The following is a 228,003-nucleotide window of genomic DNA, read 5'->3' on the forward strand; positions in this document are numbered from 1 at the left end:
TGCGTGTCCGGACTGCTTTCCTCACCGTGCTTCGCACGAGCTGCGACGCTTTACGTCCGGACACGCACCTCCTCCGACCCCGACCCCCTCCCGCCCGTGGTCGCACTCGCCCTCGTGGTCGGCCGGGCCCGCTTTGTGCGGGCGGTGAAGGGGGGCGCGCAGGGGTCGTGTCCGGGACGTAGAGCGTGATTTGTGGCGCGCGAACGCCCGTCTCCTGACTGTGGGCGGAGTCGCGCCGTAAATCATGCAGTCCCGGGCGCGAGCCCGGAGCGACCACCGGCAACAACCCGCACCCGGAAACCGGCCCCGGCCAAGACGAACGCACCCCGGCGACAACCCGCACCCGGAAACCGGACCCGGCCAAAGACAAACCCTCAGCGCCGCAGGCCCGTCAGCGTCAGTTTCAGCAGGCGGTCCGCCAAGTGCGGGTCGGACGGGGATTGTTCCGCCGCCAAGGCGATCGCGTTCGTGAGCTGCATCAGGTCGTCGATCGAGACCTCCGGCCGGACATGGCCGGCCCGCTGCGCCCGTTCCAAGAGGCGTCCGCCCGCCTCGCGCATCGGCACACTGCACTGCGACAGCGCCGAACTCTCGTCGTGGGAGGCCGACATGAGCGCCTGGGAGAGCCCGCGGTACTCACCCGCATGAGTGATGAGCGTACCCAGCCATTCGACCAGCGCGCCGCACGGCTGCTCCGCCTCGGCGAGTTCGCGGGAGCGCTCGATGAGGGAGGTGAGCGCTTCCTGGAAGACCGCGTTCATCAGCGCGTGGCGGTTCGGGAAGTGGCGGTAGAGCGTGCCGATGCCGACGCCCGCGCGGCGCGCGATGTCCTCCAGGGAGGCGTCCGTGCCGTGTTCCGCGAAGCTGCGGCGGGCCTCCGTGAGCAGGCGCTCGTAGTTGCGGCGCGCGTCGGCGCGCATGGGCCGGGGCAGCGCGTGTGCCGTACCGCTCGCCATTGGGGTCCTCCCTGTCTCCGCCCGTGTGGCGTCAAGGATGCCACCGCACACGCGGAGGCCCCGCCGTGCTCCGGCGGGGCCTCGGTGGCGGGTCAGTCCTTGATTTCGCAGATGGTGGCGCCGGAGGTGAGGGCCGTGCCGACTTCGGCATTGAGGCCCTTGATGGTGCCGGAGCGGTGCGCGTTGAGGGGCTGCTCCATCTTCATGGCTTCGAGGACGACGACGAGGTCGCCCTCCTTGACCTCCTGGCCCTCTTCGACGGCGACCTTGACGATGGTGCCCTGCATCGGGGAGGCCAGGGTGTCGCCGGAGGCCGCGGAGGCGGACTTCTTGGCGGCGCGGCGCTTGGGCTTGGCGCCGGCGGCGAGGCCGGTGCGGGCCAGGGTCATGCCCAGGCTGGAGGGCAGGGAGACTTCGAGACGCTTGCCGCCGACCTCGACGACGACGGTCTCGCGGCCGGGCTCGTCCTCGGTCTCGGCGTCGGCGGGGGCCGCGAAGGGCGGGATGTCGTTGGTGAACTCCGTCTCCATCCAGCGGGTGTGGACGGTGAACGGGTCGGAGGTGAAGGCGGGGTCGGTGACGACCTTGCGGTGGAAGGGGATCGCCGTGGCCATGCCCTCGACCGTGAATTCGTTCAGGGCGCGGGAGGCGCGCTGGAGGGCCTGTTCGCGGGTGGCGCCGGTGACGATCAGCTTGGCGAGCAGGGAGTCCCAGGCCGGGCCGATGACCGAGCCGGACTCCACGCCCGCGTCGAGGCGGACGCCGGGGCCGGCGGGCGGGGCGAAGGTGGTGACGGTGCCGGGGGCGGGCAGGAAGCCGCGGCCCGGGTCCTCGCCGTTGATACGGAACTCGAAGGAGTGCCCGCGCACGGCCGGGTCGTCGTAGCCGAGGGCTTCGCCGTCGGCGATCCGGAACATCTCGCGGACCAGGTCGATGCCGGTGACCTCTTCGGTGACCGGGTGCTCGACCTGGAGGCGGGTGTTGACCTCCAGGAAGGAGATCGTGCCGTCGGTGCCGACGAGGAACTCGACGGTGCCCGCGCCGACGTAGCCGGCCTCCTTGAGGATCGCCTTGGACGCGGCGTACAGCTCGGCGTTCTGGGCGTCGGAGAGGAACGGGGCGGGGGCTTCCTCGACGAGCTTCTGGTGGCGGCGCTGGAGGGAGCAGTCGCGGGTGGAGACGACCACGACATTGCCGTGGGAGTCGGCCAGGCACTGGGTCTCGACGTGGCGGGGCTTGTCGAGGTAGCGCTCGACGAAGCACTCGCCGCGGCCGAAGGCGGCGACGGCCTCGCGGACGGCCGAGTCGTACAGCTCCGGGATCTCTTCGAGCGTACGGGCGACCTTGAGGCCGCGTCCGCCGCCGCCGAAGGCCGCCTTGATGGCGATCGGCAGGCCGTGCTCAGCGGCGAACGCGACGACCTCGTCCGCGCCGGAGACCGGGTCGGGGGTGCCGGCGACCAGGGGGGCGCCGGCGCGCTGGGCGATATGGCGGGCGGCGACCTTGTCGCCGAGGTCGCGGATGGCCTGCGGGGGCGGGCCGATCCAGGTCAGCCCGGCGTCCAGTACGGCCTGGGCGAATTCGGCGTTCTCGGACAGGAATCCGTAGCCCGGGTGGATCGCGTCGGCGCCGGAGTCCTTGGCCGCCTGGAGCACCTTGGCCATGTCCAGATAGCTGGCTGCCGGGGTGTCACCGCCCAGGGCGAACGCCTCGTCGGCCGCGCGGACGTGCAGGGCGTCCCGGTCCGGGTCCGCGTAGACGGCTACGCTCTGGATCCCGGCATCCCGGCAGGCACGGGCAACGCGGACAGCGATTTCGCCACGGTTGGCGATGAGCACCTTGCGCACGATGGCTCCCTCCTTGAAAACAAGCTGAGTTTAGGGACTGCCGACACGCCCCAAGGATCCGTCCCCAATGGTGACCTTGCCCACACGGAGCGTGGTCCGAGGCTGACTCAGGGGGCGAAATCCCTTGTGGCACCACGGTACGCCGGGATCCCCCGTCGCACAGTAGCGCTCGGATGTGGTCCACCTCTCTGTCCGAGTACCCCTCGGCGGATCGCGATTCTTTGTGGAGTCCCTACGAATGGCGGAATGATTCTCTGCCCTCGCCCGGGCCCTTGTCCGGTGGTTTACCGGTTAGTAGCGTGCGCGATGTCGTACGTACTACCGGTAACAGAGGAAGAGGGTGGCGTCGTGGCGCGCAGACCGGTGGCCTGGGTGGCCGCGATCGTGCTGCTGTTCGAGGCGGTCGGCATCGTGTTCGTCAACGGTGTGCTGGCGACGGTTGTCGACAATCAGCGGATGTCCCTGGCCGGACTCGATCCGTCCGCCATGTCTCTCGGTACGTGGGTGATGGGCGGGGTCTTCGGCGCCTATCTCGTGCTTGTCGCGGCGATTCTGGCGCGTACGGCCGTCAAGGACCGCGCTCCGGGCCGCTTCGGCAGGATCGCGCTCATCGTCTGCGCGGTGGTGCACGGGGTGCTCGGCGCGGTGACGGTGGGCCTGGTGGGGTGGAGTGCCTTCGCGTTCATGATGGTCGTGCTGGGGCTGATCGTGCTGGTGCTGGTGGCGTACGAGCCCGAGCGGGTGAGCCCGGCCGAGGGGCCGGCGCCCGCCTGAGCGCAAGTGCCATGGGTACGGGGCCGGTTCAGGCCCACAGATCGGTGATCGTGACGCCGTGCTCGCCGAGCAGCCGGCGCAGCAGGGGCAGCGACAGGCCGATGACATTGCCGTGGTTGCCGTCGATCGCGTCGACGAAGGGCGCGGAGCGGCCGTCCAGGGTGAAGGCGCCCGCGACCCGGAGGGGTTCGCCCGAGGCGACGTACGCGGCGATCTCGGCGTCCGTCGGGGTGCCGAAGCGGACAGTGGTCGAGGCGGTCTCGGCGACGCGGCGGCCGGTCGTCGTATCGATCACACAGTGGCCGGTCCGCAGGATTCCGTCACGTCCGCGCATCGACTTCCAGCGGGCGGTGGCCTCCTCGGCGTCGGCGGGCTTGCCGAACGCCTCGCCGTCGAGTTCGAGGACGGAGTCGCAGCCGACGACCAGCGCGCCGGCCGTCGCGGGGAGCGCGGCCACGGCGGTGGCCTTGGCCTCGGCGAGAACGAGCGCCAGTTCGGCGGGGGTCGGGGCGGAGAGCGCGTCCTCGTCGACGCCGCTGACGATCACCTCGGGGGCGAGCCCGGCCTGCCGGAGCAGTCCGAGACGGGCGGGGGAGGCGGAGGCGAGAACGAGCCGGCGGCGCTGATCGGTCATGCGGGCCATCGTAGGTCGCGGCGTCCGGCCGGTACGGGGGAGGGCGGCGGGAGGTGATCAGCCGAGGCCGAGCACGATCATCGCCACCACCACCGCCAGGGCGAGCAGGACCCCGGCGCGGCGCAGCATGAGCTGCGCGTCGCGCATCTCCCTGGGCGGCTCGTTCTCCGGGTCGGACCACAGCATGGGACCGATACTCCGGCCGCCCGGTCCGTAGCGCCTGAGTACGTGTACTCAGGCGCGGCGGTGCCGCCGCACTATCCGGACGGGACCCAGGTCCTAGCCGGGCCAGTACGTACGCGCCCACGCGCGCGGCCCCGGTTCGGGGAGCCGGCGGCGGGCGATCCGCGTCGGGGCCGACCACTCGGCGGCGGGCTCGGCCGCGCCCGGCGGTGAGTCCGCCACCGCCGCCGCGCGCGCCCGGACCACCGCGAGTGCGGCGGCCAACTCCTCCCGGGTCGGGTTTCCTCGTACAACCTTGATCACTTCGGCGCCCTTCCCGGAGTCCTAGAGGGGGATGTTGCCGTGCTTCTTCGGAGGCAGGCTTTCCCGCTTCGTCCGCAGTTGACGCAGGCCCTTGACGATATGCGCCCGGGTCTCCGACGGCATGATGACCGCGTCGACATAGCCGCGCTCGGCCGCCGCGTACGGATTGAGCAGCGTGTCCTCGTACTGCTGGATCAGCTCGGCGCGCGTCTCCTCCTGCGCGGTCACATCACCGGCCGCCGCGATCGTGCGGCGGTGCAGGATGTTCACCGCGCCCTGCGCGCCCATCACCGCGATCTGCGCGGTCGGCCAGGCCACATTGAGATCGGCGCCCAGATGCTTGGAGCCCATGACGTCGTACGCGCCGCCGAACGCCTTGCGGGTGATCACCGTGATCAGCGGGACCGTGGCCTCGGCGTACGCGTAGATCAGCTTGGCGCCGCGCCGGATGATGCCGCCGTACTCCTGGTCGACCCCCGGCAGGAACCCCGGGACGTCCACGAAGGTCAGCACCGGGACGTTGAAGGCGTCGCACGTACGGACGAACCGCGCGGCCTTCTCGGAGGCGTTGATGTCCAGGCAGCCCGCGAACTGCATCGGCTGGTTCGCCACGATCCCGACCGGGAAACCCTCGACCCGGCCGAAGCCGGTGATGATGTTCGGCGCGAACAGCGCCTGGGTCTCCAGGAATTCGGCGTCGTCCAGTACGTGCTCGATGGCCGTGTGCATGTCGTACGGCTGGTTCGCGGAGTCCGGGATCAGCGTGTCCAGCTCGCGGTCCTCGTCCGTCGTCGCCAGGTCCGCCTCCTCGGGGAAGGCGGGCGGCTCGGACAGGTTGTTCGAGGGGAGGTACGACAGCAGGGACTTGACGTACTCGATGGCGTCCTTCTCGTCGCCCGCCATGTGGTGCGCGACACCGGAGGTCGTGTTGTGGGTACGGGCGCCGCCCAGCTCCTCGAAGCCCACGTCCTCGCCGGTCACGGTCTTGATGACATCGGGACCCGTGATGAACATGTGCGAGGTCTGATCGACCATCACCGTGAAGTCGGTGATCGCGGGGGAGTAGACCGCGCCGCCCGCGCAGGGGCCGACGATCAGGCTGATCTGCGGTACGACACCCGAGGCGTGCACATTGCGGCGGAAGATCTCGGCGAAGAGGCCGAGGGCGACCACGCCCTCCTGGATGCGGGCGCCGCCGCCGTCGTTGATGCCGATGATCGGACAGCCGGTCTTCAGCGCGAAGTCCATGACCTTCACGATCTTCTCGCCGTAGACCTCGCCGAGCGAGCCGCCGAAGATGGTGAAGTCCTGCGAGTAGACACAGACCGGACGGCCGTCGACCGTGCCGTAGCCGGTGACCACCCCGTCCCCGTACGGGCGGTTCTTCTCGATGCCGAAATTGGTGGAGCGGTGCCTGGCGAACTCGTCGAGCTCGACGAACGACCCCTCGTCGAGCAGCAGATCCACCCGCTCGCGGGCCGTCAGCTTGCCCTTGGCGTGCTGCTTCTCCACGGCGCGCGCGGAACCCGCGTGGGTGGCCTCCTCGATGCGCCGCCGGAGATCCGCGATCTTGCCCGCGGTGGTGTGGGCGGCGGTTCCGTGGTTGGTTCCTCGGGCGTTTTCCGGCTCGGACATCGGGATGCGGCTCCCTGCGGGTTCACGGATGCGGGTGTTCCGGGTGCTACTGATCCGTAGGGTATCGGCGCGGATACCGTTCGGCAGTGCGGTGTTGGCCACACCTAGGGTGGCTTGCATGACGGATCCCCATGCACCCGAGAGCCGCTGGTCCGACCTCGAACGCCCCCCGCTGAACGAACGCGCGCTGCGTCGCGGGCTGATCCGGCCCGACGGGCTGTGGAGCTCGCTCGACGTGGTCGCCGCCACCGGATCCACCAACTCCGATCTGGCCGCGCGGGCCAGGCCGGGGGCGGACGGCACACCGGGAGCGCCGGAGGGCACCGTACTGATCGCCGAGGAGCAGACGGCGGGCCGCGGCCGGCTGGACAGACGGTGGTCCGCGCCCGCGCGCTCCGGGCTCTTCTTCTCCGTACTGCTCCGGCCCGGCCCCGGCGTACCCGTCCACCGCTACGGCTGGCTGCCGCTGCTGACGGGAGTGGCCGTCGCGACCGGGCTGGCGCGGGCCGCGGGCGTGGACACGGCACTCAAATGGCCCAATGACCTGCTGGTGACCGTGGGCGGCGAGGAGCGCAAGGCCGGCGGCATCCTCGCGGAGCGGGCGGGGGACGACGCGGTCGTGGTGGGCGTCGGCGTGAATGTCTCGCTGCACACGGCGGAACTGCCCGTACCGGCGGCCGGCTCGCTGGCCCTGGCGAACGCGGTCTCCCTGGACCGCGACACCCTGCTGCGCGGGGTGCTGCGGGCGCTGGAGCGGTGGTACGGGGAGTGGCGCGAGGCGGGCGGCGATCCGGCCGCTTCCCGGCTCCAGGAGGCGTACGCGGCGGGGTGCGCGACGCTGGGCCGCACGGTACGGGCGGTCCTGCCGGGCGACCGCGAGCTGGTGGGCGAGGCGGTGGCGGTGGACGGCGACGGGCGGCTGGTGGTCGCGACGGAGGACGGCACCCGGCATCCGATCGGCGCGGGCGACATCGTCCATCTGCGGCCGGTCGCCTGAACCCGCGGGCGGATCCGGGGAGTCGTCCTCCGGCGTGGGCATATGCAAGGTGCACATGGCACCGTCGCCCGGCCGGCCTCCCCGGCGGCCACCGGCGACGGCCCGTGACCGGACCGTCGCACCCCGATCCGGTTGCCCCCGCGATACGTGAGCCAGCGCACATCTGCCGTATCGTTGAGGCGGTCCACGACAGATCGGCAGGGCAGTGCGCAGGGAACGGGCAGGAGGCGGCTGGTGACCGTCGACGATTCGACTTCCGGCGAGGACGCGCAGCCGCCGTCGGAGTCTTCGGCACACCCCACTCCCCACCATGTCGTCGACCACACGGCCGAGCCGTCAGACGACCCGCTGGCCATCCGCCTCGAACAGCTGATCCTCGGCGCGGACCGCCGCTACACCGCCTTCCAGGCCGCCCGTACCGCCGGGGTCTCGATGGACCTCGCCTCCCGCTTCTGGCGCGCCATGGGCTTCGCCGACATCGGCCAGGCCAAGGCGCTCACGGAGGCGGACGTACTGGCCCTGCGGCGGCTCGCCGGTCTGGTGGAGGCGGGGCTGCTCAGCGAGCCGATGGCGATCCAGGTCGCCCGCTCGACCGGGCAGACCACCGCCCGGCTGGCGGAGTGGCAGATCGATTCCTTCCTGGAGGGCCTGACCGAGCCGCCCGAGCCCGGCATGACCCGTACCGAGGTCACCTACCCCCTGGTGGAACTGCTCCTGCCCGAGCTGGAGGAGTTCCTCGTCTATGTGTGGCGGCGCCAGCTCGCCGCCGCCACGGGCCGCGTCGTCCAGGCCGCGGACGACGACGAGATGGTCGACCGGCGGCTCGCCGTCGGCTTCGCCGACCTCGTCGGCTTCACCCGGCTGACCCGGCGGCTGGAGGAGGAGGAGCTCGGCGAGCTGGTCGAGGCGTTCGAGACGACCGCCGCCGACCTCGTCGCCGCGCACGGCGGCCGGCTGATCAAGACCCTTGGCGACGAGGTCCTGTTCGCGGCGGACGACGCGGGAACGGCCGCGGAGATAGCGCTGCGCCTGATAGAGACCATGACCCATGACGAGTCGATGCCGGCGCTGCGCGTCGGGATCGCGTTCGGGACGGTCACGACGCGGATGGGCGACGTGTTCGGTACGACGGTGAACCTCGCGAGCCGGCTGACGTCGATAGCGCCGAAGGACACGGTCCTGGTCGACGGCGCGTTCGCGGAGGAGCTGATCCGCACGGGCGACGCCCCCGCCTCCGAGGCGCAGGCGGCGGAGGCCGCGGCGAAGGCCGAGAAGGAGGGCGCGACGCTGCCCTCGTACCGCTTCGGGCTCCAGCCGATGTGGCAGCGGCCGGTGCGGGGGCTGGGTGTGGTCGAGCCCTGGCTGATGGGGCGGCGGACCACCTAGGTCCTGTCGGCCGGACAGGGCCTGGGGCCTTTCGGTCGGCCCTGCCCTCTCACCGGGGCCGCCCCTTAGGATCGGCCCCGGTGTAGGTGAACCGTCGTTAACCGGGAGGGTGCGGTCATGGCTGAGACTGAGCAGAGGTTCGGGGAGTTCGTCGTCGTACGGCGGCACGGGCCGGGCGGGCAGGTCGCGGAACTGGTCCTGGACCGGCCCAAGGCCATGAACGCCGTCTCCACCGAGCTGGCCAGGTCCCTCGGGAACGCCTGCGCCGCGCTCGGTGCCGACCGGGACGTACGGGTCACGGTACTGACCTCCACCCATGAACGGGCCTTCTGCGTCGGCGCGGACCTCAAGGAGCGCAACTCCTTCAGCGACGCCGAACTCGTGCGCCAGCGGCCGACCGCGCGGGCCGCGTACACCGGCGTACTGGAACTGCCGATGCCGACCGTCGCGGCGGTGCACGGCTTCGCGCTGGGCGGCGGCTTCGAGCTGGCGCTCGCCTGCGATCTGATCGTCGCCGACTCCACGGCGGTCGTGGGGCTGCCCGAGGTGTCGGTCGGGGTGATCCCCGGCGGCGGTGGTACGCAGCTGCTGCCGCGCCGTGTCGGCGCCGCGCGCGCCGCCGAACTGGTCTTCACCGCACGGCGGGTGGCCGCGGCCGAGGCGGCGGCGCTGGGGCTCGTCGACCAGCTGGTGGACGAGGGCGCAGACCGGGACGAGGCCCTGGCCCTGGCCGGCCGTATCGCCGCCAACTCGCCCGTCGGCCTGCGCGCCGCCAAGCGCGCGCTGCGCCTCGGGCACGGGCTCGATCTGCGGGCGGGGCTTGAGGTCGAGGACGCCGCGTGGCGGTCCGTCGCGTTCTCCGGCGACCGGGCGGAAGGGGTCGCCGCGTTCAACGAGAAGCGGAAGCCGCAGTGGCCCGGAGAGTGAACGCGCCCTGTGGGTGAACGCGCAACGATCACCCCTCGCTCCAGATGATCAAATCCCTTCAAACCGTCTTAAGCTGGGACGATGGGAGTGGATGGGCGACTGCGCGCCATAGTGGAACTGTCTCAGGCGATGGCGGCGGCCCCTACGGCGATCGAGTCCTGGCGGGCCGCCGCGCACGGCGCGCTGGAGGCGCTCGGGGGGAGCTTCGCGGCGCTGTCGTCGTGGGAGCGGGAACTCGGGCATCTCAGGGTGCTGGTGAACACGGGGGCGCGGGTCGACGGGGAGGAGGAGTTCCCCAAGGACGAGACGTACCCTGTGCACGAGTTCCCCGAGATCGCGGAGTTCCTGCACGAGCGGTGGGCGGCGGGCGGTGGCCCGCAGGCGTGGGTCGAGACCGCGGCGGGGCCGGCGGTCGTCCCGGCCCCGGGGGTGCCGGGCGGGCCCGGCTACAACCACCAGCGGGTGGCCGCGCTGCGCAGGCGGGGCCGTGGCTGCTGTGTCGTCGCGCCGATCGTGCTGCACGGACGGGCGTGGGGCGAGCTGTATGTGGCCAGGCCCCCGGAAGCGCCGCTGTTCGACGCGGCCGACGCGGATTTCGCGACCGTCATCGCATCGGTGGTGGCGGCGGGGATCGCCCAGACGGAGCGGCTCGAAGAGGTCCGCAGGCTCGCCTTCACCGACCCGCTGACCGGCCTCGCGAACCGGCGCGCGGTCGATGTACGGCTCGATGAGGCGATCGGGCGCCATCGGGCGGAGGGGGCCGTCGTCAGTCTGGTCGTCTGCGATCTCAACGGCCTCAAGAGGGTCAACGACACCCAGGGCCACGCGGCAGGTGACCGCCTGCTGGAACGGTTCGCCACGCTGCTGTCCGTATGCGGCGCGCGGCTTCCCGGCGCGCTGGTGGCGCGCCTCGGCGGGGACGAGTTCTGTCTGCTGACGGTGGGGCCCACATCGGACGAGGTGCTGGCGGTGGCGGCCGACCTGTGCGAGCGGGCGGCCGGGCTTGAGCTGGGGGAGGGCGTGGCGTGCGGGATCGCGTCGACGGGGGATCCGATCGGGGAGGTGCCGTCGGCGCGACGGCTGTTCCGACTGGCGGACGCGGCGCAGTACCGGGCGAAGGCGGCGCGGGCCGGGGGGCCGGTGGTGGCGGGGCGGGACGGCGCGGTGCTGCGGCTGGCGGACGCGCCGGCGGTGCGGGGTGACCGCGACAGAAGGCGCTTCCGTGACGCGCCTCCGCCGCCGGGGTGAGCGCCGGGGTGAGCGGCGGGGCCGTGCGCGGGGGTGGGGGTGTCCCCCGACCGCCGGCCCGGACAGCCGCCGGAGGCGTACCGCTAGTGACACCCTGAGATTCAGTCCGTACGCTCCTGAATATGGATATGCACACTGTCGTGGTGGGGACGTCCGGGACGACCGCCGAGGACGTGGTCGCCGTGGCCAGGGGCCACGCCCGGATCGAGCTCTCCGCCGAGGCGCTCGACGCGCTCGCCGCCGCTCGGGAGGTCGTGGACGCGCTGGCCGCCAAGCCCGAGCCGGTGTACGGGGTCTCCACCGGGTTCGGGGCGCTCGCCACCCGGTGGATCAGCCCGGATCTCCGGGGCCGGCTCCAGCGCAATATCGTGCGGTCGCACGCCGCCGGCATGGGCCCCCGCGTCGAGCGGGATGTCGTACGGGCGTTGATGTTCCTGCGGCTCAAGACCGTGGCCTCCGGGCGCACCGGCGTGCGCCCGAGCGTGGCACGGACCATGGCCGACGTGCTGAACGCGGGGATCACGCCCGTGGTGCACGAGTTCGGCTCGCTCGGCTGCTCCGGGGATCTCGCGCCGCTTTCCCACTGCGCGCTGACCCTCATGGGCGAGGGCGACGCGGAGGGCCCCGACGGCGTCGTACGGCCCGCGGGCGAGCTGCTCGCCGCGCACGGGATCGAGCCGGTGGAGCTGCGGGAGAAGGAAGGGCTCGCCCTGCTCAACGGGACCGACGGCATGCTCGGCATGCTGGTCATGGCGATCGCCGATCTGAAGCGGCTCTACACCTCCGCCGACATCACCGCCGCGCTGAGCCTGGAGGCCCTGCTCGGTACCGCCAAGGTCCTCGCCCCCGAACTGCACGCCATCCGCCCGCACCCGGGCCAGGGCGACAGCGCCGCCAATATGCTGCGGGTGCTCGCCGGGTCCGGGCTGACCGGGCACTTCCAGCAGGACGAGGCCCCGCGGGTCCAGGACGCCTACTCCGTGCGCTGCGCCCCGCAGGTCGCGGGCGCGGGCCGGGACACGCTGGCGTACGCGAGTGTCGTGGCCGAGCGTGAGCTGGCGTCGGCGGTCGACAACCCGGTGGTGCTGCCGGACGGCCGGGTGGAGTCCAACGGCAACTTCCACGGCGCTCCGGTGGCGTATGTGCTGGACTTCCTGGCGATCGCCGCCGCCGACCTCGGTTCCATCGCCGAGCGCCGTACGGACCGGCTCCTGGACAAGAACCGTTCGCACGGTCTGCCGCCCTTCCTCGCCGACGACGCGGGCGTCGACTCGGGGCTGATGATCGCCCAGTACACCCAGGCCGCCCTGGTCAGCGAGATGAAGCGGCTCGCGGTGCCGGCCTCGGTCGACTCGATCCCCTCGTCCGCGATGCAGGAGGACCATGTCTCCATGGGCTGGTCGGCCGCGCGCAAGCTCCGTACCGCCGTCGACAATCTGACCCGTGTGATCGCCGTGGAGCTGTACGCCGCGACGCGCGCGATCGAGCTGCGTACGGGCCTTACGCCCGCGCCCGCCTCCCAGGCGGCCATCGACGGCCTGCGCGCGGCGGGTGTCCAGGGGCCCGGTCCTGACCGCTTCCTGGCGCCCGATCTCGCCGGGGCCGACGCGTTCGTGCGCGGGGGCGGGCTCGTCGCCGCGGTCGAGCCGGTGACCGGGCCGCTGGCCTGAGGCCGCTGAGCGTACGGAGGGGCCGCCCGGACGCCGGGCGGCCCCTCCGTACGTATACGTCTCAGATACGTCTCAGAGCGGCATACGGGCACCTCTGCGCATGGAGTACGCGACGAACCCCGCGCCGATCCCGAGGCAGAGGGTCCCGCCGACCAGATACGGCGTGGTGTCCACGCCGCCCGTATCGGCGAGGGTCAGCTGCCCGGACTCCCCGGAGGCGAGGCTCTGAGCGGATACCGCTGACTGCTCCCGCGGGCCGCTCTGCTCCTCGGTGGCCTTCGCTGAGGGCACGAACCACAGGGCGCAGAGCAAGGTACCGGCGGCGGTAGCTGTCAGGAGCGGTCGGCGCGCGACGGACACGTGATCGATCCCCCTTGTGACAACGCCGAATTGGCTGGGTGCGGTGATGTTAGTGATAGCAGCGGGTCGCGGGAAAGTCGTGGGGCCGGGAGCTTACCCTCCGTCGTATGAGCGATTCTGAGACATCACGGTATGTTCGGGTACAGGTGGAATTGGTGCTGGAGGTCGATGACCCCGAGCGACTGAGCGCCGCCGCCCTCGCCCGAATCGGCGCGGACGAGTCCATGCCGGACGACGAGCGGACGCATGCCCGGTCCGCGGTCCGGGAAGACGAGGCGGAGGCCCTCGCGTATCTGGTGGAACCCTTCGACCTGGTCAAGGAGGTCCCGGGGGTCGAGCTCGCCCAGGCCTCATGGACCAGTGAACTGATCGACTACGACCCCGACGCGGTGGAGTGGGGCCTCGACGAGGACGACGAGGACGACGGGGAAGAGGCCGGGGTCGAGGGCGAGGTCGGAGCTGGTCGGATGTAGCGCGGAGGCATGTCACTCTGGTAAGCCCCGGTCCGCCGCAGCCGACGGGCCGGGGCTTCCGTGTTTCCGCGGAGCGAGTGGTGTTCACCACATCTTCGGTCGATGTGGAACCGGACGAACCGGTACAGGTGTTCTTAAGTGTTATCGGCAGGGTTAAGCGGCGATGATGGAGAAGCGTGTGATGAGGGACAGCAAGCGGCGCAAGGTCATCGCGGCCGCGTCCGTGGCGCTCGGCGGCGTACTGGTGCTTTCGGCCTGTAGCCAGGGGGCGGACAAGGGCCCCTCCGAGAGCTCGGCGTCGGCGCAGGCCAAGGCCGACGAGGTGGCCGCCAAGGAGACCTCACAGGCCCAGATAGCCATCGCGCCCAAGAACGGCGCGACGAATGCGGGTATCAACAACGACGCCAAGGTCACCGTCACCAAGGGCACCCTCACCAGCGTGACCATGACCACCGCGGACGGCACCGCCGTCAAGGGCACTCTGGCCGCCGATGCCAAGAGCTGGAAGCCGGACGCCCAGCTGGAGCGCTCCACCTCGTACAAGATCACCGCGACCGCGAAGGACGACAAGGGCCGCGAGGCCCATGAGAACTCCTCCTTCACCACCGTCTCGCCGAGCAACAGCTTCATCGGGAACTTCACCCCCGAGGACGGCTCCACGGTCGGTGTCGGTATGCCGGTCTCGATCAACTTCGACAAGGCGATCACCGACAAGAAGGCCGTCCAGGACGGCATCACCGTCACGTCGAGCAGCGGCCAGCAGGTCGTCGGCCACTGGTTCAACCAGCAGCGCCTCGACTTCCGCCCCGAGCAGTACTGGACGGGCGGCTCCACGGTCACCCTCAAGCTGAACCTGGACGGGGTCGAGGGCGCGGACGGCGTCTTCGGTGTCCAGCAGAAGACCGTCACCTTCCAGATCGGCCGCAGCCAGGTCAGCACGGTCGACGTCAAGAGCAAGACGATGACGGTCGTACGGGACGGCAAGACGCTCAAGACCATCCCGATCTCCGCCGGTTCGCCGGAGAACACGACCTACAACGGCCAGATGGTGATCTCCGAGAAGTTCAAGGAGACCCGGATGAACGGTGCCACGGTCGGCTTCACGGACGACGACGGCAAGGGCGAGTACGACATCAAGGACGTTCCGCACGCCATGCGGCTCTCCACGTCCGGGACCTTCATCCACGGCAGCTACTGGGGCGGAAACGCGTTCGGCAACGTCAACACGAGCCACGGCTGTGTGGGCCTGAAGGACGTGAAGGGCGCCGGCGACCCCAACCAGCCGGCCGCCTGGTTCTACAACAACTCGCTCCTCGGTGACGTGGTCGTCGTCAAGAACTCCGCCGACAAGACCATCGCGCCGGACAACGGCCTCAACGGCTGGAACATGAACTGGGCCGAGTGGCAGGCCGGTTCGGCCGCCTGAGCGGACCCGATCCGACCTGAGCGGACCTGATCCGAGCCGACTGGACCTGAGCCGACCCTGATCCGAGCCGACCTGATCTGAGCCGACCTGATCTGAGCCGACCTGATCTGAGCCGACCTGATCTGAGCCGACCTGATCTGAGCCGACCTGATCTGAGCCGACCCTGATCCGATCCGGCTCGCCCGGCCGGTCCGAGCCCCCACGTCAACGGCGGCGGCACCTCCTCCAGTGCCGCCGCCGTTCGCGTTCTCATCCCGCTCTCACCCGGCCCTTAACCCGTCATCACACCGGGCACCTAGCTTCACGCCCATGTTCTTCACCTATCTCAGGCGCGAGCTGCGCCGTCGCAGAAAGGCGGCGCTCGTCGTCGCCTCGGGGCTCGCCCTGGGCATCGCGCTGGTGATCGTCGTCAGCTCCGTCTCCTCGGGTATGAGCCAGGCCCAGGACAAGGTCCTTCAGTCGCTCTACGGCCTCGGTACCGATATGACCGTCACCAAGGCCGCGACCCCGCCGGGCGAGGGCGACACCAACCGCCGGCGCTTCGAGTTCGACGCCAAGGGCGACACCGACGCCGAACAGAGCAGTGACCGGGTGATGGTGCAGGGCCTCCAGACCCTGGCCTCCTCGACCGTCACGGAGGTCGGCGACCAGGACGGGGTCGCCGAGGCCGTCGGCGGGCTCAGCCTGACCGTGCTCAAGGTCAACGGGGAGTTCAAACCCGGCGAGTTCACCCCGCCGGAGGGCGGTGGCCGAACCGGCCAGGGCGGTACGGGCGGCGGTGAGGTCCGCGGCGGCGGCGCCGCGTTCGACGTCAACTCGTACACCGTCTTCGGCACCGATGTGGCCGCGCCCGCGCTCGGCCCGCTGACCTCGTCCAAGATCACCACGGGCCGTACGTTCCAGAGCACCGAGACGGACGCGGCGGTAGCGGTCGTCGACAGCGCGTACGCCAAGGAGAAGAGCCTCGCGGTCGGCAAGACCGTCACCATCTCCGGTACGAAGTTCTCCATCGTCGGGGTCGCCACCGCCGACAGCGGGGACTCCGCCGCCAACCTCTACGTCCCGCTGAAGAAGGCCCAGACCCTGGCCGACTCCAAGGACAAGGTCACCACGGTCTATGTCAAGGCCGCCGACTCGCAGCAGATCGCCGGAGTCAAGTCCGCCATCCAGAAGAACATCCCGGACACGACGGTCACCACCTCCGCCGATCTCGCCGGTACGGTGTCCGGCTCCCTGTCCACCGCCTCCGACCTCGCCACGACGGTCGGAAAGTGGCTCTCCATCGCCGTGCTGATCGCGGCCTTCCTGGTGGCGGGTCTGCTCACCTCCTCGGCCGTCAGCCGCCGCGTGCGGGAGTTCGGCACGCTCAAGGCGCTCGGCTGGAAGAGCGGCCGGGTCACCCGCCAGGTGGTCGGCGAGGCGCTGGTCAACGGGCTGCTCGGCGGTGCGCTCGGGATCGCGCTCGGGCTCGGCGGCGCCTATCTCGTCACGGCCATCAGCCCGACCCTCACGGCCCAACTCGGCTCCACGGGCGGCGGGGGCGGCGGCCTCGCGGGCGGCGGTCCCATGGGCGGCGGCGGCCCCGGGCGGCAGACCGCGTCCAAGGCCCTCGATATCGCCCTGACCGCGCCCGTCTCCGTCGCCACCATCGGTATGGCCGTGGGACTGGCCGTCGCGGGCGGTCTGATCGCCGGCGGCTTCGGTGGCTGGCGGGCCTCCCGGCTGCGGCCCGCGGACGCCCTGCGCCGCGTCGAGTAGTCCCGGTCCCCCTTTCAACAGGATTTCGCACAGCAGGAGTTGAACGTGTACCAGCTCAGAGGCGTCACCAAGCGCTACTCGCGCGGCAAGAAGACCGTCGACGCGCTCGCCGGCGTCGATCTGACCATCGAGGACGGCGGCCGGCTCGTCATCCAGGGACCGACCGGCGGGGGAAAGTCCACGCTCCTCCAGATGCTCGGCGGCCTCGACCGGCCGACCCAGGGCAGCGTCGAATTCGACGGGGTGGATCTGGCCAAGCTGCCGGAGGCCAGGCTCACCAAGGTACGGGCGGAGAGCATCGGCTTCGTCTTCCAGAGCTTCAACCTCATCCCCACGCTGACCGCGCAGGAGAACGTCGAGACGGCGCTGGTGCCACTCGGCCTCAAGGGCGCGGCCCGGCGCGAACGCGCGGCGGAGGCGCTGGGCTCCGTCGGCCTCGGTGAACGGCTCGGCCATGTGCCCGGCGAGCTCTCGGGCGGTCAGCAGCAGCGCGTCGCCATCGCCCGCGCGCTCGTCAAGCGGCCGAAGGTGCTGCTCGCCGATGAACCCACGGGAAATCTCGACGAGTCGATGCGTGACGAGATCATGGAACTGCTGGAGGGCCTCTGGAAAGAGCACGGTCTGACCTTCATCATGGTCACTCACGACAGCTCGATCGCCCGCCGCGCTCCACGGCTCGCCACGATCCGCAAGGGACGGGTCACGATCACCGAGAACGCCGCGGCCTGACCCCGCGAGTGGCGCACGCGCCGGGCCGTACGGGCGTTGACGTACGGCCCGGTTCCGCCCGGATGTCTCCGAAAGTCGGGGGCGTCACCACCCTCGTACGCGTAGGTTCGATCCATGCTGATCACTCTGGGAAGCCCGCCCTCGGACGCCGAGACAGACGCCTGGCACGCGGTGATCAGCGCGGCCCACGTCCGCGATCTGCCGGCCTCCGCGCCGGAGCCGAGCAGGACGGAGACGGCGGGAAAACTGCGCATCCCGCCGGTGAGCGGGCGGAACGTGCACCTCGTGGCGGTGGCGGAGGACGGCGCGTACGAGGGTGTCGCCTCGCTGCTGCTGTTCACCGACGCGGCCAACCGGCACACGGCCTTCCTGGACGCCCTGGTCGTACGCCCCGACGCCCGGCGGCGCGGCGTCGGCGCGACGCTCTGGACGGCGATACGCGCCGAACTCGCCGCCCAGGGACGCTCCTCGGTCTCGACCGTCCTGGAACTCGGCGGCGCGGGCGAGGCGTTCGTCGACAGCCTCGGCTTCACGAACGTGCTGCGTCTCGGCTGGTACGTGCAGCGTGTCGCACCGGCGCTGGAGGAGATTCCGCGGCCCGTCCTGCCGGAGGGGCTGCGCTTCCTGGGCTGGTCAGGTGTCGTGCCCGACGGGACGGCCGAGGCGTTCGCCCGCGCCCACGCCGCGAGACGTGATGTGTCGGGGCCCAGCAGACAACTGGACGAACACACACCGAGCTGGGACGTGGAGCGGGTACGGACCGCGGCCCGGCTGATCGAGCGGCGCGGCGGGATCGTCCTCACCTCGGCCGTCCTGGACACCGAGCGGGACGACGCCGTCGTCGCCTACACCGAGGTCGTCCTGACCGCCCCCTCTGACACCCGCGCGCTCCAGTACGACACGGTGGTCGTCCCCGCCCACCGGGGCCGGGGTCTGGGCCGTGCCGTCAAACGCCATCTGCTGGGGCGGCTGCGTGAACTGCACCCGGGGGTACGGGAGATCCGTACCACCGTCGCCGACGACAACGTGTCGACGCTGGCGATGAACGAGGCGCTCGGCTACCGGCGGGAGCGGCCCGCGGGGGTCTTCCAGGCGAAGCTCTGACCGACGGGCGGCCGCACGGTCGGCCCGCCCCCCACCCGTCGGTCAGCGGCGTCGGCCGGTCAGCTCACCACACGGCCCGCCCGCAGCTCCAGCCGCGCGCCCGTGAACCGGGCCCGGAAACCGCGGTCGTGCGAGACCACCACCACCGCCCCCGCGTACGCCGCCAGCGCCTCCTCCAACTCCTCCACCAGGCTGAGCGCCACATGGTTCGTCGGTTCGTCGAGGATGAGCAGATCGGCCGGGCGGGTCACCAGCCTGGCCAGTTCCAGCCTGCGCCGCTGGCCGACCGAGAGGGCCGTGACCGGTACGCCGAAATCGTCCGGCCGGAACAGCCCGAGGCTCAGCAACTCGTCCTCGTACTCCTCCGGGAGCCCGGGACGGCCCGCCGCGAAGGCCCCCAGCAGCGGGAGGCGCGAGGGTACGGCGGGCAGCTCCTGGGCGAGATAGCCGAGCGGGCCGGTGTGGCGCACCGTACCGCTGTCCGGGCGCAGTTCACCGGCCAGGACCCGGAGCAGTGTGGTCTTGCCCGCGCCGTTGGGGCCGGTCACGAGCAGCCGTTCGCCCGCCGCCACCCGGAGACCGGGCACCGACAGCCGGTCGCCGACCACCACATCGTCCAGCTGGGCGACCACGTCCTCGGCGGCCACGTCCTTTGCGGCCACTTCCTCGGCGGCCACTACTTTGGCGGCCACTTCTCCGGCGACGGCGACGGCGACGGTGTCCGCGCGGCCGGACGCGAGCGTGGCCCTGAACCTCAGTGGCTCGGGAGGCGCCGGTACGGGGCTCTCCTTGAGCCGCCACAGCCGCTCCCGCGCCGCCCTGACCTGCCCGGACAGCTTCGCCTCGTGCGAGCGGCGGTGCTTGCCGAAGCCCTGGCGGGGATCCCCGCCGGTGGCCACGAGCCGCCGGCCGGCCGCCGCGACCAGCTCCTCCGTACGGGCCAGCTCGGCCAGATACTCCAGATGGTCCTGCTCCCAGCGGCGCCGGGCCGCGGCCTTCGCCGTCCGGTAGCCGCCCCAGCCGTCGCCGTACCGGGTCACCGCCCGGGTGTCCCGGTCGACCTCCAGGATCGTCGTCGCGATCCGCTCCAGGAACGCCCGGTCGTGGGTGACGGCGAGCACCGTCCCGCGGTGCGCCCTGAGCTGGTCCTCCAGCCAGACGCTCGCGCGGACGTCGAGATGGTTGGTGGGCTCGTCGAGCAGCAGCAGCTCGGGCGCCGACGCCAGGACGCAGGCCAGCGCCAGCCGGGAGCGCTCGCCGCCGGAGAGTGTGCCGAGGGTACGGTCCCGGGCCACCCCGGCGAGCCCGAGGCCATGGAGCGCGGCGTCGACACGGGCGTCGGCGCGATAGCCGTCGCGCTCCTCGTACGCCGCCAACAGCTCACCGTAGGCGGCCAGTTCATCAGGACCGGCGTCGCCGAGTGCCGCTTCGGCCGCCGCGATCCGGCGCTCCAGCGCGCGCAGCTCGGCCAGGGCCGCGTCCACGGCGTCCTGGACGGTCCGGCCGGGATCGAGAGCGAGGGTCTGGGCGAGATGGCCGACGCCGCCGGGGAACCGGACGGTGATCTCGCCGTCGTCGGGCCGTTCGGCCCCGGCGAGCAGCCGCAGCAGGGTCGACTTGCCGGAGCCGTTCTCCCCGATGACTCCGGCCTTCTCGCCGGGACGTACGGTCAGCGACACCTGGTCGAGAACCGACCGGTCGCCGTACGCCTTGGACACGTCCTTCATCGCCAATTGGGCGCGTTCGCGCATGCTTCTTCCTGGAGTGTCACGCCCTTGTGCAGGGCTGAGCAGTGTCGGACCTGGGGAGCGGGTCCGGACTCACAGGAAGAAGTAGTGGCGGAACATGCCGTCCACTGTAGCCGCGCCGTTCGGCGCGGCCCAGGGATTTTCTCCGTACCACCGGTGCTGCCGCCGGTGCGGTCGCTGGTGCTGCTACCGGTGCGGTCGCCGGTGCTGCTACCGGTGCGGCGCCGGTGCTGGTGCGGTCAGGGGTTGCCGACCAGCTGGACCGGTCCGTTCAGGGTGTTCGGGGTGCAGCCGGGGCCCGACAGGGTCAGCCGCTGCTTGGTGCTGACCACGGAGAGCGGACCGGTCAGCGAGGTGCCGCAGAGCTGCACGGTGTGGGCGCCGACCGCCTGGACGGGCCCGGTGATGTCCGCGCCCTTCGCCACCAGGCTCGCGCCCCCCGTGACCACGACCGGGCCGGTCTGGCGCGTGCCGTTCAGGCAGACGACGCCCGAGGAGACGACCAGCGGGCCGGTGTGCTTGCCGGTCAGCGTCTTCGTGCAGGCGGGCGTGGCCGGAACGCGGCCACGGAAGTCCAGCGCGTACGCGAGCTTGCCGGGCTTCTTGTCGGAGATCGGGGCGCTCAGCTTGCCGAACTCGCCGCCGGTCGGCTTCTTCCCGTCGTTCCACTCCGCCATCCGGCCCAGCTCGTCGGCGGTGCGGCCGTCGGCGATGACGGTGTCACCGGCCGTGCCCGACATGGCCTCGGAGGCGGCGCGGACGGCGGTCAGATAGGAGGCGGGGGAGCCGAGGTCGTACGAGTCGAGGTCCACGCGGTCGCGCAGCCAGGTGCCCCACAGGAACTCCAGGTACTCCGCCGTCTCCGCCGGAGCCCGGTAGCCGATGTCACGCGTGAAGTAGACGAGGCTGCGGTAGCGGTCGTCATGGAAGCCGGCCAGGCCGAGGCGCTGCGGGAGCTGGTCGGTGGTGATGGGCTTGTTGTTCTCGTCGCGCAGCCAGACCCACTTCTTCTCCTGCATCGTCCGCCAGAAGGCGGCGGGCGACAGCTCGCTCAGATTGCCCGTGACACGCAGTCGGATCCGGGTCTTCGGGCCGCCGTCGGGCGTTTCGAGGAAGGACGTCAGGGAGTGGTGTCCGTCGGTGAGATACAGCTCCCCACCGGGGCCGATGACGACCGTCTTCATCGCTGCGCGCGTCTCGTCCGTCTCCTGGCCGACCGGCACGGTGCAGGTGAAGGTGGACGGGTCGGAGAGCTTGGCGCCCGGCGACACCGTCGCCGCCTTCTCCTGGCCGTTGGTCTCGCACCAGTCGTCGAACCGCTTGTTGAAGTCGCCGTTCTGCTCGTCCTTGGCGCTGCTGTAGCGGCCGAGCTTGTAGTAGATCTGGTCGAAGCCCACGGAGGGCTGGGTGGGGCGCAGTTGGTCGAGCGTGACATCGAGGAGATCGCCTGGCTCGGCCTTGAGGGCGGCGCTCCTGGCTCCCGCTCCGGCTGTGCCCGGCGTACCCGCCGTGGCCGCGCCCACGGGGGAGCCGCTCGCGACGACACCGCCCAACGCGAGCGCGCCCACGGCCAGTCCGGCGGCCAGCCCGCGCGCCGCGCCGCTCGGGAGGCCCCCGGCCCGTGCCGGGCGGTGGCTGTCAGGCCGGTGCTGCGTACGGGCTGAGCCGGTCATACGGTCTCCAGTTGCTGTGTTCTCGGGACCGCGCCCCCCTGCGGGAGGCGTGGTGGATCGGACATATCCACTCACCTCTCCCGGCACCGCCCGATGGCTTCCGGTCATCGGGCGGGTGGCGGACAGGTGAACGATGGTGTCAGGTCGGCGCGGTCGTACCGGACGGCGGAGCGGCCATGTCGCGACCTGGGCCGCCACCCCGCCCGTGGGCGGGACGGACGAGGGGGCTCAGACGCGTGGCCGGAGCCGGTGTATGCGGTCCAGATCACCGGCGAGCAGATCGTCATGGGTGATGGCGAAGTCGCCGTTGGGGAGGGAACAGCCGCCGAAATAGGACCCCATGACGGTGTCCGGCAGATACTGCCGCAACTGATGGCGCATCCCGGGCGGATAGTCGACGGCTTCCCCCCAGCCCTCCGGCGCCTCATCGGTGCTGAGCAGCACCCAATGGTCCACGGGAACCTCGGCGTTGAGGTCGGGCGGCTCGCCGGTATGACAGTCGAGCGCGGGCAGCGTCAGCCGGTCGGGGGCCGTCGGCCGGTACCACATCAGCAGCGGCTTCGCCCGCTCCGCCTCGGCGTTGTCGAAGCAGCACACGGCGATGGAGTGGCCGGGGTAGTGGGCGGCGTAGAACTCCAGCAGGAGCGGATTGAGGCGCGGCCGTCTGCGTAACGGCACCTGTATCAGGGCGGATTCGAGGAGCGTCGGATCGCTGGCGAGGAGCACGGTATAGATGTCGTGCTCGAACACCTCGACCCGCTGCCCGGAGTCCCACCCCATCCACGCCATCCCGTCCCGCCCGGCGGGAACCGGCTGTACGGCGTCAACCATCCGACTGAGTACGTCAGGACTGCGCCCCGCCGAGATGAAGTTCTCCCGGGACATCCGCCGCGCGGGCAGATGCAGCAGCATGGCGTTGGGCCCGACGGCGAGATTGGCCGCGGTGTTCTGATACCCGAGGACATGGATCAGCCCGTGCGCCGCGTGATGCAGCCGTCCGGCGTACAGGGTGGTGCCTGAGAACTCCGCCTGGTCCATCGAGACGCACATGGGCTCAAGTTATCCGCAGCGGTGAGCCGACGTGAAGTGGGCATGACCGCGGCCGGGGGACACCTCGTGCGCTGCGCTGGTCTCGGCGTACGAGGTGTCCCGGCGCGCACCGGCTGAGTTCTCAACTGCCGGCTTGTGCTGCTTCCTCGGGGGTGGTGTAAGCCTTGACGATCGGGTCCGCTTTCAGCGGATTGTTCTCGCAGCCGAGGGCTTCGGTGATCTTCCGGGTCATCAGGTAGGTGAAAAGTATCTGCTGATCCCTCGCCTTCTGATTCACCTCGGGTCCTTCGTATGCGGTGTTCGATCCCCTTGCGCCGAGCAGCGTCTGCTTTGACAGACCGTCCAGTTCGCCTTTCAGGGAGCACTGTACGCGGAGCTTGGCGAGAGTTTCATCGGACTCTCCAGTTATGCCATTGAAATTATAGTAGCTGCCGGAGGTGCGGCCCCACTTGCTTGGGTTGCTGCGGGAGGTCCAATAGAATTCAACGCGCAGGGTATTGCCTCCGCTGGCCCTACGGATTTTCGGGGAGTATGAGCAAACCTGAGTCGTGTACTCTGTGCCGCCGGGTTTCCACCGCCGCAGGTCGTCCATCATTTTCTCCGACACGTTGGAGTCTGTGTTGAAAATGGTGGTTCTGTATTCGCTCGCTTTGAGCAGTTGCTGTACGAGCTTTTTTTCGGCGGGGTCGCTGCATGAATGGCTGACCGGAGGATCGGGGGCTTCCGTGGTGCAGGAGGTTGCTGCCAGTGCGAATGCGGCGATGGCGGCAGACACGTTCAGGGAGCTGCGGATTCTAGGAGAATTGCAGGTGCGCCCGGGCTGCGCCTCGACCGGCAACGTAACCGTCGCTTGCGTTGTCTTTTGCTGAGACGAAAGCACCGTGGTCCTCCGAAAGTTTATTCTTTTCTCGCCACCCGTCGAATAGTTCATTTGTTCCGTCCATGCCCTTGGAGAAGTTCTCACTGGAATCCTGTTTTCCCTGGTCCTCGGCTATATTGACGACATCCTTGGTCCAGTCGTATGCAACAGAGTCGATCAGTGCACCTCCAGCGGTACCCACGAACGGGATCTCGCCAATGAGGCCGTTTGCCCCGATGGACGAATACGTGGAGGTGTCTTCGGCCCACTCCACTCGATCGTCCATTTTATCCTTGTACACATCGGCGCCAATTCCGTTGAAGGCGCCCATCGCCACGCCGATCTCTCGTCCACGGTGATCCCAGTCAGCGCTCGATCCATGTTGTTTATCGCCATGGTATGCGGGCGCCTCGGTGAGCTGTTGCGCTGAGTAAGCCCGCTCTGTTTCGTACAGCAGGGAATAGGAAGGGGCATCATCCGCTATGCCTCGCATGATGCGTATGAGGCTGCCCTGTCCCACGGCGATGTGTGACTTGTCGCCCGATCCGTTGATGCCGTCCTGGCCGGCGCTGCCCCCGTAGGCGGATTCCTGCCCGACGAGGATGATATGGGTGTCGGCGACGTAGTCGGTGAGAGCCCTGGCCATCGGCTGGCGCAGATTCTCCAGATCCTTGGGGAATTCGTCTCCGCCCATCTCGTCGTCCAGGAGCCTGATGGCGTTGTGCATGACCCGCGCCTGGCCCTCGGAGTGCGGACCGGGTTCGCCGGGAGGTCCGCCCGGTTCGTGGCCGGTGGCCGCCGCCTCTATGGCGGCTCCCAGGCCCGCGGCCTGGTAAGGATTCCCGATGTCGATGGGGGCGGTGCCGGGCGCCGAGATGGCGCTGTCGGGCCACTCGCGCTTCGTCAGCAAGTACTCCAGATGGTCGTTCTTATTTCCTTGCGCCTGAGGATCAAGGAAATAGGTTGCCGCATCGGGTTGCTTGCTCATGATGTTCAGCAGGCCATCGAGTGGATCGGCGACAAGATTCGGCCGGGACGGGTCATAGAAGCTCACCGACGCGTTCGGCTGCGACTTCTCGACCTTTATCATGTCGTTGCCGACTTCGTTGAGGAATTCCTTCCCGTATCCCTCACCGTTCGACATCAACGTGACCAGCACTCGATACCCGGACGTCGGCGACGCACCGCCGTCGAGATCATCGTCGCCCGCAGCCTTCAACCCGTTCATGAAGGGCCTGTAGGCGTAGCTGCCGGGATCCTTGGTGCCGGAAGCGACAGTATCGGCAAGCCCCGCGTTGATCGAGTTGAAGAGCTTCTTGTCGCTTGCCGAGATGTCCCTTTCATTGGCTGCCAGGTTCATCCTGTCGGCAAGCAGCAGAGTATCTTTTGCGCCCAGGCTGTTCAGATATGCCTCGCTGAAGTGCTTGTCGTCGGAATTCTGGCGCAGCAGATCGTTGTAGCGCTCCAGTTCCTTCGCCGAGGCACTGCCTGAGTTGATCTTGTTCGTGAGGGCGAGGGCTTCGATTGCCTCGACGTCGTTGACGGGCTTGGAATTGAAGCCGAAGGATGAGGTCCCGTCGGCGCCGGAAGCGTTCAGTAGCGCAGCTTTGACATCGAGATCATAATCGGTGATGGACTTGACCGCGTCCATGATTTTCTTGGTATAGGAGTTCTCGATGTCGCGAAGGTCCGGATCATGGCGCACGCTGTTCGCGGTAGCCGCATCGACCTTACTGAAGTCGTAGCTCGCGATTCCCTGGTCGGATACCTTCATGCCGGCGCCGGTTGCTTCTGTGACGGCGGATTTCACTCTTCCTTTGAGCTCCGTGAACTGGCCGTGAGCGTCGCGCAGCAGCGATTCCATCGCGCGCGCTTCCTTCTGTGCCGAGTCGAACTCATTGCGCGTCATGCGGAATTTCGCAGAGGCGGACAGTGCGCTTTCGCCGACCCATGAATTTCCGGAAGCGACGCTCTGCACTTCCTTCTCGTACACGTCCTCAAGTTTTTTGAATTTATCCGCCATCGCCTTCCACCCATCTGCCGCATCGATGAGGGTGGAGAGGTTGATCTGCATGATCTCGTAATAGCTCGGCATCGCTCTCCTCAGAGATCCGCGATCCTGGACTGCGGTGAACCGAAATTCTGCTCCACTGAAACATCGTTGCCGATGAGCGTCGCCGAGGCGTTCCGCAGTCCCGTCTTCTCGGAGCTCAGCCGGCCCATTAATCGCTTGACCTGGCTGTCCCAGTGTTCGTGAGCCTTCTTCAAGCCGGCGCCTGTTTCCCAGCCCTTGAATTCGCCGACCGCGGTCCTGATGGGCTCATCGGCCGCGTTCGCCGCCGACTTGGTCCCCGGCTCAAGGTGATTTTCGATCGTGTTGGCCGCGGCCTTCTTCTTCGCGGGACTCGTGGCCAGGTCCGGCGTGGTGGCTCCTCCATCGGCCGGGAGTTGATTGAGGCGCATATGCGCCGAATGTCGCTCGGTTGCGGCGCTCTTGAGCTGAGCCCATTCCTGCTCGAACGACATTGCTCCCCCTTGGCGGCTGTTTGGTTGCTGCCGGGGCGGCTCCGGCGGTGGCACTCGCCGACTGCGAGGTGACCGGAACCTCCACACATGACAGCGGGGCTGCACCCCCGGCTGGTCTTCGTCGGGAGGGTCTGTTGAGCCCGTTGATCATTTTAGTCGGCTTTAGAGTTGGGCAGGGCACGTTGCCGCCTTGTGGCCGGATCGCGATCCCGGCGAGGTGCGTGTATCGCCGGCGCTCACGTATCCACGGGCTCGGCCGTCGGCCGTCGCGACGCCGAGTGGGCAGTGCGACCAACAGTCGGCCGTTGGGCGAACCGGCCGTTCATCCCCTCAGGTGGGCAAGGAGCTCGTCTTCGGCGGGATACGGGTGTTCCTGGGGCAGCAGTCGGGCGGCGGAGTCCAGGTCGCCGGCGGTGACGAGGGCGTGGATCTCGTGGGCGAGGGGAGTCACGTCGCGGATGGCGACCGTCCACTCGTCCGCGTAGCGTCGTGCGGCCTCGCCGGCGAGGCCGAGTTGCAGGGAGCGGTACGGCAGGGCTCGCAGCCGCAGGTCTCGCTCGGGATCCCACTGGATACGAGTAGGCGCACGCTTCAGCTGACGCTGCCAGGTGACGCGGTCGGGGTGCACCCCGCGCACATAGCTCGACAGGCACGCGTGGCGTAGCGCCCACTCGAAGCCGTCGCGGGTGATCTCAACGGCCAGCACGGTCTCCTGACCCGCCTTGGTGCCCCAGCCGCAGCGGTACATCATCCACAGGAACGACGGCTTGATCCACGTCATGCGGTCCCGCTTCCATACGGCGGGGAAACGCCCCTCGCTGGCGGCGGGCAGGCCGATTTCCGGGGAGTACGCCTGGTAGACGGTGATCGTGGATTCGGCAAAGGCCGCACGGATCCCGCGTTGAGGTTCTTCCATGGCGTACAGCCTGGGGCTGGCCGGTTCGGGCGGCCACTGATTTTCGGCATTCACGGGCCACTTGTCCGTGACCTCCGGAGCAGGAGCGACGCCGGTCAGGCGGAGGCGACGCCGATCGGGCAGGAGACGCCCGTGCCGCCGAGGCCGCAGTAGCCCGCCGGGTTCTTGTCCAGGTACTGCTGGTGTTCGGCCTCCGCCGGGTAGAACGTGCGGCCTTCCGCCGGGAGGATCTCCGTGGTGATCGTGCCGTAGCCGTTGCCCGTCAGGACCTTCTGGTAGGCGGCGCGGGAGGATTCCGCGGCCTCGGCCTGGGCCGGGGTGTGGGTGTAGACCGCCGAGCGGTACTGCGTGCCGACGTCATTGCCCTGGCGGAAGCCCTGGGTCGGGTTGTGCGACTCCCAGAAGGTCTTCAGCAGGTCGGCGTACGAGACGACCTTGGGGTCGTAGACGACACGCACCGCTTCGGTGTGGCCCGTCAGGCCGGAGCAGACCTCTTCGTAGGTGGGGTTCGGCGTGGAGCCGCCCTGGTAACCGACCAGGGTGGTCCAGACGCCTTCCTTCTGCCAGAACGTGCGCTCCGCGCCCCAGAAACAGCCCAGGCCGAAGTCGGCGATCTCCAGGCCCTCCGGGTACGGGCCCAGCAGGGGGTTGCTGAGGACCGTGTGGCGGGAGGGGACCGCGAACGTGGGCTCCGGGCGACCGCGAAGGGCCTGCTCGGGGGTGGGGAGCTCGGGGGTGCGGCGCAGGAACATGGCTCTCCTCGGGTATGGGGTCCTGATCAGAGGAACGTACGAGGGGTCCCGGACATTCCGGGACCGGTCCGCGGCCGGGGGCTCAGCGCTGCGGCGTCGAGCTGGGTGCTCAGCGCGGCAGCGTCGCCGGGCTGCCGCCGTTCGCCTCGTATCCCGCCACCGCCAGCGCCCGGTACACCGTGTACTCCGCCGCCGGGTCGCCGTCGTGCGTCCAGGGCAGCGCCCCGACATGGCCGTCCACCCGGACCAGCTGGTTCATCGCCTCCGCCCAGCGCTCGGACCGTACGAGGAAGAGGATCAGCAGATGCCGTACGTGCGGGAGCATCGGGTCGTCGTGCCGGGCCGCGTGGACCGCGAAGAGCGCGCCCTCCACCGCCTTCGTGACCACCGCGCTCTGGTAGAAGCCCTGCACGAGATTGACCTCGGGGAGGTGCTCGTACACCGCGAACAGCGGCAGCGCCGCCAGCAGCGAGCCCTGCGGGGCGCGCGCCGCCGCCGTGGTGGCGAACCGGTCGGCCTCTTCCCGCGAGCCGTGCCACTTCTCGCACCAGTAGTGCAGCGCCGCCAGATGCGCCCCCATATGCGCCGGAGCGCGGTCGATCACCTTCGCCCACAGCTGGTCGAACCGCTCGGGCTGGTAGCCGAGCCCACGGGCCACGGCCAGCTCGATGATGTACGGCACGGGGTCGCCGGGCGCCAGCAGGGCCGCCTCGCCGCACACCGTACGGGCCTCCTCCAGGATGATCCGGAACTCATCGGTCCCGGCGGCCGAGGACCGCCACGCCTGCTGCACCAGGAACTCCGCGTGCACCGCCGCCCCGCCCGCGTCCTTCGGCGACTCCGCACGCCAGGCCCGCAGCCACGCCCCGCCCGCCGGACGCTGTGCCTCTTTCACCAACGGCCCCTCCTGCGCCGGCGCACCCGCCGACGAAGCCTGGAGCTCAAGCGACGCCGCCCCGGCGAACGCCTGTACACGCTGCCAGCGCACCTCGCCCTCCTTGGGGGTGCCCGCGAGCAGCTGCGCGGCGGCGCGCCAGTCCTGGGTGCGCTGTACGACGTCGAGTACGTCGAGGAGGTCCTGCTCGGGACCCGGCAGCCGGACGTCGAGCGCCTCCTGCCGTACGAAGCCGTACGCGGCCGGGTCGGCGGCATCGGGCGACCCCGGGGCGACCTGGCGGATACCACCCCTGCTGCGCCGTACGAACGGAACGATCACCGCGGCCAGCAGGCCCATCGCGATCAGGAACCAGAGAATCTCCATGGCCCCATTGTCCCGGATGCCTACGCGCCCGGACCCGCCCGCCCCCACACCGTCACCGCCCGCGCCGGACGGCGAACCGGCGCTACGCTCAGCCCCATGAGCGACCAGCACATCAGCGAGCACCACTTCGAGACCCGCGCCATCCACGCGGGCAACACCGCGGACCCCCTCACCGGCGCGGTCGTCCCGCCGATCTATCAGGTGTCCACCTATAAGCAGGACGGCGTCGGCGGCCTGCGCGGCGGTTACGAGTACAGCCGCAGCGCCAACCCGACCCGTACCGCGCTGGAGGAGAACCTCGCGGCCCTGGAAGGCGGCCGGCGCGGGCTCGCCTTCGCGTCCGGGCTCGCCGCCGAGGACTGCCTGCTGCGTACGCTGCTGGCGCCCGGCGACCATGTGGTGATCCCCAACGACGCCTACGGCGGCACGTTCCGGCTCTTCGCGAAGGTCGTCTCCCGCTGGGGAGTGGACTTCTCGGTCGCCGACACCTCGGACCCGGCGGCGGTACGGGCCGCGCTCACCCCGCGTACGAAGGCGATCTGGGTCGAGACCCCCTCGAACCCGCTCCTCAACATCACCGACATCGCCCAGCTCGCCGGGATCGCCCGCTCGGCCGGGGCGAAGCTCGTCGTCGACAACACCTTCGCCAGCCCCTACCTCCAGCAGCCGCTGGCGCTGGGCGCCGATGTCGTCGTGCACTCGACCACGAAGTACATGGGCGGGCACTCCGACGTCGTCGGCGGCGCGCTGATCGTCGACGACGCGGAGCTGGCCGACGAACTGGCCTACCACCAGAACGCGATGGGGGCCGTCGCCGGCCCCTTCGACGCCTGGCTGGTGCTGCGCGGCATCAAGACCCTCGCCGTACGGATGGACCGGCACTGCGAGAACGCCGCGCGCGTCACCGAGATGCTCACCGCGCACCCCCGCGTCTCCAAGGTCCTCTACCCGGGGCTGCCGGAGCACCCGGGGCACGAGGTCGCCGCCAAGCAGATGAAGGCGTTCGGCGGGATGATCTCCTTCCAGGTGAAGGACGGCGAGGAGGCGGCGGTCGCGGTCTGCGACCGCGCGAAGCTGTTCACGCTCGGCGAGTCCCTCGGTGGCGTCGAGTCCCTGATCGAACACCCGGGCCGGATGACGCACGCCTCGGCGGCGGGCTCGGCGCTGGAGGTGCCCGCCGACCTGGTCAGGCTCTCCGTGGGGATCGAGTCGGGCGACGATCTGCTGGCCGACCTCCAGCAGGCGCTGGGCTGAGCGCCTTCCTAGGCCCTGTCCGCTGAGCCACGGACACCGTTCACCGCCGCTGGGGGCTTCACCAGTCCTCCAGCGGCGGTGTCGTCTCCGCCGGCGGCACCGACCACGGATGCGCGGCCGACGCCCAGACGCTGAACACGACCAGCGCCACGATCAGCAGCACCCAGAGCACCCGCCGCGCGGCCCGGCGCCTGCGCAGCAGCCGGGCGCCGCGTTCGGTGGCACGGCGGATCAGTTCGGCGGGCACGTCGGGCCGTACCGGATCCAGCATCATCCGCAGCACCTCGGCCCGCTTCCGGTCGGCGCCCCTCATCGGCCCGGCTCCCGCATCGCCGCGACCGCCCGCGCGCAGACCACCCGGACCCGCTCCACCGGGAGCCCGATCAGCGCCGCTGTCTGCTCATCGGCCAGCCCTTCGTACAGGCGCAGTACCAGAACGACACGTTCCTGCGGGCCGAGCCCCCCGAGCACGCCGCCCGCCCGACGGCCGCGCCGGGCCGGGTCACGCCAGGCGGCCTCGCGGGCGAAGCGCAGCACCAGCTCCCGGCGGGCGTGGTCGTACGGATCCTCGCCGTCGTCACCGCTGAGCCGGTCCCACTCCGCGTACGTACAGGACAGGGCGGCGATCAGCAGACGCTGGGCCCGCGTCGTGGCGTCGGGCGGCTCGCCCGTGAGCAGTACGGCCGCATGCAGCAGCCGGCCGGCCGCGCCCGCCGCGAAGGTCTCGAACTCCCGGGCGCGGCGGCGATCCAGGACAGCCCGCCGCTCTCGCACGACCTCATATGAGGCCAGTCAGGCGCCCAGGGTCAAGAGGGCGTCCCCGCGCCCCGGCCCGCCGCCTCCCCGGCCACGCGGGCGACCGGGTCCGGGTCATCCGTACCGCCCGTGTCGCCCTCACCACCCGTACCGCCTTCGCTGGAGGGCAGTCCGGCCGCCCGCGCCGACAGCGCGCCGTTGAACCGGGTGAGCAAGGTGGTGAAGGAGTTCCGTTCCTCCTCCGTCCAGCCGCCGGTGACCTGCGCCATCAGCTCGCGCCGCGACGAGCGGACCTCTTCGAGTCTGGCCAGTCCGCGCGCCGACAGTTCGAGCACGACCGCGCGGCCGTCCTCAGGATGCGAGGTGCGCTTGACCAGGCCGGTGTCGACCAGCGGCGCGACCTGCCGGGTGACGGTGGAGGAGTCGATGCCCATCCCGGCGGCCAGCGCCTTGACGCCCATCGGGCCTTCCCGGTCGAGCCGGTTGAGCAGCAGATACGCGGCACGGTCCATCGAGTTGCGGACCTGGCCCACACCGCCGAGCCGGGTCTGTTCGGCCCGCCGGGCGAAGACGGCCACCTGGTGCTGGAGGGCATCGAGGAGGCCGGCGTCGTCCGAGGGTTCGGAGGGCGTCTCCCTGGAGACCGACGCAGCGGAAGTCATGTCCTGAATGGGGGGCATGGCTGTGGCTCTCTCGTGCGGGGGTCGGTTGGTGGGGGACAGAGTACGCGGCGACGGCTTGGACCGTACCTGCCCTGCGTAAACCCGCCGAGGTAGCCGACCCGGACCGGAGCCCGGTCCGTGGACGCCGACGGCCCCCCGGCCGGTGAGCTGCGAGACTGGCACTCATGAGCTTCGGTACGTCCCGCCCGGTGCCACACGCCTCGCACCACCTCTCGCACCCCCTGATCCTCGATGACATCCGAGGGGCTCAGAAGATGCTGTCCGGCGTGGCGCGGATGACCGCGATGGAGGGGAGCAGGTATCTGACGCAGCTGGTCGGCGCACCGGTCCTCCTCAAGTGCGAGAACCTCCAGCGGACCGGCTCCTTCAAGCTGCGCGGCGCGTACGTACGGATCGCCGGCCTCTCCCCGGAGGAGCGCGCGGCTGGCGTCGTCGCGGCCAGCGCGGGCAACCACGCCCAGGGCGTCGCGCTCGCCTCCACCCTCCTCGGCGTCCGGTCGACGGTCTTCATGCCCCTCGGAGCGCCCCTGCCGAAGGTTGCGGCGACCCGCGACTACGGAGCGGAGGTACGGCTGCACGGACAGGTCGTGGACGAGACACTGGCCGCCGCCGAGGAGTACGCCAGAAACACCGGCGCGGTCTTCATCCACCCCTTCGACCACCCGGACATCATCGCCGGACAGGGCACGGTCGGCCTGGAGATCCTGGAGCAGTGCCCCGAGGTACGGACGATCATCGTCGGGATCGGCGGCGGCGGGCTGGCCGCGGGCATCGCCCTCGCGGTGAAGTCGCTGCGCCCCGACGTCCGGGTGATCGGCGTCCAGGCGGCGGGCGCCGCCGCGTATCCGCCCTCGCTCGCCGCCGGCCGCCCGATCGGGATCGACTCACCGCAGACGATGGCGGACGGCATCAAGGTGGGCCGCCCGGGCGACATCCCGTTCCAGCTGATCCGGGAGCTGGTCGACGAGGTGCGTACGGTCTCCGAGGACGAGCTGTCCAGCGCCCTGCTGCTCTGTCTGGAGCGGGCGAAGCTGGTGGTGGAACCGGCCGGGGCGAGTCCGGTGGCCGCGCTCCTCAGCGACCCCGGCGCCTTCCACGGCCCGGTGGTCGCGGTGCTCTCGGGCGGCAATGTCGACCCCGTACTGATGCAGCGGATCCTGCGCCACGGCATGGCGGCGGCCGGTCGCTATCTGAGCCTGCGGCTGCGGGTGACGGACCGGCCCGGCGCGCTGGCCACGATGCTCGGCGTGCTGTCGGTCGCCGATGCCAATGTGCTCGATGTGAGCCATGTACGGACCGATCCGCGGCTCGGGCTGACAGAGGCGGACGTGGAAGTCCATCTGGAGACCAAGGGGCCCGCGCACTGCACGGAGGTGGCGGCGGCGCTGCGGGAGGCGGGCTACACGATCCTGGGCTGACGGAGCGCGCCTGCCCCGCTGACGGAGCCGCCTGCCGGACCGTGTGGTCCGGCAGGCGGCTGCCTCGTGGTGCTCAGCCCTGGTAGGGCTTGGCGTTGAGGATCTTCACGGAGGCGGTCCTGCCGTTGGGCAGCTCGTACTCCGCGTTCTCACCGACCTTCTTGCCGTTCACACCGCTGCCGAGCGGGGACTGCGGCGAATAGGTCTCGATGTCCGAGCTGGCGTACTCACGCGAGGCCAGCAGGAAGTCCAGGGTGTCGTCCGGATCTCCGTCGAAGGCGATCGTCACGACCATGCCGGGCTCGACGATCCCGTCGTCCGCCGGGGCCTCGCCCACCTTGGCGTTCTGCAGGAGCTGGGTCAGCTGGCGCACTCGGAGCTCCTGCTTGCCCTGCTCCTCCTTGGCCGCGTGGTACCCGCCGTTCTCCCGCAGATCGCCCTCCTCACGGGCCGCCGCGATCTTCGTAGAGATCTCCGTGCGCGCGGGACCAGACAGGTACTCCAGCTCGGCCTTCAGCTGGTTGTACGCCTCCTGGGTGAGCCAGGTGACGTTCTCACTGGTCTGGGTCACAGGTGCTCCTCGTAGGTACCGGGAATACAAAGCAACGCCCTACCCAGAAGGATGTGCCTTCTCGGGTGGGCGAAACCACGAGCCTAACAATTTCGTGGCGGAAGGGGGAGGACGAATGCCATCAGAATTACATCAGCGCAGGTCAGCGCCCGGCATCGGGGGCGCTGACGGCGGGTCCCGGGGCTTTCACCGCCGGTTCCGGCGCGCGAAGGCCCGGGTTTTTTCGGACGCGCCCTAGTCCGACGTGCAGGCCAGCAGCTCGGTACTGGTCGCGCTGTCCGTGGTACGCACCGTGACGACCCGGTCGATCCGTGTCTCGCCCGCACCGAAGCGCACGTCCAGCCGGCCGACCTCCGCGCCGCTCTCCGCGAGGGAGCGCAGCGTACAGCTGCCGGTGGCGTCCCGGTCCTTGCGGACCTCCAGATGCGCCTCGACCTCGGTGGCGGAAACCCGCTTGAACTTGATGAGCTCGCCGGAGACACTCCGCTCGACCACGTAGTGATAGCCGAACCAGCCGACCAGACCGATCAGCGCGACGCCGAGCACCGCGCCCACGATCTTCAGCTTGCGGTCCGCGCGCTGGTCCGCCGAACGGCCGTAGCGGTCCCGGAGAGTCTCCTCACGCACCACGGCCATGATCGTTCCCTTCGGAGTCGGGCAACCCGGAATTTCCGCCCCCCGACATCCGTCACTATAGAAGCCGTCCAACGCGACACATCACTGAGGATCGAGTCTTGACTGAGCAGCTGCGACTGATGGCCGTTCACGCCCACCCCGACGACGAGTCGAGCAAGGGCGCGGCCACCATGGCCAAGTACGTGTCCGAGGGGGTGGACGTGCTGGTCGTGACCTGCACGGGAGGCGAGCGCGGCTCCATCCTCAACCCCAAGCTCCAGGGTGACGCCTATATCGAGGAGCACATCCACGAAGTACGCAAGAAGGAGATGGACGAGGCGCGCGAGATCCTCGGCGTCAAGCAGGAGTGGCTGGGCTACGTCGACTCCGGTCTGCCCGAGGGCGATCCGCTGCCGCCGCTGCCCGAGGGCTGCTTCGCGCTGGAGGACGTGGACGAGGCGGCGGGCCGTCTCGTACGCCTGATCCGGTCGTTCCGGCCCCAGGTCGTCACCACGTACGACGAGAACGGCGGGTATCCGCACCCGGACCACATCATGACCCACAAGATCTCGATGGTGGCGTTCGAGGCCGCGGCGGACAAGGAGAAGTACCCGGAGGAGGACTTCGGTCCCGTCTGGCAGCCGGAGAAGCTCTACTACAACCAGGGCTTCAACCGGCCGCGTACGGTCGCGCTGCACGAGGCGCTGCTGGCCCGGGGCCTTGAGTCCCCGTACGGCGAGTGGCTGGAGCGCTGGAAGGAGATCGACCGCGAGGAGCGGACGCTGACCACGCATGTCCCGTGTGCCGACTTCTTCGAGATCCGGGACAAGGCGCTGATCGCGCACGCCACCCAGATCGACCCCGACGGCGGCTGGTTCCGTATCCCGATGGACATCCAGCGGGAGATCTGGCCGACGGAGGAGTACGAGCTGGCGAAGTCGCTCGTCGATACATCCCTCCCCGAGAGCGACCTCTTCGCGGGCATCCGCGACAATGCCTGACATGGATGCGATTCAGGCAGTGGCGTTCGCGGCTCCTCTCGCCAAGGAGCTCGACGAGAACAAGGTGACGCCCGGTGTGCTCGGGTTCATCGTGTTCGCGGTGATGGCGGGGGGCGTGTGGATGCTGATGAAGTCGATGAACCGCCACATGGACATGGTCAACTTCGAGGAGACCCCGGCGGAGCCGCCGGTCGCGGTCGCGCAGTCCTCGAACGCGCAGTCCCTGGACGCGCCGTCTTCGAAGCGGCCCGCGGAGAGCGAGCCGACGTCCGCCGCCCCGCGCGGCGAGTAGCGGCCTTCGGCGTCCCGCGCCCGGCCCCCTGACGCCCGACCCACAGGGCGTCACGGGGCCGGGGGTGCCGGACAGGACCTAGGTGACCGCCGTCACCGGTACGCCCATGACCTCCCGTGCGTGACGGCTCGGGACCATGCCCAGCTGCCAGGCCTGCCAGCCGTCCTCCAGCCGTACGCCCCTGCTCAGCATGACCCCGAGCGTCGCCACGGATTCCGTGAGCTTGCTGTCGCGGTACGCGTGGCCGGCGGCGGAGAGGTCCGACAGCTCCTGTTCGGCGACGACCGAGCCCACCTCGATACCACCCGCCGAGGCGTACGGCAGGAGCGTGCAGCGCAGGAAGCGGGACCAGTCGGTGCCGCGGTGGTCGTCGTACGAGGCGAAGAGCGCCGTGGCCTCGTCGCACAGCTGGAGCGCCTGGCCGGGGCGGTTGTTGCCGGCGTCGATGATGGCCAGCTCCAGACAGGTCCAGGCCTCGCCGTGGGCGACACCGATGCGGCGGAAGTCCGCGCGGGCGTCGGTCAGCAGCTGGCGGGCGAAGCCGGAGTTGCGGAGGTTGCCGGTCTGGGCGGCGCGCTGGTCGCGGGTGACCCGGCCCGAGTGGTGTCTGGCGCAGGCCAGCCCGTACACGTCCCGCATCCGGGAGAACATCGTGCGCGCCCGCTCCAGTTCCCGTACCGCCTGGTCGCGGTCGCCGGTCGCCTCCAGCGACTGGCCCAGGTAGTAGAGCGTCCACGCCTCGCCGCGCGCGTCCTCGTTGTCGCGGTGGCGGGCGAGGGCGTCGCGCAGTTCGCCGACCGCGGGGGCCGGGTCGCCGTCCACCAGCCGGGTACGGGCGAGCTGGGTCATCGCCCAGGCCTCGCCCCGGCCGTCGCGGGTCCTGCCGTACAGATCGAGGGCCGCGCGCAGCTCCGCCTCCGCCCGCGCCGCCTCGCCCAGCCGCAGATACAGCTGGCCCAGCTGGAAGTGCGTCCACGCCTCGCCGTGCAGGGACTCGTTCTCACGGTGCAGTACGAGCGCGCGGGACAGGAGTGTGAGCGCCTCGGCCAGTGAGCCGCGGTCGCGCTCGACGGCCGCCAGCGCGTGCAGCGTCCAGCCGCGGTCGCCGGCCAGCGGCTCCGGGGACTGGAGGGCGAGCGCTTCGCGCAGCTTCGCCGAGGCCTCGGTCAGATTGCCCTGGTGGTGCAGGGTGATGCCGAGCGAGCACAGCGCGCGGGCCGCGCCCGCGTCATGGTCCGCCTCCCGGTAGAGACCGACGACCGTGGTCAGGGTGGTGCGCGCCTTGTCCAGCTCGCCGAGCTGCCGGGCCGCGATACCCGTACGCCACTGGACCGAGCGGAGCAGCAGCCCCTGGCCCACCGCCTGGGTCAGCTCGTTGATCTCGCCCAGCCGGTAGAGGTCGCCGCGCAGCAGGCAGTAGTCACAGAGCGCGCCCAGCAGGTTGAGTACGGCCTGCTGGTCGACGCCCTCGGCGTGCCGCAGCGCGGCCGTGATGAAGCTGGACTCGTCGTCCAGCCAGCGCAGCGCCGACTCCAGCGAGGAGAAGCCGTGCGCGTTCGCCGCGGTCTTGAAGAGGTCCGCGCGGGTGGAGGTCTTGCCGTCGACCAGCCGGATCACGGAGTCGGCCAGCTCGCCGTAGTTCCGGATCAGCCGCTCCTGGGCGGCCGTACGGTCCTCGGCGCCCTCCTCGTCCCGCAGCCGTGAGTGCGCGAAGATCCTGACGACATCGTGCAGCCGGTAGCGGCCGGCCCGCACAGGGTCGATCAGACCCGCCCGGGACAGCTCGGCCAGCAGCCGGCCCGCCTCCTGCTCGTCCGTCGCCAGCAGCGCCGCCGCCGCTGCCGCGCCCAGGGAGGCGCGGCCCGCCAGCGCGAGGCGGCGCAGCAGTCTGCGGGCCTGGTCGCTCATGTCGGTGTAGCGCACCCACAGGGCCCGCTCGACCGGTTCGACCGGGCCGTACGCGTCGAGGTCCGTGGCCAGCTGATGGGCGGAACGCGACGTGAGGGAAGAGCCCGCGATCCGCAGGGCGAGCGGCAGGCCGCCGCACAACTCGCCGACCCGGTCGGTGGATTGCGCGTCGTACGGGCCGTCCGCCGACGCGGCGGACGGTTCGGCCACGGCCCGCAGCAGCTCTTCCGCGCCCGCCGTGTCCAGCGGTTCGACGGACAGCTGGTGCACCCAGGCCGGTACGTCGTCGGGCAGATCGAGCCGTTCGCGCGCGGTCACCAGCACCAGGCTGTCGGACCGTTCGGGCACCAGCGTCCGTACCTGCTCGGGGTCGGAGGCGTCGTCCAGGACGACCGTCACCGGCAGACCCGTCAGATGCTGGTGATACAGCTCGCTCAGCCGCCGTACCTGCTGCTCCGGGGAGGAGCCCTCACGGAACAGCAGCTGCTCGCGCGGCGCGCCGAGCCGGTTGAGCAGATGCAGCAGCGCGTCGCGGGTCGACAGCGGCGCCTCGAAGGAGCCGCCGCCGCGCAGGTCGACCACGCACGCGCCTCTGAACTGGTCCTTGAGCTGGTGCGCGGCCCGTACGGCCAGTTCGGTACGGCCGGCGCCCGGGGCGCCGTACAGCACCACGACCGTCGGCTTCGTCTCCGTCGACACACGGGCCGCGTGCACCCACTGCGCGATCTGTGCCATCGCCGCGCGCCGGCCGGCGAACGGCCCGTCGGGCTTGGGCAGATGGCCGAAGGACTGCTCCAGCACAGTGCGCCGGCGGGCGGCGGCGCTCCGGTCCCCGCCGCGCAGCTGCGGGACGACGGTGGGCTTCTTGGTGGTGCGGCGGGACGCGGAGGTCAGCACCCGCTGCTGGTCGAGGAACGGGCGGATGCCCCGTACCTCCAGCGCCGTCAGCCACTGGAGCCGCAACTGCTCGGTGCCGCCGGGCTGGCCGGCCGCCCCGGCTCTGCGGTGCGCGGCCGGCCAGTGCGAGGCGGTCACCTTGGCGACGGTGGTCGCGGCCCCCGCGACCGCGACGACGGCCCCGGCGCCGAGCGCGACGCCCGCGGCGGTGCCCAGCGCGACATCCGCGCCGATGGCGGCGACCGCGGCGACGGACGTGACCAGTGCGGGCGTTCCGAGGGATTGTTTGCTGAAGCGTTCCGAGAGCGCGGGCCGCTCGGCCCGCTCCGTGTCCAGCGCGCGCACATACGCGGCGTACTCCTCGTCCGCACCCGCCGCGATGGCGTCCAGGGCGCCGCGCCCGCGCGCGAGCAGGGTGTTCCCCTCGGTCCGCCCGCCGGAGCGCCGTACCTCTTCCTCCACGGCACGTACCAACAGCCTCTCGGCCTCGGCCCGGTGGCTTTCCCGCATCTGCGTCCCCTCCGAGAGCTTGGGTTGAGAAACGACATTGTCCTGTGCGCGCGGCGTGAGCGCGAGGGCATCGCTCCCGCTGGGGCAGGATGGGTCGCATGGCGAACCGACTGGCCCATGAGACCTCCCCCTACCTTCTCCAGCACGCCGACAACCCGGTCGACTGGTGGCCGTGGTCGCCCGCGGCGTTCGAGGAGGCGCGGCGGCGGGACGTGCCGGTGCTGCTGAGTGTGGGGTACAGCAGCTGCCACTGGTGCCATGTGATGGCGAGCGAGAGCTTCGAGGACCCGACGACCGCCCGGTACATGAACGCCCATTTCGTCAGCGTCAAGGTCGACCGCGAGGAGCGGCCCGATGTGGACGCCGTCTATATGGAGGCGGTGCAGGCGGCCACCGGGCAGGGCGGGTGGCCCATGACGGTGTTTCTGACGGCGGACGGGGAGCCGTTCTACTTCGGTACGTACTTCCCGCCCGCGCCCCGCCACGGCATGGCGTCCTTCCCGCAGGTCCTGGAGGGGGTCAGTGCCGCCTGGAAGGACCGGCGCGGGGAGGTCGCCGAGGTCGCGGCGCGGATCGTGGGGGAGCTGGCGGGGCGGTCGCTCGCGTACCGGGGGGACGGGGTGCCCGGTGAGGAGGAGTTGGCGCAGGCGCTGCTCGGGCTGACGCGGGAGTACGACGCCGCGCGGGGCGGGTTCGGCGGGGCGCCCAAGTTCCCGCCGTCGATGGCGGTGGAGTTCCTGCTGCGCCACTACGCCCGTACCGGCGCGGAGGGCGCGCTTCAGATGGCGGCCGACACGTGCGAGGCGATGGCCAGGGGCGGGATCTACGACCAGTTGGGCGGCGGGTTCGCCCGGTACTCGGTGGACCGTGAGTGGACGGTGCCCCACTTCGAGAAAATGTTGTATGACAATGCGCTGCTCTGTCGGGTGTACGCGCATCTGTGGCGGGCCACCGGATCCGATCTGGCCCGGCGGGTGGCGCTGGAGACGGCCGACTTCATGGTGCGTGAACTGCGCACGGCCGAGGGCGGGTTCGCGTCCGCGCTGGACGCGGACAGTGACGACGGCAGCGGCGCGCATGTGGAGGGCGCCTTCTATGTGTGGACGCCGGACCAGCTGCGCGAGGTGCTGGGGGAGTCCGACGCCGCGTTCGCCGCGCGGTACTTCGGGGTGACGGAGGAGGGCACCTTCGAGGAGGGGGCGTCCGTGCTGCAACTGCCCCTGGACGGCGGGGTGGCGGACGCCGAGCGAGTCGATTCCGTACGGCGGCGGCTGCTCGCGGCGCGCGACGGGCGGCCGAGGCCCGGCCGGGACGACAAGGTGGTGGCCGCCTGGAACGGGCTCGCGATCGCCGCCCTGGCCGAGACCGGTGCCTACTTCGACCGGCCGGATCTGGTGGAGCGCGCCACCGAGGCCGCCGATCTGCTGGTGCGGGTGCATCTGGACGATACGGCGCGGCTCGCCCGTACGTCGAAGGACGGCCGCACCGGCTCCAACGCGGGGGTGCTGGAGGACTACGGCGATGTCGCCGAGGGCTTCCTGGCGCTCGCGGGGGTGACCGGTGAGGGGGCTTGGCTGGAATTCGCCGGGTTCTTGCTGGACATTGTGCTCGACCGGTTCGTGGCCGAGGGCGGGACGCTGTACGACACGGCGAACGACGCCGAACGTTTGATCAGGCGCCCGCAGGACCCCACGGACAACGCCACGCCGTCCGGCTGGACGGCCGCCGCCGGAGCGCTCCTCTCGTATGCCGCGCACACCGGCTCGGAGGCTCACCGCGCCGCTGCCGAAGGGGCGTTGGGGGTCGTCAAGGCTCTTGGGCCGAGGGCGCCGCGCTTCATCGGCTGGGGGCTGGCGGTGGCCGAGGCGCTGCTCGACGGGCCGCGCGAGGTCGCGGTCGTGGAGAAGCCGGGGGACGCGGGCGGGGCCGGGCCGGGGCGGAGCGCGCTGCACCGCGCGGCGCTGCTCGGCACCGCGCCGGGCGCCGTCGTCGCCGCGGGAGTGGCCGGAAGTGATGAGTTCCCGCTGCTGGCGGACCGTCCGCTGGTCGGCGGGGAGGCCGCCGCCTATGTCTGCCGGAGGTTCGTCTGCGCGGCACCGGTGACAGAAGTGAGCGCCCTCAAGGGGGAGTTGGGCGTTTTCGAGTAACGCTTGGCTGATTTCCGACGCATGGTGAATCGGCCTGAAACGCAGTATTCACCCAATCGGCCCTCCGACGGTCACAGGTCCCCCCTATTGTCTCCACAAGAGTCACAACAGGTGTGCACGGGGGGACTGTGCGCACAAGGGGGATGTACGGGTCAGCCGACGGCCAGGGGGGCCTGCCGCGGCCGGCCCTGGCCGAGGGGGGCCATGTGTTCACGTCCGTATTCATCGCTGCCATTTCACTGGCGCTGTTCTGGATGGCCGCGTTCACGCTCTGGTGGCAGATGCACGCCTGGCGTACGCCGGAAACGCTGGCCGCGACCAGATTCGACCGGCCCGACGGCGGTCGCGAGGGCTCGTTCTCGCTGCTCCTGCCGGCCCGTCATGAACAGGCCGTGCTGGAGCACACCGTCGAGCGGCTGCTGAAGTCCAGCCACCGCAGGTTCGAGATCATCGTCATCGTCGGGCACGACGACCCGGAGACCGCGGCGGTCGCCGAACGGGCCGCCGCCCGCGCCCCGCACCGGGTCAGGGTCGTCGTCGACACCCATGAGGCCAAGAACAAACCCAAGGCGCTCAACACCGCGCTGCCGCACTGCACCGGCGAGGTCGTGGGGGTCTTCGACGCCGAGGACCAGGTCCATCCGGAGCTGCTGACCCATGTCGACCACGCCTTCCGCACCACCGGCGCCGATGTCGTCCAGGGCGGCGTCCAGCTGATCAACTTCCACTCCAGCTGGTACAGCCTGCGCAACTGCCTGGAGTACTTCTTCTGGTTCCGCAGCAGGCTCCATCTGCACGCCCAGAAGGGCTTCATCCCGCTCGGCGGCAACACCGTCTTCGTACGGACGGACGTCCTGCGCGAGGCGGGCGGCTGGGACCCGAACTGCCTGGCCGAGGACTGCGATCTGGGCGTACGGCTCTCCAGCGTCGGCAAGAAGGTCGTCGTCGCGTACGACTCCGACATGGTGACCCGCGAGGAGACCCCGGGCTCGCTGATGTCCCTGCTCAAACAGCGCACCCGCTGGAACCAGGGCTTCCTTCAGGTGTACCGCAAGAAGGACTGGCGCCAACTGCCCACGCGCGGACAGCGGATGCTCGCCCGCTACACGCTGATGACACCGTTCCTCCAGGCGTTCACCGGTCTGGTCATCCCGCTCAACGTGGGGGTCGCGCTTCTTCTCGACGTCCCGGTGACCGTCGCGTTCGTGACGTTCCTGCCGCTGGTCACCGCCATGGTGACCTTCGTCTTCGAGGTCGTCGGACTCCATGACTTCGGCAAGCAGTACGGACTGCGGGTGCGGCTGACGCACTATCTGAAACTCATCGTCGGCGGCCCCTTCTACCAACTGCTCCTCGCGGGCGCGGCGATCCGCGCCGTCTGGCGCGAGCAGCGGGGGCACGGCGACTGGGAGCTGACCAGTCATGTCGGCGCGCATCTCATCCGAGAGGACGTCCACGCGTGACCTCCACCCTCCCCACGGTGACGACCGCGCAGCCGACCGTCGTCACCGCGCGGCCGGGTCATGCCCGCCCCCGCCGCGGCGGCCGGACCCATCTCACCGTCCGCCCGGTCATCCGCTTCCGCCGCTCCCGCGCCGATCTGCTCCTGTGCGGGGTGCTCCTCGTCGCGATCCTGCTGGTCCAGGGCTGGAACATCCAGCACTATCCGACGCTCAGCGACGACGAGGGCACCTATCTCGCCCAGGCCTGGGCCGTCCAGGAGGGCAAGGGCCTCGCCCACTACACCTACTGGTACGACCATCCGCCGCTCGGCTGGATGCAGATCGCCTTTCTGACCTGGCTGCCCTCGCTCCTCTCGCCCGAGACGATGACGGTCGCCCCGATGCGCTTCGCGATGCTGCTGGTCAGCGCGGCGAGTGCGGTCTTCCTCTATGTACTGGCCCGGCGGCTCTGGCTGCCGCGCTGGGCCGCCGGGCTGGCGATGGTCCTGTTCGGGCTCTCCCCGCTCTCCGTGGTGCTCCAGCGGGAGATCTTCCTCGACAACCTCGCCGTGATGTGGATGCTGCTCGCGTTCTGTCTCGCGGCCTCGCCCAGCCGGCATCTCTGGCACCACTTCGCGGCCGGACTCGCCGCCGCCGTCGGGGTGCTCACGAAGGAGACCATGCTGGTCGTCCTGCCCGCGCTGCTGGTGACGCTCTGGCGGCACAGCCATCGCGACACCCGGAAGTTCGCGGTGACCGGCGCGATCACCGCCTGCGCGCTGGTCGGGCTCTGCTATCCGCTGATGGCCCTGCTCAAGGGGGAGCTGCTGCCGGGCGACGGGCATGTCTCGCTCTGGGACGGCATCACGTACCAGATGAGCAGGCCCGGATCCGGCTTTGTGCTCGACCCCGGCAGCGGTTCGTACGGGGTGCTCCAGTCCTGGCTGTACTACGACCGGGTACTGCCGCTCGGCGGGATCGCGGGCGCCGTCCTGCTGATGGTCACCCTGCGCTGGTCGGTCACCGCGCGGGCGCTGGCGGGCCCCGCGCTGGCCGTGGTGATCCTCACCCTGGTCGCCCTGCGCCCGTCCGGTTATCTGCCCGCGATGTATGTGATCCAGGGACTGCCGTTCCTGGCGCTGGTGCTGGCGGGCGGCGCCGCGTCCGTCAGCCACGCGATCCTGCGCAGACGGCGCGGTCCGAGGGAGGGCCGGGCGCTCACCGCCGTCCGCCGGACGGCGCTGGCGGCGCTGGCCGCGACCGCGCTCGTGGTCGTCGTACCCCGGTGGTACGAGGGCGATCGCACCGCGCTGACGGCCGACGCCAACGCCCCCTACCGGCAGGCGGCTTCCTGGATGGCGACGGAGGTGCCCGACCCCTCCCGGGCCCGGGTGCTGGTCGATGACGCGCTCTGGCTCGATCTGGTGCACGCCGGGTACGCGCCGGGGCTCGGCGCGATCTGGTTCTACAAGGCCGACCTCGACCCGGCCGTCACGAAGACCATGCCGAACGGCTGGCGCGATCTGGACTATGTGGTCGCGTCCCCGACCGTACGGCGCGACGCGCGCGATCTGCCCAAGGTGCGTGACGCGCTGGAGCACTCGACGGCCGTCGCCGTCTTCGGGGAGGGCGAGGACCGGATCGAGATCCGGCGGATCGCGGGAAGTGCGAAGGGCGACCGGAACGCGGGAGGCGACGAGCGATGAGCATTCTTCCCCCCATCGGTGCCGGGGAGCGCGGTGAACCGGAGCTGGAAGCGACCGTCGTCGCCGAGCCAGGCGCCGTCACCGTCATCATCCCGACCTTCAACGAGTCGGGAAACATCAGGGAGTTGCTGCGGCAGCTCACCGACGCCGTACCGGCCAGGCTGCCCTGCGAGGTGCTCTTCGTCGACGACTCGACCGATGACACCCCCTCGGTGATCGCGTCGGCGGCGCAGGACTGCCCGTTCCCCGTGAACGTGATCCACCGCGACAAGCCCGAGGGCGGTCTCGGCGGCGCGGTCGTCGAAGGGCTCAGGGCCGCCGGATCCGAGTGGATCGTGGTCATGGACGCCGATCTCCAGCATCCGCCCGCGCTCGTCCCCGATCTGGTCGCCGCCGGGGAACGGACCTCCGCCGATCTCGTCGTCGCCAGCCGCTATATCGACGGCGGCAGCCGGGCCGGTCTGGCGGGCGGCTACCGCGTCGCCGTCTCCCGCGCGGCGACCTGGCTGACCAAGGGGATCTTCCCGGTCAGGCTGCGCGGGATCAGCGACCCGATGAGCGGGTTCTTCGCGATCCGGCGCTCCGCCGTCACCTCGGAGGCGCTGCGTCCGCTCGGCTACAAGATCCTGCTGGAGCTGGCCGTACGCTGCCGGCCCGAACAGCCGGCCGAGGTGCCGTTCGTCTTCCGCGACCGGTTCGCGGGCGAGTCGAAGTCGACGGCGAAGGAGGGGCTGCGCTTCCTGCGCCATCTCGTGGAGCTGCGGACGGCCGCGCCGCTCGCCCGGTGATCGTCTTCGGACTGATCGGGCTCACCGGCTTCGTACCGAACCTGCTCGCGCTGCACGGGCTGACGGCGGCCGGGGTCCACTATCTGCCGGCCGAGGTGCTGGCCAACCAGTTCGGTGTGGTGTGGAACTTCCTCCTGATCGAGACGCTGCTCTTCCGCGACCGGCGGGCGCACCGGCACTGGGCGGACCGGGTGGGCCGGTTCGCGCTGCTCGCCAACGCCGATCTGCTCCTCCGTATCCCGCTGATCGCGCTGCTCGTCGGCCGGTTCGGGATGGGGGTGCTGATGGCGACCGCGTGCGCGCTGCTGGCGACATTCGTGGTGCGGTTCGTGGGCACGGAGGCGCTGGTCTATCTGCCGAAGCGGCGGCGCGCGGGGCGTGGCGCCCAGGTCCTTACGGTGCCGGGCGCGGCGCCGGCCGAGGCGGTAGAGGGTCCCGAGGGGAGCGTGCGCCGATGAGCCCCGGCCGTCCGCGCGTCTCGCCGCGCCGGTTCCGCACCTCGCGCCGTACCGCGTTCCTCGCCCTCCTCGCGCTCACCGGCGGGCTGCTGTTCGCCACCCAGCAGCCCGCGATGGCCGGGGCGAACCTCGTCAAGAACCCCGGGTTCGAGACGCCGGGCGCGGACGGGATGCCGTACTGCTGGGAGCGGTCCGGCTGGGGCGACAACGACTTCTCCTTCGACACCGTCGCCGACGCCCACTCCGGCAGCGCCGCGCTGCGGGTCGAGCTGACCCGCCGGACCGACGGCGACCGCAAGGCGCTGATCACGGAGTCCGCGCAGTGCGCGCCCGCGGTGGTGCCCGAGCGGCAGTACGACCTGTCCCTCTGGTACAGGTCGACGACCCCCGACGCCGCGATCACGCTCTTCCGGCATGACACCACGGCCGGCTGGCAGTACTGGACCGACCTCAAAACCCTTGACCTGAGCGCCGGTTACCAGCGGGCCGAGGTCCGTACGCCCGTGATTCCGCCCGGCACCGACCGGATCACCTGGGGCGTGTCGGTGTACGGCACGGGCAGTGTGACCACCGATGACTATGTGATGGAGGAGGTCGCCCCGCCGCCCGTCGAACCGGAGTGCACCGGGACCGCCGAGGAGTGCGCCCATGGCCGCTGGCAGGTGCTGCCGACGGAGAACCCGGTGCGTTCGATGCACTCGGTGGTGCTGCACAACGGCAAAGTGCTGCTGATCGCCGGCTCCGGCAACGACCCGGAGATGTTCGAGGCCGGCACGTTCACCTCCGCCGTGTACGACCCGGCGGACGGCTCGTACCGTACGGTCCCCACCCCCGACGACATGTTCTGCTCCGGCCATGTCCAGCTCTCCGACGGCCGGGTGCTGGTGATGAGCGGCAACAAGGGCTATCCGTCGGCGGACGGCACGGTCGGCTACCAGGGCCTCAAGGACTCGTATGTCTTCGACCCCGCCACCGAGACGTACACCAGGACCAACGACATGAACGACGGGCACTGGTATCCGTCGGCCACGATCATGGGCAACGGCGATGTGATGTCCTTCGGCGGGCTGCGCGAGGACTCCAGCGGCTCGGTGACCGCCGAGCGCTGGTCGGCCGCCCAGGACAGCTGGCTGCCGATGGGGCAGGTCAACCAGACCTGGTCGTACTGGGGCCTGTATCCGTCGATGATCCTGATGCAGGACGGGCGGCTCTTCTACTCCGGCAGCCATGTCTTCGGCAATGGCACCCCGGGCACCGGCTCGTCGGTCTACGACTACGACGCCAACACGGTGACCGAGATCGCGGGGCTCCAGAACAAGGACGAGCGCGACCAGTCGGCGAGCGTGCTGCTGCCGCCCGCGCAGGACCAGCGGGTGCTGACGATCGGCGGCGGCAATATCGACTCCAACCCGGAGGCGAACCGGCTGACGGACCTGATCGATCTCAAGCAGCCCAACCCCCGTTACACACCGGGCCCGTTGCTGCCGCAGGGCACCGTCGACCTCGGCAACGGACCCCAGCCGCAGACCGGGGCGCAGGGCAAGATGTACGGTTCCGCCGTGCTGCTGCCCGACGGCAAGGTGCTGGAGACGGGCGGCGCGCTGCACAACCGCGCCAACCCCGTCTACGAGTCCTCGCTGTTCGACCCGGTGACGGACACCTTCGATCCGGTGGCGGTGGACCCGCAGGCGCGCGGCTACCACTCGTCGGCGTTCCTGCTGCCGGACGGCCGGGTGATGACGACCGGCGACAACCCGGGCAACGGATCCTGGAACCATCAGGTGTCGCTCTACACCCCGCCGTATCTCCTCAAGGGGCCACGCCCGCGGATCACGTCACTGATCGATGACCAGTGGCTGTACGGGGACACGCAGCGGATCACGGTCGACCGGCCGATCGCCAAGGCCGAACTGATCCGGCCGGCCGCGGTCACCCACTCCTCCGACCCCAACCAGCGGTTCGTGGATCTGCCGCTCTCGGTGGACGGAAACGACGGGAACACCGTCGACCTCAATGTCATGAGCAACCCGAATCTGGCGCCTCCCGGCTGGTACATGCTCTTCGCGGTCGACGCCAACGGCGTTCCCTCGGTGGCCGAGTGGGTGCGTCTCGGCGGCCCCCCGGCGCTCGCCGACCAAGCCGCGGAGTCGGCGCATGTCCATGACTTCGCGGGGGAGTTGGCGAAGAGCCCCGAGAAGCCGCGGAAGAAGCGGACCTCGGCGCCGGTGAGCCCGCGGGTCGCGGGATGCGACCGGCACTACGGCTCCGCCAACGTCTGCGTACCGACGGTCTTCCCGGAGACGGTGCGGGGGAGCACGAAGGCGGCGACGACGAAGGCGCGCTGCGACTGGCTCGCGGCGAACGACTACGGGCGGCTGAAGGTGAACGGCGGGGACGATCCGCTCCGGCTGGACCCGGACGGTGACGGGGTGGCGTGCGAGAAGGGGGACGTACGGAGGCGCTGAACGCCGGACTCCGATGGGGAACGGCGCGCGCGTACGCGGAGCCCCCCCGGCAGCCTCCGTGGCCTCCGTGTACGCGCGACGCCCCGTCACTTCATCCCGATGTCGGTGCTCAGCCATATCATTTGTCCAAGGTGTTCCCGGTCGCGGTTCTACGATGCGATCGTGGTGCACGACGCGATCGTGGTGCACGACGCGAGGGGGGCGTTGATGTCCGACGTGGATTCCCGTTCCGGCACACCCGGCCTGCGGGGTATGGAACGGCTGTCGCGAGACCTGCCGCACGGGGTGGAGCTGTTCCATCTCGGGCCCGAGGGCAGCGTGTTGTTCGCCGACCGGGACGGCGCGCGCGAGCTGGGCCCGAGCGAGGAGTTCCTGCGCTTCATCGACGACGGGCAGTTCGCCCACTATCTCGTCGGTGACGCGCGCACCTCGCCCGAGCGCCCGTCCAACGCCACGTTCAAGCTCGGGGTCGTCGGCCCGCGCAGCGCGTTCACCCCGCACGCGCACGGCGGCGAGCACATCGTGCTCAGTCTCGGCCATGCCGCCTGCGGTCTCTACGACGCGCCGCGCGGCCGGGTCACCGAGATCCGGCTGTTCCCCGGGGCCATGATCCGGATCCCCGAGATGATGCCCCACTCCTTCGCCAACCGCGGCACGAAGCCGTTGAACATCCTCGCCGCCAACACCGGTTTCGGTATCGACCACGAGGATTACGCGATCACCGCCGAGGAGGCCGAGCGCCGCGCCGTGGACGACGCGAGCGACGACGGCGTACGGCACGGCCGCGGCGCGCTCGGCACGGTCACCCGCGTGAGCACCGACTACGGGCTGCTGGCCGCCGCGCTGCGCGACATCGAACGTATCCAGCGTGTCAGGGGCATCGGCGCCACCACCGTGCGAGAGCGTCTCGCCGCCGGGCTCCGGCGCGCCGCGTCCGCACTGGAGGGTCCGCGATGATCTGCCCGTTCTGCGACAGGAACCTGCTCTTCAAGGAGCGGCCCAACCGCACCTGCTCCCACTGCAAGCGGCGCTTCGCCCTGGATCCGAGGACCAACTCGCTGAAGATGAGTGACCTACGGGTCCGCCGCCTGCTCGTGAAGCTCACCGACGGCGGCCGGCTGAGGATCTCCGTCGACCAGCTCGGGGCCCCGGCGCCGTCCAAGAGCGAGAGCCCGGTCGTGGAGGCCCTGGGATGTCTATGGGTCCCGCTGCTGATCGGCGTCATCATGTTCGTCGTCGGAGTGACCGCCGATGACATGGGCGGATTCGTCATCGCGGGCTCCGTCCTCGTCCTCATCGTCGTCCTCGGCCTGTCCGCCGCCCTGATCTTCGGCGGGAAGGAACAGAAGAGGGAGCAGGCGAGGCATCCGCTCAGCGGCTTCCGCGGCATGATGGCGACCGACTGGAAGAACGTGTACGGCTCGCTCCCGCCCGGGGTCGTGGACGACTTCCCGTACCGCCGCGTCTACCTCCCTGAGGGGGCGCGTCTCGCGCTGCTCTGTCCGGACCGGGCCGTCGCCGCCTTCCTGGTCGCCAACGGGATACCGGAGCGGTACGGAGTCGTCGTCGCCACCGAGGTCGAGCAGGTGCCGGACGCGCTGCCCGTCCTCGTCCTGCACGACGCGAGCGCGCCGGGCTGCCGGCTGGTCGTGCGGACGCGTGAGGCGCTGCCCGGCCGTACGGTGATCGATGTCGGGCTGCCGCCGCGCGCTGTCATGGGCACGCCGGGCGCGCCCGCGCGGCGGGGCGGCAGGCCGGCGAAGGACCTCGTCAAGTGGCTGGGCGAGAGCGGGACGCTCACCAAGGACGAGCTGGAGTGGCTGGCCAAGGGCTGGACCGTCTCGCTCGTCGCCGTACGCCCCGCCAAGCTCCTCGCCGCCGTCAGCAGGACCGTCGAACGCGTCGCCGCCGCCACCCGTACGGATCCCGAGCGCCGCGAGGCGGAGGCCGTCGGGTTCCTCACCTGGCCCGGCGAGGCGGGCCGATGACCCCACGCGCCGCCGTGGGCATCGGCGACCGGCTGCTCGACCGCGCCCTCGCCACCGCCGTCGGACGAGCGGGCGCACCCGGTCGGATCCGGTTCACCGAGCGGCAGTTGTACTACGAGATGTGCCGCGTCCTGCGCCCGCCGCGCATGGTCCCGCGCAGGCTTCCGCTGACGCCCGCGCCGCCCGTACGGTACGAGCGGTTCGAGGAGGCTCTGCGGCGGCGCGGCCCGGTGCCGGGGCTGCTGACCTCCGCTCCAGCCACCGCTTCGGCTTCGGCCCGTGTGCCTCGCGAGCCCTCCGGGACACCCGAGCCCGCCGAGATCTCCGAGCCCTCCGAGCCCGATCTCTACGACTACGGACTGCCCCGGCTGCTCGTCTGCCAGAGCCGTCAGGTGGCCCGGATGCTCCTCGCCAACGATGTGCATCTGGAGGCCGCCTGCCCGGTGTTCGCCGCTGACGACCTGCCGCTCGATCCCCGGCTGGTGGCCGGGCTCGGCAGGGTGGACGGCGCCACCGCGCATGTACTGCACGACGCGAGCGTGGACGGCATCGCGCTCACCGCGCGGGTGCGCGACGCGGTCCCCGGCGCACGGGTCTCCTCGATGGGCCTCGTACCCCGGCACGCCACCGCGCTCCATCTGATCTCGCCGCGCGGCCCGGCACCGGGACCCGGCCCGCTGCCCCTGCCCGCCGGACTCGAAGCCCGCGAGCGGGACTGGCTCACCGAAGGGCGCTTCGCCGAGGTGGAGTCCGTACCGCCGGCCCGGCTGCTGCGCACCGTACTGCGGCTCGTACGCGGGCCGAGGACGCCCAGCCATTCGGTCAGGGCCGGGCTGCGCGAGCTGCGTACGGCGGGATTCATGACATGGCCGACGAACCAACCAGGGGATACGGGGACCAAAGGTGATAAACCGGCCACGCGAGACGGAGTACAGGGATGAGCTGCTCGCCGACCACAGCGTCCACCGCCGCTACCGGGACGGACGTGAGGAGTGGCGGCGGCGCGAAGACGGCACGCGCGTGCGCTGGCACGACAACCAAGGCGCTTCCGGTACCGATGAACTGCTCGGCGGACGCATCATCAAGCGCCAGTACTCCGACGGCAGGGTGACCTACGGCAGGGACATCGGCTACGGCCGCACGCTCTGGGACCGGGGCGAGACGATGCTCGTCAACAAGACCTCGTTCGGTGGACGCATGGGCGTGCTGCTCGGCGGTCTCGGGCTCGTCAGCCTCGCCGTCACAGCCACCCAGCTCCCGCCGGAGGAGCTCACCCCCGAAGAGGAGGAGGAACTGCGCCAGCAGCAACAGCAGCAGGCGGCGGCCCAGAACTCCTCAGGCGGCGGGGACGTGGGCGGCGACGGCAGTGACTGGGACTCCGGCGACGGATGGAACTCCGACGACGACGGCGGCTGGAGCGACGACGACTTCGGATAGTCCGGCGCGCGGGACGGGCGGGGTGCCGGACGGACCGCCGGACGGACGGACGGACGGCCGGTCGGTCGGACGAGCCGCGGAAACGCGCGCATCGAGCGGAATCGGGCGGAATCGAGCGGAATCGAGAGGAGGGGCGACCGTGGCACGCTTCTGTGCCTGCCTGGCGGCGACACCCGAACGAGCGGCGGGACATCTCGCGGCGATGGGCGCCGCCGTGGGCGCCGGCGCGCCGGGCGCGGCGCTGATCCAGGACGAACCGGGCCATGCCACCGGCCCGTTCACCGCGTACGGCCGTACCGCCGTCGGCGAGGTCACCCTCCACAACCGGCGCGAACTGATCGCCGCGCTCGCGGGCGCCGGTGACCACGCGCCGCCCGGCTGCCCGGACGGTGAGCTGCTGCTGCGCTGCTGGGTACGGCTCGGCGCGGCCGGGATCCGGGCGGCGGAAGGCATGTTCGCGCTCGCCGTGCACGACGACGCGGAACTGGTCCTGATCCGCGACCATATGGGCGCCCGCACGCTGTTCTACGCCCGCGCCGACGACTGCTGGGCCGCGTCCACCTCGCTGCGCGCCCTGCGCCGCTGGCCCGCGCTCGGCACCGGTCTCGAACTGGCCGCCGTACGCTCCTTCCTGACCTTCGCCTACCTCCCCGGCGAGGAGACGCTGCTGCGCGGCGTGCGCGAAGTGCTCCCCGGGCGCTGTCTGCGGCTCACGGCCGGCGGGACCGTCACGGAAGAGCACTACTGGGAGCCCCGGGAGCTGATCGAGGACGACGGCGCGCCCGCAGAGAGCTACGCGCTGCGCCTGCGCGAGCTGCTGGAGGAGGCCACGGCGTGCCGGCTGCCCGCGGCGGAGGCCGTGGGCGTGCTGCTCTCCGGCGGGGTCGACAGCTCGCTGGTGACCGCGCTCGCCGCCAAGCTGCACGCCCATCCCGTGCACACGTACTCCATCAGCTTCGGCGACGAACTCCCCAATGAGCTGGGCTACTCGGGCCTGGTCGCCCAGCACTGCCACACCCGCCACCAGGTGCTCACCGTGTCCGGCGACGCCGTGGCCGCGCGGCTCGCGGAGGCCGCCGCGCTGCTCGACAGCCCGGTGGGCGATCCGCTGACCGTGCCCAATCTGATGCTCGCCGAGGCCGTGGCGGGCGACGGGCACCGCGTCGTGCTCAACGGCGAGGGCGGCGACCCGGTGTTCGGCGGGCCGAAGAACCTGCCCATGCTGGTGTACGAGATGCACCGCGGCGAGGTGGCGGGCGGCGACGCCGAGGACGCGCGCGAGCAGGCGTATCTGCGCTCGTACCGCAAATGCTTCACCGATCTGCCCGAGCTGCTCACCGCCGACGCGCTGGACGCCCTCGCCGCCGCGCCCGGGCCGGAGCGGTTCGTCGCCCCGTATCTGCGGCCCGCGGCCCGGGACGGCAGGATGGACCACCTGCTCAACCAGCTGCTGCACTGCAATCTGCGGACCAAGGGCGCCCATCACATCCTCACCAAGGTCGAACGGCTCACCGCGTCCCAGGGGATCGAGGGCCGCGCCCCGCTGTTCGACCGCCGGGTGGTGGACCACGCCTTCGCCACGCCGCCCCGGTGGAAGCTGAACGGGGCGGTCGAGAAGTGGGTGCTGAAGGAGGCCGTACGGGACCTGCTGCCCGACACGGTCGTGGACCGGCCGAAGAGCGGTATGCGGGTGCCGGTGCAGCAGTGGCTCGGCGGGCCGCTGCGGGAGCTGGCGGGCGATCTGCTGCTGGGCCGCGAGGCGCGCGCCCGGGGGCTGTTCCGGCCGGACACGGTGCGCTCGTGGATGCGGGGGGAGGGCACGCTGCTGCCCAGGCAGGGCGGCAAGCTGTGGCTCGTGCTCACCCTCGAACTGTGGCTGCGCGCCTACGACGTCAACTGATGGAGGCCCCCTTGAACACCGAGCCGCACACCGAGCCGCACACCGAGCCGCACACCGTGTCGCTCATCGACCCCCGTACCGGCCGGACACGGGGCAGCTCGCCCGTCGCCCGCGGCCCGCAAGTCACCGCCGCGGTCGGCGCGGCCCGCCGCGCCTTCGACGGCTGGCGGGCACGCACCCCGAGGGAGCGGTCCCGGGCGCTCGACCGGCTCGCCGGGCTGATCGAGGAGCACGCCGACGAGTACGTCGCCCGGGAGCGCGCGGGCACCGGCAAACCGGCGCACGAGGCGGCCGGCGAGGTGGCGAACGCGGCGGACCTCTTCCGCTTCTACGCCTGGGCGGCACGCACCCAGCCCGCCCCGGCCGCCGGAGGCTTTGTCGCCGGGCACGAGAGCTGGGTCCGCTGGGAGCCGCTCGGCGTGGCCGGGGTCGTCGTCCCCTGGAACTACCCGCTGATGATGGCCACCTGGCGCTGCGCGCCCGCGCTCGCCGCCGGGAACACCGTCGTCGTCAAGCCCGCCGAGACCACCCCCGACTCGCTGCTGCTGCTCGCCGAGCACGCCGGGGAGGCACTGGGCGAGGCGGTCCTCCAGACCCTGCCGGGCGACCGGGAGACCGGACGGCTGCTCGTGGCGAGCGCGGTCGACATGGTCGCCTTCACCGGGAGCGCGGAGGCCGGGGCCGATGTGGCGGCGCGCGCGGGCACCCGGCGCGTCAGCCTGGAGCTGGGCGGCAACAGCCCGGTCGTCGTCCTGCCGGACGCCCCCGAGGACACCTGGTCGGAGCTGGCGCTCGCGACCACGTACAACGCGGGCCAGAGCTGCGCCGTCCCGGCGCGGGTGATCACGCTCCGCGAGAACTACGAGTCGGCCGTGTCCCTGCTCGCCGACGCGATGTCGGAACGCCGGGCGGGCCGGGACTTCGGTCCGCTCAACAACCCGGACCAGATGGGGCGTTACGACCTGTTCGTGGCCTCCTCGACGGCGGTGGTGATGGCGACGGGCGAGAGCGCGCCCGGCCCCGGCGAGGAGGACGGCTTCTGGCGGCCCACGTGTGTGCTCGCGGATCTGCCGGACGACGATCCGGCGGTGCTGGACGAGGTGTTCGGTCCGCTGCTGACCGTGCAGGCGGCGGACAGCGTGGAGGAGGCCGTCGCGCTGGCGAACGAGGTGCCGCAGGCGCTGGCCGCCAGCGTATGGACCCGGGACGTGGCGGCGGGCCTGGACCTCGCGGCCCGGCTGAACGCGGGCGAGGCATGGCTCAACTGCCATCTCGTCCAGACGCCGGAGCTGCCGCACGGCGGCCGGGGTTCGTCGGGCCACGGCACGGACCTCAGCACGCTGGCCCTGCACGAGTACCAGCGCCCGAAGACCATCACGGCGCGTCTGACGCTCACGCCCCGCTTCCGCTGAGGGGGCCGCTGAGGGGGCCGGGGGAGCGGCCGGCCGCCCGGCGGGAGCGGGGGAGCCGAGGGGGACGTCGTCGTCCCGTCGGCCGTCAGACCGTACTGATCGTGGCGAACGCGCCCCACAGGACGGGGGAGTGCTCGACCGTACGCAGCTCCCGCCACGCGGCCAGCCGCTCCCGCTGCCAGTCACCATGGGCGAGGACCGCGTCCTCCCGCTCGTGCGCGGCGTCGATCGCGCGGACCGCGTCCTGGAGCGGGCGCGTCGACGGATCGGCGTCCGCGAGGCGGTGGAAGGCCAGATCGGTGGGGAGCGTCCAGCGGCCGGCGGTGACGGTCTCGGCGCCGCCGTGGATCATCGCGGTGGCCAGCCCGAGCGCCTCGGCGAAGCGCAGATCGCCGCCGCTCTCGCAGGCGATGAGCGCGACCCGGCTGGGGATCGGCCAGCGGGTCCCGCCCGGCTCGGGGCCCTCCGCGAGTCCCATGGTCCCCAGCAGCAAGTCCTTGGCGGACAGCGGGCGATGGGACCGTACGGGATCGGCGAAGCCGGTCGTCTCCGCCGTACAGGCCAGATGCAGCTGTGCGGTCTCGCTCTGCCCCGAGGCGGGCGGCGCGGCGGTCACATGGCCGACGTACAGCAGCCGTGAGGCCCCGGCGCGCAGGGCGGCGCCGAGCCGGTCCCGGTCCAGGTCGGTACGGCGGAACGCCTCGACCGGATCGTCCACGGCGGGCCACCAGCGGCCCTCGGCCGCGTACCGGCCGACCATCCGCGCGACCGGCGCGTCCGCCCGTATCCGCCCCAGCACCGAGCCCAGGGCGGAGTCCGCGCGGAACCCCGGCACCCGCGGATCGAGGACACCCACGACGGGCAGCCGCCGGGTGGCCGCCCAGGGTCTGGCCGGGCGGGCCGGGGCGTGCACGATGCTCACCGGCGCCAGCAGGCTGATGTCGGCGATCTCCACCAGCCGCACCCCAGGGTCGGGCGCCAGCAGCTCCCAGGGGACCTGCGCCACGCGCGGCGACGGCTGGATACGCAGATGCGGCCGTATCCCGCGCTGGTAGAGCTCGTAGAGCTGCTTGGCCAGTCCGTACGGCAGGAGGGTGCGCGACAGCGTCTCGGCGAGGGCGAGTTCGCTCCCGTACGAGGCGAGGGCGCCGGTCGTCAGCGCGGGCCCCAGCGCCTCGCCCGGCAGGGCGTCCGCCAACGCGGCCAGTGCCGAGGCGAGTTGGGCGGCCGGTACCCGCCCGACGCCCGTCGCGGACAGCTCGTGGGTCCATCGCCAGGAGATATAGAGATCCCCGGCGTCCGCCATCCGTACGAGGGCCGTCGGGCGGTCCGGGAGGGGGCGTGTACTCACCATGTCGGTACCACCCGGCGTTCCCGGATCCGGCCGCCGTAGCGGGTCTCGGCGTGACTGATGTACGGATCGAGCGCCACCGGTCCCGTCGGGTTCAGCGCCAGCCGGGGCGGCGGTGAGACCCGCAGACCGGCGCTCGCCGCGACCCCGGCGAGGGCGGTGCCGAGCCGGAAGGTGTCCATGGGGCCGGGCCGCTGCCCGCCGGGTGCCGACTGCTCGGGGAAGGCCGAGGGGCCGAGGAACCGCGGGGGCGCGAGCGATCGGCCGCTCGCGCCCCCGTAGGCTGCGCCCGCGCCCGCGTCCGGTGGGCCGTCTGAGCTGTCTGAGTCGTTTGAGTCGGCTGAGTCGGCTGAGTTGTCCATCAGTGGGGTTCCGGCGCACTGCGACTCGATCAGCTCGCTCACCAGCTCGGCGGCGCCGGCCCTGGTGGCGAGCCGGAACGCCAGTCGCATGGCGGGCGCGGCGAACTCGCGATGCCACCGCTCCCGCTGCCCGCCGCCGGCCAGGGTGAACCGCACCGCGTCGATGGCGAGCGCCGCCGGTACGGCCAGGCCGACGGCCCGGCCGAGCAGGGCGGGGTCGGGGGGTGTGCCCGACCCGTTGGCCCACCGGTCCTCCAGGAGCGTGGCGTGGAAGAAGTCCGCCTGGGCGCAGCGCAGTCCGAGCCCGCCCGCCGCGAACACGGACAGGGCGGTCCGGATGTGCGCCTCGCTCTCCTCGTAGCGGCCCTCGGCGTGCAGGCCGGCCGCCAGCCGTACGCGTACCTCGGCGGCGGAGACCACCGCCCCGGACTCCTCGAACCGCGCCACGCTCTGTTCGTACAGCTCGTTCGCCCGGACCGGGTCCCCGCGCAGCACGGCCAGCAGCCCGAGCAGATCGAGGCCGAGGGCGCTCTGGGCGCCCATGCCGGTCCGTTCGACGTACTCCTGGCCCGCCGTGAGCAGTTCCTCCGCCTCGTCGAGGCGGCCGGAGCGCAGATACGTCTGGGCCAGACTCTGCCGCGCCTCGGCGACCCCGGCCGGAGTGTCCGACGCCAGGAACGCGGCCACCGCCTGGTGCGCGAAGTCCTCGGCGAGGTCGGGCCGTCCGGTGGCCTCGTGGATCGTGGCCAGATTCAGCAGCGGTCGCCCGGAGAGGTGGGGGTGATGCCGCGTGACCACCTCCAGGGACTCGGTCGCCAGCTCGTGCGCCCTGGCCCACTGCTCGCGCTGGATGGTCAGGGCGGTGAGCGAGACCAGACAGCCGACGAGCAGTTCGGCGGTGTCCGCCTCCAGCCGGAAGGCCGTCGCGTTGCCGTCGGTGCCGTCGGTGCCGTCGGTGCCGTCGTCCCGGGGCACGAGAAGCGCGCGGGCCCGCTCCAGCGAGGTGTGCGCCGCGTCGAAGTCCCCGGTGTTCTGATGGGCCTGGGCGAGATTGACCAGTACGCCCGCCCGGAGTACCACGCTCACCGCCGTGCCCTCCGGGCTGCCGGTGGCGGCTTTCGCCAGCCGGTCGCAGAGGCCGAGCGCCTCGCGGTACGTGGCGACGGCCGCCGGGTGATCGCCCAGCCGGTCGGCCGCGCTCGCCCGGTTGACCAGGGCGCTCGTACGGACGTAGAGGGCCTGGTCGAACGGCGCCGCCGCCTCGACTGCCTGGTCGAACAGGGCGTGGGCGGTACGGAACTCGCCCTGGAGGAAGGCGTCGTTGCCCGCGTCGACGAGGGCGGCGATCCGGTCGAGCTGTGCGTCGTCGGGTCCGTCCGCCTCGTCGGGGGCCGGGCCGGGGGCGGGTTCGGCGGTCGTCATCAGAAGTCCGTCTCGGCGGTCGCCGCCGCGATCTCGGTACGCAGCAGCGGACCGGGGCCGCCGTCCCCGTCCCTGCCCCTATCCCTGTCCCTGTTTCCGTCCCTGGCCCCGTCCCCGTCCCCCTCCCTGGCCCTGGCGAGCCGCGATCGGACGAGCGCCCGCACCCGGGCCCGGACCTCGGCCGCCGCCTCGCCGTCGTGGGCGCGCGTCCGGGGCGTACCGAACCCCGGGAGGTAGATGTCGACGGCCAGACTCGCGCCGCCAGGGGCCGGGCCCCCGGTCCTGGCGGGGTCGAACGGGGCGTCCCCCAGCCAGGTGTCGTCCACCCGCCGCAGCGCGAGATCGAGCGGATCGGCCGCGCCGTTGACGGTCGCGCGCGGCGTCAACGCGCCCGAGACGGCGACCGGTCCGGGCGCGGCCACGACGGTGACGGAGACCGTGGTGCGCGCGGCGGCCCGTACGACCTCCCAGGAGACGGCGCGTTCGGAGGCGTCGACCAGCCCCGGCGGGTAGCGGCGCCAGTCGGAACCGCCCGTGCCGCGCGCCAGCGTGAGCCCGTCCGCCGAACGGGCCGCCCTGGCCGATGGACCGGCGGCGAGCGCGTAATCGGTCGCGCGCGGCGGTTCCTCGACGGCGGGGGAGCCGTCGGCGGGGGACTCGGCGTCCGGGGCGCCCGCCGGGCGCGAGTCGGCGGTCTCCTCGCCGGCGAAGAGCAGGTCGCACTCCTCGGTCAGCTCGCCGATCTCCCGGCCGAGCTGTCGCTCGTCCAGCGCCGGGATGTCATCGATCACCGAGGCGGGCCACCACCGCGCCGCCCAGTGCGCGAAGGCCAGTTGGCGGGCGCTCACCCCGAGCCCGGGCAGGGCGGGCAGCACCGGCACGTCGACCGGCTCATGCGCCGGCTCCGGCTCCGTGACCGTGTCGGCGGCCAGGGCGAGTGCGGTCTGTTCGCCGTACACGGCCCAGACCCACCCCTGGGCCTGATCGACATCGTCGAGTACCGCTACGGGCGGGGCGTCCAGCGCGAGCACGCTCCAGGTCAGCAGCCCGCCCGCCACCTCAAGCACGGCCACGTCGACCGCAGGCGCGGGATCCAGCACGCTCGGCGCGGCGCCTGTGGCACCGGGCGGCGGTGCGATGACGCGCAGCAGCCCGCCCTCGGCGTGTCCGATCCGTACGACGGCGGTCATCAGGCCCTCCCCTCGGGGGCGGCGGCGGGCCGGGCGCTGAGGGCGTGTCTGACCCGGTCGCGGTGGTCAAGGATCACTGAACGGGCCACCCCGTCGAGCACATTCCACAGCTCCTCGACGCCGGTCATCGGGGCGTCGCGTACATCGCGTCCGTGCAGCCGTGCCCACAGCCGCCGCAGATACGCCCGCCATGGGGTACGCAGCTCCCGCGCGATCCGCGCCAGCGGCTCCGCGACATCGGCGACGTCTGCGGCAGCGGCGGGTTGGGCTGGTTCGGCGGTGTCGCTGCCGAGGTCCACGGCGAGCCGCCGGGCCTGGAGGACATACGCCTCCCGGCGCCAGCGGCTGTTGATCGCCCGGTGCGCGCCGGTCTCGCCGCCCGTTCCGGGCTCCCCGCCCAACGGGCGTAGTCCCAGGGCGAGTTGGACCCCCACAGTGGCGGCGACCCGCAGCGACTCGTCGGTCAGTGCCCAGGGGGCGCAGCTGCGGCCGATCTCCCGGCGGACCAACTCGGGTACGGGCGCGAGCCCCGCGCGGTCGTGCGAGGTCTGGAGAACGGTGAAGACCCGCTCGTGGACCGTGCGGTCGAACGGCAGCCCCAGGGCGGACGTGGAGGCCGAGCCGCCGCCGAGTCCGGGTCTGACCGGCACGGGGTGTCTGGTCAGACCCAGTTCCCTGGCCCGTGGCGCGGGCTCCGGCCGCGCGTCCCACAGGGTCCGGCCCGCCGCCGTACCCACGAGGTCCTCGACCAGCCGCGCCAACGCCGCCCCGCCGGCCCCGCCGGACCGCCGGCCGCCGGGATCACGCGTACCGGTGTCCCGCGTACCGGTGTCCCGCGTACCGGTGTCCCGCGTGCCGGCCGCCGCCCGCCCGACGGGACACGCGTCGAGTACGGTCCGCACGACCGCCGGGGTGCCGCCCTCCCGCCCCTCGTCGGGGCGTACGCCGGGCGCGGGTTCAAGGGCCCTGGCCGCCCACGCCGTATCGAGCGCCGAGGTCAGCGCGCCGGTGTGCGCCGGGTCGGTCAGATACTCCCTGAGCGCCCGCGTCGTACGCCCCTGGGCCGAGCCGTGCGTCTCGCGCAGCGCCTCCTCGGCGGTCCGGCCGCCGGTCGCGGGGGCGGGCGGGCCCTGGGTGGCGGCCAGTTCGAAACAGAGCTGGAAGTACAGGTCCTGAGGGTTGCCCTCGGTGATCCGCAGTCCCCGGCGCACCTGCTTGAGCAGCGTGAACCAGGCGGCCGTGGCGCGCAGCGCGTCGGCCGAAGCGCGTATCAGCGCGGCCAGCAGCGCCGCGCCCTCGGCCGTCACCAACGGGCCCGCGCACTGCGGATGGAGGACGGGGCGGATCACCAGCGGATCGAGGAGGAGCTTCACCGTACGGCTGAGCGGGCCGCCCTGGGGCCCGCTCAGCGGACCGACGCCGTCCAGCTCGCGCCACACCTCGTCCAGGACCATCGCCCGGGGGCGGACGGCGCCCCGGGGTCCGCGCGCGTGGGGCACCCCGGCGCCCGCGTCCGCGCCCGTAGCCGTACCGCCGGCCGTACCCGTACCGCCGGCCGTCCCCGCGTCTGTGGCCGCCCCCGCGTCTGTCCGCATGACGCCAGGCTAAGAGGGAGGCCGAGGCCGTGCCAAACCTGGGATCGGTAGGTCCCGGACGGCTCCTACCGTCCCGGATATCGGCCGGTCGGCAGCGGCAACGGCCCCTTTCGGGAAGGACGGACGATGAAGAAGCTCATCCGGATCGCGGCCCTGCTGTTCCTCCTCGGCTCGCTCGGCTACTACGTCCGGCACGGCCTCGGCCAACGGACCGACGAGGGCATGGAGTTCCTCGCCTGGGTCGGTCCGCAGATGATCGCGCCGATCATCGCGCTGACCGTGGTCCCCGTCGTGTTCGCCTTCACCGGCGACAGCGTGATGACGACGCTCTCGGGCCGCAACAGCGCGGCGTTCCGTGACGGCCAGGTGGGCGTGGGGACCGTCACCGCGACCCGGCCCACCGGGATGTCGCTCAACGACCAGCCCGAGCTGCGGATCGATCTGATGGTGGAGGGCGCGGACGGCGCCCGGTTCGCCTCGTACGCCAGGGCGGTCGTGCCGATGACGGACCTGGCCCTGCTCAAGCCGGGCACGATGCTGCCGGTGCGCTATCTGCCGGGCCGTACCGACCGGGTGGAGCTGGACCGTTCCGGCGATCTCGGCAAGGCCCAGGGCGCCATGAACGAGGCGATGATCCGGCGGGGCGTGACCACCCGGGAGAGTCTGGAGATCGCGGAGCGCGGGGTGGTGGCCCAGGCGGTGGTGCGCACCCTGGAGGTCCCGGGTGAGATCCGCGACGGCAACCCCAAGGTCCTGGTCGGGCTGGCGGTCACCCGGCCCGACGGCTCCACCTTCACCACCGAGGTGGCGAAGTTCCTCCCGCCGCGCGCCGTGGGGCAGGTCCAGGTGGGGCGCGTCGTGACGGTGCACTACCTGCCGCAGAACGAGTCCGCGCTCGTCCTCACCCTCCAGGCCAACGCCTGAACGCGCCGGGGGAGTTCGGCAGCCGGGGGCTCAGAGGCGCAGACCCTCGGCGACGGTATCCAGGGCGCGGTGGACCAGGACGAGCAGATCGTCCTGGTTGCCGCGCTCGCCCCAGTAGAGAGTCACCTCGCGCACCACGCTCAGCATGGCCGCGACAAAGATCCGCAGCTCCAGGTCGTCGGGGGCGCGGCCGGTGCGCTCCGCGAGTACGTCGCCGAGCAGCTTCGCCGACACCGACATGGTCTCGGTCACCCGGGCGCGGACGGCGGGGACTTCGACCATCAGCCTCGTACGCTGTATCGCCTCGTCGTACTCGTTGGTCAGTATGGACTGAAGAGTCTGGTCGAAGAGGAAGCGGACCGATTCGAGCGGGGGTTCACCGGCCGGCCGGGAACGCAGTACGGACGCCATGACCGGGTCGTACTCGTCGGTGAGGACGATGTCCTCCTTGGTCGGGAAGTAGCGGAAGACGGTGGAAGGGGAGACCTCCGACGCCTCCGCGATCTGCTCGATGGTCGTCGCCTCGTACCCCTGGTCCGCGATCAGCCCGAAGGCGGCCCTGCGGATCGCGGACCTGGTCTTGAGCTTCTTGCGGGCACGCAGACCGAGCTGGGGCTGCTGCGCCGTGAGGGGGGTGTGGGAGGTGGCGGCCATCCTCTTATTGTCGGGCATCCACCGGCACCCGGACCATGTGCGGACCGGGACCATGTGCGAACCGGGGCCGGGTACGTCAGGAGTGCTGGTAGGCCACGAGCGAGATACCGACGAAGTGTGTGACGAACGCGGCGAGGGTGAAGGAGTGGAACACCTCGTGGAAGCCGAACCAGCGCGGTGACGGGTTGGGGCGCTTGAGCCCGTAGATCACGCCGCCCGCGCTGTAGAGCAGCCCGCCGACGATCACGAGCACGAGTACGGCGATCCCGCCGGCGCGCATGAAGTCGGGCAGGAAGAAGACGGCGGCCCAGCCCATCGCGATATAGCACGGGGTGTAGAGCCAGCGCGGCGCGCCGACCCAGAAGACCCGGAAGGCGATGCCCGCCGCGGCGGCGGCCCACACGGCCCAGAGCAGGGTCCGGCCGGTCGAGTCGGGCAGCAGCAGCATGGTCAGCGGGGTGTAGGTGCCCGCGATGATCAGGAAGATATTGGCGTGATCGAGCCGGCGCAGGACGGCCTCGCCGCGCGGTCCCCAGTTACCGCGGTGATATATCGCGCTGACGCCGAAGAGCAGGCACGCTGTGAGTACGTAGATTCCGCACGCGATCCGCGCCCGGGTCGAGCCGGTCAGGACGATCAGGGCCACCCCCGCGATCAGCACGGCGGGGAACATGCCCGCGTGCAGCCAGCCGCGCAGCTTCGGTTTGACCGGGCTCGGCGGCTGGATCTCGACCTGCCCCTCGTCCGAACGCGGGGGGTCTGTCCGCGAGAGGTTCGAGAGGTCGTCGAGCGGATCGGGAGCGGCGTTAGTCATGACTTCATGCTACCTACGGAGCCGTAAGTTACGACCCGGTACAGAAGATACCGGGTGCCATGTATGTGCCGTCGAGATGACGTGAGCGTGCCGCGCGAGTGGCGATGCTCACGTGTGAGGCCCTCTGGACATATGGGCGAATGAGTCGGATGATCAAATGAGTGCGGTCGGCACCGGATGAGCGGCTACGAAGCATCCGGGTCGCGGCCCCCAAGGGGCACAACCTCAGAAACCCTCACCAAGGAGCAATCGTGGCGCGCGACATCGCGGCTCCCACCACCGTCCCCACCAACCACCAGGAGCTGATCTCCTGGGTCGACGAGATCGCGGCAATAACGCAACCGGACAGGGTGGTCTGGTGCGACGGGTCCGAGAGCGAGTACGAGCGCCTGTGCGGGGAGCTCGTCGCCAAGGGCACCTTCACCAAACTCGACCCGGTCAAGCGGCCGAACTCCTACTACGCCGCCTCCGACCCCTCCGACGTGGCGCGCGTCGAGGACCGCACCTTCATCTGCTCCGAGAAGGAGGAGGACGCGGGCCCGACCAACCACTGGAAGGCGCCGGCGGAGATGCGCGAGATCTTCACGGGGGACGAGGGTGTCTTCCGCGGCTCGATGCGCGGCCGGACGATGTACGTCGTACCGTTCTGCATGGGCCCGCTGGGCTCACCGCTCTCCGCGATCGGCGTCGAGATCACCGACTCCGCGTATGTCGCGGCCTCCATGCGCACCATGACCCGCATGGGACGGCCGGTCCTCGACGAACTGGGCTCCGACGGCTTCTTCGTGAAGGCGGTCCACACGCTGGGCGCGCCGCTCGCCGAGGGCGAGGCCGACGTACCGTGGCCGTGCAACTCCACCAAGTACATCTCGCACTTCCCCGAGTCCCGCGAGATCTGGTCGTACGGCTCGGGCTACGGCGGCAACGCCCTGCTGGGCAAGAAGTGTTACGCGCTGCGTATCGCGTCCGTCATGGCGCGCGACGAGGGCTGGCTCGCCGAGCACATGCTGATCCTCAAGCTCACGCCCCCGCGGGGCGAGTCGAAGTATGTCGCCGCGGCCTTCCCCTCCGCGTGCGGCAAGACCAACCTCGCCATGCTGGAGCCCACCATCTCCGGCTGGACCGTGGAGACCATCGGCGACGACATCGCCTGGATGCGGTTCGGCGAGGACGGCAGGCTCTACGCGATCAACCCCGAGGCGGGCTTCTTCGGTGTCGCGCCCGGCACCGGCGAGCACACCAACGCCAACGCCATGAAGACCATGTGGGGCAACTCGGTCTTCACCAACGTGGCGCTCACCGACGACGGCGACGTCTGGTGGGAGGGCATGACGGAGGAACCGCCCGCCCACCTCACCGACTGGAAGGGCAACGACTGGACACCGGAGTCCGGCACGCCCGCCGCCCACCCCAACGCCCGCTTCACCGTCCCGGCCGGGCAGTGCCCGATCATCGCGCCCGAGTGGGAGGACCCCAAGGGCGTCCCGATCTCGGCCGTCCTCTTCGGCGGCCGTCGCGCCTCCGCCGTACCGCTGGTCACCGAGTCCTTCGACTGGCAGCACGGCGTCTTCCTCGGAGCCAACGTCGCCTCCGAGAAGACGGCCGCCGCCGAGGGCAAGGTCGGCGAGCTGCGCCGCGACCCGTTCGCCATGCTGCCGTTCTGCGGCTACAACATGGGGGACTACATGGGCCATTGGGTCAAGGTCGGCAGCGACGCGGCGCGGGAGGGCCGCGAGTCGAAGCTGCCGAAGATCTACTACGTGAACTGGTTCCGCAAGGACGACGCGGGCACGTTCGTCTGGCCCGGCTTCGGTGAGAACAGCCGCGTCCTGAAGTGGATCGTGGAGCGTCTGGAAGGCAAGGCCGAGGGCGTCGAGACCCCGATCGGCATCCTGCCGACCAAGGAGGCCCTGGACACCGAGGGCCTGCCGCTGTCGGACTCCGAGCTGGACTTCCTGCTCTCGGTCGACAAGGAGGTCTGGCGCGAGGAGGCGGCGCTCGTCCCCGAGCACCTCAACACCTTCGGCGACCACGCGCCCAAGGAGCTGTGGGACGAATACCACGCCCTGGTCGAGCGCCTGGGCTGACGGCGGTCCCGCCGGCATCCCGGCCGGCGCGCGTACCGGCACCCGTCGACCCGTACCCCCGGAGCCCGCGCACGGCTCCGGGGGTACGCGCCTGCCCCGGTCAGCGCCTGCCCCGGTCAGTGCCTGCCCCGGTCAGTGCTTGTTCCGGTCCTCCAAGTACCGCGTATGCGTCTCCTGCCTGCGGGCCTCCGCCTCCCGCAGCGCCGTCGCCAGCGCGTGTGCCTCGTCGTACAGCACCGTCAACTGGCGCTCCAGATGGCGTTCCGGCGGCTCGGTGCCCGGCTGGAGACGGGTCCACCAGCGGGTGCGTACGAACGTGTCGACCGACTCCGGGATGTCCTGGCGGACCGCCCTGGACAGGGTGTGGACCGCCTCCGGGTCCCGGGCCAGGGCGTCCGTGACCCAGCCGGGTTCCAGCAGGGCTCCCAGCGTTTCGGTCAGCTCGGTCAGCCGGCCGGCCGCCGCGGGAGGCAGGTCCACCTCGCCCAGATAGGTCATGAGCTGATCGAAGTCACCGCGCAGCTCGTCCAGTTGCTCCGAGGGATCGGTGAAGGGCGGCGCGGCCGGGCGCTCGGGCGGGGCGATCAGCGCGCCCGCGCCGTACAGCCCCGCGACGACCACCGGCCAGTACGCGCCCGCGAGTCCGGTGAAGGTGAGGGCCAGGCCCGCCAGCCCCGCCGCGCTGCCCGTGAGGTTCTTGCGGGACTCCAGATAGCCGAGGAATCTATTGGTAGCCACGGATCTCCTCGAAGGCGCCGTCGAGCGAACCGCGGGTCGCGTCGAACAGCCGCCCGCCCGTCAGTTCGGCGATATGCGTCAGCTCCGCGCGGTCCGAGTCGCCGAAGAGGATCGGGAAGACGGGCGTGGCTCGCTGGGCGGCCGGCAGCTTCCCGTAGAAGGCGTCGAAGTCGCCAGGACCGCTTCCGGTGGTGTTCTCGCCGTCCGTCATCAGCACGATCGAGGTGAAGGCGTCGGCCTCGCCCGTGCCCAGCCGTGTGTACGCCTCCCGCAGGCTGCTGTAGATGGCCGTCTCGCCGGACGCGGTCAGCGACCCGGCGTCCGTACGGATCCCGTTCAGCGCGGCGGCCGGATCGCGCGGGTCCACCGTATGCGTACCGACCCGCTTCACCGACGAGCCGAACGGCATCAGCGTCACCTCCTCCCGGTCCCGGAAGCGCTCCCCGGTCGCGGAGTCGTCCGTGCCCGTGAGCCCGGCCAGCGCCGCCTTCAGCCGGGACAGCCGGTCGCCTCGCATCGAGCCCGAGGTGTCCAGTACGTACACGGTGCGCGAGGGCCGGCGCAGTTGGTTCTCGTACGAGTCGAGCAGCCCGTCCGCGACCGACCGCGAGCCGGGGAAGGGCAGTTCGCGCCGCTTCTCGGTGTCAAGACCCGCCGCGGGCTTCACCGACGGTACGACCGGGCGGCGGAAGGTCTCCTCGGTCAGCGCCTTCTGCGCCTCCGGGCCGCGCAGATACGAGGTGAGCGCCTGGCCCGACTCCCGCGCCTCGGGCGACGCCGACGTCAGCAGTGTCAGCGGGTAGTCGGCGGTCACCACCCCGTCCTTCGGGCGGATCACGGTGAGTCCTGTGTGGCTGTCGCGGTTCATCGAGAGCAGCACCGACTCGTAGTTGACCAGCGCGTCCACGCTGCCGTTCCGGGTGTACGCGGACGCCAGCCAGCCGGAGGAGCCGGAGGTCAGCTTCTGCCCGGTGAAGAACTCCTTCAGCTCGGTCGTCGCCCGGCGCACATCGGCGTCCGTCAGCGCGGACTGCGCGCCCGACAGCCCGGACGCGACCGAGATCAGCGCGGAGAAACCGGAGTTGGACCGTACGGGGTCGGTCATCCCGTACGTCAGCTTCCCGGCCAGCACCGCCTGGTGCACCTGTGACCAGGTGACGTCGTCCGGCCGCCAGCCGAGCCGGGCGACGGTGGCCGCCTTGACACCGAGGGCGACGGGGGAGGACATCAGGGGCGTCTCGTTGGTGAGGCGCTCGGCCGTGCCCGGGTGCAGCCGCAGATAGTCGTTGGACGACAGCCACACGGCGTCGTACTTCCCGTCCGCCTTGCCGGAGGCGATCAGCTCGGCGGCGTCCAGCGTGCCGGTCCAGGTGGGGCGTACCTTCACCCCGGTCTTGCGCTCCGCCTCGGCCAGCACGCCCTGTGTGTCCGCGAGTTCGCTGGAGGCCAGCACCCGCAGGGTGCCCGGGTGGTAGGCGGTGTCGGCGCCGTCGCCGGCGTCCTTCGGCCCGCCGTCGGAGCCGCCGCCCGTCGAGCAGGCGGTGGCGGTGAGCAGCGCCGCGATCAGCGTGGCCGTCAGCCTCAGCCTCAGCCTCGGCCGCCGTCTGCCGGAAGACCGCTTCCCCGTCACTGAAGGCCGCCTTCCAGGGCGCCCGCGGAACGGGTCCGCTCCAGATGCGTGCTCGCGATCTTCAGCTCCGCCGTCAGCGACTCCACGGTCGACGCCATCGACTCCGTCGCCTGGATCTTGTACGTGTCGATGGCGTCCAGCGTCCGGTAGATCTGCTGGAACGCCGACCGCAGTGTCTCCGCCCCGACCGCCGGGTCCGCCGCGATGCGCTGGATCTCACCGCTCTGGGTGGCGAGCATCTCCGCGTTGCCCCGGATCAGGTCCTCGGTGGTCGAGCGCAGGACGTTCACCTGCTCGGTCACCTTGCGCTGGTTGTCCAGGGCCGAGGCCAGCATCACGGCGATCCGCAGCGCGGAGACCGTGGTGGTCGCGGCCCGGTCGACGCCCTTGATCAGCTCCTCGTTGTTGCGCCGTACGACATCCATCGCCAGATAGCCCTGCGCGCACACCGCGAGCTGGGTCAGCAGGTCCTGGTGCTTCTGCCGGACGGGGAAGAGGACATCGGCGCGCAGCGCGTCCGCCTGCGTGGGGTCGGTCGCGTCGACCGCCGCGATGCGCTCCCCGATCGCGGTGTCGAGCGCGTCGGTGAGGACCGCGTACTCCTGGAGCTTGCCCATGGTCTCCCACAGGCGGGTGCGCTCGGTGTGCAGCGCGGCGTTGTCGCGGCGCAGTTCGTCCTGGCCGCCCCTGAGCGAGCTGACGATCCGGTTCAAAGTGGACTGTGAGGAGGCGTACTTGGCGGCGTGGTCGCGCAGTTTGTTGCCGCCGGGAAGCTTGGAGAGGAACCGGCGGGCGCCCTTGCCCGGGGTGTCGCGCGGGTCCAGGTCCTCGACCGTACGGCGGAGTTCGACGAGCGAGGACGACACCCGGGACTGGGCGTCCTCGCCGCCGGACGCGAGCGAGCGGACCGTACGGTCCAGCATCCGGTTGGACTGCTGCGCGGCGCCGCGGATCTCGCCGGAGCCGAGGGCCGCGATCTCCCCGATGCGCGTGGTGAATTCGGGCGAGCGCGCGTCCAGACCGGCGAGCGAGCCGACATAGTCCGTGGCGCGCCGGGTCATCTCGTCGCGTACGGAGGCGTCGAGCGGTACCAGCCCCGCAGCCTGTTCCGTACGGACCGGGGCGACGGGCTCGGGCGGCGTGAGGATCAGCTCGCTCGGCGCGCCCGCCGTGTTCTCCGTGGTCATCTGGTCCCCCTGGGTATGTGTCTGCGCCGGAAAGGCATCAGGACCGGCTCCGCCGCGCCATCGCCTGGAGCCACTGGGTGGTGGGCACGGGCGCCTGGTGGACGCCGGTCAGCGTCTGGTTGAGAGCGGAGGTGTGGGGGGCGGTCGCCGCGGTGAACTCGGCCGCCGCTCCCTGTGGGCGGAAGCCATGGCGTACCACCAGTTCGCGCAGCCGCTTGTCGGTGGTGAGCAGTTCGCCGAGCGCGCGGCCGTCGGCCGTGAGCGGGACGAGCGTGTGGTCGCTGTTGACCGTGGTGTCCGGGTAGAGCACGACCAGGTCCCCGACGTCCTGCTTCTGGAGCAGCAGCGAGGCCACCTGCGACTCGTACACCAGCACCAGCGGATTGCCGGCCCCGCTGATGAAGTCACGGAACGGCGCGTCGGAGCTGGTCTGCTGGGCGCCCTGCGGCGCGATCAGCTTCTTGAGGAGCGGCGCCGTACGGTCGACCGCGCGGGCGTCGGTGACGAGTCCGCCGTTGGCGACGAAGGAGGCGGCGGCGAGATAGAGCGCGCCGGAGTTGGAGGTCTCGGGGTCGGTGCTGCTGATGAAGACCGTCCCGTTCAGCTCGGCGTGCGCCGAGGCGCCCTTGAGCTGCTGCCAGGTACGGTCCGCGCGGACGGCGTCGAGGTACGGGCCCATCCGGAGCGTGCCGCGCGCTTCCGCGCCCGGCTTCCCGTCGAGGGCGGCCAGCCCGTTGCGCGCCAGGACCTGGGCGACCGGGCGGTGTGCCACGACGACCAGTGGCGAGTAGAAGGGCCGCAGCGGGCCGCCCTGCACCTTGTACTTCGCGTCCAGCTCCTTGGCCGGTGCCTGGGAGGCGGGGAAGGCGAAGTCATAGCCGGTGAGGGGCAGTTCCTCCATCGCCCAGGAGCCGGAAGTCTCTGTCCTGACGGTGAAGCCCTTGTCCGCCAGGGCCTTCACCACATCGGGATCGGCGAAGAACTCACCCTTCTCCGAACCGATCACACCTCGCACGGTCTTCGTTGCCGTGCCCTCGCCCGTTCCCTGGGTTTCCCGGCCTGCCACGACAGCCGCTGCCACGCCGCCGATCAGCAGCACCGCCAGAACGATTCCTACGATGCGTTTCACGAGGGAAGCGTGCTCCCAGAAGCCTATGTTCTGGGGAGAGTTGGGTGTACGGAAGGTGAAGGGCCCATCCCGGTGCGGAACCGGAGGGATCGGGTCCCCCGGACGCGGCCGGAGCGAGTCCGGAGCCGGACCGCGTCGTGTGTGGCGCCCGGTCCGCGCGCCTCCGCGGCCCGCGGACCGGGGCCGTCAGCGGGCGCCGACGAGCCGGGGTTCGTGCGGCTCGTGCAGCGCGGCGGTGTGCGCGTCCATCCGCTCGGCGGAGAGGATCGCCGCGGCCGTGTCGGCGCGCGAGGCGGCGACGACCAGGGCGCGGCCCGCGAGGGCGAGCGCGCGGCGGTGCAGCGCGGCCGGGTCAGCGCCGGTGAGGCCCGCGTGCCGGGCCGGCGGGGCCCCGCGCAGCCTGGCGATCTGTCCGGCGATGGACTCGGCGGCGGCGTCGAGACCCAGCTCGTCCGTGACGGCGAGCAGGGCGGAGAGATGCCCGGCGAGCTGGATGTTCAGCTCTTCCTCGCGGCTGCGGTGGGGAAAGTCGGCGGTGTCGGCCAGCGCGTGGACCGACTTGGTACGGATCGGCTCGTACATGGGAGGGCCTCCTGGCGTGTCAGGAGACCATCCTACCTTGGATTCAGTCTAAAGTTGAGTGGAGTCCGAAGGTTGTCGTCCTACGGCTGGGAGTAACCGTCCAGGAACGTCCCGATCCTGGTCACCGCGTCGGCCAGATCCTGTGCCGCGGGCAGCGTCACGATCCGGAAGTGGTCCGGCTCCGGCCAGTTGAACCCCGTACCGTGCACGACCATGATCTTCTCGGCGCGCAGCAGATCGAGCACCAGTTGCCGGTCGTCCTTGATCTTGAAGACCTTGGGGTCGAGCCGCGGGAAGAGATAGAGCGCGCCCCTGGGCTTGACGCAGGTCACGCCCGGGATCGAGGTGAGCAGGTCGTACGCGGTGTTCCGCTGCTCCAGGATCCGGCCCCCCGGCAGCACCAGATCCTGGATCGACTGCCGGCCGTTCAGCGCCGTGGCCACCGCGTGCTGCGACGGCATATTGGCGCACAGCCGCATATTGGCCAGGATGGTCAGCCCCTCGATGTACGAGCCGGCGTGCGCCTTGGGACCGCAGACCGCCAGCCAGCCGGAGCGGAACCCGGCCACCCGGTAGTTCTTGGAGAGCCCGTTGAAGGTGAGGGTGAGCAGATCGGGCGCGACGGCGGCGGTCGGGGTGTGGGTGGCCCCGTCGTAGAGGATCCGGTCGTAGATCTCGTCCGAGCAGACGATCAGGTTGTGGCGGCGGGCGATCTCGGTGAGCGCGCCGAGCATCTCCTCGCCGTACACGGCGCCGGTCGGATTGTTCGGGTTGATGATCACGATCGCCTTGGTCCGATCGGTGATCTTCCGCTCGATGTCGGCGAGGTCCGGCATCCAGTCGGCCTGCTCGTCGCAGCGGTAGTGCACGGCCGTACCGCCCGCGAGGGAGACCGACGCGGTCCACAGCGGATAGTCCGGGGCGGGTACGAGCACCTCGTCGCCGTCGTCAAGCAGCGCCTGCATCGACATCTGGATCAGCTCGGAGACGCCGTTGCCGAGGTAGATGTCCTCGACGCCCAGCTCGATGCCCTTGGTCTGGTAGTGCTGCATCACCGCGCGCCGCGCGGACAGCAGACCCTTCGCGTCGCCGTAGCCATGTGCCCCGGACAGATTGCGGAGCATGTCCTCAAGGATCTCCGGCGGGCACTCGAAGCCGAAGGCCGCGGGGTTGCCGGTGTTGAGCTTGAGGATGCGATGGCCGGCTGCTTCGAGCGCCATCGCCTCATCGAGGACCGGGCCCCGGATCTCGTAACAGACGTTGGCGAGCTTCGTCGACTGGATGACCTGCATGGCGGCCACCTTACGGCGGTGCGGGCGGCGCCGCTCGGTGGTTTTGGCCACGTCCGGACCACTTCGCCCCATCTCTGGTCTCGTGGCGGGTGGGTCTGGGCAATGTGGCTTACTTAAAGTAAGGTACTGAAGGAAATCGGCCGGGTCCCGGTCGAGGGCAGCCCTGCCCGCCCGTCCCCGCCCGGCCGATCCTCGCGGGCCCGGGGCCCGCGGTCCGTCGCTGCCGCCTACATCTCCGAGAGGTCACCGTGTTCATCGCCTATGCCGTCGTCGGCATCCTGCTCGCCGTCGCCCTGACCGGCTCCGCCGTCGGTACCTTCACCCGGCAGGAGAAGATCGTCGGCTCGATGCTCGGGCTCGGTGTGCCCGAGAGCTGGCTGCCGCGCCTCGCCACGCTGAAGTCGGCGGGCGCGGTCGGGCTGATCGTCGGGCTCTGGGTGCCGCTGCTCGGCGTCGCCGCCGCGATCGGCGTGATCCTCTACTTCATCGGCGCCGCCATCACGCACCTGCGGGTCAAGGACTACGCGATCGCGCCGGTCGTCGTCCTCTTCCTGCTCGCCGTCGCGGCGCTGGTGCTGCGGCTCGCCTCGGCCTGAGCCCGGATCCACCGGCTTGATGCCGGTGGATGGTTCACCCAGAAACGAAGAAGTGCCTTGCGACCTGCGATGATGGGGTTTGTCTAGGACCACATCAGGCACGATCGACAAGGCACTTCCGAGATGCAGTCTTCCCGTGCCGCGGCGGCGGTCTCATCCGCGTTCGATGATCCGAACCTGATCGCGTACGGCGGGCTGGAGCCGGTGGTGCGGCTGGCCGAGCGGTGCGGTCTGCCCGCGCTGGTCGGGGAGACGGACCCTGGTACGGCTGAAGGGGTTGGACTATCCGTTGTGTGCTTCGAGCTCGGTCGCCAGCGTCTGTTGGGTGGCCGCCCACGACGCCAAGAGCGCCAAATTGTCAGCGGTCGGTGTGCCCGCGGGTGCGGTGTAGATGTTGAGGTGCAGGCCGGGTTCGGCGGGCAGTTCCAGGGATTCGACGTCCAAGTCGAGCTGGCCCACGATCGGATGGTGCATACGCTTGCGGCCGGACCGGTGCAGCCGCACGTCCTGAGATGCCCACCGCTGCCGAAATAGCTCACTGCACGTTGACAGTTCGCCGACTAGGGCGATCAGTTCCTCGTCGTGCGGATTGCGGCCGGCTGCCATGCGCAGCTTCGCGGCCGCGTCACCGGCAACCTGGTCGTAGTCGACAAAGAGATCTCTGGCCGTCGCGGGGTTCAGATAGACGAACCGCGCGGTGTTCGCGGGCCGTCGCGGGTCAGCCAGCACCGGTGAATACAGCGCGCGAGCGAGTTGATTCATGGCGAGCACGTCATAACGGCCGTTACCGATCCAGGCCGGCGCATCGGAGATCGCGTCGAGCACCTGCTGCAGCGTCGAGCGCACCGCTACGGCAGGCCTGCGCCGGCGTGGGCTGCGGGGCGCCCTCGATTGGCGCGCGAGGTGGAACAGATGGTCGCGCTCGGCTTCGTCGAGCTGCAAGGCAGAGGCCAACGCCTCAAGCACGCCGTCGGAGGCACCGGCGAGGCTGCCGCGCTCCATGCGCACGTAGTAGTCGACCGATACCCCCGCCAGTAGCGCGACCTCCTCGCGGCGCAGACCTTTGACCCGGCGGTTGCCGCCGTAAGCGGGCAGGCCCGCCTGCTCGGGTGCGATGTGGGCGCGACGTGAGCTGAGAAACTCCCGGATCTCGGTGCGTAGATCCATCGCGGTTATCTCCTCACCGTAAGCCCGTCCCGCAGTTTAATGGATACCCGATGCGGTCGTTGCGGTACCGCCGTCCACCGGGATGATGGCGCCCGTGAGGTAGGACCCAGCCCGGCTGGCGAGAAACACGGCGGCACCCGCCATATCGTCGTCGCGGCCGAGCCGGCGCAGAGGGGCCGACGCCGCGATCGTGTCGCCGATGGCATCGAGCGTGGAGTCCATCATCTGCGACGGGAACACTCCCGGTGCTACCGCGTTCACCGTGACGTGCTGTGGGCCCAGCTCCCTGGCAAGTACCCTGGTGAGTTGATGGAGTGCCGCTTTGCTGCTGGCGTACGAGTAGTTGGGCGACGGGGCGACGTGGATGGCGGCGATGCTGCCGATGTTGATGATCCGTGCGGGATCATCGGCGGTGCCCGCCTTACGAAGTGCCGGGAGCAGTGCCTGCACCAGCCAGAACGGCGACTTGAGGTTGAGGTCGAGCACTGCATCCCAGGCCTCGTCCGGGAACGTCGCCAGCGGCTCGCGCCGCATCGCTCCCGCGTTGTTGACAAGGATGTCCAGGCGTTCCGAGTCGGCCTGGACAAGATCAGCGAGGCGCTGACACTCGTCGTGCCTGGACAGGTCGGCGGGGATTGCTCGCACGTCGCCGAATTCGGACAGTAGACGCTGTGCCTCCGCGCACGTGTCTGCGTTGCGTGAGCTGATGACGACGCGGGCGCCCGCCTGGAGAAGGCCGCGCGCTATCATCATCCCAATGCCTCTGGTGCCGCCAGTGACAAGGGCGTACTTTCCCCTCAGGTCGAAAAGTTCTGTGTGAGTGGTGAACTGGTTCTCCGCCATTGGTCTCCGTCCCTTCTGTTGTAAAAGAATGCGCCGACACGGTCGCGTATTCGGGGCAGCTGAATTGAATGATGATGGTAAAGCTGCAGTGCGTTTCCATGGAGTGTTGTCGGCGCTTTCGACTCAACCAGGTTGACAGGCGTTTGGAACGTCGGGGAGACCCTGGTGATACAGGTACTGTCAGGGCCCCCCTTCCCTGGTGCGCTGAGTCCGGATCACCCCGGCTTGATGCCCGTGGATGGTTCACCCAGAAACGAAGAAGTGCCTTGCGACCTGCGATGATGGGGTTTGTCTAGGACCACATCAGGCACGATCGACGAGGCACTTCCGAGATGCGAAGTTCCCATGCCGCGGCGGCGGTCTCATCCGCGTTCGATGATCCGAACCTGATCGCGTACGGCGGGCTGGAGCCGGTGGTGCGGCTGGCCGAGCGGTGCGGTCTGCCCAAGCTGGCCGGCGAGCACGTCCGGCTGCCCGCCTCGAAGGACGGCACCGGCGCCTTCCCAGCGGCGAAACTGATGTCGCTGGTGGGCGGCATGGCCGCGGGCGCCGACAGCATCGACGACATGGACCGGCTGCGGCACGGCGCGATGGGCCGCCTGTTCTCCGGAGTGCGGGCCCCGTCCACGCTGGGGTCGTTCCTGCGCTCCTTCACCCACGGGCATGTGAAGCAACTGCACGCCGTGGCCCGCCGGTTCCGCACGAACTGGCCCGTCACACCCCGCTGCTGCCCGGCGCGGACCAGGCCGCCTACCGCCGGCACGCTGTCGTCGAGCAGGTGATCGCCGATGTCAGGAACAGCGGCTTCGCCCACGCGCCGTCCGGTCATTTCCAGGCCAATGCCGCGTTGCTCGCCCTGGCGGCCCTGGCACACAACCTGACCCGCGCCACCGGCGCCCTGGCCTCCGCGTTCCATGCCAGGGCGACCACCGCCACCATCCGTGATCGCCTGATCAACGTGCCCGCCCGCCTGGCCCGCTCCGCCCGCGCGTCCGGCGGCGGTCGTGCCGTACGTGACAGCAAGAACCCCAGCGGCCCCGCCCTGCTGTTCGGCGCCGACGAGTGGCAGGCGTTCGTGCGCGGCGCGGCGGACGGCGAGTTCAACTGATCGTCAGCGCACCGGCTCGCCCATGACCAGGAGGAGCGCCCGGCCACCGCGGTGAGCCGGGCGCTCCTCGCCGTCGGCCGGCCGGGACCGGACCGGGTCAGGCGGTGCGGCGTACCGAGCGGCCCGCCAGGACATTCGTGCGGCGGCCGTCCTCGATCACGAACCGGCCGTCGATCAGTACGTGCGGGATGCCCACCGGCGGCACGCGCGGATTCTCGAAGGTGGAGCCCGCCGCGACGGTGTCCGGGTCGAAGAGGACCAGGTCCGCGCGGTAGCCCTCGCGGACCAGGCCACGGTCGGGGAGGCGCAGGCGGGCGGCCGGGCGCCCGGTGAGATGTGCCACGCACTCCTCCAGGGTCAGGATGCCCAGCTCGCGCGCGTACCGGCCCAGATACCGCGGGAACGTGCCGTAGGCGCGCGGATGCGGTTTGGCGCCCTGGAGGATGCCGTCGCTGCCGCCCGTGTGGACGCGGTGGCGCATGATCCGCCGCACGTTCTCCTCGTGGCCCACATGCTGGAGGATCGTCGAGCCGAGCCGGTCCTCGATCAGCAGCCGGCGGGCCGTGGTCCAGGGGGTCTCGCCCGCCCGCGCCGCGGACTCCGCGACCGTCCTGCCGACATGGTCCGCGAGACCGGCGGACGAGACCCCGGAGATCTCGATGGTGTCCCACTCGATGGGCACGCCATGGCAGCCGTCCGCGCCGATGACCTCCATGTGGTGGCGGATCCTCTCGGCGGTCGCCTCGTCGCGCAGCCGCTCCAGGGTGGCGTCGGGACCGCCCTCGCTCGCCCAGCTGGGCAGCATCGCGACGAGCGTGGTGCACCCCGGGGTGTACGGATACGTGTCGAGCGAGATGTCCGCGCCCGCGTCCAGGGCCCTGTCGAGCAGCGCGAGCAGCTCGGGCGCCCTGCCCTTGTTCACGCCGAAGTTCATGGTGGCGTGAGCGAGATGGAGGGCGCAGCCCGCCTGCCGGGTGAGCGCCACCATCTCCTCGTACGCCTGGAGCGCCCCGGCGCCGTACGAGCGGTGGTGCGGGCAGTAGTAGCCGTCGTACCGCGCCACCACCCGGCACAGCTCGGCCAGCTCCGAGTCCTTCGCGTACATCCCGGGCGTGTAGGTCAGCCCCGAGGACATCCCGACCGCGCCCTGCTCCATCGACTCGGCCACCAGCCGCTTCATCCGGTCCAGTTCGGCGTCCGTCGCGGGCCGGTCGTCCCAGCCGACCGCGTACATACGGACCGTGCCCTGCGGGATCAGATACGCGGCGTTGACCGCGATGCCCGCGCCGTCGAAGCCCTGGCCCTCGAAGGCGCGGTCGAGCCGGTCCAGATAGTCGCCGACCGTGCGCCAGTCGAAGTCGATGGTCGTGTCCCCGGGCGCACCGCCGTTCCAGCCGGTGATCGCCTGCCGGACCTGCGCGAGGGTCGTGTCGTCCACGGGCGCGTACGACAGCCCGTCCTGGCCGATCACCTCAAGGGTGACGCCCTGCGCGGCCTTCGCGGAGTGGTCGGGGTCGCGCAGCAGGGCGAGATCGCTGTGCGCGTGCATGTCGATGAAGCCGGGGGAGAGGGCGAGCCCGGCGGCGTCGAGGACGCGGGCGCCGGACGGGCGCGGCTCGCCCTCGCGCCGTATCGCCGCGATACGGCCGTCCTCGACGCCGACATCGGCGCGGTACGAAGGGCCGCCCGTGCCGTCGATGACCCGTACGTCCCGAATGACGAGATCCATGTGCGAAGGCCCCCCAGAGGTCAGAAGAACGTACGGATGAGGTCGGTGACCGTGCCGTCCGCCTCCACCAGCGGGATCAGCTGCCACTTGTCGAACGACGTACAGGGGTGGGACAGCCCCATCCCGACCCAGTCACCGACCTCCAGTGCGGCTTCGGATGCCGTGGTCAGCCAGCCGTGCTGGTCGGACAGGCCCGTCACCGTGATCCCCGTCGCCGGGCGGATCTCGCCGGTGCGGCCGTCCCGTACCACCTGCGCCACCGGTAGATCGAGGTCGTACGCCGCGTCCCGCTTGCCGGCGTTGACGAACGCCTGCCCGGCCGACGGGCGGGAGACGACCTGCGCCCAGAGCCGGAAGGCGGGCTGGAGGGAGCCCTCCTCGGGGACGCGGTTGAAGGGGGTGAGGTGGAGGTAGTGGCCGTCGTCGTGCGAGACGTACGCGCCGGAGCGCAGCAGCTTCAGCACGGGCCGGGAGAGGGCGGGGATCTCCGCGAAGACATCGGCGACCGCGTCGAACCAGGCGCTGCCGCCCGCGCTGACCACGATCTCGTCCGTGTCCCCGAACCGTCCCGCCGCGTCGAACTCCGCCGCCAGCGCGACCAGCCGGCGCAGCCAGGCGCGGACGGACTCGCCATCGGCCCCCGGCACCTCGCCCTCGTACCCGGCGACCCCGGTCAGCCGCAGGGTCGGTACGGCCGACACCGCGTCCGCGACCGCCGCGCACTCCGCCTCCGTACGCGCGCCGGTACGCGCCCCCTCACCCGCGCCCAGCTCGACCACGACCTCCACCGGGCGGATCGCGCCGGCGGCCCGCAGGGCCTCGTCCATCAGCTCGACGCCGCGTACGGAGTCGACGTAACAGACGAAGCGGAAGCCCGGGTCGCGGTCCAGCTCGGCGGCGAGCCAGCGCAGCGCCGCCGCGTCGACCACTTCATTGGCGAGGAAGATCCGCTGGATGCCGAACGCGCGGTAGACGCGGGCCTGGTGGGGTACGGCGGCGGTGATGCCCCAGGCGCCGTGCTCCAGCTGGCGTGCGAAGAGCCGCGGGGACATGGAGGTCTTGCCGTGCGGGGCGAAGGCGAGGCCATGGCGCTCGGAGTAGGTCTCCAGGAGGGCGAGATTGAGCTCGACCGACTCGGCGGAGAGGGCGAGGACCGGGGTGGTGAAGCCACCGGTGAACAGCGAGCGGCGCTCGGCGGCGAGCGCGCCGACGGTCAGGCCGTCCGCGTCCGGCGGGAGGCCCTTGAAGCGGTGGTCGACGCGTTCGTCGCTCAACTCCCGCGGGCCGCTCGGCCCCTGAAGTCCATTGGGTCCGTTGAGCTCGTCGAGTCCGTTGAGCTCGTCCGTTCGTCGGCCGGCGGCCATGGAGCCTCCCCACTATCGATCTCGTTGCAGTACATGCAATGACCATTGCGTATATCGCTGATGGCTGTCTAACATCCGAGCCGACAGCGGGTCAATGGTGACCCGTCACGGTGACCGGCCCAGGGCCGGTCGAGCGGCGAGGAGCCCCAGAGTGACCGGAACCGTAGACACGGACCTCCACCCCGGCGTGGATGCCGTCTGCCTCGGTGAATCCATGGTCACCTTCCTGCCCTCGCTCCCGGGCCGCCTCGCCGACGTCCCCTCCTTCGCCCGTACGATCGGCGGCGCCGAATCCAATGTCGCCTGCGCGCTGGCCGCCGCCGGGCACACCGTGAAGTGGGTCAGCCGGGTCGGCGCCGACGGTTTCGGCGACCATCTCGTCGACGCGATCGCCGCGTACGGGGTCGACACCTCGGGCGTACGCCGCGACCCGGACCGGCCCACCGGCATCTACTTCCGTACGGCGACGGACCGCGCCACCGACGCGCACGAGGTCGCCTACTACCGTGCGGGCTCCGCCGCCTCCGCGATGGCGCCGGGGACCCTGTCGTACGACGATCTGTGGGCCGGGCGCGTGCTGCACGTGTCGGGCATCACGGCCGCGCTCTCGGACGACTGCCTCGCCCTGATGCGCGAGCTGACCGGCCGGGCGCCGGGACGCCCGCTGATCTCCTTCGATGTCAACCACCGCCCCGGGCTCTGGCGCGACGGCTCGGGCGCCCGCGTTCTGCTGGACCTCGCCCGGGGCGCCGATCTGGTCTTCGTCGGTGAGGACGAGGCGGCCGAGGCGTGGGACCTGCACGGCGGGGACGCGATCCGGGCCGCGCTCCCGGAGCCGGCGACGCTGGTGGTGAAGCGGGGCGGCGCGGGGGCGACGGTGTACGAGCGGATCGCGGGCGGCGACGGTGGCGGGGATGGCGCCGGTGGCCGGGACGGCGCCGGTGACGTGGAGGGCGTCGGCGTCGGCGACCGGGGCGGCGCCGGTGGCGGTGACACCGTCACGTCCGTGCCCGCGCTGCGCGTCGATGTCGTCGCGCCCGTCGGCGCCGGGGACGCCTTCGCCGCCGGGTTCCTCTCCGCGACCCTCCGCGGACTGCCCGCCGCCGCCCGGCTCCGGCACGGCCATCTGATGGCCGCGGCGACCCTCACCGTCCCCGGAGACCTCGGCACACCACCCTCGCGGGCGGAAGCCGACCGGCTCGTGGGCCTCGACGACACCACCTGGGGGACACTTCGTCTCGGCCCCGGCTGGACGGCGGCCACGGAGCAGGAGGTACGTACCCCATGAGCCAGACCGTCGACCGGGCACTGAGCATTCTGCCGCTGCTCGCCCAGGGACCCGCCGACCTCGGACGGGTCGCCGACCGGCTCGGCGTGCACAAGTCCACCGCGCTCCGGCTGCTCCGTACGCTCCATGAACACGGGCTCGTCTACCGCCAGCAGGACAACCGCTACCGCCTCGGCGCGCGTCTCTTCGCGCTCGCCCAGGAGGCCGTCGAGAACCTCGACATGCGTGACATCGCCCACTCCCATCTGGTCGCGCTCAACAGCCAGTGCGGTCACACCGTCCATCTCGCGGTGTACGAGGAGGGCGAGGTCGTCTACATCGACAAGGTGGAGAGCCGCTACCCGGTCCGGATGTACTCGCGGATCGGCAAACCGGTCGCGATCACCGTGGCCGCCGTCGCCAAGCTGCTGCTCGCCGACCTTCCCGAGGCCGAGCGCCGCGCGCTCGCCGAACGCCTCGACTACCCCATGTACACGCCCCGTTCGAGCTCCAACGCCGCCGCCTTCCTCAGGGAGCTGGCGACCGTGCGCGAACAGGGCTGGGCCACCGATCTCGGCGGCCACGAGGAGTCCATCAACTGTGTCGGCGCGCCCATCCGCGGTGCGGACGGCCGGGTCGTCGCCGCCATGTCGGTCTCCGCGCCGAATGTCGTCGTCACCGCCGAGGAACTCCTCACCCTGCTCCCGCTGGTACGTCGTACCGCCGACGCGATCAGCAGGGAGTATTCCGGCAACACCCATCCCAGCAAGGACGCTTCATGACCGACAAGACCGCACTGACCCCCGCGACCCACACCACCCCGCCGGCGAAGTTCTCGCACGGTGTCCGCAAGGGCAATATCCTCCAGGTCGCGGGCCAGGTCGGCTTCCTCCCGGCCGTCGAGGGCCAGGCGCCCACCGTCGCGGGCCCGACCCTGCGCGAGCAGACCCTCCAGACCTTCGCCAACGTCAAGGCGATCCTGGAGGAGGGCGGCGCGAGCTGGGACGACGTCATGATGATGCGCGTCTACCTCACGGACGTCGACCACTTCGCCGAGATGAACGAGATCTACAACGCCTACTTCGGTGAGCAGGGCCTGAAGGAAGCGCCCGCCGCGCGTACGACGGTGTATGTGGGCCTGCCCAAGGGGCTGTTGATCGAGATCGACGCGCTGGCCGTCCTCGGCTGAGCCGTCTCTCCACAGCTCCACAGCTCCACAGGCTTCACAGCACCGCGGCCCCGTCCGCCCGTCGCCCGTCGTCCGTCGCCCATCGTCCCGAGAACCCGCACCGCTGAACGTCTTACGCGTACCCGCGCCGCCGTACGGCACGGCGCCCGCAGACCGGGCGTCGTGCCGTGATCCCCCATGCCCACGACCAGAGGCTCCCCATGCTGCTCGCCGCTGACGCACCACCGGAGACCCCACCCCACACAGGGGGTCTGCTGCTCCTGATCGACGGCACCGCCGGTCTGCTGACCGTCGCCGCCCTCGGCATCGTCCTGTTGCTCTTCCTGATCATCAAGGTCAGGCTCCAGCCCTTCGTGGCGCTGCTCGGCGTCTCCATAGCCGTCGGCCTCGCGGCGGGCCTGTCCGTCACCGAACTCTTCGGTACGGTCCAGAAGTCCGCCGCCGTCTCGATGATCGAGAGCGGGATGGGCGGCATCCTCGGCCATGTCGCGATCATCATCGGACTCGGCACCATGCTCGGCGCGATCCTTGAGGTGTCCGGCGGGGCCGAGGTGCTGAGCGCCCGGCTGCTGAACCTCTTCGGTGAGAAGCGCGCCCCGCTCGCCATGGGCGTCACCGGTGTCGTCTTCGGTATCCCGGTCTTCTTCGACGTCGGCATCTTCGTGCTCGCGCCGATCGTGTACGCCGCCGCCAAGCGGTCCGGAAAATCGATCCTGCTGTACGCGATGCCGCTGCTCGCCGGCCTCTCGATGACCCATGCCTTCCTGCCCCCGCACCCCGGCCCGGTCGCCGCGGCCGGACTCTTCAAGGTGGACCTCGGCTGGGTCATCCTCATGGGTGTCGTCGTCGGCGTCCCGGCCGTACTCGCCGCGTGGGCCTATGCCGCCTGGATCGGGAAGCGCATCTTCGTCGACGTTCCGCAGGACATGGTGGAGGCGGCGGAGGAGGCCAAGGCCGCGGTCGCCGCCGAGCAGCGCGCCTCGGGTGTCACGCCCCGGGAGACGCCGGTCGCGCTCGGCACGGTCCTCGCGATCATCGGCACCCCGCTGCTCCTGATCCTGCTCGCGACCTTCTCGTCGATCGCCCTCGATCCGTCGACGGGCCGCTCGGTCATCGAGTTCTTCGGCCACCCCTTCGTGGCGCTGACCATCGCGCTGCTGCTCGCGTACTACCTGCTGGGCATCAGGCGTGGCTGGTCCCGCAAGTCCCTGGAGACGGTCTCCACCGCCTCGCTCAAGCCGGTCGGCAACATCCTGCTCGTGGTCGGCGCCGGCGGTGTCTTCGGCGCGGTCCTCAAGGGCAGCGGGATCGCGGACGCACTCGCCGACACCTTCAACGACGTCGGCCTGCCGGTCATCCTGCTGGCCTGGCTGATCTCGGTCGTCCTGCGCGTCGCCCAGGGCTCGGCGACGGTCGCGATCGTCACCACGGCCGGAATCGTCGTCCCGCTGGTCGAGGGCCAGGGTCTCTCGCAGGCGCATCTCGCCCTGATCATCATGGCGATCTCGGCCGGTTCGATCTTCGCGTCCCATGTCAACGACGGCGGGTTCTGGATGGTCGCGAAGTACTTCGGCATATCGGAGCGCGACACGCTGAAGTCCTGGACGGTCCTGGAGACCGTGCTGTCGGTGGCGGGCTTCGTGGTGGCGGCGCTGCTGAGTCTGATCATCTAGTACAGAACACAGAACAACACAGAACACCCGGGCCCGAGGGCCTGGTTGACCGTAGCGGTCTGGTCGCGACTGGCGGCCAGGCCGCTTCGTCGCGTGAGCCCTGTGGGTTTCGCGGCTCAGCGGCTCAGCGGCTCAGTGGGTTTCGCGCGGGAGATCGGCGACCCGGCGGAGCGCGCTCTTGAAGGCGGTGTACTCCGGCTCGCCCAGTGCGCGTGCGTGGCGCTCCTCGATGCTTCGCATGATGGAGGAGGCGGCTTCCATCTGGAGCAGACCGCGGGCCGCGGGGCAGATCAGTTTGGCGCGCCGGTCGGCGGGGTCGGGCCTGCGCTCGACGTAGCCGAGGCGTTCCAGGTCGTCGATGAGGGTTCCGATGACCTGCTTGTGCTGTCCGGAGAGCCGGGACAGTTCGCTGGCGCGGATGCCTTCGCGTTTCAGGTGGGCGAGTACGGCGCCGGTGCGTGGCTGGATGTCGTCGAAGCCCTGCTCGGCGAGCCTCGCGTACAGCTCGCGCTGCACGGAGAACAGCACGCGCGCGGCGAGCACACCGATGTCCGGCTGTGCGACCTCCGTCATGCGTCTGCTCCCGTCCCGGCGGTCGTCCGCCGCCGCTGCCTCACCGACCGGCGATTTTAGTCGTCGCCCGCGGTGCCTTGGTGACCGCGTCCCGACCGGCCTTGCACTTCGGTGGGGGGTGCTCTACGTTTGAAGTAGTCACTGATTCTGACTATCAAGGTTAGTGACTATATTACTCGTGGGGTTCACGCATGCCTCGCGGGGCTCAATCGACTCAAGGAGCGGAAGATGAACGAGCGCGAGCGCGGCGGGTTCCTGGACCCGATCACCCGGGAGAACGTGGCCGTGGTGCTGGTGGACCATCAGGTCGGTCTCCTGTCCGGCGTACGCGACATCCCCGTCGGCGAGCTGAAGCACAACGTGGTCGCCCTCGCGAAGGCCGCGGCGGCGCTGGACATCCCGCTGGTCACGACCACCACCGCGGCGGACAGCATGTGGGGACCCACCGCGCCGGAGCTGGTCGAGGCGCTGCCCGCCGGACAGGAGATCATTGACCGGAGTTCGGTGAACGCCTGGGACGACGACCGGGTGCGCGAGGCCATCGAGGCGACCGGACGGCGCAAGCTGATCTTCGCCGGGGTGTCGCTGGAGGTGTGCGCGGCCCTCCCCGCGTACTCCGCCCTCGCGGCCGGACATGACGCGTACGTCGCGGTGGACGCCTCCGGCACCTTCAGCGCGACCAAGCGCGAGGCGGGACTGCTGCGCATGCAGCAGGCGGGCGTTGTCCTGAGCGACTACTCCACGCTCATGGTGGAAGCCCTCGCCGACAACGCCGCCCCTGAGGCCGGAGCCGTCTACGCCGCCTTGGACATGCCGTTCGCCGTCCTGGTGGGACAGATCTCGGCGGCCTACCGCGCCTAGGAGTGTCCCGGGCGGGTCCGACCGGGCCGGGCCGGCGGGCTTCTCAGGCACCCGCCAGGGCCAGTACGCGCCGGGCTCGCCGCAGGAGCGGCAGATCGACCATCTGTCCGTCCACGCGTACCGCGGCACCGTCGCTGTCACCCCCTGCCCGCACCACACGTCGAGCCCACCGGATCTCGTCGTCACCGGGCTGCCATGCGTGGTGCACCGTGGCGATCTGACGCGGATGTACGCACAGCCGGCCGCCGAATCCCAGGGCCCTGCTTCGTCTCGATGAGGACTCCAGGCCCACCGGGTCATCCAGGTGGGTGAAGACCCCGTCCAGCGGGGCCGGCAGGCCGGCTGCCCGTGAAGCGTTCACCAGAGCGGAGCGCGCCCAGAGCAATTCCGGCTCGTCCGGCTCGGACGGTGTGATGCCCGTGTCGAGGGCGTAGTCGATGCTGCCGAACAGCAACCGTCCCACCCGCGGAAGACCGGCGATCGCCGCGGCCTCGCGCAGGCCGATCGCGTTCTCGACCAGCGCCAGCACGGGCATCCCGTGAGGAAGCCGCTCGATCACGGCGGCCACTTGCGGCGCGGTGGAGCTCTTGGGGAGGACAACACCGCGCAGGGCTCCGGCCTCGGCGAGAGCGGCGAGATCAGCGGCATGCCAGGGGCTGCCGACAGCGTTGACGCGCACCAGCCCGGGGCTCCGTGCCAGCCAGGCGACCGCCGCCTCGCGGGCCCGGGCCTTGTTGCCCTCAGGGACCGCGTCTTCCAGATCGAGCAGAACGGCGTCCGCACCGCTGGACGCGGCTTTGGCGAAGCGCTCGGGCCGGTCGCCCGGGACAAACAGCATGGTTCGCGCCGAGAACCGCATGATGGTCTCCTTTGTCGGGCGGGGCGGGGGTCAGACGACCACGAAGATCAGCCAGGCGGCCACGGGAGCCAGTACGCACACACCCGCTCCCCAGCGCAGCAACCCGCGGTAGGCGCCGTCCCGCTGGTGCTCGGGGGTGTTGGCGACGACCAGGGCACCGTTGGTGGAGAAGGGACTGGCATCGACCACAGTGGCCGCTGAGGCCAGGGCGATCACCATGCCGGTTGTCCCGATGGCCCCGGAGGCGAGAAAGGGAACCGCCAGCGGCATCAGAGCGCCCAGAATGCCGGTGGTGGAGGCGAAGGCCGAGACGACGCCGCCCACGTAACAGATGATCAGTGCGGCGAGCAGCGGCGCACCGATCCCCGCGATCATCCGCCCCAGGGAGTCGACAACGCCCAGGCTCTGCAGGAGCGCGATGTAGGTGACGATCCCGCAGACCAGCAGGACGACGGGCCAGGCGATCTCCTGGTACGCCTCGCGGGCTGTGCGCCGGAACAACAGGGCCAGTGCGGCGGCCAGCGAGAGAGCGAGAAAGCCGGTGTCCAGGGAGAGGACGGTGGTCCCCAGCACCAGGGCGAGCATCGCACCCAGTGTTGTCGCCTGCTCCGCTCCCAGCGTGACCGCCGAAGCCATCGAGCCTTCGGAGCCGGAGCCGGAGCCGGAGCCGATGCCGGAGCCGGTGTCGGCGCCCGCCTGCTGTCGGGTACGCCCGCGCCCGAAGACCAGCTGAGTGACCACGCCGACGGCGACGTTGAAGGCGAACGTGCCCGCGAACAGCTGCCAACTGCTCGCGTGCAGACCATGGTTGTCGAGAGTGGAATTGACGATGCCGCCCAGGACGCCGGTCGGCGCGAAACTGCCCGCGGCAGCCCCATTGACCACCATCAGACCGACAAAGAGAGGGTTGACGCCCTGCCGCACGGCGAAGGTGATGCCGATGGGCGCGACGATGGCGACGGCCGCGGGAGACGCCGCCCCCGTCGCACACAGCAATGCGGCCAAGCCGAACAGGACCCAGGGCAGGACGGCCAGGCGCTCACCCGCTCCCCGCAGGGCGGCGTGCACCATCCACTCCACGGTCCCGTTGACCCGCGCTGTCCCGAACAGGAACGTCACCGCGACAAGGACGACGAACATCTCCGCGGGAAACCCGTCCAGCACCTGCTGGGGAGTGCGGCCCAGCCAGACACAGCCCAGCAAGAAGGCTGCCACCAGGGCCAGTACGCCCATGTTCAGTCCCCGCAGGCTGGACAGTATGAAGACAGCCGCGAGAACCAGCACGCCGATCAGTTCCGTGGGCATGGCGCACCTTCCTCGCGCGTGCCGGACGGGGAGGCGGCCAGCCAGGTGAGAACAGCCTCGGTGTGCTCGCCCAGCCCCGGAACGGGCCGCAGACGCGAAGGGCCGTCCGCTTCGCCGTGGAAGGTGACCGGCGGGATCAGCCCCGTCAGTGGTCCGACCGGGCTGTCGAAAGAAGCCCACCGGCCGCGCTCGCGCAATTGGGGGTGGTCGCTGAACTCCCGCATGCCGCGCTGGCGCGCGTAGGCGATCCGGGCCTCCTCCAGGCGGTTCACCAGCTCCTCGCCCGAGAGGCTTCCCGTCACCTCGCGTACCAGCTCGTCCAGTTCGGCCCGGTGCGCCACCCGGTCGGCGTTTCCGGTGAACCGGCTGTCACCGCGCAGATCGTCGCGGCGCAGGACGGTCTCGCAGAAGGAGGCCCACTCCCGCTCGTTCTGAAGCCCCAGCACGATGGTCTGCCCGTCCCGTGTGAGGAACGGACCGTAGGGGGCGATCGTGGCGTGGCCGGCACCTGTTCGTTCCGGCGCCGTCCCCCCGTAGCGGGTGTAGTACTCGGCATATCCCATCCACTCGCCCAGCGCCTCCAGCATGGAGACCTCGATCCGGGACCCGCGGCCGGTACGGGCCCGTTTCAGCAGGGCGGTGAGGATGCCGGAGTGGGCGTACATCCCGGCGCAGATGTCGGCGATCGACAGGCCGACCTTCGACGGTGTGTCGGGGGTGCCGGTGATGGACAGCAGTCCGGCCTCGCTCTGGACCAGGAGATCGTAGGCTTTGCGGTCCCGGTAACCGCCGCTGCTGCCGTAGCCGGAGATGTCGCAGGTGATCAGGCGGGGATGGCTGAGAGCGAGGGCGGAGTGCCCGATACCCAGCCGGGCAGCGGCACCCGGAGCCAGGTTCTGGACCAGGACATCGGCACGGTCGACCAGATCGTGCAACCGCCGGTTGCCCTCCGGCGAGCGGACATCGATCTGCACACTCTCCTTGCCCCGGTTGAGCCAGACGAAATGGCTGGACATGCCGTGCACGGTACGGTCGTAGCCCCGCGCCAGATCACCACTGCCCGGTCGTTCGATCTTGATGACGCGCGCGCCCAGATCGGCGAGCTGCCGCGTCGCGAACGGGGCGGCGACGGCCTGCTCAAGTGATACGACGACCAGCCCGGCCAACAGTTCGGCCGTGCGGTCGTGCGGAACGTCGTCCTCGGGGGAATGCGGCTCGGACATGGGGTCCCTCCCATGGAGTCCTGATGGATGTGAGGACACCTTCCAGCCACGGCCGCCCGCTGTGAAATGACGATCTTCTCCACAGTCCATGCGTCCGGCGTATAGTCCGTGCATGGAGATCAGGGAGCTGCAATGGTTCACGGCGCTGGCCGAGTGCGAACACGTCACCCTGGCCTCGGAGCGGATGAACATTTCCCAGCCGACACTGTCCCGGGCGATCAGGAGGCTGGAGGCTCGCGTCGGCGTGCCCCTGTTCGACAGGCAGCAGAACCGGTTGCGGCTGAACAAGTACGGCGAGGTCTTCCGCGCTCACGCCTTGCGTGCCATCGCTGAGATCGAGACAGCGGAGCAGCGCGTCGCCGCACTGGTCGACCCGGACGCCGGCACCGTGGTGCTCGGGTTCCTGCACTCCTATGGGACGTGGCTGGTGCCCGAACTGCTCTCCGGATACCGCTCCATCGCCCCGCGGACCACGTTCGAGTTGCGGGGCGATGCCGCCGACTCGGTGGTGGACGGCGTCCGGCAGGGGCGCCTGGACATGGGGTTGACCGGCCCGCGGCCGGCCGGGGACGACCTTGCGTGGATACCGCTGCGGGAGGAGCCTCTGTGCGTCCTCGTTCCGGCCGGCCACCGGCTGGCCGTGCGGCGGCGGGTCAAGATGGCCGACCTGGCCGAAGAGTCCTTCGTCGCTCTTCAGCCGGTCTTCGGTTTGCGTCAGATCACCGACAGGCTCTGTGCGGCTGCCGGCTTCATCCCGCGGGTCACTCTGGAAAGTACGGAACTGAGCACCCTGCGCTCCCTGGTCGGGGCGGGCCTGGGCATTGCCATCACGCCCACCACGGGCTGTCCGGTGGACCGGCGGGGGCCCGTCGTCGCGGTCGCTCTGGACGAGGCGGAAGCCGTGAGGACAGTAGGCGTCATCACTCCCGTGTCGGGTATCCGCTCGCCCGTGGTCCGACGTTTCCTCGACTACATCTGCTCCACCTCCCATGCGTCAAACGCATAGTGTCGGTGAAGATTCGCTATTTCACAGACGCGTTCAAGACTCCGAACAATGAGCGCATGACCACCCTGAGCCGCGCAGAGGACACATCCGCACCGCAGCCCGTGCCGGGCTGGACCGGCCGGTACTTCGAGGACTTCACCGTCGGCGACGTCTACCGGCACCCCCTGGGGCGCACTGTGCTCGAAACCGACAACTCATGGCTGACCCTTCTCACGCAGAACACAGCCCCGTTGCACTTCGACCGGCACTACTCCGCGGGAACACAGTGGGGCAGACCGCTCGTGGACTCCACCTTCACACTGGCACTGGTCACCGGGCAGAGCGTGACCGACGTATCCCAGCACGTGATGGCCAACCTGGGCTGGGACCGCGTACGCCTGCCCAATCCCGTGTTCGAGGGCGACACCCTCTACTCGCGGTCCGAAGTCCTCGGGGCCCGGGAGTCGAAGAGCCACCCGGAAACAGGGATCATCACCGTGCGGACGATCGGCTACAACCAGACCGGCGTCATCGTCATCACCTTCGAGCGGACCCTGATGGTCTACCGCCGAGGCCATGGCCCCACCTTCGCCGCCGTGGAGCCCGTCTGGGACGAACGATCCCGCAAGGCCGCCGGCCTGGGTGAGTGACCGGCGAGGATCAGGCACGCTCGCCGCGCTCGGTCCGGGCTGACCGACGGCTCATACCGCCGGGGCTCGGGCTCCCGCCACCGAACCCTCACGGCAGGCCCTCTTGCGCGATCATCGTCACCCCGCTTTGGTGACTCGGGTCACGTACGGAGACAAGCGGGAGGCGACAACACGTATGGCAGACACCACGGACACCGGCACGAATGAGGCCGTCTCCCTTCCGCGCAAGTCGAGTTGGACGTATATCGGCCCCGGCATCGTCGTCGCGGCGACCGGTGTGGGCGCGGGCGATCTGGTCGCCACGCTCATCGCGGGCAGCAAGTTCGGCTACACCCTGATGTGGGCGGCGGTCATCGGCTGCGTCGTCAAGATCTCCCTCGCCGAGGCCACCGGCCGCTGGCATCTCGCCACCGGCCGCACCCTCTTCGAGGGCTGGCGCAGTCTGGGCCGCTGGACCACCGTGTATTTCGCGGTGTACGTCCTCGTCTGGGGCTTCGTCTACGGCGCCACGGCGATGTCCTCCAGCGCGCTCCCGATCGTCGCGCTCTTCCCGGACGGGCCGGGGCTCAAGACCTGGGCGGTGATCACGGGGCTGATCGGGCTCGTCTTCGTCTGGTTCAACCAGTACGCCGTCTTCGAGCGGGTCATGACGGTCCTGATCGGCGTGATGTTCGTGGTCGTCGTGTACGTCGCGATCCGTGTCGTCCCCGACGTCGGCGCGAGCTTCGCGGGTCTGCTCCCGGTCCTGCCTGACGGCTCACTGCTCTACACGCTCGGCCTGATCGGCGGGGTGGGCGGCACGATCACCATGGCCGCGTACGGCTACTGGGTCAACGCCAAGGGCTGGACCAACACCGGCTGGATGAAGGTGATGCGCCTCGACAACCGGGTCGCGTACATCACCACCGGCCTCTTCGTCGTCGCCATGCTGATCATCGGCGCCGAGCTGCTGCACTCCTCCCAGATCGCCCTGACCAAGGGCGACCGCGGTCTGATCGACCTCGGCACGATCCTGGAGGACCGTTTCGGCGCGACCACCGCCAAGCTGTTCCTGGTCGGCTTCTTCGCCACGTCCTTCTCGTCGCTCATCGGTGTCTGGCACGGCGTGAGCCTGATGTTCGCGGACTTCGTGGAACGGATCCGCAAGGACCGCGTGGGGGCGGCGGCGGACGAGTCGAGGAGGACCACGGAGGAGGTCGCCGCCGGCGAGCGCGAACGCTCCGTACCGTTCCGCGCGTATCTGCTCTGGCTGACCTTCCCGCCGATCTCGCTCCTCTTCCTGGACGAGCCGTTCGGCCTGGTGGTCGTCTACGGCGTGCTGGGCGCGTTCTTCATGCCGTTCCTGGCGCTGACGCTGGTGTGGCTGCTCAACTCGTCGCGTACGCCCAAGGAATGGCGGAACGGCGTTCTGAGCAATGTGATGCTGTCGGCGGCGGGGCTGCTGTTCGTGGTGCTGTGCGTGCAGCAGGTGCGGGACATTCCCTGGTAGGGGGCTTACGTCTCGCCTCGGGCGCTTACCGCGACTCCTCCGGCGCCGGACACACGGCAGCGCCGTCGGGTGGGGTTCGACGGCGCTGCCGGCCCTGTGGGGGGCTCGGGGTGGTGGTGCGGACTACGGGTGCGACGGGACTACGGGAGGCCGTGGACGTGCGGGCCGACCGCGTTGGACCAGGCGTTGCCCGCCGTCGCGTCCCAGTTGGTGGACCAGGTCATGGCGCCGCGCAGGCCGGGGTAGGTCTTGGCGGGTTTGAACGAACCGCAGTTCGTGCCCCTCGTCAGACAGTCCAGCGCGTTCTTCACGATGGAGGGATCCACGTAGCCGCTGCCCGCGCCACGCGTGGACGCGGGGACGCCGAGGCCGACCTGTGAGGCGTCGAGTCCGCCTTCGAGCTGGATGCAGGCGAGGGCGGTGAGGAAGTCGACGGAGCCCTGGGAGTAGACCTTGCCGTCGCAGCCGAGCATGGAGCCGCTGTTGTAGTACTGCATGTTGACGACGGTGAGGATGTCCTTCACGTTCAGCGCGGTCTTGAAGTACTCGCCCGCCGTCGACTGCATGTCGATGGTCTGCGGTGCCATCGTCAGCACCATGCCCGCGCCCGCCTTCGCGGACAGCTGGCGCAGAGCCTTTGTCATATAGGTGGAGTTGAGGCCGTTCTCCAGGTCGATGTCGACGCCGTTGAAGCCGTACTCCTGCATCAGTGCGTAGGCGCTGTTGGCGAAGTTGGTGGCGGAGGCGTCGCTGTTGACGGAGATGGTGCCCTTCTCACCGCCGACCGAGATGATCACCGACTTGCCCGCGGCCTTCTTCGCGGCGATGTCCGCCTTGAAGTCGGCGACCGAGGCGTAGCCGACGGCCGGGTCGAGGTTGAAGGTGATCTGGCCGGGCGTGGTGGTCGCGTCGGCGAACGAGACGGCGATGATGTCGTACTGCGACTGCACGTCACGGAGCTTCTGGACGGCGGCGCCGTTGTTGAAGTTCTGCCAGTAGCCGGTCACCGCGTGCTTCGGTACGGCCGGGTTGCCCGGGTTGCCGCCGCCGCTCTGGGCGGTTCTGCCGGTGACGGTCGCGGACTTCGCGGACTCGCCGGCCGCGTTGGTGGCGGTCACCTGGAAGTCGTACGAGGTGTCAGCGGCCAGCCCCGTCACCGTCGAGGAAGTGCCGCTCGCCGACTGGACCTTCGTACCGGCCCGGTAGACGTTGTAGCCGGTCGCGCCCGACACCGCGCTCCAGTTGAGGGTCACGGACGACGAGGTCACCGAACCGACCGCCAGCCCGGAGGGCGCGCCCGGTAGCTGGGGCTCGGGGTCGCCGCCTCCGCCGCCGTCGGGGCCGAAGACGGACACATCGTCGGCGTAGTAGGGGCTCTGCCCGTACCAGCCATGGGTGTAGACGGTCACGGACCTGGTCGAGGCGCCGGTCCTGAAGGTGGTGGTGAGCTGCTTCCAGCCGGTGCTGTCCGGCGTCCAGGTCGACACATCGGTGGTGCCGGTTCCCTCGGCCCCGAGATACGCGTAGCCGCCCTGGACCCAGGCGCTCAGTGTGTACGTCGAGTTGGGCTGTACGGCGACCGCCTGGACGCACTTGGCGTTGTCCTGGCCGGCGGGGGTGGCCCGGAGCGCGGCGGCGCCCGCGTGCACGGGGGATCCGACGGTGGCCCCGCTGCCCGCGGAGCAGGTCCAGTTGGTGAGCCCGGACTCGAAGCCCGCGTTCTTGGCCACGTTGATGTCGGCGGCCTGCGCGGTGCCGGTGAGCCCGGTCAGGCTCAGCGCGCCGGCGGCCAGCAGGGCCACCGTCCCGCCGACCCAGGTTCTGATACGTCCTCTGCCGCCTGGTGCACGTTCCACTTGCTGCCTCCGGCTGGGGTTCGGGGATGGAGGTACGTGAGAGGGGGAACGGTGGCCACCGTCGGGCGTAAAACTGGTCCAGACCAATCAAGTTGTCAAGACCTGTGGCAGCAGGTCGTATACGGAGGGGCGGCGGCAGCGCCCCGGAAGCCGGCTCTCCACGCGTCAGTCCCGGAGCTCAGTCCCCGGACCTCAGTCCTCCTGGAGCCGTTCCACCGCGTAACCCGTCACGCACCCGACCACCAGCACCGCGTTCGACATCAGCAGCCCCTCGGCCGCCAGGTCCTCCCACTGGAGCGACAGGTTGAGGGCCTGCGCGGCCACCGGCACGGTCAGGACCGCCGTCAGATGCTGCGCCCTGGCGTCGCGGAACGGGTCCCGGTGGGCGCGTCCCGCCGCCCAGGCGGCGACCGCGATACAGGTCGCGTTCGGCAGATGGATCAGCAGCAGGCGGCCGAGGTACGTCTCCAGCTTCTCGTCCGAGGCCAGATGGTCGTAGACCAGCGTGGCCTGGAGGTACTCCGTGAGGAGCAGCATGACGATGCCGGCCGCCCAGGCGCGCATGATCGCGAGGACCGGCGCTCCGCCTCCGTCGTCCCGGCGCGCGGGCGCCCTCGGGTAGTCGTACCGCGTCATCGCCTCTCGCCTCCGAACGGATGGGTGAACAGTTCGCCGTGCATCGAATCCCCGTGCTTCAGATCGTTTCGCTGTTTGATTTCCAGGACCCGGGAGTCGCGGCCCCCGGGTGGGCGCCTTGAACCGCCCTGACGTGTCTCAGATCGCCGTGAACACCAGCACCGCCGCGAAGCAGGCCGCCGCCAGCGCGCACCCCGTCACCAGCAGCGCGTACTGCGCCACCGGTGACCAGTTGCCGCGCCCCGCGACCGTCGCGCTGCGCTCGGGGGCCGCCGGGTCGTACGCCACAGTGACCCGCGTACCCACCCGCACCGCGCCCGTCGCCAGATCCTCGAACTCGACGCTCCGCCCGTCCGGGGTGCGGAAGGAGAAGACGTACCGGCGCGCGTCCGAGCGGTTGTACGGCTCGCTCTCGACGCGTACGCAGACGCCGGGGGCCCGGCCGCCCGCCCGGAGCGCGCGTGCCACCGCCGCCAGTCGTCGGGCGTAGTGGGCCGCCATCCAGCCGAAGAGCAGGGTCATGCCCCCGAAGAAGACATGGTCACCGCCTGGGATGTCCATGACAGCCGCCTAGGTGAGGGTGATCGAGTCGATGATCTTCGTGAGGTCGCCGTCGCCGAGTCTCCCCTTGGCCGCGTCGACCCGTACCGCGTAGGACTTCTTCGCCGAGTCCAGTCCCGCGACGATCACGCCCTTGATCCGGGAGCCCTTCTCGGTGAACTCGAAGTCGATGCGTCTGGCCTCCGTCCCGCCCTCGGGGCCGGCGACCTCGATCTTCCGCTGCTCGCCCAGCGTCGAGCCGAGGGCTATGCCCGCCTCGGCGCCGATCGCCGCCTCCTCCACCGAGTCCGCGTGGGTGAAGTCCAGCTGGACGGTGATCATCCCGATGTCCTTGCCGTCCTCCGCGAGCGTCGCCGCCGCCGCGTTGTACTCGCTCCGCTCACCGGCGCTCTGCGGTGTGAAGGCCGGCGGATGGGCGACCGTGACCGCCGAGGTCCTGAGCGTGCCCCAGCCCTCCGGCACCACGCCGGCCGTCGTGTCCGTACCGCATCCGGCCACCAGCGCGACGACGGCGGCGCAGGCGGCGGCAGCGGCCGGCCACCGCGGTGCCTTCCCGCTGTTCGGGCTGTTCGGGCTGGTGGCGGTGGTCATGGCGGGTGTCCTCATGGCGGGTGTGCTCCTGTCGCCTGCCGGGTCAGTTCGCACAGTAGCTGTACGGGAGATAGGTGCGGCCGTCCCCGTGGGGTGCCCCCAGGAACTCCGCCTTGTCGAGCGTCTCCTCCTTCTTCTCGGTGGAGACCGAGAAGCCGAGGCTGAGCCCCAGGTTCAGTTCGAAGCCGTACTCCGCGGCCTCCGTCTCCCCGGTGTAGTTCGTCCGGCTGGAGAGCCCCTCGTCGAAGAGCAGCCGCCCGAACGGATCGTCCGCGCCGGGGCGCTTCGTCGGCGCGTGGTCGTCGAACATGTAGGTGAAGGGCGCGGCGTTGTCCCCGTGGCCGTCCAGCCACTCCTGGGCGATCCGGCGCTGCTCGTCGCCGTCGGAGCCCGGCGGGATGACCACCGAGTTGGTGACGACCTCGATACCGGTGGACCCGTCGGTGCCCTTCGCCCCGCCGCTGCCACCGCGCTTGTCGTCGCCGCTCCCGCCGTTGTCCCCGCCGGCCTTCGCGCCGTCCTTCGTGGCGCCCTTCTCGACCGTGCGGGTCATGTCGACGCGCAGCAGCTCACCGGTCTTCTTGTCGTGCGTGACGGTGATCGTGCCGGTAAGCGTGGTGGACGCGGCGGAGTCCCCGCTGAGGGGCCCGGCCTCGTACCCGACCTTGCCGCCGTACTCGATCGCCGCGCTGTACGTGTATGCCTTCGTGCCCTTGAAGCTGTTGTCGGTCCAGGTCACCTCGGGCGAGAACTTGAAGTTGCCGCCGAGGGTGGCGCTCAGCTTCTTCTCGTCGCCCGGGGACACCTTGAGCCCGCCCGCCGCGGCGGCCTCCAGGCCGACCTTGCCGTAGCTGATGTGGCGGTTGCCGAGCTTCTCCTCGATGCGCTCGCGCAGCTCCTCCTCCTTGGCCATCGGGCCCTTGCCGAAGAGATAGAGGATGCTGTTGCCGAGGCCGCCGCCGCGCGCGTTGGTGTTGCGGTTGGCCAGCTCGTACGTCTTGAGTTCCTCGATGTCGGCACGGAACGACGCGGCCTGCTCCTCGCTGTCGAAGACCCAGGTGTCGCCGTTGGTGACCTTGATCCCGGCGCCGAGTTCGACCTTGTCCGTACCGAACTTGCCTATCTTCGCGCCGGGTTTCCAGTCCTTCTTGGCGGCGACGGAGGCGGCGTCGGTGAACGTCATCATGACCTGCTGGTCGTTCGCGTCGACCTTGCCGTCCTTGTTGAGGTCCTTGTTGGACTGGAACGTCGTCTGCTGGAAGCCGTATTCCTCGCCCCACTCGATGAAGAGGACCTTCGCCTTGGCCCCGGCCTTGTCGGTGACGGAGGAGATCTGACAGAGCGGCGGTTCGTAGTCGGCGTCGGTCCTGGGCGCGGACTGGTCCTGCCCTCCGCCGCCGCGCGAGCCGCAGGGGCCGCTGAAGGTGATCAGACAGCGCAGACCGTCGGCGAGGGTCCGGTCGACTCCCGTACCGACCAGCGCCCCGACGACCGCCGCCACGACCACGATCACGCCCGCGTACTCGGTGGCCGTGGCCCCTCGGTCGCGCCCGTGGCCCGGCGTCTGTCGTCCTGTCCGGCGTCTCATCCGGCCCGTCCCCCTCCGTGACCGAGTGCCTTTCGCACGCGGAATCGGAATGGGAGCGTACGGGCGCGGGTGTTGCCCGTTCGTGGGTCCGTGGGCCCAACTCGGGCCCAAAGTCGAGCGATTGGATGCGGAATTCGACGAAATGAAATATTAGTTGAAACGGCAGTGAACAGCTGACTGCTTCGTCCGGCTTTGCCGGAGGTAGCCGCCCGCGCCCTTGGCATCGTCATCTGATAGGTGTTCTCTGCACAGTACGAGGTGGATAAAGTGCTGAAGCAGAAGCGCCCAGCAGGGGAGAACTGCGGCCGTCGGGACTCCGGCGGCCGGAGCCGAACGGGGAACCAGCGTGCCGACCGCGATTGCTGTCACCAGTCCTGATCTGGTGCTACCACCGACGGACCAGCAGACGCCGACCGCGGCGCTGCTCCAGTCACCCGACGCCCAGCCACTGGACGCCGCGCTCGCCGATACACAGGTCCTCGTGGAGCAGCACGGCTATGTCGTGGCGCTCTATCCCGCGTCGATCTCGGCGGCTCATGAACGACGCTTGCACACCGTCCGGTCGGTTTTGGAGACGGACCGGATCGCGCTTCTCAAACTTGATCTGCCGCCGCTCGGCGTGGCCGTACTCGTGCGCCAGCTGCGGCAATTGTCCATCTGTGACTTCAGTGCCGGAATCGTCGCTTCCGCGGCCCGGCTGCTCTCGCACTACATCTACGCCGGGGCGCTGCTCAACTCCGTGACCAGGCTCGACCGGGTGCCCGTGAGCCTCAAGACCCATGCCAAGTCCTGGGTGCCCGGGTCCCAGTTCGGGGTGCTCGCCAATCCGTCGCCCCAACTGATCAAGATCGGCGGGTCCGGTGAACTGGCCGGCCCCGACTTCGGGACCCAACTGATCGTCGGCAAGGGGCAGTCGCAATCCGACTGGGTGACCAAGACCCTCGCGCCCGCGTGGCGCGTCCAGGGAATCCAGGAGAGCGCCCTCCCGGCGGATTCACCACGCTGGTGGGGAACTTCCAAGATGGTGGAGTTCGCCGCCTTTCTGCCTGATATCTCCGTTCTCTATCAGCTGGTCTCCTCCGTGCGAAGAGAGGTGTGTTCCTGGTGCGGTATCGAACTCATAGGTGACCGCTGCGGATTCTGTTCCGCTCCGCTGGCGCCGCCGGAGAACCAAATGGGCACAACGGGTGTCTTGAATCAGGGAACAGCCACCTAGATCATCTGGACGGAACACCACGTGCGGCGTCGCGCGTGACCGGAAGCGCTCTCTGCGCGCCCTCCGGCCCCGGGGTTCCGTCGCCTCCCCCGACTCCGGATACCCACCGACCCGACGCCCCACTCCTCACTCGGACTTCACGCACCGACCGCACACTCAGCCTTCACCATCGGCTCGCATGCCGGGCCCCCAGGCCGAGTACCCACACTCCGCCCTCACACTCACGTCACCGAACGAGGTTGTACCGCTCATGAATTCACGGCAACGCCGCGGCGTCATACTCCTTCTTCTCTCGGTCCTCTGCGCCTTCGCCGCGTTCGCCGGTGTCCTCTCCGTGATAAGCGACGTGAATTCGAAGGTCGGACCCGAGGTGGACGCGTACCGCCTGAAGGCGGATGTCGCTCCGTACACCCCGCTCAACGAGGGCCAGTTCGAGAAGATCAGCATGCCCAAGCGCTGGCTCTCCGAGAACGCGGTGACCGATCTGGCCGTCGTCAACGGAAAGATCGCCGTCACCCAGCTCAAGCAGGGCTCGCTGCTTCAGGACGACATGATCGTCAATCGGCCCGCGCTCGCCAATGACGAGCAGGAGATCGCGATCATGATCGACGCGTCGACCGGTGTCGCCGGGAAGATCCTCCCCGGCGACCTGGTGAATATCTTCGCGACCTTCGCCGGCGAGAGCCGGGACGCCGCGGCCGAGTCCCGGATCATCGTTCCCAACGCCAAGGTCCTCGACGTCGGCAAGCTCACCGCGCTGCAGCCCGACGAGAGCAACAGCAGCCGCAGCGCCGCCACCAAAGCTGTCCCGATCACCTTCGCGCTGAAGACCAAGGACGCCCAGCGCGTCGCGTACGCCGAGTCCTTCGCGAAGCACGTACGCCTCGCGCTCCTCGCCGACGGCAGCCCCACCACGCTGCGCCCGGGGGAGAACACCTACACCCTCGAAGGGGACAAGTGAGGGACGTATGAGCACCAGAATCCTGCCGGTAGTCGGGGACGCCGATGCCGCGCGGTCCATCACCACGCTGCTCAGCCAGCTCCCCGACGCCGAGCCGGCCGCCCCCGTCGGTGATTCCACCTCGCTGATCGACACGCTGGCCAGGCTGGCCGCCGAGTCGATCGACGAGCTGCCGGAAGTGGTCCTGGTCCATGAGCGGATCGGTCCGGTACCGGCGCTCGAACTGATCAGGGAAGTGGCCCTGCGCTTCCCGGCCGTCGGCGTCATCCTCGTCACCACGGACGCCGGACCCGGCCTCTTCGCGGCGGCCATGGACTCCGGCGCCCGCGGTCTGGTCGGGCTGCCGCTCTCGTACGAGGAACTCGCCCAGCGCGTACAGGCGGCGGCGGCCTGGTCGGTGGGGGTACGACGCCACCTCGGCCAGGGCGCGGACGTGTTCACCGGCCCCGGCGGTACGGTCGTCACGGTCAGCGGCGCGAAGGGCGGCGTCGGTACGACCATGGTCGCCGTCCAGCTGGCGCTGGCGGCACGGGCGTCCGGCATGAACACCGCACTCGCGGACCTCGATCTTCAGGCCGGCGACATCGCCTCGTATCTCGATGTGCAGTTCCGCCGGTCGATCGTGGACCTCGCCTCCATCCAGGACATATCTCCCCGGGTGCTCCAGGACGCGGTCTACCTCCACCCGAGCGGGATAGGGATGCTGCTGGCGCCGGGGGAGGGGGAGCGCGGCGAGGAGGTCAACGAACGGTCCGTACGGCAGATCGTCAGCGCGCTCCGCAACCGCTACGAGGTCGTCGTCATCGACTGCGGCACCCAGATGAACAGCGCCAACGCCGCCGCGATCGAGATGGCCGACACCACCTTGCTGCTGACGACCCCGGATGTCGTCTCGGTCCGGGCGGCCAAGCGCATGGTGCGGCTGTGGGACCGGCTCCAGATCCGCAAGGCGGAGGAGACCGTGATAGTCGTCAACCGCCATACGCGCAGCACCGAGATCCAGCCGCCGCTGATCGAACGGATCACCAGCACCCGCGTCGCCCGCGTGACGATCCCGGCCAACTTCAAGGAGCTGCAGGCCGCCGTCGACGCGGGCCGGATGCAGGATCTGGAGTCCAAGTCCACGGTGAAGCAGGCGATGTGGGGGCTGGCCGGGGAGCTGGGGCTGGTGAGGGCACCCGAAGGCGGGGAGAAGAACACCAAGCTCAAGGGGGACCGCGGATCGGTCGGGGTCCTGCGCGGACGATCGAGGCAGCAGGACTGATGAGGCCGGCCCACCACCGGAGGGGGAGCGTTGACGCATGAGTGTCCCGAGAACAGACATACGACCATACGGACAGGCCCTGGATCCTGTCCGGCCGGGCAGCCGGTGGAGCCGCGGCCGGAGCCGGTTCACCGGCCGCTCGCGCGCTGAGCGACCGCGGCTCCGCGAGGACCGGCCGCGCGGTGCGTGGCCATGTGACGACCGGGGGCAAGTCGCCGTCGAGTTCGTCGGCATGGTCCCGATCATCCTGGGCACGGTGATCCTGCTCTGGCAGGCCGCCCTGGTCGGCTACACCTTCTCGCTGGCGGGCAACGCGGCGGACGAGGCGGTGCGGGCGGGCACGGTAGCGGAGTCGGAGACGCGGAACGAGGCGTGTGAGCGCGCCGGGACCGAGGACCTGCCCGAGGCCTGGAACGCCGAGATCCGTTGCCAGGGCGACGGCGAAGACCTGGTGAAGGCCGAGGTCGACCTCGAAGTGCCGGTGCTCTTCCCCGGCTTCAACATCCCGATCACCGTCCCGGGCCATGCCTCGGCCGTAAGGGAGAGCTGACCCATGGTGAAGCGCACAGCGCGCGACGCGCGCGAACGGGGACAGGTCGCCCTCGAATACGTCGGGGTCATCACCCTGCTGCTCCTCGTCGCCCTCGCCGCGATCCAGCTCGGGCTGGCCGCGTACGCCGTACAGCAGGCGAGTACGGCGGCACGGGCGGCTGCCCGCGCCGAGTCGTACAACGATGTCAACACCTCAGCTCAAGCGGCCGGCCGGGCCGCGACCAGCGAGTGGCTGACGGTCGACATCCCCGAACCGAGCATCAACGGCGACGAGGTGACGGTGACCGCGAAGGTCAAGGTCCCCTCCCTCCTGCCCAAGGTCTTCGATTTCGGCGAGGCCAGGAGGAGCGCCACCATGCCCCTCGACTGACCCGGCCGTCCGGCCGCCGCCGCACACCGGCCACGGCCGCGACGCATCACCATCGCATCGCCGCACCACCCGAGCACACCAGCAGAACCTGGGAGTTGAGGACATGAGCCTGCGGGCGCGCATCAACAGCCCCGAGCCGACGAACGGGCACAGCGAGGAGAGTCTCCTCGTCGGGGTCTACCGCGCCAAGCTCCTGGAGGAGATCGACCTCGCCGAGATGTCCGCGCTCGCCGCGGCCGAGCGCCGGGCCCGCCTTGAGCGGGTCCTGAGCCACATCATCAGCAGGGAGGGCCCGGTCCTCTCCACCATCGAGCGGACCCAGCTCATCCGCCGGGTCGTCGACGAGGCCCTCGGCCTCGGCATCCTGGAGCCCCTGCTCGAAGACGCCTCCATCAGCGAGATCATGGTGAACGGCGCGGACCAGGTCTTCGTCGAGCGCGGCGGCCGGCTGGAGCAGCTGCCGATGCGGTTCACCTCCAACGAGCAGCTGATGCAGACCATCGAGCGCATCGTCTCCACGGTCAACCGCCGTGTGGACGAGGCGAATCCGATGGTCGACGCCCGACTGCCGTCCGGTGAGCGGGTGAACGTGATCATTCCGCCGCTCTCGCTGACCGGACCCATCCTCACCATCCGGCGCTTCCCGAGGGCCTTCACCCTCCAGGAGATGATCAGCCTCGGTTCGCTGGACGAGCAGATGATGATCCTGCTGTCGGGCCTGGTGCGCGCGAAGTTCAATGTGATCGTCTCCGGGGCCACCGGTACGGGGAAGACGACGCTGCTCAACTCCCTCTCAGGACTCATCCCCGACGGCGAGCGCATCGTCACCATCGAGGACTCCGCCGAGCTCCAGCTCCAGCAGTCCCATGTGATCACGCTGGAGAGCCGCCCCTCGAACGTGGAGGGCAAGGGCCAGGTCACCATCCGCGACCTCGTACGCAACTCCCTGCGTATGCGCCCCGACCGCATCATCGTCGGTGAGGTCCGCGGCGGCGAGACGCTCGACATGCTCCAGGCGATGTCCACCGGCCACGACGGCTCGCTCGCCACCGTCCACGCCAACAGCGCCGAGGACGCGCTGATGCGACTCCAGACCCTGGCCTCCATGTCGGAGGTCGAGATCCCGTTCGTGGCGATCAAGGACCAGATCAACAGCGCCGTCGATGTCATCGTGCAGCTCACCCGGCACGCCGACGGCTCCCGCCGGGTGACCGAGATCGCCATCGTGGATTCATACGGCCGCGAGGAGTACCGGATCGTCTCCGTCTGCCGCTATATCGCCCAGCCCATGTCCCCGGAGGGCCGGGTGCACGGGAAGTTCGAGTACTACCCTCTGCCGCGCCGGATCGCCGAACGTCTCTACCTCAGGAGCGAACCCGTCCCTCCGGCCTTCGGGGTCGCTGCCGCCGACGAGGAGCTGGCCGTACGCAAATCGGCGGCCTGAACCGGTCCGACGTCGCCCCGCCCCGACACCGTCCCCTCCTCTCCACCGTCCCCTCTCCACTCTCCACCTCGTCCACCGAGAAGGTCCCGCACGACATGGATAATCTTCCGCTCCTGACGGTCGGCGTCACGCTGCTCACCTGTGTGCTCGCCGTGATCGGCGTGCACGTCTACTCGTCGGGCAAGGCCCAGCGGCAGGTACTCGTCGCGCGCATGTCCCAGACGGGACAGACCAATACGGTCTCCGGCCGCCGCCGGCGCTTCGTCGGCATCGACGAGTGGCTCCGTACGACGAAGCTCGGCAGGCGCATCGAGCGCAAGATCGCGGTGACGGGCCTTGATCTGACCCCCGGCGAGTACTTCGTGTACGTCGTGGCCGGGCTGCTCGCCCTGTACTTCACCATTGGCGCGATCTTCGCCCAGTTCTTCGGCGTCCTGGCCGCGCTGATCGGCGTCTGGGGCGGTAACGCCTTCCTCAACTGGCAGCGCACCAAGCGCACGGAAGCCTTCATCAACCAGTTGCCCGAGCTGACCCGGGTGCTCGCCAACGCGACCCAGGCCGGTCTGGCGCTGCGCACCGCGCTCGCGATGGCGGCGGAGGAGCTCGACGACCCGGCGGGCGAGGAACTGCGCAAAGTCGCCGACCAGCTCGCCGTCGGTCATTCCATGGACGACGCGCTCGGCGAGCTGGCCGACCGGCTGCCCTCGCGCGAGCTGGTCGTCCTCGTCACCACACTGGTGCTCTCCAGCCGGGCCGGTGGCCAGGTGGTGAGTTCGCTGCGCAACCTCACCGAGACGCTGGACGAGCGCAAGGAAACCCGCCGAGAGGTCAAGACCATGCTCTCCCAAATCAGGGTCACCGCCGTGGCGGTGCCCATGCTCGGACTCGGCTTCCTGCTGGTGATCAATGCCATGTCCGCCGGAGCACTGGACAAGATGACGGGATCGGTGCTCGGCCAGGCCGGGGTCGTGGTGGCCTTCGCGATGTACGGCGTGGGCTTCTTCCTGATCCAGCGTATGTCCCGGGTCCAGGTCTGAGTCCGCGTCCGAGGAAGGAGGAGAGAACATGATGGGTCTGCTGCTTGCCATCGTTGTCGGACTGTCCGTCTACGGGGTGTTCCAGGGCCTCCGTATCTATCGCGCCGACGCCAAACTGCCCGGCGACCTCGCCGTCGCCCTGGAGGTCGGCGCCACCCGCACCACCGCCGTCGGCTCCGGCATAGACCGGCTCGGGATGCGCTACGCCCCGTCCGTGCTCCGCATGATGGGACCCAAGCGCGTCGACGCGCTGCGCCGCCGCCTCGACATGGCGGGCAACCCCGGCGGTATAACGGTGGACCGCTACGCCGCCCGGCGCGCCGTCTACGGTTTCCTCGGCGTGTTCGCCGCGCTGGCGCTCCTCGTGCGGGGCCAGCCGATCATCGCGTTGGTGGCCCTCGCGTACGGCCTGGTGTGGACGGACGTCATCATCCGCTCGCACATCGCCCGCAGGAAGGAGGACATCGAGCGCACCCTGCCCGACTTCCTCGACGTCCTCGCCGTCGTCGTCTCCGCCGGTCTCGGCTTCCGGCAGGCGCTGGAGCGTGTCGCCGAGAAGTACAAGGGCCCCTGGGCCGACGAACTCCGCATCACTCTGCGGCAGATGGACATGGGCGTCAGCCGGCGCGAGGCGTTCGACCAGCTCCGCAAGCGCAACGCCTCCGAGCAGGTGTCGATGTTCGTCACCGCGCTCCAGCAGGGCGAGGAGCTCGGCGCCCCGATCGTGGACACCCTGATACAGATCGCCAACGACATGCGCCGCACCGACGCGCAGAACGCGCGGCGCCGGGCCGCCCAGGCCATTCCGAAGACCACGCTCGTCGTCACGATGGTCATGCTCCCGGCCACCATGGTGCTGATCGTTCTCAGCTTCTACTACGGTTCCGGGGTCGACTTCGGGGACATTCTCGGCTAGTGACCCCACGACGGCGAATAGAGCACCGGCGACCTCGGCACCGGCGACCAATGACGCGTGAGCCCGATCCCCAGTACGGGAGGTGACCCCCATCATGGCCCAGAAGACCCTCATTCTCACCGGCGGCAACAGCAGTGAGGTGCCGCGTTCGGCCACCGCCGACCCGAAGCACGTGCCGGCGCTGCCGATCCAGGTGAACGCCCTTCAGGCGCTGTGCCGGCAGGTCTTCGGGTTCCGGCTGGCGATGATCGCGCTCGCCGCACCCTTCGCCCTCAGGAGTACGGCATCGGGGGTGGCGACCGTGCTCGTCGGCTCGGCCGTGCTCGTCACCTTCATGGTCTCGTACGTCCTGCTGCGCGACTGGGAGCGCTTCGGACCCTTTCTGCTCCGCCACCCCGCACTGCTCGCCGCCGACATGCTCTTCGGCGCCCTGCTGCTGGCCACGGCCTCCCCGGACTCGACACTGGCGTACGTCACCATGTGCACCCCGCTGCTCGCCGGGCTGGTGTACGGCTGGCGCGGCGCCGCGTTCTTCGCCGTACTCCAGTCGCTGATCGTCGCCGGGGCGTACGCCGTCAACAACGAGGCGGAGGCGGGCTTCAACGCCCTGCTGCTGCCCGGGCTGTGCGTCATGGCGGGTGCGATAGGCAGCACTCTGCGCAATCTGATGCTCGGCTTCGGCACCGCGAGCCAGGCTCTGACCGAGGCCCGCGCCCGGCTCGCGGTGAGCGGCGCGGTCGAGGAGGAACGCGCCAGGCTCGCCCGTGAGATGCACGACTCGGTGGCCAAGACGCTGCACGGTCTGGCCATGGCGGCGGACGGGCTGGCGAGCTCGGCCGACCGGATGGAACCGCGCACCGTCAAGCACCAGGCCGAACTGGTGGCACGCTCGGCGCGCCGGGCCGCCGCCGAATCGCGGGAGCTGCTCTCGGACCTGCGACGGGAGTCAGGACTGGACGGAGGCGTCGATGTCCTGGGAGAACTCCGCACCCGCACCGAGGACTTCGGCCGCCGCCACGGCATCACCGCCACCTTCCGGCAGCTCGGTGACGTGTCCGTACCGCAGATGCCGCACGCCGTGGCCCGGCACGCGCTGATCATCGCCACCGAGGCGATGGAGAACGCGCAGCGCCACGCGAAGGCCGAATTCGTCACCGTCTCGGCCGGTGTGGCCGGGGATCTGCTGCGTATCAGTGTCTACGACGACGGGCAGGGCCTGCCGCCCGGAACCACCCTCGAAGATCTGCGGCGGGCCGGCCACTTCGGCCTCGTCGGCATGGTCGAGCGGGCCGCCTCCATCGGGGCGCGTATCCGCATCGGCAAGGGCCGGGCGGCGAAGGGTACGGAGGTACGGCTGGAACTGCCGCTGAACGCCCTGCGACCTACAGGAGGGGGACAGTGGCCGCAGAGCCCCGTCCCGCAGCTGAACTGAATCGAACCTGAACCGAGACCCACTCGTCCCCACACTTGAGAGGAGGCCGCAGCCATGCCGGACGACATCTCCAGCTCTTCCGGGCAGCACTGGACGCAGCAGGCCCATGCCTCGCAGCACACGTCCTCGCACGCCACACCGCTCAGCTCGGAACAGACCGCCGGAGTCCCCACTTCCGCACCGCCGGCGGCATCCGGAGAACTCCCCGACTTCCCCCATACGATGCCGGCCGCGCCGCCCCTGCGCGTCGTGGTCGCCGACGACAACCCGGTGGTACGGGCGGGTCTGACCGTCCTGCTCTCCGGCCGCGACGACATCGAGGTCGTCGCGGAGGCCCAGGACGGCCGCCAGGCGTATGAACAGGCCGTACAGCACCGGCCGGACGTGATCCTGCTCGATGTGCGTATGCCGGGGGTGGACGGGATCTCCGCCCTGCCTCATCTGGTGCGGCTGGCCCCGGTCCTGATGATGACGTACAGCCGTGAGAGCGAGATCGTCCACGAGGCGCTGCGGCTGGGCGCGGGCGGCTATCTCGTCCACGGTGAGTTCACGGCCGACCAACTGGTCGAGGCCGTAAGGGACATCAAGCAGGGCAGGGCGCACTTCACCCACTCGGCGTCCAGCGCGCTGCTGGCGACGGTACGGGGCGGCGCGGGCGGACGGCCCGAGGGCGGGCAGCTGCCGGAGGGCCTGGGTACGGCGTTCACCGGCCCCGGCTATTCGCCAAGCATTCCCGAGCAAACGTCTGCGCCTGCACATGCAACGCCTCCGGGGCATCCGCCGTACTTTCCGTCAACGAATGTCCAGGCTGGCGTAGTTGATTCGGAGTTGAACGCACAACAATTTGCTCAAGACCCTTCGCTTTCGCAAGCAGATGTGGGACATTCTCTTCAGGGACGGCAACCGTCCGGGGCGGCCTCGGTGGCCCTGTACTCCGAACTGAGCCAGCGGGAGGTGGAGATCATGGACCTGATCGGGTCGGGAATGACCAATCAGCAGATCGCCGCGGCCTGCTTCATCAGCCAGAAGACCGTCAAGAACCACATCAACCGCATCTTCGCCAAGCTCAACGCGGGCAGCCGCGGGGAGGCCATCGCCCTGTGGCACGGCATCGCGCGTGGGGGGGCCACGAGCCATGGCTGAACGCGCGCGGGACGACCGGATGTCCGGGACGGCGGCGGGCTCCCGCACGCCGGGCTCGCTCATACCCGGCGGGGCCCAATCCTCGCGTTGGGCCCTGAGTTGGGCCCGCAGGCCCATGCTGCGGGGTGTTGCCCCGGCGTACGTTTCTCATGTCGCCAGCGAGACCGGCCGGGAGGAAGCCGGAAACGCGAGTGACACCAAAGACTCGTACGAGTCGGCCGGAACACGGCCGGCCGACACCGGAGGAGAACACCATGTCGAACATCACGCTGAAGGCCGCCACCAACGCCAAGCTCTACGTCGGCACCTGGGCGAACACGGCCGTCACGGCGATGAAGCGCCGCAGCGACAAGGGCCAGGGCGCCGTCGAGTACGTGGGCGTGATCGTTCTGGTGGCGCTGATCATCGTGGCCATCGTGGGCACCGGTGTGGCGGACGACATCGCGGGTGGCCTGTCGGACAAGGTCAGCGAGATCCTCGACGCCGGCTGATCATGAAGCGTTCCCGTGAGGCAGGGCAGGCCGCTCCCATCTACATCACGATGGTGGCGGGCCTGCTCTTTCTCGCGCTCGCGCTCTTCGCGGTCGGTCAGGCCGGTGCGAAGCACAGTGGTGCGCAGTCCGCGGCGGACGCCGCGGCCCTGGCAGCGGCCCAGGAGTCCCGTGACGCCTTCGTCGTCGACACGGTCCTGGAGAATCTGCTGAACCCCGAGTTCTTGGACGACATCTTCAACGACGAGCCCCCGGGGTCACAGATCGGATGCCAGGTCGCGGAGCGTTTCGCCGACCGGAACGAGGCCGTTCTGGTGACGGACGGCCAGGAAGCCGGCTGCAGCGCCCTGTCGGACAGGTGGGGCTTCGAGGTCCACGTCAGGACCAAGAAGCCGATGGGTGCCACCATCCTGCCGGGAATCGCGGACAAGAAGGCCGAGGCATGGGCCACGGCGGTCGTGGAGTCCCGGTGCACCTTCGAGCCCGCTGAGGATGCTGAGGATGAGGAGAATCCGCCACCGGACGGCGACGAGTCGCCGGAGGACAACCCGGACGACACCGAACAGGTGTCGCCGGGCTCACTTGACTGTGGCGGCGATCCGTGGGAGATCGATCCGGAGCATCTCAACCTGCTCCCCGAGGCGGCCGATCTATTCTCCGTCCGACTGGCCCAGGACTGACCACCGCGAGTGAACGCAAAGGAACAGGATTAATGAGTCTGTGGCATGGGGCGAAGGCCCGTAGGGCGGCCGGGGCCGCTCTCGCTGTCGTGGCGCTGAGCATCTCCCTGACAGCCTGTGGGGGCGGCGACGCGGACAACAAGGACCAGGGCGCCGGGGCATCGTCCTCCGCTCCCGGCGACGACAAGCCCAAGGAGAGTGAGGGGAGCGGCGGTACCACGGTCCCCGACACCAGCAAGACCTTGGCAACGATCAACGGCAGCAATGGATTCCAGGTTCTGATCCATACGGCGGACCGGGACGAGGGCGGCTTTCTGACCGTCACGGGAACGGTCAAGAACACCGCCGGCGACAACCAGCAGGTGCCCCTTCAGTGGAACGGCCAGGAATCCCAGATCAAGGGCAAGGGCCGGTCGTTCGGTGGCATCACGCTCGTGGACAAAGCGGAGAAGAAGCGGTACTACGTCCTGCGCGACACCGACGGGAACCCGCTGACCACGACCGGCATCAGCCGTATGGACGGGGGAACCAGCGTGACGTTCTTCGCGCAGTTCCCTGCCCCGCCGTCCTCGACGACCCAAGTGGACATCCAGGTTCCGGTGATGCCCACCGCCACGATTGAGATCTCCTGATGCGTGCCACGACGCCCCGCGCACGCAGGGCATCCAGGCGCCCGGCGGCGACGGCACTCGCCGCGGCCGTGCTCTTCACCAGCGTGCAGTTCACCATGGCCGCGGGCGCCCACGCCGACGAGACCCCCAGTACGCCACCCGGCACCGAGTCGACCGCGCCTCCGCCCGAGGTGGACGGCAACGCCCCCGGCCTCAAGCTCCGCGCGGGCGCCACCCTCGCGCCCGCCAAGGTGCTCGACATCATCTCGGTCGTCGAGTCCGAGGGCGGTGAAGAGCGCCGCGAGGACACGAACGAGAACGTGAAGTTCGCGCTCCAGGCCGAGGTCCTCTTCGGCAAGGACAGCGCCAGGCTGTCGTCCGCCGCGAACTCCCGTATCGCCGCCATCGCCGAGGAGATCAAGAAGCAGAGCGCGACGAAGGTCCGGGTCTTCGGCTTCACGGACGACCTCGGCTCCGCCGCGCACGGGGACGTGCTCTCCAAGCAGCGCGCCGAGGCGGTGCACGGTGTCCTTCAGGGGCAACTGACCTCCGCCGGGATCACGTTCGAGATCCGCGGTTACGGCGAGCAGTACCCGATCGCGGACAACAGCACCGAGGAAGGCCGCAAGAAGAACCGCCGCGTGGAGGTCTCCTTCCCGCGCGGAGAGAGCCAGTAGGCTTCCGAGCCACGTGGTGGCGGGCCCGGAAGGCGACGAATTCCACGTCGCCTTCCGGGCCCGCCCGTCTTCCCGGCCCGCCCGCCTTCCTGGCGAACGACGCCACTTGGGACCTACTCCGCTAGGCCGCCGCCCGCTCTCCCACCGGCCGCCGCCGCAGCGACGCCTCGGTCAGCGGGCGCGGCTGCCACGCCCCGTCCGCGCGGTACAGGTCCGTACCCGGCGGTACGATCGCGTCGATCCGGTCAAGCGCCGCGTCGTCGAGTGTCAGGTCCGCGCCCGCGAGCAGGGACGTCAGCTGGTCCATCGTGCGCGGGCCGGTGATCACCGAGGTGACGGCGGGGTGCGCGGTGACAAAGGCCAGCGCGAGTTGGGGAAGGGTGCGGCCGAGATCGTCCGCGAGCGCGATCAGCTCCTCGACCGCCTCGTACTTGGCCGCGTTGCCCGGGATCTCCGGGTCGAAGCGGGCGGGGGCGAGGGCGGGTCGGCCGGTGGTCAGATCGGTCGGGACGCCCTTGCGGTACGCGCCGGACAGGAAGCCGAAGGCGAGCGGCGAGTAGGTCAGCACGCCCATGCCGGTGCGCTGGGCGACGGGCAGCACGGCGGCCTCGACGCCGCGAGCGAGCAGCGAGTACGGCGGCTGATTGGTGCGGAAGCGGTGCAGACCGCGGCGTTCGGCGACGTGATGGGACGCGACGATCTCCTCGGCCGGGAACGACGAGCAGCCGAAGGCACGGATCTTGCCCTGCCGTACGAGGTCGGTCAGGACCGACAGCGTCTCCTCGATGTCCGTCCGGTGATCCGGGCGGTGGACCTGGTAGAGGTCGATCCAGTCGGTGCCCAGTCGGCGCAGGCTCGCCTCGACCTCCTGGACGATCCAGCGGCGCGAGTTGCCGCCCCGGTTGGGGCCTTCGCCCATCGGGAAGTGCACCTTGGTGGCGAGGACCACGTCGTCGCGTCGGCCTCGTAGGGCTTTACCGACGATCTCCTCGGACTCGCCCGCGGAGTACATGTCGGCGGTGTCGACGAAGTTGACGCCGGCGTCGAGCGCCGCGTGCACGATCCGTACGCAGTCGTCGTGGTCGGGGTTGCCGACGGCGCCGAACATCATGGCGCCGAGGCAGTACGCGCTGACCTCGATACCAGTGCCGCCGAGGACGCGATAACGCATGGTGGAGCTCCTTTGTCGCCGGGTTCGTGGCGGACTCTAGGAGCTGGAGGCGGCTCTAGATCAAGCCTCCTATGCTGCTCGTATGACCGAACTGAGCATCGGCGACGTGGCCCTGCGCACGGGCCTCAGCGTGCACACCCTGCGGTTCTACGAGCGCGAAGGCATCCTCACCACCCCCGTGCGCCGAAATTCCGGCGGCCGGCGGCTCTACGGTCAGGAGCACGTCGACTGGCTCACCGTGTGTACCTTCCTGCGGGCATCGGGCATGCCGCTGCCGGAGATCCGGCGCTACACGGAGCTGGTCCGGGAGGGCATGGGCAACGAGTCGGAGCGGTTGGAGCTGATGCGCCGGCACCAGAAGCTGGTGGGGGAGCGGATCGCGCGGCTCGGCGAGTGCATGGACCTGATCAGCCACAAGGTGCGGGTGTACGAGGACATCGTGGCCGCGGGGGACCCCGGGCACGAGTGCGTGGGACCGGGGCCCGTGCAGCGGTGAGGGGGCGGTCCACAACCGGTCGGTGGACCCGCCCCCACACCGCGTGCGCGTTCGGAGGCTCAGAGCAGGTGGTCGGCCTTGCCGGCCTTGATCTCGCGGATCAGCTCGCGCAGGGCGTCGCGACTGTCGGTGAGGTAGTGGTCCTCCTGGCCGAGTACGGAGATATAGCCGTTGCCGTCCTCGTCCGTGCCTATGCGGAAGCAGTTGTTGCCCTCGCCGCAGAAGGCGTCTTCCCAGTGGATCTCTGACATGTCGGCCTCTCAGAGCTCGTGTGCGATCCCATGGATGAAGTCACGCGACTGTTCGGTGGTCAGAGCGTGCTCCTCCATCCAAGCGAAGTGAGCGCGGTATTTGGCGAGTTCGGCCTCCGCGTGGCTGAACACCGGACCATGGGCCGAGTCGAGCTGAACGGTGTCCAGCTGCGGCACCGGCCCCTCGGCGTAGAGGACGGCGTGACCCGCGCCCGGGAAGGCCCCGACCTGAACCGGCAGTATGCGCAGTTCGATGTTCTCGCGTTCGGACATGGTGCACAGATGCCGAAGCTGTTCGCGGGTGGCCCGGCGGCCCCCGAACAGCATCCGGAGCGCCGCTTCGTGTACGTACCCGACGTACCCCAGCGGGTCGGTCCGGTCGAGCACCCGCTGACGTTCACGACGGTGGGCCACACGGAGTTCGATGTCGGACGCGGGGAGCGGAGGGAGGACGGCGGCGAACACGGCGCGTGCGTAATCGCTCAGCTGAAGCAGCCCCGGAAGATGAACTGTCTGGAGCGTGCTCAGACGCGTGGCATGCCACTCCAGCTCGGCGATGTCCAGGAGCCCTTGCGGCAGTACGCCCCGGTACGACTCCCACCACCCCTTGCCCTTGGCCATCGCCATGGAGGCGAGGGCGTCAACGAGGGCCTTGTCCTCACACCCGTAGTTGCCGGACAGCGTACGTACGCGCTGCACGCTGAGCCCGGCGCGGCCGGACTCCATGTTGGGCACGTTGGTGCGCGGAACGTCCAGCAGCCCGGCTGCGAACTCCGTGGACATGCCCGCCGCCAGGCGCATCTTCCGCAATTCGGCGCCGAGTCGGCGTTGACGCTCCGTGGGTGAACTCCTCGGCGGCATATCGCCCCCTCCTGGTCGTTCCTGCCTGAGTGATCTCAGTCTGCCGGTGGAGTGCGTACGCGTTCCATCCAGAGCGTAGTACACGTACTCCCGAATGCTCTACAGTCGGTAACGCACCGCTCACGCAAATGGGTTGGAAGTGCATCACGCGGTCCTGCCCGCAACTCCTTCCCTGGGAGGGGCGGTTCCGCGTCAGGGAGACAAGCCACCGCTCAGCCGCGTCGCGGAATACGACCCAACTCGCCCCGTCCGAGGGAGACATCCATGCCGCTCCTGCGCGCCACGCACTGCCCGGTGGCCCAACCCGTCCTCGCCAACGCGGGCCTCGCCGGCCGCCACCGCAACCGGCCGCCCCGTCCCGAGGGCCTGGCCTACAGCTTCACCCTTCCCGGCGAACCGCATGGCGCGTCCACCGCGCGTACCGCGATCCGGTCCGCGCTGGACGTGCACGGGCTCGCCCCGTACGCGGACCTGGCCGCCCTCGCCGCCACAGAACTGATCGGTACGGCGGTCAAGCTGACGCCGGACCGGGAGGTCTATCTCTTCCTCCGCTACCGCGCGGGCACCCTCCGCCTCGTCCTCTGGGACCAGCACCCGCGCCACACCGACCCCGACGACGTGAGCCTCTGCGCGGAACGCCGCCGGGGCGCGCTCTGGCTGCTCGCCGCATGCGTCGGCGACTGCGGGGGCGAGTGGGGCACGGCCGAGGCGGAGCCGCCGCAGCGGGGGGTCAAGTCGTGGGCGGTACTGCCGTGCCGGCGCCCCGACGCGGGCGGGAAGCGTCTCTGAACCGGTCTTCGTCGGGTGGGGGCCCGGGGCCTGTCCGTGGGTCCCGGGCCCCGAAGGGGGTCCCATTGGCCGTCGCCGCCTCGCCCTTCCGCGACTTCGCGAGCTGGTTCGTACGGAGTTGGGTCCTCGGGCCCAAGACCCGGGAGGCGCGCGCCGATAACCTCGTGCTATGTCGCCATCGGGGGTAGTGCGTCATTTTCGTCGTGTCCGCCGTCGCGCGCGGAGGTTCGTGCCGCGTACCGACGTCAGGCTGCTCGGGCTGCGCCGGGCGCAGCGGGGGCAGGGGGCCGTCGAGTACGTCGGCCTCGTCGCGGTCGTCGCCGCGATCGTCGCCACGTTGGTGATGACCGGTGTGGGTCCGACGATCGCCGAGGGACTGAGCACGCAGGTGTGCCGGATCACCGGTGGCGACAATTGCGGTGGCGGGGGAGGGGGAGATACCGCCGCGAACCCGGAGGACCAGGGCGATCCCGCCTCCGACACCGGCGGCACCGGCGACACCGGTGGAGAGAAGCCGCGGACCCAGATCGATTACGAGGCCGCCCTCAAGGAACTCCAGGACGCCCAGGCCGCCGAGCGGGCCGACTCCGACAAGGCCAAGGAGGCCGCGAAGGAGCTGGCGAAGATCCTGGCCGACGAGCTGGGGATCACCGACGCCCTGGACTGTGTCACCAAGGGCGACATGGGCGCCTGTACGGAGACGCTTGTCAACGTGCTGCTCAGCCTCGTCGGCGGCGCCGTGGGCAAGCTCGCGGCGAAGTACGGGGCGCCGTGGAAGTGGAAGAAGGCCGTCGAGCTGATCAGAAAGCTGAAGAAGCACAGCGGCGATCTGTACGACGGCATCAAGGGCCTGATCAAGAACCGCAAACGCGTCAGTGAGGCCGAGGACAGACTCGCGGACGCGAAGCGGAAACTCGACGCGGAGAACAAGGGCAAACCCAAGGAGGGCGACAAGGACGGGGACAAGGAGACACCGGACAAGAAACCCACCACGTGCCCCGTCCGGCACAGCTTCCTGCCCGGTACGCCGGTGCTTCTCGCCGACGGCACGCGACGGGCCATCGACCGTATCCCCGTGGGCACCCACGTCCTCGCCACCGACCCGGTCACGGGTGTGACGGAGCCCCGTGCGGTCCAGCGGACCATCATCACGTACGACGACAAGCACTTCACCCGGCTCACCGTCCAGGACGGCGGCGTGCCGGCCCGCCTCACGGCCACGGACACGCACCCGTTCTGGCTGAGCGATGAACGCCGTTGGGCGGAGGCCGGCACCCTCTCGCTGGGCGACGAACTGCGCACGCCGACGGGCTCCACGCGTACGGTCACCGCCGTCGCCCGCTACACCCAGCGGCAGACCACGTACGACCTGACCGTCGCGGGCATCCACACCTACTACGTGGGGATCGGCTCGGCCGCCGCACTCGTCCACAACAACGACTGCGACATGTCCCCGGAGGACGTCGAGGCGGCCAGGAAGCCGAACGTCGGCGAGGGCGACGCCAAGAAGTTCAAGGATCACTTCCTGCGGCACAAGAAGCTCATCGAGGACGCCCTCGGTACGAAGTACAAGAAGCTGAAGGAGGACGGCCCCCGGTTCCGCGAGGACATCGGAAAAGCCATTGAGGACGGCACATTCGAGCTGGTCGGGAAGGGTACGTTGAAGAAGGGAGAGCCGGAGGGGCTGATCTATCGTGGCAAGGGCGTGACGGTCGTCCTGCGGGAGAACGGCGACTTCTGGACGGCGCTCAAGAGCGGTGAAGGACTCGACACCTCGATCGAGATCACCCAGAAGGTGCCGAAGAAGAAGTAGGCAGAGCAGCAGGCGACGAAGGGGCCGGGCCGGAATGAGCAGCCAGTGGCGGGCGGTCGAAGAGGCGCTCCGCGCCCACCATGTCCGCGATGTGCTTGTCCCGGGCTGGATCGACCGGGACGGCGACGTACCGGAGTTCCGGCCGCAGCCGATGGTCGTATGGCTGCGGCTGGACGATGGACTGCTGCGTTTCGAGTCCGCCGGCCAGTACGACCGGCTGGACTCCGCACTGGTCCCGGCCGTCAGTTGGGCGGACATCGGGGTACTGACCGACGCCGAGGACGAGGTGATCGTCGCCTCCTACGGCGAACAGCTCTTCGGTGACGGCAGGAGCGAGTGGCGCTGTACGCGGTTCCGGGTCTATCCGGGCGGTGGGGCGGAGTGCAGATGTCTCGCGCTGGACTTCGAGGGCGGTCACACGCTCTTCCTCGACCCCACCTGGACGTTCGGCATCCGGCTCGGCAACGAGGCGCAGGAGAAGTGCTGGGTGGAGTTGTACGGGGATGGTGCCTGCGGAGTCGAGACCACACTCGTGCCGGGCAGCTAGCCGAGCGGACAGCCGGGCAGATAGCCGAGCGGACAGGCTGGCAGGCAGGCGCGTTTGGGCCCGGACCCACGCGTGTACCGGGTCCCAGGGCCCATGACCCCGTGCCCCGGAGCGCATAGCGTCCCCCTCGCTGGAGTCGCGTACGTCCGGACCCGGGACACGGGAAACCGGACGCCCACGCGCGAGCCGCCGGAGTCGTCGACGGGGGAACGTGCACATGCTCTGCAACTTCTTGATCAGCCAACGGCTGGAACCGTCCGAGCTCGTCGCCGCGCTGGCGTACGCGACGGGGGTGCGGCCCGGCCAGGTGGATGTGTGCGCCGAGGTGGACAGTCAGGCCGCACGCGACTGGGAGGCGTTCGTCCTCTGTACGCACCACCGGGTGCGGGGCGATGTGGTGATGAGCCTGGACGTCCAGGTGCAGCCCGCGAGCGCCGCGTACGGCGCGCCCGAGACCGAGGCGGAGCTGGCCGTGGCCTTCGCCGCCCGTACGGGGGTCGCGGTGCTCTATCCGGACGCCGGCGCCGACCCCGAGACGTACTGGCTGGCCGCCCCGGCCGGCGGATCGCCCGCCACGGTGGTGACCCGGGCGCGGCTGGCAGCGGCCTCCGATGTCGCCTCGGCCGACGAGCGGCCGGTGTACACCGTGAACGCCGTGGAGACGGCGGTGGCCGCCTTCCCCGGCGCCGAGGTGACACCACTCGGCGCGCAGGCCGCCATGAACGTGCCGAGCGACACGACCCAGTGAGGAGCGACGGGATGAGCACGCGCACCGAAGGCAGGCGGGAGCGGGACATCCCCGGTCCGGGGCAGGACGCGCCGGGGCAGGACGCGCCGGGGACATTACGGCGTGGGGTCCTGGCCGCCGTGACCGCCGCGCTCGCGCTCGGGCTCATGGGCGCCTGCGGGGGCGGGGAGCACGGCGACGCGAAGGAAGCGGGCGACGAGACGCGGACCTCCCCGCCCGCTGCCTCCCCGCCCACTGCCTCCTCAGCGGTCGCCCCCTCACTCGCGGCGACCCCCCGCCCTGATCTCACCGGCGTCGGAGCGAGCGACGGAAAGGTGCTCACACAGGGCGAGTTGGACCGGGCGATCCTCGTCGACGGCGATGTGCCGGGCTTCACGTCCGGCCCGATGGACGCCCCGCCGCCACGGGGCGAGACCGCCGACCGGAGCGAGTGCCTGCCTCTCACCGCCGTACTCAACGGCAAGCCGGAACCGCTCGGGAAAGCCGTCGCGTACCGCCAGCTCGTCGGCCCCGAGAACGACCGCCCCGCCGTCTCCGAATTCCTCACCACCCACGGCGTACGGGACGCGAGCACCCTTCTCAACCGGTTGCGGGCGGCCGTCACGGCGTGTGCGGACGGGTTTACCGCCTCCGGCGGTGACGGCCCCTCGAAGTACACGGGCGTCAAGCCGCTGAGCCCGGTCAAGGCGGGCGACGACGCGCTCGCCTATCAGCTGACGGGGGACTTCGAGGGCGATCCCGTCCCGCTCGTCTTCCATCTCGTACGGGTGGGCGGCACGGTGGCCACCTTCTACACCGCGAACTTCGAGAACGGAGCGACACCGCCGATGCCGCCCGCCCTGCTCGCCGCCCAGGCCACCAAGCTCACATAGGCCACCGAGCCCACCTACGCGGAGCCCTCCGCGCCGACGCTCACACTCAGCCGCACCCCGGGCCGTACCCCCCACCGCTCCATCGCCCCGCCCTCCGCCTCCAGCACATGGCGGGCCCGCCAGCGCGGCAGGGGCATCCGGCCCGGCTTCAGCGTATGGACCTCGATGACGTTCAACTCCTTGTCCAGATACGCCACATCGATGGTGAAGCGCATCCTGAACGTGTGCACGCTGTTGCACGGGGTGATCAGCAGCGCGCCCGCCGTCCCGTCGCGCCCGAGCAGCCCGCGCCGCCGTGTCCCGTACGACGCGGCGATCTCCAGCTCCACCGGAGCGTCCTGCCCCGCGACCGTCAACTGCCCTGTGCCGTTACGCCAAGTGCCCATGGCCGTAGACCGTAGCGCCCGGAGTCCGGCCGCGCGCCCCCGGCCGCCGAGGATGGGTCCTGGGGCGCCGGGAGTGGGCCCCTGGACCCATGACCGCGCCCGGCGGGGGCCCTAGGGTCGGTGCTGTGTACGCCACGCTGATCGTCGTCGCCGTGCTCTGGGGCGCCGCCACCGGACTGCTCCTTCCGCGTGCCGCCTACCGGCTCTCCGTCGAGCCGGAGGACCCGTGGCGGGACAGCTGCCCGGCCGGACACCCGATCACGGGCCCCGCCGGAGGGTGGCTGGGCGTCGCGACGTGCACGAGCTGCGGGGTGGCCGAGCCGTCCGGTACGGCCGAGAGCTCCGGTGCCGACGTCAAAAGCCCTGGCGTCGGCACCGGCCGCACCGCCGCCGGTGCCGACACCAGATCAGCGGTCGGTTCCGCCGGTGCGGCGGCCGACGAATCCCGTACCCGTACCCGTACCGGTTCCCGCACTCGCACGCGCACCGGTTCCCGTGCCGGCGTCCGTTACGCGCCCGCCCTTCTCGTACCTCTCCTCACCGCCCTCGTCTGCGCGGTCCTCGCCGCCGCCACCGGCCCCCGCCCCGAACTCGCCGTATGGCTGCTGCTGGCGCCCTTCGCCGTTCTGCTGACCCTCGTCGACCGTGCCGTCCACCGGCTGCCGGACCAGCTGACCCTGCCGCTCGCGGCGGCGGCCGTCGTACTGCTGGGACTGGCCGCGCTGCTCCCCGACGGGGGAGAGGGCGGCACGGGCCCCGGTGGCTCGTGGCCGACCGCGCTGCTCGGCGGACTCGCGCTCGGCGCCTGCTACTTCGTGCTGTTCCTGATCAACCCGAACGGCCTGGGCTTCGGCGATGTCAAGCTCGCGCTCTCGCTCGGCGTCGTGCTCGGCTGGTACGGCTGGACGGTGCTGTTCGTCGGGGCCTTCGTCGGGTTCCTGCTGGGCGCGCTCTACGGGTTCGGGCTCATTCTGCTGCGCAGGGCCGGGCGCAAGTCCGCGTTCCCCTTCGGCCCCTTCATGATCGTCGGCGCGCTGGCCGGTATCGTCCTGGGCGCTCTCGCCGCCGCGTGACGGACCGCCGTACGGACCTCTCCGTCGACGGCTGGGACTTCTCCTGGCTGGACGTCGAGCGGTACCGCGACCGGCTCGCGGCGCTGCGTCTCCGTATCGAGGCCGAGGGGCCCTTCGTGGCGACCACGACGCGCTTCCTCATCGAGGCCGTCAAGCCCGGCCCCGGCCGCTGAGACCCCGACGTCAAGCCGGCTCCCACGCGGGGGTCGCTCCCGAGGGTCACGGCGCGGGGTGGCATCTACTCGCCACTCCGAGCGCCGGAACCCCCGAAATGCCTGGTACTACGGGCCTCACACGGCCAACCACCGTTTTCGAAGCGTCGGCACGGCCAGTCGCGGCGCCCACCACGAGTTATGAAGGGTTATGGTGGAAACCCCCCCTCGGGCCGGTCCGTATCCCCCCCCACGGACCGGCCCGTTTTCTTTTCACAGCCGGACAGCCGGACAGCCTGGGTGTCAGCCCCGCCCGGCCCAGATGTTCGTGCCCGCCGTGTCCACCGCGAAGCTGTCGATCTCCGCCAGCTCCGCGGTGGTGAGCTCCGGCCCGGCCAGCGCCGCGACGTTCTCCTCCAACTGCTTCGTACTCGACGCCCCGATCAGCGCGGACGTCATCCGCGGATCACGCAGCACCCACGTCAGCGCCAGCTGCGCCAGCGACTGACCGCGCCGCTGAGCGATCTCGTGCAGCCCGTTCAGCCGCCGCATGACCTCGTCCGACAGCAGGTCCGGGTCCAGGGACTTGCCCTGGGTGGCCCGCGACCCCTCCGGGATGCCCTTCAGATACTTGTTCGTCAGCAGCCCCTGGGCGAGCGGCACGAAGGAGATACAGCCCATCCCGGCCGCCTCCAGGGTGTCCAGCAGCCCGTCGTCCTCGGTCCAGCGGTTGATCATCGAGTACGAGGGCTGGTGGATGAGCGCGGGCACGCCCATCTCCTTGAGCAGCCCGGCCGCCTCGGCGGTCTGCTCCGCGGTGTACGACGACACACCGACGTACAGCGCCTTGCCCTGCCGCACGGCGGAGGCCAGTGCCCCCATCGTCTCTTCCAGCGGGGTGTTCGGGTCGAATCGGTGGGAGTAGAAGATGTCGACGTGGTCGAGCCCCATCCGCTTCAGGGACGCGTCCAGCGAGGACAGCAGATACTTACGGGAACCCCATTCGCCGTATGGGCCCGGATGCATCAAATAACCGGCCTTGGTCGAAATGATGAGTTCATCCCGGTAGGCCGCGAAGTCCTGCGCGAAGAGCTTGCCGAAATTCAGCTCGGCCGATCCCGGGGGCGGTCCGTAGTTGTTCGCGAGATCGAAGTGCGTGATGCCGAGATCGAAGGCGCGGCGCAGGATCGCGCGCTGCGAATCGAGGGTCCGGTCGTCGCCGAAGTTGTGCCAGAGGCCGAGCGAGATCGCGGGCAGTTTCAGGCCACTGCGTCCGCTGCGCCGGTACTCCATGGAGTCGTACCGGTCGTCGGCTGCGAGGTAAGAGGGAAAATCAGTCACGCTTCTCTGCTTATCACGTACTTGTGACAGACCGGGTTGGGTCCCCGTGGGGCCCGCGCAGTAATGTGACGGCTTCGGGGTCCCCGGGCCGGCCCCAGGATCCCGTCAGTGGACGCGCCGGTCCCCATGGAATCGAGAGGGTGGACTCAGTGAACCTGCGCGACCTGGTGTATCGGCTCTACGCACGCCGGGTGGAAGGCCGTCTCGACCACACCCAGGTGCCCAAGCACATCGGAGTCATCCTCGATGGCAACCGTCGCTGGGCGCGGGCGGCCGGCGGCACGGCCGAGCAAGGACACAAGGCCGGCGCCAACAAGATCCAGGAGCTGCTCGGCTGGTGCTCGGAGACCAATGTCGAGGTGGTCACCCTGTGGCTGCTCTCCACGGACAATCTCGACCGCCCCGAGAACGAGCTGACCCCCCTCGTCGGCATCGTCGAGAACGCGGTCCGCGATCTGGCGGCCGACGGCCGCTGGCGCGTACATCACGTCGGCACGCTCGATCTGCTGCCCGCCCATACGCAGACCGTTCTCAAGGAGGCCGAACAGGCCACCATCGGCAATGAGGGAATACTCGTCAATGTCGCCGTGGGTTACGGCGGCCGACAGGAGATCGCGGACGCGGTCAGCTCCCTTCTGATGGACCACGCGAGCAAGGGCACCTCATTCGAGGACCTCGCCGAGATCGTCGACGTCGATCTGATCTCGTCCCATCTCTACACCCGCGGCCAGCCGGACCCGGATCTGGTCATCCGCACCAGCGGTGAACAGCGTCTCTCCGGCTTCATGCTCTGGCAGAGCGCCCATTCGGAGTACTACTTCTGCGAAGTCTTCTGGCCGGCCTTCCGTAAAGTCGACTTTCTGCGTGCCCTGCGCGATTACGCCGCACGTCACCGGCGCTACGGGACCTGACCTCCCCCTTCTCCCGTAAGGACGCCGCGAGCCGACCATGTGGCGCCGCCCGGTGCCCGGCCGATTCCGCCGGGTCGGCCCGCCCGCTTCACCCACGGTTCATCCACCGTCCGCCCTACGCCCTGGCATGGCGGCGCGTGTTCGAGGGAATACCTCCCCCAGGTCGACGTCCAAAACAAGTCAGTGGGCGTCGGATCTCAGCGGACGGCATGGGGCCGTCCGCCCGGGAGGCCCTTTGCACCAGGACGACCGTGCGTCGAGTCGTACGGGCGACATGGAGGGCCGGAGTCCGGCCCGCGCATGGGGTCAGGACCCGGCCCACCCGCCCGCGACGCCGTCGCACCCCGACCTCATCCGAGGGGGTACGTCCTTCCGTGGTGACCAGCACAAAGCGCCGCATGCCCGACAGGCGCACCTACGTTCTCGACACCAGCGTCCTGCTGGCCGATCCGAACGCCATGTCCCGCTTCGACGAGCACGAAGTGGTGCTCCCGATCGTGGTGATCACGGAGTTGGAGGCCAAGAGACACCATCCGGAGCTCGGCTACTTCGCCCGGCAGGCGCTGCGCCTGCTCGACGACTTCCGCATCCGGTTCGGCCGTCTCGACGCCCCCATCCCCCTGGGCGACCTGGGAGGCACGCTTCGCGTCGAGCTCAACCACTCTGATCCCGGCATCCTGCCCGCCGGCTTCCGCCTGGGGGACAACGACTCACGGATTCTCGCGGTGGCCCGCAATCTGCAGGCCGAGGGATACGACGTGACGGTCGTCTCCAAGGATCTGCCCCTCCGTATCAAGGCGTCATCGGTCGGGCTGCTCGCCGAGGAGTACCGCGCCGAGCTCGCCATCACCGAATCCGCCGGCTCCTCCGGCTGGACGGGGATGAGTGAGCTGTCGCTCGCCGCGGACCAGGTGGACCTTCTGTTCACCGAGGACTCCCTCTATGTACCCGAGGTGAGCGACCTGCCCGTGCACACGGGTCTGGTGCTCCAGTCCGAGCGCGGCAAGGCGCTCGGCCGGATCACCGCGGAGGGCCATGTCCGGCTCGTCCGCGGGGACCGCGAGGCCTTCGGGATCCATGGCCGCAGCGCCGAGCAGCGCATCGCCCTCGATCTCCTTCTCGACCAGGACATCGGCATCGTGTCCTTGGGCGGCCGGGCGGGTACCGGCAAGTCGGCGCTGGCCCTCTGCGCGGGGCTGGAAGCGGTCCTGGAGCGCAGACAGCATCAGAAGGTGATGGTCTTCCGGCCGTTGTACGCGGTCGGCGGACAGGAACTGGGCTATCTGCCCGGCACCGAGGCCGAGAAGATGAGTCCGTGGGCGCAGGCCGTCTTCGACACGCTCTCCGCGGTCGCCGGCCGTGAGGTCATCGAGGAGGTACTGGGGCGCGGCATGCTCGAAGTGCTGCCGCTCACGCATATCCGCGGCAGGTCCCTGCACGACGCGTTCGTCATCGTCGACGAGGCCCAGTCCCTGGAACGGAACGTACTGCTGACCGTTCTGTCCCGTATCGGGGCCAACTCCCGGGTGGTACTCACCCATGACGTCGCGCAGCGCGACAATCTCCGTGTCGGGCGTTTCGACGGAATTGTCGCTGTCGTCGAGAAGCTCAAAGGCCATCCGCTCTTCGCGCATGTCACGCTCACGCGCTCCGAGCGTTCACCGATCGCCGCGCTCGTGACCGAAATGCTGGAGGACGGTCAGATCTAACCCCGTATCACCACACTTGGCGCCGCCCGGCGAAAGCGAAGCAGCTTAGCCGGGCGGCGCTGTGCCGCGCCGCTATTTCCGTGATTCTCCTGTGGCAAACAAGGTGTGAGCTTTCCCACCCAACGAAGAATTGCCACCCGCCGTTACCTTCCGGCAGAGTCTTGCTTCCGTCAGGCCCCGCATGCGGCACACGCGCATCTTCAGAGATGTGGCACCACACAACTCAACAACTGCCGCCGCATGTCGCCCGCGCACCACGCGGCAGTCCCCGCAGGGGGGTTGCCCACCGGGCCCGTGTCTCCCGTGACCCCGCAGTACGGAGACCAGTGCCAGGGGCACGATTGCGTCCGCGAGGTCACGTGTGCGGATGTTGCTGGAAGGACACCGTGTGAGCCGGATCTCGGTCCGGGGATTCGCCGTGGCATCTGCCACTGCGGTCACCACCGTTGGCGCTGTCGTGGGTGTTGCCTCGGGCGACCCCCAGGTCTCGGACGATAATTTCGAAACGGCCGCAGCCGACATGACGCTCCTCGCTGACATCCCCGCGGGCCAGCAGGCCCAGGTGCAGACCGCGTCGCTGACGCAGCAGGCCGAGGTACAGGCCGCCGCGGCCGACGCGACCGCGAAGAAGTCGGCGGAGGAAGCGGCCCGTATCCAGGCTGCCAAGGACGCCAAGGCGAAGAAGGAGGCCGCCGACGACGCGGCCGAGCGCGAGCGCGAGGCGAAGGAGGCCAAGGAGCGCGCGAGCCGTGACGAGGCCCGTACCCAGACGGCTTCCGCCGGTTCCTTCACCACGCAGTCCTCGTACACCGTCGCCGAGGTCAAGGCGATCGCACGGCAGATGGTCCCCGCCGACCAGTTCCAGTGCTTCAGCAACATCGTGAACCACGAGTCCACCTGGAACTACAAGGCGCAGAACCCGTCTTCCGGTGCCTACGGTCTCGTCCAGGCGCTGCCCGGCTCCAAGATGTCCTCGGCCGGCGCCGACTGGCAGACCAACCCGGCCACCCAGATCAAGTGGGGCCTGAACTACATGGACGGCCGTTACGGCAGCCCCTGCGGCGCCTGGTCGTTCTGGCAGGCCAACAACTGGTACTAGGCACCCCCCGGCGCACCAGGCCGGGTGAGTCGGCCGAAACCGGTTCCGCAGGCGCTCAACCTCACGAAGCCCCCCGCCGTCCTACGGCGGGGGGCTTCGCGCGTGTACGGTCGATTCGAACGTGCTCCGGGGGGAGTGAGTTGGGGACAGCACAGGGGGGAAGAGGAAGTCTCATGTCGAAAGTGCCCGCATGGCTCGGTCAGGTCGGCGCCGAGCTGACCCGTATGGGCGAGCGCCTGGACCAGCGGAGGGCGGAGGCCGAGGAGGAGGAGCGGCCGGTCCCCCGGACCGCGCCCGAGAGCGTTCCCCCTCCTCCGGCGTACGCACCCTCGGTCGCGGCCAAGCCGGATCCTGTCTCCGCCATCCCCTGGGGGATGCGGGTCGCGGGCGAGGCCGCCTGGCGGCTGCTCGTCCTCGCCGGGCTGCTCTATGTGCTGATGCGGGTCATCGGCGCCGTACAACTGGTCGTCATGGCCTTCGCCGCCGGTCTGCTGATCACGGCGCTCCTCCAGCCCACGGTCGCCTGGCTCAAGCGGTACGGGATGCCGCGCGGACTGGCCACGGCCCTCACCGCGGTCGCCGGATTCGTCCTCATGGGGCTGGTCGGCTGGTTCGTGGTGTGGCAGGTCATGGAGAACATCGACGATCTCTCCAACCGGGTCACGGACGGCATCAACGAGCTGAAGCGCTGGCTGCTCGACAGCCCGTTCCATGTGACCGAGGGCCAGATCAATGACATCGCGAAGACACTGAGCGATGCCGTCGGTTCCAACACCGAGAAGATCACGTCCGCCGGGCTGCAGGGCCTGACCGTGATCGTCGAGTTGCTGACCGGCATCGTCCTCGCGATGTTCTCGACGCTCTTCCTGCTGTACGACGGCAGGAAGATCTGGCACTGGACGCTCAAGCTCGTCCCGGCCCAGGCCCGTGAGGGTGTGGCGGGAGCCGGGCCGCGTGCCTGGACCACCCTGACCGCGTATGTGCGCGGCACGGTACTGGTGGCGCTCATCGACGCGCTCTTCATCGGTCTGGGGCTCTACTTCCTCAATGTCCCGCTGGCCGTGCCGCTCGCGGTCTTCATCTTCCTCGGTGCCTTCATCCCGCTGGTGGGCGCGCTGGTGTCGGGTGCGCTGGCCGTGGTCGTCGCGCTGGTCACACAGGACGTGTTCACGGCGCTGATGGTCCTGTGCGTGGTCCTCGGAGTCCAGCAGATCGAGGGGCATGTGCTCCAGCCCTTCATCCTGGGCCGTGCGGTGCGGGTGCATCCGCTCGCCGTCGTGCTCTCCGTCGCGATCGGCAGTCTGGTCGCGGGCATCGGCGGGGCGGTGGTGGCGGTGCCGGTGGTGGCCGTCACCAATACGGTGGTCGGCTATCTCCGGGCGTACAGCGCGGAACAGGCCCTGCCGAAGTCACCGGCGCAGGACCCGGCCTCGTCGTCGTCCCCCTCGTCCGCCTCCGCCTCCGCGTCCTCGCCCCCGCCCCCGCCTTCGTCCCCGTCGTCCGGGGAGGCTCCGGAGGTTCCGGCCGCGGCGCCGTCGGCCAAGCCCGCCACCGCCGAGGCCGGGGACGGCCGGGAGTGATCTCCGAGCCGGAACTGGAAGGCGAGGACGGCGGCGCTCCCCGGCCGCCCGACGGGTCCGAGACGGTCGGCGCCGGAGGCGACGACCTGGCGCATCGGCGGAACTCGCCGGCTCTGCCGCCGCGCCGCGTACGGTGGCTCTGGGCCCTCGGCGGCGCGGTGGTCGCCTCCGCCGTCTGGGCGGGCGGACTGTACGCGTACGACCGGACGGCAGCGGATCTGGGCGGCTACCGGATCAGCGAGGACCTGTGCCTCGACGCCGATCTGTCCGCGCTCTCCAAGCTCCTCGGCCCAAAGCGCTCCCCGCAGCCCGCGGTGGAGGAACAGCACGCGATAGACCGGTCCTTCTGCAATGTCACGATGATGAAGGGACGGCCGCACGAGGTGAAGGACGACGCCCTGCCGTCGTCGTACTCGTCCGTCGTCGTCAATTACACCCTGCACAAGGAGACCGACCCGGCTCCTGAGTTCGACGCGACACTGACTCCGCTCGCCGTCTCCCGGACCGTCGACCGCAAGACCAAGCGCATCCCGGAACTGGGCGAGCGCGCCTATCTGATGACGGATTCCGCCGGATTCACCCCGGAGCTGAAGGTCCTCGACGGCCGGGCCGTGCTCTCGATCGAGGTCATGAGCGAGTATGTCGCCGAAGGTCCGCACGGTGCCGGACAACCGGTGAAGCCGGAGCGGGTCGACCCCGCCGCCCTCGAACTCGCCCTGGTCGAGGACATGAAGACGCTGATGGCCGCGGTCAAGAAGTGACCGGGCGGACACGCTGACGGGTCCGGCCCCCCGCCCGCCACGGCTGGGTGGCGGGCGGGGGGCCGAACCGTACGCACGCGCCGTCGGCGCGGTGCTGGGAACAGGCCCTACTCGGCGAGTACCGACCCGGCGAGCACGGCCTCGGCGTCGAGCGTCGTGCCGACCGCCTGGATCACCGCGGCGATCTTGAAGGCTTCCTGGATCGTCTCGCGGTCCACACCGGCCGTACGGAGCACCTGCTCGTGCGAGTCGAGGCACTGGCCGCAGCCGTTGATGGCGGAGACGGCGAGCGACCACAGCTCGAAGTCGATCTTCTCCACACCCGGGTTGCCGATGACGTTCATCCGCAGACCGGCCCGCAGCGTCCCGTACTCGGGGTCCGACAGCAGATGCCGGGTCCGGTAGAAGACATTGTTCATCGCCATGATCGCGGCGGCCGACTTGGCGGCGGTGTACGCCTCGGCGCTCAGATTCGCCTTCGCCTCCGGCTCCAGCTCGCGCAGCACGCGCGCCGAGCGCGAGGCGATCGCGCAGGCCAGCACCGTGCCCCAGAGCTGCTGCGCGGGCAGCCCGCTGTTGCCGATGACCGAACCGAGGTTCAGCCGCAGGTCCTTGGCGTAGTCCGGCAGGGCCGACTTCAGTTCATCGAGGGCCATCGGGAATCACTCGCCCGACAGGAGCTTGACGGGGTCGAGGGTGTTCTCGCCCTTGTTCCAGTTGCACGGGCACAGCTCGTCGGTCTGGAGCGCGTCGAGCACCCGCAGGACCTCCTTGGGGTTACGGCCCACGGAACCGGCGGTCACCATCGTGAACTGGATCTCGTTGTCCGGGTCGACGATGAAGACGGCGCGCTGGGCGAAGCCGTCCGCGCCCTCGATGCCGAGGTCGCGCATCAGCTCGTGCTTGGAGTCGGCGAGCATCGGGAAGGGCAGGTCGCGCAGGTCCGGGTGGTCCTTGCGCCAGGCGTGGTGCACGAACTCGGAGTCGCCGGAGAAGCCGAGGATCTGGGCGTCACGGTCGGCGAACTCGTCGTTCAGCCGGCCGAAGGCCGCGATCTCGGTCGGGCACACGAAGGTGAAGTCCTTGGGCCAGGCGAAGACGACCTTCCACTTGCCCTCGTAGGTCTTGTGGTTGATCTCCTCGAACTCCTTGCCCTTCTCCAGCGAGACACAGGCGGTCAGTTCGAACGAGGGGAACTTGTCACCAACGGTGAGCATGGGCGCTCCTTGCGGGGGCGGGAAGTCCCTTTTGGGGTCTTCCGGGCGGTAGGACGGCTCACTGATGGTGGCACAGTCGGCATTGATCAAAGAAATAGCTAGACTCGGTCGCCGTGATCGGAGGTACCTATCAGTGAGGTCGGTTCAGTGGCGTCGGTGTCCGTCGTGCAGCACATCAGACAGCCGGGCGCGCGGGGTAAACAGCCCAGCCTGTCCCAGCTGCGCGCCTTCGCGGCGGTGGCCGAGCATCTGCACTTCCGGGACGCGGCCGCCGCGATCGGGATGAGCCAGCCGGCCCTCTCCGGTGCCCTCTCGGCGCTGGAGGAGGTTCTTGGCGTACAGCTCGTGGAGCGTACGACCCGCAAGGTACTGCTCTCCCCGGCCGGCGAACGGCTCGCCGGCCGGGCGATGGCCGTACTGGACGCGGTGGGCGCGCTGGTGGACGAGGCGGAGGCGGTACGGGCGCCCTTCACCGGGGTCCTCAGACTCGGTGTGATCCCGACCGTCGCGCCGTATCTGCTGCCGACCGTGCTCCGGCTGGTCCACGAGCGCTACCCGGAGCTGGACCTCCAGGTGCACGAGGAGCAGACCTCGTCCTTGCTGGACGGTCTGGCGGCGGGCCGGCTCGACCTGCTGCTGCTCGCCGTACCGCTCGGACAGCCCTCGGTGACCGAACTGCCCCTGTTCGACGAGGACTTCGTTCTGGTCACCCCCGACGGCCATCCCCTCGGCGGCTGCCACGACCTGCCGCGCGAGGCGCTGCGCGAACTGCCGCTGCTGCTCCTGGACGAGGGGCACTGTCTGCGGGACCAGGCGCTGGACATCTGCCGGGAGGCGGGCCGCGCCGACGGTCTGCCCGTGACGACCACGGCGGCCGGCCTTTCGACGCTGGTGCAACTCGTCGCGGGCGGCCTCGGGGTCACACTGCTGCCGCGTACGGCCGTACAGGTCGAGACCGGCCGCAACGACCGGCTCGCCACGGGATACTTCGCGGACCCCGCCCCGGCGCGCAGGATCGCCCTGGCGATGCGTACGGGGGCGGCGCGGGGCGGGGAGTTCGAGACCTTCGCGGACGCGCTGCGTGAGTCCCTGCGGGCGCTTCCGGTACGTCCGAGCGCGTCGCCGGAACCGCCGCGCGTGCCGCGTCAGGGCTGACGCCGCCCCCGTCACCGCCGTACCGCCCCCGTCACCGCCGTACCGCCGCCGGATCACTCCGACCGCAGACCGTCCGGTCGCATCATCCGCCACAGGGGCGGCAGGCTGACCAACGTCACCAGCAGGATCACCGCGATACCCGTGACCGCGAAGGGCACGAAGACCCACCAGTCGGCGACCCGTTTGGTGATCAGGTTCAGCAGTACGGCACCGAGGGTCAGCCCGCCCGCGACGGCCAGCAGCGTACCGAGCACGACCGGCAGCGCGGTCTGCCAGAGCACCGACCAGGCGAGCGTCGAGCGGCGGGTGCCGAAGGCCACGAGGACCGACAGCAGCCGTCTGCGCTCACGCAGTTGCTCGATCTGGGAGACCAGCATGCTCACGGCGATCAGGGCCATCGTGGCGGTGCCGCCGACGAGCAGACCGGTCTGCACGCTCGCGTACTGCTTGTCGCGTTCGACGGCCTTGAAGGTCGTCACGCGCATCGTCGGGTCGAGCGCCGCCGCGGTGTTGCGTACGTACTCCTCGGCGTCCGGTACCCCTGCGTCGGTCCGGATCGTGGCACGGGTCAGCGCGTCGGGCACGTGGCTCGGGTCGAGGGCGCCGGGGGTGGCGAGGATGCCGTCGGTCCTGACGCCCACCGGGTCCGTCCTGGCCCCGACCGTGCGCGCCGACGCGGGCAGCGTCCAGAGCACGGGCGTCGGAACGCCCTTGACGGTACGGGAGCCGAGGATGACCGGCTTTCCCGGCCGGGCCGTCTCGTCGACCCAGCGGTTCTGCTCCTTCCGCCCCGCGATATGGGACACGAAGGTGTCCCCGTCCGCGCAGGACGGCAGCTCGGCCAGGAGCCGCAGCGTGGCGCAGGTGCCGACGGTCAGGGTGGTGGTGGGCTTGATCCCGTGCCGGGGGATGGGCCCCGGTCTGACCACATAACTCTCGGCCACGGCGACGGCCGCCGTGACGCCCTCGGTGTCACGGAAGCCGTCGGTCATCTCCTGGGTCAGCCGCCCGCTGCCGTACGACGCCTCAATGGTGATGTTCGCCCGCGTCGGGTCCTGACCCGTGGGCCTGACGAAGTCCTCGTGCATCCCGGCGAACATCATCTGAACGGCGATGGCGCCCGCCACGGCCACGGTGATGCCGCTCACCGCCCGGGACGCCGTGCCACTGCTCAGCTGGAGCCGGCGTACGGCGAGCTGCCACGCCACCGGTCCGCCGGTCAGCCCCGCCACCACGGCCTCGACGAGCCAGGGCAGCAGCGTGGTCAGACCGACCAGCACCAGCACCGTGCCGGCCGCGATGGGGTACGGATCGACCGCGGTGGCCTCGCCGACCGTGCCGACCGTGCTCAGTACGGTGACACCGGCGGCGGGCAGCAACAGCCGCCACCACAGCCGTCGGCGCCGGGGCCGGACGTCGCGTACGACACCCAGCGGTTCGATGGTGACCGAGCGCAGCGCGATCAGCGTCACCACGACCGCCGCCACGAGTACGGCCGGCACGATCAGCGCGACCAGCGACGGCGCCGGTACCAGATCGGCGGGGAAGGCGCTGAGGTTCCACAACCGCACCCCGCCGATCAGCGGCCGGACCGCCAGGAAGAGCGCGCCCCCGACGAGCAGGCCGAGCGCCGCGCCGAAGAGCGCCTCCCCGGCCGCGATGCGCCGGGTCCTCGCGATGTCGGCGCCCACCAGCCGCAGCGCGGCGAGTCTGCGGTCCCTGCGGTCGCCGCCGAAACGGACGGCGGTGGCGATGAAGATGGCCACCGGCACCAGCAGCACCACACAGATCAGCGCGATCAGCACGACCAGGTACGGGTTGACCGGCAAGGGGCTCGTGGCGGAGCCGTAACCGGCCGCCCGATGGCCGCCCTTGGCCTTGGTGAGCGTGTCGCTGCCCGCGTAGAAGAGCAGTTCCTCCGGATCGAGGAGACCGGCGTCCGCGACGGTGCCGACGACGCGGTTTCCGAGCCGCTCCTTGAGGAGCCCGCCGTCGGGCGAGTCCAGCAGCTCGCGCAGGGCGGGGGAGACCACCATCTCCCCGGGCCCGGGCATCCTCGCGACACCGGGCGGCAGCGGCGGGCGCGCACCGTCCGGACGCAGCAGCCGGCCGCCGACGGTGGCGCCGCGGTACTCGGTCCCGGCGTCGATCCACACCAGCGTCGTGTCCGAGCGCGGCACCGGCGCCTCGCTCCAGGTCTCCGCGCCGGCGCGGGCGCCCTCCCGTTCGGCGCGCGCGTCCATCACCCGGGGTACGGACGCCGCGAGGAGGAGCAGCGTGACGCCGAGCCCGACCCCCAAGGAGGTCAGCAGCGTACGGATCCAGCCCTCGCGTCCGCCCGCGGTGGCGAACCGTACCCCGAGCCCGAGATCACGGGCCCAGGTGAGGAGCCGGCCGGGCGCCCGCTTCGGGACCGGGGGAGCGTATGCGGGCGGCCGGCGCTGGTCGAGGAGCGTCATACGGAGAATTCCGCCTCGCGGGCCTTGCCGTCGCGCACGATCACTTCACGGTCCGAGTAGGCGGCGACCCGCGCCTCATGGGTGACCAGGACGACGGCGGCGCTGGTGGATCTGGCCGCCTCGGTCAGCAGCTCCATCACCCGCTCGCCGTTGAAGGAGTCGAGCGCTCCGGTCGGTTCGTCGGCGAAGATCACGCGCGGTGAGGTGACCAGGGAACGGGCGACCGCGACGCGCTGGCTCTGTCCGCCGGAGACCTCGCCGGGGCGCTTGGGCCCGACCTCGCCGACCTCCAGCCGCTCCAGCCACTCCCGCCCGGCGCGCTCGGCGTCCTTGCGCCGGACACCGGCGAGCCGCAGCGGCAGCGCCACGTTCTCCAGACAGGTCAGTTCGGGTACGAGCCGGCCGAACTGGAAGACGAAGCCGAATTCGCCGCGGCGCAGGGCGCTGCGCTCGGCGTCCGGCATATCGGTCAGCACCCGGCCGCGATAGGTGATCGTGCCCGAGTCGGGGGGCACGATCCCGGCGAGGCAGTGGAGCAGCGTCGACTTGCCCGAGCCCGACGGGCCCATGACGGCGACAACCTCTCCCGGGTGGATCGAGAACGTCACACCGTCGAGCGCGGGGGTCGTTCCGTACGACTTGCGCAGATCATCGGCTATGAGCAGGGAGCCGGCGGGCGTCATCGGCGTACCGCCGTGCCGAGCCGGTCCAGCCGCGCCGCGGTCAGCTCCAGCCAGCGCAGATCGGCCTCCAGATGGAACAGCGCGTGATCGCAGATCAGCTGGTCGGCGAGGTCGCCCTCACGTTTGCGCGCGGTGAGGGTCCGCATCATCCGCAGATGCTCGGCGCGCTGGGCGTCGAGCAGCTCGGCGGCGCTGCGGCCGGTGAGCAGCGCTATGACCACCTTGGTGTAGAGGGTCGACTGGAGATACGGCTCCGGGTTCTCCGGCTTCGCGAGCCACCCGGCGACATCGGTGACACCGGCCTCGGTGATCGCGTATCTCTTCCGCTCGGGGCCCCCGCCGGCCTCGACGCCGTCGACCACGACGAGCCCGTTCTTCAGCAGTCGGGACATGGTCGAGTAGACCTGTCCGTAGTGCAGGGGGCGGTCGCGGCCGAATCGGTCGTCGAAGGACCGCTTCAGGTCGTATCCATGGCGCGGCCCTGACTCCAGGAGTCCGAGAAGAGTGTGCCCGATTGACATGCGGGGCACTTTACACCGCGTCTATACATCACGTGTATAGAGCGTTCGCGGTGCCCCTCCGGGGGACAGTCACTCCGGCTCGGGTGTTGACGCGTCCGGCGGGGCACCTGCCGGCGCGTCTGTCGGCGGCGCCGCCTTCCCCGTCTTCGGCGGCCGGCCGCGGCGCGGGATCGGCGCCGTGTTGGCGGGTAGCCGGCCCGCCTCGCCCAGGGCCCGGCGGAGCAGGAACTCGATCTGCGCGTTGGCGCTGCGCAGCTCGTCGGACGCCCACCGTGCGAGGGCGTCGTACACCGCCGGGTCCAGTCGCAGGAGAACCTGCTTGCGTTCGGTCACTGGTAGAGAGTGCCCGTGTTCACGACCGGCTGGGCCGCTCGGTCCCCGCAGAGCACGACCAGTAGATTGCTCACCATCGCGGCCTTGCGCTCCGAGTCCAGCTCCACGATGTCCTGCTCGGTGAGGCGGGTGAGTGCCGCCTCGACCATGCCGACCGCGCCGTCCACGATCAGCCGGCGGGCCGCGACGACGGCGCCCGCCTGCTGGCGCTGGAGCATCGCCGAGGCGATCTCCGGGGCGTAGGCGAGATGCGTGAAGCGGGACTCGATGATGTGGACACCGGCGGCCTCCACCCGCGCGTGCAGTTCGACGGCGAGCTTCTCGGTGATCTCCTCGGCGTTGCCGCGCAGCGAGAGACCGGACTCCTCGTGGGCGTCGTACGGGTACTCGATGGCGATATGCCGTACCGCCGCCTCGGTCTGGGTGGAGACGAACTCCAGGAAGTCGTCCACCTCGAACATGGCCTGGGCGGTGTCCTCGACCTTCCAGACCACGACCGCGGCCAGCTCGATCGGGTTGCCGTAGGCGTCATTGACCTTGAGGACGGCCGTCTCGTGGTTCCGTACCCGCGTCGAGATCTTGGTGCGGGAGGTGAGCGGGTTCACCCAGCGCAGTCCGTCCGTACGGATCGTGCCGCGGTAGCGCCCGAAGAGCTGGACGACCCGGGCCTCGCCCGGCGCCACCATGTTCAGTCCGCACATCGCGAAGAACGCGGCGAGCCCGACGAGTACGCCGATCACGATCAGCGCCGCCTTCAGTCCGGCCGAACCGACGGTGGCGCCCAGGACGACCAGGGCGACGCCGGCGACGAGACCGAGCAGTCCGAGCAGCAGGGCGAGCCCGCCGCCGATGCTGTGGGCGGGGTTCTCCCGGACCCGTGGTGCGGGCATCTCGGGTATGTCATCCGACGCGGGTGTGCTGACGGTGGTGCTGGTGGAGGCCATGTTCCATCCCCGTTTCCGGTCCGCTTCCGCCGGTCGGCGGTAGCTAGCATTGTGATTACACATTATGCCCTGCCGCAACCTTCCGGCGCTCCCGTGAGTCGATTCAGGTGGGATAGGTGCTGATTGTCACGTCCCAAAAGACCTGATCAGTTGCTCTTTGTCACAGCGAGCGGTGTTAGCTTTCTGAGCTGATTCCGGTGGTGAGCAGCTACGGACGAGTCCTGACGAACAGGAGAGCGGAGCGAGAAGGCGATGGGCCGAGCGGAAGCCAGACGGGCGAGCCGGCGTGGTGCGCGCCGCGCCGCGAAACCGGGCGGCATACGCCGCTTCTTCACGCTGAAAAGACTGCTCGGTACGTTCTTCGGGCTCTGTCTGCTCGCCATGGGCGGGCTGTTCGTGCTCTATCTGCTGGTCCCCGTGCCGAGCGCCAACGCGCAGGCCGAGATGCAGAGCAACGTCTACAAGTACAGCGACGGCACGATCCTCACCCGCACCGGCGAGATCAACCGCGAGATCGTCGGGCTGGAGAAGATCCCCAAGGACGTCCAGCGCACCTTCGTCGCCGCCGAGAACAAGTCCTTCTACCAGGACTCCGGTGTCGACATCAAAGGCACGGCCCGCGGCCTGATCAACACCCTCTCCGGCAAGGGCAAGCAGGGCGGCTCGACCATCACCCAGCAGTATGTGAAGAACTACTACCTCAACCAGGACCAGACGATCACCCGCAAGCTCAAGGAGCTGGTGATCTCCCTCAAGGTGGACCGGAACACCAGTAAGAACGACATCCTGGCCGGGTACATCAACACCAGCTACTACGGCCGCGGCGCGTACGGCATCCAGGCCGCGGCCCAGGCGTACTACGGGATCGACGCCTCCGCGCTGAACCTCTCCCAGGGCGCCTATCTCGCCGCGCTGCTCCAGGCCCCCAGCCAGTACGACTGGGCGGCGGCCACCGACACCGGCAAGAGGCTGGTCACCGAGCGCTGGAACTATGTCCTCGACAACATGGTCGAGCAGAACTGGCTGGATTCCACCACCCGCTCGGGGCTGAAGTTCCCGGTGCCGGGGGCGCCGAAGGCCGCCCCGGGGATGGAGGGCCAGGCCGGCTATCTCGTCGAGGCCGCCAACGACGAACTGGAGCGCCAGGGCGTCGACAAGGCGGAGATCGCCAAGGGCGGCTGGACGATCACCCTCAATATCGACAAGAAGCGGCAGCAGGAGCTCGTCCGGTCCGTCGACAAGCAGCTGGAGAGCAAGCTCGACCGCAAGAACAACACGACGGACGCGACCGTGCAGGCCGGCGCCACCTCCGTCGACCCGAAGACCGGCCGGGTGGTCGCGCTCTACGGCGGTACGGGCGCCACCGAGCACTGGATATCCAACGCCACCCGCACCGACTACCAGCCCGCCTCGACCTTCAAGCCGGTCGTGCTCGCCTCCGCGCTGGAGAACGGCTCCGAGACCCAGGACGGCCGGAAGATCGGCGTCAACACGCGGTACGACGGCACCAGCAAGCGGCCGGTCGAGGGCAGCGACACCCCGTACGCCCCGGAGAACGAGGACGACCGTGACTACGGCCGGGTCAGCGTCCAGACCGCGATGAACAAGTCCATCAACGCCGTCTTCGCGCAGATGGTCGTGGACGTCGGCCCGCCCGAGGTCAAGAAGACCGCCCTGGACCTGGGGATGCGGGACAAGGGCTTCCCCGAGCGGCCCGCGATCACCCTCGGCACGATGAACGCCTCCACCTGGGACATGGCGGGGGTGTACGCGACCCTCGACAACCACGGCAAGAAGATCACGCCGTCGATCGTGCGCTCCGCCGAGCACAAGGACCGTACGGTCGAGCTGCCCGACCCGATCGGGAAGCAGGTGGTCAGCCGGGAGACGGCCGACACCGTCACCGGCGTGCTCCAGGGCGTCGTGGACAACGGCTCGGGCTACGAGGCCGACACCTCGGCCTATGACGCGGCGGGCAAGACCGGTACCTCCGAGAACAACAAGTCGGCGTGGTTCGCGGCCTACACTCCGCAGCTCACCACGGTCGTCGCGCTGTTCGGTGAGTCCACCAAGGAGGGCGGCGGGCAGGTCACGCTCACCGGCACCGCCAACTCCGGCCGGGCCAACGGCGGCGGCTTCCCCGCCCGGATCTGGGCCGACTACACCCTCGACGCGCTGAACGGCGGCTCGGACGCCACGTTCGATCTGGACATCCCGGTGCCCGTGCGGGAGACACCGTCGGCGCCGGTGGCGCCGAGCAGCCCGTCCGAGACCCCGTCCACGGACCCCTCGCGGCCGACACCCTCGGAGCCCACCCCGTCCGACTCGGCGTCGATCCCGTCGCCTTCCGAGTCGTCCGGGGAGAGCTCGCCGAGCACGGAGCCCGGTGGGGGAGACCCGAGCAGCCCGGGGTCCAGTGAGTCGAGCGGCGCCCCGCCGGGCCAAGGCGGCCCCAACGGCCCCAACGGCCCCGACAACGGGCCGGCGCTGAACGGCCTGTAACGCGCTCGCCGGGAAGGACGCGGTCGCCGGACGCGCTGTGATCAGTGCGTCCGGCGACCGCGTCCGTATGTCAGCCGCCGTTCGCCTTCTTGGCGATCCGGTCGCCGATCACCTTGTCGATGTTGCGCCAGTACTGGAGCGCCCGGTCCAGCACAGGACGGGACACGCCCTGTGCCAGATGCCCGGAGACATTCGACACCAGCCGGTCGCGCGCCGCGTCGTCCAGCACCTGACGGACCTGGGTGCCCGCCTGGCCCCAGTCGTCGTCCTCGCGGTGCAGCTTGTACGCCTCGCGCACCATCTCACCGGCCGCGGCCCAGCCCGCCGGGTCGCCGAACCGGTCCACGTCGGCCGCGGGGCCGCCGTACGAGTTGGGCGCGTACGGCCTCGCCGCGTTCGCCGCCTCGTACCGCATCGGACCGTCCTTGGCGTACGAATTCACCTGCGAGCGCGCCCTGTTGGGCGGCAGCTGGGCGTAGTTCGGACCGATCCGGTAGCGGTGCGTGTCCGGGTACGAGAAGAGCCGGCCGAGCAGCATCTTGTCCGGGGACGGGCCGATGCCGGGCACCAGATTCGAGGGCTCGAACGCGGCCTGCTCGATATGGATGAAGAAGTTGTCCGGATTCTTGTTGAGCGTCATCCGGCCGACGTCGATCAGGGGGTAGTCGCCGTGCGGCCACACCTTCGTGAGATCGAACGGATTGAAGCGGTAATCGGCCGCGTCCTCGAACGGCATGATCTGGACCTTCAGGCTCCAGGTCGGCGCGTTCCCGGACTCGATCGACTCGTACAGATCACGGCGGTGGTGGTCACCGTCCGAGCCCGCCATCTCGTCGGCGTCGGCCTGGGTGAGGCAGTCGATGCCCTGATCGGTCTTGAAGTGGTACTTCACCCAGAACCGCTCACCGGCGGCGTTCACCCACATATAGGTGTGCGAGCTGTAGCCGTTCATATGCCGGAACGACCTCGGGATGCCCCGGTCGCCCATCAGCCAGGTGACCATGTGCGCGGACTCGGGGGAGAGCGTCCAGAAGTCCCACTGCATGTCGTTGTTGCGCAGCCCGGTGGCCGGATGGCGCTTCTGGGAGCGGATGAAGTCCTGGAACTTCATGGGGTCGCGTACGAAGAAGACCGGCGTGTTGTTGCCGACCATGTCGTAATTGCCGTGTTCGGTGTAGAACTTCAGCGCGAAGCCACGGGGGTCGCGCCAGGTGTCGGGCGAGCCGAGCTCGCCCGCGACCGTGGAGAACCGGGCCAGCATGTCGGTGCGTTTGCCCGGCTGGAAGAGGTCGGCCTTGGTGAACTGGCTGACGTCATTGGTCACTTCGAAGAATCCGTAGGCACCCGCGCCCTTCGCGTGAACCACCCGCTCGGGGACCCGTTCCCGGTTGAACTGGGCCATTTTCTCGATGAGGTAGTGGTCCTGCATCAGGATGGGGCCGTCGGGGCTGATGGAGAGCGAGTGTTCGTCGCTCTCCACCGGAATGCCGGCGTTGTTGGTCGTGTAGGGAGTCTTGGGGGTGGACCCGGACACGAGCGGCCTCCCGTCGATAGGAAGCCCGGGAGAGGGGAGGGCCAGGGGACCAGCGAGTGATCACAGGCCCTGTCCCGGGCTGGGACAGCGGTCACTACGGCCGCCTGCCCCAGCTAACCCCTACGACACCTTGTCGGCAACATGTACCTTTCGGTAGATTTCGCCGACTTTGTCCCGTTCGATGCTAGGCCCGTGTGGGGATCTCGAACCAGACCACCTTTCCGGTGGAGAGCCGGGTCGCTCCCCAGCGCCGCGCCAGCCGGTTGACCAGGAACAATCCCCGGCCGCCCTCGTCGGTGTCACGGGCCCGCCGCTGCCGGGGCAGCTGCGGTGAGTCGTCCCCGACCTCACAGCGCAGTACGTCCGTACGGAGCAGCCGCAGCGTCACCGGGCGCTCCGCGTACCGCACGGCGTTGGTCACGACCTCGCTGATCAGCAGCTCGACCGAGTCGCTCAGCTCCTCCAGGCCCCAGCGGGCCAGCGCCCGCCGGGCCAGTCGCCGCGCGCGGCCCGGAGCCGCGTCCTCCGGTTCCAGGAACCAGTACGCGACATCACTGGGCGCGATCCCGTCGAAACGGGCCGCGAGCAGCGCGATGTCATCGTCGCGGTCGCCCGGGCCCAGCACATCGAGGACATCGTCGCAGAGCGCCTCCAGCGGCGGCGAATGGTCGGGCCCGGTCAGCTGCGCGGTGGCCGCGAGCCGCTCCCGCAACTGCTCGATCCCCGTCCACACATCGCGCAGCCGGGACTCGACGAGCCCGTCCGTGTAGAGGAGCAGCGTCGCCCCGGCGGGCGCGTCCAGCTCGACCGCCTCGAAGTCCACCCCGCCGACCCCGATCGGCGCGCCGGGCGGCACCCGCAGCACCTCCGCCCGGCCGCCCAGGTGCAGCAGTATGGGCGGCGGATGACCGGCGTTGGCGATCGTGATCCGGTGCGAGACCGGGTCGTACACCGCGTAGAGGCAGGTCGCCATCCGGTCCGTGCCCAGCCGCTGGGCCTGCTCGTCCAGGTGGTGCAGCACCTCCTGCGGCGGCAGATCGAGACCGGCGAGGGTCTGCGCCGTCGTCCGCAGCTGGCCCATGATCGCCGCGGAGGTCATGGAGTGGCCCATGACATCGCCGACGACCAGCGCGACCCGGCTGCCGGGCAGCGGGATCGCGTCGTACCAGTCGCCGCCCACCCGCGCGGTCTCGGCGGCCGGCAGATAGCGGGAGGCCAGCCGTACGCCGGTCGGCTGGGGCAGATTCTCCGGCAGCATCGTGCGCTGGAGTTCATCGGCGATATACGCCTCGCGGCCGTACAGCACCGCCTTGTCGATGCCGAGCGCCGTATGCGTCGCCAGCTGCGCCGCGACCAGCAGATCGTTCGGCTCGAAGGCGGCGCGGTCCGGTCTGCGCAGGAAGACCGCGGCGCCGATGACCCGCCGCCGGCCGCGCAGCGGCGCGAGGATCGCGCGGTGCCCGGACGGTACGGTGCGGTCGGCGCCGAGCAGCTCGGGCAGCGCGGCGCGGGCCGCGGCCGAATCACCGAAGACCGGACGGACGCCACGCAGCACCTCGGAGAGGGCGCCACCGGAGCGCACCTCGCACAGCTCGGCGGCCGGCATCACATCGGACTGCGGGTCGAGGATCGGCAGCCGCAGGCCCTCGCTGAACTGGAGCGGGATACCGCCGCCGCCCTCGGAGTCGTCATCGGTCAGCCGCAGCCGGTCCGTACGCCGCAGCCGCAGCACGAACGGCGACACCGGGCGCTCATCGCCGACGGGCAGCGGATCGCGCAGATAGACCAGTATGGCGTCGGAGAACGTCGGTACCGTCGCCCGGCACAGCCCGAGCACGATCTCGTCCAGATCTATGCCGCGGGCGATCCGCCGGGTCGCGGCCCCCACGAAGCGCAGCCGGTCGCCCTCGCGCCGCGCCGTCGCCACGGGATCCGGCGCCGGCGCGGGCACCGCGGGCTGCGGCACGGCGGAGGCACCGGCCTCCTGCCGCGGCCTGGTGCGTTCCTGCGGCCGGGCAACCAGGGGCTGCCGGCCTTCGTGGGAGGGGGGATGCTCCGTCACGCGTGGGATTCCGTCCGTCCGGGCCGGGGGTGCGATGCGATCGTTTCGACTGGCGAAACTACCGCGCGGCAGGCGGCGTCGACAGGGCGGCAGCCCTTACGCACGGCTCCACCCCCTCGTAGTGGCTCACGGTCGTTGTTGTGCGGTCGTTGCGGGCGAACAGTGTGACGTGTGGTGTCGTGTGCGGTGTGACCAGCGGTCAGTTGGCTTTCCGTACCGGTCTGTTGCCCCGCTCCGGTCTTCCGGAGGACGATCCTACGTTTCAACCCCGGGGGCGTATCAAGGATCTCACGACGTCGTATGCGTCCGAGCGCGTTCCCGGACGTGAACCGGTCACTTCACGGCGGCCTTACGGTGACGTCCCTCAGGGCCTCAGCCGCGCCGCCGTACGGTCCCAGTCCGCGGGCAGCTCGGGCACCGGCCAGTGCGGCTCGGGCCGCCAGTGCTCCCAGCCACCACTGAACGGGGCGTCCCAGGCACTGATCACCTCGACCGCCGCGCGCCCGGCCTCCCGGACACGGCGCGCCTGCTCCGGGGCCATCAGGCCGTCCTGCTGTGCCTGCGCGAACTCGTCCTCGTCGCGCCAGCGCCAACTGCGGTCCGGATAGACGTCGATGTCGAGGAAATGGTCCTCGGAGTCGACGCCCCCGGCCCATCGCGTACGCGGCTCCTCCAGGTTCACGTACCAGTTCTGGAACCGCCAGCCGCGCTCCCACCAGAGCCACACCGACCAGGGCTCGCCCGGTCTGGCCAGCTTCAGCACGCCCATCCCGTACCACCGGTCGCGCACCACCGTGCGCGGCTTGGTGTAGCGGGTGGCCAGCGGCTCGCGGTGGACCGGGGTACCGTCCGCGAGCGCCGGCCGCACACACGGGGTGTCCGGCGCGAGCCAGGCCGCGAGCAGGTCGTCGGTGTCCTGTACGACCGTGACAGGACGGCAGATGTGCACGCGGTCCCCGGCGTTCTCCCGGTACCGCCACAGGATCTGTGTGCCGGGCGCCCAGCGCTGCCCGTTCGTCGCCCTCACCGTCGCTGTCATGCGCAGATCTTAGGTCCTGTCGTTCGGGGCGCCACGGCACACCTACGTATTCATGGGCGCGTCATCCGCAGCACATCCAGCGCCTCGTCGAGCTGCTCCAGAGTGAGATCCCCGCGCTCCACATAGCCGCCCGCCAACACCGTCTCGCGGATCGTCAGATGCTCGGCGAGCGACCTCTTGGCGACCTTCGCGGCCTCCTCGTACCCGAGGTACTTGTTCAGCGGGGTGACCACGGACGGCGAGGACTCGGCGTACTGACGGGCCCGCTCGACATGGGCCGTGATGCCGTCGACCGTACGGTCCGCGAGCAGCCGGGAGACGTTCGTGAGCAGCCGTACGGACTCCAGGAGGTTCTTGGCGATCACGGGGAGCATCACGTTCAGCTCGAAGTTCCCCGCGGCGCCCGCCGTCGCGACCGTGGCGTCATTGCCCGTGACCTGCGCGGCCACCATCAGCACGGCCTCCGGGATCACCGGATTGACCTTGCCGGGCATGATCGAGGAGCCGGGCTGGAGATCGGGGAGGCTGATCTCGGCCAGTCCGGTGCGCGGGCCCGAGGCCATCCAGCGCAGATCGTTGGCGATCTTGGTGAGGGAGACGGCGAGCGTACGGAGCTGTCCCGAGGTCTCCACGAGTCCGTCGCGGGCGCCCTGTGCCTCGAAGTGGTTACGGGCCTCCGTCAGCGGCAGTCCGGTCGCGCGGGCCACCTCCGCGATGACGGCCGCGGAGAAGCCGGGCGGTGTGTTGATGCCGGTGCCCACCGCCGTACCGCCGAGGGGCAGCTCGGCGAGCCGGGGGAGCGAGGCGGTCAGCCGCTCGCCGGCGTACCGGATCTGCGCGGCGTAGCCGCCGAACTCCTGGCCCAGGGTGACGGGCGTGGCGTCCATCAGATGGGTACGGCCCGACTTCACGACGTCCCGGAACTCCTCGGCCTTGCGCTCCAGGGCGGCGGCGAGATGGTCGAGCGCCGGCATCAGCTCACCGGTGACGGCGGCGGTCGCGGCGATATGGATGCTCGACGGGAAGACATCGTTGGAGCTCTGCGAGGCGTTCACATGGTCGTTCGGGTGGACCTCACGGCCGAGACGCTCGGTGGCGAGCGTGGCGAGCACCTCGTTGGTGTTCATGTTCGAGGAGGTACCGGAACCCGTCTGGAAGACATCCACCGGGAAATGCTCGTCCCAGCGGCCTTCCGCGACCTCGGCCGCCGCGTCCTGGATCGCACCCGCGATGTCCCGGTCGATCACGCCGAGATCGGCGTTGACTTTGGCGGCGGCGGACTTGATCCGGGCCAGGGCCTCGATATGGGCGCGTTCCAGCCGCTGTCCCGAGACGGGGAAGTTCTCCACCGCGCGCTGTGTCTGGGCACGCCACTTGGCGTGCGCGGGGACCCGTACCTCACCCATGGAGTCGTGCTCGGTCCGGTACTGGTTCTCGTCGGTCGTCATCGTCGTCGTACCTCCTGCGAGGGTGAGCGTCCGGCTGATCCGATGTGTTCCCCGTGAGTGTCGTGGAGACGGGAACGCCCTCCCCGGAGGAAGGCCGGGGAGGGCGCGTCGAAGAGGCCCCGCGTGGCCAGGACGGGCTCCGCGGGGCCCGGACGGTGCGGGCGTCAGGCGAGACCGGGGCCGCGCACCGGAATGCTGGTGAACGTCGGCGCCGGGGCCGGCTCGGTGAAGAAGTCGTTGCCCTTGTCGTCCACGACGATGAACGCGGGGAAGTCCTCCACCTCGATCCGCCAGACCGCCTCCATGCCCAGCTCCTCGTACTCGACGACCTCGACCTTCTTGATGCAGTCCTGGGCGAGCCGGGCGGCCGGGCCGCCGATCGAGCCGAGATAGAAGCCGCCGTGCGTGCCGCAGGCGTCGGTGACCTGCTTCGAGCGGTTGCCCTTGGCGAGCATGACCTTCGAGCCGCCCGCCGCCTGGAACTGCTCCACGTACGAGTCCATCCGGCCGGCGGTCGTCGGGCCGAAGGAACCGGAGGCGTACCCCTCGGGCGTCTTCGCCGGACCCGCGTAGTAGACCGGGTGGTCCTTCAGATACCGCGGCATCTCCTCGCCCGCGTCGAGCCGTTCCTTGATCTTGGCGTGCGCGATGTCACGGGCCACCACGAGCGGTCCGGTGAGTGAGAGCCGCGTCTTGACCGGATACTTCGTCAACTCCGCGAGGATGTCGTCCATCGGACGGTTGAGGTCGACCCGGACGACCTGTCCCTCATCGAGGTGTTCGTCGGTGGTCTCCGGGAGGAAGCGCGCCGGGTCCTTCTCCAACTGCTCCAGGAAGACGCCCTCGGCGGTGATCTTCGCGACGGCCTGCCGGTCGGCCGAGCACGAGACGGCGATCGCGACCGGCAGCGAGGCGCCGTGCCGCGGCAGCCGCACCACCCGTACGTCATGGCAGAAGTACTTGCCGCCGAACTGCGCGCCGATACCGATCTTCTGCGTCAGCTCGAAGACCTTCTCCTCCAGCTCCTTGTCACGGAAGCCGTGGCCGGTCGGGGAGCCCTCGGACGGCAGCTCGTCCAGGTAGTGCGCGGAGGCGTACTTCGCGGTCTTGAGCGCGAACTCGGCGGACGTACCGCCCACCACGATCGCCAGGTGGTAGGGCGGGCACGCGGCCGTACCGAGCGAGCGGATCTTCTCCTCAAGGAACCTCATCATGGAGGACTCGTTGAGAACCGCCTTGGTCTCCTGGTAGAGGAACGACTTGTTGGCGGAGCCGCCGCCCTTCGCCATGAAGAGGAACTTGTACGCGCCGCCGTCGGTCGCGTACAGCTCGATCTGCGCGGGCAGGTTCGAGCCGGTGTTCTTCTCCTCCCACATGGTGAGCGGAGCCATCTGCGAATAGCGCAGATTCAGCTTCGTGTACGCGTCGTAGATTCCGTGCGAAAGGGCTTCCTCGTCGCCGCCGCTCGTCAGTACCCGCTGCCCGCGCTTGCCCATCACGATCGCCGTACCGGTGTCCTGGCACATGGGCAGGACGCCCGCCGCCGCGATATTCGCGTTCTTGAGGAGGTCGAGCGCCACGAACTTGTCGTTCGAGGACGCCTCGGGGTCGTCCACGATCCTGCGCAGCTGGGCGAGATGGGCCGGGCGCAGATAGTGCGAGATGTCGTGCATCGCCTCGGCGGCGAGCGTACGCAGGGCCTCCGGCTCGACCTTGAGGAACGTACGGCCGTCGGCCTCGAAGGTGGAGACACCTTCGGCGGTCACCAGCCGGTACGGCGTGGTGTCCTCTCCCAGCGGAAGCAGATCCGAGTACGCAAACTCCGGCATTACGGCCATTCCTCACTCGACAGACAGCGGCGTGGCCTCCATTGGCGACGCGCTACGCGTTCTCCAGCGTAGGGCGCGGTGCGGACGGCGGTGCTGTGAGGTAGGGCTCAGTCGTGCCGGTTCGCGGGTGCCTGGGGGTTACGGGGCCGGATACGCGGGGCCCGGGGCGGTGTTCGGCACGGGCTCGGGACGTGCCCGGTACACGCCTGGCGGGTCTGCCCCTAGTCGCGATCTATCGCGTTTCGCTACCCTGGGGCCGTGGACCTCGAAAAGCACCCTCAGAAGCCGGTCGCGCAGAAGCCGGTCGCGCCGGCGGAGCCCCCGGCCATCCGGGCCTCCGACGCCGACCGTGACCGGATCGCGGACATCCTTCGGGAGGCCCTCGCGGAGGGCCGGCTGGACGCCGAGGAGCACGCCGAGCGGATCGACTCCGTCTACCGGGCCAAGACCGTCGCCGAACTGGAGCCGCTGGTACGCGACTTGCCGGCCACCGGGGCCGACGGGCGCCCGGTCACGCCGACGGCGTCCTCGGCGGCCTCGTACGGATACGGTCCGGAGGACCCCGAGGCCCCGGCCGAGAACCTCGTCGCGATCTTCAGCAGTTCGACCCGCAGGGGCCGCTGGCGCATCGGCCGCAGGACCAACGCCTTCTCGCTCTTCGGCAATATCGAGATCGATCTGACCGAGGCGCTCTTCGGGCAGCGCACCACCGTGATCAACGCGACGTCCATTTTCGGCAATGTCGAGATCACGGTCCCCCAGAACATCACGCTGCGCGGCAACGGCACGGGAATCTTCGGCAATTTCGAGGTGGTCACGCTGGAGGCCGAGGAGCAGGACGCGCCGACCGTCGTCGTGAACGGATACTCGGTGTTCGGCAATGTGGAGGCCAAGCCGAAGCGCGGCAAGTTCATCGCCGATCTCCGCGATCAGCTCCGCAAGCACCTCGGTCACTGACTCGTACGACCTTTTTCGGCTACTTCCGGCCAGAGGCGTCCCGTTGCGGAGGGCACGTCCGGAATTCCGCACCGCGTTCCGGACTCCGAACTGGCTGCCACTCAGTGCATAGGCGTGCGTACAGCGGGTAGGGAAAGCTTCATCGTCTCTCGCTCGCGAAGCCGTCGTCAGGAGTAGACCGTGCTGCAACTGCCGCATCAGCCCTTGCAGGTCGCCGCCGTGCCGCCCCAGCGGAGTCCCGCTCGGGAGGATCAGGCCGGCCCCTGGCATTCGGAGGCGGTGTGCCGCCGGGACGAAGCCGGACTGTTCTTCGCCCCCTCCAAGGAGCCGACAGCCGCGAGACTGGCGCGGGAGGAGGCCGCGAAGCGGGTCTGTGCCCGCTGTCCGGTCATGGTCGACTGCCGGGAGCATGCCCTGCTCCAGCCCGAGCCGTACGGGGTGTGGGGCGGGCTGACCGCGGCCGAGCGCCGGGTGGTGCTGGCCCGTCGGCGGCGGCGCGAGGTGGAGTTGCGCAAGGCCGCCGCGGCGGGTGACCGGATCGCCGCCGCCGGTTGAAGCGGAGCGGTTCGCGGACGGTACGGATACGGAGGGGGCTCCCCGCCGCACAGCTGGGGCGCCCCCTCCGTATACGCCGGTTCGTAAACGCCGGTCCGTATCCGTCGGCCGGACCGGGTCCGGCTCGCGCACGTGGAAACGGTGACGGCGAGGGCTATTTGGCGCGGTCGAAATCGATCGTGCTGTAGGCCCGGAGCTTCGAGAGCCGATGGGTCGAGTCGATCTGCCGGATCGTGCCCGACTTCGAGCGCATGACCAGGGACTGGGTCGTCGCGGTCTCCGAGCGGTAGCGCACCCCGCGCAGCAGCTCGCCGTCCGTGATGCCGGTGGCGACGAAGAAGACATTGTCGCCACTGACCAGATCATCGGTGGACAGGACGCGGTCCAGATCGTGCCCGGCGTCGATCGCGCGCCGCCGCTCGCCCTCGTCCTTGGGCCACAGCTTGCCCTGGATGACACCGCCGAGGCACTTTATGGCGCACGCCGAGATGATGCCCTCGGGGGTGCCGCCGACGCCCATCAGCAGGTCGATGCCGGTGCCTTCGCGCGCGGCCATGATCGAACCGGCCACATCGCCGTCGGAGATGAACTTGATCCGGGCGCCCGTCTCCCTGATCTCCTTGACGATGCCCTCGTGGCGGGGGCGGTCGAGGATGACGACGGTGACATCGTCGGGCGAGGAGTGCTTGGCCTTGGCGACCCGGCGGATATTGACCGCGACAGGCGCGTTGATGTCGACGAAGTCGGCCGCCTCGGGGCCGGTGACGAGCTTGTCCATGTAGAAGACCGCGGACGGGTCGAACATGGCCCCGCGGTCGGCGGCGGCCAGGACGGCGATCGCGTTCGGCATGCCCTTGGCGTTCAGGGTGGTGCCGTCGATGGGGTCCACGGCGATATCGACCTCGGCGCCGGTGCCGTCACCGACATGCTCGCCGTTGAACAGCATCGGGGCTTCGTCCTTCTCGCCCTCACCGATGACGACCACGCCGTTCATCGACACGGTGGAGACGAGCGTGCGCATGGCGTTCACCGCGGCGCCGTCCGCGCCGTTCTTGTCCCCGCGCCCGACCCACCGGCCGGCCGCCATCGCGGCTGCCTCGGTGACCCGGACCAGCTCCAGGGCCAGGTTGCGGTCGGGTGCCTCGGGAGACACCTCAAGGGGAGGCGGTAGTTGATGCTCGGTCATCGGAGCGCACCTTTCTGTACGGCGACGGCCGGATAAGAGGGTGATACGACTCTATCCGTACAACGACAGATTGAGCAGAGGGCCCCACGTATGAGCGCCGCGGGGTGATGCGACGATGGTGCGGTGGCGAGTACACGAGGCAAACAGACGGTGCGGGACCTCTTCCTGTCGATGGCGGTCATCGGACTCGTCGTCGCCGGGATCTATGTGTTCATCCCGCATGACGACAAGCCGATCCCGGTCAAGGCGGTCGACTACCGGGTCGAGCTGCTGACCGCGCGGCGCGCGGCGCCGTACCCGGTGCTGGCGCCGGCGGGCCTGGCGGAGACCTGGAAGCCGACGTCCGTCTCGTACAAGCGCGCCAGTGAGAACGCCTGGCACCTCGGTTATCTGGCCCCGGACGGCGAGTATGTCGCGGTCGAGCAGTCGACGGGGGCTCCGAAGAAGTACGCCGCGGAGGTCAGCCAGCAGGCCGAGGACACCGGCGAGACGCAGCAGGTGGCGGGCGAGACCTGGCAGCGCTGGGAGGGGCCGAAGTACGACGCCCTGGTCCGGACGGACGGGGACGCGACGACGGTGGTGACCGGTACGGCCTCCTTCGAGCGGCTGGCGGAGATGGCCGCCGCGCTGGAGGCCGACAAGGCCGACACGGCTGCCAAGGCCGACACGGCCGATAAGGCCGGGGTCGGGGATCCGGAGTCGGGGAAGCCGGAGGCTGAGAAGGCCGGAGTCGCGGCGTCCTGACTACGCGCGACGAGGCCGCTGACCCGCACGGGTCGGCGGCCTCGCTCATGTGCGGGCTCAGACGGTGGTGATGGCCTCGTCGAAGGAGAGGCGCGGGGAGCGCGGGTACCAGGCGTCGTCGCCGGGCTTGCCGATGTTGATGATCATCAGCGGGGTGTGGTCGTCGTCCAGGAACTCCTTCTGGACGCCCGCCGGGTCGAAGCCCGTCATCGGGCCCGCGGCGAGCCCGGCGGCACGGACGCCGACGATGAAGTAGCCGGCCTGGAGCGTGGCGTTCATCGCGGCGGTGTGCTCGCGGACCGAACGGTCACCGAAGAAGTCCTTGGCCTGCGGGAAGTGCGGGAAGAGCTGGGGGAGCTCCTCGTGGAACTCGTTGTCCGCGGCCAGGATCGCGACGAGCGGCGCGGTGGCGGTCTTGGCCTGGTTGCCCTCGGACATGAGCGGTACGAGGCGTTCGCGGGCCTCGGCGGAACGGACCAGGACGACGCGCAGCGGCGACTGGTTCATCGAGGTGGGGCCGTACTTGACCAGGTCGTAGATGGCCTGCACCTGCTCCTCGGTCACCGGCTCGTCGGAGAACGTATTGGCCGTACGTGCCTCACGGAAGAGGAGGTCCTGAGCGGCGGGGTCGAGAACGAGGGACATGGAAGTACCTTCCGGGGGCGCGATGGATCCGATGAACAGGATTCACCGTACAAGTGGATGTGTGAACCTTCAACAAAAATCACCGGTGGGGTGACTCGACTCACAGCGACTCTGGAGGTTCGGCCTCCGGAGTCCGGCCCCGGGCGTCAGGACAGGGGCGTCAGGACAGGGGCGCTTCCGCCTCGCCGCCGTTCCGGCCGTCATGTTCCGGGGTCTCGTCCGCCAGGGACGCGTCAAGCCGCGCCCTGGCACCGTCCAGCCAGCGGCGGCAGACCTTCGCCAGCTCCTCGCCCCGCTCCCACAGCGCCAGCGAGTCCTCCAGTGACGTACCACCGGCCTCCAGCCGCCGTACGACCTCGATCAACTCGTCCCGCGCCTGCTCGTAACCGAGCGTCGCGTCTTCGTCCGTCCTGGCCATGTGATCCACCTTCTCAGACCTTCTTGACCTTCTTGGACGCGCGCCGGAGGCGCGGTCCGACAACGATCGCGCCGGAGCTCACTCGGCGACCCGTACCGTGAACTCACCCTCCGCGACCCTGGCCCGCAGCTCCTCGGCCGCGGTGACCTCGTCCGGGGAGCGTACGACCGTCCCGTCCGGCCGCTGGAGCACCGCGTACCCGCGCTCCAGCGTTGCCGCAGGCGACAGCGCGACCACCCGGGCGCGGGTGTGCGACAGCTCCGAGTCCGCGCGGTCCAGCAGATGCCGCAGCACGCGCCGGCTCCGGTCGGCGAGCGCGTCCACCTCGGCCGCGCGCTCGTCCACCATCCGGTGCGGTCGCTCCATCACGGGCCTGGCCAGCGCGTGGGCGAGACCGCGCTCCTCCCGGTCGAGCAGCCCCCGTACCGTCCGCAGGGCCCGGTCCCGCAGGGCCTGTACGCGGTCCTGCTCCTCCCCGACGTCCGGCACGATCCGCTTCGCGGCGTCGGTCGGTGTCGAGGCCCGTACGTCCGCCACCAGGTCCAGCAGCGGCGCGTCCGGCTCATGGCCGATCGCGGAGACCACGGGCGTACGGCACGCGGCCACCGCCCGTACCAACTGCTCGTCCGAGAACGGCAGCAGATCCTCCACGCTGCCGCCGCCGCGCGCCACGACGATCACATCCACCTCCGGCAGCGCGTCCAGCTCCTTGACCGCCTGGACGACCTGCGCCACCGCGTTGACCCCCTGCACCGCGGTGTTGCGGACCTCGAAGCGCACCGCCGGCCACCGCCGCCGCGCGTTCTCCAGCACATCGCGCTCGGCCGCCGAGGCCCGCCCGCACACCAGCCCGATCAGCTGCGGCAGAAAGGGCAGCGGCTTCTTGCGGTCGGCGGCGAACAGCCCCTCGGCCCCCAGGGACTTCTTCAACAGCTCCAGCCGCACGAGGAGTTCACCGATGCCGACGGGCCGTATCTCCGTGGCCCGCAGCGACAGCTGCCCGCGCGGCGCGTACCACTCGGGCTTGGCCCGCACCACGACCCGCGCGCCCTCGGAGACCACATCCGCGATCGCGTCGAAGACCTGTCGGTAGCAGGTCACGCTCACCGAGATGTCGTACGACGGATCGCGCAGCGTCAGAAAGACGACGCCCGCCCCCGGCCTGCGCGAGAGCTGGGTGATCTGCCCCTCGACCCAGACGGCACCGAGCCGGTCGATCCATCCGCCGATGAGCCGCGACACCTCGCCGACGGGCAGCGGAGCCTCCGCGGACGTATTGAGAGCCATACACGGGAGCGTATCGGCCGCCTGTGACATCGCTCCGAAAGCGGCTTGACGGGCACGGGCCGGACGCGCGGGCCCGACGACCGCGGTGTTGCGGCCCCAGCCCCCTGCCCCCCGGCCCCCAGCCCCGGCCCCGGCCCCCTGCCCCCCGGCCCCCAGCCCCGGCCCCGGCTACGGCTTGTCGGTGAACGGGGCCGGTCGTCCGGGTCCCCGCCCCCGCCCTCGCCCCCGCTGCACCAGCAGCACCACCAGACCCACGGCCAGCCAGATCGCGCCCGCGACCCGCGCCGAGCCCGCCGCCGCCACGATCACCGCGATCAGGATCCCCGCGCCGATCACCGGCAGCACGACATGGCGGAACGGGCGTACCGGCCCGTCCCCGCGCCGTACCGCGAACCACCCCACCACCGACGCGTGCAGCAGCACGAACGCCGTCAGCGCGCCGACGTCCACCACCGAGACCAGCCGGTCGAGCCCGTCGGCGCGCCGGGCCGCCCACACGGCCGCAAGCAGCGTCACCACGGCGGCCAGCAGCAGCGCCACCCGGGGCACGCCCGAGTCCGTACGCGAGAGCACGCGCGGCAGCCGGCCCTCGCGGCCCATGGCGAAGAGCAGCCGTCCGGCCGCCGCCTGCGCGGCCAGCGCCGCGAACGCCGCGCCGATCGCCTTGCTGACCGCCACCAGATCGTGCAGCCAGGCGCCGACCGAGGTGTCCACCGCGTCATAGAACGCGGAGCCCTGCGCGGCCGGATCCGCGGCGAGCTCCGCCGAGGACATCGGCTCCAGCAGCGCCACCAGATAGGTCTGCGCGATGAACAGCGCGCCCGCCAGCACCAGACAGGACAGCACGGCGCGCGCCACCTGCCGCGATCCGCCCGTCACCTCTTCCGCGAACGACGCGATCGCGTCGAAGCCCAGATAGGACAGCACGGCCACCGAAACCCCGGCCAGTACGGCGGCCGGGGAGAAGCCCACGTCGCTCGTGAACGGGGTGGCCCAGCCGCGCGTCCCGCCGTTCCGCGCGAGCACCGTGACGGCCGACACCACGAACACCAGCAGGACGACGATCTCCAGGGCGAGCACCGCCATCCCGACCCGGGCCGCGGCCCGTACCCCCCAGAGGTTGAGCAGGGTGGTGATCACGACGGCGATCGCGGTCCACACCCACCGGTCGACGGACGGAACGAGCGCCTCCATCGCGATCCCGGCGAAGAGATAGGCGACCGCCGGGATCAGCAGATAGTCGAGCATCGCCATCCAGCCGGCGATGAACCCGGCCCCTTCGCCGAGCCCCTTGCGCGCGTACGCGAAGACGGAGCCGGCCTGCGGGGCGACCCGCACCATCTGCGCGTAACTGAAGGCGGTGAACGCCATCGCGACCGTCGCCACGAGGTAGACGAGGGCCACGGCGCCATGGGACTTGGCGTCGAGCGTTCCGAAGACGCCGACGGGTGCCATGGGGGCGATGAAGAGGAGCCCGTAGACGACGAGGTCGCGGAAGCCGAGCGTCCGCCGCAGTTCGCCGCCCCCGGGCGTCGGGGCCGCCGCCCCAGGCCTGGCGTCCGGCCGGCCTTTCGACGGCCCGTCCGACGAGGGCCCGTCCGGTGGCCGGTCTGACGGGCCGTCCGAACCGGCGCCGGTCTCGGCCATCGCGTCCCTCCGTCGATCGCGTAGGCCCAGTCTCCGGCCGCCGCCTGCCGTCCCGCCTCTTGTGGACGGCCTTACGATGGGACGCATGACTGCACAGTCCCGCCCGTCGCCCGCCGCCACCCCCAGTGGAGACGCCGTGCGCCGCGCCGGCAAACGCGTCCTGCTCGCCGCTCCCCGTGGTTACTGCGCCGGTGTCGACCGCGCCGTGATCGCCGTGGAGAAAGCGCTGGAGCAGTACGGGGCGCCGATCTACGTCCGTCACGAGATCGTCCACAACAAGTACGTCGTCAGAACTCTGGAGAAGAAGGGCGCGATCTTCGTCGAGGAGACGGCGGAGGTCCCCGAGGGCTCGATCGTCATGTTCTCGGCCCACGGCGTCGCGCCCGTCGTGCACCAGGAGGCGGCGGACCGCGGCCTGGCCACCATCGACGCGACCTGCCCGCTGGTCACGAAGGTGCACAAGGAAGCCGTCCGGTTCGCGAACGAGGACTACGACATCCTGCTCATCGGCCACGACGGACACGAAGAGGTCATCGGTACGTCGGGCGAGGCCCCGGACCACATCACGCTCGTCGACGGCCCGGACGATGTCGCCAATGTCGAGGTGCGCGACGAGTCGAAGGTCGTCTGGCTCTCGCAGACCACGCTGTCGGTGGACGAGACGATGGAGACGGTCGGGGCGCTCAAGGAGAAGTTCCCGCAGCTGATCTCGCCGCCGAGCGACGACATCTGCTACGCCACCCAGAACCGCCAGGTCGCGGTCAAGCAGATGGGCGCCGACGCCGATCTCGTGATCGTCGTCGGCTCCAAGAACTCCTCCAACTCGGTCCGGCTGGTCGAGGTCGCCCTCGGCGCCGGCGCGCGCGCCTCCCATCTGGTGGACGGCGCCGAGGAGATCGACGAGGCGTGGCTCGACGGCGTCACCACGGTCGGTCTCACCTCGGGCGCGTCCGTTCCGGAGATCCTGGTCGAAGGCGTGCTGGAGTGGCTGTCGCAGCGCGGCTTCGAGGACGTCGAGATCGTCAAGGCGGCGGAGGAGTCGATCACGTTCTCGCTGCCGAAGGAGCTGCGCCGCGACCTGCGCGCCGAGGCGGCGGCCCTCTCGGAGAAGTAAGAGTCCGCGCCACCTATTCGCGCGGCCTCTAAGGGCCTGGATGGGCGCGGGGGGTGCCCGGCCCACGGGCAGGGCCAAAGCGACCGTCCGGGAAGTCGCTGTCAGCATCTGCCCGTAACGTTGTGTCCATGAACGTCTTCGGAGTGGACATCGGTGGCTCGGGCATCAAGGGTGCGCCCGTGGACCTGGAGCGCGGTGATCTGGTCGAACCTCGGTACAAGGTGCTGACACCGCACCCGGCGACGCCCGAGAGCGTCGCCGACGGCGTGGTGGAGGTCGTACGGCACTTCGGCTGGTCGGGCCCGGTCGGCATCACCTTCCCGGGGGTGGTCACGGGCTCGGTGATCCGTACCGCCGCCAATGTCGACAAGGCCTGGATCGATACGGACGCGGGGCAGCTGCTCGGCGAGCGGCTGGGCCTGCGGACCACGCTCCTCAACGACGCCGACGCGGCGGGGGTGGCCGAGATGGCCTTCGGCGCCGGCAGAGGCCGCAAGGGTGTGGTGTTCCTGCTTACCTTCGGTACGGGGATCGGCAGCGCGCTCTTCATGGACGGCAAGCTGGTGCCCAACACCGAGCTGGGCCATCTGGAGCTGGACGGCCACGAGGCGGAGAAGCGGGCGTCGACGAAGGTCAAGGAGGACGGGGACCTGAGCTGGCATCACTGGGCGCACCGCGTCCAGAAGTATCTGGCCCATCTGGAGATGCTGTTCTCGCCCGATCTCTTCATCATCGGGGGCGGGGTGAGCCGCAAGGCCGACAAGTTCATCCCTCTCATCGAGGGGATCAGGGCCGAGATTCTGCCGGCGGAGCTCCAGAACAACGCGGGGATCGTGGGCGCGGCGATGACGGCGGCGGGGAAGTAACAGTAGGGGGGCGTGACCTGGACACGCCCTAGCCGCGGCGGACGGCCCTGGGCACGGTGGCTCCGGGGGCCCTGGTCCGGGGGCCGGGTCCGGGTCCGGGGCGGGGGCCCGCTGAGCGGTATGCCGTGGCCCCGGCCCGGGTCGCTCCGGCTCGGACCGCCGCCTCCCGGGCGTTCTGGCGTCGGCCCATCTGCCGTACCTTCCGTACGGACGCGATGAGCCCGGCGATGAGCGTGCCGCCGTACAGCCAGCCCGCGTGCACGGCCAGGGTGGTGACGAGCGCCATGGTCTGCCCGCCGAAGCCGCCGGTGCCGTCGGCGATCGGATACGCGCCGACGGCGAAGGCGATCGGCACGCCGATCGGCGCCGTGACCAGGTCGGCGGTACGTACCCAGAGCGCGGTCACCGCGCTGACCAGCAGGAACAGCACCCCGTAGACCAGCGGCGCGCCGTCCAGGAGCAGCCGGTCAAGAAAGCCGATGCCCAGCATCGTCGCAGCGGCGAACAGGCCCGCGCCGAGCCCGGTGAACCGTGGATTGGGCAGTCTGCGCAGCCGCTGCGCCAACGGCGACACGCGTGGCCGGGGCGCCACCGGAACGCGGTAGCCGCCGGGGGCCCTGGTGCCGGTCCCGGCGCCTGTCCCTGTGCGGGGGCTCGGGGGGCGCTGCCGACGCTGCTGAGGCTGACGTGTCCTGTGCTGCTCCACCGGACCAACGTAGGTGGCCCGGGACGACGAAGCAGGCGTTGGACACGCCCTTTGGGCGAGCTTGGCGTTGAGTTCGACGCCGGGCGCCCGGACCGAACCGCCCGGCGCCCGTCGGTGGCGGCTTCGGCCCGCCCGTAAACTGGGAGATCGGCCCGCCCTGGGCCGCCCACGGCCATCAGCCAGTCCTCACTTCAGGAAGTCGCCAACGTGTCGCTCACGATCGGAATCGTCGGCCTGCCGAATGTCGGCAAGTCGACCCTGTTCAACGCCCTGACCAAGAACGACGTGCTGGCGGCCAACTACCCGTTCGCCACCATTGAGCCGAACGTCGGCGTGGTCGGCGTGCCCGACCCGCGTCTGGACAAGCTCGCGGAGATCTTCGGCTCGCAGAAGATCCTTCCGGCCACGGTCGACTTCGTTGACATCGCCGGCATCGTGCGCGGCGCCTCCGAGGGTGAGGGCCTGGGCAACAAGTTCCTGGCGAACATCCGTGAATCGGACGCGATCTGCCAGGTCATCCGGGCCTTCAAGGACGAGAACGTCGTCCATGTCGACGGCAAGGTCTCGCCCAAGGACGACATCGAGACGATCAACACCGAGCTGATCCTCGCCGACCTCCAGACGATCGAGAAGGTCCTCCCACGCCTCCAGCGCGAGTCGCGTATCAAGAAGGAGGTCGTGGCCCAGGTCAAGGCCATCGAGGAGGCCCAGGCCATCCTGGAGACCGGCGAAACCCTCTTCTCGGCCGGCATCCTCCAGGGCACCGAGAAGGCCGAACCCCTGCGCGAGCTGCACCTGCTCACCACGAAGCCCTTCCTCTACGTCTTCAACGTCGACGAGGACGAGCTGACGGACGACACGTTCAAGGACGAACAGCGCGCCCTGGTCGCCCCCGCCGAGGCGATCTTCCTCAACGCCAAGCTGGAGTCCGACCTCGCCGAACTGGCCGACGACGAGGCCCTGGAACTCCTCCAGTCGGTGGGCCAGGAAGAACCGGGCCTCGCCACCCTGGCCCACGTCGGCTTCCGCACCCTGGGCCTGCAGACCTACCTGACGGCGGGCCCCAAGGAATCCCGCGCCTGGACGATCAAGAAGGGCGCGACGGCCCCCGAGGCGGCCGGTGTGATCCACACCGACTTCCAGAAGGGCTTCATCAAGGCCGAGGTCATCTCCTTCGCCGACCTGGTCGAAACGGGCTCGGTGGCGGAAGCCCGCGCGGCGGGCAAGGCCCGCATGGAGGGCAAGGAGTACGTGATGCAGGACGGCGACGTGGTCGAGTTCCGCTTCAACGTGTAGCGGGTGACCTAACGCCACTTCGCTGATGTGGCGAACATGCAGGTCAGAAGGGGTCGGGCTGTTGTGAGCCCGACCCCTTCGTCGATCCCGTGCTGATGGGAGGGCGCCGCCATCGGTCGACCGTGCCCGGGGGCAAAAGTGGCGGGGGGAGATGCCTGGGCGTGGAATGGAGGGGCGGGGGCGGAGCCGTGGAGGCGTTGTGGGTGTGACATCGCTGACCGAGATCCTCGTCAAGCCCTTCGACGAGCGCTACGCCGTGCCGGCCATCAATGTCTTCAACGACCTCACGCTGGAGGCCGTGCTGGCGGCCGCGGTGGAGAACGCGTCGCCGCTGATCGTGCAGACGTCCGTGAAGACGGTCAAATCCATCGGGAGCGATGTCCTCTACGCCATGTGGACCTCGATGACCGCCGGTATCGAGGTGCCTGTCACCTTGCATCTGGATCACTGCCCGGAACGCGAGGTCATCACCGAGTGCCTGCGGCGGGGCTGGAACTCGGTGCTCTTCGACGCCTCCAAGCTGCCGGTCGAGGAGAACATGCGGCAGACCGTCGAGGTCGTCGCGGAGGCCCGCGCGTACGGGGCCGCCGTCGAGGGGGAGATCGAGTCGATCACCGGCGTGGAGGACGATGTGGGCAGCGACGCCGCCGCCGAGCAGCAGAGTCTCGCGGTCGCACTGGAGTTTCTGCGGACCACGCAGGTCGATGTCTTCGCACCGGCGATCGGGAACGCACACGGGTCGTACAAGCGGGCGCCGGTGCTCGACGCCCAGCGTGTGTCCGATCTCGTGGCCGCTTATCCGGTGCCGATCGCGCTGCACGGCGGCAGTGGACTCTCCGACGAGCAGTTCCGCGACCTGATCTCCCGGGGGTGCGCGAAGGTCAATATCTCGACGGCCCTCAAGGAGACGTACATGAAGTCGAACCTGGCCTTCCTCCGGACGGCGGAGGAGCGGCAGAAGTGGGATCCGCCGTCGCTCTTCCGGGCCGTACGCCAGGACGTCGTCGAGTTGGCCGGTTCGCTGATGAGGCTCTTCGGCAGCGCCGGGCGGGCGGGTTAGCCGTGCCCGCGCTCATCTTCGACTGCGACGGTGTCCTCGCCGACACCGAACGCGACGGGCACCTGCCCGCTTTCAACGAGACGTTCGAGGAGTTCGGTCTGCCTGTGCGGTGGAGCGACGCGGAGTACGCGGAGAAGGTGAAGGTCGGCGGGGGCAAGGAGCGGATGCGGACGCTGCTGACCCCCGACTTCGTCGCCGCCGCCGGTCTGCCCTCCGACCCGGCCGCGCTCGATGAGCGGGTCGCCGACTGGCATCGGCGCAAGACCGAGATCTATACCGGAATCATCCGCGGTGGAAGCATTCCGCCCCGGCCCGGCGTGCGTCGGGTCGCCGCGGCGGCGCACGGGGCCGGATGGACGCTCGCGGTCGCCTCCACCTCCGCGGAGGCGTCCGTCCGCAGCGTGCTCGCACTCGCCATGGGGCCGGAACTGGCCGCTCGTTTCAGCGTGTTCGCCGGGGACGTGGTCCAGCGGAAGAAGCCCGCCCCGGACATCTACGCCTTCGCCGTGCGCGGGCTCGGGCTGGATCCCGTGGACGTCGTCGCGATCGAGGACAGCCGGAACGGGATGCTGGCCGCGCTCGGCGCCGGGCTCGCCTGCGCGGTCACGACCAGCGCCTACACCGGCGAGGAGGACTTCACCGGGGCCTCCTTGGTGGTCAGCTCGCTCGGCGATCCGCCGCCCGAGGAGACCGTCACCCGGGTGCTGAGCGATCCACTCGGTGTCCACCCGGGGCGCTATGTGGTGCTCGCGGATCTGGCCGCCCTGCTCACCGCGGGTGGCGACGAGTCGTACGGCTCGCTCGACCCCGGCTCGCTCGACCCCGGCCCCCTCCGCCCCCGCCCCCGACCGCACTGACGTCGCGGCAGTCAGGAGAGTCATGCCATCGCCATCGTCGCCATCGCCATCGTCGCCATCGTCGCCATCGCCGTCGACGTCCGCCGCCGACCTCACCTTCGTCGTCCGGTCCATCGCCCGGACCGCGGTGGACAACGAGAAGGCCTTCGGCGACCTCGACGCCGTCGCGGGAGACGGGGATTTCGGGTACTCGCTCGCCCGCGGCTTCGAGATCGTGCTCAGCGACTGGGATGCCCTCGCCTCGGACTCGCCGGCCGAATTCCTGAAGAAGGTCGCCCTGGTGATCTCCAAGCGGGTGGGTGGCACATCGGGGCCGCTCTGGGGCACCGCCTTCCTCCGGGCCGCCGGCGCGGTGAAGGACCGGCCGGAGCTGACCGCCGCCGACGCGGTGGCCATGCTGCGGGCCGCCGCGGAGGGGATCAAGGTGCGCGGCAGGTCCGACCTCGGTGACAAGACGCTGCTGGACGCGCTGATACCGATGACCGACGCCCTGGAACGGCGGCTGGCCGACGGTGAACCGGCCCCCGGTGGTACGGAGCTGGCCGCCCTGGCCGCCACGACCGCCCGCGCCGCGGCGGACGCGACCGCGCCCATGCGGGCCAGACGTGGACGCCAGAGCTACACCGGCGAGCGCAGCATCGGCTCGCCGGACCCGGGCGCGGTGGCGATCGCGGTCATGGCGGAGCGCGTCGCCGCCGAGTGGGACGCACGCGACTGACGGCGGATACCCGGGACCGGCAGGACGACGAGGAGTCACGGCATGAAGAAGTTCGTCAACGACCCGAAGGACTACGTCGCGGAGATGCTGGAGGGACTGGCCCTGGCCAACCCCGACACGCTGAAGTACGTGCCTGAGTACAACCTGATCATGCGGGCCGACTCCCCACGGGAGAACAAGGTCTCCCTTGTGCAGGGATCCGGATCAGGGCATGAGCCGGCGCATGTGATGTCCGTCGGCAAGGGGATGCTCGACGCCGCCTGCCCCGGCGATGTGTTCGCCGCGCCGCCCGCCGACTTCGTCTACGAGACGGTCAAGCTGGTCGCGTCCCCGAAGGGTGTGCTGCTGCTGGTCAACAACTACACCGGGGACCGGATGGCGTTCGAGATGGCCGAGGAGCTGTCCCAGGCCGACGGGGTGACCGTCCGTACCCTCTTCATCGATGACGACGTGGCCGTACAGGACTCGACGTACACCGTCGGCAGGCGCGGGGTGGCCGGCAACTTCTTCGTGATGAAGGCCGTCGGCGCCGCCGCCGAGCGGGGTGCGGATCTCGACGAGGTGTACCGGATCGGGGAGAAGGTCAACTCCGTCACCCGCACCATGGGCATGGCGCTCACCGCGTGCACGCCACCGGCGAAGGGTTCGCCGCTGTTCGAACTGCCCGAGGACTCCGTCGAGATGGGCGTGGGCATCCACGGTGAACCGGGCAGGAAGCGCGAGAAGCTCCGGTCGGCGGACGCGATGGTGCGCGAACTCGTCAGCGCGGTCGTGGACGATCTGCCGTTCTCCTCAGGTGACCGTGTCGCACTGATGGTGAACGGCCTCGGCGGCACACCGGTCGGCGAGCTGTATCTGGTGTACGGCCTGGCCCACAAGCAGCTGGCCGGGCGCGGTATCGAGGTCGGGCGCAGCTACGTGGGCGAGTACTGCACCTCGCTCGACATGGCCGGTGCCTCCGTGACACTCGTCCGACTGGACGACGAGATCCTCGATCTGCTCACCGACCCCGCGGAGATCCCGATTCGGGTGTTCTGAGTACGTGGACCGTGCCGAGTGCGAGGGCGGCGAGCCGTACGCCGCGAGCCACGCCTCAGGACGTGGCCGTGTGGGTTCCGAGGGCCGCGCGGGCGTGGTCGTGTGCATGGTCGCCGTCCGGGGCGTCCAGGGCGCGGCGGTACCAGTGGCGGGCCTCGCGCGGCTGCTGCTCGGCGGCGGCGACATCGCCGAGCAGGGCCAACACCCGTGCGGTCAGGACGGGTTCCACGGGCCGCGGGGAGCCGGCGGCCGATACGGGGGTGCTGTCCGGTGTGCGGTGGGGCACGGGTACGGGAGCTCCTTCCGGATGGGGGCGGGCCCGGGTGCGCAGTTTAGGTCCGAACAGGCCCGTACCGCAGGCGTATTCGGGGGCGCCGAGGGAGGTGTTCACGCCATCGGCGGGACGCGGGGAGCCAGGCCGGGCAAGTGCCGCTGCCGGTGGGGACTTCGGCGCTACGCTGCCTCGGACGACGGTGTGAACAGGGAATCGGGGGGTGCGGATGACGGTCGCGGACGACATGTCCCCGGGCGAGCGGGCCCGTCAGGAACTACGCGGTGCGCTCACGGACGGTGCCGGGGCCGCAGCGGCCCTTTCGGCGCTGGGGGCCTCGCTCCGTTGGGCCGCGGCGGCGCTCGCGGAGGAACGTGACGGCGATGGCGTCGCCGCGCTCGAAGGGCTGTTCGGCCTGTTCGACGCGCTGGAGGAGCTGCCGGCGCTGGCCGCCGAGGCGCCCCGCCTGGTGACGGCCGCCCGGCCCGGTCAGCGGCTGACGGAGCAGTTGGACAAGCGGCTGGCGGAACTCACCTCGCTCCACGGGCGGTTGCGTGACGACCGGGCGGCCCTGGAGCGGCTTGCCGCCGCCGAGGACGAGCTGCGTCAACGCCTCGCGGACCACGCCGAGTTGCGGGAGCGGATCGCGGAGCTGCGCCGGCTCGAACGGCTGGCGGACGCGCTGGACGCGCTGAGTGGACAGCAACAGGTGGTGGACGAACGCCTGACGGCGCTGCGCGGCCGGGACAACGCCGCCGAGCGGACTCTGACCGCGGACTGCGGCACATTGGTGCGGCTCAACGAGGACCAGCTGGACGCGCTCGGGCCGCGTATCCGGGAGGCGCTGCACCGGGCCGAGGAGAGCGGTGAGCGGCTCGCCGCGGAGGAACGGGAGCTGGCCAGGACCACCTCCGAGCTGGATACGCTGCGTCGGCGCCTGGACGCGGTCCGCGCCGAGCTCGGGGAGCGGATTCCGGAGCTGAGGCGCTATGCGCGGGCGGACCGGGAGTTGGCGGAGGCGCTGTCCGCGCGGCACCGCGTCGACGGTGACGGGACCGGGGCGGGCAGCGGAGAACGGCCCGCCGAGGACGGGACGGCGCTGGAGCGGGCGCGCGCGGATGCCGCCGAGGTGGAACGCCATCTGGCCGCGATCGATCGGGTGCTGCGGGAGGCGCTGGATTAGGTCCTGTCCGGTCGATCGAGCGGGCCGGGAAGGCGGGGCCCGGATGGCCGCCCCGGAAGACGGGGCCCGGAAGGCCGACCCGGAAGGCGGGGCCCGGCAGGTCGCCCCGCCGGGCTCGATCAGCCTCCGGGGACGGTGACAGGGACATCGTCGACCGCGAACGTGGAGTACTCGGTGGCGGTCGGGACCGTACCGGCCGCCTGGCCGCTGACGAGGCGGCGGGCCAGGCGGGCCTCCATGGCGGCGAGCAGACCACGTACCTCGCGGGCGTTGCCGAAGCCGGTGGGATCCGTACGCCGTCGGGCGTCGAGCCATCGCCCGCCCCGCTCGGCGACCTCCGGTGTGAGGGTGTAGCCCTCTGCCTCGGCGCTCCGGCGCAGCACCTCGACCAGCTCCTCGGTGCTGTACGACGGGAACTCCACGCGCAGTTCGAAGCGGGAGGCCAGGCCGCTGTTGCTGCGGAGGAACTCATCCATTTCGCGCGGATAGCCCGCGGCGATCACCACGAGCCGGTCCTTCCGGTGCTCCATTTCCCTGACGAGAGTGTCGATGGCCTCCTTGCCGAAGTCGGAGCCATGGATGGCGGAGCCCGCGGTGAGGCTGTAGGCCTCGTCGATGAAGAGCACCCCCTCAAGGGCCTCAAGTACGGCCGCGCGGACCCGGGGCGCGGTCTGACCGACGTACTCGGCGACCAGGTCGGCGCGGGTGACCTCGACGACATGGCCCCGGCGCAGCAGCCCGAGGCCGCGGAGCATGGTGCCGACGGCGCGTGCCACGGAGGTCTTGCCGGTGCCCGGCGGCCCGGTGAACAGCATGTTCGGGGGCGCGGGCACGGCTCTGCCCCGGGCCTGGCGCAGCCGGATACGGTCGGCCAGGTCCGTGATCGCCTCACGTACCGAGGCGAGGCCGATCATGTCGTCCAGATCGGCCAGCAGGGCGCCGTCGCCAGGCACGGGCGGGGGCAGGAGAGCGCGGTACTCCTCCGGCAGGTCCTCGATGCTGAGCGGCTGCTTGATGTCCTCCTCGACCCGGTTGGCCCAGCAGGTGAAGATCTTGCCGCTGAGCTCACGCATGGTGCCCGCGTTGCCGAAGTCGGGGCGGCGCGTGGCGTACAGCTCGGTGACGACCTGAAGGAGCTGATCGGAGAACGTTTCGTCCCAGTCCAGGCCGCTTGTCCCCAAGTACCGCAGCAGGATGGTGTGCAGGACGTCCGGCGGGTAGTCGGGGAAGTCGATGCGATGGCCGAACCGGCGTGGGAAGCCGTGGTCGGAGGCGAGGAACTCGTCGATCTTGTCCGGGTATCCGGCCGCGATCACCACGAGCCGGTCCCGGTCGTTCTCCAGCCGGGTGAGCAGAGGCCGTACGACGTCCCGGTCGAAGCTGCCGTTCTCGCTGCTCAGGCCGTGCACCTCGTCGAGGAACAGCACCCCCTCCATGGCCTGGTCCATGACGGCGTTGGCCTGGGGGGCGGTCTGTCCGATGTAGCCGGCGATCATGTCGTCGAGCCGTGCCTCCACCACATGGCCGCGGCTCAGCACACCCAGCTCCCGGTACATCTCGCCGACGAGCCGGGCCACCGTGGTCTTGCCGGTACCGGGCGGACCGGCGAACAGCAGGTGGGGGGAGCCCCTCTCCGCGTCCATGCCGCGCCCCTCCGCGCGCAGCAGCTGTTCGTTGACCAGCCGCCCGCGCAGCTCTTTGAGGTGCTTCTTCACGGGTTCCAGGCCCGGCAGGTCGTTCAGCTGCTCTTCGGCCGACCGGATGTCCCGGCTCGCGAGCGCCCCCGACCGCTGTCCGGCCGAGCGGGGGAGCCAGCCGCGCTCGGCCAGCTCCTTGCCGCTGAGCGGGGTGTCGCCGAGGGACAGCAGGTTGCTGCGCCAGTTCTTCACGGTGAGCGGTTGCGCCGCCATCGCCCGTACCACGCTGTCCAGTTCGCGCCAGCTGCCGATACGGAGCCCCCGGCGCAGTCGCAACCGCTGTACGAGACAGTGCAGTTCGGCCTCGTCCGGATAGCCGATACGGGCGGACGGCGCGCCCCGCCGGCGCAGCCGGGCGGCCAGACCGGGATAGCCGCGCAGCGATTCGACGTACTCCACACAGGCGTCGAACGTCTCGCGCGCGAAGACCAGGACGACCGGGTGATCGTAGTCACCGTGCCGCGCCCAGTCGCCGAAGAAGGTGTCCAGGGGGCGCGTGGCGTCGGTGTGCCGCAGGGTGCTCTCCGCGTCCGTGAACACCACGGCCGTACGGCGCGGGGGGTCGGCCAGATATCCGGACAGGGTCATGACGGTGAAGGGGTCCGAGAGGGTACGCGGCGGCCCGGGCTCGGCGGGCGCGGTGGCGCGCTCCCCGGCGGGTGCGACGTTGGCGGATGCGACGTTCTGTGCGCCGGCGGGCGGGCGTACCACCAGCCGGCCGAGTGGGCCGCGCAGGCGGGGATGGCGCATCAGGCCGGGCCCCGCCGATCCCGCCCCGGGCTGCGCCGGTCCGTCGGCCCGGGTGCGGGCGCCGGGCCGGGACCGCGCCTCGGAGTCCGGGTCCAGGAAGTACAGCGGCCGGCGCTGGGAGCTGTACGCCACATACGCGCAGGACTCGGCGCGCAGCAGATGCCACAGCGCGGCGTCCAGACTTCGTTCCCGGTAGTCGGCGCCGACGAAGGTGTCGTCCACGCCGGGCCCGTACAGCACGGTGAACGGTTCGCCGACGCTCAGCCGCAGGTCGGCGAAGCGGGAGCCGAGCCGGCCGGTCATGAGGAGCCACCGGGCGCGGTGCGCCTGCCCGGCCGGAACCGGTCCAGGTCGGTGGCCTCCGGCTCCGGGACACCGAGCTCTGTCTCCAGCGGACCGGTCGGGTGCCCGTCCTCCTGGAGCGCGCGCCGCACCGCCTCGGCCCGGTCCCTGATCTCACGTTCCGCGACCGTGTCGTAGTCGTACGAGAGGACCCGCAGCACCTGCCCGGTCTCACCGTCCGGCGCGGGCAGGACCTGCACCACGATCTCGTTGCCGTTCGCGTGCTGGAGGACCGCGTGGTACGAGCGGCGCTCGTCCTCGTCCTGATACTCGACATCCGCCAGCTCGTAGGCGCCGATACGGGACAGCGTCTCGGCCACCGAGTCGGCGAGGTTCACCCGGAGCTGGGAGGCGAGCTGCCGCATACCGGCCAGATCCACGAGTTCGCCGAGGCGTCGCTCCAAGTCCGCTGCCTCGGCCGCCAGTTCGCGCTGCTCGGCGGCTGTTGTGACGTCGTCCCTCGCCCGGGAGAGCCGCTCGGCCAGCTGCGCGCGCAACGTCGTGAGCTCGCCCTCCGACCAGTGGTCCACATCGAGTTCGACACCGGACAGCGGCTGCCCGTCGGGGCCCATGACCGGCCTGACCTCGTTCTCGGTGATCAGCGTCTCGACCAGGACCAGCGCGTCGGTGGCCGCGGTCGCGGCGAGCCGCCGTTCCAGCTCCCGGTGCTCGATGTCGAGGCGTAGTTCGCTGAGGTCGAGGTAGGTGCGCTGCGCGAGGGAGAGTGCGGCCTCGTAGTGGCCGAGGTCGCTGTTCCGGCGCGCGGTGTCGAGGTCCAGGCGGAGCCGGTCGAGTCTGCCGGGGGCGTGCCGTTCGTGCGGCAGGGTGGTGGCGATGAATTCGGACATCGTGACGCCGTCGGCGAGCCAGCCCTGTGTGGCGCTCGCGGCGCGCTCGCGGTTCCCGGCGAGCTCGTCGACGCGTCCGGTGAGACCGGCGATATCGCGGTGGCGCTGGTCGCGTTCGGCGGCCAGCTCACGTTCCAGGGCCGCGCGCTGCTCGTCGAGCGCGGTACGGGTGTCGCGTTCGAGCCGGTCCGCGGTGCCGCGCAGCTCCCGGTGCAGGCGCTCGGACTGCTCGCGCAGCCTGCGGCCGGTGTCCTGCTCCAGTCGCTGGGTGTGGGCCGTGAGGCCGGAGAGCGCCTGCTCAGTGCGGCGGGCGCGCTCCACCAACTCGGCCCGGGTACGGGCCTGGTCGGCCTCGGTACGCCGCCGGACCTCGTCAAGGAGCCGGGGAACGTCGCGCCGGACCTGCCTGAGGTTCTGGGCCGCGCGCTGGGCCCGGTACCACTCTGTCTCGTCCACCAGGACGCGCTTCTTGCCGCTCATGGTCAGTTGTCCTCACCTGGTCGGTTGTCCGCTGCTTGGCTGTCCGCTGCTTGGTTGGAGGCTGCTTGGTTGGCCGTTGGCCGGTTGGCCGTTCGTCGGTGGGCCATGGGGCGCTCGGCCGTGGTCCGCGCCCGGGGGCGCCGGGGGCGTCGCGTCATCCGTGCCGGGAAGGACCGGCCGCGAACGGACCTCTTCCACGGCGGATTCGAAGGCCGCGAGCAGACCGGGAGGCGGCACCCCGACCAGCAGGGCGGCGGGCCCGTCCACCGCGATCTCGGCGGTACGCGGCCCGCCGGTGAAGTCGTATCCGCATCCGGCGAGCCGGGGCGTGAGGTGGTGGACGCGCTGGTTGGCGCTGCCTCGTAGCCCCTTGCCGTCGTCCAGGCGGGCGACGTACTGGCCGTCGATCAACACATCGAGGAGGCCGATGAGTTCGGTGACCCCGGGCGCCGGCGGCCGGGCGCGCAGCCGTTCCAGCCGGTAGCCCGTGAAGCAGATCACCGAGAGGTCGCGCCGTGCGCGGGCCGCGCGGACCAGCGCGGCCAGCCCGGCGGCCTGGGCCATCGGCTCGCCGCCGGAGAGGGTCAGCCCCGTCACACCGGGGTCTGCGAGCAGTTCGCCGGCCAGCTCCGAGGGGTCGAGGCGCCGGGCGGGGCGGTTCGGGATCCACTCCGGTGCCAGACAGCCCGCGCAGCGGAACGGGCAGCCCTGCACCCACACCACCGATCGCCGTCCGGGGCCCAGGGCATGGGTGCCGACCCGGGTGGCGGCGACGTTGAGGTCCTGGCCGGTGGTCATGACAGGTCCGATTCGGCGGGCGCGGGCCGGTAGGCGAACGTGATGCCGTTGATCACCACGTCGTTCCCCGGCCGGCAGATGGCGTTCGCGCTCCGTGCCGGCGTGCCGTCCGGGCTGTAGCGGACGTGCAGGGCGATCCCGCGACGGCCGTCGTCCGTCCGGAACCGGCGGCCGTGCACGCTGCCGGTGCCCCCGATCCGCGGCGGCGCCAGCGCCAACCGCCGTCCGCGCAGGACGACATGGTCCCGCGGGCCGTCGCCGAGGGCCGACGCCGGGGACAGCACCAGTACGCCGCTGAGGACCGCCCGGTTACGGCGCACCCAGAGCAGCAGGGCCGCGAGGAGGGCCGCCACCGGGACACCGATCAGCAGGGGCAGGACCAGAGGCGAGCCGACCTCGGCCCGCAGCCGGGGACCCTTGTCCGGTACGCCCACCGCCGACGGCACCTCGAACGTCACGTCGTCGAGGGTGGCCGCCCAGGGCGTCGTGACCTCGCCGCGCACGGTGAGACCGGCCTCGGACTCCCAGGTCCGCCGGACCGGCAGCGCACCGGCGTCGGGCTCGCCCCGCACCTGGACGTCGAACCGCCGCGCCGCGCCGGGCTTCAGGGACACCCGGTCCGGCAGGCCGGTGACGGTGAGCGGCTGTCCGTTCAGGGTCGCCTCAAGGCCGGTCACGGTCAGCGGCACCCGCTCGGTCGTGGCGGTCAGCGTCAGGGTGGCCGCCGCCCCGCCGTTGCCGAGGTCGAGCGTTCCGGTGGGCGACCACGTGGCGGTGACGCCCTTGCCCGCGTCCTGTGCGATCAGCCGCGCGGCCTTGCGCGCCCGGGACCGCTCGGCGGCCCTGCCGAGGTATTCGGCGAGGTCCTGTACGGACTCCGGCCGCAGCTCGGTGGTCTTCGGGACGACGCGGGCCAGCTGCGCGGTGCCGGACTCGTCGGTCGCCAACGGCAGGGAGTAGGCGGCCAGTTCGTGCTCGGCGGCCAGGTCGGTGCCCCGGTCCCGCAGTGCGTCCCAGGCCGGCCCGTCGGCCTTGGGGTACGCGGAGTCCTTCGCCGGCTCGTGCTTGCCGTCGGTGAACATCACCACGGAGCCGACCTCGGCGGCGCCGGGCCGCTCCAGCTCGGTCAGGCCACGGTCCAGGGCGGCGCCGATGTCGGTACGTACACCGGAGGGGCCGGCGCGGGCGGGCAGTTTGTCGATGATGCCCGCCGGGTCGGACGGGCGGCCCAGATAGACCGTCTCGGCCTTGTTCCCGAAGGTGAACAGAGCGACGTAGTCCTGTGGCGACAGGCTTTTCAGGAACGGCAGCAGCGCCGACCTGACCGACGCGTACCGCCCCTCGCTCAGCATCGAGCCGGAGACATCCACCAGGATGACGTAGTCGGCGGGGAGTTCGTCCAGGCCGAGGTCGGCGTATATCGCGGTGCGGCCGGGCTCCGATCCGGCGGCGGGAGCCGTCCCGATCGCGGGCTTCCCGGCCGCGGGTGACCCGGCCGCCGTGGCGGCCAAGGCCGTGAGCACCAGGGCGGCGAGTGAGACGACGGTGCGGTGGACGGCGTGGACGCGCGTGCGTCCCGCTCTCGGTTGCGACGGCGGCTTGTTCATCATGTGGGCTCCTCGGGCGCGGCACCTGGGCAGAGACGGTCTGGGCGGTGGGGACGGATCAGGTTTCGGGCGGGACGGGCAGGGGGCCGAGCGGTACGCGAGTCTCGGTGTCCGCGTCCTCCGCGACCGGGCGCAGTACAAGGGCCGCCGCCCCGTCCGCGCCGACCCGGACGCCGACCCGGCAGAGCCCGTCCGGCGCGCCGGCGGGCAGCGTGACGTCCGGCAGCGGCACCGGGCGGCCGTCGGGGCTGACGGCCTCGACCCGCAGCGGGCGCCCGGCCGCCGCGTCGGCGAGCACATCGGCCGGCCGGCCCGCCCGTACGGCGAACACGGTGTCACCGCCCGGCTCCAGGGCCCCGGGCGCGGACAGTTGAAGCTCCTCGGTCCGCAGGCGTCCGGCCGTGCGGCTGTGGGTGCTGATACGGACGGCGTACGGGTAACGGTCACCGGGGTCGGCGAGCCCGGCGGCCACCAGGGCGCCACCGGCCACCGCCGCGTACCCGGGGTCCACCTCCGGGGGCAGCGGAAGCAGCCGGTGGCTCTCGCCCAACTGCTGGACGAGCGGCCGGAGTCGGGCCAGCCCTCCGGCGAGCAGCAGTGGGGGCGGCCCGGCCGCGCCGGGCGGCCCGGCGATCTCGGCCAGGGCCCGGCGTACCGCGTCGACCAGCGGGGCAAGCGACGTCCGTACGATTCCCGCGGTGATGTCCCGGCCGGCCATGCGGTACACGACGGTGTCGTCGAAGGGGTCGGGGCGACTCACCGCCTGGGCCACGGCGAGCCCCAGGCGGCGCCCGCCGGGGTCGTCCAGGCGCGCGGCGGCGAGGTCGCGATGCCCTTCCTCGTCGTCGGACAGACCGGCGGCGGCGAGGAGAGCGGCGTCAAGTTCCGTTCCCAGCAGGCCATGTGGGCCGCGTGCCTCGGCGGTGGCACGGAGGAGTACCGAGGAGCCGGCCCGGGTGCAGCGCGCGGCGTCGACGGCACGGGCCCCGACATCGCACACCAGATACTCCCCGGCGTCGGACGTCCCGCCCGAGGTATGCCGGACCAGGGCGAGCAGGGCATGCGCGGTGCCGATCGCACGGGCCCGTGGACAGCCGTCCGCGGCGAGGGCGGCCGTCGCGGGCCCGGCCCACTCGCGTGCGCCGCGGCGTGGCAGGACCACCACGGCTCCGGCGGGCGGACCGTACCGGGCGAGGTAGGCGCCGTACGCCTCGCGCAGCGCGTCGACGGGCCGGCCGCGCGTGGCGGCGGAGAGCGGCAGTCCCTCGCCCGGCAGGTCACCGGGCAGCGACACCGGGCGCGGCGGCCCGGCGCCGGGCCGTGCGACGGCGAGCCGCGCGTAGCGGGCGCCGATGTCGAGGGCGAGGGTGTGGTCCGGCGTGGGGGTGTGGGCGTGCGTACCGGGGTGGGTATGAGCGTACGGCGAGTTCACGCGCGGTCACCGCCTCGGCGCCGCCGCCAGGGCAGCAGCGATCCCCTGTTCCGGTCGGGCTCGGCGTGGTCGCCGGGTCCCGGGCGGGGCGGTTCGCCGTACGGCCGACCGCCGGAGGACCCCGGTGCCTCCGGCACAAACCCCTGCCGGTCGTGTCCGCCGGGCCCGCCGTGTCCGCCAGGGCCGCCGTATCCGCCGGGTCCGCCGGGTCCGCGAGGTCCGGCCTGGCCGGGTGTCGGTACGGGCGCCGTCGGCTGCCGGCGGGACGGCTTCTGGCGCAGGAGTTTGATCGCGTGCTCGACGCCGTCCCTCATCTCCTCGTGGCCTTCCAGTACCCGCTGCCTGACCAGTTCGCCGAACCGGGGCTGAGCGATGGAGTAATAGAGCAGGTCGCCGAGGAACCGCTGCGGGGAGATCCGGTTGAGGTGCCCGGCCAGTCGATGGACCGAGTCGGCGCGCCCCGCGTGATCGTGGAGCCAGGGTGTGATCGCCTCAAGTACGGCCGAGGGGTACTCGACGGTCTGCTGCGCGCTCCTGGCGTACCGGGAGTGGGGGCTCGCCCGCAAGATGGTGTCGCCCAGCGCCTCGGCACTGGCGGTACGGGTGGCGACGAGCCGGCGGATCTCGACGGTGTGGGCCAGCCACTGGAGGCCGGGGTGGTTCCTCAGGCGCTGCTCCCACCGCGCGGGCATGCCGTCCGTGATCCAGTCCCCGGCCTGTTTCAACAGCTCGGCGATCCGGTCGAGCAGCGGGTCCTCCAGGGTTTCAGGACCGCCCTGGCCCGGGGCCTCCGGAGGGCGGGTCAGCTCCCGCAGAACCCGGTAGGGGACCTGGTCGAGCCGTTCACCGACCAGCCCCGAGGCCAGCGCGGTCTCCCTCCGGCTCCCCAGCCCCAGTTGGGGCACCTCCCGCCGCAGGACGGCGGCGTACTCGGCGGCGGCCTCGCCGTCGTCCGCGATGAGGCGGGACCGCGGCATGCCCCGGCCGACCAGGAGGAGTTGCAACAGATCGGCCCAGGCGGCGTGCTCCCCCGCGAGGCCGGGCCGCTTCGGTACGAGGACATCGATCTGGCGGAGCAGGAGATCCCGGTCCGCGTCGGTGCCGCTCCGCCCCGTCGCGACCTCGTACAGCTCCGGGTGAAGCCAGGAGAGCACGTCCGGATTACGGGCGTGGCAGGCGAGGCGCAGACCGGTGCGCCAGGCCGTCGTGGAGATTCCGGCGAACGCGTCGAGTGCGTCCCGGTCGACCGGGCGGGCCGGGACGGTCGGGCGGGTCGGGACGGTCGGTGGGGCCGGGACGGTGGGGAAAGCCGGGACGGCCGGGAAGGTCGGGTGGGCCGCGGGAGCCGGCGGTCCGCGGTGGATCAGCGCGGCGCCGCGCAGCCAGTCCGGGGCGCTCCGCTCGCTCACCAGGTCCGGCGCGTGCGGCGGCTCGCCCGCCCCGCTGGGCCGGTGCGGCGGCACGCCCGCCGACTCCGGCCGGTGCAGCAGTTCCCGCACCATCCGGTCGTCCAGGGTGTTCCGCCCGGCGTTGAAGTCGAGCCAGGTCAGGGTCAGTTCCGGACGGCGGACCAGGACGTCGCGCACGGCGGCGGCGGTGTCCTCGTCCAGACCCTGCCGCAGGGCGTGCAGGTGCTGACTCCGCGCCAACAGGCCCTCCGGCGTAACGGCCGCCGCGCCCCCGTCGAGATAGCCGGCCAGGACCACGGCGTGGGCCCGCCGGTCCCGGGGCCGCGCCGCTGCCGCCAGATCGAGGACGGCACCCACCCGCTGGAGGGTCTGGCTCTCGACCGGCCAGGAGTTGAGTTCGTCCGCGAGTGCCCGGCCGGCCCGTGCGGACCAGTGCTCCAGAAGCAGGCTCCGGGCCTGCTCGCGCTCCGCCTCGGAGCGACCGCCGGGCAGGGTGCAGAGCGCCAGATGACGGGCCACCGTGGCGGCCTCCCGCTCGGGCAGCTGGACCAACGGGCACAGGCTCAGCAGTCTGGCCACATCGCCCAGTCGGCCGGTGCCCCGGTCGATGTCCCCCACCACCACCGACCGGAGGTCGAGGTCCCGCAGGTGCCGCAGCGCCCGTTCGGCGTCGAGCGGCGTCAGCGGGGCGCGATGGGACAGCAGGTGGGTGAGCAAGGTCTCGATGCCCAACTTCCGTCGAAGCCGCAGCAGCTCCGCCAGATAGGCACGGCCCTCACGCGAGCCGGGTTCCTGCGGCGGCTGCCCGGCGAGTACGGCATGGCACTGGTTTCCCCTGGGACGCAGCGCGAAGGTCAGCCGCAGCTCGTGATCGGCGCCATGACCGGCCCAGGTCGCGGCGGACAGCCAGGCGCGACTCCCGTACGGCAGCAGGGCGCAGATCCCGTCGAGCACGGCGACCCGGGTGACGGCGTTCAGACCGGCGTGCTCGGGGGAGAGGGTGATGACCACATGCCGTCCCTCAAGGAGCAGCGCGGCGGACCGCGCGGCCCACTCGAACCGGATGTCCTGGTCGATGTACCGGGCCAGCTTCGCGACATCGGCGGGGGCCGCGTCGAGAACGAGGTGCGGGGGGTCCTGGGCGTCGTGCGGGCCCATGGCCGGCCACTCCGCGTCCAGCGCGGCGTTGTAGAGCGAGGACCAGGTGAGCCCGGCGCCGCTGGTCGGCCGCCAGTCGAGGAGCAGCAGCCGGGCCGAGTAGCTGATCCGGCCGGTGGCGTCCCGCCCGCCCGACCAGACGGTCTCCACCAGACCTGTTACGGGCCTGCCGGCCTCGGTGCCGCCGAGGAACGCCACCCAGGGCAGCGCGTCGGGGGCATGGGCGCGGTCGGGGCGCGGCGTCTCCGTGGACGCCTCCCAGAAGTACTTCTGGGCGATCCGGGGGTCCACGTTGCCCGCCTGTACGTCGTAGGCCACCTGGCCCGGCGCCTTGCCCTGGAGGGACCAGGCGGCGCGCACCGGGCGCCCGGTCGGCGGCCCGCTCACCTCCGCCGCCCCCACCGGAGCCGGCCGCCGCGCGGCGGCCGGGCGGGTGTGTCCCGCAGACCTTTCTCCAGGGTCATCAGCGGTTCGATGATGTTGATCGGCATCGGCGGAGAGCCGCAGATACGTCCGCCGTCCGGCTCCACATTGACGTAGCTGCGGTAGTCGAACTGGTTGTAGGGGTTGAGCCGGAAGCCGATGGCGGAGCTGGCGTGGTAGGACATCCGGTCCGGGTGGAAGAAGTTGCGGAGGGCGTCACGGACCAGTCGCGCGCTGCCGCCGCGGAAGCTGTCGCACATCCAGTCGAAGAAGCCCGGGGCCTGGTGGTCGGGGACGCGCGGGATGTCGCCCGTCCGCTCCTGGGTGACCCAGCCGGCCCGCAGCGCCGGTTCGAAGACATCCGGGTGGTCGAACTTGGTGATGCACACCGCGACGTGGTGCGGCAGCCGGCCGTTGGCGAGGAGCCGGCCCTCGTCGCGCACCCGGCCGGCGATCTGACTGGCCATCCCGAAGAAGTAGTTGATGCTCGCGGTCTGCTGGTTGGCGTCCAGGAGCGGGTCGAACAGATAGACGAGGCCGCCGCAGTTCGTCAGATGGGTCACGGCCCGGTCGTGCAGCTCCTCGCCGACCTGGTTGGACCTGGGGTTGAACGCCTCCCCGGGGAGGTCGAGCACTTCGAGCGCGAAGGTGATCGGGCGGGCACCGAAACCTCGTGCTCCCTGTATCTCGCCGGAGAACGACCATCTGAGGTCCCGCTGTGCCCGGGTCGCCTGTGGGAACCGCTGCTCCGACACCAGCAGATCCACGCTTTCGTGCAGGAACTCGGTGGAGGAGGGGTCCATGCCCGCGACCACCCAGTTCACCTGGCCGCGGTGCTGGTGCTGCATCGCGGCGATCGGCACGGCGCCCAGGAACGTCGTCTTCCCGGAACCGGAGGCTCCCCACACGCCGATCCTGACACCGGCGGGAGAGGCGCCCCGGAGCTGCGGTACGGGCATCGGTGAGTTGACCTGGTCGGCCACGGAGTGGTTGTCGGGTGCGGCGGGCCGCAGCGGGTCGTACGCGGGCAGGGGAGGCGGGAGGGGAGGCGGTACGGGGGGCGGTACGGCGGCGTCGGGCGCGCCGCCGCGGCCGAGCGGCTGCCAGCTGCGGCTCGCGTCGGAGTTCCCGTTCGGGGAGTGCCCCTCGTCCGGGGAGCGGGCCCCGTCCGCGCCGTCCCCGGAGCCCGGGTCAGGCTGATGCGTGGGTGTCGTCATGGAGTGGGTCAGCTCCTCGGTAGGTCGGATGGGCGTGGGGGCAGCGGCGGTGCGGCGAACGCCAGCGGACAGCCGTCGGTGTCGTGTTCCCGCTCGGCGGTGAAGGCGAGCGCCGCCCGTTCCGCCGAGTCGGTGCCGGGCCGGAAGAGGAGACGGTCCGTGCTCGTCAGGTCCTGCCAGGTTCGGGCGAGGTAGCGGCGCAGCCGGTCCCCGCTGGGCACCCCGGAAGTGGCGGGGGCGGCGAAAGGCTCGGCCCGGACACCGACGCGTACGCCCCGGTGGCGCAGGGTCTCCAGCTGCTCGCGCCAGTCCACGGCGCGCGGACAGCCGGGCACCAGACCGTCCTGTGCGGGCAGCGCCGGTGGCCGGCTGCCGACCACCAGAAGCACCCGGTCGACCCGGTCGACCCGGTCGGCGCGCTGCCCGGCGGCCATTTTGGCCGCGGTCCTGAGCGCGTCCTCCAAGGAGGACGTGAGGGTGTCGCGGGGCCGTATCTCCTGGGGCAGCTCCCGCAGTTGGCGCTGTGCCCGGTCGGGTGGCCCCGGCCGTACGTACGTGATGAGGTCGCGGTCCTGCTGGTGCTCGTTGCGGGGCGCGTGGTGGTAGTAGCCGATCACCGCGACCTGTAGCCCACCGCCCGCGCCGCTGTGGCGCTCCGCGGCGCGGATCAGGTCGCTCGTGAAACCGACGCGCTCGGCGACCTCGGACCGGTCGGCGCCGGACATCTCCACCGCGCAGATGAGCTCCAGGGGCCTGGGCCGGGGAAGGAACCGCGGTACGTGGTGGACCATGGCGTGCAGGCTCTGCCCCCGTTCGGCCGGTGCCTCGGCCAGAGTGTCTCCGCCGTCCGCGCGTACCTCGATCTCGCCTGGACCACGCAGGACGAAGGTGAGGTGCGCGGAGCCGAGCGCGGGCACTTCGGTACGGGGCAGGCCGAGGAGCGCGGGGTGGCGGTCCTCCGGGCGGTAGTGACCGGCGAGCAGCGGCAGTACGACGGGCACGGTCTCGGACGGCGCGGCGGAGCCGCCCGCAGGGGCTCCCGCCTCGGGCGGGCGCCGTAGCACCGGGGGGCCGCCGTACACGGTGACCGAGGCCGTACGGGTCTCACCGGGCGCGAGCCGTAGACCGGCCTCGAACAGGACGCGGTGATGGAGCTCCACCGGAACGTGGTCGCCAGCGCCTGCTCCGGCCCGCGCCAGGAGCAGGGTGTGCGGTTCGCGCAGCGGCACGCCGCGCAGCAGCCGGCGGACCCGGGCCGTGACGGTGGACGCCGTACCCGGACCGGGCGCGGGGTCCGGGGCGCTCTCGGCACCCGTCGCGCAGGCCTCGCGCAGCACGGCGGCGGCCCGGTCGAGAAGAGTCCAGCCGGTGCCACCGCGCAGCAGCACCACCGCGCCGGTACGGACGCCCGTACCCGTACCCCCGCAGGCGCCGGGCACGACAGCGTGCAGCCAGCCGCGCACGGCCCGGTCGAAGTCCAGGCGGTCGACCGGCTCGACGGTGCCCACGCCACCGGCGAGTTGGAAGCGGCGCGTGGCGTCCCCGGGGCCGAGCCCGGGGACCAGCTCGGTCCAGGGAGTCTCGGCGTGCGGGCGCGTGCGGGGCAGCCCGGAGGCGTCGGCGAACGCCCTTACCACGGCCGCCCGTTGGGTGCCGAACTCGACGAACAGCACCTCGGCCGGCTCACCGGCGGTGAGTCCGCGCAGCAGCTCGGCCAGGGCGGGCGGATCGCTGGCCACCGAGGGGCCCGGGGTTCCCGGGGTTCCCACAGGACTGGGCGTTCCCGCAGGACCTGGGTGCGGAATTCCGGCGGGCGCCGGGCGGAGCAGTCCGGCGATCTCCGCCCGCTCGGCCGGGTCGCCCAGCGCACGCCGGGCCGCGTCGAGGTCCCAGGCGTACGCGGCGGCGGCCAGTTCGGCCGCCGCGGCCCGATGGTCCTCCTCGGTCGGGGCCCCAAGAACAGGGTCCCCGCCGAGCAGGAATCCGCACGACCGGCAGTGCCGTTCGCCCTGGTCCGGGTGGAGGCAGGCCGGGCAGCCGTTGCTGGATGTCATATCCGTCCCTTGCCTCCGCTCCGCCGTGATGAGCCCGGGAGGGGTACCCAGCCACACCGGGCTGCGTATTCAACTCCAGCGATTCCAGGAGGAGTTCAAAGGTTCCCCCGCGCTGCCGGACCCATGACTCCAGTCAATCGGACGGTCCGGTCGGGGACTGGTCGGGAGCGGGGTGAATCCTGGCCGGGCCGGTCCACGAGTGCCGCGCGCACCGGCCCGGCCACCACGGGCATCAGCCCGGCCACCACGGGCATCAGCCCGGCCACCGCGCGTATCAGTCCGACCACGGCGGCACGATCGCCGCCTGGAGCGGCGCGAGCAGCCGGTTGGCTTCCGTGACACCGGAGGGCGAGCCGAGATCCGGGATGCCACCGAGCGGCATGCCGTCCAGCGGCTCGTTCCCACAGCTCTCGAAACGGTCGCCGAAGAGCACCAGGGCGCGATGAGGCCGGTTGCGCCGGGACTGCCAGATCAGTCCCATCGCGTCGGGGGCCTGGGTCCGGATCTCGCTCGCCCAGCGCCGTGTCTTCGCGTAGCGCTCCCCCTCGTCCTCAAGCAGCCAGGCGTCCTGGCAGACGGCGGCCAGATCGGTCTCGGTGACCAGGGATACGAGGCTCACCTCGCACCGCGTCCGCACCACGCTCAGCGACTTGGCCCTGACCGCGGCATAGGGGATGAGCCGCATCCTGGATTCCTTGTCGAACTCCATCGAGCGCAGCAGCGTTTCGGCGAGCGCGGTGGTCGGGCTGTCGGCCACGTACAGATAGGGGTACGGGTCGTACGGCGTGCCGTCGAAGCGATTACCGCCGAAGTGCGCGTCCACGCTGACCGTGTTGAACTGCTCGGCGGACCGCTTGGCCGCATGCACCCGCCACAGCTCCGTGCCGGCCGGGAGCACCCGGCGGTGGGGCCGCAGCTCGTACTCGGAAGGGGAGAAGGTGCCGGTCATCCGTCCCCCTCCACCAGCGCCGCGGCGGCGCCGACCAACTGCTGGTCGGGCAGTGCGCCGAGGAGCGAGGCGGGCGGGCCGCCCAGCCAGGTGTTCCCGCTGAGCCACCAGTCGGCGGCGCCCCAGGGATCGGTCTCGGCGAGGAGGATGCGATTGACCTGGAGGACAACTCCGTGCGGAGTGCCGTCATCGGCCGGGAACTGGAAGTCGGGGTAGCGGTCGCCGCGTTCGGGATCCGCCAGCCTGATCAGTTCGAGCGGCGGTGCCGCGCCGGCGAAGCGGGCGCGTGCCTCCTCGGCCGAGAGCGAGGGCGTCCGCAGCAGCCTGCGTCGTACGGCGCCGATGATCACCGCGGTCTCCGGAGCGAGCGAGGGGGCGCCCGCGAGCCGCGTCAGCAGCTCCCGCGCCACCAGCACGGTCGGCGGTCCCGCCGATGCCCCGACGAGGCGGACGGAGTCCAGTGCCTCCTGCACCGGATGGTCGTACGGCAGCGGAAGCAGGGCGAGCCTGACGCCCTGAAGTGCCTTGCCGACCGCTCTGGTGTTGTCCTGTGCCGTGTCGGCGAGTGCCCGCACCCGGGCGAGCAGCAGCTCGTGCTGCTCGTCGTCGAGGCTCTCGCGGATGCTGTCCCGGTGCTCGCCGATCAGGCCGAGCAGTTCCTCGGAGTTCATGCGGTCCTCTCCCGCGGGTTCGCCGGGCCCGGATGGCCCTGGTGGATGAACGGGGCCCAGACCGACAGGCGGTCCAGCCCCGGGCGCCCCAGCTCGCGCAGCAGATCGCCGCTCAGCGAGCCCGGGTTCTTGCGGTGGGGGTCGAGCATCCACAGCTGAGCCGCCCTGAGCGCGTCGACGGGACTCCGCCCCTCGACCGCCACGTAGTGGTGGAACACCGCCATCAGCAGCACCGACGCACCGTCGCGCGTTGTCCACCGCGACCCCACCACGTCTCGCGCACCGGCCGAGACGAACGCCGTCGTCAGGGTCAGGGCCTCATCGTGGTCACGGGTGCTCAGGTCGGTCTGGCAGGCGCTCAGGACCACCAACGGCCCGTCCGAATCGCTCTGTTCACCGGTCCGCCGGTCGAGCAGCCGGGTCACGGTCAGCATCCCCAGATCCGGCTCGGCGCCGGGGCCGCCCTCCTCGGCGGACAGTTCGTCGGTGCGGCCGGGGAACGCGAGATGCAGGGCCGACAGCGTCGGACGCACCCCCGCCGATCCGTGGGAGGCCACATGGAGCAGCGAGGGCGCGTCGGCGAGAAGCGCGACAACCTCGTCGGGCGTTCCCGCCGCCTCCGGCTCCACGGACGGCTCGAAGAACTCTCCGTACACGCGCGCCCGTGGATAGAACGTCTCGCGCAGCGCCGTCACCTCGCGCTCGGCGTGCGTCAGATCCATGCGGGGGTCGGCCACCAGGACCGGGGCGACGGCCGGATCACGCCGTGCGCGCCTCACCGTGCGCAGGAACTGGCCGCCGGACGCCGCGTATGTGATGACCATGGCCTGGCAGGCGTAGTCGTGGGGTGCCTCCGCCGGGAGGCGCGCGGCATGCCAGGGGACGATGCCGAGCCGGCCGCAGGGCACCAGCACGATCCTGGGCGGGCCGTAGCGGTCCGCGCGCCGGCTCCCATCGGCCGCGAGGTGTTCCGTGATGATCTCGAACACCGGGGAGACGGCCTGGTACGCCCAGTCGCACAGCTCGGACAGGGCCTCCTCCCAGACCTGTTCCGCGGCCGGGTCGTGCGCGCGGTCGGAGCGTGCGCCGGCCGCGTCGAGATAGCGCTCCAGCGGGCCGCTCCCGGCCCCGGACAGCAGCGGCAGCCCGCACACGCCGACCCCGATGTCCGCGCCCACGATGATCCCCATGCCCGGGGCCCGACCCTCGCCGGGGAGCAGATAGACGAGCGCGTCCGCCCCGCTCCCGGCGAGCCCGTCCGAGAGTTCTTCCAGCGTGGGCGTGGTGAACAGGCTTCCCTGCCGCCGGTAGCCCAGGGCTTCGAGCGCCCGGCGGCGCAGGGTGCTCGGCAACTCGCCGGGGAGCCCGTCGAGGAGCGCTGCGTCGGACGCGGCGGAGGCGCCAGACGCGTCGGACACGCCGGACGCGAGGGACGCCCGCCACGCTTCGGCCAGCTCGTGGTGCCCGCGCGCCGTGAGGAGTTCGGGTACGGCCCGGGAGGTGGACGCCGTCTGCAGTACCAGGGCGCGGCCCAGCTCCAGGGCGGCCACGGCCTCCTCCACCCGGTTGTGCGAGCCGGCCCAGAGGGCGGTCTGCACGCCTCGGGTGGCACCGGAGCGCGCGGCCAGCAGACCGTGTTCGGGGCCGAGTTGGAGCACGACGTCGGCGGCGAGCGTGACCAGTGACTCCATCGCGGTGGCCGTGGCGGCGCTGTGGTCCGCCGCGTCTCCGCTGACGGACCATCGGATCCAGTACGTCCCCGCCAGCTGCCATACGAGGGAGGCGGCGCCCTGCGGTGCTTGTCCCTGCCGGACGAGCTCGCGGATCCGCTCCAGCGTGGCGATGGCGGCGTCGAGATCCGCGGGGTCGTCGGTGAGGTCGTACCGCGTGAACAGGGACAGCACCGAGCTGTAGAGGTCGTTCACCGAGGTCTGCGGGGAATGGGCGGAGGGGACCGGAACCTGGATCAGATCCGGGTCGCCGGTGAGGGCCGCCCGTGTGGCGGCGATGTCGGTCGAGATCGAGGCGAGTTGTTCTTGGACGAACGCGGGGCTGTCCGCCAACGCCTTCTCCTGGTGCGCGACGCCCCGCAGCATCATGTCCTTGTCGTCGGTGAGCCTGCCGAGGTCGGTGAGAGCGTCGGCGTGGACCATCAGGACCAGGAAGCGGGACGCGCTGCCTCGCGGGACGGCCTCTTCGAGCGCGGCGAGCTCAGCCACGAGGGAGCGGACCGCGTCCGCGTCCTTCGCCCTGTTGGCCTCGTACGCCTGGTCGAGCAGGGTGAACGCGCGCGCCATGTACGAGAATTCGACGGCCGCGGGATGCGTGGACCGGGCGGCGACCCGGTGGAAGTTCTCGGCCACCGTCTTCTTGTACGCGTCGGCGGCCGACTGATCCTGGAGATTGCCGCCGACGCCCTGGCTCATTTGCAGCAGAAGACCGATCTGGGCCTCAAGGAGGATGGCCAGCTCATGGCCCGGCGGCAGCTTCTCGTGCGCGGTGCGCAGCCGCCCGAGGTACTGGTTGTACGTTTCCGAGTCGCCGCTCCGCAGGGCCTCCCAGAGGCCGAAGATGACGGGGAAGACCGCCTCCAGGGCGATGGCGTCGGCGTCGGCATCCGGACCGCCGGAAGCGGGGATCGGGTCCGGCTCCGGCTTCGGCTCCGGGCGTGGCTCCGCCTGCCGTGACGGGCCGGAGTGTCCCGCACCCGCGGTGGAGCCGGGCATCCCCGACACCCCCGACATCATGGCGGCCATCATCCGCAGCTGGTTCGTGTGCGGATAGTCCGGCGGCATCATGTCCGCGAACTGCTCGATATCCCCCGGACCGAGCCGGTTTCCGGAGAGCGCCGAGAGCATGGTGTCCATCTGCCGGAACGGCCCCAGGAGATCCGGTGGCACCGGCAGTCCCGCCGTCTCCGCCAAGAGCGCGCGCATCTCGGCGGTGGCATCGGCCATCTCGCCACCCTTGTGCCGTACCAACCAGTCGACGGCGGCGGAGTGATCGAGCGCCTGCCCGAACGCGCCCCCCATCTCCCGGATGGGCATCACCAGCATGAGCAGATACAGCGCGGCCCACCGCCTGACCTCCTCATCGGTCCCCGCCCCGACGGCCGTCCCCCGGTCCCGCGCGTCCCGCAGCAGCCGGCGCGCACGTTCCCGGTCCTCCGGCGCGCCGTCTCCGGCGACATACCGCGTGGCGAGTACGGCCCCGAGCCATACCGACACGGCACCGCGCAGGGCCGGTTCGTGGTCCAACAGGCCGGTGAGCTGGGTGAGTTCGGCCACCGAGCTGTCGTACGCGTCCGAGGGCGCCACCGTTCCTCCCGAGACCGGGATCAGCCGCCTGGCCCGCTCCGTGGCGTCCCTCACCCAGGCGCGCAGCCCCTGGACGCCCCCGCTCTCCTCGTCGTTCACGTGCCTCCTCCGAATCCGCCGTCCATCTCCGGTGCGTCAACTTCCTTGTGGGACAGCCATGATGACGAGGACTCAGATCTCCTGGGACCGGTTCTGGTCAATGCCCGGAATCCGCTCCGGACGCGCCCAGATCTGCCCGCATCGTCCGCCGCATCTCCCGCAGCCGCTCCCACAGCGCGTCGATGTCGGCCTGCGCGGCGGCCGGTGAGTCGTCGGGGCGCGGGACACCGTCGTCCAGCCGTCTGAGCCTGCCGTACACCGTCCCGAGCCCGTGGCTGACCTCGGCCGTGATGCCGAGGACAGGCTCCGGCATCCGCATCTGGGCCTCCGCGTACACGTCACGGTGCAGATCGCGGGCCTCGATGAGCCGTTGCCGCGCGGGCCGCCGGTCGTCATCGCGGCCCAGCGCGTGCAACTGGTCCGTGAGGGCGGCCAGATACTGCCGGGCGGCGGTGTTGAGCGCCACATACCCCGAGCGCCGCTCCTCGGCCTCGATACGCCGCTCCCGCAGCCGCTCGGTGCGCTCCTGCTCGCGCTGCCGGCCGCGGTCCGCCGCGCGCTGGGTCAGCAGCGCGGACAGGAGTGTTCCGACGACCCCGACGACCGCGACCGCGGGGGCGGTCACGCTAGCGGCGTCCACGTGGCCTCGATCCGTATGCCGTCACGCTGCCAGCGAAGCACCGGATCCCCTCGTGGGTGAAGGGCTGTCCCGGGGAACGCCCAGTGTTCGACCGGCCCTCGACCAGGCGACGTCAGCCCCCGTCACCGCCCTCCCCTCGGCGCCCCCGTCACCGCCTCCCCTCACCCGCCCCCTCCGTCACCTGTACTCACCGTCAGTTCACCGATCCCCGATCGCCTTCAGCAGCGGCCAGCCACACGCGGTGTGTAGAGCGGCCAGCCGGTTGTGGTGCCGGTCCCGTCGCCGGTCCCGTCGGCGTACGAGACCGGCGGGACCTTGAGCACGAGCACGACCGCGAGCGCGCCCGCGAGAAGGGGCCTGAGGAGGGGCGCGAGGGCATGTGTACGCGAGAGACTCACGGACCGACGGTAGGAACATCGGTACGGTGCGGGTGCGCACGGCGCGCGTGGTGAACGGCTGAACGGCCGAACAGGCTGATGGGAGCAGAGGACATGTCGTATCCGGAGCCCCGCTACACCGGTGACCAGGGCGAGATCAATGTGGTCCTCCGGCCCGCCGACACCCCGGCCGACGTGCGGTCACCGTCCGGCGGGCAGACCCATTTCGTGGCGTCCTCGCAGTCCACCGGGGGCGAGTTCGGGCTGTACCGGGTGGACATGGCCCCGCACGGCGGCGGGCCGGGCCCGCACTTCCACAAGACGATCTCGGAGTCCTTCTACGTACTCGACGGGACGGTACGGCTCTACACGGGGGAGGGCTGGATCGACGCGGAGAAGGGCGACTTCCTGTACGTGCCGCCGGGCGGTCTGCACGGATTCGCCAACGACGCGGACGAACCGGCGTCGATCCTGATCCTGTTTGCGCCGGGGGCGCCCCGGGAGGAGTACTTCGAGCAGGTCTCCACGGTGGGCCGGATGACGGAGGAGGAACGGACCGCCTTCTACCTCAGGCATGACACCTACTGGGCGGACTGACCGCCGGCCCCGGCCGTCCCGGCCGCCGGCGCGAGGCCGGTCTTCGCGCCCGCGCCGCACAGCGGTACGACGACGGAGGGAACGGCCCGGCCGGCTCCGTCCGCCCGGTGGTCCTCGTCGGCCCGGTCGCGTACCGCCGCCCAGCAGGCCGCGGCCGTGGACTCCACGAAGAGCCCCCGGGAGGCCAGATCGAGCTGGGCGGCGCGTAGTTGATCCTCGGTCACGGTACGGAAGGTGCCCCCGGAGGCCCGTACGGCCCGCAGGATCTGCCGGGCGCGCGGCGGGTTCGGGATGGCGATGCCCTCGGCCAGGGTCGGCGTGCTCTCGGCCGGCGCGTCCAGTTCCTCGGCGCCCGCGCGGAAGGCGGTCGCCAGCGGTGAGACCGCCTCGGCCTGGACGGCGATCAGCGTGGGGCGCGCGTCGATGAGCCCGTGCGCGGAGAGTTCGGCGATCGCCAGCGCCGCGCCCAGGAGCAGGGTGCCATTGCCGACGGGTACGACGATCGTCTCCGGGAGGCGTCCGCCGAGGTCCTCCCACAGCTCGTAGACATAGGTCTTGGTGCCGTGCGGGAAGTACGGGTTGTGGACATGGCTCGCGTAGAACGTGCCCGGCTCGTCGGCGGCGGCGCGGGCGGCCCGCGCGGTGGCCTCACGGTCGCCCGGGACGCGTTCGAGGCGCGCGCCGTGGGCCCGGATCTGCTCGGTCTTCTTGGCCGAGGTGGCCTCCGGCACGTACACCGTGCAGGGCAGCCCGGCCCTCGCGCAGTACGCCGCGATCGCCGTGCCCGCGTTGCCGCTGCTGTCGGCGATCACCCGCTCGGGGCCGAGCCGCCGTGCCAGTTCGGCGAGCATCACCGCGCCGCGGTCCTTGAAGGAGAGCGTCGGCATCAGGAAGTCGAGCTTGGCGTGGACGGACGAGGTCAGCGGGACGAGCGGGGTACGGCCCTCGCCGAGCGTCGTGACCGGCGCGGAGAGCGGCAGCGCCTCCTCGTACCGCCAGAGCGAATCGACCCGGGAGGAAAGGGACTTCAGGGGTACGGGTGACGCCTCGAAGTCCAGGTCCCAGGGGCCCCGGCAGACGGGGCAGCACCAGACGAGCGAATCGACGGGTGAGCGGGTCCCGTCGGCCGGGCAGACGTACATCGCGGTCATGACCGCCAGCATCGCAGTTTCACGGCGCGCACGGCGCGCGGAGGGTACGCGGGGTGCGGGGCGCATCGCGCTTGCTCCGTGGCGCGCGGCTGTGCCCGGTGGTGCGCCCGGTTCGGGACCGGGTCGCCCGGGGGCGTACCAGCGGTAAGTGCCTGCTTAAACGCAAGTCATCACTTCGAGTGAAACTCTGGCCCACGCTTGCGGTGATCAACCGACGGTTGCCACGCTGTTGCTGTCTGTCAACCTGATGGGAGTGGCCCGTGGCCTTCGGTGAGCAGCCCGCCTATCTCCGCGTTGCGAGCGATCTACGCGAGAAGATCGCCAATGGCGCACTGCCGCCGCATACCCGACTGCCCTCGCAGGCCCGTATCCGGGAGGAGTACGGCGTCTCGGACACGGTCGCGCTGGAGGCGCGCAAAGTGCTGATGGCCGAGGGGCTGGTCGAGGGCCGCTCCGGATCCGGTACGTACGTCCGCGAGCGCCCCGTCCCCCGCCGGATCGCCCGGTCCGGGTACCGGCCGCCGTCCGGCTCCAGTCCGTTCCGTCAGGAGCAGGCGGCGACGGGCGCGCGGGGCACCTGGGAGTCCCGCAGCGAGCAGGACAAGGCCGGGCCGGAGGTCGCCGCCCGGCTGGGGATCGAGCCGGGCGACCGCGTGATGCGTACGCGCTATGTCTTCCGGGAAGCGGGCGAGCCGATGATGCTCTCCACCTCCTGGGAGCCCCTGGCGGTCACGGGGCGTACGCCGGTGATGCTGCCCGAGGAGGGGCCGCTCGGCGGCTGCGGGGTGGTCGAGCGGATGGCGGCCATCGACATCGTCGTGGACAACGTGCTGGAGGAGGTCGGCGCGCGCCCCGGGCTGGCGGAGGAGCTGATGGCGCTCGGGGGGGTGCCGGGCCATGTCGTGATGGTCCTGGAGCGGACGTACTACGCGTCGGGGAGGGCCGTGGAGACCGCGGAGGTCGTCGTCCCCGCGGACCGGTACCGCATCGCGTACCACCTTTCCGTCAAGTGACCGACAGCCCGGCGCGCGCGGGGAGTTGACGGCCGCGTACAGTCGGTCCCCGCCCCTGGTTTTCGGCGTTTTCTTGGCCGGATGCGTATCTCTTTGTACAAACACGTATCCGCTCTGTGAAGGTCAGGCGTAGGCTCCGGCATATGCGGAATGCGGTTTCCTGTGGATCTTCGGAGAGATGCAGGTCGGCGGCGGGAGGAGCGCGATGAACGACGGCGGAGCCATGCTCCCGTGGCTCGTCATACGGGAGGACGACAACGGCAACCGCTATCGCGTCGGCAGATATGCCACCCAGGACGAGGCACAGAAGATAGTCGAGAGCCTCGACGGCCGCGGACAGCAGCGGATCTACTGGGTGGAGCGCGTCAGCCAGACCACGGGCTAGACAAGGACGTTACGTCCCTGGTCGAGCGCGCGTTACGCTCCGGCGCATGAGTGATCGTGTGGTGGTGGCGGGCGCCGTGTACGACCGGGGGCGGCTGCTGGCCGCCCGGCGCAGCGCGCCCCCCGAGCTGGCGGGCCGTTGGGAGCTCCCCGGCGGCAAGCTGGAGCCGGGGGAGACGCCCGAACAGGCGCTGGTGCGCGAGTTGCGGGAAGAACTCGGCGTGGAGACCGAGCCGGTGGACCGGATCCCCGGTGAGTGGCCGCTCAAGCCGGGCTATGTTCTCCAGGTATGGACGGCCCGGCTGCTCTCCGGCGAGGCCCGGCCGCTGGAGGACCACGACGAACTCCGCTGGCTGGGACCGGACGAGATCCATACGGTGGACTGGCTCGACCAGGACCTGCCGGCCGTGGCCGAGGCGGCCCGCCGACTGCCCGTCGCGTCCGCGCCGCCCCGTCCGACCCCCTGAACTGGTCGTGGCCCGGGGCGCGGAGAGTGTGCGGGACGTGCGCGAGACGTGCGCGGCGGTGTGATGAGCGGTACGCCATGTGCGCAGGGGACCTAGTCCGTTTGTGCCGGTGAACCTCCGCTGTGGCGGTGGCCCTGACGGTAGCCGCGATGGATATCGGGTATGTGCTGATTAACCCCCCTAAAAGGGACGCGGGTCTGCCGTCGGTCTGGGGAAGTGATCGGCTTGATCGACACAGAGGGTGGCGCATGCGCCGAATGGACCTTCCCTGCCGAACTCAATGCCGTACGCGCCGCCCGCCACGCCGTCCGTGACACGCTCCATGCCTGGCGTCTGCCGCAGTCGGTCGGCGATATGGCAGTCCTGCTGGTGAGCGAGCTGGTGACCAATTCCCTGCGCTACACCTCGGGCCCGATCGGCGTCCTGGTCGCCGTCCGCCCCGTCGAGCCGGGACCGGGAGACCCGGGCGGCCCCGACGGCGCCGGGAGCACCCCCGTCACGGAGCGTGCCGCGCTGCTGGTGGAGGTCTCCGACCCGCTGCCCGATCTCCCCACCGAACGTCCCGCCGGTCCCGACGACGAGGGAGGTCGGGGACTCCAGCTTCTGGCCGTCTCGGCCCGGCGTTGGGGCACGCGCCGGGGGAAGACTGGTAAGACCGTGTGGTTCGAGCTGCCCCTCCCTGGTTAGAAGTCAGAAAGGGAGAACGATCACAGCGGACTCGGCTCAAAAAGAACGAGACCGTGCTGTGATCGTGAACGCCGTGTCGGCTGGGGCCGTAGTGCTGAATACTGCGGGCATGGCCGGTCCGGTGCGTGAGCTGGAGGGGACGGTCGCGTGAGCGAGATATCCGGGGCGGCGGGCGACGTCGTATGGCAGAGCAGTCCGCCCGGCTCGATCTATGACTACATCAAGGTCGCTTCGTTCTCGATCGGCCCGGACGGGCTGGTCGACCAGTGGAGCGACCGGGCCACCGAGCTGTTCGGGGTCGCTGCCGACGAGGTCAGGGGCCGTGACCCGGTCGAGGTGTTCATGCCCGCCGGCCAGCGGTCGCGAGGGCATCGCAAGGTCGAGGAGATCCTCGACGGCAAGGAGTGGACCGGTCTCGTCCCGTTCCGTGCACAGGGCACCGATGGGCAGGACGGGCTCGCCGAGGTCTATGTGATGCCGAGCGAGACGGAGCGTGGCGAACGCGCCGCGCTCTGTATCGTCGTCGACGTCAGAGCGCTGCGCCGGATCGAAACCGACCTCGCCTCCTCGCAGGCCATTTTCGGCCAATCTCCCTTTGGCTTCCTGCTGTTCGACACCCAGCTCAAGGTGCAGCGCGCCAACCAGCGTTTCGCCACGGTCTTCGGCGGCCGGGCCAACGACCACCGCGGCCGTACGGTCCACGACTATCTCTCCCGCCCCGAGGCCGAGCGGATGACCGCCGCCCTGCAACGCGTCCTGAGGACCGGGGAGTCCGTCACCGACCTCCAGATCGTGGGCACCCGGCCGGGCGACGCGGAGCGCCGGCACTGGTCGGTCAACCTCTATCGCGTCCACAGCGGCTCCGGCCGCTCCATCGGGGTCGCCGGGGTCGGCACCGATGTCACGCGCCGTCATATAGCCGCCAGGGAGGCCGCGAGCGCCCGCCGCAACCTCGCCATCCTCAACGAGGCCAGCGCCCGGATCGGCAACTCCCTGGATCTGGAGACCACCGCGCGCGAACTGCTCGGCGTGGCCGTCCCCGGCTTCTGCGACCTCGCGTCCGTCGACCTCTACCAGAGCCTGCTCACCGGCGAGGAGGCGCCGCCGGGACGCTGGGGCTCCTCGCGGGCCGACTCCGGCGGCAGCAGTGCCCGGCTGCGCCGGGTCGCCTTCGCCAGCGCCGTCTCCGACGTACCGCTGACCGGGCCGGGCGGTGAGGGCGACGGATATGTCCCGCCGGAGGTCGGTGCCGTCCACCGGTTCCCGTTCAGCTCGCTCAGCGCGAACGCGCTGCGCACCGGCCGCGTGCAGACCATCCCCGGCGAGGCCGGCAGTCTCGTACAGTCCACGTTCGCCGTACCGATGGTCGCCCACGACAGCGTCATCGGGCTCGTCCAGTTCTCCCGTACGAAGGGCAGCGAGCCGTTCGGCGAGCGGGACCGGGCGCTCGCCGTCGAACTGGCCGCACGCGCCGCGGTCTGTATCGACAACGCCCGCCTCTACCGGCGGGAACACGAACGCGCGCTGATCCTCCAGCGCAGCCTGCTCCCGCCCGGTGACCCGGAGGCCGCGGGGCTGGACATCGCCTGCCGCTATCTGCCCGGCAACACGGCCACGGAAGTGGGCGGCGACTGGTTCGACGTCATCGAACTGCCCGGCCACCGCACCGCGCTGGTCGTCGGCGATGTCATGGGGCGCGGCCTGCGGGCCGCCGTCGCCATGGGGGAGCTGCGCACGGCCGTACGCACGCTGGCGCTGCTCGATCTGGAGCCCGCCGAAGTGCTCTCCGCGCTGGACGAGATCGCCCGGGGACTCGGCTCGCCCAGCGGCGCCCAGCAGGCCTCGCGCGTCGCCCACAAATCGCGCGACGCGGACCTCGCCGAGGTCTATCTCGCCACCTGTGTGTACGCCGTCTACGACCCGGTCACCCGGCGCTGCACCTTCGCCAACGCCGGTCATCTGCCGCCCGTCCTGGTCGAACCCGGCGAGGACGCGCTGATGCTGGACGTGCCGCCCGGGATGCCACTCGGCGTGGGCGGTGAACCGTTCGAGCAAGTGGAGGTCGATGTCACGGAGGGCGCGCTGCTCGCGCTCTACACGGACGGGCTGGTCGAGTCCAGGGACCAGCCGCTGGACGAGGGCCTGGGCGCCTTCCGCGCGGCCCTCGCCCATCCGTCCCGTCCGCTGGAGGACGTCTGCGACCACGTACTGAACACGCTCGACACCCGGCACGGCGAGGACGACATCGCCCTTCTGATGGCCCGTATCCAGGGGCTGCCGGCCGAGGCGGTCGGGGACTGGCGGCTGCCCCGCGAGCCGCGCTCGGTGGGAAGGGCCAGGGAACTGGCCCGTACCCAGCTGCTCGCCTGGGATCTCGAACCGCTGGTGGACACCGTGGAACTGCTCGTCAGCGAGCTGGTCACCAACGCCATGCGCTACGGCGAGGGCGAGATCCGGCTACGGCTGCTGCTCGACCGAACCCTCGTCTGCGAGGTGTGGGACGCGGGGCTGGTGCAGCCGCGGCGGCGGCGGGCCCGCGACACCGACGAGGGCGGCCGGGGTCTCCAGCTCGTCGGGCTGCTGAGCGCGGCGTGGGGTTCGCGCCGGACGCCGCGCGGCAAGACGGTCTGGTTCGAACTGGCCCTGCCCGACGGTGACTCGTCGGCCGAGCCGACCGTCGAGCAGCTGCTGAGCATGTTCTGACGCCGGGCCCGGAGACCGGCCCCGGCCCCCGGGCGGCGCGTCCAGGGCCCGGTCCCGTCAGCCGCTCTTCAGGGCCGCCAGCCGCGCCTCGACCTCCGCGCGGTCACCGACGCTGTCCAACTGCTCGAACTGGGCGTCCAGCGACGAGGCGGCCAGCTCTTGCTTGCCCATCGCCCTGGCCTCCTCGCGCCGCACCTTGTCCTCGAACCGGCCGAGATCGCTGGTCGGGTCCAGGACGTTGATGTTCTTGACGGCGTCCATCATCCGGTTCTGCGCCTGGGCGGACTTGGACCGTGCCACCAGCTCGTCGCGCTTCGCCTTCAGCTCGTTCAGCTTCACCTTCATCCGTTCCAGACCGGCCTTGAGCTTGTCCACGACCTCCGTCTGGGAGGCGATCGCGGGCTCCGCGGTCCTCGCCTCCTTCTCGGACTGGAGCTGCCGCTCCAGCGCGACCTTGGCGAGGTTGTCGAAGGTGTCCGCGTCCGCGGCGTGCCCCGCCGAGCGCAGCTCGTCCGCCTTCTTGCTGGCCGCGAGCGCCTTCTCGCCCCACTCCCGGCCCGCGGCCACATCCTCGGTGTGGTCCTGCTCCAGCAGGCGCAGATTGCCGATGGTGCCGGCCACCGCCTCCTCCGCCTCGGCGATGTTGTTGGTGTAGTCGCGGATCAACTGGTCCAGCAGCTTCCGCGGATCCTCCGCCTGGTCCAGCAGGGCGTTGATATTGGCCTTCGCCAGCTGGCTGACCCGGCCGAGGATGGTCTGCTTGGTCATGGCTCTTCTCCTTGTGGGGAATTCCTGTGAGGAAGGTGATCCGGGAAAGGTGAGGACGTCAGAACCGGCCGCCGCCGCCCATCCGGCCGCGCGTACCCCCGCCACCGAAGCTGCCGGGGCCGCCGCCGCCCCGATAGCCCCCGCCACCCCGGTAACCCCCGCCGAACCCCCCGCCTCCACCGAGGCCGCCGCCGAACAGGCCGCCCAGGAGGATCCCGCCGAGCACGGCGCCTCCGAGCCCGCCTCCCGTTCCCTGGACACCGCCGCCGCCGTACCGGCTCCCGAACGACCTGACGTCCTGTTCGGCGAGGTCCTGCGCCGTCCGCGCCAGCGCGTCCGCCTGCTGCGCCTCGGCCAGCGCGCCCTGCGCGTCGCCCGACACCGACGCGGCGTGGGCCAGTTCCAGCCGTCGCTGCGCCTCCATCAGCCGGGTACGCGCCTGGCTGCCGACCGCTCCGCGATGTGTGCCGATGTAGTCGGCGGCGGCGCCGATCGCCGAGCGTGCCGTGAGCATCGCCTGATCGAGGAGCGTGCCGGCCCGGCGGCTGCCCACCTCGCGCTCGCGCGCCCCGGTCAGCGCCTCGTCGAGGACCGCGTCCGCCTCCTCGACCCGGCGCAGCGCGTCGATCGGGTCGTACCGTCCGGAGTCCAGCTCGCGCCGTACACCGGAGACCACCGCCTCGGCGCGGCCGATGCGGCCCTGGAGGTCGGCCGTGGGCATCCCCTGCGTCGTGCCCTTCAGCAGACCGCGCGCGTCGGCGAGATCCGTCTCCGTCTCCGTCAGCGCGCCGGAGAGCTTCCCGGCCGCCTCCGTCAGCTCCTGCGCGCGCCGTTCGACCGTCTCGACGAGCGTGGCCGTCTGGCCGACGGCCGCCTCCGCCGCCCGCACATGCACCGCCGCCCTGCCGTTGTCGCCCGCGTCGGTGAGACCGCGCGCCTCCTCCAGAGCGGTGGACGCGAAGACGAGCCGGTCCTCGGCCTGCGCGACGCTGTCCGCGACGGGCGCGGAGGCCGAGTCGGCATACCGCTCGCGCATCGCGGCGAGCGTGTCCCGCGCCGTCGCGACCCGCCCGTTCAGCTCGCGGAAGGTGGCCCCGACCGTCTCGACGGCCTGCGGCGCGTTCCGTTCCAGCGCCCTGAGCCGGTCGAAGCCCTCGGACTCGGCGTCCAGCCGGCTGTTGGCCTCCGCACAGCGGGCGATGATCTCGTTCAGCATCCGGCGGCGGGTCGGGTCGTCCTCCGGGAAGGCGTCGTCGAGTTGCTGGCGCAGCCGGAAGGCGAGCGTCAGCTGCCCCTTCGCGAAGGCCACGGCGTCGGTGAACGGCGCCGCCGCCTCCTCGCCGAACTGCGCCGTCGCGAAGCCCAGTTCCTCCTGACTGGTACGCAGCGCGTCGTCCGTCTCGACAAGGGCCTGCTTCGCCTGGCTGTCGAGCTCGGGCAGCGGAGTCGGCGCGGGCCCCTCCGTTCCGCCGGAGGAGCCCCAGCCCTGCCGTCCGCCCCGCGGTGTCGTACGGGCCGCCATCCGCCGCTTGCGTTTGGCGAAGGTGTACGCCCCGATGAGCGCCGCCCCGAGCACCACGATGACGGGCAGCACGAGATTGGTCGCCGCGCCTCCGTCGGCCGCCGGACCGCCCGGGTCCGCCACACCGGGTGTGATGGCGGGCGTGGGCACCGGCCGGCCCGCGAGCACCGCGTCGAATCCGTCGGCGGCGCCGATCGCCGCGGCCGACCAGTCGTTCTGCCGTAGCGCCGGCTCGACGGCGGTGCGCGCGACCGTGGCGAGCTGGTCGTGGGTGAGGGGCGAGTCGATGTCCGCGGAGTAGGCGTACTGCCGGTCGTGGGTCGCGACCGCCAGCAGCAGGTCGTCACGGCCGAGCCCGTTGCGGGTGGCGGTGGTGTCGGCCCAGCTCTGTGGCGAATGCCCGGAGAAGTCACGTACGTACACGACGAAGAGCTGTACCCGCTGGTCCTTGTAGAGCCGGTCGAGAGCCCGGCTCACGGCGGTCCGCTGACCGCCGAGCGCCCCCACCTTGTCGGTGATCTGCCCCTGCCGGTCGAGGGGGATCGGCTGCTCCGCGGCTGCCCGCTGAGCCGTGGGTACGACGAGCCACCACGCCATGACCAGCGCGGCCAGCAGGGTCCGGGCGGTTATGGGCGTCCGAGGGCGACGTACGAGTGGCATCACATTTGGGAGGTTATGTCCGGTAAAGGGTGGGCGCGACCGGACGTGGTGGCCTCCCGGAACGGGGGCGTCACCGTCACCGAGTGGCGTCCGGCGCATAGCCTGAGCGTGCCCATGACCGGCCGGTCATGGGCACACGGGGGAGGAAACGGCATTGCGTGCACAACTGCGCGGATTCGGACGGACAGTGATACGGGCCTGGCGTGCGCCCCGCGCGCGCTGGCCCAAGCGGATGGCGCTGGCGCTCGCCGTCCTGCTCGTCATACCGGCGCTCACCGGCGCGGTCGCCCTGCGCCTCACCTACGCGGGCGACCTCCAGGACGGCACCCGCACCCGCGGCAAGGACGCCATCTGGCTGGGACACGCCTGGGTGGACGGCCGGAAGAAGGACGCCGATCTCGCCGCCTTCGCGCAGCGGATCCGCGGGACCGGCATACGCGACCTGTATGTCCACGCCGGGCCGCTGGAGCATGACGGCACCCTCCCCACGGCCCGTTACCCCCGGGCGCGGTGGCTGATCGACGCCGTCCACCGGGAGATCCCGGGCGTACGCGTACACGCCTGGCTGGGCGACAAGCTGGCGACCGAGACACCCGACGGCCTGCGCCTGGAGCGGGCCGCGTCCCGCGCCGCGGTGGTGGGCTCCGCCCGGCAGATCCTGGACGCGGGCTTCGACGGCGTCCACTTCGATCTGGAGCCGCTGCACTCCGGCGACCGCGACTACCTCTCGCTCCTCGACGATCTGCGCGCCCTCGCCCGGGCCCGGGAGGTGCCGCTCTCCGTCGCCGCCCACCAGATCGATCCGCTGCCCGCGCTGCACTCCGTCGCCGACACGCTCACCGGGCACCCCAAGTGGTGGTCCCAGGCGTTCTTCGCGCAGGTGGCCCGGCGGGTCGACCAGATCGCCGTCATGTCGTACGACACGGCGATGCCGCTGGAGAGCCTGTACGGCGGCTATGTCGCGCAGCAGACCACGCTCGCGCTGGAGGTCACACCGGAGCGCACCGACCTGCTGATGGGGCTGCCGTTCTACTACGAGGACGACCTGAGCCACCACGGCCACGCGGAGACCGTCGCGGCCGCGGTCCGCGGCGTCAGGCTGGGCCTGGGGCGCACGGACCGCGACCGGGACCGCTTCGGGGTCGCCATCTATGTCGACTTCGCGGCGACCGAGAAGGACTGGACGTCCTACCGCGACGGCTGGGGACGGCTCGCGACGTCCGGCGGATGAACCCCGTCTGGGCGCGGAGCCGCGTCCTCAGATGCTGAACCGCTCCTTCGCCAGCAGCGGCCGGACCCGCGAGGTGAACCCGCCCGTACGGAACGGCCGTTGGAGCAGTCCGGGACGCAGCTCCTGGGCGAGCGCGGCGGCGATCATGCCCTGGTCGAGGGCGAGGACGAAGTCGCTGACCCGGCCCGTCCCCACATTGACGGAGTCACGGAAGCCGTAACGGTCGTCGTACGCGCCGAAGTCGGCCGCGATCGCCTTGAGATTGGCGATGGCCTCCCCGCGCGCCTGCGGCAGCGCGAGGAACGACGCGTGCGGGGTGACGACCCCGTTGGTGTACGCGGATGCCGGGGGCGGCGGCTCGCCGTGGGTGACGAAGGTGCGGTCGGTGTTGGAGGCGTAGCCGTCGGTCTGCATTCCGATCGCGTCGACGCCGTACTCCTGATAACCGCCCTCCGGCACATTGGAGGGGGAGAAGCCCCAGTAGCCGTACCCGGCCTCGTCCAGTCCGTGTTCGATCTGGGAGCGCACATAGCGGCGATGGGTGGTGCCCCAGGAGCGCGGCGACCACTCGGCCTCCGGCACGAAGAGCGGCACCATCAGCGCCTCGAACATCGAACCGCCCCAGGTGGGGACGAGCTTGCGGCCCCGGTAGGTGTAGTGGCCCTGCCAGAGACGGACACCGTCGATGGTCTCGTACGCGCCGCCCGGCGGCTGCTCCTGGCCATGCTCGGGGAGCATCGTGCGCAGCATGTGCCAGTAGTGGTCGCCGGGGAGCGAGCCGTCGGCGATGCCCAGGTAACTGGCCATGCGGGGCTCGGTGTTGAGGGCGCCGTAGTGGTGCGCGGTGGGTTCACCGGTGTCGGTCCAGAAACCGCCGCGGAGCTGGCCGGGGTTCTTCACCGGGTCGGCGGGGTCGTACGGCGTGTAGTAGTACGACCAGTCCGCGGTCGCGAGGATCGCGGCGACCCGGCCGCGCAGCCGCGGCTCCGCGTCGGCGGCGATCCGCAGGCCGGTGACGAGCCAGGCGTTGTCGACGGAGGAGAGGAAGGGACGGACCGGGTCGCCGGTGCCCGGCCAGCTGGTGAGGACGGAACCGTCGTACGCGTCGTACCAGTTGAGCCAGAATCCGTGGTGGCGTTCGAGCTTCTCGACCGCCGAGACGGTGTGCGCCAGCCTGCGGTACAGGGTGTCCCGGCCGATGACACCGAGGCCCGCGGCGGCGACGGTGGACCACAGGCCGCAGCCGATATTGGTCGGTGAGGTGTTCCGCGAGGGAACGGGCGTACCGGGCCTGGAGATATCGATCTTGTCGGCGGTGAGACCGAAGTCGGTCGTCATGGCCTCGATCGAGCGGTACGTGTCCTCGAACCAGCGGCGCAGCAGCGGCAGGTCGGAGGAGCGCGGGACGCTCCCTGATCGGGCGGGTGCGGCGAGTGCGGGTGCGGCGGGTGCGGCGAGCGCGGGTGTGGATACGGCTCCGAGGGACAGGGCGGCGGCCCCGGTTCCCGCTGCGGCGAGAAACGTGCGACGGTCCATAAGAGTCCAGCTCCTGTTGGCGGGTGTGGAGTTGTGGGTCCGGCGTTGTGGGTCCGGAGTTGTGAGGTCCGGAGTTGTCGTGGTGGTACGTACGGGGGCCGACGGCGGTCAGGTGCCGTCGGCCCCCGGGTCTCTGGCGGCGGGGGGAATCAGCCGCGGGTGAGGCGCAGGAAGCGGATGCCGGGGTTGGGCAGCTCGACGGTCAGCCCGGCGGTGCCCTCGGCGTCCGCGGTCACGGGCGCGAGCCCCTCGGCGGGCAGCTCGTCGGCGGCGCGCAGCTTCTGCCACTGCTGGTCGTCGGGCCAGTCCCCACCGTCGAGGTCCTTCCAGACGGCCTGGATATTGGCGTGGTGTTCATCGACCCTGCGCGATTCGACGGTGTAGCGGGCGCCCGCTTCGAGCCCGGTGACGCGGACGGTCGCGGCGCGGTCGAGCGCGGCGGCGCCGTCGATCTTGGACTGGTCGAGGGTGCCGTTCCAGAGCAGGACGTCCACGGTGGAGCGGTCCTCGGCGCGGGTGGCGAGGGATTCGACGAGCGCCGCCGCGCCATCACCGCTGACGGCGGCGGGGATCCGGCCGCCGGCGAGCTGGGAGAGGAGATACAGCGCCCAGAAACGCGGCTTGCGCAGATTGCCCACCGTGAGCAGCCCGAATCCGCCGTGGAAGAGCCGGGGAGGCCAGCCCAGTTCCTCGAACTGGTCGGAGGCCACCCAGTAGGAGAGACAGTCGGTGGACGACAGCGCGCTCTTCATCCCGCGCAGCACGAACGGCGCGGCGAAGACGGAGTCGCTGACGCGATGGAAGTGCGTGGGCGTGACGCCCCACTCCGTCCACAGGATCTCCGGCTCGGGCCTGCCGGTCGCCTCGGCGAAGGCGCGGGTCATCGGGCGGAAGTCCAGCGGGGCGTTGCCGTAGGTGTGCGTGGAGACGAAGTCGATGGGGACGTCGTGCTCCTGGCAGTACTCCAGCAGCGCGCCGACCCAGCCGGCCGCGGCGGAGGAGGGCCCGCCGACCTTGATCCGGTCGTCCACGCCCTTCACGGCGCGTACGGCGACCTCGTAGAGCCGGTGGTAGTCGTCCTGGGTGCCGTTCCAGAACACCGCCAGATTGGCCTCGTTCCAGACCTCGAACTCCCAGCCGGCGACGGTGTCGCGGCCGTACCGCTCCTGGAGGTGGACCGTCAGCTCGCGGCAGAGATCACCCCAGCGCTCCCACCGGGCGGGGGTGGAGACCAGGGCCTTGTAGTCGAAGACCGTGTAGTGCGGGTCCGAGGCGAGTTCCCTCGGCATGAAGGAGAGCTCGACGACGGGCTTGAGGCCGGTGGCCAGGAAGCGGTCGTAGACCGCGTCGAGGCCGGCGAAGTCGAAGGAGCCGTCGCCGCGTACGGTCACGGTCTCGGGCAGGAAGGTGCCGTGCGCGCGGACGGAGCGTACGCCGATCTCGTCGCGGACGATGGCCAGCGCCTCGGCGTACTCCCGCGCGACATCGGAGCCGCCCGCGCCCGGCTTGTCCCAGGTCAGCAACGAGAAGTGCTCGGCACCGATCATCCGGTTCCAGACACCGGGGAGTTCGGTGGCCGGAGCGCCCGCGTCCACGGCCACGGTGACCTCGGCGGGGCGCGAGCCGGCCGCCCTGGCGGAGCCGGGCACGGCCTCGGACAGCGGGCCGGCGCCGGTGTCCGACCAGGTGGCGACCTTGTAGAAGTAGCCGCGGCCCGGCTGGGCCAGCGTGTCCGCGTACGGCGGGTGCGGTACGGCGAGCACATCGCCGCCGAGGTGGTCGAGCGGCTCGAAGGGACCCTCGGCGGAGTCGGCGCGGTGCACCAGATAGCCGAGCGCGCCCGGCACCGGCCGCCAGGTCAGCAGCACATGGCCGGTGCCGTCCTCGGCGGACAGAGCGACGGGAGCGGGAAGCTCACCGATGCCGGTGAGTCGCCGGTCACTGGGCTTCCCGATGCGCGACTCCCAGTCGGCGCGAGCGGCGGACTTTTCGGTCATGACGGTACAAACCTTTTCTCGGAGGGGGGTGTGGAGCCGGCGAAGGGCGGAGTTACGGAAGGGGGAGTTACGGAAGGGCGCGGAGAAACGTGGAAGGTCCGGCGGAAGGCGGAGGGGCGGGCCGTTACTTGATGCCTGCCGTGGCGATGCCCTGGGTGAAGTACCGCTGCAGCACCATGAAGACGAGCAGCACCGGCAGCACGACCAGCAAGGAGCCGGCCATCAGCATTCCGTTCGAGCCCTCCGACTGATTGGGGTCGGTGGCAAAGGTCGCCAGCGCCACCGGAAGCGTGTACTTGCCCGGGTCGTTGGTGGCGATCAGCGGCCAGACGAAGTTGTTCCAGGACCCCAGGAAGGTGAGGATCGCGAGCGTCGCCAGGGCGGGCTTGACCAGCGGCATCACGATCCGCCAGAAGATGTACCACTCACCGGCGCCGTCCATCCGGGCCGCTTCCAGCAGCTCGTCCGGGATCGACTGCATGAACTGCCGCATCAGGAAGACCCCGAAGGCCCCGGCCGCGAACGGCAGCACGAGACCCGCGTACGAGTCGATCAGCCGCAACTTGCTCATCAGGACGAAGAGCGGCAGCAGCATCAGATTGCCGGGCACCATGAGCGCGCCGAGCACCAGCGCGAACAGCTTGTTCCGGCCGGCGAACCGCAGCTTGGCCAGGGCGTATCCCAGCATCGAGCAGAACACCAGATTGGAGACCGTCACCAGCACGGCGACGAGCACGGAGTTGAAGAAGTAGAGCGGCAGGTCGAGCCGGTCGAGCAGGCGCGAGAAGTGCGCCAGGGTCCAGTCGGTGGGGAGCCACACCGGTGGGCTGGCCGCCAGTTCGCGGTCGGTCTTGAAGGCGGACAGCGCCATCCAGAGGAACGGCGCCGACATGACCAGCACGCCGAGCGACAGCAGGACGTACACGCCGGTTCTCCCGCGCCGGCCGGTGCGTCCGGTCCGTCGGGGTGCGGTCTGCTGGGTCGAAGTCTCCGCGGCGCTCATTTCGTGTTGTCCTTCAGCAGACGGAGCTGGAGCACCGTAATGCCCATGATGACGACGAAGAGCACATACGCCATGGCGCTCGCGTAGCCCATGTGGAAGAAGTTGAAGCCTTCGCGGTACATGTTCAGCGAGACGGTGAGGGTGCTGTTCGAGGGGCCGCCCTCGGTCATCACGAACGGCTCCTCGAAGACGTTGAGGTAGCCGATCGTGGTGATGACCGTGGCGTACAGCATCGTCGGCCGCAGCAGCGGCACGGTGATCCGGCGGAACTCCTGCCAGAGACCGGCGCCGTCCAGCCGCGCGGCTTCCCGTACGTCGGTCGGAATGGCCTGGAGGCCCGCGATGAACAGCACCATCACCGTGCCGAGGTTCCGCCAGACCGCCATCAGGATCAGCGACGGCATGGCCAGCGCCTCGGAGCCGAGGAAGTCGGGCGTGGTGAGCCCGACTTCGGAGGCCAGGCCCGCGATCAGTCCTTCGGACGGATCGAGGACGAAGGTCCAGACGACGGCGACGGCGACGATGCTGGTCACCACCGGGGCGTAGAAGCCGACCCGGAAGAAGGTACGCGCCCGGTCGATCCCGCTGTTCAGCAGGACGGCGGCGGCGAGTCCCGCGCCGATGGTGAGCGGTACGCCGACGACCACGAAGTACGCCGTGTTGAACAGCGCCTTCAGGAACTTCTCGTCACCGAAGAGCTTCGTGTAGTTCTCGAAACCGATGAACTCCGCGGAGAGCGGGTCGGTCACATTGCGCAGCCCGAAGTCGGTGAAGCTCATGGCGAGCGTGGCGACGATCGGGAAGGCCATGAAGACCGTGAACAGCACCAGGAACGGGGTGGAGAACAGCCACCCGGCCAGATTCTGCACCCCCAGGGAGCGCGGCTCACGGCCCTTCGCACCGCTCGTCGGCGGACCGGCCCCGGCCGGTGCCGGGGCGGCGTCCGCGGCGGATTCGGTCGTGGTGGTCATGGCGGCTACTCCACGAGCCCTTCGATCTCGGACTGCGCCTTGTCGGCGGCGTCCTTGGCCGAGGACTTGTTCTGGGTCACCGCGCCGAGGGCCTCGTCGACCTTCGAGGTGATCTCGCTCCACTTGGCCAGGACCGGCGTGCCCTTGGCGGACTCCATCTGCTCACGGAAGATCTGGAGCCCCGGGTCGTCGGAGAGCTCGCCGGAGTCCCAGGCGCCGGTGTTGGCGGGCAGATCGCTGGTGCGGGTGAACCAGTCCTTCTGGCCCTCGGTGTCCGTGAGGTACTTGATGAAGTCCGTGGCCGCGGCCTTGTGCGTGCTGTCCTTGGAGACGACCAGGCTGGAGCCGCCCGCCATCGAGACGGACGCCTTGTCACCGGGGACCTTCGCGACACCCCACTTGCCCTTGAGGTCGGGGTAGTCGTCATTGATCAGGGTCATGATCCAGGGGCCGGAGAAGAACATCGGCACATCACCGGAGTTGAAGTCCTTCAGCACCTCGTAGCCGGGCGGGGTGCTCTTCTTGGTGAGCCCCTTGTCGAAGTACGAGGCGTACTCCGTCATGGCCCTGATGGACTCGGGGCTGTTGAAGACCGCCTTGCCGTCCTCGGAGACGATCTCGCCGCCGGCCGAGTACAGGAAGGGGTACCAGCTCTGCACGGTGTCCAGACCGCTGGGCTGGAGGTAGAGGCCCCACTCCGTACCGGCCTTGTCCTGGTAGGCGGTGGCGAGCTGCGCCAACTCCTGCCAGTTGGCCGGGGCCTTGCTGACGCCGGCCTTCTCGGCGAGGTCGGTGCGGTAGTAGAGGACGCGGGTGTCGACGTACCAGGGGACGCCGTACACCTCGCCGTCCACCTCTCCCTGCTTCCAGGCGGCGGGGAAGAAGTCGTCCTTCTTGAAGACCTTCGTGTCGACCGGCTCCAGAACGCCCAGCTCGGAGAACTCGCCCATGTACGTGCCGCCCATCTGCGCCACATCGGGCAGGGTGCCGGCGGCGGCCGCGGAGACCAGCTTCTGGTGCGCGACATCCCAGCTGATGGGGGTGACCTTGACGGTGATGTGCGGGTTGGCCTTCTCGTACACCTTGGCGACGTCCGCGAGCTTCTCGCCCTCGGCGCCCATGGCCCAGACGGTGAGGGTCTGCTTCTTGTCGGCGGCGACGCCCTCACCACCCGAGCTTCCGCACGCGGTGAGTCCGAATGCCACCGCGAGCGCGGTGGCGGCAGAGGCGGTTCTGGCGGTGCGGTGCATGGACGGCTCCTCCTTGAGCTCCCCGATGTATGCGCTGCCTGTAAGCGCATACATCACTCTGCCGTCGCGCTTCGGAAAACCGCAAGAGGCGGCTTGGTCACACTCGTGCAACATGTGGGACATCTGTGCGGGTGCGTTCGGCTCATGTCCGGTGGGCTACTGTCGCGATCATGTCCGCGTTCGTGCACGGCTTTCCCTTTGATCCGGCGTATGGCCGGACCCTTGATGAGCTGCTCACCATCGCCGCTCCTGCCCCGCCGGACGGATTCGACACGTTCTGGCGGGACCGTTACGAGGCGGCGCTACGGGTGGGGACGGCGCCGGCGGTGGGCCCCCAGGAGGACGAGCGCGACGGATTCCGGATCTTCGGGGTGTCCTTCACCTCGGTCGGCGGGCTGCGCCTCGGCGGCTGGCTCGCCCTGCCCGCCGAGGGCCCGGTGCGGCACGGATTCGTCATCGGCCACGGCTACGGCGGACGCCAGGAGACCGGACGGGACGTGCCGCTTCCGCTGCCGGACGGGGCGGCGATCCTGCCCTGTGTACGGGGGATGGGCAGCCGCAGCCGCAGACCCGCCCTCCCGGGTGAGGCCGACCGTCATGTCCTGCACGGCATCGAGTCCCGTGACACCTATGTCATCGGCGACTGTGTGGCCGACCTGTGGTGCGCCGCGTCCGCGCTGCTCGAACTGGTACCGGAACTGGTGACGCCACGGGGCGCCCGGCTCGGTTACGCGGGCGAGAGCTTCGGCGGCGGCCTCGGTGCGCTGGCACTGCCCTGGGACGACCGCTTCGTCTGCGGTCGGCTGACGGTACCGACCTTCGGCAACCACCCGCTGCGGCTGACCCTGCCCTGCGTCGGGAGTGGGGAGGCGGTACGCGTCCACCACCGCGATCACCCCGGGATCGCGGACGTACTCCCGTACTTCGACGCCGCCACGGCCGCGAGCAGGCTCCGGATCCCGATGATGGTCGCACCGGCCCTGTTCGACCCGTCGGTCCCGCCGCCGGGCCAGTTCGCCGTATACAACGCGCTCGCGGGCCCCCGCGAACTGCACGTCCTGACGGCCGGCCACTTCGAGCACGCGGGGAGCGAGCGGGAGGAGGCGGAGCTGCGGGCGGCGGATGGGCGCTTTTTCGGGGGGTGGTTGGGGGGTGGGTGAGGGGGGACTTCGGGTGTGGGTTCGTGCCGAGGGGTAGTCGTGGCGGGCCGGGACGTGTGGTCTCGGGTGGGGGCCGCCCCTGATCTTTGAGTTTCGCGGTTGCGGGTCGGGCGTCAAGGGCGCTCCTACGTCGCGTCGGCTGCGCCGATTCCGCTTCGCTTCACCCTGGACACCCAACCCTCCACCGCAAGTGCAGCTTTGAAGGGGGGCGGCCCGGGGGGAGGGGTCCCCGGGAAAGCACCTCTGTTGCGGGGGCCGGTTGCCGACCGCAGGTCGGTGGGTGGTCTGCGCGGCAGTGGAGTGGGGCGGCCCAGCCCCGGCAAAGCGTCTGACCCCCGTGGACGGTCGGGATTCATGCCCCGCTGGTGGGGGTGTGTGGGTGGTGGGGTGGGTGTGACTCAGGAGGCGGCCAGTGGGCCGGTGGGAGGTGGTCATGTGTCGTGGGGACGGGTTAACCGAAGACAGGACGCATCGTCGGCCGGGGGCGGGTCAGTCGTTCAACAGACTCCAGACGACCACATTCACGTTGTCCTTCAGGAAGATATCGAATCCCCCCAGGCGATTCATCCATGATTTCGGCATGATATCGGCGGCTGTTTCGACAACTGCGTCAACATATACCTTGAGCTGCGCTTGCCGGTTATCTGGCGGCACGTGCCGCACCGCATTGTCGTAGTTGACCACTTCGAGTGCTCTTCGGGCGGACGAATGCAGATCGGCAACGTACTCTTTTGTGGTCTCGACGTCTTCCGGTGTGCCGAACTGTGACATGTGACCCGTCACAATTGTTTCGAATGGATAGTCGAGTATCCAATTCAGTGCGGCAGTATATGTTGGCACATGCGAGGTGAACAGCAGCCGGAAAAATGGGGCGGACTTGACGGTGAAACTGTCGATCACCGCGAGAACTCGGTGGTCCGGCGCGTGAACGAACAGGTTTCCCGGCTGGTGGAAGTCGCCGGGATACTCCAGCACCAGGCGCTCTCCGCCCAGATTCAGCACATGCCGGCGTCCACTGAACGTCTCGTTCGGCAAGGGGCGATGCGGATCATTCGCCATCTTGAGCAGGTTCCCGGTCAGTTCATGCGCGACCACCGTGGGACTTCCCGGGAAAAGGTGTGCTGAACCGATGTGATCCGCATGAGCGTGGCTGTACACGATGTGCGTCACGGGCTTCGGCGTCACCTCACCGATGGCTGTCAGGAGTCGATCACCGAGGTCCCGTGGTGCGTCGAGCACCACAACTCCCTGCTTGGTCACCAGGAACATCGTATTCACGAGGCCGCTGGTAACACCGTAGAGGCCGCCCCCGAGGTCTGTCGTGAGGTAACCCGAAGAGGGAATTTCCGGACCGATCGCGAAGTCGGGCAGCGGAGCGAACGTGTCACTCATCTTGTCGCCTTCCTGCCCAGGAACCGACAGTAGACACTTCAAGCTAATCACAGCCATCAGCGGCACGCATTGCCGCAGGAAAGGTGGTGATGCGTGGTGAGGCCCGGTTAACCGAACACTGGACACATAACCCGGCGGAGCACCCGAGAACAGCCCAGCAAACCGGGACATATGGGTCTGGCTGCGGGCCCGTCCGCCCTTGCCAGCAGGTGCCACCCGACAACGGGCCCGCACAGCGGGGCATGAGTCCCGGCCACCCACGGGGATCAGTCGCTTTGCCGGGGCTGGGCCGCCCCACTCCACTGCCGCGCAGACCACCCACCGACCTGCGGTCGGCAACCGGCCCCCGGCACATGGGTGCTTCTCCGGGGACCCCTCCCCCCGGGCCGCCCCCCTTCAAAGCTGCACTTGCGGTGGAGGGTTGGGTGTCCAGGGTGGAGCGAAGCGGAATCGGCGCAGCCGACGCGACGTAGGAGCGCCCTTGACGCCCGACCCGCAACCGCGAAACTCAAAGATCAGGGGCGGCCCCCACCCGCATCCACACGTCCCCGGTCACCCCGACTACCCCTCGGCACTGACCTGGCGCCAACCACCAACAGCCCACCCCGCACCCGCAGTTACCCGCACCCGCAGCTCGCCCTGCGGGCCACCGCGACCGGGAGCATCAGGGAGACCGGTTCGCGCGTCGGTTCCGCGAGTCGTTGTACGAGCAGTTCCACCGCCTCCTCGCCGAGCCGGCGGATCGGCTGGCGTACGGTCGTCAGCGCCGGCCGCACCATCCGGCTCAGCGGGATCCCGTCGAAGCCCGTGACCGCGATGTCCTCGGGTACCCGTACCCCGCGCCGCTCCAGTGCGTGGAGTGCGCCGATCGCCATCTGGTCGTTGGCGAAGAGCATCGCCTGCGGGCGCCCACCGTCCCGGTCCGCGCGGTCGAGCAGCTTCTCGGCGGCCCGTTCTCCCTCGGCCTGGGTCATCATCCCCGCACGCAGATCGGGTTCGTCCGGGACCGGCAGTCCGGCCTCGGCGCAGGCGTCCCTGAACCCCCGAAACCGCGCCTCCGCATCCGGTGAATCCTTCTCACCGCCGACGAAGACGAGCCTGCGCAAGCCGTGATCACGGATCAGATGGCGGGTCAGTTCTCTTTCGCCGTCGGAGTTGGCCGCCTCGATGTGGTCGAGATGGTCGATCTCGCGCGGCCCGGCCAGCATCACCACCGGCAGCCGGCGCGAGATCACCTCAAGGTCCTCGGTGGGGACGGTCCGAGCCAGTACGGCGAATCCGTCGACCCGCCCGGCGACCTTCGCCACCAGCGACTCAGGACCGCCCTTCAGGGACGCCGCGATCAGCAGCGCGTAGCCGTGCCGCCGCGCGGCCCGCTCCATGCCCCGGATGATCTGGTCCGAGTAGAGCATCACCGCGGAGTCGTCATACGCGTCGACCGCCTCGGCATCCGTCTCGGCGTCCGGATCGGAGTAGTCGTTGAAGCAGAGCCCGAGTACGCCGGTGGTTCTGCTGGCCAGACCGCGCGCGTTTCCGCTGGGTACGTAACCGAGCGCGCGCGCCGCTTCCAGTACCCGGTCGCGGGTCTGGGCGCGTACGGAATCGGGGTTCCGGTACACCCGCGAGACCGTCGCAATGGAGACGCCGGACCGCTCGGCGACGTCGTACACCGTGGGGGCACTCACCCGACCGACCGTCCCCTTCTTCGCTGATATCCGCTGATTCTTCGCCGCTTCCGGCGCTTCCGCCGCTTCCGCCGCCTTCTCGCCCTCGGCGACGCGTACGCGCGGATGCGTGTGTCATGAAAGCGCATTCACCCTAGGCGCCGTGCTGTCCGGGGAGCAAGGCGGCCCCTGGCCAGAGCCAGGATCCGGTCAAGAATGACAGGTAAACTTGCAAGCTTTTCTGTCTACCTCCTACGGTGGACGGATGCACGAGGAGTCCGAGCGACCCGGAGACCCGACCGCGGAGCAGGTCGCCGCCGATCTCACCGCCGTGGTCCGCAGGCTGATGCGACGGCTGCGCACGACCTCACCGGACAGCGGGCTCACGCCCTCCCAGCACTCGGTTCTGGCACGGCTGGTCGGCGAAGGGCCGTCGACCACGGCCGCGCTGGCCCGCGCCGAGTACGTACGTCCGCAGTCCCTGCGGCTGACCCTCGGGGCCCTGGAGGGTCAGGGCATGGTCGAGCGGACGCCCGACCCCGGCGACGGCCGGCAGTCCGTCGTCTCGGTCACGGAAACCGGCCGCCGCACGCTCGCCGCGGTCCGCGCGGCCAAGCAGGGCTGGCTCTCCGAGGCGATCGCGGGCGAACTGGACGGCGCGGAGCGCCGGACGCTGGCCGAGGCCGCGGCTCTGCTGGAGCGGCTGGTGGCGCGCGGTGAGTGACACGGAGGCACACGCGACGTACCAGCGGTCCAGGCGCTGAGCGCCCTCCGGCAACCGCCAACCCCCGACACCACCCCAGCCCCTCAGCCCCCAACCCTCAGCCCACCCCCCAACCCCCAACCCCCAACCCCCAACCCCCAACCCTCAGCCCCCGACACCCCGACCCCCCAACCCCCCTCCCGCACCGCGAGGAGCACCACCATGACCGTCACCACCATCGACCCCAAGACCGCCCTGGTCGTCATCGACCTCCAGAAGGGCATCGCCTCCCTGCCCACCGTCCCCCACCCGTCCTCCGACGTCGTCGCGCGCTCCGCCGAACTCGCCGCCGCCTTCCGTGCCAGGGGGCTGCCCGTCGTGTTCGTACGTGTCACCGGCGGCGCGCCCGGCCGTACCGAGGCTCCCGCGCGCGGCGAGCAGCCCCCCGCCGACTGGGCCGACCTCGTGCCCGAACTGGGCGTCCAGGAAAGCGACATCGTGGTCACCAAGCAGCAGTGGGGCGCCTTCCACGGCACCGATCTCGACCTCCAGCTGCGCCGCCGGGGCGTCACCCAGGTCGTGATGACGGGTATCGCCACCAGCATCGGTGTCGAGTCGACCGCCCGTGCCGCGCATGAGCACGGCTACCACGTCACCGTCGCCGTCGACGCGGTCGCCGACATGGACGAGGGCGCGCACCTCAACAGCGTCGAGAAGATCTTTCCGCGGCTCGGTGAGACCGGGACCACCGAGGCGATCGTGAAGCTCCTCGGCTGACGCGTGACGCGTCACAGACGGGAGGGGCCCGGAATCAAGGGCCCCTCCCGTCTCCGCTGTCCACCAGGTACAGGTACCACCAGTTACAGGTACCGCCAGGAACAGGTATCGCCAGTTACAGGTACCACCAGGTATCCACCCGGCTACCTCACTCGCCGCGCCGCCGGATCTTGTTGCCCAGCCACACCAACGGGTCGTACTTCCGGTCCACGGCCCGTTCCTTGAGCGGAATCAGCGCGTTGTCGGTGATCTTGATGTTCTCCGGGCACACTTCCGTACAGCATTTGGTGATGTTGCAGTAGCCCAGGCCGTGCTCGTCCTGGGCGGTCTTCTTCCGGTCGAGCCCCGATTCCCCGGCCGCGTCCAGCGGATGCATGTCCAGCTCGGCCACCCGCATCAGGAAGCGCGGCCCGGCGAAGGCGGTCTTGTTCTCCTCGTGATCGCGCACCACATGGCAGGTGTCCTGGCACAGGAAGCACTCGATGCACTTACGGAACTCCTGCGAGCGGTCCACATCCACCTGCTGCATCCGGTACTCACCGGCCGCCACCCCCGGCGGCGGTACGAACGACGGCACCTCCCGCGCCTTCGCGTAATTGAAGGAGACGTCCGTCACCAGATCCCGGATCACCGGGAAGGCCCGCAGCGGGGTGACCGTGATCGTCTCCTCGCGCGAGAAGACGGACATCCGGGTCATGCACATCAGCCGCGGCCGGCCATTGATCTCCGCGCTGCACGAACCGCACTTGCCCGCCTTGCAGTTCCAGCGCACCGCCAGATCCGCCGCCTGGGTCGCCTGGAGCCGGTGGATGATGTCGAGGACCACCTCCCCGTCGTTCACCTCGACGGCGAAGTCCGTCAGCTCACCGCCCTCGGCGTCGCCCCGCCAGACCCGGAACTTGGCCTCGTATGCCGACGACGCGCTCGCGCTCGTGCCTGTGCCCGCGCCCGTGCCCGTGCCCGCGCCCGTGCCCGTGCCCGCGCCCGTGCCCGTGCCCGCGCTCGTGCCCGTACCTGTGCTCGTGCTCGCACTCACTCGTGAAGCTCCTCTTCGGCGAGGTACTTGACCAGCTCTTCCTTCTCGAACAGGGCGAGCAGGTCGGGACGTATGGGCTCGGTCGTTCGGCGCGTGAGCGCGATACGGCCGGCCGCGGGATCGGTGGCCGCGCCCTCCTCCGTACCGGCGAGCCGGCAGTACAGATTCACCCGGCGCCAGTCGGAGTCCATGCCGGGCCAGTCCTCACGGGTGTGGCCGCCCCGGCTCTCGGTACGTTCCAGGGCCGCCCGTGCGACGCACTCGCTGACCAGCAGCATGTTCCGCAGATCGAGCGCGAGGTGCCAGCCGGGGTTGAACTGGCGGTGGCCCTCGACCCCGGCCCGGCCCGCCCGCTCGCGCAGCTCGGCCAGCTTCTCCAGCGCCTGCTCCATCTCCTGCTCCCGCCGGATGATGCCGACCAGGTCGTTCATCGTCTGCTGGAGCTCTTGATGGAGGGTGTACGGATTCTCCACGGGCCGGTCGGCCGAAGCCCCTGGACCGCCCCCGCCACCCACGCCACCTCGGTCACCCACACCACCTCGGTCACCCGCGCTGAACGGCCGCAGCGCCTCCTCCGCCGCCGCGTCGATCTGCCCCGCGTCCAGCGCCGGGCGTACGTCGAGCCCGGCCGCGTATGCCGCGGCGTGCAGCCCCGCCCGCCTGCCGAAGACCAGCAGGTCGGAGAGGGAATTCCCGCCGAGCCGGTTGGAACCGTGCATTCCGCCCGCGACCTCGCCCGCCGCGTACAGCCCGGCCACCCCGGGCGCGGCGGCGGTCTCCGAGTCGACGGCGATCCCGCCCATCACGTAGTGGCAGGTGGGGCCGACCTCCATGGCCTCCGCGGTGATGTCGACATCCGCCAGCTCCTTGAACTGGTGGTACATCGAAGGCAGCCGGCGCCGGACCACCTCGGCGGGCATCCGCGTCGAGACATCGAGGAAGACACCGCCGTGCGGAGAGCCGCGGCCCGCCTTGACCTCGGAGTTGATGGCGCGGGCCACCTCGTCGCGGGGGAGCAGCTCGGGGGGACGCCGGTTGTGGTCCGGGTCCTCGTACCAGCGGTCGCCCTCGTCCTCCGACTCCGCGTACTTCTCCTTGAAGACATCCGGGATGTAGTCGAACATGAACCGCTTGCCCTCGGAATTGCGCAGCACCCCGCCGTCGCCGCGTACCGATTCGGTGACCAGGATGCCCTTGACCGAGGGCGGCCAGACCATTCCGGTCGGGTGGAACTGTACGAACTCCATGTTGAGGAGGGGAGCACCCGCGAGCAGCGCCAGCGCGTGGCCGTCGCCGGTGTACTCCCAGGAGTTCGAGGTCACCTTGAAGGACTTGCCGATGCCGCCCGTGGCGAGCACGACGGACGGGGCCTCCAGCACGAAGAACCGGCCGGACTCCCGCTCGTAACAGAACGCCCCCGCGACCCGACCGCCGCCGCCCGAGCCGCCGCCGTCCTCTCCCGACCCGCCGTCCACGGCCCCCTCGGCCCCGCCGCCGTCCCCCTGGCCGCCGCCCTCCTTCAGGATCCGGGTGACCGTGCACTCCTGGTAGACCTTGAGCCGCGCCTCGTAGTCCCCGTACTCGCGGAAGTCCTCCTGCTGCAACGCGACGATCTTCTGCTGGAGCGTACGAATGAGCTCCAGACCCGTACGGTCGCCGACATGGGCGAGACGCGGGTACTCATGTCCGCCGAAGTTGCGCTGGGAGATCTTTCCGTCGGGCGTACGGTCGAACAGCGCGCCCCAGGTCTCCAGCTCCCAGACGCGGTCCGGCGCCTCCTGGGCGTGCAGCTCCGCCATCCGCCACTGGTTGAGGAACTTGCCGCCGCGCAGGGTGTCGCGGAAGTGCACCCGCCAGTTGTCACCGGAGTTCACATTGCCCATGGAGGCGGCGATCCCGCCCTCGGCCATCACCGTATGGGCCTTGCCGAAGAGGGACTTGCAGATGACCGCGGTACGAGCGCCCCGCTCGCGCGCCTCGATGGCGGCGCGCAGACCCGCTCCTCCCGCACCCACCACCACGACGTCCCACTGCCGGCGTTCGAGTTGCGTCATATCGGATGGCTCTCCCTAAAAAGAGGCGCGAATCGTCAGAAGAGGCGGGACCGTCAGAAGCGGCGGGGCCGTCAGAAGAGGCGGGGGTCGTCGAAGGCTCCGGTGGCCAGCAGGTACACGTAGAAGTCGCAGAGGGCGACGCTGATCAGCGAGGCCCACGCGAGCTGCATATGGCGGTTGTTGAGCTTCCCGGCCCAGCCCCACAGCCGGTAGCGCACCGGATGCTTCGAGAAGTGCCGAAGCCGGCCGCCGATGATGTGCCGGCAGGAGTGGCAGGAGAGCGTGTACGCCCAAATCAGCACGGTATTGGCGAGGAAGATCAGCGAGCCGAGACCCATATGCCCCCAGGCGTACTCCGCGTCCCGGAAGGTGAGCACCGCGTCGTACGTGAGGATGCCGGCGACCGGCACGGCCGCGTAGAAGAAGTACCGGTGGATGTTCTGCAGGATCAGCGGGAAGCGGGTCTCACCTGTGTACTTCGCGTGGGGCTCGGCGACGGCGCAGGCGGGCGGCGAGGCCCAGAAGCCGCGGTAGTACGCCTTACGGTAGTAGTAGCAGGTCAGCCGGAAACCCAGCGGGAAGATCAGGATCAGCAGCGCGGGGGACAGGCCCCACCAACTGCCGAAGATCTCCCAGTTGGGGCCGTTCCGCATGGGCGCGCAGTTCTCCGCCAGACAGGGCGAGTAGAACGGTGAGACATACGGCGCCGCGTAGTAGTCGCTGTTCGCGAACGCCCGCCAGGTCGAGTACACGATGAAGGCGAACAGCCCGGCGGCGGTCATGGCGGGCGCCAGCCACCAGCGGTCCGTCCGCAGATGGCGGGGCGCGATGGCGGCGCGCGACGCGCTGTGCACGCCCGTACCGCCGGATGCGCCGGTACTGCCGGATGGGCCCGTACTGCCGGATGGGCCCGTACTGACGGCGGGGGGTTCTGTACCGGTGGCCAACGAGGACTCCTGACGTCTGGGTCGCTAGGGAGCTCGCCGGTCGCGTACGCCCAGGCCCTCGTCGTCCGAGTCCGTCCACAGCGCGCTGTTGTACGGGGTGTCGGGGATGGTCACCAGGTCGTCGACGCGGCCGGCCGGCTGGGGTCGGGACTCGTTCTCACGCTGGAGCGCGAGATTCCGCTCCAGCCGTCCGACCGTGCGGACCAGGTCGTCCAGGCAGCGCTTGACTGCCGCCACATCGTCTTGCAGGGACATGAGTTGCCCTCACTTCCACGGTCTCGGGTGGCATGCGGGAATCGCGAGGGTCACCCCTCGGACGGCTCTCTGTGTGCGCCTGAGCGTGTTCCGTGCGCCTGAGAGTGTTCCGTGTCACATCCCCGGTTGGGAAGTCGTAGGTCACTAGTTTTCTGGCGAGCCGGTCCGTCCCGGGTGCGCTTTGAGCCAAGCGCCGGGCCCGGGCGCGTTGGGCCGCATGGGTGGGTTTGTTCGCACGTCACGCCGTGTCTGCGCCGCCGCTGACTCGCGGTCCCCTTCAGTGAGTGGGCAAATAGGTGTGATCATCTCTAAATTCCACAAACAGGACGAAGAGGTACAAGCCATGTCCCACGTCGGCGCCCCACGCGGGAGGACATGCTCCCGAACGCTCCGCTCCCGAACACTCCGCTCCGTCGCGCTTCTCACCACCGGTGTACTCGCCCTGGGGGCCCTGTCCGCGTGCACCTCGGAGGAGGAGGGAAGCGAGCCCTCGGCCGCCGCCGCCCCGGACATCGCGGCCGTGAAACGTGACGGCGTCGCCCAGGGCGGCACCATGCGCTGGGCGGTCGACACCATGCCCGCGACACTCAACAGCTACCAGGCCGACGCGGACGCGGCCACGAGCCGGATCGCCGGTGCCGTACTGCCCGCCCTCTTCACACTCGACAAAAGCGGCCGGCCCCAGCGCAACCCCGACTATCTGGAATCCGCCAAGATCGTCGAACGCGAGCCCAAGCAGGTCGTGCTCTACAAGCTCAACCAGCAGGCGGTCTGGAGCAACGGCCGGGAGATCGGGGCGCCGGACTTCGTGGCGCAGTGGCGTGCGCTGCGCGGCAAGGACTCCGCGTACTGGACGGCACGCAACGCCGGGTACGAGCGGATCGAGAAGATCGAGCGCGGCGCCAACAACCTTGAGGTCAGGGTCACCTTCAACAAGCCCTACGCCGACTGGGAATCGCTGTTCAGCCCGCTCTATCCCAAGGACGTGATGGGGAAGCCCAACGCGTTCAACGACGGTGCCAGGAAGAACCTGAAGGTGACGGCCGGCCCCTTCACCGTCAAGAAGGTGGACGGCAAGGCCAAGGAGACCACGCTCGCCCGTAACCCTCACTGGTGGGGAGAGCCCGCCAAGCTCGACCAGCTGGTCATGCGCACGGTGCCCAGGGGCGAGAGCGCGGCGGCGCTCGCCGCCCGCAAGGTCGACATCGTCGAGATCGACAGCGGCGTCGTCAAGCGCATGGCCCTGGCGGAGAAGGACGCGGAGAAGGAAGCCGAGAAGGGCGCCGAGAAGGAAGCCGAGAAGGGCGCGGGGAAGGACGCCGAGTCCGGCGGCGGGCAGCCGCTCACCCACGGTCCGGGCGTCGCCATCACCCCGGGCTCCGCGCTTCGGTCCTGGGCGCTGGCCAACGGCTCCGACGAGGAGGCGGCCGAGGCGGCGGTGGAGGCGCGCAAGCGGAAGGCCGAGTCCATCGTGCGGTACGCGCGGGAGCAGAAGGGACTGCTCGGCTGGGAGGTCCGGAAGTCGCTGGAGCCCGCGTTCACGCAGCTCGCGCTGAACGGCGAGTCGGGACCGCTCGCGGATGAGCGGGTACGGCGGGCGGTGGCCCGTGCGATCAACCGCCAGGAACTGGCCGACACGGTGCTCAAGCCGCTCGGACTGCCCGCGAAGCCGCCCGGCAGCCATCTGGCGCTGATGGGCCAAAAGGCGTACTCGGACGCCAGCGAGGCGCTCGGCAAGCAGGACACCCTTGAGGCACAGGCGCTGCTGGCCGACGCCGGCTGGACGCCGGACGGGGCGAAGAAGAAGGTCGCCGCCGCCAAGGCAGGCAGCAAGGCCCAGAAGAAGAGGACCGAGGAGGGCGAGGAGGGCGACGAGGAGCTGACCGAGGAGGAGGCCGAGGCGGCGGCCCAGGCGAAGCGGCCCGACGCCAAGACCGAAGAGGCCGAGAAGAAGAGGGCCGAGGAGCAGAAGCGGAAGTACGAGGAGAAGGTCGCCGCCGAGGAGAAGAAGAAGGGCGACAAGGACGACGACAAGGACGACAACAAGGACGCGGCCAAGAAGAAGGGCGACGAGCACGACGACAAGTACGCGGCCGACGTCCCCTCCGACGAGGGCCTGTACATCGTCGGTGACGACAAGCCCGGCAAGACGGCCCCCCGTCCCGAGTACGCCACACAGGTCCTCGCCCCCGCGTCCGTCGCCCGCCTCCAGGGCGCCGTGCTGCTCCGCCAGGCCGCCGCCGTGGACGACTCCGACAAGAAGCCGGGGGGTGTGGCGGGCGCCTACGCCCCGCGTGGCACGGCCGCCGCCTCCCCCTCCCCGTCCTCCTCCGTCCCGACCGTCCCGAGCGGCCCGCTCGGCAAGGACGGAAAGCCGCTCAGCCTGCGCTTCGTACTGCCCGCCGGCGCGGGCGCCGAGTCGCTGCGCGCCGTCGGCGAGCGGATCTCGCGGATGCTCGACCGCATCGGTGTGGGTACGGAGATCACCAAGGTCGCGGACGAGGAGTACTTCAAGGACCACGTCGCCTCGGGCCACTACGACCTGGCGCTCTACTCCTGGCCCGCCAGCGCCTTCCCGGCGACCGACGGCCGGCCGATCTACGCCAAGCCCGTGCCCGCCAGCGACGGTTCGCTGCTGGTGGAGCAGAACTACACCCGCGTCGGTACGGACCACATCGACCAGCTCTTCGCCAGCGCCGCCGCCGAGCTGAACGAGGGCAAGTCCCGCGATCTGGTCAGGCAGGCCGACGCCCGTATCTGGGCCGCGGCCGGATCCATCCCCCTCTACCAGCGTCCGCAGCTGGTCGCGGTGAAGCCGACGGTCGTGAACGCGGGAGCCTTCGGCTTCCAGACTCCTCGCTACCAGGACATCGGATTCAGAGAGGGCGGGGCCGGCGGCCCGGACTCGAAGAAGAAGAAGTAGCGAAGAACCGGCGACGAAAGCGGCAACGCAGGCGTACGTCGGGCGAAGATCGGGAGAAGAAAAACGGTTCTGTTTTCGAAACCGCAGGTCAGGGCGGTATCGGAAGCTCAGAACCCCATCAATTCGCTTGCCCGCCGGCCTCTCCGGCGGGCAAGCTCGTTTCTGTCCTGACCCGGGCAGCTCCACACCCTCCCGCACCTCCCCAGGTGCCGTCGCACAGCCTCAGCACCGCGCCCGTACGGCGTTGACACAGCGCCCGTACAGCGCCCGCACACCGTGATTTCGGCCTCTCCGATCGGGCTGGGAAGCCCGTGACGCCTCGGCCCCGTACCATGGGACTAGCCGTGGCGTGTCCGCCCGGCGGGCGTACGAGGAACAACAACGCCGCATCCCACGATCGAGAGAAGCGCCAGCCAGCATGCCCACGCGCCACGACATCCGTAACGTCGCCATCGTCGCCCACGTCGACCATGGCAAGACCACTCTGGTCGACGCCATGCTGAAGCAGGCCGGTGCTTTCGCCGCGCACGCCGCCGAGCACCTCGACGACCGGATGATGGACTCGAACGACCTGGAGCGTGAGAAGGGCATCACGATCCTGGCCAAGAACACGGCCGTGAAGTACCACCCGAAGACGGGTGGCGACCCCATCACGATCAACATCATCGACACCCCCGGCCACGCCGACTTCGGCGGCGAGGTCGAGCGCGGGCTGTCGATGGTCGACGCCGTCGTGCTCCTCGTCGACGCCTCGGAGGGCCCGCTTCCGCAGACCCGTTTCGTGCTCCGCAAGGCGCTCCAGGCGAAGATGCCGGTCATCCTCTGTATCAACAAGACGGACCGCCCTGACTCCCGGATCGCCGAGGTCGTCGACGAGACGTACGACCTCTTCCTGGACCTGGACGCGACCGAGGAGCAGATCGAGTTCCCGATCGTCTACGCCTGCGCGCGGGACGGCGTCGCCTCGCTGACCAAGCCGGAGGACGGTTCGGTCCCGGCCGACAGCGACAGCCTGGAGCCGTTCTTCAGCACGATCCTGTCGCACGTACCGGCACCGGAGTACGACGAGGAGGCACCGCTCCAGGCGCATGTCACCAACCTGGACGCCGACAACTTCCTCGGCCGTATCGCGCTGTGCCGCGTCGAGCAGGGTGAGCTGAAGAAGGGCCAGACCGTCACCTGGATCAAGCGTGACGGTACGAAGTCCAACGTCCGTATCACCGAGCTGCTGATGACCGAGGCGCTCACCCGCAAGGCGGCCGAGAAGGCCGGCCCCGGTGATATCTGTGCCATCGCCGGTATCCCGGACATCATGATCGGCGAGACCCTGGCCGACCCGGAGAACCCGATCGCGCTGCCGCTGATCACGGTCGACGAGCCCGCCATCTCGATGACCATCGGTACGAACACCTCGCCGCTGGTCGGCAAGGGCGGCAAGGGCCACAAGGTCACCGCCCGCCAGGTCAAGGACCGTCTCGACCGTGAACTGATCGGTAACGTCTCGCTCCGTGTCCTGGACACCGAGCGCCCCGACGCCTGGGAGGTCCAGGGCCGCGGCGAGCTGGCGCTGGCGATCCTCGTCGAGCAGATGCGCCGTGAGGGCTTCGAACTGACCGTCGGCAAGCCCGAGGTGGTCACCAAGCAGGTCGACGGCAAGACGCATGAGCCGATCGAGCGCATGACGATCGACTCCCCCGAGGAGCACCTCGGCGCCATCACGCAGCTGATGGCGACCCGCAAGGGCCGTATGGAGACGATGACCAACCACGGCTCGGGCTGGATCCGTATGGAGTGGATCGTTCCGTCTCGCGGACTCATCGGCTTCCGTACGGAGTTCCTGACCCAGACCCGCGGTACGGGCATCGCCCACTCGATCTTCGAGGGCCACGAGCCGTGGTTCGGCGAGCTGCGCACCCGTCACAACGGCTCGCTGGTGGCGGACCGTTCGGGCTCGGTGACGCCGTTCGCGATGGTCAACCTCCAGGAGCGCGGTGTCATCTTCACCGAGGCAGGCACCGAGGTCTACGAGGGCATGATCGTCGGTGAGAACTCACGCGCCGACGACATGGACGTGAACATCACCAAGGAGAAGAAGCTCACCAACATGCGCGCCGCCTCCGCGGACACCACGGAGAACGTGGTGCCGGCGCGGAAGCTCTCCCTGGAGCAGTCCCTGGAGTTCTGCCGCGACGACGAGTGCATCGAGGTCACGCCGGAGACCGTCCGGATCCGCAAGGTCGTCCTGGACCAGAAGCAGCGCGGCCGTACCGCCTCGCGCGCCAAGCACGCCTGACGCGACGGGGGCAGGCGTTACGGCGCCTGCCGCCCGGACGGTACGACGGCCCGGCCACCGCGATACGCGGCGGCCGGGCCGTCGCCCGTTCCGCCGCTCCGGAGCGAGACGATTTCGGATGACTTCGCAGCGGCTTGACGTCAAGTTCGTTTTTGCGGGCAGCGTCCGATTATCGGCCGGTGGTCACCGGATGGTGTGTTAACGGTCCGTTTCGCGGGTGTCTGCCTGGGATAACTTTGTCCGGATTTCGGGCGGACGAGGGGTGTCGATGTTGCCAAAACGAGACCCTTTAAGTGTGGTTTACGGCCCGGTCGTACTTAATAGTTGGCCATTGAGCTCGGGTCAATGGGTCATGCGCTGTGGGGGGCGTGGGCTTACGAGCACACTTCGGGGTGACTTGAAAACGCGCACTGTCAGGGGTGTCAGCGCGCGTAGACAGTGCCCTTCTTGGTTGTGACAAGTGGACTCATGAGGAGGACCCCATGCGTGGTGCCATCAGCACCAAATGGGTCGGGCGCGCGGTAGTGATCCCCACGGGGGACGAGCGATCGTGACAAGTCCAGTACAGACCGAGGGCGCCGAGGCGTCCACCGTCCCCGACGCCAAGGGTGGGTCGAAGGACGGGACCCAGGAGGCCAAGACACTGACCGGGCTCTCTCCCGGGCAGTTGATGTGGCGCCGCTTCAAGCGTGACCGTACCGGGGTCGTCGCCGCCGTCATCGTCATCTTCTTCTTCGTGATCGCGCTCCTCGCGCCGTTGATCAAGATGGTGTACGGCAAGGACGCGTACACCCTGTACGGCCAGGACAGTCTTGATCTGCTCGACGAGTTCAACATGCCGACCGGCACCTTCGGCGGCATTTCCGCCGATCACTGGTTCGGTATCGAGCCCAACCTCGGCCGCGATGTGTTCATGCAGCTGATCTACGGCATGCGCACCTCGATCTACACCGCCTTGGCGGCGACCATCCTGATGGTCGTCGTGGGTGTGCTGATCGGGCTCGTGGGTGGTTACTACGGCGGCAAGGTCGACTACTGGCTGGGCCGGCTGACGGACTTCCTGCTGGGTTTCCCCAGCCAGTTGTTCTTCATCGCCTCGATGCCGGTGGTCGTGGCCGCCTTCGTACGTCCGGACGAGGAGACCCCCACGGCTCTCCGCGCCGGAGCGATCATCGCGGTGCTCTCGTTCCTGGGCTGGATGGGGCTGTCCCGGTTGATCCGTGCCGCCACCCTCTCCCTGCGTGAACGGGAGTTCGTGGAGGCCGCCAAGATCGCGGGTGCTTCGCCCTGGCGCATCATCCGCAAGGAGCTGCTACCGAATCTGGTCACACCGATCCTGGTGCAGGCCACGCTGCTGCTTCCGTCCACCATCCTCTCGGTGGCCTTCCTCTCCTTCGTGGGTGTCGGCTTCGTCGAACCCACGCCTGACTGGGGCCGGATGTTCGCCACGGGGGCCGACATCTACGAGCAGGACCCCGCCTACATGGTCTTCCCGGGTGTCGCCATGGTCATTTTCGTCGTGGCGTTCAACCTCCTGGGCGACTCGGTCCGGGACGCCTTCGACCCGAAGTCCGGACGCTGACGTTCAGCTGAGGGGACAGCTGCCACCCGGGCGCCGGTCCGTGCCGGATGCGCCAGGCAGCACAGTTGGATCACTACTGACAGATAGGTACTCATCACCATGAGCATCTTTGGCACGCGCAAGACACGTGCTGTCATCGTCGCCCTGGCGGCCGGCTCGCTGGCGCTGACCGCCTGTGGCGGCAACGACAGCGGCGGCGGCAGCAAGGACAAGAGCAAGACGCAGGAGGACGCCGCCAAGCAGTCCGCGGCCGTCACCTACGGCGACGCCAAGGCATCCACCGGCCCGGCCGCCGCGGTCCCCGGTGCCAAGCCGGGCGGGACCATGACGGTCTTCCAGGAGGCCGACTTCTCCCACCTGGACCCGGCCCAGATCTACGTCAGTGACGGCAAGCTGCTCAGCCGTCTGCTCCAGCGCGGTCTGACGCAGTACCAGGAGGACGACGAGGGCAACCAGACCCTCGTCGGCGACCTGGCCACCGACTCCGGCAAGGCGAGCGACGGCGGCAAGACCTGGACCTTCACGCTCAAGGACGGGCTGAAGGACCAGAACGGTTCCGCGATCACCTCGGCCGACGTCCGCCACAGCATCGAGCGGATGTACGCCCCGTTCATCACGGACGGCCCGACCTACGTCCAGCAGTGGCTGTCCGGCACGGGCACCACGTACCGCAAGGCGCTGCCCGACGGTCCGTACAAGGGCAAGCACCTGCCCGACTCGGTCCTGGCGACCCCGGACGCCAAGACGGTCGTCTTCAAGTTCAAGGACGCCCAGCCCGACCTGCCGCAGGCGCTCGCGATGCCCGGCTACTCGGTGGTGCCCGAGAAGACGGACACCAAGGAGAAGTACGACACGGCCCCGGTCGCGACCGGCCCGTACAAGATCGCGGAGTTCAAGCCGGGCAAGTCGATGAAGCTCGTCAAGAACACGAACTGGGACCCGAAGACCGACTCGGTCCGGCTCCAGTACGTCGACGGCTTCAACATCGAGTACAACCACGACGACGACGACCAGACCAAGACCCTGCTGGCCGACCGCGGCGAGGCCAAGAACACCGTGATGTTCACGGGCCAGGTCTCCACCAACCAGGTGCGCAAGGTCGTCGAGGACCCCGAAGCGATGAAGCGCACGATCCAGGGCTACGCGCCCTACGTGTGGCAGCTGAACTTCAACCTGGACCGGATGAAGGACAAGAAGGTCCGGGACGCCATCACCTACGCCCTGCCGAGCGCGCAGATCTACAAGCTCGACGGTGGTGCGTACGGCGGTGAGACCGCGACCGGTCTGATGTCCCCGACCACCCCGGGTTACGAGAAGGGTTACGACCCCTTCGGCAAGCTGAAGAAGCCGAACGGTGACCTTGAGAAGGCCAAGTCGCTGATCAAGGAAGCCGGCGCCGAGGGCCAGAAGGTCGTCTACGCGTACGGCAACACCCCGGTCCGCCAGCAGCAGGCCGTTGTCATCGCCGACCGTCTGAAGGCCATCGGCCTTGAGGTCGTCAAGAAGGAGATCGACTCCGCCACCTGGTACGAGCAGGTCGGCAAGGTCAACAACGGTCTCGACCTCTACATGACCGGCTGGGGCCAGGACTGGCCGTCCGCCTCCACGGTCTTCCCGCCGCTGTACGACGGCACGCAGCTGCAGGACGGCTCGTCGATCTACTCGCACATCAACGACCCCAAGGTCAACGCCGAGATCGCCCGCATCCTGAAGATCACGGACCCGGCCGAGGCCCAGAAGGCGTGGACCGCGCTGCACCACGACATCGTGGAGCGCATCAACCCGGCGGCGCCGATCTACTTCACCAAGGTGTTCCAGATCTTCGGCTCCAACGTCGGTGGTCTCCGTTACTCGGCGGACTCCAGCTACGTCGACGTCACGCGTCTGTACCTGAAGAAGTAAGCACCGCGTAGGCAGGACCCGGAGGTGCGCACACGGCGGAGTGCGCACCTCCGGGCCGCCGATCCTCTCCTCTCGACCCCCTCCTCACAGCCGCCGTCCTGAGAGCAGCGACCAGCCATGCTTCAATTCCTCCTTCGCCGGACGTTCGGCGCAGTCCTGACCCTCTTTCTGATCAGTGCCGTCACGTTCTTCATGTTCTTCGCCATCCCGCAGGACCCGGCTCTGCTCGCGTGTGGAAAGAACTGCACTCCGGACGCGCTGGCGGTCATTCACCAGAACCTCGGCCTCGACAAGCCGGTGCCGGTGCAGTTCTGGAACTTCATGGTCGGTATCTTCGCCGGCCGGGACTTCGCGGTCGGGCACTGCGCGGCGCCCTGCTTCGGAATCTCCTTCAACAACCAGCAGCTGGTGTGGGACACCATCGTCGACCGGTTCCCCCTGACGCTCTCCCTCTCCATCGGCGGCCTCATCGTCTTCCTCATCGTCGGCCTGGGCGCCGGCATGATGGCCGCGTGGAAGAAGGGCACCGCCACCGACAAGGCGTTCAGCTCCGCCTCGCTGGTGCTCAGCTCCCTCCAGATCTACTTCCTCGGCCCGGTCGTGCTCGGACTCTTCGTCTACAGCACCGGATGGCTCGACAAGCCGAAGTGGGTCCCCATCACGGAGAGCCCGAGCGCCTGGTTCATGGGCCTGCTGATCCCCTGGTTCGTGATGTCGGTGATCTTCACCGCCAACTACACCCGTATGTCACGGTCGACCATGATCGAGCAGCTTCAGGAAGAACATGTCAGAGCGGCCCGTGCCAAGGGCATGACCAGCCGCTATGTCTTCTTCCGCTACGCGTGGCGCGGCTCGCTCATCCCCATCGTCACCATTCTCGGTATGGACCTCGGCGCGCTGTTCGGCGGTGCGATGGTCACGGAGATCACCTTCGGGCTGCCGGGTATCGGTCTGCTCGCCCGTGACTCGGTCCTCAACAAGGACCTGCCGCTGACCATGGGCGTGATGATCGTCAGCGCCGCCTTCATCCTTCTGTTCAACGTCATCGTGGACGCGATGTACGCCCTTATCGACCCGCGCGTGCGTCTGTCCTAGGAGAACGACCGTGACCACACTCACCAAGACCGAGGACGCCCCGGCCCCGACCGAGCCGGACGCGTTCCTGTCGGTGCGCGATCTGCGCGTCCACTTCTCCACCGAGGACGGCATCGTCAAGGCCGTGGACGGGCTCTCCTTCGACCTGGCCCGCGGCAAGACGCTCGGCATTGTCGGGGAGTCGGGCTCCGGCAAGTCCGTGACCAACCTGTCCATCCTGGGACTGCACAACCCGCAGTCCACCGAGATCACCGGTGAGATCCTGCTGGACGGCCAGGACCTCACGGATGTCTCGCCCAAGGAGCTCGAAAGGCTCCGCGGCAACAAGATGGCGATGATCTTCCAGGACGCGCTGACCGCCCTGTCGCCGTACTACACCGTCGGCCGGCAGATCGCCGAACCGTTCATGAAGCACACCGGCGCCGGCAAGAAGGAGGCCCGCGCGCGGGCCATCGAGATGCTGGGCAAGGTCGGTATCCCCGACCCCAAGAACCGGGTCGACGACTACCCGCACCAGTTCTCCGGCGGTATGCGCCAGCGCGCCATGATCGCCATGTCGCTGGTGTGCAACCCGGAGCTGCTGATCGCCGACGAGCCGACCACGGCTCTGGACGTCACCGTCCAGGCGCAGATCCTCGACCTGCTCAAGGATCTCCAGCAGGAGTTCGGCTCCGCGATCATCCTGATCACCCATGACCTCGGCGTGGTCGCCAATGTCGCCGACGACCTGCTGGTGATGTACGCGGGCCGGGCCGTGGAGCGCGGCTCCGTCCGTGAGGTCCTCAAGCAGCCGGAGCACCCCTACACCTGGGGTCTGCTCGGCTCGATGCCGCGACTCTCCTCCGATGTGAGCGAGCCGCTGCGGCCCATCCCGGGCACTCCGCCCAGCCTGTTGAACCCGCCCACCGGCTGCGCGTTCAACCCGCGGTGCGACTACGTCGACCTGGTCGACGGTGGCCGCTGCACGCACGAGCGTCCGCTGCTGCCCGAGGGACGCGGCTCCGCGTGCCATCTGTCCGCGGACCGCAAGCAGCAGGTTTTCATCGAGAAGATTCAGCCCCGGCTGGGCTGATGTACCAGCGACTGGGGCTATGACCATGAGCGAGAAGAACACCAACACCACCATCGAGGACGCGGTTCCGGCGCAGCGCGACCCGTCGACCGAGCCCTTGCTCGAAGTGAAGGGCCTGACCAAGCACTTCCCGATCTTCGGCGGCTTCCCCATCAAACGGCGGGTCGGCGCGGTCCAGGCCGTCGACGGCGTGTCCCTGAGCGTCTACCCGGGCGAGAGCCTGGGCCTGGTCGGTGAGTCGGGCTGCGGCAAGTCGACCACGGGCCGGCTGCTGACCCGGCTGCTGGAGCCGACAGGCGGCACGATCACCTACAACGGCAAGGACATCACCCGCGCCAACCGCAAGCAGCTGGCGCCGATCCGGTCCGAGATCCAGATGATCTTCCAGGACCCGTACGCCTCGCTGAACCCGCGCCAGACCGTCGGCACGATCATCTCCAGCCCGATGGAGATCAACGGCATCAAGCCGGCCGGCGGCCGTGAGGCCCGGGTGCGTGAGCTGCTGGAGATCGTCGGTCTCAACCCGGAGCACTACAACCGCTTCCCGCACGAGTTCTCCGGCGGTCAGCGCCAGCGCATCGGCGTCGCCCGCGCGCTCGCGCTGGAGCCGAAGCTGATCGTGGCGGACGAGCCGGTCTCGGCCCTCGACGTCTCCATCCAGGCGCAGGTCGTCAACCTGCTCCAGGATCTCCAGCGCGATCTGGGGATCGCCTTCGTCTTCATCGCCCATGACCTGGCGATCGTGCGGCACTTCTCGGAGCGCGTCGCGGTGATGTACCTGGGCAAGGTGGTGGAGGTCGCGGACCGCGACTCGCTGTACAACCGCCCCCGCCACCCGTACACCCACGCGCTGCTCTCCGCGGTGCCCGAGGCGGACATCGACGTCGACAAGAAGGAGCGGATCCGGCTCGCCGGCGATGTTCCCTCGCCGATCATGCCGCCGTCCGGCTGCCGGTTCCGTACCCGCTGCTGGAAGGCGCAGGACAAGTGCGCCACCGAAGAACCGCCGCTGGTGCAGATCTCGGGCAGCGCGAACGGACATCTGACGGCCTGCCACTTCCCCGAGGAGCCGACGACCGGGCCGCGCGAGGAGGATGTCGTACTCGACCCGGCGCTGGTGGCCATCGAGAAGGAACTGAACGACTGAGCTGACGATCGGTCGTGAACGGGGCCCGCGCCCGAGGAATGCCTCGGACGCGGGCCTTCGTACGTGGCGTGACGTGTTGTCCGGGGCCCGTGTTACGCGGGTTCCGGCGGCCGGTGCGGTGATCCGGCTGATTCCGTCGTCGCCTCGATCCCGGCGCGGACGAACTCGCGCGCCAGCTCCCCGCGCCGGTGGAGCCACTCCTCGGTGCCCGGCCCTTCCGCGGTCCCGTACCGGCGTCGGTGGATGTCGTCGACGACCGCCGCGGGCGCGCCCTGGGCACGCAGCTCGTCCAGCGCCTCCCGCTTGGTGACCAGCCGGCCGTCGCGCAGTGTCACGGAGGCCCGCGCGAAGGTCAGCATGGCCGCGTCCACCCAGACATCGCGGAGCCAGAGTTCCGGTTTGGCGGTCACGGGCAGCCAGTAGTCGCGCAGATCGCGGCGGATGAAGTCCGTCAGCTCCGCGTCGCTCACCTCGGGCAACTCACCGGCGGGGGAGGGCCCCGTCAACACCAGTGCCCCGGTGGTCAGTTCACGTCGGCCCACCGGGCTCACGGGCCGCTCGAACCATTCGCCGAGCGCCCAGGTCGGATGCGACCGTCCGGCGTCCGCGGTGTCCTGCCTGGGCAGGTAGGTGCAGTGCAGCTTGTCGGCGAACGGCGCCTCGGCGAACAGCTGTTGATGGAGTACGCGCAGCCGCGCCCGCTGCGCGTCCGTCGGCTCGGCGCCGACGAGGGCCACGAGATCGAGATCGCTGCGGCCCGGCCGGAAGTCCCCGAAGGCCAGTGAACCGTGCGCCCACAGGGCGACGAGCGGCACGGCGGCGGAGACGTCCGCCGTGAATCGGTCCAGAAGTCGTGTCACCCCGGGCTCGGTCATGGGGCCACCCTCGCACGCGAAAGTCGTGCGTAACATCCGGCCGGCCGGGGGAAAAGCCGTTGCGCGACGGGTGCCCCCACCGGAAAGTAGCCCCCATGTCCCTTTTCATACGTCCCGCCACGCTCGACGACGCCCCCGCGATCTGTGAGCTGCTGAACGCCATCGACACCATCGAGATCGGGAGGCCCGAGACCGGTCTCAACGAGGTGGAGGCCGACCTCCGGCACCCCGAGGTCCGGCTCGCGCGGGACTCCTGGCTGGCGTACGAGAGCGACCGGCTCGTCGGGTACGGACTGCTCTGGGACGACTCGGGCGCCGAGCGCATCGATATGGATCACTATGTGCTGCCGGACCGGCCAGACGCCGCGGTGCGAATGTTCGAGCTGATGGAGGCCCGTGCCGCCGAGCGGGCCAGGGAGAACGGCGCCGACCGGGCCGTCGTCCATATGCAGCTCCATACCGAGCCCACCCTCGACACCGCGATCATCGAGAAGCGGGGCTGGGGGCGTGTGCGCCGGTATCAGGTGATGGTCCGTGAGGTGTCCCGGGAGACCACGCCCGTGCCCGTGGCGCCGCCTGGGGTGACCCTGCGGGACTGCCTCGAAGAAGCGGACCGCCGGCTGGCGTACGAGCTGTGCGAGCGGACCTTCGCCGACCACTTCGACCACCAGCCCCGTACCTACCAGCAGTGGCTGGACGACCGGGAGGGCGACCGGCTCGACTGGTCGCTGGTCCGGATCGCCACCGTCGAGGGGCTCGGTGACGCCGGAGTCCTCGTCAGCCGTAACGACCGGGTGTCCAAGGGCTGGATCAGCATGATCGGGGTGGTCAAGGAGGCCCGTGGCCGGGGGCTCGGCGGCTATCTGCTGCGTCACTCCTTCGCGTCCTTCGCCGGTCTTGGCCGCGACACCGTGGGGCTCGGGGTGGATACCCGGAATGCCACGGGCGCGCTGAAGCTCTACGAGGACAACGGCATGCGGGTGCACTTCGCCGTGGACACCTGGGAGGTCACTCTTCCGGTGTGACCCGGGCGAGTGGTTCCGATGGGACGTTCGCGTTCCGGGACCGCGCCTACAGCCGCCATCACGACACGACTCATCACTGTAGGGGGTGTATTCGGGGGCGAGTGGGAGGTGCGTCTGATGAGGGAGACACTTCATGCGAGGACCCGCACACACCGGACGGGTCGCCTGCGCGGTGGCTGTCGTCCTCACCGCGTCGGGCTGTGGCGGGGCGGCCGATGTCATCGGTGGTCCCAACGGTGTGGTGCGTTCCTCCTGGGGCGATCCGCAGAATCCGCTGGAGCCCGCGAACACCAATGAGGTGCAGGGCGGCAAGGTCCTCGACATGGTCTTCCGGGGGCTCAAGCGGTACAACCCGAAGACCGGCAAGGCCGAGAACGCCCTCGCCGAGAAGATCGACACAACGGACTCGACCCACTTCACCGTCGCCGTCAAGGACGGCTGGACCTTCAGCGACGGCGAGAAGGTCACCGCGAAGTCCTTCGTGGACGCCTGGAACTACGGCGCGTACCTCGACAACAACCAGAAGAACGCCTACTTCTTCCAGTACATCGACGGATACGACAAGGTCCACCCGGCCTCGGGGCAGCCGACCGCCCGGACTCTGTCGGGGCTGAAGGTCACCGGGCCCCGGACCTTCACCGTCAAGCTGTCGCAGCGCTTCTCCACCTGGCCGGACACCCTGGGGTACGCGGCGTTCGCCCCGCTGCCCAGGGCGTTCTACGACGACCACGCCGCCTGGCTCGCCAAGCCCGTCGGCAACGGCCCGTACACGGTGGAGAACTACACCAAGGGCTCCCAGATGTCCCTGCGCACCTGGAAGGGGTACCCGGGCGCCGACCGGCCGCGCAATGGCGGTGTGGATCTCGTGGTCTACACCGACAGCAACACCGCCTACACCGATCTGGTCGCGGGAAACCTCGATCTGGTCGACGACGTCCCCGCCTCACAGCTCAAGAACGTGCGCTCCGACCTCAGCGGCCGGTACATCAACAGCCCGGCCGGCATCATCCAGACCCTCGCCTTCCCCTACTACGACAAGGAGTGGAACACCGCGGGGGCCGCCAAGGTACGCACCGGGCTGTCCATGGCGATCAACCGCCAACAGATCACCGAGATGATCTTCCGTAGGACCCGCACCCCGGCGACCGACTGGACCTCCCCGGTCCTCGGCGCGGACGGCGGCTATCTGGCCGGGCTCTGCGGCAGGGCCTGCGAGTACGACGCCCCCGCGGCGAAGAAGCTGATCAAGCAGGGCGGCGGCATCCCGCACGGCCGGCTGACGATCACGTACAACGCCGACACGGGCTCCCACAAGGAGTGGGTCGACGCGGTCTGCAACAGCATCAACAACGCGCTGGGCAACGACAAGGCGTGTGTCGGCAGTCCGGTCGGCACCTTCGCCGACTTCCGCAACCGGATCGGCGGCCGGAAGCTGCGGGGGCCGTTCCGGGCGGGCTGGCAGATGGACTACCCGCTGATCCAGAACTTCCTCCAGCCGCTCTACTACACCAACGCCTCGTCCAACGACGGCAAGTGGAGCGATCCCCGGTTCGACCGGCTCATCAACGAGGCCAACGCCGACCCGGACACGAAGTCGGCCATCCGCACGTTCCAGCGGGCCGAGGGCGTCGTACGGGACCGGATGGCGGCCATCCCGCTCTGGTACCAGAACGGCAGCGCCGGCTACTCGGACCGTGTCTCCCATGTCGAACTGAACCCCTTCAGCGTCCCGGTCTACAACGAGATCAGGGTCAGCTGACGCCCGGGGCCGACCGCGCCCTCCCACGAACCCCGGAGCCCTCCATGGGACGTTATGTGATCCGGCGTCTGCTGCAGATGATCCCCGTCTTCATCGGCGCCACCCTGCTGATCTTCCTGATGGTCAATGTGATGGGCGACCCCATCGCCGGGCTCTGCGGGGAGCGGCAGTGCGATCCCGCCACCGAGGCGCGGCTGCGCCAGGAGTTCGGCCTCGATAAGCCCGTGTGGCAGCAGTACCTCACCTATATGGGACATGTCTTCTCCGGCGACTTCGGCACCGCCTTCAACGGACAGAAGGTCATCGATCTGATGGCCTCGGCCTTCCCGGTCACCATCCGGCTGACGATCGTGGCCATCGTCTTCGAGATCATCATCGGGATCGCCTTCGGCGTGATCACCGGGCTGCGCCGGGGCCGCCCGGTCGACACCTCCGTACTGCTGCTGACGCTGGTGGTCATCGCCGTACCGACCTTTGTCACCGGCCTGCTGGCGCAACTCGTGTTCGGAGTGAACTGGCATCTCATCCGGCCGTCGGTCTCCCCCGGGGCCCCGCTGGACGAGCTGATCCTGCCGGGGCTGGTGCTCGCTTCCGTCTCCCTGGCCTACGTCACCCGGCTGACCCGGACCTCGATCGCCGAGAACGCCCGCTCCGACTATGTCCGTACCGCCGTCGCCAAGGGCCTGCCCAGACACCGGGTGATCACCCGCCATCTGCTGCGCAACTCGCTGATCCCGGTGGTCACTTTCATCGGTACGGACATCGGCGCGCTGATGGGCGGCGCGATCGTCACCGAGCGGATCTTCAATATCCATGGCGTCGGATTCCAGCTCTACCAGGGCATCCTGCGCCAGAACACCCAGACCGTCGTCGGCTTTGTGACCGTGCTGGTCATCGTCTTCCTGGTGGCGAATCTGCTGGTCGACCTCCTCTACGCCGTTCTCGACCCGAGGATCCGCTATGCCTGAGCCGCAGTCCCCACCCGCCGACGACAACGGCGGAGCCATCGCGGCGACCGGCGCGGGCGGCGGCATGGACCTCGCCACCAGCGAGGGAGGCACGCTGGAACAGCGCCCGCCCGGCCCCGGCGGCGGCTCCGGCGGGGGCGCGGGCGGCGACTCCACGGGCCGGCCGCGCAGCCTCTGGTCGGACGCCTGGCGCGATCTGCGCCGTAACCCCGTCTTCGTCCTCTCGGCGCTCGTCATCGTCTTTCTGGTGGTCATCTCGATCCGGCCGTCGCTGATCACCACCGGCAACCCGCTCTCCTGCGATCTCGCCAGGGCTCAGGACGGCTCCCGGCCCGGCCATCCCTTCGGCTTCAACGGGCAGGGCTGCGATGTCTACACCCGTACCGTCCACGGGGCCAGGACCTCGGTCGTCGTCGGCGTCCTCGCCAGCCTCGGGGTCGCGGTCGTCGGCTCGTTCCTCGGCGGTCTGGCCGGCTTCTTCGGCGGGTTCTGGGACGCGATCCTCTCCCGGATCACCGATATCTTCTTCGGCATCCCGGTGGTCCTCGGCGGTCTGGTGCTGCTGTCCGTGGTGACCAGCTCCACCGTCTGGCCGGTGATCGGCTTCATGGTGCTGCTCGGCTGGCCGCAGATCTCCCGGATCGCGCGCGGCTCCGTCATCACCGTCAAACAGAACGACTTCGTCCAGGCGGCGCGGGCGCTCGGCGCCTCCAACCCCCGGCTGATGCTGCGGCACATCCTGCCCAACGCCATCGCGCCGGTGATCGTCGTGGCGACGATCGCGCTCGGTACGTTCATCGCGCTGGAGGCGACCCTCTCATATCTCGGCGTGGGCCTCAAACCGCCGACCGTCTCCTGGGGGATCGACATCTCCGACGCCTCCCCCTATATCCGCAACTCCCCGCACATGCTGCTCTGGCCGGCCGGCGCGCTGGCCATCACCGTGCTCGCGTTCATCATGCTCGGCGACGCGGTACGCGACGCCCTCGACCCCAAGCTGCGCTGAGGAGCCCGCCCCGTGTTGCTCGAAGTGCGTGATCTACAGGTGGAGTTCCACACTCGCGACGGAGTCGCCAGGGCCGTCAACGGCGTCAGCTACTCGGTCGACGCAGGCGAGACCCTGGCCGTACTGGGCGAATCGGGCTCCGGGAAGTCCGTCACCGCGCAGGCGGTCATGGGGATCCTCGATATGCCGCCCGGCCGGATCACCGGCGGTGAAGTGCTGTTCCAGGGGCGGGATCTGCTCAAGCTCAAGGAGGAGCGGCGGCGCAGGATCCGGGGCGCCGAGATGGCGATGATCTTCCAGGACGCGCTCTCCTCGCTCAACCCCGTGCTCACCGTGGGCGCCCAGCTCGGCGAGATGTTCATCGTGCACCGGGGGATGTCCCGCAAACAGGCGCGGGCGAAGGCCGTCGAGCTGATGGACCGGGTCAGGATCCCGGCGGCCACCGAGCGGGTCGACGACTATCCGCACCAGTTCTCCGGCGGCATGCGCCAGCGCATCATGATCGCGATGGCGCTCGCACTGGAGCCCGCGCTGATCATCGCCGACGAGCCGACCACCGCACTCGACGTGACCGTCCAGGCCCAGGTGATGGATCTCCTCGCCGAGCTGCGCCGCGAGCTGAACATGGGGCTGATCCTGATCACCCATGACCTCGGGGTGGTCGCCGATGTCGCCGACCGGATCGCGGTGATGTACGCGGGCCGGATCGTGGAGACCGCCCCCGTGCACGAGATCTACCGGGCGCCCGCCCACCCGTACACCCGCGGTCTGCTCCGGTCGATCCCGCGGCTTGACCGGAAGGGCCGGGAGCTCTACGCGATCAAGGGCCTGCCACCGAATCTGCTGCGTATCCCGCCCGGCTGCGCCTTCAACCCCCGCTGTCCGATGGCCCAGGACGTGTGCCGTACGGAGGTGCCGCCGCTCTTCGAGGTGGCGGAGACGCCGGGGGCGGCCGAGGGACGGCACAGCGCCTGCTACTTCTGGAAGGAGACGCTCCATGGCTGAACCCGTTCTGGAGGTGCGGGACCTGGTCAAGCACTACCCGCTGACCCGAGGCATCCTGGTCAAGAAGCGGATCGGGGCGGTACGGGCGGTCGACGGGGTGTCCTTCACGCTGGCTCCCGGCGAGACCCTCGGCATCGTGGGGGAGTCGGGCTGCGGCAAGTCGACCGTCGCGAAGATGCTGGTGAACCTGGAGCGGCCGACGTCCGGCGTGATCCGGTACAGGGGCGAGGACATCACCCGGCTGTCGGGCCGCGCGCTGAAGGCGGTGCGCCGCAATATCCAGATGGTGTTCCAGGACCCCTACACCTCGCTGAACCCCCGGATGACCGTGGGCGACATCATCGGGGAACCGTACGAGATCCACCCCGAGGTGGCGCCCAAGGGCGACCGGCGGCGCAGGGTCCGGGAGCTGCTGGATGTCGTCGGCCTCAACCCGGAGTACATCAACCGCTATCCGCACCAGTTCTCCGGCGGCCAGCGCCAGCGCATCGGCATCGCCCGCGGGCTGGCGCTCCGGCCCGAGATCATCGTGGCCGACGAGCCGGTCTCGGCCCTGGACGTCTCCGTACAGGCGCAGGTCATCAATCTGATGGAGCGGCTCCAGGACGAGTTCGGCCTCTCGTACGTCTTCATCGCCCACGATCTGTCGATCGTCCGGCATATCTCCGACCGGGTCGGGGTGATGTATCTGGGGCGGCTGGCCGAGATCGGCCCGGACGCGGAGATCTACGAGCACCCCACGCATCCGTACACCCAGGCGCTGCTCTCGGCGGTGCCGCTGCCGGACCCCACGGCGCGCGAGCACCGCGACCGGATCATCCTGACCGGCGATGTACCGTCCCCGGCGAACCCGCCGTCCGGCTGCCGGTTCCGTACGCGCTGCTGGAAGGCGCGGGAGCGGTGTGTGGTGGAGGAACCCGTACTGGCGGTCCCGGAGGCATTCCGGGGGCGCCAGGGGCCCGCCGCGCACCCCTCGGCCTGCCACTTCGCGGAGGAGCGGCAGATCGTGCCGTCCTGAGCCCGGAGGGTCGGGATTCGGGGGGCGAAAGGCGGCAAAACATATCAATTTCGTTAACACGCAGGCAACTTGACGGACCCGTCACCGATATACGAACGCGTCAGTCTGTACAGCGTACGGCCGTGCGGGTGCCGTAGACCGGCCGGGACTCCCAGGGTCCCGGCCGGTCGCCCGCGCCCAGCGGGGCCGGCGATCTCTTGAGGCTCAGCCCAGGCCGAGCGACCTCTTGAGGAAGTCGACCTGGAGCAGCAACAGGTTCTCCGCCACTTCCTCCTGTGGCGTCATATGGGTCACACCGGTGAGCGGCAGCACTTCATGGGGCCGCCCCGCCGCGAGCAGGGCCGCGGAGAGCCTGAGGGTGTGTGCCACCACCACATTGTCGTCGGCCAGCCCATGGATGATCATCAGAGGGCGCGCGGGACTCTCCGGCGCCGAGAGCCCGTCGTCCGTGACCAGCGAGTGGGCGGCGTAGACCTCGGGCACCTCCTGCGGGCCCCCGCCGAAGTACCGCTCCTGGTAGTGGGTGTCGTAGAGCCGCAGATCGGTGACCGGAGCGCCGGAGACCGCCGCGTGGAAGACATCCGGGCGGCGCAGGA

199 protein-coding genes and 3 pseudogenes (1 of these 202 only partly in view) are annotated in these 228,003 nt (G+C 70.3%); 102 read left to right on the forward strand and 100 right to left on the reverse strand.

What is annotated here, in order from left to right; all coding sequences use genetic code 11:
* Positions 1-374 precede the first annotated feature (374 nt).
* Both AB0M67_RS19565 and AB0M67_RS19570 read right to left on the reverse strand, forming a co-directional pair.
* On the reverse strand, positions 375-956 hold the full coding sequence (locus AB0M67_RS19565; RefSeq protein WP_365747004.1) for a helix-turn-helix domain-containing protein: 582 nt from the start codon (positions 954-956) through the stop codon (positions 375-377).
* Positions 957-1,048: 92 nt separating this feature from the next.
* Complete coding sequence (locus AB0M67_RS19570; protein WP_365747006.1) at positions 1,049-2,803, reverse strand: biotin carboxylase N-terminal domain-containing protein; 1,755 nt, start codon at positions 2,801-2,803, stop codon at positions 1,049-1,051.
* Positions 2,804-3,109: 306 nt separating this feature from the next.
* On the opposite strand from AB0M67_RS19570, the gene AB0M67_RS19575 reads away from it, so the two are divergent.
* Positions 3,110-3,577, forward strand: coding sequence for a hypothetical protein (locus AB0M67_RS19575; RefSeq protein WP_365747008.1), 468 nt, complete (start codon positions 3,110-3,112; stop codon positions 3,575-3,577).
* A 28-nt stretch (positions 3,578-3,605) separates the two neighbouring features.
* On the opposite strand, the gene AB0M67_RS19580 is transcribed toward AB0M67_RS19575, so the two are convergent.
* From AB0M67_RS19580 to AB0M67_RS19595, 4 genes are all read right to left on the reverse strand, one after another.
* A complete protein-coding gene (locus AB0M67_RS19580) occupies positions 3,606-4,220 on the reverse strand; it encodes a nucleoside triphosphate pyrophosphatase (protein ID WP_365747010.1) in 615 nt (204 codons plus the stop codon).
* Between the two features lie 48 nt (positions 4,221-4,268).
* Positions 4,269-4,397 carry a hypothetical protein gene (locus tag AB0M67_RS19585; RefSeq protein WP_365747012.1) on the reverse strand — a complete coding sequence of 43 codons (129 nt, stop codon included), beginning with the start codon at positions 4,395-4,397 and terminating at the stop codon, positions 4,269-4,271.
* A gap of 93 nt (positions 4,398-4,490) precedes the next feature.
* Complete coding sequence (locus tag AB0M67_RS19590) at positions 4,491-4,697, reverse strand: acyl-CoA carboxylase epsilon subunit (protein ID WP_365747014.1); 207 nt, start codon at positions 4,695-4,697, stop codon at positions 4,491-4,493.
* A 21-nt stretch (positions 4,698-4,718) separates the two neighbouring features.
* Positions 4,719-6,332 carry an acyl-CoA carboxylase subunit beta gene (locus tag AB0M67_RS19595; RefSeq protein ID WP_365747016.1) on the reverse strand — a complete coding sequence of 538 codons (1,614 nt, stop codon included), beginning with the start codon at positions 6,330-6,332 and terminating at the stop codon, positions 4,719-4,721.
* A 118-nt stretch (positions 6,333-6,450) separates the two neighbouring features.
* Here AB0M67_RS19595 and AB0M67_RS19600 point away from each other — a divergent pair, with 118 nt between their 5' ends.
* The 5 genes from AB0M67_RS19600 (at position 6,451) to hutH (ending at position 12,560) form a co-directional block, all read left to right on the forward strand.
* Positions 6,451-7,329, forward strand: coding sequence for a biotin--[acetyl-CoA-carboxylase] ligase (locus AB0M67_RS19600; RefSeq protein ID WP_365747018.1), 879 nt, complete (start codon positions 6,451-6,453; stop codon positions 7,327-7,329).
* A gap of 234 nt (positions 7,330-7,563) precedes the next feature.
* Complete coding sequence (locus AB0M67_RS19605; RefSeq protein ID WP_365747020.1) at positions 7,564-8,715, forward strand: adenylate/guanylate cyclase domain-containing protein; 1,152 nt, start codon at positions 7,564-7,566, stop codon at positions 8,713-8,715.
* 117 nt (positions 8,716-8,832) lie between these two features.
* Positions 8,833-9,642 carry an enoyl-CoA hydratase-related protein gene (locus AB0M67_RS19610; protein WP_365747022.1) on the forward strand — a complete coding sequence of 270 codons (810 nt, stop codon included), beginning with the start codon at positions 8,833-8,835 and terminating at the stop codon, positions 9,640-9,642.
* A gap of 81 nt (positions 9,643-9,723) precedes the next feature.
* The gene (locus tag AB0M67_RS19615) at positions 9,724-10,890 is read left to right on the forward strand and encodes a diguanylate cyclase (protein ID WP_365747023.1); all 1,167 of its coding nucleotides are present in this window, start codon (positions 9,724-9,726) and stop codon (positions 10,888-10,890) included.
* 122 nt (positions 10,891-11,012) lie between these two features.
* Positions 11,013-12,560 carry a histidine ammonia-lyase gene (gene hutH, locus AB0M67_RS19620; protein WP_365747025.1) on the forward strand — a complete coding sequence of 516 codons (1,548 nt, stop codon included), beginning with the start codon at positions 11,013-11,015 and terminating at the stop codon, positions 12,558-12,560.
* 72 nt (positions 12,561-12,632) lie between these two features.
* Here hutH and AB0M67_RS19625 read toward each other — a convergent pair whose 3' ends face one another.
* Complete coding sequence (locus AB0M67_RS19625) at positions 12,633-12,920, reverse strand: hypothetical protein (RefSeq protein WP_365747027.1); 288 nt, start codon at positions 12,918-12,920, stop codon at positions 12,633-12,635.
* Between the two features lie 107 nt (positions 12,921-13,027).
* On the opposite strand from AB0M67_RS19625, the gene AB0M67_RS19630 reads away from it, so the two are divergent.
* From AB0M67_RS19630 to AB0M67_RS19650, 5 genes are all read left to right on the forward strand, one after another.
* Positions 13,028-13,393 carry a hypothetical protein gene (locus AB0M67_RS19630; protein WP_249948150.1) on the forward strand — a complete coding sequence of 122 codons (366 nt, stop codon included), beginning with the start codon at positions 13,028-13,030 and terminating at the stop codon, positions 13,391-13,393.
* A gap of 166 nt (positions 13,394-13,559) precedes the next feature.
* A complete protein-coding gene (locus tag AB0M67_RS19635; RefSeq protein WP_365747432.1) occupies positions 13,560-14,819 on the forward strand; it encodes an Ig-like domain-containing protein in 1,260 nt (419 codons plus the stop codon).
* A gap of 309 nt (positions 14,820-15,128) precedes the next feature.
* The gene (locus tag AB0M67_RS19640) at positions 15,129-16,577 is read left to right on the forward strand and encodes an ABC transporter permease (RefSeq protein WP_365747029.1); all 1,449 of its coding nucleotides are present in this window, start codon (positions 15,129-15,131) and stop codon (positions 16,575-16,577) included.
* Between the two features lie 45 nt (positions 16,578-16,622).
* Positions 16,623-17,306, forward strand: a complete 684-nt coding sequence (locus tag AB0M67_RS19645) for an ABC transporter ATP-binding protein (RefSeq protein ID WP_351394618.1) — start codon at positions 16,623-16,625, stop codon at positions 17,304-17,306.
* 114 nt (positions 17,307-17,420) lie between these two features.
* On the forward strand, positions 17,421-18,410 hold the full coding sequence (locus AB0M67_RS19650; protein WP_365747032.1) for a GNAT family N-acetyltransferase: 990 nt from the start codon (positions 17,421-17,423) through the stop codon (positions 18,408-18,410).
* A 59-nt stretch (positions 18,411-18,469) separates the two neighbouring features.
* Here the strand turns inward: AB0M67_RS19650 and AB0M67_RS19655 are convergent, their stop codons facing one another.
* The 9 genes from AB0M67_RS19655 to AB0M67_RS19695 form a co-directional block, all read right to left on the reverse strand.
* A complete protein-coding gene (locus tag AB0M67_RS19655; RefSeq protein WP_365747034.1) occupies positions 18,470-20,161 on the reverse strand; it encodes an ABC-F family ATP-binding cassette domain-containing protein in 1,692 nt (563 codons plus the stop codon).
* 236 nt (positions 20,162-20,397) lie between these two features.
* Positions 20,398-21,831, reverse strand: a complete 1,434-nt coding sequence (locus AB0M67_RS19660) for a ParB/Srx family N-terminal domain-containing protein (protein WP_365747036.1) — start codon at positions 21,829-21,831, stop codon at positions 20,398-20,400.
* 228 nt (positions 21,832-22,059) lie between these two features.
* Positions 22,060-22,881, reverse strand: a complete 822-nt coding sequence (locus tag AB0M67_RS19665; RefSeq protein WP_365747038.1) for a hypothetical protein — start codon at positions 22,879-22,881, stop codon at positions 22,060-22,062.
* A gap of 121 nt (positions 22,882-23,002) precedes the next feature.
* A complete protein-coding gene (locus tag AB0M67_RS19670; RefSeq protein ID WP_365747040.1) occupies positions 23,003-23,656 on the reverse strand; it encodes a hypothetical protein in 654 nt (217 codons plus the stop codon).
* Positions 23,657-23,675: 19 nt separating this feature from the next.
* Positions 23,676-25,835, reverse strand: a complete 2,160-nt coding sequence (locus AB0M67_RS19675) for a DUF6571 family protein (protein WP_365747042.1) — start codon at positions 25,833-25,835, stop codon at positions 23,676-23,678.
* Positions 25,836-25,843: 8 nt separating this feature from the next.
* Entirely contained in the window at positions 25,844-26,266 is a 423-nt protein-coding gene (locus tag AB0M67_RS19680) for a hypothetical protein (protein WP_365747044.1), read from the reverse strand.
* Between the two features lie 322 nt (positions 26,267-26,588).
* Positions 26,589-27,182, reverse strand: coding sequence for a DUF4291 domain-containing protein (locus tag AB0M67_RS19685; RefSeq protein WP_365747046.1), 594 nt, complete (start codon positions 27,180-27,182; stop codon positions 26,589-26,591).
* Positions 27,183-27,277: 95 nt separating this feature from the next.
* Positions 27,278-27,934: a peptide-methionine (S)-S-oxide reductase MsrA gene (gene msrA / locus AB0M67_RS19690; RefSeq protein WP_365747048.1), complete on the reverse strand. Its 657-nt coding sequence runs from the start codon at positions 27,932-27,934 to the stop codon at positions 27,278-27,280.
* Between the two features lie 109 nt (positions 27,935-28,043).
* Positions 28,044-29,195, reverse strand: a complete 1,152-nt coding sequence (locus tag AB0M67_RS19695) for a hypothetical protein (RefSeq protein WP_365747050.1) — start codon at positions 29,193-29,195, stop codon at positions 28,044-28,046.
* A gap of 96 nt (positions 29,196-29,291) precedes the next feature.
* Here AB0M67_RS19695 and AB0M67_RS19700 point away from each other — a divergent pair, with 96 nt between their 5' ends.
* Positions 29,292-30,449, forward strand: a complete 1,158-nt coding sequence (locus AB0M67_RS19700) for a cystathionine gamma-synthase (RefSeq protein WP_365747052.1) — start codon at positions 29,292-29,294, stop codon at positions 30,447-30,449.
* Between the two features lie 58 nt (positions 30,450-30,507).
* Here the strand turns inward: AB0M67_RS19700 and AB0M67_RS19705 are convergent, their stop codons facing one another.
* The 3 genes from AB0M67_RS19705 to AB0M67_RS19715 are packed head-to-tail and all read right to left on the reverse strand — an operon-like array spanning position 30,508 to position 31,867.
* Positions 30,508-30,762, reverse strand: coding sequence for a hypothetical protein (locus tag AB0M67_RS19705; protein WP_365747054.1), 255 nt, complete (start codon positions 30,760-30,762; stop codon positions 30,508-30,510).
* A complete protein-coding gene (locus AB0M67_RS19710) occupies positions 30,759-31,223 on the reverse strand; it encodes a sigma factor-like helix-turn-helix DNA-binding protein (RefSeq protein WP_365747056.1) in 465 nt (154 codons plus the stop codon). The genes AB0M67_RS19705 and AB0M67_RS19710 overlap by 4 nt, the downstream gene beginning before the upstream one ends.
* Before the next feature lie 32 nt (positions 31,224-31,255).
* Positions 31,256-31,867, reverse strand: coding sequence for a MarR family transcriptional regulator (locus AB0M67_RS19715; RefSeq protein WP_365747058.1), 612 nt, complete (start codon positions 31,865-31,867; stop codon positions 31,256-31,258).
* A 185-nt stretch (positions 31,868-32,052) separates the two neighbouring features.
* Here AB0M67_RS19715 and ilvA point away from each other — a divergent pair, with 185 nt between their 5' ends.
* Entirely contained in the window at positions 32,053-33,306 is a 1,254-nt protein-coding gene (ilvA, locus tag AB0M67_RS19720) for a threonine ammonia-lyase (RefSeq protein ID WP_365747060.1), read from the forward strand.
* 73 nt (positions 33,307-33,379) lie between these two features.
* On the opposite strand, the gene greA is transcribed toward ilvA, so the two are convergent.
* Together greA and AB0M67_RS19730 are read right to left on the reverse strand one after the other, a co-directional pair.
* Positions 33,380-33,877, reverse strand: coding sequence for a transcription elongation factor GreA (greA, locus tag AB0M67_RS19725; RefSeq protein ID WP_365747062.1), 498 nt, complete (start codon positions 33,875-33,877; stop codon positions 33,380-33,382).
* 234 nt (positions 33,878-34,111) lie between these two features.
* A complete protein-coding gene (locus AB0M67_RS19730; protein WP_365747064.1) occupies positions 34,112-34,513 on the reverse strand; it encodes a DUF4307 domain-containing protein in 402 nt (133 codons plus the stop codon).
* A gap of 98 nt (positions 34,514-34,611) precedes the next feature.
* Between AB0M67_RS19730 and mca the strand changes: the two genes are divergently transcribed.
* Entirely contained in the window at positions 34,612-35,493 is an 882-nt protein-coding gene (gene mca / locus AB0M67_RS19735) for a mycothiol conjugate amidase Mca (protein ID WP_365747065.1), read from the forward strand.
* The gene (locus AB0M67_RS19740; RefSeq protein ID WP_365747067.1) at positions 35,486-35,785 is read left to right on the forward strand and encodes a hypothetical protein; all 300 of its coding nucleotides are present in this window, start codon (positions 35,486-35,488) and stop codon (positions 35,783-35,785) included. The genes mca and AB0M67_RS19740 overlap by 8 nt, the downstream gene beginning before the upstream one ends.
* Positions 35,786-35,863: 78 nt before the next feature.
* Here AB0M67_RS19740 and AB0M67_RS19745 read toward each other — a convergent pair whose 3' ends face one another.
* Positions 35,864-39,100, reverse strand: a complete 3,237-nt coding sequence (locus AB0M67_RS19745) for a tetratricopeptide repeat protein (protein WP_365747069.1) — start codon at positions 39,098-39,100, stop codon at positions 35,864-35,866.
* 98 nt (positions 39,101-39,198) lie between these two features.
* On the opposite strand from AB0M67_RS19745, the gene AB0M67_RS19750 reads away from it, so the two are divergent.
* From AB0M67_RS19750 to AB0M67_RS19800, 11 genes and pseudogenes are all read left to right on the forward strand, one after another.
* Positions 39,199-41,247 carry a thioredoxin domain-containing protein gene (locus AB0M67_RS19750; protein ID WP_365747070.1) on the forward strand — a complete coding sequence of 683 codons (2,049 nt, stop codon included), beginning with the start codon at positions 39,199-39,201 and terminating at the stop codon, positions 41,245-41,247.
* A 206-nt stretch (positions 41,248-41,453) separates the two neighbouring features.
* Positions 41,454-42,710 (forward strand): glycosyltransferase, encoded by a 1,257-nt coding sequence (locus tag AB0M67_RS19755; protein WP_365747072.1) that lies wholly within the window; start codon positions 41,454-41,456, stop codon positions 42,708-42,710.
* A gap of 110 nt (positions 42,711-42,820) precedes the next feature.
* Entirely contained in the window at positions 42,821-44,395 is a 1,575-nt protein-coding gene (locus tag AB0M67_RS19760; protein WP_365747434.1) for a glycosyltransferase family 39 protein, read from the forward strand.
* Positions 44,392-45,641 (forward strand): annotated as a pseudogene (locus AB0M67_RS19765) (glycosyltransferase family 2 protein). The gene AB0M67_RS19760 and the pseudogene AB0M67_RS19765 overlap by 4 nt, the downstream one beginning before the upstream one ends.
* Entirely contained in the window at positions 45,638-48,106 is a 2,469-nt protein-coding gene (locus AB0M67_RS19770; protein WP_365747074.1) for a galactose oxidase early set domain-containing protein, read from the forward strand. The pseudogene AB0M67_RS19765 and the gene AB0M67_RS19770 overlap by 4 nt, the downstream one beginning before the upstream one ends.
* 162 nt (positions 48,107-48,268) lie before the next feature.
* The gene (locus tag AB0M67_RS19775; RefSeq protein ID WP_365747076.1) at positions 48,269-49,063 is read left to right on the forward strand and encodes a cupin domain-containing protein; all 795 of its coding nucleotides are present in this window, start codon (positions 48,269-48,271) and stop codon (positions 49,061-49,063) included.
* Complete coding sequence (locus AB0M67_RS19780) at positions 49,060-50,094, forward strand: hypothetical protein (RefSeq protein ID WP_365747078.1); 1,035 nt, start codon at positions 49,060-49,062, stop codon at positions 50,092-50,094. Before AB0M67_RS19775 ends, AB0M67_RS19780 begins: the two co-directional genes overlap by 4 nt.
* Positions 50,091-51,035 carry a hypothetical protein gene (locus AB0M67_RS19785; RefSeq protein ID WP_365747080.1) on the forward strand — a complete coding sequence of 315 codons (945 nt, stop codon included), beginning with the start codon at positions 50,091-50,093 and terminating at the stop codon, positions 51,033-51,035. The genes AB0M67_RS19780 and AB0M67_RS19785 overlap by 4 nt, the downstream gene beginning before the upstream one ends.
* A complete protein-coding gene (locus AB0M67_RS19790; protein WP_365747082.1) occupies positions 50,998-51,531 on the forward strand; it encodes a hypothetical protein in 534 nt (177 codons plus the stop codon). Before AB0M67_RS19785 ends, AB0M67_RS19790 begins: the two co-directional genes overlap by 38 nt.
* 139 nt (positions 51,532-51,670) lie before the next feature.
* On the forward strand, positions 51,671-53,431 hold the full coding sequence (locus AB0M67_RS19795) for an asparagine synthase-related protein (RefSeq protein WP_365747083.1): 1,761 nt from the start codon (positions 51,671-51,673) through the stop codon (positions 53,429-53,431).
* 11 nt (positions 53,432-53,442) lie between these two features.
* On the forward strand, positions 53,443-54,843 hold the full coding sequence (locus AB0M67_RS19800; RefSeq protein WP_365747085.1) for an aldehyde dehydrogenase family protein: 1,401 nt from the start codon (positions 53,443-53,445) through the stop codon (positions 54,841-54,843).
* An 85-nt stretch (positions 54,844-54,928) separates the two neighbouring features.
* Here the strand turns inward: AB0M67_RS19800 and AB0M67_RS19805 are convergent, their stop codons facing one another.
* The 4 genes from AB0M67_RS19805 to AB0M67_RS19820 are packed head-to-tail and all read right to left on the reverse strand — an operon-like array spanning position 54,929 to position 60,763.
* Entirely contained in the window at positions 54,929-56,197 is a 1,269-nt protein-coding gene (locus AB0M67_RS19805; RefSeq protein WP_365747087.1) for a CHAT domain-containing protein, read from the reverse strand.
* On the reverse strand, positions 56,191-57,978 hold the full coding sequence (locus tag AB0M67_RS19810) for a tetratricopeptide repeat protein (protein WP_365747089.1): 1,788 nt from the start codon (positions 57,976-57,978) through the stop codon (positions 56,191-56,193). Before AB0M67_RS19810 ends, AB0M67_RS19805 begins: the two co-directional genes overlap by 7 nt.
* The gene (locus tag AB0M67_RS19815) at positions 57,978-59,168 is read right to left on the reverse strand and encodes a hypothetical protein (RefSeq protein WP_365747091.1); all 1,191 of its coding nucleotides are present in this window, start codon (positions 59,166-59,168) and stop codon (positions 57,978-57,980) included. Before AB0M67_RS19815 ends, AB0M67_RS19810 begins: the two co-directional genes overlap by 1 nt.
* The gene (locus tag AB0M67_RS19820; RefSeq protein WP_365747093.1) at positions 59,168-60,763 is read right to left on the reverse strand and encodes a hypothetical protein; all 1,596 of its coding nucleotides are present in this window, start codon (positions 60,761-60,763) and stop codon (positions 59,168-59,170) included. The genes AB0M67_RS19815 and AB0M67_RS19820 overlap by 1 nt, the downstream gene beginning before the upstream one ends.
* A 126-nt stretch (positions 60,764-60,889) precedes the next feature.
* On the opposite strand from AB0M67_RS19820, the gene AB0M67_RS19825 reads away from it, so the two are divergent.
* Positions 60,890-61,687 (forward strand): hypothetical protein, encoded by a 798-nt coding sequence (locus AB0M67_RS19825; protein ID WP_365747095.1) that lies wholly within the window; start codon positions 60,890-60,892, stop codon positions 61,685-61,687.
* Positions 61,688-61,717: 30 nt separating this feature from the next.
* Here the strand turns inward: AB0M67_RS19825 and AB0M67_RS19830 are convergent, their stop codons facing one another.
* Positions 61,718-62,341 (reverse strand): TetR family transcriptional regulator, encoded by a 624-nt coding sequence (locus tag AB0M67_RS19830; protein WP_365747097.1) that lies wholly within the window; start codon positions 62,339-62,341, stop codon positions 61,718-61,720.
* Between the two features lie 76 nt (positions 62,342-62,417).
* Positions 62,418-63,155 carry a hemolysin III family protein gene (locus tag AB0M67_RS19835; RefSeq protein WP_365747099.1) on the reverse strand — a complete coding sequence of 246 codons (738 nt, stop codon included), beginning with the start codon at positions 63,153-63,155 and terminating at the stop codon, positions 62,418-62,420.
* A 251-nt stretch (positions 63,156-63,406) separates the two neighbouring features.
* Here AB0M67_RS19835 and AB0M67_RS19840 point away from each other — a divergent pair, with 251 nt between their 5' ends.
* Complete coding sequence (locus AB0M67_RS19840; RefSeq protein ID WP_365747101.1) at positions 63,407-65,242, forward strand: phosphoenolpyruvate carboxykinase (GTP); 1,836 nt, start codon at positions 63,407-63,409, stop codon at positions 65,240-65,242.
* 132 nt (positions 65,243-65,374) lie between these two features.
* Here AB0M67_RS19840 and AB0M67_RS19845 read toward each other — a convergent pair whose 3' ends face one another.
* The 6 genes from AB0M67_RS19845 to AB0M67_RS19870 form a co-directional block, all read right to left on the reverse strand.
* Positions 65,375-65,980 (reverse strand): hypothetical protein, encoded by a 606-nt coding sequence (locus AB0M67_RS19845; RefSeq protein ID WP_365747103.1) that lies wholly within the window; start codon positions 65,978-65,980, stop codon positions 65,375-65,377.
* On the reverse strand, positions 65,967-67,610 hold the full coding sequence (locus AB0M67_RS19850) for a VWA domain-containing protein (RefSeq protein WP_365747104.1): 1,644 nt from the start codon (positions 67,608-67,610) through the stop codon (positions 65,967-65,969). Before AB0M67_RS19850 ends, AB0M67_RS19845 begins: the two co-directional genes overlap by 14 nt.
* Positions 67,607-68,797 (reverse strand): toxic anion resistance protein, encoded by a 1,191-nt coding sequence (locus AB0M67_RS19855; protein ID WP_365747106.1) that lies wholly within the window; start codon positions 68,795-68,797, stop codon positions 67,607-67,609. The genes AB0M67_RS19850 and AB0M67_RS19855 overlap by 4 nt, the downstream gene beginning before the upstream one ends.
* Before the next feature lie 37 nt (positions 68,798-68,834).
* Entirely contained in the window at positions 68,835-69,926 is a 1,092-nt protein-coding gene (locus AB0M67_RS19860; protein WP_365747108.1) for a hypothetical protein, read from the reverse strand.
* A 186-nt stretch (positions 69,927-70,112) separates the two neighbouring features.
* Positions 70,113-70,508, reverse strand: coding sequence for a hypothetical protein (locus tag AB0M67_RS19865; protein WP_365747110.1), 396 nt, complete (start codon positions 70,506-70,508; stop codon positions 70,113-70,115).
* A gap of 80 nt (positions 70,509-70,588) precedes the next feature.
* Positions 70,589-71,800, reverse strand: coding sequence for a pyridoxal phosphate-dependent aminotransferase (locus AB0M67_RS19870; RefSeq protein WP_365747435.1), 1,212 nt, complete (start codon positions 71,798-71,800; stop codon positions 70,589-70,591).
* Positions 71,801-72,048: 248 nt separating this feature from the next.
* On the opposite strand from AB0M67_RS19870, the gene AB0M67_RS19875 reads away from it, so the two are divergent.
* Positions 72,049-72,396, forward strand: a complete 348-nt coding sequence (locus AB0M67_RS19875) for a DoxX family protein (protein WP_365747112.1) — start codon at positions 72,049-72,051, stop codon at positions 72,394-72,396.
* Positions 72,397-72,678: 282 nt separating this feature from the next.
* On the opposite strand, the gene AB0M67_RS19880 is transcribed toward AB0M67_RS19875, so the two are convergent.
* The gene (locus AB0M67_RS19880) at positions 72,679-73,563 is read right to left on the reverse strand and encodes a helix-turn-helix transcriptional regulator (RefSeq protein ID WP_365747114.1); all 885 of its coding nucleotides are present in this window, start codon (positions 73,561-73,563) and stop codon (positions 72,679-72,681) included.
* A 36-nt stretch (positions 73,564-73,599) separates the two neighbouring features.
* Entirely contained in the window at positions 73,600-74,406 is an 807-nt protein-coding gene (locus AB0M67_RS19885; protein WP_078640402.1) for an SDR family oxidoreductase, read from the reverse strand.
* Positions 74,407-74,738: 332 nt separating this feature from the next.
* Between AB0M67_RS19885 and AB0M67_RS19890 the strand changes: the two are divergent.
* Together AB0M67_RS19890 and AB0M67_RS19895 are read left to right on the forward strand one after the other, a co-directional pair.
* Positions 74,739-75,104: pseudogene (locus AB0M67_RS19890) on the forward strand (IS1380 family transposase); the annotation flags it as partial.
* Between the two features lie 80 nt (positions 75,105-75,184).
* Complete coding sequence (locus AB0M67_RS19895) at positions 75,185-75,514, forward strand: DUF397 domain-containing protein (RefSeq protein ID WP_365747116.1); 330 nt, start codon at positions 75,185-75,187, stop codon at positions 75,512-75,514.
* A 97-nt stretch (positions 75,515-75,611) separates the two neighbouring features.
* Here the strand turns inward: AB0M67_RS19895 and AB0M67_RS19900 are convergent, their stop codons facing one another.
* Together AB0M67_RS19900 and AB0M67_RS19905 are read right to left on the reverse strand one after the other, a co-directional pair.
* Positions 75,612-77,243 (reverse strand): D-aminoacylase, encoded by a 1,632-nt coding sequence (locus tag AB0M67_RS19900; protein ID WP_365747117.1) that lies wholly within the window; start codon positions 77,241-77,243, stop codon positions 75,612-75,614.
* A gap of 20 nt (positions 77,244-77,263) precedes the next feature.
* Positions 77,264-78,607: an amino acid deaminase gene (locus tag AB0M67_RS19905; RefSeq protein WP_365747118.1), complete on the reverse strand. Its 1,344-nt coding sequence runs from the start codon at positions 78,605-78,607 to the stop codon at positions 77,264-77,266.
* A 151-nt stretch (positions 78,608-78,758) separates the two neighbouring features.
* Between AB0M67_RS19905 and AB0M67_RS19910 the strand changes: the two genes are divergently transcribed.
* The 4 genes from AB0M67_RS19910 (at position 78,759) to AB0M67_RS19925 (ending at position 82,736) form a co-directional block, all read left to right on the forward strand.
* Positions 78,759-79,895, forward strand: a complete 1,137-nt coding sequence (locus tag AB0M67_RS19910) for a sugar kinase (protein ID WP_365747120.1) — start codon at positions 78,759-78,761, stop codon at positions 79,893-79,895.
* Positions 79,892-80,656, forward strand: coding sequence for an IclR family transcriptional regulator (locus AB0M67_RS19915; protein ID WP_365747122.1), 765 nt, complete (start codon positions 79,892-79,894; stop codon positions 80,654-80,656). Before AB0M67_RS19910 ends, AB0M67_RS19915 begins: the two co-directional genes overlap by 4 nt.
* On the forward strand, positions 80,653-81,063 hold the full coding sequence (locus tag AB0M67_RS19920) for a RidA family protein (protein WP_365747124.1): 411 nt from the start codon (positions 80,653-80,655) through the stop codon (positions 81,061-81,063). Before AB0M67_RS19915 ends, AB0M67_RS19920 begins: the two co-directional genes overlap by 4 nt.
* Before the next feature lie 200 nt (positions 81,064-81,263).
* A complete protein-coding gene (locus AB0M67_RS19925) occupies positions 81,264-82,736 on the forward strand; it encodes a gluconate:H+ symporter (RefSeq protein ID WP_365747126.1) in 1,473 nt (490 codons plus the stop codon).
* Positions 82,737-82,868: 132 nt separating this feature from the next.
* On the opposite strand, the gene AB0M67_RS19930 is transcribed toward AB0M67_RS19925, so the two are convergent.
* Positions 82,869-83,309, reverse strand: a complete 441-nt coding sequence (locus AB0M67_RS19930) for a helix-turn-helix domain-containing protein (RefSeq protein WP_365747128.1) — start codon at positions 83,307-83,309, stop codon at positions 82,869-82,871.
* Positions 83,310-83,537: 228 nt separating this feature from the next.
* On the opposite strand from AB0M67_RS19930, the gene AB0M67_RS19935 reads away from it, so the two are divergent.
* On the forward strand, positions 83,538-84,170 hold the full coding sequence (locus AB0M67_RS19935) for an isochorismatase family protein (RefSeq protein ID WP_365747130.1): 633 nt from the start codon (positions 83,538-83,540) through the stop codon (positions 84,168-84,170).
* A 43-nt stretch (positions 84,171-84,213) separates the two neighbouring features.
* On the opposite strand, the gene AB0M67_RS19940 is transcribed toward AB0M67_RS19935, so the two are convergent.
* The 3 genes from AB0M67_RS19940 to AB0M67_RS19950 are packed head-to-tail and all read right to left on the reverse strand — an operon-like array spanning position 84,214 to position 87,557.
* Entirely contained in the window at positions 84,214-85,029 is an 816-nt protein-coding gene (locus tag AB0M67_RS19940; RefSeq protein ID WP_365747131.1) for a CoA ester lyase, read from the reverse strand.
* Positions 85,030-85,059: 30 nt separating this feature from the next.
* Entirely contained in the window at positions 85,060-86,334 is a 1,275-nt protein-coding gene (locus AB0M67_RS19945) for an SLC13 family permease (protein ID WP_365747133.1), read from the reverse strand.
* A complete protein-coding gene (locus AB0M67_RS19950; protein ID WP_365747135.1) occupies positions 86,319-87,557 on the reverse strand; it encodes a CaiB/BaiF CoA-transferase family protein in 1,239 nt (412 codons plus the stop codon). Before AB0M67_RS19950 ends, AB0M67_RS19945 begins: the two co-directional genes overlap by 16 nt.
* Before the next feature lie 112 nt (positions 87,558-87,669).
* Between AB0M67_RS19950 and AB0M67_RS19955 the strand changes: the two genes are divergently transcribed.
* From AB0M67_RS19955 to AB0M67_RS19965, 3 genes are all read left to right on the forward strand, one after another.
* On the forward strand, positions 87,670-88,563 hold the full coding sequence (locus tag AB0M67_RS19955) for a LysR family transcriptional regulator (protein WP_365747137.1): 894 nt from the start codon (positions 87,670-87,672) through the stop codon (positions 88,561-88,563).
* A 56-nt stretch (positions 88,564-88,619) separates the two neighbouring features.
* Entirely contained in the window at positions 88,620-89,192 is a 573-nt protein-coding gene (locus AB0M67_RS19960) for a MaoC family dehydratase (protein WP_365747139.1), read from the forward strand.
* 175 nt (positions 89,193-89,367) lie between these two features.
* Complete coding sequence (locus AB0M67_RS19965; RefSeq protein ID WP_365747141.1) at positions 89,368-90,681, forward strand: Nramp family divalent metal transporter; 1,314 nt, start codon at positions 89,368-89,370, stop codon at positions 90,679-90,681.
* Positions 90,682-90,821: 140 nt separating this feature from the next.
* On the opposite strand, the gene AB0M67_RS19970 is transcribed toward AB0M67_RS19965, so the two are convergent.
* From AB0M67_RS19970 to AB0M67_RS19990, 5 genes are all read right to left on the reverse strand, one after another.
* A complete protein-coding gene (locus AB0M67_RS19970; protein WP_365747143.1) occupies positions 90,822-92,537 on the reverse strand; it encodes a glycoside hydrolase family 18 protein in 1,716 nt (571 codons plus the stop codon).
* A gap of 192 nt (positions 92,538-92,729) precedes the next feature.
* On the reverse strand, positions 92,730-93,173 hold the full coding sequence (locus AB0M67_RS19975) for a hypothetical protein (protein WP_365747145.1): 444 nt from the start codon (positions 93,171-93,173) through the stop codon (positions 92,730-92,732).
* A gap of 138 nt (positions 93,174-93,311) precedes the next feature.
* Entirely contained in the window at positions 93,312-93,734 is a 423-nt protein-coding gene (locus AB0M67_RS19980) for a DUF3592 domain-containing protein (protein ID WP_365747147.1), read from the reverse strand.
* Positions 93,735-93,743: 9 nt separating this feature from the next.
* Positions 93,744-94,340 carry a hypothetical protein gene (locus tag AB0M67_RS19985; RefSeq protein ID WP_365747148.1) on the reverse strand — a complete coding sequence of 199 codons (597 nt, stop codon included), beginning with the start codon at positions 94,338-94,340 and terminating at the stop codon, positions 93,744-93,746.
* A gap of 28 nt (positions 94,341-94,368) precedes the next feature.
* A complete protein-coding gene (locus tag AB0M67_RS19990) occupies positions 94,369-95,913 on the reverse strand; it encodes a hypothetical protein (protein WP_365747149.1) in 1,545 nt (514 codons plus the stop codon).
* 346 nt (positions 95,914-96,259) lie between these two features.
* Here AB0M67_RS19990 and AB0M67_RS19995 point away from each other — a divergent pair, with 346 nt between their 5' ends.
* The 14 genes from AB0M67_RS19995 to AB0M67_RS20060 all read left to right on the forward strand — a co-directional run bounded on the left by AB0M67_RS19995 (position 96,260) and on the right by AB0M67_RS20060 (position 108,707).
* Positions 96,260-97,129: a hypothetical protein gene (locus tag AB0M67_RS19995; RefSeq protein ID WP_365747151.1), complete on the forward strand. Its 870-nt coding sequence runs from the start codon at positions 96,260-96,262 to the stop codon at positions 97,127-97,129.
* 250 nt (positions 97,130-97,379) lie between these two features.
* Entirely contained in the window at positions 97,380-98,090 is a 711-nt protein-coding gene (cpaB, locus tag AB0M67_RS20000; RefSeq protein ID WP_365747153.1) for a Flp pilus assembly protein CpaB, read from the forward strand.
* 7 nt (positions 98,091-98,097) lie between these two features.
* The gene (locus AB0M67_RS20005) at positions 98,098-99,354 is read left to right on the forward strand and encodes an AAA family ATPase (RefSeq protein WP_365747154.1); all 1,257 of its coding nucleotides are present in this window, start codon (positions 98,098-98,100) and stop codon (positions 99,352-99,354) included.
* Between the two features lie 37 nt (positions 99,355-99,391).
* Positions 99,392-99,904, forward strand: a complete 513-nt coding sequence (locus AB0M67_RS20010) for a TadE family protein (RefSeq protein ID WP_365747156.1) — start codon at positions 99,392-99,394, stop codon at positions 99,902-99,904.
* A 3-nt stretch (positions 99,905-99,907) separates the two neighbouring features.
* The gene (locus AB0M67_RS20015) at positions 99,908-100,276 is read left to right on the forward strand and encodes a TadE/TadG family type IV pilus assembly protein (RefSeq protein WP_365747158.1); all 369 of its coding nucleotides are present in this window, start codon (positions 99,908-99,910) and stop codon (positions 100,274-100,276) included.
* Between the two features lie 103 nt (positions 100,277-100,379).
* Positions 100,380-101,720, forward strand: a complete 1,341-nt coding sequence (locus AB0M67_RS20020) for a CpaF family protein (RefSeq protein ID WP_365747160.1) — start codon at positions 100,380-100,382, stop codon at positions 101,718-101,720.
* Between the two features lie 95 nt (positions 101,721-101,815).
* Positions 101,816-102,757 carry a type II secretion system F family protein gene (locus AB0M67_RS20025; protein ID WP_365747162.1) on the forward strand — a complete coding sequence of 314 codons (942 nt, stop codon included), beginning with the start codon at positions 101,816-101,818 and terminating at the stop codon, positions 102,755-102,757.
* A 31-nt stretch (positions 102,758-102,788) separates the two neighbouring features.
* Positions 102,789-103,673, forward strand: coding sequence for a DUF5936 domain-containing protein (locus AB0M67_RS20030; RefSeq protein ID WP_365747437.1), 885 nt, complete (start codon positions 102,789-102,791; stop codon positions 103,671-103,673).
* Between the two features lie 94 nt (positions 103,674-103,767).
* Positions 103,768-105,105, forward strand: coding sequence for a histidine kinase (locus tag AB0M67_RS20035; protein WP_365747164.1), 1,338 nt, complete (start codon positions 103,768-103,770; stop codon positions 105,103-105,105).
* 54 nt (positions 105,106-105,159) lie between these two features.
* On the forward strand, positions 105,160-106,248 hold the full coding sequence (locus tag AB0M67_RS20040) for a response regulator transcription factor (protein ID WP_365747166.1): 1,089 nt from the start codon (positions 105,160-105,162) through the stop codon (positions 106,246-106,248).
* A gap of 254 nt (positions 106,249-106,502) precedes the next feature.
* On the forward strand, positions 106,503-106,739 hold the full coding sequence (locus AB0M67_RS20045) for a hypothetical protein (protein WP_365747167.1): 237 nt from the start codon (positions 106,503-106,505) through the stop codon (positions 106,737-106,739).
* A 2-nt stretch (positions 106,740-106,741) separates the two neighbouring features.
* On the forward strand, positions 106,742-107,419 hold the full coding sequence (locus AB0M67_RS20050) for a pilus assembly protein TadG-related protein (protein WP_365747169.1): 678 nt from the start codon (positions 106,742-106,744) through the stop codon (positions 107,417-107,419).
* Positions 107,420-107,451: 32 nt separating this feature from the next.
* The gene (locus AB0M67_RS20055) at positions 107,452-108,051 is read left to right on the forward strand and encodes a hypothetical protein (protein WP_365747171.1); all 600 of its coding nucleotides are present in this window, start codon (positions 107,452-107,454) and stop codon (positions 108,049-108,051) included.
* 95 nt (positions 108,052-108,146) lie between these two features.
* Positions 108,147-108,707, forward strand: coding sequence for an OmpA family protein (locus tag AB0M67_RS20060; protein ID WP_365747439.1), 561 nt, complete (start codon positions 108,147-108,149; stop codon positions 108,705-108,707).
* Between the two features lie 121 nt (positions 108,708-108,828).
* Here AB0M67_RS20060 and AB0M67_RS20065 read toward each other — a convergent pair whose 3' ends face one another.
* Positions 108,829-109,878 (reverse strand): aldo/keto reductase, encoded by a 1,050-nt coding sequence (locus AB0M67_RS20065; RefSeq protein ID WP_365747172.1) that lies wholly within the window; start codon positions 109,876-109,878, stop codon positions 108,829-108,831.
* Between the two features lie 82 nt (positions 109,879-109,960).
* Between AB0M67_RS20065 and AB0M67_RS20070 the strand changes: the two genes are divergently transcribed.
* A complete protein-coding gene (locus AB0M67_RS20070) occupies positions 109,961-110,374 on the forward strand; it encodes a MerR family transcriptional regulator (protein ID WP_365747173.1) in 414 nt (137 codons plus the stop codon).
* Between the two features lie 59 nt (positions 110,375-110,433).
* Here AB0M67_RS20070 and AB0M67_RS20075 read toward each other — a convergent pair whose 3' ends face one another.
* Both AB0M67_RS20075 and AB0M67_RS20080 read right to left on the reverse strand, forming a co-directional pair.
* Positions 110,434-110,625 carry a hypothetical protein gene (locus AB0M67_RS20075; RefSeq protein ID WP_365747175.1) on the reverse strand — a complete coding sequence of 64 codons (192 nt, stop codon included), beginning with the start codon at positions 110,623-110,625 and terminating at the stop codon, positions 110,434-110,436.
* A 9-nt stretch (positions 110,626-110,634) separates the two neighbouring features.
* Positions 110,635-111,486, reverse strand: a complete 852-nt coding sequence (locus AB0M67_RS20080; RefSeq protein WP_365747177.1) for a helix-turn-helix transcriptional regulator — start codon at positions 111,484-111,486, stop codon at positions 110,635-110,637.
* Positions 111,487-111,750: 264 nt separating this feature from the next.
* On the opposite strand from AB0M67_RS20080, the gene AB0M67_RS20085 reads away from it, so the two are divergent.
* From AB0M67_RS20085 to AB0M67_RS20105, 5 genes are all read left to right on the forward strand, one after another.
* Positions 111,751-112,275 carry an ATP-binding protein gene (locus tag AB0M67_RS20085; protein ID WP_365747178.1) on the forward strand — a complete coding sequence of 175 codons (525 nt, stop codon included), beginning with the start codon at positions 111,751-111,753 and terminating at the stop codon, positions 112,273-112,275.
* A 229-nt stretch (positions 112,276-112,504) separates the two neighbouring features.
* Positions 112,505-114,088, forward strand: a complete 1,584-nt coding sequence (locus AB0M67_RS20090) for a polymorphic toxin-type HINT domain-containing protein (RefSeq protein ID WP_365747180.1) — start codon at positions 112,505-112,507, stop codon at positions 114,086-114,088.
* A gap of 34 nt (positions 114,089-114,122) precedes the next feature.
* Complete coding sequence (locus AB0M67_RS20095; RefSeq protein ID WP_365747182.1) at positions 114,123-114,635, forward strand: hypothetical protein; 513 nt, start codon at positions 114,123-114,125, stop codon at positions 114,633-114,635.
* A 217-nt stretch (positions 114,636-114,852) separates the two neighbouring features.
* Complete coding sequence (locus AB0M67_RS20100) at positions 114,853-115,383, forward strand: hypothetical protein (protein ID WP_365747183.1); 531 nt, start codon at positions 114,853-114,855, stop codon at positions 115,381-115,383.
* 11 nt (positions 115,384-115,394) lie between these two features.
* On the forward strand, positions 115,395-116,255 hold the full coding sequence (locus AB0M67_RS20105; RefSeq protein ID WP_365747185.1) for a hypothetical protein: 861 nt from the start codon (positions 115,395-115,397) through the stop codon (positions 116,253-116,255).
* A 14-nt stretch (positions 116,256-116,269) separates the two neighbouring features.
* Here AB0M67_RS20105 and AB0M67_RS20110 read toward each other — a convergent pair whose 3' ends face one another.
* Positions 116,270-116,641: a DUF192 domain-containing protein gene (locus tag AB0M67_RS20110; protein ID WP_365747187.1), complete on the reverse strand. Its 372-nt coding sequence runs from the start codon at positions 116,639-116,641 to the stop codon at positions 116,270-116,272.
* A 125-nt stretch (positions 116,642-116,766) separates the two neighbouring features.
* On the opposite strand from AB0M67_RS20110, the gene AB0M67_RS20115 reads away from it, so the two are divergent.
* The gene (locus tag AB0M67_RS20115) at positions 116,767-117,714 is read left to right on the forward strand and encodes an A24 family peptidase (RefSeq protein WP_365747189.1); all 948 of its coding nucleotides are present in this window, start codon (positions 116,767-116,769) and stop codon (positions 117,712-117,714) included.
* A 53-nt stretch (positions 117,715-117,767) separates the two neighbouring features.
* Positions 117,768-117,887: pseudogene (locus tag AB0M67_RS20120) on the forward strand (SAM-dependent methyltransferase); the annotation flags it as partial.
* Between the two features lie 282 nt (positions 117,888-118,169).
* Here AB0M67_RS20120 and mgrA read toward each other — a convergent pair.
* On the reverse strand, positions 118,170-119,207 hold the full coding sequence (gene mgrA, locus AB0M67_RS20125) for an L-glyceraldehyde 3-phosphate reductase (RefSeq protein WP_365747190.1): 1,038 nt from the start codon (positions 119,205-119,207) through the stop codon (positions 118,170-118,172).
* Positions 119,208-119,356: 149 nt separating this feature from the next.
* Here mgrA and AB0M67_RS20130 point away from each other — a divergent pair, with 149 nt between their 5' ends.
* From AB0M67_RS20130 to AB0M67_RS20150, 5 genes are all read left to right on the forward strand, one after another.
* Positions 119,357-120,118, forward strand: coding sequence for an isoprenyl transferase (locus AB0M67_RS20130; RefSeq protein ID WP_351421443.1), 762 nt, complete (start codon positions 119,357-119,359; stop codon positions 120,116-120,118).
* Between the two features lie 374 nt (positions 120,119-120,492).
* A complete protein-coding gene (locus AB0M67_RS20135; RefSeq protein ID WP_365747192.1) occupies positions 120,493-121,827 on the forward strand; it encodes a PhoH family protein in 1,335 nt (444 codons plus the stop codon).
* Between the two features lie 388 nt (positions 121,828-122,215).
* A complete protein-coding gene (locus tag AB0M67_RS20140; RefSeq protein ID WP_365747194.1) occupies positions 122,216-122,926 on the forward strand; it encodes a transglycosylase SLT domain-containing protein in 711 nt (236 codons plus the stop codon).
* Between the two features lie 173 nt (positions 122,927-123,099).
* Complete coding sequence (locus tag AB0M67_RS20145) at positions 123,100-124,506, forward strand: AI-2E family transporter (RefSeq protein ID WP_365747196.1); 1,407 nt, start codon at positions 123,100-123,102, stop codon at positions 124,504-124,506.
* The gene (locus tag AB0M67_RS20150; RefSeq protein ID WP_365747198.1) at positions 124,503-125,267 is read left to right on the forward strand and encodes a hypothetical protein; all 765 of its coding nucleotides are present in this window, start codon (positions 124,503-124,505) and stop codon (positions 125,265-125,267) included. The genes AB0M67_RS20145 and AB0M67_RS20150 overlap by 4 nt, the downstream gene beginning before the upstream one ends.
* A gap of 107 nt (positions 125,268-125,374) precedes the next feature.
* On the opposite strand, the gene AB0M67_RS20155 is transcribed toward AB0M67_RS20150, so the two are convergent.
* Both AB0M67_RS20155 and AB0M67_RS20160 read right to left on the reverse strand, forming a co-directional pair.
* Positions 125,375-125,923 carry an alkyl hydroperoxide reductase gene (locus AB0M67_RS20155; RefSeq protein ID WP_365747200.1) on the reverse strand — a complete coding sequence of 183 codons (549 nt, stop codon included), beginning with the start codon at positions 125,921-125,923 and terminating at the stop codon, positions 125,375-125,377.
* A 6-nt stretch (positions 125,924-125,929) separates the two neighbouring features.
* Positions 125,930-126,484: a peroxiredoxin gene (locus AB0M67_RS20160; RefSeq protein ID WP_365747202.1), complete on the reverse strand. Its 555-nt coding sequence runs from the start codon at positions 126,482-126,484 to the stop codon at positions 125,930-125,932.
* Positions 126,485-126,640: 156 nt separating this feature from the next.
* Between AB0M67_RS20160 and AB0M67_RS20165 the strand changes: the two genes are divergently transcribed.
* The gene (locus AB0M67_RS20165; RefSeq protein ID WP_365747204.1) at positions 126,641-127,639 is read left to right on the forward strand and encodes a LysR substrate-binding domain-containing protein; all 999 of its coding nucleotides are present in this window, start codon (positions 126,641-126,643) and stop codon (positions 127,637-127,639) included.
* Between the two features lie 53 nt (positions 127,640-127,692).
* Here the strand turns inward: AB0M67_RS20165 and AB0M67_RS20170 are convergent, their stop codons facing one another.
* The 5 genes from AB0M67_RS20170 to AB0M67_RS20190 form a co-directional block, all read right to left on the reverse strand.
* The gene (locus AB0M67_RS20170; RefSeq protein WP_365747206.1) at positions 127,693-130,098 is read right to left on the reverse strand and encodes an FtsX-like permease family protein; all 2,406 of its coding nucleotides are present in this window, start codon (positions 130,096-130,098) and stop codon (positions 127,693-127,695) included.
* Positions 130,095-130,781 (reverse strand): ABC transporter ATP-binding protein, encoded by a 687-nt coding sequence (locus AB0M67_RS20175; RefSeq protein WP_365747208.1) that lies wholly within the window; start codon positions 130,779-130,781, stop codon positions 130,095-130,097. The genes AB0M67_RS20170 and AB0M67_RS20175 overlap by 4 nt, the downstream gene beginning before the upstream one ends.
* Positions 130,778-131,302 (reverse strand): PadR family transcriptional regulator, encoded by a 525-nt coding sequence (locus AB0M67_RS20180; RefSeq protein ID WP_365747210.1) that lies wholly within the window; start codon positions 131,300-131,302, stop codon positions 130,778-130,780. The genes AB0M67_RS20175 and AB0M67_RS20180 overlap by 4 nt, the downstream gene beginning before the upstream one ends.
* A 69-nt stretch (positions 131,303-131,371) precedes the next feature.
* The gene (locus tag AB0M67_RS20185) at positions 131,372-131,686 is read right to left on the reverse strand and encodes a hypothetical protein (RefSeq protein WP_365747441.1); all 315 of its coding nucleotides are present in this window, start codon (positions 131,684-131,686) and stop codon (positions 131,372-131,374) included.
* Positions 131,632-132,579, reverse strand: a complete 948-nt coding sequence (locus tag AB0M67_RS20190; RefSeq protein WP_365747211.1) for an SPFH domain-containing protein — start codon at positions 132,577-132,579, stop codon at positions 131,632-131,634. Before AB0M67_RS20190 ends, AB0M67_RS20185 begins: the two co-directional genes overlap by 55 nt.
* A 252-nt stretch (positions 132,580-132,831) precedes the next feature.
* Here AB0M67_RS20190 and AB0M67_RS20195 point away from each other — a divergent pair, with 252 nt between their 5' ends.
* Positions 132,832-135,081 (forward strand): transglycosylase domain-containing protein, encoded by a 2,250-nt coding sequence (locus AB0M67_RS20195; RefSeq protein ID WP_365747213.1) that lies wholly within the window; start codon positions 132,832-132,834, stop codon positions 135,079-135,081.
* Between the two features lie 70 nt (positions 135,082-135,151).
* Here the strand turns inward: AB0M67_RS20195 and AB0M67_RS20200 are convergent, their stop codons facing one another.
* From AB0M67_RS20200 to AB0M67_RS20220, 5 genes are all read right to left on the reverse strand, one after another.
* Positions 135,152-136,615, reverse strand: coding sequence for a catalase (locus tag AB0M67_RS20200; protein WP_365747214.1), 1,464 nt, complete (start codon positions 136,613-136,615; stop codon positions 135,152-135,154).
* A gap of 184 nt (positions 136,616-136,799) precedes the next feature.
* Positions 136,800-138,677: an ATP-binding SpoIIE family protein phosphatase gene (locus tag AB0M67_RS20205; RefSeq protein ID WP_365747216.1), complete on the reverse strand. Its 1,878-nt coding sequence runs from the start codon at positions 138,675-138,677 to the stop codon at positions 136,800-136,802.
* Between the two features lie 364 nt (positions 138,678-139,041).
* Complete coding sequence (locus tag AB0M67_RS20210; protein WP_365747218.1) at positions 139,042-139,716, reverse strand: DUF402 domain-containing protein; 675 nt, start codon at positions 139,714-139,716, stop codon at positions 139,042-139,044.
* 50 nt (positions 139,717-139,766) lie between these two features.
* On the reverse strand, positions 139,767-141,164 hold the full coding sequence (locus AB0M67_RS20215; RefSeq protein WP_365747220.1) for a class II fumarate hydratase: 1,398 nt from the start codon (positions 141,162-141,164) through the stop codon (positions 139,767-139,769).
* 164 nt (positions 141,165-141,328) lie between these two features.
* Positions 141,329-142,993, reverse strand: a complete 1,665-nt coding sequence (locus AB0M67_RS20220) for a fumarate hydratase (RefSeq protein ID WP_365747222.1) — start codon at positions 142,991-142,993, stop codon at positions 141,329-141,331.
* A 258-nt stretch (positions 142,994-143,251) separates the two neighbouring features.
* Between AB0M67_RS20220 and AB0M67_RS20225 the strand changes: the two genes are divergently transcribed.
* Both AB0M67_RS20225 and AB0M67_RS20230 read left to right on the forward strand, forming a co-directional pair.
* A complete protein-coding gene (locus tag AB0M67_RS20225; protein WP_365747224.1) occupies positions 143,252-143,950 on the forward strand; it encodes a DUF1707 domain-containing protein in 699 nt (232 codons plus the stop codon).
* A 180-nt stretch (positions 143,951-144,130) separates the two neighbouring features.
* Positions 144,131-144,505, forward strand: coding sequence for a WhiB family transcriptional regulator (locus AB0M67_RS20230; RefSeq protein WP_129770557.1), 375 nt, complete (start codon positions 144,131-144,133; stop codon positions 144,503-144,505).
* Between the two features lie 154 nt (positions 144,506-144,659).
* On the opposite strand, the gene glpX is transcribed toward AB0M67_RS20230, so the two are convergent.
* A complete protein-coding gene (gene glpX / locus AB0M67_RS20235) occupies positions 144,660-145,691 on the reverse strand; it encodes a class II fructose-bisphosphatase (RefSeq protein ID WP_365747226.1) in 1,032 nt (343 codons plus the stop codon).
* 123 nt (positions 145,692-145,814) lie between these two features.
* On the opposite strand from glpX, the gene AB0M67_RS20240 reads away from it, so the two are divergent.
* Complete coding sequence (locus AB0M67_RS20240; RefSeq protein ID WP_365747228.1) at positions 145,815-146,435, forward strand: DUF4245 domain-containing protein; 621 nt, start codon at positions 145,815-145,817, stop codon at positions 146,433-146,435.
* Positions 146,436-146,492: 57 nt separating this feature from the next.
* Here AB0M67_RS20240 and AB0M67_RS20245 read toward each other — a convergent pair whose 3' ends face one another.
* The 4 genes from AB0M67_RS20245 to AB0M67_RS20260 all read right to left on the reverse strand — a co-directional run bounded on the left by AB0M67_RS20245 (position 146,493) and on the right by AB0M67_RS20260 (position 150,432).
* Positions 146,493-147,080 carry a malonic semialdehyde reductase gene (locus AB0M67_RS20245; RefSeq protein ID WP_365747230.1) on the reverse strand — a complete coding sequence of 196 codons (588 nt, stop codon included), beginning with the start codon at positions 147,078-147,080 and terminating at the stop codon, positions 146,493-146,495.
* 160 nt (positions 147,081-147,240) lie between these two features.
* A complete protein-coding gene (locus AB0M67_RS20250; protein ID WP_365747232.1) occupies positions 147,241-147,498 on the reverse strand; it encodes an exodeoxyribonuclease VII small subunit in 258 nt (85 codons plus the stop codon).
* 78 nt (positions 147,499-147,576) lie between these two features.
* Entirely contained in the window at positions 147,577-148,785 is a 1,209-nt protein-coding gene (xseA, locus tag AB0M67_RS20255) for an exodeoxyribonuclease VII large subunit (protein ID WP_365747234.1), read from the reverse strand.
* A gap of 168 nt (positions 148,786-148,953) precedes the next feature.
* The gene (locus tag AB0M67_RS20260) at positions 148,954-150,432 is read right to left on the reverse strand and encodes an APC family permease (RefSeq protein ID WP_365747236.1); all 1,479 of its coding nucleotides are present in this window, start codon (positions 150,430-150,432) and stop codon (positions 148,954-148,956) included.
* 85 nt (positions 150,433-150,517) lie between these two features.
* Between AB0M67_RS20260 and AB0M67_RS20265 the strand changes: the two genes are divergently transcribed.
* On the forward strand, positions 150,518-151,546 hold the full coding sequence (locus AB0M67_RS20265; RefSeq protein WP_365747238.1) for a 4-hydroxy-3-methylbut-2-enyl diphosphate reductase: 1,029 nt from the start codon (positions 150,518-150,520) through the stop codon (positions 151,544-151,546).
* 128 nt (positions 151,547-151,674) lie between these two features.
* Positions 151,675-152,412, forward strand: a complete 738-nt coding sequence (ppgK, locus tag AB0M67_RS20270; RefSeq protein WP_365747239.1) for a polyphosphate--glucose phosphotransferase — start codon at positions 151,675-151,677, stop codon at positions 152,410-152,412.
* 28 nt (positions 152,413-152,440) lie between these two features.
* Here ppgK and AB0M67_RS20275 read toward each other — a convergent pair whose 3' ends face one another.
* On the reverse strand, positions 152,441-153,004 hold the full coding sequence (locus AB0M67_RS20275) for a DUF6542 domain-containing protein (protein ID WP_365747241.1): 564 nt from the start codon (positions 153,002-153,004) through the stop codon (positions 152,441-152,443).
* Positions 153,005-153,325: 321 nt separating this feature from the next.
* Between AB0M67_RS20275 and ychF the strand changes: the two genes are divergently transcribed.
* The 5 genes from ychF to dhaK all read left to right on the forward strand — a co-directional run bounded on the left by ychF (position 153,326) and on the right by dhaK (position 158,087).
* Positions 153,326-154,414, forward strand: a complete 1,089-nt coding sequence (ychF, locus tag AB0M67_RS20280) for a redox-regulated ATPase YchF (protein WP_365747243.1) — start codon at positions 153,326-153,328, stop codon at positions 154,412-154,414.
* A 205-nt stretch (positions 154,415-154,619) separates the two neighbouring features.
* Positions 154,620-155,474 carry a class II fructose-bisphosphate aldolase gene (locus AB0M67_RS20285; RefSeq protein ID WP_365747244.1) on the forward strand — a complete coding sequence of 285 codons (855 nt, stop codon included), beginning with the start codon at positions 154,620-154,622 and terminating at the stop codon, positions 155,472-155,474.
* Positions 155,475-155,476: 2 nt separating this feature from the next.
* Positions 155,477-156,331: an HAD-IA family hydrolase gene (locus AB0M67_RS20290; RefSeq protein ID WP_365747245.1), complete on the forward strand. Its 855-nt coding sequence runs from the start codon at positions 155,477-155,479 to the stop codon at positions 156,329-156,331.
* 22 nt (positions 156,332-156,353) lie between these two features.
* Positions 156,354-157,049, forward strand: coding sequence for a dihydroxyacetone kinase subunit DhaL (gene dhaL / locus AB0M67_RS20295; RefSeq protein ID WP_365747247.1), 696 nt, complete (start codon positions 156,354-156,356; stop codon positions 157,047-157,049).
* Between the two features lie 42 nt (positions 157,050-157,091).
* A complete protein-coding gene (gene dhaK / locus AB0M67_RS20300; RefSeq protein WP_365747249.1) occupies positions 157,092-158,087 on the forward strand; it encodes a dihydroxyacetone kinase subunit DhaK in 996 nt (331 codons plus the stop codon).
* Between the two features lie 55 nt (positions 158,088-158,142).
* Here dhaK and AB0M67_RS20305 read toward each other — a convergent pair whose 3' ends face one another.
* A complete protein-coding gene (locus AB0M67_RS20305) occupies positions 158,143-158,373 on the reverse strand; it encodes a hypothetical protein (RefSeq protein ID WP_365747251.1) in 231 nt (76 codons plus the stop codon).
* A 214-nt stretch (positions 158,374-158,587) separates the two neighbouring features.
* Here AB0M67_RS20305 and AB0M67_RS20310 point away from each other — a divergent pair, with 214 nt between their 5' ends.
* On the forward strand, positions 158,588-159,541 hold the full coding sequence (locus AB0M67_RS20310) for a hypothetical protein (RefSeq protein ID WP_365747253.1): 954 nt from the start codon (positions 158,588-158,590) through the stop codon (positions 159,539-159,541).
* Positions 159,542-159,660: 119 nt separating this feature from the next.
* On the opposite strand, the gene AB0M67_RS20315 is transcribed toward AB0M67_RS20310, so the two are convergent.
* The 13 genes from AB0M67_RS20315 to AB0M67_RS20375 all read right to left on the reverse strand — a co-directional run bounded on the left by AB0M67_RS20315 (position 159,661) and on the right by AB0M67_RS20375 (position 179,830).
* Positions 159,661-162,291, reverse strand: a complete 2,631-nt coding sequence (locus AB0M67_RS20315; protein ID WP_365747255.1) for an AAA family ATPase — start codon at positions 162,289-162,291, stop codon at positions 159,661-159,663.
* Positions 162,288-163,658, reverse strand: a complete 1,371-nt coding sequence (locus AB0M67_RS20320; protein ID WP_365747256.1) for a hypothetical protein — start codon at positions 163,656-163,658, stop codon at positions 162,288-162,290. The genes AB0M67_RS20315 and AB0M67_RS20320 overlap by 4 nt, the downstream gene beginning before the upstream one ends.
* Before the next feature lie 12 nt (positions 163,659-163,670).
* Entirely contained in the window at positions 163,671-164,456 is a 786-nt protein-coding gene (locus tag AB0M67_RS20325) for a 4Fe-4S single cluster domain-containing protein (RefSeq protein ID WP_365747258.1), read from the reverse strand.
* Positions 164,453-166,066: a vWA domain-containing protein gene (locus AB0M67_RS20330; protein ID WP_365747260.1), complete on the reverse strand. Its 1,614-nt coding sequence runs from the start codon at positions 166,064-166,066 to the stop codon at positions 164,453-164,455. Before AB0M67_RS20330 ends, AB0M67_RS20325 begins: the two co-directional genes overlap by 4 nt.
* Before the next feature lie 55 nt (positions 166,067-166,121).
* On the reverse strand, positions 166,122-167,495 hold the full coding sequence (locus AB0M67_RS20335; protein ID WP_365747262.1) for a hypothetical protein: 1,374 nt from the start codon (positions 167,493-167,495) through the stop codon (positions 166,122-166,124).
* Positions 167,492-170,449, reverse strand: coding sequence for a hypothetical protein (locus AB0M67_RS20340; protein ID WP_365747264.1), 2,958 nt, complete (start codon positions 170,447-170,449; stop codon positions 167,492-167,494). Before AB0M67_RS20340 ends, AB0M67_RS20335 begins: the two co-directional genes overlap by 4 nt.
* Positions 170,446-171,702 (reverse strand): hypothetical protein, encoded by a 1,257-nt coding sequence (locus AB0M67_RS20345; RefSeq protein WP_365747266.1) that lies wholly within the window; start codon positions 171,700-171,702, stop codon positions 170,446-170,448. The genes AB0M67_RS20340 and AB0M67_RS20345 overlap by 4 nt, the downstream gene beginning before the upstream one ends.
* Before the next feature lie 8 nt (positions 171,703-171,710).
* Positions 171,711-173,756, reverse strand: coding sequence for a hypothetical protein (locus AB0M67_RS20350; RefSeq protein WP_365747268.1), 2,046 nt, complete (start codon positions 173,754-173,756; stop codon positions 171,711-171,713).
* Between the two features lie 274 nt (positions 173,757-174,030).
* On the reverse strand, positions 174,031-174,705 hold the full coding sequence (locus tag AB0M67_RS20355; protein ID WP_365747270.1) for an RES family NAD+ phosphorylase: 675 nt from the start codon (positions 174,703-174,705) through the stop codon (positions 174,031-174,033).
* Positions 174,702-175,376: a hypothetical protein gene (locus AB0M67_RS20360; RefSeq protein WP_365747272.1), complete on the reverse strand. Its 675-nt coding sequence runs from the start codon at positions 175,374-175,376 to the stop codon at positions 174,702-174,704. Before AB0M67_RS20360 ends, AB0M67_RS20355 begins: the two co-directional genes overlap by 4 nt.
* Positions 175,373-178,792 carry a CHAT domain-containing protein gene (locus tag AB0M67_RS20365; protein WP_365747274.1) on the reverse strand — a complete coding sequence of 1,140 codons (3,420 nt, stop codon included), beginning with the start codon at positions 178,790-178,792 and terminating at the stop codon, positions 175,373-175,375. Before AB0M67_RS20365 ends, AB0M67_RS20360 begins: the two co-directional genes overlap by 4 nt.
* Positions 178,793-178,889: 97 nt before the next feature.
* Positions 178,890-179,417, reverse strand: a complete 528-nt coding sequence (locus AB0M67_RS20370) for a hypothetical protein (RefSeq protein WP_365747276.1) — start codon at positions 179,415-179,417, stop codon at positions 178,890-178,892.
* A 233-nt stretch (positions 179,418-179,650) separates the two neighbouring features.
* On the reverse strand, positions 179,651-179,830 hold the full coding sequence (locus AB0M67_RS20375) for a hypothetical protein (RefSeq protein ID WP_365747278.1): 180 nt from the start codon (positions 179,828-179,830) through the stop codon (positions 179,651-179,653).
* A gap of 93 nt (positions 179,831-179,923) precedes the next feature.
* On the opposite strand from AB0M67_RS20375, the gene AB0M67_RS20380 reads away from it, so the two are divergent.
* A complete protein-coding gene (locus AB0M67_RS20380; RefSeq protein ID WP_365747280.1) occupies positions 179,924-180,406 on the forward strand; it encodes a cupin domain-containing protein in 483 nt (160 codons plus the stop codon).
* Here AB0M67_RS20380 and AB0M67_RS20385 read toward each other — a convergent pair.
* On the reverse strand, positions 180,391-181,557 hold the full coding sequence (locus AB0M67_RS20385; RefSeq protein ID WP_365747282.1) for a threonine synthase: 1,167 nt from the start codon (positions 181,555-181,557) through the stop codon (positions 180,391-180,393). The two genes, AB0M67_RS20380 and AB0M67_RS20385, sit on opposite strands and share 16 nt — an antisense overlap.
* A 260-nt stretch (positions 181,558-181,817) precedes the next feature.
* Between AB0M67_RS20385 and AB0M67_RS20390 the strand changes: the two genes are divergently transcribed.
* The 5 genes from AB0M67_RS20390 (at position 181,818) to AB0M67_RS20410 (ending at position 186,811) form a co-directional block, all read left to right on the forward strand.
* Positions 181,818-182,570, forward strand: coding sequence for a GntR family transcriptional regulator (locus AB0M67_RS20390; protein WP_365747284.1), 753 nt, complete (start codon positions 181,818-181,820; stop codon positions 182,568-182,570).
* A 205-nt stretch (positions 182,571-182,775) separates the two neighbouring features.
* Positions 182,776-182,955 carry a hypothetical protein gene (locus AB0M67_RS20395; RefSeq protein WP_030352958.1) on the forward strand — a complete coding sequence of 60 codons (180 nt, stop codon included), beginning with the start codon at positions 182,776-182,778 and terminating at the stop codon, positions 182,953-182,955.
* A gap of 46 nt (positions 182,956-183,001) precedes the next feature.
* Positions 183,002-183,421 (forward strand): (deoxy)nucleoside triphosphate pyrophosphohydrolase, encoded by a 420-nt coding sequence (locus AB0M67_RS20400; RefSeq protein ID WP_365747286.1) that lies wholly within the window; start codon positions 183,002-183,004, stop codon positions 183,419-183,421.
* Positions 183,422-183,637: 216 nt separating this feature from the next.
* Positions 183,638-184,108 carry an ATP-binding protein gene (locus tag AB0M67_RS20405; protein ID WP_365747288.1) on the forward strand — a complete coding sequence of 157 codons (471 nt, stop codon included), beginning with the start codon at positions 183,638-183,640 and terminating at the stop codon, positions 184,106-184,108.
* Between the two features lie 147 nt (positions 184,109-184,255).
* The gene (locus tag AB0M67_RS20410) at positions 184,256-186,811 is read left to right on the forward strand and encodes a SpoIIE family protein phosphatase (RefSeq protein ID WP_365747290.1); all 2,556 of its coding nucleotides are present in this window, start codon (positions 184,256-184,258) and stop codon (positions 186,809-186,811) included.
* Between the two features lie 57 nt (positions 186,812-186,868).
* Here the strand turns inward: AB0M67_RS20410 and AB0M67_RS20415 are convergent, their stop codons facing one another.
* Positions 186,869-187,579, reverse strand: a complete 711-nt coding sequence (locus tag AB0M67_RS20415) for a PspA/IM30 family protein (RefSeq protein ID WP_365747291.1) — start codon at positions 187,577-187,579, stop codon at positions 186,869-186,871.
* 58 nt (positions 187,580-187,637) lie between these two features.
* Positions 187,638-189,761 (reverse strand): TPM domain-containing protein, encoded by a 2,124-nt coding sequence (locus AB0M67_RS20420; protein ID WP_365747293.1) that lies wholly within the window; start codon positions 189,759-189,761, stop codon positions 187,638-187,640.
* A gap of 232 nt (positions 189,762-189,993) precedes the next feature.
* On the opposite strand from AB0M67_RS20420, the gene AB0M67_RS20425 reads away from it, so the two are divergent.
* Positions 189,994-190,992 (forward strand): glycosyl hydrolase family 18 protein, encoded by a 999-nt coding sequence (locus tag AB0M67_RS20425; RefSeq protein ID WP_365747443.1) that lies wholly within the window; start codon positions 189,994-189,996, stop codon positions 190,990-190,992.
* 27 nt (positions 190,993-191,019) lie between these two features.
* On the opposite strand, the gene AB0M67_RS20430 is transcribed toward AB0M67_RS20425, so the two are convergent.
* The 5 genes from AB0M67_RS20430 to AB0M67_RS20450 form a co-directional block, all read right to left on the reverse strand.
* Entirely contained in the window at positions 191,020-192,528 is a 1,509-nt protein-coding gene (locus AB0M67_RS20430) for a glucoamylase family protein (protein WP_365747295.1), read from the reverse strand.
* Between the two features lie 149 nt (positions 192,529-192,677).
* Positions 192,678-194,525 carry a glycoside hydrolase gene (locus AB0M67_RS20435; protein WP_365747296.1) on the reverse strand — a complete coding sequence of 616 codons (1,848 nt, stop codon included), beginning with the start codon at positions 194,523-194,525 and terminating at the stop codon, positions 192,678-192,680.
* Between the two features lie 124 nt (positions 194,526-194,649).
* The gene (locus AB0M67_RS20440; RefSeq protein WP_365747298.1) at positions 194,650-195,528 is read right to left on the reverse strand and encodes a carbohydrate ABC transporter permease; all 879 of its coding nucleotides are present in this window, start codon (positions 195,526-195,528) and stop codon (positions 194,650-194,652) included.
* Positions 195,525-196,499, reverse strand: coding sequence for a sugar ABC transporter permease (locus AB0M67_RS20445; RefSeq protein ID WP_365747300.1), 975 nt, complete (start codon positions 196,497-196,499; stop codon positions 195,525-195,527). Before AB0M67_RS20445 ends, AB0M67_RS20440 begins: the two co-directional genes overlap by 4 nt.
* 5 nt (positions 196,500-196,504) lie before the next feature.
* Positions 196,505-197,749, reverse strand: coding sequence for a sugar ABC transporter substrate-binding protein (locus tag AB0M67_RS20450; protein WP_365747302.1), 1,245 nt, complete (start codon positions 197,747-197,749; stop codon positions 196,505-196,507).
* Between the two features lie 170 nt (positions 197,750-197,919).
* Here AB0M67_RS20450 and AB0M67_RS20455 point away from each other — a divergent pair, with 170 nt between their 5' ends.
* Positions 197,920-198,909 (forward strand): acetylxylan esterase, encoded by a 990-nt coding sequence (locus AB0M67_RS20455; protein WP_365747303.1) that lies wholly within the window; start codon positions 197,920-197,922, stop codon positions 198,907-198,909.
* A 489-nt stretch (positions 198,910-199,398) separates the two neighbouring features.
* Here AB0M67_RS20455 and AB0M67_RS20460 read toward each other — a convergent pair whose 3' ends face one another.
* Together AB0M67_RS20460 and AB0M67_RS20465 are read right to left on the reverse strand one after the other, a co-directional pair.
* Positions 199,399-200,301, reverse strand: coding sequence for an MBL fold metallo-hydrolase (locus AB0M67_RS20460; protein ID WP_365747305.1), 903 nt, complete (start codon positions 200,299-200,301; stop codon positions 199,399-199,401).
* A 617-nt stretch (positions 200,302-200,918) separates the two neighbouring features.
* Positions 200,919-201,986: a LacI family DNA-binding transcriptional regulator gene (locus AB0M67_RS20465; protein ID WP_365747307.1), complete on the reverse strand. Its 1,068-nt coding sequence runs from the start codon at positions 201,984-201,986 to the stop codon at positions 200,919-200,921.
* Between the two features lie 244 nt (positions 201,987-202,230).
* Here AB0M67_RS20465 and AB0M67_RS20470 point away from each other — a divergent pair, with 244 nt between their 5' ends.
* Positions 202,231-202,689 (forward strand): MarR family transcriptional regulator, encoded by a 459-nt coding sequence (locus tag AB0M67_RS20470; RefSeq protein ID WP_365747309.1) that lies wholly within the window; start codon positions 202,231-202,233, stop codon positions 202,687-202,689.
* Between the two features lie 201 nt (positions 202,690-202,890).
* On the forward strand, positions 202,891-203,445 hold the full coding sequence (locus AB0M67_RS20475) for an isochorismatase family protein (protein ID WP_365747311.1): 555 nt from the start codon (positions 202,891-202,893) through the stop codon (positions 203,443-203,445).
* 148 nt (positions 203,446-203,593) lie between these two features.
* Here AB0M67_RS20475 and AB0M67_RS20480 read toward each other — a convergent pair whose 3' ends face one another.
* The 4 genes from AB0M67_RS20480 to AB0M67_RS20495 all read right to left on the reverse strand — a co-directional run bounded on the left by AB0M67_RS20480 (position 203,594) and on the right by AB0M67_RS20495 (position 207,737).
* Positions 203,594-204,481, reverse strand: coding sequence for a succinate dehydrogenase/fumarate reductase iron-sulfur subunit (locus AB0M67_RS20480; RefSeq protein WP_365747313.1), 888 nt, complete (start codon positions 204,479-204,481; stop codon positions 203,594-203,596).
* Positions 204,478-206,535, reverse strand: a complete 2,058-nt coding sequence (locus AB0M67_RS20485) for a fumarate reductase/succinate dehydrogenase flavoprotein subunit (protein ID WP_365747315.1) — start codon at positions 206,533-206,535, stop codon at positions 204,478-204,480. Before AB0M67_RS20485 ends, AB0M67_RS20480 begins: the two co-directional genes overlap by 4 nt.
* 71 nt (positions 206,536-206,606) lie before the next feature.
* On the reverse strand, positions 206,607-207,389 hold the full coding sequence (locus tag AB0M67_RS20490; RefSeq protein ID WP_365747317.1) for a hypothetical protein: 783 nt from the start codon (positions 207,387-207,389) through the stop codon (positions 206,607-206,609).
* A gap of 117 nt (positions 207,390-207,506) precedes the next feature.
* On the reverse strand, positions 207,507-207,737 hold the full coding sequence (locus tag AB0M67_RS20495; RefSeq protein WP_365747319.1) for a hypothetical protein: 231 nt from the start codon (positions 207,735-207,737) through the stop codon (positions 207,507-207,509).
* A gap of 343 nt (positions 207,738-208,080) precedes the next feature.
* Here AB0M67_RS20495 and AB0M67_RS20500 point away from each other — a divergent pair, with 343 nt between their 5' ends.
* The 7 genes from AB0M67_RS20500 to AB0M67_RS20530 all read left to right on the forward strand — a co-directional run bounded on the left by AB0M67_RS20500 (position 208,081) and on the right by AB0M67_RS20530 (position 219,751).
* Complete coding sequence (locus tag AB0M67_RS20500) at positions 208,081-210,660, forward strand: ABC transporter family substrate-binding protein (protein WP_365747320.1); 2,580 nt, start codon at positions 208,081-208,083, stop codon at positions 210,658-210,660.
* Positions 210,661-211,078: 418 nt separating this feature from the next.
* The gene (gene typA / locus AB0M67_RS20505) at positions 211,079-212,953 is read left to right on the forward strand and encodes a translational GTPase TypA (RefSeq protein ID WP_365747322.1); all 1,875 of its coding nucleotides are present in this window, start codon (positions 211,079-211,081) and stop codon (positions 212,951-212,953) included.
* A 550-nt stretch (positions 212,954-213,503) separates the two neighbouring features.
* Entirely contained in the window at positions 213,504-214,535 is a 1,032-nt protein-coding gene (locus AB0M67_RS20510) for an ABC transporter permease (RefSeq protein ID WP_365747324.1), read from the forward strand.
* Between the two features lie 99 nt (positions 214,536-214,634).
* Positions 214,635-216,437, forward strand: coding sequence for an ABC transporter substrate-binding protein (locus AB0M67_RS20515; protein WP_365747326.1), 1,803 nt, complete (start codon positions 214,635-214,637; stop codon positions 216,435-216,437).
* A gap of 117 nt (positions 216,438-216,554) precedes the next feature.
* Entirely contained in the window at positions 216,555-217,532 is a 978-nt protein-coding gene (locus AB0M67_RS20520; RefSeq protein WP_365747328.1) for an ABC transporter permease, read from the forward strand.
* A gap of 10 nt (positions 217,533-217,542) precedes the next feature.
* Positions 217,543-218,604, forward strand: coding sequence for an ABC transporter ATP-binding protein (locus AB0M67_RS20525; protein WP_365747330.1), 1,062 nt, complete (start codon positions 217,543-217,545; stop codon positions 218,602-218,604).
* Between the two features lie 25 nt (positions 218,605-218,629).
* Positions 218,630-219,751 carry a dipeptide ABC transporter ATP-binding protein gene (locus AB0M67_RS20530; RefSeq protein WP_365747332.1) on the forward strand — a complete coding sequence of 374 codons (1,122 nt, stop codon included), beginning with the start codon at positions 218,630-218,632 and terminating at the stop codon, positions 219,749-219,751.
* 92 nt (positions 219,752-219,843) lie between these two features.
* On the opposite strand, the gene AB0M67_RS20535 is transcribed toward AB0M67_RS20530, so the two are convergent.
* The gene (locus AB0M67_RS20535; protein ID WP_365747334.1) at positions 219,844-220,626 is read right to left on the reverse strand and encodes a hypothetical protein; all 783 of its coding nucleotides are present in this window, start codon (positions 220,624-220,626) and stop codon (positions 219,844-219,846) included.
* A 95-nt stretch (positions 220,627-220,721) separates the two neighbouring features.
* Here AB0M67_RS20535 and AB0M67_RS20540 point away from each other — a divergent pair, with 95 nt between their 5' ends.
* The 6 genes from AB0M67_RS20540 (at position 220,722) to AB0M67_RS20565 (ending at position 227,407) form a co-directional block, all read left to right on the forward strand.
* Positions 220,722-221,651 carry a GNAT family N-acetyltransferase gene (locus tag AB0M67_RS20540; RefSeq protein ID WP_365747336.1) on the forward strand — a complete coding sequence of 310 codons (930 nt, stop codon included), beginning with the start codon at positions 220,722-220,724 and terminating at the stop codon, positions 221,649-221,651.
* Positions 221,652-221,784: 133 nt separating this feature from the next.
* The gene (locus tag AB0M67_RS20545; protein WP_365747338.1) at positions 221,785-223,410 is read left to right on the forward strand and encodes an ABC transporter substrate-binding protein; all 1,626 of its coding nucleotides are present in this window, start codon (positions 221,785-221,787) and stop codon (positions 223,408-223,410) included.
* Positions 223,411-223,454: 44 nt separating this feature from the next.
* The gene (locus AB0M67_RS20550; protein ID WP_365747340.1) at positions 223,455-224,378 is read left to right on the forward strand and encodes an ABC transporter permease; all 924 of its coding nucleotides are present in this window, start codon (positions 223,455-223,457) and stop codon (positions 224,376-224,378) included.
* Positions 224,371-225,384, forward strand: coding sequence for an ABC transporter permease (locus AB0M67_RS20555; protein ID WP_365747342.1), 1,014 nt, complete (start codon positions 224,371-224,373; stop codon positions 225,382-225,384). Before AB0M67_RS20550 ends, AB0M67_RS20555 begins: the two co-directional genes overlap by 8 nt.
* Positions 225,385-225,396: 12 nt before the next feature.
* A complete protein-coding gene (locus AB0M67_RS20560) occupies positions 225,397-226,389 on the forward strand; it encodes an ABC transporter ATP-binding protein (protein WP_365747344.1) in 993 nt (330 codons plus the stop codon).
* The gene (locus AB0M67_RS20565; protein WP_365747346.1) at positions 226,382-227,407 is read left to right on the forward strand and encodes a dipeptide ABC transporter ATP-binding protein; all 1,026 of its coding nucleotides are present in this window, start codon (positions 226,382-226,384) and stop codon (positions 227,405-227,407) included. Before AB0M67_RS20560 ends, AB0M67_RS20565 begins: the two co-directional genes overlap by 8 nt.
* A gap of 204 nt (positions 227,408-227,611) precedes the next feature.
* Here the strand turns inward: AB0M67_RS20565 and AB0M67_RS20570 are convergent, their stop codons facing one another.
* Positions 227,612-228,003, reverse strand: partial view of a prolyl oligopeptidase family serine peptidase gene (locus AB0M67_RS20570; RefSeq protein WP_365747348.1) — the final stretch only. The gene runs 1,822 nt beyond the window's last position; the window shows 392 of its 2,214 coding nt (coding positions 1,823-2,214); the start codon falls outside the window, past its right edge — the gene reads right to left on this strand; it ends in the stop codon at positions 227,612-227,614.

This window comes from Streptomyces sp. NPDC051662 (assembly GCF_040681655.1).
GTDB lineage: Bacteria > Actinomycetota > Actinomycetes > Streptomycetales > Streptomycetaceae > Streptomyces.

What these genes read in the sequence shown, in the direction of transcription:
- AB0M67_RS19975 (WP_365747145.1), bottom strand. Translation starts at nt 93,173, where the DNA reads ATGACGCGGTACGACTACCCGAGGGCGCCCGCGCGCCGGGACGACGGA.
- cpaB (WP_365747153.1), top strand. Translation starts at nt 97,380, where the DNA reads ATGAATTCACGGCAACGCCGCGGCGTCATACTCCTTCTTCTCTCGGTC.
- AB0M67_RS20555 (WP_365747342.1), top strand. Translation starts at nt 224,371, where the DNA reads ATGCCTGAGCCGCAGTCCCCACCCGCCGACGACAACGGCGGAGCCATC.
- AB0M67_RS20050 (WP_365747169.1), top strand. Translation starts at nt 106,742, where the DNA reads ATGAAGCGTTCCCGTGAGGCAGGGCAGGCCGCTCCCATCTACATCACG.
- AB0M67_RS19655 (WP_365747034.1), bottom strand. Translation starts at nt 20,161, where the DNA reads ATGCGCGAACGCGCCCAATTGGCGATGAAGGACGTGTCCAAGGCGTAC.
- AB0M67_RS20070 (WP_365747173.1), top strand. Translation starts at nt 109,961, where the DNA reads ATGACCGAACTGAGCATCGGCGACGTGGCCCTGCGCACGGGCCTCAGC.
- AB0M67_RS20110 (WP_365747187.1), bottom strand. Translation starts at nt 116,641, where the DNA reads ATGGGCACTTGGCGTAACGGCACAGGGCAGTTGACGGTCGCGGGGCAG.
- AB0M67_RS19930 (WP_365747128.1), bottom strand. Translation starts at nt 83,309, where the DNA reads ATGACGGAGGTCGCACAGCCGGACATCGGTGTGCTCGCCGCGCGCGTG.
- AB0M67_RS20400 (WP_365747286.1), top strand. Translation starts at nt 183,002, where the DNA reads ATGAGTGATCGTGTGGTGGTGGCGGGCGCCGTGTACGACCGGGGGCGG.
- AB0M67_RS19945 (WP_365747133.1), bottom strand. Translation starts at nt 86,334, where the DNA reads ATGCCCACGGAACTGATCGGCGTGCTGGTTCTCGCGGCTGTCTTCATA.
- AB0M67_RS20175 (WP_365747208.1), bottom strand. Translation starts at nt 130,781, where the DNA reads ATGACGCCCGCCGGCTCCCTGCTCATAGCCGATGATCTGCGCAAGTCG.
- AB0M67_RS20325 (WP_365747258.1), bottom strand. Translation starts at nt 164,456, where the DNA reads ATGACCACCGGCCAGGACCTCAACGTCGCCGCCACCCGGGTCGGCACC.
- AB0M67_RS20040 (WP_365747166.1), top strand. Translation starts at nt 105,160, where the DNA reads ATGCCGGACGACATCTCCAGCTCTTCCGGGCAGCACTGGACGCAGCAG.
- dhaK (WP_365747249.1), top strand. Translation starts at nt 157,092, where the DNA reads ATGAAGAAGTTCGTCAACGACCCGAAGGACTACGTCGCGGAGATGCTG.
- AB0M67_RS19595 (WP_365747016.1), bottom strand. Translation starts at nt 6,332, where the DNA reads ATGTCCGAGCCGGAAAACGCCCGAGGAACCAACCACGGAACCGCCGCC.
- AB0M67_RS19950 (WP_365747135.1), bottom strand. Translation starts at nt 87,557, where the DNA reads ATGTCCGAGCCGCATTCCCCCGAGGACGACGTTCCGCACGACCGCACG.
- AB0M67_RS19815 (WP_365747091.1), bottom strand. Translation starts at nt 59,168, where the DNA reads ATGACCGCCGTCGTACGGATCGGACACGCCGAGGGCGGGCTGCTGCGC.
- AB0M67_RS19780 (WP_365747078.1), top strand. Translation starts at nt 49,060, where the DNA reads ATGATCTGCCCGTTCTGCGACAGGAACCTGCTCTTCAAGGAGCGGCCC.
- AB0M67_RS19750 (WP_365747070.1), top strand. Translation starts at nt 39,199, where the DNA reads ATGGCGAACCGACTGGCCCATGAGACCTCCCCCTACCTTCTCCAGCAC.
- AB0M67_RS20345 (WP_365747266.1), bottom strand. Translation starts at nt 171,702, where the DNA reads ATGACGACACCCACGCATCAGCCTGACCCGGGCTCCGGGGACGGCGCG.
- AB0M67_RS20520 (WP_365747328.1), top strand. Translation starts at nt 216,555, where the DNA reads ATGCTTCAATTCCTCCTTCGCCGGACGTTCGGCGCAGTCCTGACCCTC.
- AB0M67_RS19990 (WP_365747149.1), bottom strand. Translation starts at nt 95,913, where the DNA reads ATGAGACGCCGGACAGGACGACAGACGCCGGGCCACGGGCGCGACCGA.
- AB0M67_RS20195 (WP_365747213.1), top strand. Translation starts at nt 132,832, where the DNA reads ATGGGCCGAGCGGAAGCCAGACGGGCGAGCCGGCGTGGTGCGCGCCGC.
- AB0M67_RS20385 (WP_365747282.1), bottom strand. Translation starts at nt 181,557, where the DNA reads ATGACCGCGATGTACGTCTGCCCGGCCGACGGGACCCGCTCACCCGTC.
- AB0M67_RS19965 (WP_365747141.1), top strand. Translation starts at nt 89,368, where the DNA reads ATGGCAGACACCACGGACACCGGCACGAATGAGGCCGTCTCCCTTCCG.
- AB0M67_RS20420 (WP_365747293.1), bottom strand. Translation starts at nt 189,761, where the DNA reads ATGCCACTCGTACGTCGCCCTCGGACGCCCATAACCGCCCGGACCCTG.
- AB0M67_RS20055 (WP_365747171.1), top strand. Translation starts at nt 107,452, where the DNA reads ATGAGTCTGTGGCATGGGGCGAAGGCCCGTAGGGCGGCCGGGGCCGCT.
- AB0M67_RS20060 (WP_365747439.1), top strand. Translation starts at nt 108,147, where the DNA reads ATGGCCGCGGGCGCCCACGCCGACGAGACCCCCAGTACGCCACCCGGC.
- AB0M67_RS19630 (WP_249948150.1), top strand. Translation starts at nt 13,028, where the DNA reads ATGAGCGATTCTGAGACATCACGGTATGTTCGGGTACAGGTGGAATTG.
- AB0M67_RS20550 (WP_365747340.1), top strand. Translation starts at nt 223,455, where the DNA reads ATGGGACGTTATGTGATCCGGCGTCTGCTGCAGATGATCCCCGTCTTC.
- AB0M67_RS19705 (WP_365747054.1), bottom strand. Translation starts at nt 30,762, where the DNA reads ATGAGGGGCGCCGACCGGAAGCGGGCCGAGGTGCTGCGGATGATGCTG.
- AB0M67_RS19675 (WP_365747042.1), bottom strand. Translation starts at nt 25,835, where the DNA reads ATGCCGAGCTATTACGAGATCATGCAGATCAACCTCTCCACCCTCATC.
- AB0M67_RS20415 (WP_365747291.1), bottom strand. Translation starts at nt 187,579, where the DNA reads ATGACCAAGCAGACCATCCTCGGCCGGGTCAGCCAGCTGGCGAAGGCC.
- AB0M67_RS20075 (WP_365747175.1), bottom strand. Translation starts at nt 110,625, where the DNA reads ATGTCAGAGATCCACTGGGAAGACGCCTTCTGCGGCGAGGGCAACAAC.
- AB0M67_RS19960 (WP_365747139.1), top strand. Translation starts at nt 88,620, where the DNA reads ATGACCACCCTGAGCCGCGCAGAGGACACATCCGCACCGCAGCCCGTG.
- AB0M67_RS19585 (WP_365747012.1), bottom strand. Translation starts at nt 4,397, where the DNA reads ATGCTGTGGTCCGACCCGGAGAACGAGCCGCCCAGGGAGATGCGCGAC.
- AB0M67_RS19885 (WP_078640402.1), bottom strand. Translation starts at nt 74,406, where the DNA reads ATGGCGGAGAACCAGTTCACCACTCACACAGAACTTTTCGACCTGAGG.
- AB0M67_RS19680 (WP_365747044.1), bottom strand. Translation starts at nt 26,266, where the DNA reads ATGTCGTTCGAGCAGGAATGGGCTCAGCTCAAGAGCGCCGCAACCGAG.
- AB0M67_RS19610 (WP_365747022.1), top strand. Translation starts at nt 8,833, where the DNA reads ATGGCTGAGACTGAGCAGAGGTTCGGGGAGTTCGTCGTCGTACGGCGG.
- AB0M67_RS19925 (WP_365747126.1), top strand. Translation starts at nt 81,264, where the DNA reads ATGCTGCTCGCCGCTGACGCACCACCGGAGACCCCACCCCACACAGGG.
- AB0M67_RS20025 (WP_365747162.1), top strand. Translation starts at nt 101,816, where the DNA reads ATGGATAATCTTCCGCTCCTGACGGTCGGCGTCACGCTGCTCACCTGT.
- AB0M67_RS20250 (WP_365747232.1), bottom strand. Translation starts at nt 147,498, where the DNA reads ATGGCCAGGACGGACGAAGACGCGACGCTCGGTTACGAGCAGGCGCGG.
- AB0M67_RS20470 (WP_365747309.1), top strand. Translation starts at nt 202,231, where the DNA reads ATGCACGAGGAGTCCGAGCGACCCGGAGACCCGACCGCGGAGCAGGTC.
- AB0M67_RS20380 (WP_365747280.1), top strand. Translation starts at nt 179,924, where the DNA reads ATGTCGTATCCGGAGCCCCGCTACACCGGTGACCAGGGCGAGATCAAT.
- AB0M67_RS20095 (WP_365747182.1), top strand. Translation starts at nt 114,123, where the DNA reads ATGAGCAGCCAGTGGCGGGCGGTCGAAGAGGCGCTCCGCGCCCACCAT.
- glpX (WP_365747226.1), bottom strand. Translation starts at nt 145,691, where the DNA reads ATGACCGAGCATCAACTACCGCCTCCCCTTGAGGTGTCTCCCGAGGCA.
- AB0M67_RS19940 (WP_365747131.1), bottom strand. Translation starts at nt 85,029, where the DNA reads ATGCGGTTCTCGGCGCGAACCATGCTGTTTGTCCCGGGCGACCGGCCC.
- AB0M67_RS20160 (WP_365747202.1), bottom strand. Translation starts at nt 126,484, where the DNA reads ATGCTCACCGTTGGTGACAAGTTCCCCTCGTTCGAACTGACCGCCTGT.
- typA (WP_365747322.1), top strand. Translation starts at nt 211,079, where the DNA reads ATGCCCACGCGCCACGACATCCGTAACGTCGCCATCGTCGCCCACGTC.
- AB0M67_RS20535 (WP_365747334.1), bottom strand. Translation starts at nt 220,626, where the DNA reads ATGACCGAGCCCGGGGTGACACGACTTCTGGACCGATTCACGGCGGAC.
- AB0M67_RS20020 (WP_365747160.1), top strand. Translation starts at nt 100,380, where the DNA reads ATGAGCCTGCGGGCGCGCATCAACAGCCCCGAGCCGACGAACGGGCAC.
- AB0M67_RS19830 (WP_365747097.1), bottom strand. Translation starts at nt 62,341, where the DNA reads ATGGCCGCCACCTCCCACACCCCCCTCACGGCGCAGCAGCCCCAGCTC.
- AB0M67_RS20355 (WP_365747270.1), bottom strand. Translation starts at nt 174,705, where the DNA reads ATGACCGGCACCTTCTCCCCTTCCGAGTACGAGCTGCGGCCCCACCGC.
- AB0M67_RS19635 (WP_365747432.1), top strand. Translation starts at nt 13,560, where the DNA reads ATGGAGAAGCGTGTGATGAGGGACAGCAAGCGGCGCAAGGTCATCGCG.
- AB0M67_RS20460 (WP_365747305.1), bottom strand. Translation starts at nt 200,301, where the DNA reads ATGAGTGACACGTTCGCTCCGCTGCCCGACTTCGCGATCGGTCCGGAA.
- AB0M67_RS19565 (WP_365747004.1), bottom strand. Translation starts at nt 956, where the DNA reads ATGGCGAGCGGTACGGCACACGCGCTGCCCCGGCCCATGCGCGCCGAC.
- AB0M67_RS19660 (WP_365747036.1), bottom strand. Translation starts at nt 21,831, where the DNA reads ATGACCGGCTCAGCCCGTACGCAGCACCGGCCTGACAGCCACCGCCCG.
- AB0M67_RS19920 (WP_365747124.1), top strand. Translation starts at nt 80,653, where the DNA reads ATGACCGACAAGACCGCACTGACCCCCGCGACCCACACCACCCCGCCG.
- AB0M67_RS19695 (WP_365747050.1), bottom strand. Translation starts at nt 29,195, where the DNA reads ATGGAGATTCTCTGGTTCCTGATCGCGATGGGCCTGCTGGCCGCGGTG.
- AB0M67_RS19615 (WP_365747023.1), top strand. Translation starts at nt 9,724, where the DNA reads ATGGGAGTGGATGGGCGACTGCGCGCCATAGTGGAACTGTCTCAGGCG.
- AB0M67_RS20395 (WP_030352958.1), top strand. Translation starts at nt 182,776, where the DNA reads ATGAACGACGGCGGAGCCATGCTCCCGTGGCTCGTCATACGGGAGGAC.
- AB0M67_RS20215 (WP_365747220.1), bottom strand. Translation starts at nt 141,164, where the DNA reads ATGACGACCGACGAGAACCAGTACCGGACCGAGCACGACTCCATGGGT.
- msrA (WP_365747048.1), bottom strand. Translation starts at nt 27,934, where the DNA reads ATGTTCCTGCGCCGCACCCCCGAGCTCCCCACCCCCGAGCAGGCCCTT.
- xseA (WP_365747234.1), bottom strand. Translation starts at nt 148,785, where the DNA reads ATGGCTCTCAATACGTCCGCGGAGGCTCCGCTGCCCGTCGGCGAGGTG.
- AB0M67_RS19730 (WP_365747064.1), bottom strand. Translation starts at nt 34,513, where the DNA reads ATGGCCGTGGTGCGTGAGGAGACTCTCCGGGACCGCTACGGCCGTTCG.
- AB0M67_RS20245 (WP_365747230.1), bottom strand. Translation starts at nt 147,080, where the DNA reads ATGTCCCTCGTTCTCGACCCCGCCGCTCAGGACCTCCTCTTCCGTGAG.
- AB0M67_RS20545 (WP_365747338.1), top strand. Translation starts at nt 221,785, where the DNA reads ATGCGAGGACCCGCACACACCGGACGGGTCGCCTGCGCGGTGGCTGTC.
- AB0M67_RS20045 (WP_365747167.1), top strand. Translation starts at nt 106,503, where the DNA reads ATGTCGAACATCACGCTGAAGGCCGCCACCAACGCCAAGCTCTACGTC.
- AB0M67_RS19880 (WP_365747114.1), bottom strand. Translation starts at nt 73,563, where the DNA reads ATGGATCTACGCACCGAGATCCGGGAGTTTCTCAGCTCACGTCGCGCC.
- AB0M67_RS19650 (WP_365747032.1), top strand. Translation starts at nt 17,421, where the DNA reads ATGCTGATCACTCTGGGAAGCCCGCCCTCGGACGCCGAGACAGACGCC.
- AB0M67_RS20080 (WP_365747177.1), bottom strand. Translation starts at nt 111,486, where the DNA reads ATGCCGCCGAGGAGTTCACCCACGGAGCGTCAACGCCGACTCGGCGCC.
- AB0M67_RS19900 (WP_365747117.1), bottom strand. Translation starts at nt 77,243, where the DNA reads ATGGATCTCGTCATTCGGGACGTACGGGTCATCGACGGCACGGGCGGC.
- AB0M67_RS20315 (WP_365747255.1), bottom strand. Translation starts at nt 162,291, where the DNA reads ATGACCGGCCGGCTCGGCTCCCGCTTCGCCGACCTGCGGCTGAGCGTC.
- AB0M67_RS20105 (WP_365747185.1), top strand. Translation starts at nt 115,395, where the DNA reads ATGAGCACGCGCACCGAAGGCAGGCGGGAGCGGGACATCCCCGGTCCG.
- AB0M67_RS20010 (WP_365747156.1), top strand. Translation starts at nt 99,392, where the DNA reads ATGAGTGTCCCGAGAACAGACATACGACCATACGGACAGGCCCTGGAT.
- AB0M67_RS20260 (WP_365747236.1), bottom strand. Translation starts at nt 150,432, where the DNA reads ATGGCCGAGACCGGCGCCGGTTCGGACGGCCCGTCAGACCGGCCACCG.
- AB0M67_RS19905 (WP_365747118.1), bottom strand. Translation starts at nt 78,607, where the DNA reads ATGGCCGCCGGCCGACGAACGGACGAGCTCAACGGACTCGACGAGCTC.
- AB0M67_RS19820 (WP_365747093.1), bottom strand. Translation starts at nt 60,763, where the DNA reads ATGCGGACAGACGCGGGGGCGGCCACAGACGCGGGGACGGCCGGCGGT.
- AB0M67_RS19785 (WP_365747080.1), top strand. Translation starts at nt 50,091, where the DNA reads ATGACCCCACGCGCCGCCGTGGGCATCGGCGACCGGCTGCTCGACCGC.
- AB0M67_RS19745 (WP_365747069.1), bottom strand. Translation starts at nt 39,100, where the DNA reads ATGCGGGAAAGCCACCGGGCCGAGGCCGAGAGGCTGTTGGTACGTGCC.
- AB0M67_RS19600 (WP_365747018.1), top strand. Translation starts at nt 6,451, where the DNA reads ATGACGGATCCCCATGCACCCGAGAGCCGCTGGTCCGACCTCGAACGC.
- AB0M67_RS19640 (WP_365747029.1), top strand. Translation starts at nt 15,129, where the DNA reads ATGTTCTTCACCTATCTCAGGCGCGAGCTGCGCCGTCGCAGAAAGGCG.
- AB0M67_RS20015 (WP_365747158.1), top strand. Translation starts at nt 99,908, where the DNA reads ATGGTGAAGCGCACAGCGCGCGACGCGCGCGAACGGGGACAGGTCGCC.
- AB0M67_RS19935 (WP_365747130.1), top strand. Translation starts at nt 83,538, where the DNA reads ATGAACGAGCGCGAGCGCGGCGGGTTCCTGGACCCGATCACCCGGGAG.
- AB0M67_RS20565 (WP_365747346.1), top strand. Translation starts at nt 226,382, where the DNA reads ATGGCTGAACCCGTTCTGGAGGTGCGGGACCTGGTCAAGCACTACCCG.
- AB0M67_RS19980 (WP_365747147.1), bottom strand. Translation starts at nt 93,734, where the DNA reads ATGGACATCCCAGGCGGTGACCATGTCTTCTTCGGGGGCATGACCCTG.
- AB0M67_RS20085 (WP_365747178.1), top strand. Translation starts at nt 111,751, where the DNA reads ATGCCGCTCCTGCGCGCCACGCACTGCCCGGTGGCCCAACCCGTCCTC.
- AB0M67_RS20210 (WP_365747218.1), bottom strand. Translation starts at nt 139,716, where the DNA reads ATGACAGCGACGGTGAGGGCGACGAACGGGCAGCGCTGGGCGCCCGGC.
- AB0M67_RS20485 (WP_365747315.1), bottom strand. Translation starts at nt 206,535, where the DNA reads ATGACGCAACTCGAACGCCGGCAGTGGGACGTCGTGGTGGTGGGTGCG.
- AB0M67_RS20220 (WP_365747222.1), bottom strand. Translation starts at nt 142,993, where the DNA reads ATGCCGGAGTTTGCGTACTCGGATCTGCTTCCGCTGGGAGAGGACACC.
- AB0M67_RS19825 (WP_365747095.1), top strand. Translation starts at nt 60,890, where the DNA reads ATGAAGAAGCTCATCCGGATCGCGGCCCTGCTGTTCCTCCTCGGCTCG.
- AB0M67_RS20360 (WP_365747272.1), bottom strand. Translation starts at nt 175,376, where the DNA reads ATGAACTCCGAGGAACTGCTCGGCCTGATCGGCGAGCACCGGGACAGC.
- AB0M67_RS20100 (WP_365747183.1), top strand. Translation starts at nt 114,853, where the DNA reads ATGCTCTGCAACTTCTTGATCAGCCAACGGCTGGAACCGTCCGAGCTC.
- AB0M67_RS20350 (WP_365747268.1), bottom strand. Translation starts at nt 173,756, where the DNA reads ATGACATCCAGCAACGGCTGCCCGGCCTGCCTCCACCCGGACCAGGGC.
- ppgK (WP_365747239.1), top strand. Translation starts at nt 151,675, where the DNA reads ATGAACGTCTTCGGAGTGGACATCGGTGGCTCGGGCATCAAGGGTGCG.
- AB0M67_RS20180 (WP_365747210.1), bottom strand. Translation starts at nt 131,302, where the DNA reads ATGTCAATCGGGCACACTCTTCTCGGACTCCTGGAGTCAGGGCCGCGC.
- AB0M67_RS20425 (WP_365747443.1), top strand. Translation starts at nt 189,994, where the DNA reads ATGGCGCTGGCGCTCGCCGTCCTGCTCGTCATACCGGCGCTCACCGGC.
- AB0M67_RS19870 (WP_365747435.1), bottom strand. Translation starts at nt 71,800, where the DNA reads ATGCAGGTCATCCAGTCGACGAAGCTCGCCAACGTCTGTTACGAGATC.
- AB0M67_RS20435 (WP_365747296.1), bottom strand. Translation starts at nt 194,525, where the DNA reads ATGACCGAAAAGTCCGCCGCTCGCGCCGACTGGGAGTCGCGCATCGGG.
- hutH (WP_365747025.1), top strand. Translation starts at nt 11,013, where the DNA reads ATGGATATGCACACTGTCGTGGTGGGGACGTCCGGGACGACCGCCGAG.
- AB0M67_RS20515 (WP_365747326.1), top strand. Translation starts at nt 214,635, where the DNA reads ATGAGCATCTTTGGCACGCGCAAGACACGTGCTGTCATCGTCGCCCTG.
- AB0M67_RS20540 (WP_365747336.1), top strand. Translation starts at nt 220,722, where the DNA reads ATGTCCCTTTTCATACGTCCCGCCACGCTCGACGACGCCCCCGCGATC.
- AB0M67_RS19770 (WP_365747074.1), top strand. Translation starts at nt 45,638, where the DNA reads ATGAGCCCCGGCCGTCCGCGCGTCTCGCCGCGCCGGTTCCGCACCTCG.
- AB0M67_RS19580 (WP_365747010.1), bottom strand. Translation starts at nt 4,220, where the DNA reads ATGGCCCGCATGACCGATCAGCGCCGCCGGCTCGTTCTCGCCTCCGCC.
- AB0M67_RS20320 (WP_365747256.1), bottom strand. Translation starts at nt 163,658, where the DNA reads ATGAGCGGCAAGAAGCGCGTCCTGGTGGACGAGACAGAGTGGTACCGG.
- AB0M67_RS19865 (WP_365747110.1), bottom strand. Translation starts at nt 70,508, where the DNA reads ATGTACGAGCCGATCCGTACCAAGTCGGTCCACGCGCTGGCCGACACC.
- AB0M67_RS19685 (WP_365747046.1), bottom strand. Translation starts at nt 27,182, where the DNA reads ATGGAAGAACCTCAACGCGGGATCCGTGCGGCCTTTGCCGAATCCACG.
- AB0M67_RS20530 (WP_365747332.1), top strand. Translation starts at nt 218,630, where the DNA reads ATGAGCGAGAAGAACACCAACACCACCATCGAGGACGCGGTTCCGGCG.
- AB0M67_RS20495 (WP_365747319.1), bottom strand. Translation starts at nt 207,737, where the DNA reads ATGTCCCTGCAAGACGATGTGGCGGCAGTCAAGCGCTGCCTGGACGAC.
- AB0M67_RS19715 (WP_365747058.1), bottom strand. Translation starts at nt 31,867, where the DNA reads ATGACTTCCGCTGCGTCGGTCTCCAGGGAGACGCCCTCCGAACCCTCG.
- dhaL (WP_365747247.1), top strand. Translation starts at nt 156,354, where the DNA reads ATGCCATCGCCATCGTCGCCATCGCCATCGTCGCCATCGTCGCCATCG.
- AB0M67_RS19700 (WP_365747052.1), top strand. Translation starts at nt 29,292, where the DNA reads ATGAGCGACCAGCACATCAGCGAGCACCACTTCGAGACCCGCGCCATC.
- AB0M67_RS20005 (WP_365747154.1), top strand. Translation starts at nt 98,098, where the DNA reads ATGAGCACCAGAATCCTGCCGGTAGTCGGGGACGCCGATGCCGCGCGG.
- AB0M67_RS19985 (WP_365747148.1), bottom strand. Translation starts at nt 94,340, where the DNA reads ATGAGGACACCCGCCATGACCACCGCCACCAGCCCGAACAGCCCGAAC.
- AB0M67_RS19855 (WP_365747106.1), bottom strand. Translation starts at nt 68,797, where the DNA reads ATGACCACGGAGAACACGGCGGGCGCGCCGAGCGAGCTGATCCTCACG.
- AB0M67_RS20190 (WP_365747211.1), bottom strand. Translation starts at nt 132,579, where the DNA reads ATGGCCTCCACCAGCACCACCGTCAGCACACCCGCGTCGGATGACATA.
- AB0M67_RS20310 (WP_365747253.1), top strand. Translation starts at nt 158,588, where the DNA reads ATGACGGTCGCGGACGACATGTCCCCGGGCGAGCGGGCCCGTCAGGAA.
- AB0M67_RS20145 (WP_365747196.1), top strand. Translation starts at nt 123,100, where the DNA reads ATGTCGAAAGTGCCCGCATGGCTCGGTCAGGTCGGCGCCGAGCTGACC.
- ilvA (WP_365747060.1), top strand. Translation starts at nt 32,053, where the DNA reads ATGAGCTTCGGTACGTCCCGCCCGGTGCCACACGCCTCGCACCACCTC.
- AB0M67_RS20035 (WP_365747164.1), top strand. Translation starts at nt 103,768, where the DNA reads ATGGCCCAGAAGACCCTCATTCTCACCGGCGGCAACAGCAGTGAGGTG.
- AB0M67_RS20330 (WP_365747260.1), bottom strand. Translation starts at nt 166,066, where the DNA reads ATGATGAACAAGCCGCCGTCGCAACCGAGAGCGGGACGCACGCGCGTC.
- AB0M67_RS20170 (WP_365747206.1), bottom strand. Translation starts at nt 130,098, where the DNA reads ATGACGCTCCTCGACCAGCGCCGGCCGCCCGCATACGCTCCCCCGGTC.
- AB0M67_RS19740 (WP_365747067.1), top strand. Translation starts at nt 35,486, where the DNA reads ATGCCTGACATGGATGCGATTCAGGCAGTGGCGTTCGCGGCTCCTCTC.
- AB0M67_RS19915 (WP_365747122.1), top strand. Translation starts at nt 79,892, where the DNA reads ATGAGCCAGACCGTCGACCGGGCACTGAGCATTCTGCCGCTGCTCGCC.
- AB0M67_RS20265 (WP_365747238.1), top strand. Translation starts at nt 150,518, where the DNA reads ATGACTGCACAGTCCCGCCCGTCGCCCGCCGCCACCCCCAGTGGAGAC.
- AB0M67_RS19810 (WP_365747089.1), bottom strand. Translation starts at nt 57,978, where the DNA reads ATGACGACCGCCGAACCCGCCCCCGGCCCGGCCCCCGACGAGGCGGAC.
- AB0M67_RS19835 (WP_365747099.1), bottom strand. Translation starts at nt 63,155, where the DNA reads ATGACTAACGCCGCTCCCGATCCGCTCGACGACCTCTCGAACCTCTCG.
- AB0M67_RS20430 (WP_365747295.1), bottom strand. Translation starts at nt 192,528, where the DNA reads ATGGACCGTCGCACGTTTCTCGCCGCAGCGGGAACCGGGGCCGCCGCC.
- AB0M67_RS20030 (WP_365747437.1), top strand. Translation starts at nt 102,789, where the DNA reads ATGGGTCTGCTGCTTGCCATCGTTGTCGGACTGTCCGTCTACGGGGTG.
- AB0M67_RS20475 (WP_365747311.1), top strand. Translation starts at nt 202,891, where the DNA reads ATGACCGTCACCACCATCGACCCCAAGACCGCCCTGGTCGTCATCGAC.
- AB0M67_RS20500 (WP_365747320.1), top strand. Translation starts at nt 208,081, where the DNA reads ATGTCCCACGTCGGCGCCCCACGCGGGAGGACATGCTCCCGAACGCTC.
- AB0M67_RS20455 (WP_365747303.1), top strand. Translation starts at nt 197,920, where the DNA reads ATGTCCGCGTTCGTGCACGGCTTTCCCTTTGATCCGGCGTATGGCCGG.
- AB0M67_RS19955 (WP_365747137.1), top strand. Translation starts at nt 87,670, where the DNA reads ATGGAGATCAGGGAGCTGCAATGGTTCACGGCGCTGGCCGAGTGCGAA.
- AB0M67_RS20155 (WP_365747200.1), bottom strand. Translation starts at nt 125,923, where the DNA reads ATGGCCCTCGATGAACTGAAGTCGGCCCTGCCGGACTACGCCAAGGAC.
- AB0M67_RS20065 (WP_365747172.1), bottom strand. Translation starts at nt 109,878, where the DNA reads ATGCGTTATCGCGTCCTCGGCGGCACTGGTATCGAGGTCAGCGCGTAC.
- AB0M67_RS19575 (WP_365747008.1), top strand. Translation starts at nt 3,110, where the DNA reads ATGTCGTACGTACTACCGGTAACAGAGGAAGAGGGTGGCGTCGTGGCG.
- AB0M67_RS20440 (WP_365747298.1), bottom strand. Translation starts at nt 195,528, where the DNA reads ATGAGCGCCGCGGAGACTTCGACCCAGCAGACCGCACCCCGACGGACC.
- AB0M67_RS20445 (WP_365747300.1), bottom strand. Translation starts at nt 196,499, where the DNA reads ATGACCACCACGACCGAATCCGCCGCGGACGCCGCCCCGGCACCGGCC.
- AB0M67_RS19665 (WP_365747038.1), bottom strand. Translation starts at nt 22,881, where the DNA reads ATGTGCGTCTCGATGGACCAGGCGGAGTTCTCAGGCACCACCCTGTAC.
- AB0M67_RS19805 (WP_365747087.1), bottom strand. Translation starts at nt 56,197, where the DNA reads ATGGTGAGTACACGCCCCCTCCCGGACCGCCCGACGGCCCTCGTACGG.
- AB0M67_RS20450 (WP_365747302.1), bottom strand. Translation starts at nt 197,749, where the DNA reads ATGCACCGCACCGCCAGAACCGCCTCTGCCGCCACCGCGCTCGCGGTG.